This window comes from Blautia sp. HA9023 (genome assembly GCF_056504095.1).
Genome location: NZ_JBWLUR010000010.1, coordinates 230001 through 460686 on the forward strand (window position 1 = coordinate 230001; position 230686 = coordinate 460686).

Sequence of the window (230686 nt, forward strand, 5' to 3'; positions counted from 1 at the left end):
CCTCTCAGGCCGGCTATGGATCGTCGCCTTGGTGGGCCGTTACCCCACCAACAAGCTAATCCAACGCGGGTCCATCTTATACCACCGGAGTTTTTCACACCGGACCATGCGGTCCTGTGCGCTTATGCGGTATTAGCAGTCATTTCTGACTGTTATCCCCCTGTACAAGGCAGGTTACCCACGCGTTACTCACCCGTCCGCCACTAGGATTAAGCCAAATCTGCCGAAGCTTCAATGAAATAATCCCCGTTCGACTTGCATGTGTTAAGCACGCCGCCAGCGTTCATCCTGAGCCAGGATCAAACTCTCTGATAAAATGTGTCAGCAATCCAGTGATGCTCGCATCAACTTGATTGCGGTTCACACTGATTAAGCCAGAGGCTTAAGAAGTGTTTGATTCGATCACTCAAGACAACCGTTTGGCTATCTCTCGTTTTTACTGCTTTTGGTTTGTTTAAACCGTTCTTTAAATGTAAAGAAATTTTCGAGAATCGTATGTGTTTCACTGTTTAGTTATCAAGGTTTTTTCGTTCTGTCTCTCAGGCAGCTCGTTTATTTTATCTCATCTCTTTTTGTTTGTCAAGTACTTTTTTCAAGTTTTTTCAAACATTTTTGAGTTAAGATTTTGTTGTCGTTTTGTTGACGACTTGGATACTTTATCATATCTTCTGTCTTTTGTCAACTGTGAATTTCATTTTTCTGAAATCTTTTTTAATTGTTTGCTTTTCAAAAACAATTATTTGCGACAGCTCAGTTATAATACCACTGGGAGTTATGCTTGTCAACCATAAAATTCAAATTTTTTTGGATTTTTTGGAAGTTTATCTTAAAGATGCAATTTTTCTTCTTCCATTCGCTGGTGGCGCTACGGCGGTCGCATTTTCAATGCGGTAAGTGCGAGGGAAGGCGATCTCAAAGTTCCGAAGCCCGAACGCCCTCCCTCGCGCTCCCACCCCGTTGGGCACGGAAAGGAGTGTTACATCTTTGATGTGTAACACGGTTGACTTTTGTCTGTATGCTGCGGTATTCAGAGTGGGACGCTGTGCCGATCTGGGTTCCTGGGTTCTTCGGCACTTATAGTGGAATGGTATACTGAGCTGGTTTCCGAATTCTTCAATATTTACAGTGGAACGTTATACTAATCTGGTTTCCAAACTCTTCAATATTTATAATGAGTCGTTATTCCAATCCTTCTTCTGGTCTCTTCGGTATCTGCGCTGAGACGCTACGCCGATACAGCTGCCCTTTCACAATCCCAGGACAGGACGCCCTGCGTCCGCTTCCGTCCCCTGCCCGGGTTTTATCTTTTTTCCTGCCGGCTGGAAGTGTCAGCCAGAGGGAGAGGATATCGGTTCGGGCTGTTGCGGAGGAGGGGTGATACAACTTAGGTCCCGGGAGAGGGCGTTATTGCGGCAGGGTCGGCTGTTTGAGCCAGCGGCGAGTTCTGGCCCTGCCGCAATGGTTTTAGCCATCTCACGGAACCTTAGTTGTATCCCCCGACGGAGTCCTTGCCCGGGCCGATATCCTCTCCCTCTGGCGTCCGCCTTTCTCTCCACCTTCCGGAACCTTAGCAGTTCCCCCGACAGCGTCCCTCCAGCCACAAAAAAAGCAGGAAGCTCCGCACACTCCCTGCAAACTCTCACACAACCAAAAGCCCTACACCCCAGCAAAAAAATCCCCTACTTCATATTCGCAAACCTCTCCACAGCCTTAGTAAAATTCTCAATCGTCTTATCCGCATCCCCATGCTCAATACCATCTCTCACACAATGCTGGATATGCCCCTCAAGCACAACCTGTCCAACCTTATGCAAAGCCGACTTCGCCGCATTGATCTGAGATAAAATATCCTCACACGGAATATCCTCATCCACCATTCGATCAATTGCCTGAACCTGACCAACAATCTTCTTAAGTCTCCTGTGAATATTTTCCGAGTCCATACACTGCTTCATATTATTACCTCCAATATCAAAAGTCACAGTCAACAGACATCCGCGCATCCACACCACTGACTGTCCCTGTCACTTTTATATTAAAGACCCCGCAACACCTTGTCAAGTTTTTCACCACACCTCACAAAAAGCATCTGTACACCATCTCATTTCTCACAAATCATAATTCCTTTCCTCACCCGTTCCGTAAGACTGTCCCCACCCTTACGATACCATTCCTCCACAAAAGAATCAAAAGAACTCACCGGCTTTTTCCCCATAATAATCTGAATAAAAGCCTTCTTCTCCAATGAACGCAACGTCTGAGGAATCTCCCCGTCACCATCCCCAAGATACTTTTTCTCCGGAGCATGATAATTCGCATCCACCAGAAGCCCAACCGCTGAAATCCTGGACTTATACGCAGCCCAGGCCTCCACCGAAGGCACCTCTGCACCAAGATACTCCCTGCAGGCATCAAAATAAGAAACCTCAATGGCACTGAGATCCTCTCTCGTCTTTGCATCACCAGGACTGTAAAGCGCCTCCCGGATATGCCTCGTCACCATATAAGTAGCCTCATTATAATCCACATTGATCATCAGCGGACGCGCTGTAGGATCCACGTTCAGGGCAAAATAACTGTTCACCTCATCCGCATCCTCCGCTTCATACCTGGAATAATCAAACAGCACGCTCAGGATCTTCATCACGATCTCCGGATGTTCATATCCCTTACGTACAACCACATACTTACTGTCCCAGAACGTAGAATACACTTCCACCGTCCGTTTTGCATCTGCAGTCAGATAATACGGTTCCCAGTCAGTCTCTTTATTCTTCCTATACTCATCCATAAGCGGATTATTGGGAGTCCACCAGAGGCCAAAAAACGCCCCGCACTTTCCATTCACCACAAGATCCCGGATGTTATTCTGTGCACGCAGTGCAAAATCCGGATCCAGGATCCCCTGCTTATAAAGCTCTCTTAAATACCCCAGAGCCTCTTTTGTCTCCTCCGTCAGTGATCCATAGACAATTTCTCCATCTGCATTTTTGATCCACTGCTGGGGATACGCACCGAACATTTCAAACACAGAGTCCACCGAATAACTGGTACTGACCGTACCCACAAGACCCGGATCACAGACAAGGCCCACAGGATCTTCGCCCTCTTCTGCCCCCATCCGGTTCTCCTGAAACGCACGGATCACAGAAAGCGCCTCGTCCAGGGTCTTCGGCTCTTTCACTCCCAATTGTTCCATCCAGTCACGCCTCAGCCACAAAAGCTGCGATCCGTCATCAATCGCAGTCTCCGGAAGCGCAAACAGCTTCCCGTCAAATGTTCCAGATGCCAGAAGCTCTTTTCCATAACTTTCATACATCTCCTGTATCTTATCGGAAGCACAGCTTTTGTATACTTCCGTCAGATCTTCGATCAGATCATTTTCAACCAGTTCTTCCAGAGTCTCCCTGTCCGATACCAGAAAAATATCCGGAAGATTCCGGTCTTTGACCAGGATATTCAGAGCTTCGTCGTACCGCTCCTCGCTCTCCATAAAAATATTCTTATTCTGAACATTCAATGTCTTTTTCAGATACCGGGTATAAGCATTATCTTCATAAGTCTGCCCTTCCGGGAGATTGGAATTATTGGTTCCCTTCATCTGTCCCAGTGTATAGGTTACAAGCTCCGGATATTTCCCCAGAGGCGAAGTTTCCGCTATATCCCAATTCTCACGGTCTTTTACAGATGAAACATCTCCGTCTGTTTTTTTCGTTCCCCCGGTCCCAAAAGAACACCCCGCCAGAAGTGTCAAGATCAGTATCGCACTAAAAAACAGCAACGTTTTTCTCGGACTACGTCTCATCTTTTTTCACCTCTTTCGGAATCCTCATATCCACTCTTGTTCCCTGCCCTACTTTGCTCAGGATCCGGATGGCATAATCCTCTCCATATAAAATACACATACGGTCATTGACATTTTTAAGACCATAGCCTTTTGCCTGATAGGTGATCAGTTTCTCTGCCTGCTCCTGTTCCATGCCCATTCCGTTATCTTCCACACGGATCACCACATCGCCCGCTTCTTCAAAGAAAGAAAGCCTCAGGATCTTTTCTCCTTCTTCCTTCACGTCCAGCCCATGTTCCAGCGCATTCTCAACGATAGGCTGCAAGGCAAGCTTCGGAACCAGTTCCTGCTGCACAGACGGATCAACGCTCCACTCCACTTTAAAATCATTGTCGTGCATGATCAGCTGGATTTCCAGATACGCCTCGATATTCCGGATACAGTTTTCCACAGTCACCATATCCGCCCCTTTACTCAATGCAGTCCGATAAAACGTAGACAATGCCAGGGTCACACGGCTGATCTCCTTTTGTCGGCTTTTAATTGCCATCCAGTTTATAATAGAAAGAGAATTATAAAGAAAATGCGGATTGATCTGAGCAGTCAGGGCTTTCAGCTCAAATTCTTTCAAAGCAATCTTGTTTTCATAAACCTCTTCGATCAGACGATTGATCTCATCCATCATATGCCGGAAACTTCTTACCAGCTGTCCCACTTCATCTCTGGAATCACTGTAAACTGTAACTTCACGGCTTCCCTGATTCACCTGTTCCATATTTCTGGTAAGCTGCTCGATCTTTCTGGTGAACAATGTGGAAAACGTCATTCCCAGTACGATAATGATCACAACACAAAATCCGATCAGCGGAATCTCACTGATCAGCACTTTGGAAACCGAACTCTCGATCACTGCTGGCGGCTTGTAAAAATAATATGTCCACCTTGTCTCATGGCCGCTGCTGCTGACATAGGTATATTCTTCCCGCAGACGGTCCAGCATTTTTCCGGTTTCTTTCTGTGCGGAAATATCACTGGCTGCAAGGTTTTCTCCATGATAAACGATATTTTGGCGGTTATCTACCACAAGGCCGCCGGAATTCCGTTCAATAATATTGGCAAGAGGACGGAATACTTTTCCATAATCCAGCGTAATACAGAGAACAGCTTCCCGCGTCTTCCCATCGTAAATTTCCCGGACTGCTGCGATCTGGCGGTTGTCCCGGTCCACGATCCACTGAACTGTCACACTGTCATCCAGTTTGTCACTCCACCATTCCCCCTCTACTTCCGAGAGCGGAGCCAGGGTATATTCATGACGCACGGGAATGCTTTCCGCAAAAAGCTGAATCCCAAGAATCGCTTCGTGATAGGATTTTGGCACTGTAAGCAGCGGATCCACCACTTCCGTATACTGTTCATAGGCAGTATAACGGTCCATGTCTTTATTCTGGATCACCTCCTGGATCTCCGGGGAATAAGTAAGATAATTCAGAAGACTGGCATAAATCTCAATCTGCCCGTCAATATTTTCCCGGGTCTGTTCCAGAATGGAATACATATCTTCCATCTCATTCTTCCGGACAAGACTGCTCATACGGCTGTGGCTGTAAAGCGCAAGAACAGTCATCGGTACCAGAGAAACCACTACAAGAAGAATGGTCAGCTTGTACCGGTATTTCATATCGTTATACTTCTTCAGAAGCCTCTTCATCCTCATTGTTTCCTTTCCTGTAGGATTCCGGGCTGCTTCCGTAATATTCCCGGAAGCTCCGGCAGAAATACGAAGAATTGGCAAATCCTACCTTCTCGCTGACCATGGCTACCTTCATATTGGTAGTGCAGAGAAGTTCCTTGGCTTTTTCCATGCGGAACACACGGATAAAACGGTTCAGGTTCATTCCGGTTTCTTTTTTGAAAATAAAGCTGAGATAGCCCGAAGAAAGATATACTTTTTCCGCCAGGGTTTCCAGATTGAGATCTTCCGCATAGTGATTGTAGATATAATTTTTCACTGCTGCCACCTCATCTCTTGATTCGCTCATGGAACGCTCCAGAAACGCTTCGTACTGGCGGATATTTTTCTCCGTAACTTCAATGATCTCCTGAATGGTCGAACAGCCATACAGATGATCCACTTCCAGATCCAGCCTGTGCTCTCCCGCAAAACGGTTCTCCTGAAACAGTTCCCGTATTACATTGGAAAAAACAAATTTCACATACATGGCAGAAAACTGGGTGTTGGACTGATATTTGGATGCCAGGCTGTGAAAATGGCTCCACAGCTGTTTCACATCTTTTCTGGAAATATCTTCTGAAATTTTTTCCATCAGTCTGGAATCCTGTTCTTCCTCTCCGGTATTTTTTTCCTCTTCTTCCTCGCTGGTGTAAATATGGATGTCCGGATGATAAAATTTCTCTTCCATCTGCTGCTCCAGCTGTTCCATGATCCCCGGCAGTTCCCGGTATCCGTCAAAACGCCGGCTTACAGCCAGGTGAAAACGGGCAGGATGAAGGCGTTTCAGAAGACTGTAGACATTTTTTGCCACAAGGGTATAATCGCAGTACACATCTTTAAAAAGAAGCAGGGACTGACGGCCATTGAGATTCAGATAGAAAAAAGACCGGCGAAGTTCTGCCTGGATCTCAAGAGGCACCTCATCACTGGCAGAATCAAAAAAAGATTCATCGGATTCAATAAGGATTGCACAGTGCCACTGCTCCCAGATGGCAAAATCCACAATCCCTTCCGCTTCTTTCAGACGTTCCCGGTCACCAGAATAAAGATAACTCTGAAGAAAATACTGTTGAAGAAAACTTTTTTCTTTTATGGACTGCTGCTCTTTATTTTTCCGTGATGCGATCTCTTTCTGAATTTTCTGTATGGTGTCATGAAAGCGGTCCGGATCCACCGGTTTCAGCACGTAATCGGTCACACCATAACGGATCGCCTCCTGGGCAAAAGCAAAATCTCCATAACCGCTGAAAATGATAATTTCCAGATCCGGATATTCCTCCCTTGCTTTTTTTGAAAGCTCCAGACCATCCATATGGGGCATTTCTTGATATCTGTCAGCATCAGATCTACAGGATGCTTTCTCAATTCATTTAATGCCAGCTTGCCATTGGCTGCCTCATAAATTTCCCATTCACCTTCTTCCATGGACAGAAGAAATCGGATTCCCTCCCGTTCCAGTTTTTCGTCATCTACCACCAAAACTCTGTACATTCCCCACCTCGCCAAATATGGCCTGATCCACGTAAAGACACGCAGATCAGGCCGTTTTTCTTTCATTTTAACATTATTCAACTGATTTGTCAGCCCTTAACCGCTCCTGCAACCACACCTTCAATGATGTATTTCTGGCATGCAAGATAAAAGGCAATGATCGGAATGATGGAAAGTACCAGAACACCCATCATTGCTCCCATATCAATGGTTCCGTAACCACCTTTCAGGTACTGGATGGCAATGGAAATAGTCTTGTATTTCTTGATATCAAGTACCAGATACGGAAGAAGATAATCGTTCCAGATCCACATGGTTTCCAGGATCGCAACCGTTACACAGGTCGGTTTCATAACCGGAAGAACTACTTTAAAAAATGTCTGGATCGGGGTACAGCCATCGATCATGGCAGCTTCCTCGATCTCGATCGGAATGGATTTTACAAAACCGCTGAACATAAATACCGCAAGTCCTGCTCCATATCCAAGATAAATGATGATCAGTCCCCACGGAGTATTCAGCTTCAGAATGTTTGCGATCTTGGAAAGAGTAAACATTACCATCTGGAATGGTACGACCATGGAAAACAGACACAGCATGTACATGGTTTTTGTCAGCGTGTTGGTAACACGGTTGATGTACCAGGCACACATGGAGGTACAGAGCAGAATTACCGCAACCGAAAATACTGTGATAAATAATGTCCATCCAAATGCCTGGAAAAATCCAGTTTTTGTAAGACCATTTACATAGTTTTCCAGACCTACGAACATTTTATCCGTCGGGATTGCAAAAGGATAACGGCTGATGTATGCTTTTTTCTTAAAAGAATTGATCAAAACCAGAAGGATCGGAAAAATATAAGCAACAGATACCACACTCAGGATCGCAGTCCACAGACCGCTGAATTTTACTTTTTTATTCATTACTGCTGTACCTCCTTACTTCTTGTGAGACGATTCTGGATCATGGCAATTGCTCCAACCAGGATAAAGAAGATCACGGCCTTCGCCTGTCCTACACCTTCCCATCCGGTACGTCCATAGAAGGTATTGTAAATATTCAGTGCAAGCATTTCTGACATATTGGAAGGCTCACCATTTGTAAGAGCAAGGTTCTGGTCAAAAAGCTTGAAGGAGTTGGTAAGTGTCAGGAAAGTACAGATGGTGATGGACGGCATGACCATAGGAATGATCACATTTTTCAGAAGCTGTCCTTTGTTTGCACCATCGATCTGTGCAGCCTCGATCAGCTCACCCGGGATATTCTGGATACCTGCAATGTAAATGATCATCATATATCCGATCTGCTGCCAGCACATCAGGATCACAAGGCCCCAGAATCCGTAAACAGAAGAATATGTAAGTGTTTTATTGATCTGAAGAAGCAGACCGTTTAACAGAAGCTGCCATACATAACCAAGGATGATACCACCGATCAGGTTTGGCATAAAAAATACGGTACGGAATATATTGGTTCCTTTGATCTTCTTGGTCAGAAGCAACGCAACTGCAAAACCGATCACATTGATCAGAACTACTGATACAACCGTAAATGCGGTGGTGTACCATAATGCATGTCCAAAGGTTCCATCCTCAGTAAAAATCTTCACATAGTTCTGTAATCCCACGAATTTTGCATCCGTTACTGTGGTAAATTTACAGAAGGAAAGATACACGCCCATGATAAAGGGAACGATAAATCCAATGGTAAATGCCAGCAGGGTAGGCAGGACAAAAACCGGAAAATACTTTTTCATCATCTTATTCTGGCATGTTTTCTCTCTTCCTTTCTCCTGAGGATGCATCCTTCCCTACTTTACGCATCCTCCCTTCATTGAAAGAGGCAGGCGGAAACCGCCCACCCCTTCGTGATCACGTTTCAGTTATACCTTATCAGCCTTCATTTGCTGCTTTGTACTCTTTTGCCCATCCGTCAACAAATGCAGTTTTCACAGCATCCCACTCGCCGGTACCCTGTGCATACTCAAGCATTGCACTGCCGACCTGGTTTTTCCACTCTTCAGAAGGCATGGTTGTAAAGTTCCATGAAACCGGAGTTTTACCAGCTTTTACATATTCGTCGGCTGCTTTTACAAGCGGATTTGTGGACTCATAATTCTCATCAAAGGTCTTGAATGGTGTTGTAAATCCCATTTCCTGGCTTATAGATTCTCTTCCTTCATCACTTGTGATAACCCAGCTGAGGAAATCAAGAGTTGCCTGGATATCCTTCTCATCTGCTTTTTTGTTTACGCACCAGTAGTTCTCACTGCCTGTGCAAAGTCCCTGGTCCTCTTCACCATCTACACCAATATAGATTGGAAGCATTCCCATATCCTCGTCTGCTACTTCGTTATCTTTGATGTTATCATAAGCCCAGGTTCCATTCTGATAGAACACAGCCTCTCCAAGACCAAATTCAGCATTTGCATCATCGATAGTCTTGCTGGAAAGAAGGCTTGGCTCACAGGTAGAATCTGTAATATAAAGGTCAAACAGGTTCTTGAAGTTGTCAAGATAGGTCCCTTTGATCGCATCTGTGGATGTGATTCCGTCTTCTTTGTACTCATAATAGATTGGAAGGTTTGCAAGGTGTGTCTTGAAGCGCCAGTCACTGGAAGAATCAAAGCCTGCGGAAGTAAATGCACCGTCAACTCCAAGGTCATCTTTCTTAGCCTGGATATCATCTGCAACCTTCTTTAATGTCTCAAAATTGTTGATCTCATCTGCAGACTTGATCACAGCGCCATCCATCTCACAATATTTCTTAAGAAGCGCTTTGTTGTAAATAATTCCATATGTTTCAATTACATATGCGATACCGTCAACTGCACCGCTGTCATCCTTCAGTACAAAATCATCGCTTTCTACATTTTTGTAAACATCGCTGTCCTTCAGGTCATAGCAATAATCCTTCCAGGATGCAAGTCCAACCGGTCCGTTAACCTGGAACAGTGTCGGAACCTCATCCTTGGCCATCTCTGATTTCAGAGTAGACTCGTAAGTTCCGGAAGCAGCTGTAACAACGGTAACCGGTACACCAGTCTCATCGGTGTATTTCTTTGCCAGGTCTGACCACTGATCTGCCTGCTCCGGTTTAAAGTTCAGATAGTAAACAGAACCTTCACTGTCATCCCCCTTTGCCATAGCCGGAACTGCCGGGATCATGGTAGCTGCCATTAATGCTGCAAGACCAAATGCTGTTGCTTTTTTCATTCTCATAATCGTACCTCTCCTTTACCTTAAATGATATTCAACTTGTTCTGAAGATATGCTTAAAACGTCCCTTTTGCATATCTCTGACCGATAAGCTTCAAATCAGCTTCTCGATTAACTTGATGTTATTGTAAATCGAAGAGGTCATTTTCACTATATAAAAAAACCAAGAAACATGTTGATTTTTTTATATAGTGAAAATATTGACATTTTATCATGAAAAAAGAAGCCGGAACAGGCTTGCTCCCATTCCGGCTTCTTTCATATATTATTTTCGATTCATCATGCTTTATTGACAGATCCGAAAAGCTCCATTTTCTCTTTAACAGTAGCTTTGATTGCTTCTGCGCCAGGTGCAAGAAGCTTACGTGGGTCATATCCTTTACCCTGCAGGTCTTTACCCTCTTCAATGTATTTACGTGTAGCCTCTGCAAATGCAAGCTGGCACTCTGTATTAACATTGATCTTGGAAACACCAAGGCTGATTGCTTTCTTGATCATGTCTGCCGGGATACCTGTACCACCGTGAAGAACAAGCGGCATATCTCCTGTCAGCTGCTGAATAGCATCCAGAGTCTCAAAGCTTAAGCCTTTCCAGTTAGCCGGATATTTTCCGTGGATGTTACCGATACCAGCTGCAAGGAAGTTGATTCCAAGATCTGCAACCATCTTGCACTCCTTAGGATCAGCACACTCGCCCATACCAATAACACCGTCTTCCTCGCCGCCGATGGAACCAACCTCTGCCTCAAGAGACATGTTGTGCTCAGCAACGATCTTAACCAGCTCTTTAGTCTTAGCTACGTTCTCATCGATCGGATAATGAGATCCATCGAACATAATGGAAGAGAAACCAGCCTCAACACATTTCAGGCATCCTTCGTAGCTGCCGTGGTCAAGATGAAGAGCAACCGGAACAGTGATGTTCAGCTCCTCCATCATACCGTTAACCATACCTACAACAGTCTTATAACCTGTCATATATTTACCAGCACCCTCGGAAACACCAAGGATAACCGGAGAGTTGAGCTCCTGAGCTGTCTGAAGGATAGCTTTTGTCCACTCAAGGTTGTTGATGTTGAACTGACCAACTGCATAATGGCCTGCTTTTGCTTTTTTCAGCATTTCTGTTGCGTTTACTAACATGATAAAATCCTCCTAACCTGTATTAGGATACGGAAAAGAACCGTGTCCTTTATATCCAACCGTACTCATAATAGCAGATTTCTTTTGGTAAGTCCAGTGTTTTGCCAAAAATGCTGGTGTTGTGAGAATTTTATTTTTTTTGAGAAAAAGCTTGCAATTTTAAAAAATGTTATATATAATACACTTGTTGTTCACGGATGGATTCCCGAGTGGCCAAAGGGGGCAGACTGTAAATCTGTTGGCACCGCCTTCGAAGGTTCGAATCCTTCTCCATCCAGCGAATTTAGCTCTTATATCTTTGAGATGTAGGGGCTATTTTTTTGTGAAAAAGGAAACCGCAAAGGGGCACAAGGCCGCGCCCCTCTGCACACCCCTGGGCCTTTTTTAAGGAGTTCTTGGTTGTGGAGGACGGGAGGGTGTTGACTTTTGTCTGTATGCTTCGGTGTTGGACGTGGGACGCTGTGCCGAACTGGTTGCTGTATTCTTCGGTGTTGCATGTGAGGCGTTATGCCGATACAGCCACGTTTTCACAATTCAGGACAGGACGCAAACGTCCGCTTCCGTCCCTTGCGGTTGGAGTTTCAGCCGGGGATGTGGCATCGGTTCGGGCTGCTGTGGAGGAGGTGTGATACTGCTTGGGCTGCGGGAATCGGCGTTATTGTGCCAGGGGCTGCTGTTTGAGCCGAAGGCGAGTTCAGCCCCTGGCACAATGATTTTAGCCGATTCACGGAGCCTTAGCAGTATCCGCCGACGGAGCCCTGCCCGAACCGATGTCACATCCCCGGCGTACGTTCGTTCCACCATCCCAGCGTACGCTCCTTCCACCCTGCGCACACTCCTTCCATGCACAGAAAAAGACGGCCACCCCAAACCGAGACAGCCGCCTTTCCCTCACACATCATACATAGGAAATCGAAACATCGAAAAATACTTATTTATTAACTCTGTTAACTGTATTACCAGCCAGAAAAGCCTTGATATTATCAACCGTAATATCCATAATTCTCTGTCTGGAAGCCTGCGCAGCCCAGGAAATATGCGGAGTGATGATGCAGTTCTTAGCCTTAAGAAGCGGGTTATCCCCTTTGATCGGCTCAGTAGAAACAACATCAAGACCAGCAGCATAAACCTTGCCACTGTTCAGAGCATCCGCAAGATCCTGCTCAACAACCAGCTGACCACGGCTGTTGTTGATAAGGATAACACCATCCTTCATCTTCGCGATATTCTCTTTATTGATCATACCCTCTGTCTCCGGGAAAAGCGGGCAGTGAAGGAAGATCACATCAGACTGTGCAAACAGCTCGTCAAGAGAAACATACTCAGCAAGCTTTGCGCCAGCCTCACTCTGATAAGCATCATAAGCAAGAACCTTCATATCCAGCGCATTCAGAAGCTTGGCAGTAGCCTGTCCAATTCTACCAAGGCCAATGATACCGGCAGTCTTTCCATAAAGCTCGATCATCGGATAATCCCAGTAGCACCAGTCTGCATTATTTTCCCATTTACCAGCCTTAACAGTCTCATCATGATGACCATAGTGAGAACAGATCTCAAGAAGAAGGCCAAGAGCATACTGACCAACGATCTGGGTTCCGTAGGTAGGCACATTTACAACCGGAATGTCTTTTTCTTTTGCATAGTTGTAATCCACTACATTATAGCCGGTAGCCAGAACAGCGATCAGCTTGATATTCGGGCATTTGTCAATTGTCTCTTTGGAGATCGGAGTTTTATTGATGATAACGATCTCAGCGTCTCCGATACGCTCAGCGATCAGCGGGGATTCCTCATAGGAAGTTCTGTCATAAACAGTAACCTCTCCAAGCTCTTTTAATGCGTCCCAGCTTAAATCTCCAGGGTTCTCTGTGTAGCCATCCAATACAACAATCTTCATATTCGTACTCACCTTTCTTAAAAAAATTTTGTGGTATGTATGATTAATCTGTAAAGCGGATATTCGCAATCCGCTTTCGCTACTTGCTCATGAATTCAGATTGATCAGCAATCTGAATTCAGTCTTTCATCCAGAGCATTCAGCTCATTCAGCTCACGGATATACAGATCCTGGGCAAGATCCAGACTCACCTCAATAAAACGGATCTTCTGTCCAGGCCGGGCCTGGGCAATCTTTGCAAAATCCACCGTGATCACAGTACCGATCTTCGGATAGCCGCCTGTACTCTGACGGTCAGCCAGCATAATGATCGGCTGTCCGTTTAACGGAACCTGGATCGATCCCATGGAAATACCATCTGTATTGATGTTGCCATCACCAGCATGCTCTACCGGCTCTCTCTCAATACGGCATCCCATACGGTCAAACTCATTGGTAATAGTACCGCTGTACCAGAAAAACTTGCGGACGCCCTCTTCTGTAAACTCATTCTCCTGGGGTCCCAGAACCACACGGAGAACCACCTCATCAGAAGGATAAATTTCCGCCGGAACCTGACGAAGTTCCATATTCGGAAGCTCTGTCCTTGGTGCGGTAAACTCGATGGTGTCACCTTTTTCCAGCTTTCTTCCCTCAACACCACCAATGTGGTTACGAAGAAGTGTGGACTTGCTTCCCATCACAAGGGGAATATCCAGACCGCCTGCAAAAGCGATATATCCACGACTGCCGTTTCTGGCACCTGCAAACATCAGCTTCTGGCCTTTTTTTACAAGAACTGCCTTATACATCGGGAAAGGCTGTCCGTCCAGCATCGGTGTCAGATCTCCACCTGTCACCGCTATGATATTATCACTGGTAAAAGTAAGGGTTGGTCCGATAAAAGTCATCTCCAGAGCACCCTCTGTTTTTTTATTGCCTACCAGCAGATTGGCAATGTGGAAAGCACGCGGGTCCATGGCACCGGATGTGGAAACACCAAATGCCTGATTTCCGAATCTTCCCTCGTCCTGAACAGTGGTCAGGATCCCGCCGTTTTCAACTGTAATTCCCATATCATGACCTCCGTTCTCAATCCTGTGGCGTATAGGTTTTCACTTTATAGGTACCGTTTTCCACGTCTCTTCGGATCTGATCATACTCTGCTTTTGTGACAGGAACATGTTTTACCCAGTCACCGGCACGTACAAGGAACGGATCTTCCTTTGCAAAATTGCAGATATCAAGAGGTGTGCTTCCGATAATATTCCATCCACAAGGCTGCTCAAAAGGAATAAAATCAGACAGTGCCAGCTGAACTACGATGGATCTCGCCGGGATCTTCACTCGCGGAGAAGTTCTTCTCTTAAAGCTGAACGGCTCATCAAATCTGGCCATATACGGATGTCCCGGTGCAAAACCAAGCATATATACATAGTACTCATGCTGGGAATGCTTGCGGATGATCTCCTCCGTAGTGGTATTCTCAAGCTCTGCGCAATATTCCAGATCCGGTCCGGTCTCGCCGCCATAATAAACCGGGATCTCTTTTACTACCTTCTTCGTTGTTGTGGAAACTTCATGCATGTCCGCAATTCTCTTTTCCAGTTCTTCCACCAGTTTGGAATAACGGATCACCTCCGGGCGGTAATGTACGATCAGCGCACAGTAGGTAGGAACTGTTTCCACCATGCCTTCAATTGGAGATTCTTTTAATTTTTCATCCAGCGCACGTACCTTGGCATTTACCTCAAGACTGATCACGCTGCCGAATTCAACGGAAACTGCTCTGTCTCCTGCGATCAGGAACTTCACATCCATTCAGATATACCTCCGTTCTTTATTTGACAAAAAGGCCCGTCATACGTGGTGACAGACCTTCCTGCATGTATCTTTTATTCGGTTAGTCTACAAATTCAAATCCGACTTTTTTAAGAGCTTCATCAACCCATGGACGCGGCCACTCACCACGTGTCAGGATTCCCTCAAGCTGTTTTTCTTCGCCTGCATGATAGTTTCTTGCAATCTCAGCAAGCTCTGCTGTATGCTCATCTGGTTTGATTGCCAGAAGTCCATCAGAGTCTCCTACGATGATATCACCAGGATTGATCACGATTCCTGCGAAGGATACCGGGAAGTTCATCTCTCCCGGGCCGTTTTTGTATGGTCCGTTTGGTGTGATGCCTTTTGCATATACCGGGAAATCCATCTGGCTTAATGTGTAGCTGTCACGAACACATCCGTCGATGATGATTCCTGCGATTCCTCTGGATTTTGCATAATTGCTCATGATCTCACCACAAAGTGCTCTGCTCATGCTTCCCTTATTTGCAAGAACGATAACATCTCCTGGCTGAGCCATATCCAGAGCTTTGTGGAACAGAAGGTTATCTCCTGCCGGTGCGTTTACTGTAAATGCGGTTCCCAGAAGTCTTGCCTTCGGGTTCAGCGGATAAATGCTGGAATCTACAGCAGCGATTCTGCCACAGTTATCATCAATATTTGCAACCGGAATTCCACGGAATGCTTCTACTAATTCTTTTGACGGTCTTTCAAAGTTTCGTCTGATTCTACATCCTAATGACATATGAAAACCTCTCTTCTTTTGATTTTCTTTTTAAGTTGTATTTATCATATCATACAAGCTTACTATTGAATAACGAATAATTTCTCTGTATAATATAAATAATTTTTATATTGTTTTGAAATTCTCTTTATTTCCATAGATATACATAAGAAAAGGAGCTGATCATATGAATCTTGCTGAAATTGAAACATTTCTCACCATTGTTAACACAAAAAGCATCACGCGTACAGCGGATCTTCTTTTTCTTTCGCAGCCTACTGTCAGCCACCGGCTTACTTCCCTCGAAAATGAACTTGGTTTTCCCCTTGTGATCCGCCAGAAAGGCCATAAACAGGTGGAACTTACTGCCAAGGGAACTGATTTTATCATCCTTGCGGAACGCTGGATGTCTCTCTGGAAAGAAACCATGGAACTGCAGCGCAACCAGGATTCCCTGCTGCTTACCATCGGCTGTACAGACAGTCTGAATGTTGCTGTCTTCGCACCTCTGTATGACAGGATCTTAAATGAACAGACCAAGCTGGACCTGAACATTGAATCCCACCACTCATCAGAGCTCTACGGACTTCTTGGAGAACACAGCATTGATATCGGATTTGTCTACCACAAATTACATTACAAGAATATCATAACAGAGAAAATCTTTGAAGAAAAGCTTTATCTGATACAATCAGATCAGCCAGCCATTTCTGCTCCGGCAATACATACTGATGAGCTGGATCCATCCCTGGAGCTGTTTTTAAGCTGGGACGACAATTATCAGATATGGCATGACCGCTGGCTTTCCTCCGCATCCAGACCTCACATTGCAGCAGATACCATCACACTTTTGGACCGTCTCTGGAAAAAGCCGGGAAACTGGATGGTCGCACCACAGTCTGTGATCCTGGAGCTTTCTCATTACCGGCCTCTTTTTATCAGTGAGCTGAAAAACACGCCGCCAAACCGTGTTTGCTATAAAATCAAACATAAATATCCAAAATCCACCAGTAAACGAGCTGTGGAATTCTTCGAAAATGCACTGGAAGACTTCCTCGCAGAATCCACTCCTTCTTTCCCGATCGGTCAGGTATGGGAACGTCAGAAATAAAAAAACGGCAAGCATAAGCCTGTCACAGGAACATTCTCTGCTTTACCGTTTCTTCTTATATTATATACCAGGATGATTCATCCACCGCTTTTCGCCACAAAAAGCAACAACGGGCCTCGACTTGTTTCATCATATATCAAGAACCCTTTGTTTACAAGGATTTTCAGCATTTCCATACAAAACAATATTTCGTCTGATTGCGTCTATTTTCTTTTATTTGTCACAAAAATTGTCATAAAAGAGCCACGCCCAATAAAGGGAATGGCTCTGATTATTACATTACATTTTCAAGCTTTTTCATTTCATTCTGTACTCTTGCAGCATCTACGTGATTGTATATGTTCATTGTAATGCTTATGTCACTATGTCCCATGATCATTTGTAAAACTTTGATATCTATAGCTATCCTCTTAATTAACGCAAATTCCAGATGCGCGGAACCACCCTTTGCAATCGTTCGTACTTATTGTTTTTAAGGCCGCTTTTACAGCCTCAGGTAGTTCAGCAGCAACACGGACTTTCCTCTTTCTGAGAAAGGATTTCATTTTTGACCACATTTTTTCAATAGGGTTCAAATCTGGACTGTATGGTGGCAAATATAGATAGGAGATCCCTGCCTTGTCTAAAAGTTCCGTCACTATTTTGGCATGATGAGAACGCATGTTATCCATGATTACAACATCGTCTTTCTCAAGGCTCGGTATCAATTGTTTTCCCATATATTCACGAAATCGCTGTGCAGTTGTTCCACCTTGGTATGTCGTATATACCAGACTGCCGTTAAGCCGGATGGATGACAAAACAGTTGTTCCGGCAGGCGTGTTGATCGGAGTAGCATCCATGGCACGTTTCCCATGTACTGCATGTGCATAGTGTCTTGTGAGGTTTGTATTAATACCGCTTTCATCGAGATATATTTGATGTTCTGCATTTGCACCAGATACAGTTTCTATCCATTGACTGCGTTTTCTCTGCACATCGGGGACGCTTCTGTTCTTTTAAAAATGCGGCTGTTGCCAATGCACTGGTATAAAAATGTTCTTCTGGCACATCAAGTCCCATCCTAGCCAGTTTCTGATTTAATTCTCGTGGTGTATATCCACTATTATTTGTCAAAAACAAATATTCTTTCTTTTCATCATGCAACCACTGGATGAATTCTGGAACACCTGGCAATATCTGATTGCCATGATAGATCACACCATCCATATCATAGATGAATCCTTTTTTTCATTAAAATCGATTATGGATTTTATCATGTTCATATGCGCCCTGCCTTTCTTGTTTCTTTAGAATACACCTTACTCTTTTCATAATAAAATAAAGCGCTATTTTCTACAAATATTTTTATATTATATCATCCACACATAAAATCAAATACATAGTACTGTGAAATCAAAGTAAATATTTCTATCAACAGAACCTTTTATGACAACATCTCTTTCACACAAATACTCCGATAATCACTCGGTGATATTTTATATCTTTCTTTAAATACTCGGTTAAATGTTCTCTGACTTTCAAATCCACTATCCAGACAAATGTTTGTAATAGAATCACTCGTATTTTCCAAACGATGGCATGCATAGTTCAGCCTTGCATCGTTAAGATATTGATTAAAGTTTCTATGGAATGTCTTGGAAAAGAGTCTGGATAAAACATATTTGCTCACGCCCAGGTCTTTTGCCATCTCTTCCAACGAAAACTTCTTCTTGAAATTTGCTGATATATAGGAAACTGTCTGGTAAATAAGATCGTTGCTCCCCACACTGCTCTTTTCTACCAAATTTAATTTTCCTATGCAGCGTGCCAACACAATTTGAAGATATGCCTGTGCAACAGTAATATCCGACTGTTCTGTCTCTAAAATTGCATTTATAACCCTATATACCTCCGGTTCAACCTTTTCCGCTTTGATGATTGGGTATTCAGGAGCCATGGATTGCATGATATCTGCAAATTTGGCTATCGTAAATGGCGATGCAATCAGATAAGTCGCTTTATTTACACCGGGTGTCAGTACCTGATAGTGATGAATAACATCTGGAAATACAAAGCCTATATCTCCTTTTTCCATATGGTATAGTTCCTGTCCGACACCAAGTTCTAATGCTCCACTTGTTACACAAACGATCTCCAGTGCATTATGAAGATGTGGTTCAATATGTTTTGACTTCCTATTTATTGCTATGATCTCCTCTTTTGTGTCGACATATTTTAACTGCATGAAATACTCCCCTTTGCAACATTTGTCTATATCTTCTTTCGATTTGGCAAGCAATCCTTTTACACCTATCTTATAATCAACTTGTAAATAAGGAAAGGAGGAATTGCAAATGAGCAACCTAAAAAAATATCTTAATGACCTTTTAGTATTCTACACTGAATATTTTGAGCATCCTTACCATGTATAAATACTAAAAGGACTATTTTGTGAAAACTGAATATTTTCTTAAGGCCATTTCACAAAAATGAAGTGGTCCTTTTTTATTTTCAAAATACAGTTCAATCACTTTATATATAGAAAAAAGCACTGTCTCATCGAGCAATGACCAGACAACGCTTTCTCCTGTCAATTCTAATTTATGTCTGATGCATCTGTTACTTCATCTGCAGCAATTTCTTTTTCTGCTTTCAGTTTTTTATTTGCATCTTCTACATTCATTCTTGAAAGTACAAACATAATCAATACATCAAAGATTAACGGAAGCCAAAGATACATAAACTGCATCATATCAAGTGCAGACTGCGGCTGAGTTGCATTTGTTCCGATATATCCACTGAACTCAAGCAGCCATCCAACAACAGCGGTTCCAATACCTCCACCGATTTTTACGCCAAGAGAAGTACAAGAGTACATCGTTCCGTCAATTCTCTTTCCCTGTGTAAGATAAGTGTACTCAGAGCAGGATGCGATAACTGCATTCATATCTCCCTGCCATGGTCCCTGACCTAAGGCTGCAAGAGCTGTAAATGCCATCATCAGCGGAACACTGCCCATATATCCTGCAACAACAACAAGTGCTCTACCGATGACTGCTAAGACATAACCTCTTAAGTTCAGTTTATACATACCTTTCCACTTACCAACTAATGTCGGTGTGAAAATCAGGGCAATGATCAGTGGAATATTTACTGCCCATGCAAATTGTCCAAACAAATTCTTATTTTTCAGTACCCATGTCATGTAATAAATGCCCGCTCCAATCATGGCACTATATAACTGCTGTAAAATATATGTTCCACAAATCATCATGTAATATTTGTTTTTAACAAGAAGCTTGAATGCCTGTACCATTCCGTACTTTTCATTATCATCCTTTACTTCTCCTTCGTTAAGTTCTTCCTCAGGAAGTTCCTTAACAGAAAGTGCTGAAATCGTATTTATGACAAGACCAATGATTGCATAGATAATAGCAACCGTTCTCCATGCCGCAGCATCTCCACCACATTTATCTACAAATCCAACTGTAATCGCCTGAATCAGAAGACTTGTTGAAAACGCAAAAATAAAACGGTAAGATCCCATCTGCACACGCTCTTTGCTGTTCTTTGTAATCAGTGACGTAAGTGCTGAGTAAGCAATATTGTTTGCTGTATAAAACACACCATTTAACAGTGTATAAGAGATAAAGAACCATGCGTATTTAGCCGTTGTTCCAAAGCTGACTGGTACTGCAAAGCAGCAGACCAGCGTAATGGCACAACCAATGTATCCGTATAGCATCCATGGCTTCGCTTTTCCCATTTTACTGTGTGTTTTGTCAATCATTGATCCAAAAAATATATCCGTAAAACCATCAAATAGTTTTGATACGGCAATCAGGGTACCTACGACACCTGCAGCAAGTCCTACTGAATCCGTCAGATAGACCATCATAAAAGATGTCAGGAACGCATAGACTACATTACCTGCAATATCGCCTGATCCGTATCCAATTTTGTTATACCATTTCAAATACTTTTTTTCTTCCATCGAATTTCTTTGCTCCTCATCTTCATCGCACTTAGAATTTCAAGATGTCTAACAGAGTATGATGTCTAATTCTAGTTTTTTCTCTGTTTTTGTCTGATTGCTCTGTATATCCGGACTTTACATAACAATCAGACTCTCTTTCCTTGTTTACGGGTTACATGAAACTTTATTATCCCTTTACATACGGTATCAGTGTAAACTGAAACCGGAATAATACATCATCAAATCGGTACTGATCCAATACAACTGGACCACAACTATTAGAACCAATGCCATTTAATGCGTAGTCAACGCAAAATACTACACTATCTGATTCTGTCAGTTCATAATTATGCGTTTTCTTCTCAAGTTCTTCCTGCGTATAATAAGAAGCATTGAATGAAAATGCCTTTTCTGCGGATGCCACAATTCCATATCGGCTGTTGTTAAGCTCTACATATTCACAATCATAATGGCTTCCATTTTCCTGTGGGCGAATATAATCCTCATGCAAATCATCTACATTTGCCTGATACAAACCGTGGCTCGCAGCCTGATGTTTGTCACAATAGCTTTCCTGTGGTCCCATTCCAAAGTATCGTGCAGCTGAAAGTTTTTTATCCAGGAACATCCTCACACCAAATCTCGGAAGATCCGGGAATTCATCGTCTTTTGTTACTGCAATATCTGCATCAATCTTTCCAGCAGTTTCTATTTTCCATGTAATCGTCACATCAAGAATCTTCTGTACTGTCTCTGCCACAACGGATGCATGGCTTGTAATTTTCACACCATGCTTTCCCTGCACGACCTCTGTCGTGTAAGCTCTTGTATAAGCTTTATCATAATGGGCTTTCTTCCATTCAGACTTGATGTACATATCATTATCTGTTGGTGCCCTCCAGATATTTAATTCCATCGGGTGGTTCAGATATTCCCGACCTGCAAATTTCATCTCTGTAAAAAGTGCAGTCCGTCGGTCGATTGTATATGCGAATTCACGACCTTTGATATGAATCTGTGTATCATCTTCACTCACCTGTAATTCAGAATCCGTCACTGTTTTTTCAACCCATTTTTCTGCTAACTGGCATTTGGCATCCTTCTGGCTTACTTCGATCTCATCAAATCCAAGGATATGGTCTTCATCCAACAGTGGCAATTCCTTTTTCAGATGGTAAATAAATTTTAAATAACATTTTCCACTCTCTGGCACATTGATTTTAAGGTTTATTTTTCCTTCACTGTGTGGTGCTGCTGAAACTTCTGGGAGTTTACCTTTGCTGATTACAAGCCCGTCCTGCGTCAGTTCATAACTGATCTTCACATAATCTTTCAAGTCATCAAAATCCATGTAGTTATGAAGCACCAGTTCTCCGCTTTCTTTGTCATAGGAAATAACCCTTGCCGGGCGATAAACATTCTTGTATTCCAAAAGTCCTGTATGTACCGTTCTGTCCGGATATACTAATCCATCCATACAGAAGTTGCCATCATGAATTTCTTCGCCATGGTCGCCCCCATAAGCATATATAGTCTTTCCATTCTCAGCAGTTCCATGAGCAATCGCATGGTCACACCATTCCCAGACAAAGCCGCCGCACATTTTATCATTATCCTGAATCATCTGGAAGTAATCTTCAAAATCTCCAGGTCCGTTTCCCATGCTGTGACAGTACTCTACCAAAAGGAAGGGTTTGCTTCCATCTTTATCCAGATATTCCTGAATTTCGGAAAGCGCTGGGTACATCCGGCTGTACACATCCAGATTGCTGTAATCATATGTTTCATCATAATTACGGTATCTTGCACTCTCATATTGTGTGATACGGTCTGGATCAAAATTCTTTGTCCATTCCAGTGCTTTTTCAAAGTTACAGCCATAAGCACTCTCATTTCCCATTGACCACATAACAATACAGAAACGGTTTTTGTCACGTTCCACCATGAGTTTTACGCGATCAACGATTGCCTTTTCCCATACCGGATCATCTGCAATCTTCTCATTCCATCGTTTAAACCGATTGTAATCAGTGTCTTCTTTTCTGTAGATCATAAATGGACCATGAGCTTCAATATCTGCTTCATCTATTACCATGAATCCATACTTATCACACATTTCATAGAAAAATGGTGCGTTCGGATAGTGGCTGGAACGGATCGCATTAAAATTATGCTGCTTCATTAACGTAAGATCGGTTGTAATCTGTTCCGGATTGATTGTAAATCCAGTAACCGGATCAGAATCATGTCGATTGACACCACGGAATTTAATCTTCTGTCCATTTAAATAAATAACCTGGTCTTTAATCTCTATCTTTCTTAATGCAATGTGATCTACAATTACTTCATTCTCTGTTTCAAGAATCAGTTTATATAGATATGGATTTTCTGTATTCCAAAGTTCCGGACTTGCGATTTCTAATACAGCTGTTCCTTCTTCAGCAATACTTCCTAGTGCTACAACTGCTCCGTTTCTATCTTCAATCGAAATTTTTACATTTAACGGAGAGTAGAATTTCATTTCAATTTCTACTTTCGCAAGCATATCCTCAATTCTTGTTTTAATATGATAATCACTGATTGCCTCTTTTGGGCGTTTCAAAATGTACACATCCCGGAAAATACCACTCATACGGAATTTGTCCTGATCTTCCAAATAGGAACCATCACACCACTTCATTACCAACACTGCCACCGTATTCGTTCCATCCTGAAGTACATCGGTAACATCAAACTCACTGGTCATATGCGAAACCTGGCTGTATCCTATGTAAGAGCCATTGATCCATACGTAAAAGCAACTGTCTACTCCTTCAAAGTTCAAAAAAGATTTTGGCGCATTCTCATCTCTACTGTACTCAAAAGTATGTACATAGGCTCCACACGGAATGTCCTGTGGCACATATGGTGGATCAAACGGAAACGGATACCGGATGTTTGTATACTGGTGTGTATCATATCCTGCCATCTGCCATACACTTGGAACCTGAATCTCATCAAAATTTTCTGTATCATAATTCTTCTCAAAGAAAGAATCCTGAATGTCATAGATGCTGTTAAAATACTGGAATTTCCAAGTTCCATTCAATAACTGCATACGATCTGACTCTTCTCTGTGTTCCACCAAGTTATCCATTCTTCTGGATGCCGGAATATAATAGGCTCTGGCTGGCATTGTGTTTTCGTGCAGTACGCTTAGATTTTCATAATAACGTGGTACGATCATAAATAACTCTCCTCCAATACATATACTTTTTTGTTCTTTGTTTTCCTAAAGCAAACCTTATACTTTACTTTTTGTTTACGTTCCTTAGTTATGTTATATATAGCTTATCCTAATTTGCAAAATATGTCTATGAATTGGATTAGACAAAATATGCACTAAATGATACAATGATAAAAAGTACGAAAAGAGGTGCTGTCCTATGTATTTGAACACCGGTTATTTGAACCACTCACATATGGATTTCAAAGACAAAAGTCGTCCGCTGATTGTCGGTAGCTGTGGTACTTACCGTCTTTCCAGACATCCCAAACTTCCGACCTACCGTCCAAAGGGTCGTCTGGATTATCAGATTATATATATCACTGCTGGTTGTGGGCATTTTCATTTTGATAATGTAAATAATGAAACGATTGTTCCAGCCGGCAGCATTGTACTGTACAGACCGAAAGAACTCCAAAAATATGAATATTACGGAGAAGATAAGACAGAAGTATACTGGATTCACTTCACAGGAAGCAATGTAAAAAATATCTTACGTCAATATGGATTTCCGGATAAAGAACGTGTCTTTCAAGTGGGTACATCTAATGAATATGAACAAATTTTCAAGCGTATCATTATCGAGCTGCAACGCTGTCAAGACAATTATGAGGAAATGCTTGTCCTTTTGCTACGTCATCTTCTGATCAGTTTCCACCGGGAACTGACAAGAGAGCACATATTAAAAAATGAATACCTTGATCATGAGATGGATAATGCTGTTACCTTTTTCAGTGAAAACTACAATCAAAATATCAATATTGATGATTATGCTGCCTCACGAGGCATGAGTGTCAGCTGGTTTATCCGAAATTTCAAAAAATATACCGGTTCTACACCAATGCAATTCATTGTGGGAATCCGCATCAACAATGCTCAGATATTACTTGAAACAACAACTTATTCCATCAATGAGATTTCTAAGATTGTCGGATATGATAACCAGCTTTATTTCAGCCGACTTTTTCACAAGTTGAAAGGATATTCGCCGAGAGAATACCGAAAGCTGAGAAACAAATTCTGAAATCCACAAAGAGGATACCACCGAATTATCAAAACAATGATTTGTGATATCCTCTTCTCACTTTTGCTATTCTTATTTTACAAACTCAGCCGAATAATAATACATATACTCATTATCTGTATCTATGTATTCTCCTGTAATGTCCTGTATCGGCAACGAACTCACTCCTTGTTCGCCATAGATCAGTGCTGCCAATCCTTGCTCTGTTCCGTACTCTATCGTGCTTTTGTTCTCTATAGAGGTCGCAGATCTTCCATAATATTCTCTGTTTGCAACACCTTCCAAGATTGGCGTTTCTGTCATATATTTTGAATATTCATCTGCTGCAATAAGCTTTGCAGTAAAATTATCAAAATCCGGAGTGATGACAATCAATCCATTTTTTGCAGATTTCACGTCCTCATAGGAAAGTTCCAAAACTCGTTTATGAGAAACTCGTTTTCCAGAATGATATTCTGACAAGTAAACGTATAATGCCTGAAATGTATCTTTTGAATTGTATCGAAACATCATGGTTCCATCAATTCCGGACAACAATTCAGCCGTTTTCATTTCTACACTATCCGGATCTACTGCTTCTATATAATTTTGTGGTTGCCGCAATTTATTACATACCATGATTCCAAGAGTAATAGCAAATACTCCCACAGCAATAAGAAGTACAGCAATAATCTTCTTTAAATAACGCTGTTTATGACTACTATCTTTTGATATCTGTATCAGTGTATCTTCCGATTTTTTTTCTACATTAGTTACCTCAATATCTTCACCTGCCAAAAATTCATTTAGACTGATGCCTAATATTTCACATAATTCTAAATACACAGACACATCTGGTAAACAAATCCCCGTCTCCCTTAATTAAAGATATTGTTGGGTAAAAAAGAAAGGTCAGTCGATTTTGCCGATGAAGCGGTAGTAGATTTCTACTTCCTGCTCACGGCTTCCGTCCTCGCCCTTGACAGCTTCGTGGACGGTTATTTTTTCAATTAGAGTGTTCAGAAGTTCGGCGGTCAGCTCCACAGGGTTGACATACTGTTTCATCAGGGCAATCCACTTTTCAGCATCCGCTGCGGTCTGTACGGCGGCTTCCATCGTTTCGTGAAGCTGTCTTATTTTTGTTTCAAGCTCCTTTTGCTCGTTCTGGTACTTCTCGGACAGCATATTGAAGTTATACTCGGTTATGCGTCCGGCAGACCAGTCCTCATACATTTTAGCAAACAGCCCGTCAACCTCGGCTTTACGCTTCTCTGCCTTTTTCAGCTCCGCAGCCTGCTTTTTCTTCGCAGAGTTTCTTTCCCTGTCGCTGGCATTGAGCAGGCGTTTCAGCAGCTTGTCCTCGTCTTTCTGTGCCAGCATAGACCAGTATTGCAGTCTTGCAAGCACATAGGCATACAGTACATCATAGCGGATATAGTGCATGGAACACTGGCGTAATCCCTGCCCGTTCTTGCTGCAATGGTAGTACCCGTATGGGTTCTTATTCTGCTTGTTTTCCCCATAGGCTAAAGACCATCCGCAGTCTGCACATTTTATCAATCCTGCGAAAATCTGTGTCGTACCGTTTCTGCGTTTCCTGCGTCTGCTTGCAATCAGCTCCTGAACTTTTTGGAACACTTCTTCAGAAATGATGGCTTCGTGGGTATTTTCCACACGATACCATTCTTCCTGCGGCTTCCGCACCTTTTTCTTGTTCTTGAATGAAATGTTGCTCTGCTTGTTGTGAATGCTGTGACCGATGTAGGTTTCCTCTTTCAAAATGCTCTTGACCTGTGCTATCGTCCACGCATAGGCTTTTTCTGCGGGCGCACCGGCGTAGATATTGGCGAAAGTCCCGTATCTTTCATAGTTCAGCCAGCCGGGGGTAGGTACTTTTTCCTCCACCAGAATCCGTGTAATGCTGGCGGCTCCACGCCCGTGTACAGCAAGGTCAAAAATCTTCTCTACAATCCAGCGTGTTTCCGGGTCGATCAGAAGATGACCTTTTTTGTCCGGGTCTTTTACATAGCCCAGCGGTGCATAGGCTCCATAGTGTGCGCCATTGGCAAATCTTGTGTGCATGGCAGCCTTGACCTTTTTGCTGGTCTGTCGGGCGTGCATTTCATTCAGGATGTTTAAGAACGGTGCAAGCTCGCTTTCTCCGTTGATGGTGTCCACATTGTCATTGATGGCAATGTAGCGTACTCCCTTGCTGGGGAAATAGATTTCCGTGTACTGACCGGTCAGGATATAGTTTCTTCCCAGACGGGATAAGTCCTTTGTGACAACGCAGTTGATTTTCCCGTCTTCGATGTCATCAATCATCCTTTGGAAACTTGGACGCTCGAAATTTGTCCCACTCCATCCGTCGTCAATGTACTCGTCTACAACGGTCAGCCCATGCTCTGCGGCATACTGTCTAAGCATCATGCGCTGGGTCTGGATACTGCCGCTTTCCCCCTGTAATTCATCGTCACGGCTCAATCTCAAATATAGTGCAGTGTTATAAATCGTTGTATTGTATGGTTGTTTCACGGTTAAAAATCCTCCTTCTAAAAGAAACAACCCACGCTTATACAATACTCGCTGGTACAAGTATATCATAAGCGTGGGCTGATTGACAGTCGTTATTCCGTATTTTTTCAGGAAGCGGCGGCAGCGTGCTGGATCACATCTTCCAGCAGGCTGTCAAGCGGCTTCCCATCCTGTGCGAAATGCTCCGATACCTTGATACGGACTTTCCCCATGACAAAATACTGGGTGCCGTCTTTTTCGGTAAGCAGGGTGCCGCTGTTTTTGTTATTGCTCTCGTTTTTGCTTTTTGCCATAGGCAGTTACCTCCATAAATGAAATATGCCCGACAAGGGAATGTCAGACAGGTGTACAGCCGCAGACTGTCTCCGTGTCAACCAAACCGTGTCAACCGGCAGAAAAGACTTTGAAAACAATCCATAGGCGCTCTATTATTACTTTTTACTTTTTCTTTGATTTCTTGGTTGACATGGTTGACAAAGGAGAGAAATGCCCCAAATATCAGGCTTTTCCCCGTCAACCGGCTGTCAACCAAAGCGTCAACCAAACTGTCAACCGGTGGCTTTTCAGAATGGAAGTTCCATTTGCCGGGCTTCTTCTTCCGTGATTTCCTGAAAACCGTCCCCCTCCGGCGGAGCTTGGTTGACACGCTCCCAGCCTTTTTGAGAACCGTATTTCTTATACCGCTTCGGGCTTTTGTAGGCTACCCAGCCCTGTATGATGCCGCCCGCAATGCCGGTATTCATAATCTCGCAGATTGCCCGTGTCTCCCAGTCTGCCGGGGAATTTAAGTTCCCCAGCGCTTCCTCATAAAGCTGCTTGGAACATACCCTGTCGCCGGTGTAGTCCTCCAAATAGGCGTAGATCATGCCGGCCTGTGTGTCTTCCTGCATAAAGTCCTGCTGGTGGGCGTTCAGGTATCGGTTCATTTCCATGCTGAATGACAGCTTATACTTCCCACTGCGATAAACCGTCATGGCTTCCGCCCACATCTGTTCGATATACGCCCTCGCCGCCGCTTCATCGTCCAGTATGTGAACCTCCGCCCGTTCCGGGTACACCGTCACGGGGAGAAAGCGCCGGTTGCCAGTGCGGTCACGGGGCAAAAAGTCCTGCCGGTTGGTCGTCCCTCCAAATACACATTGCCGCAGCCGGTCTGCCGGATGTGTCTCATACGGCACTTTGTAGGTTTCTTTCTGGCGGCTTAAGAATGACTTGATTTCCTCAATACTCTTGGCGTTGGCTGTGGCAATCATCTCCGACATCTCGATAATCCAATGCCCTTGCAGCTTGCGGTACACATTTTCATCGTCCAGCTTTTTCAAATCGTCTGAAAACCATTCGTCCCTGCCTGCCAGCAGCCGGAAAAAGGTAGATTTCCCGGCTCCCTGACCACCAACCAGACAGAGCATGACCTCAAACTTGCTCCCCGGTCTGAATACCCGCCGGATGGCTCCCATCAGGAACAGTTTCAAGGCTTCATAGGTGTATTCGTCCGTATCGGCTCCCAGAAAGTGATGCAGGGCGTAACGGATGCGCTCTGTGCCGTCCCATTGCAGGCTGTTCAGGTAATCCCTGACTGGATGGTAGCGGTTTTCATTGGCAACAATCTTGATGGCGCTCTGCACCTTTTTCTCGCTGGTAAGCCCGTAATTTTCTTCCAGATACAAAAGCAGGTAGTTCATGTCCATGTCGGTCAGCGTGGTACTGGTGCGCTCCCAGCCCAGCGGCTTCACAATGTCAATCTGCTCCGTCAAAAGGTTCAGGCGCAGCGCCCCGCGAAACAGAGGGTCACGCTGGAACACCGTCAGGCAGTTTCGGATGCTGTTCTTCACGCCGCCTTTCTGCGTCCCCTCTAATGTTTCCCGGATTTCTGCCGGTGTCTGCGCCGGTTCCATTGTGTCCATCGTCCTTTTGACCGCTTCCTGCGTTTCCGGCGGCAAGCTCTGAAATTCGCTGTTCAAGCCGCAACACCTCCTTTCCCTGTGCGGCGATCAATGCCGCTTTTTCTTCTATTTCTCCGTATAACAAAATATCCAAAAGGTATTCTGTGTAGCTTATCCTCTGCAACGCTTCCACAAAAAGAGGATGCCAGATGGCATCCTGCGGCTGTGGGGCGTGTGCTGTTTTCCAATGCTCCAGCAGGCGCAGATAATCGCATAGCACCCGGAAACAATACCGTTCCGTTTCCTGAAATCTCTGCTCCGCTGATTTTTGTCGGGGCTGTGACCTGTTGTGACGCTTCCTATCTGGCGGCGCATTGCCGGATTTCTCATAGGAAACGCCGAAGTCCTCCGCAAGCCTGACCGCAGCTTCCCGTTTCCCCAATCCATGCAGCAAAGCGGCAAAGTCGATCACATCCCCGGAAGCCCCGCAGCCGAAGCAGTAAAAGCGGCTGTCCACTTTCATGCTGGGCGTGCGGTCATTGTGGAATGGACAGCAGACCATGCCGTTTCTCCCCACCCGGATTCCATAGAATGAAGCAGCCTGCCGGGTGGTAACAGACTGTTTCACCGCTTCAAATACATTCAAATGCTCCCTCCATAAAAATACTGGTAGCGGTAAAGCTGCCGGTTATATCATAGCTCCATCTCATGTTTCTTTCTCTGTACTGCCTGTGGCTGCTCCCTCCGGCGCAGTGCGGTATCTACGGCGTTCTGCACCTGCCGTAGCCGTATGACTTCCTCCCGGAGTGGCTTGTGCTGCGGAGACAGTTCGGCATACTCTGTTTTTAACTGTGCGTATTCCTGTTTCCATGCTTTCAGGGCAATGGGTTTTCCGTCCAGTTTTTCTTTCAAAATACGGCGGGCGGCATAAAACAGCCGTAACTCCGCATCGTGGGATGTTTCAAATTTCTCCCTCTGTTTCTTAAACTTGATATTGTTCAATTCCGTATGAACAGGTTTTAGCCGCTGGTAATTCTCGCCCTCCCGTATCAATTCCTGCAATTCCTTTATCCGGGCAGATTTCTTTTTCATGGAGTCGCTTAACGCTTCAAATTCTTCGTTGACAGAGGAAAGACGCTCCTGCAAATCCTCTAATGTGAGCAGCTTGTTTTCCGTCAGATAATTGACGGCTTCGGCAAACTGCTTTAAGTTTCCGGTTCTGGCTTTATTGCTCCATGCCCCTGCGTTGCGCTGGTTGTAATAAGCGATCAACAGGTCGGCAAGGCTCGGTGTCTGCGGTTTGGAAAGTTCTTCTTTTACCTCTGCCATCCAGACAAACAGGGCTTTGATCTTCTTCCTCACATCCTGCATGAGCCGGTTGGTGGCTTTAATCCAGCGGTTCAGTTCCCCTTTCTCGGTGCGGATGCCCTTTGCTTCCATCTGCCGGACATTAGCTCCCTCGTGGACAGTAGGTATCAGGTCAAGCCCCTGCCGCACATAGGAACGGTGGTCGATACGCACATCCAGCCCTTTTTCCTCAAATTTTGTATTAACGGCAGCCGCCCACTGCTCCCGCCAGTGTTCCAGCGTTTCCGGCTCATGCCAGTCTGTTGTATGGACAGCGTTAAACATATAATCGCCGTTTTTATCCCGGATTCGGTTTCCATCTTCATCAAGAAGATATTCCCGACGCTGTTTTTGTCCCCATGTGCCATCCGGGTTCAAAGGGCGCATGGTTGTCATCACATGAAAATGCGGGTTAGGGATGCCGCCGTCCTCTTTCTCCGGGCTGTGAAAAGCAAGGTCGGCAATCATGCCTTTTGTCACAAACTGCTCCTGTACGAACTTCCTCGCCAGCTCCATGTTTTCTTCCAGCGTCAATTCATTCTGCATGGCAATATCAAAGGAATAGGCAAGCTGTGCTTTTGGATGTTTCTCGCAGTTCTCCACAGCATTCCAGAGGGTCGCCCGGTCAAGATATATTTCCGGCGCATGGGGCGGCAGCATGATTTCCGAAGCGATCACGCCGCCCTTTTTGGTGTAGTCGCTGACTTCTCCATAGTAGCTGCTGTAAAGACGCTCCCCGGCTCGATAGGCTGCGCTGGCAATGGCGCTCTGACCGGCGCTGCGCTTGATCTGTGCGATTGAAAAATGATAAAGTGCTATCCTTAGTCACCGCCTTTCTCCTGCCCGGAAATACGGGCGTGGTTCTCTGTGGCAGACCGGATGAAATGCTCCGCCTGCGGCAGATTCAAAATGCTTTCCATGAGGGAATAAAATTCCGCTTCGGATAGCTCCTTTGTCTGTGGTGCAATGCTCTCAATAGCTGCCCCACGGGTAATCAGCCGGTGCGTCCTCTGTTTCCGGGAACCGCTTTCCAGATACGCCTGCCGGTTTTTCAAACGCTGCATTTTCCGTTTTTCCTGTTCCAGCAGGACAGTGGTTTTTTCATATTCCTGTTTCAACTGTTCCAAAGATTTTTCCATGTTCTCACATCCTTTACTTATAAGATAAAGAAAGACCATCCGCAGACAGTCCGTGTGTCAGTGCTTCTATAAAACCCTCCGAAAAGGGAAAACCGCAGAGCGGATTTCTCTTTTCGGAGGGTACACAGGGGATAGCCGCCTTAGCGGCGCAAGGGGGTGTAGCCACCTTGTCGGAGCGAAGCGAACGCAGACCGCGGATTGCTGATTTTATCAGCGACAGAGGTAAGCTCCACAGGACGCACGATACATGGTCTTTAGACTATGTATAGAAGTGCGCCCTTAGTTCCTAAGGGATTTTGCCGTTTCCGGCAGTTTTGTCCTTTTTCTTGGAACGCTTGGAAAGATACTTCGGGCAGTCAACCACAACCGCCCGGAAGCTCTGTTTGCATTCGTGCTGGCATTTCCGGCACAGTTCGTTGTAAGTGATACGGCTGCGGTCATTTAAGAAGAAAGACCATTCCAGCCGTCGCTTGTTGCTCATTCTTGCCATAACCGGCTCCTTTCTCCGTTTCTATCTGATGTACGCAGATAGGCTGTTTTAGTGTAGCGTTTCGGTATCATTTTTAAGGTTTTTTCCCTCTGTATGCCCCTTTGGAAAGTGCGGCAGTATTGCAGTCAGGGGATAATACCTCACGCTTTTTTGTCGCTTCTCGGTACGGTTTCGGAGCCTTTTGCCATCCATTCAAAGAAAGCAGTTTTGCTGACCTTGATAAGCCTGCCACTGCGGAACGCCGGAAAGCCGGGGGTGTGTACCAGCTCATAGGCGCTCGCTCTTGAAATTCCCATAATCTGCTGGATGTCCGCCACATCCAGAACCAGCGGTAAATCCTCGTAGCTGTTCAATCTCTTTTTATTGCTCATTCTGTTCCTCCCATAAATCAAATAGGTTAAAATGCTTCCTGCTGCCGTTCTCCCCAAAAGCCGTTTTCCTGCCCCATTCCTGCGGTGTTTCCCTGCATTGGTGCGCTGGATGCGTCACTTCTCCTGCCGGTCATATCCCTTTTGGACGGTCATTCACTTGTCAAGGTACTGTATGGTACGAAATTACCAACTACAATCATCATAGCGGATTATCCTTGACAAAACAATACTTCTGCGATACCATGAGTGTAACGGATATAACTGAATTATATAATTACCATAAGAAAAGGCAAGGGATAGGGATGGAGAATCAGTTTATACGGCATGAGCCATGTTTTGAGAGGATTTTGTTTGTCCTGACGCTGGACAGGAAGAAAATGAAAGAACGGATTTTGATTGGGGAAGAACAGCAGATTCGCTTCCGTCTGAACGGGAGCCAAAACACAGAGGTGCTTTGTGATATGACACGCCCACTGGGAACTTTTTTGATAAACTTTGAGCGTGACACGGACAGAGATTGGAACTTATACGGGCTTTCTCCACTGCGGCAAGCCCTCCACTCCAACCGATGGAAACAGCCGGAGCTGGAGCAGGCGGCAAGCGAATTTCTCTGGGGAAAATATCTTAGCAATGACCCTCTGAAAATGTATGTGGCGTTCCGTATTTGGAACAGCTATCTGCTTGCCAGAGAACCCCGTGACCGTAACGCTGCCTGTGACCGCTTCATGGATAAAATGAGCAGCCTGACCGGGGTATTCCATAACGAAGCCATGAGCTTTGACAGGGAGACAGGAAAACCGAAACATTTTCAAGCTGGTAGCCTTTATTTCAAAGGCGCACCGTCAGAAGATACCCGGCTTGACCTCTGGTTCCCGGACAACCGGCGCACAGAAGAATGTGTGTCTGCCTATGCGTCCCTCTACCCGTTGATTACCTATTATCTGAACAGGCTGAATGACTGGGGGCTTTGCTTCCGACAGTGCAAGGTCTGTGGGAAATATTTTCTGGCAAAGAGCCAGCGGTATGAGCTGTGCAGCGATAAGTGCCGCAAAGCACAGGCGCTTCAAAACAAGCGGGAATTTGACGAGAGGGCAAGAGAAAATAACTATGACCTGCTTTATAAAAATGAATGCCAGAACTGGCGCAACAAAATAAACCGGGTAAAAAATACCGCAGGCTTTCCGGCTGACCGTCTGGAAAAAATACAGGCTGCCTTTGCCGACTTTAAGAAAGAAGCATTACAGAGAAAAAAGGCTGTAAAAACAGGAACAGCCAGCCCGAAAGAATTTACGGACTGGCTGTATCAACAGAGTGATATTATTTTGAAATTAACTACCTTTTAAGTGATGTCTATACAAAAGATCATTCCTCCCTTATGGCAGACAAGATGCTTGTTTTCTTCAACTCGGATTTTGCGTATGCAGTGAAAATCAAATATATAACTGCTAAAACAACGACTAACGCCAGTAGAAACAGCCACGGCAATACCAACGTAATGCAATGGTTTACCGCATCCAATCGTCTACAAACAATTACACTTAAAATGCTTCCAAATACAAGAGCTATTACCAACGAACCTCCGAGGTAAATTCCCATCTCCCTATCCAGCATTGCTTTCAACTGTTGCCGTGTTGTTCCAACAGCCTCAAGCAAACCGAATTCACGCTTTCTATTCTGAAAATCAACCATAAGCATATTCGTAAGGCTGATACTTCCAAAGACGAACAGAATAGCAGAAGTCATATATAGAGCATTTATAGATGCACTGTATCGATACTGAATATTTTTAATCGTTTGTTCAATCGTATTTACTTCTATTTTTCCATTTTTATCCGCAATCTTCTGAACTGCGGTCAAAACTTCATCAAAACATCCCTCTGAATTTTTAATCGCCAGAATCCCCGTCTGTTCCGTTATCCCTGTCAGTTTCTTTGCTGTGTCATAAGTCATAATGAAGTAGGGGCTTCCAGGAACAACCGGGCTATCCTCCATTAAATCAGATCTATTGTATGTGCCTACAACAACGGCTTCCACATCAAAGGTTCTACCATCAAAAGCTCTGCCCTCAATCTTCAAAGTATCGCCAACTTGTGCTATATCTTCTGCAACCAATATTCCATTTTTCTCAACCATATCATCGTAATCTGCTGTTCCAGAGGATAACGCCGCCTGCTTTTCTTCTGTCTGTTCCCGATTTAAGGTTGGAAAGAAGTCTGAAATGCTCGTGATAGAACCACTTTCGCCCGAAAAAGTAGCTGTCATATAAACGCTGTCAAATGCGGTAATCTTTTCTATCCCATCTACCTTTTCTAATTCCTGCATCAATGCCTGATCTTCAAGTGGATTTTCTTCCAGTTGCAATTTTGCACTTCCGTATGGCTCCGCTTCGTTATCGAAAGAGCTGCCAACTGTATTTCTTATTTGTATAAGAATGTTACCGGCAGGATAATATTTGAAACTTGCCTGTTTTGCCGGATCAATAGAACCAGCAACCGTAGAAGTAACCAGTAAAAGAGCTCCGCTTACTCCAAGCATTAAAAGCGTCAGAACTGCTTTTTGTTTGTTTCTTTGTATATTTATTTTCGCCAGATTAAACGGCGTAAGTTTCCGATGCAGTTTTGAGCTGCTTTTTGCCTTTCCAGCATACGCAAGGTATTTAGCACCCTCTACCGGGGAAGTATTCATTGCTACTCGGACAGGCTTAAAAATGGCAATATTCACTGTTACAAAGGCTACTGCGGCAATCAGTACAGCATAAATAACTGTTGTTTTTAGCCGGAATCCATCAGGACAGCCAATAAATCCAATCAGTGCACCAATGACAAGCCCCAAAGGAATACCAGCTAAGGCATATAAACGTCCCTCTTTACTTGCCATCCGTTTAATCTGTCTTTTTGTCATGCCAACTGTCCGCAGTTGCCCAAACATCTGAACATTTTTTACAATCTTTGTGTAAAAAACACCATAGACAATCGTTGCCGCCAAAATAGCCGTCAACGCCGCCAGTAGTGGTACTGGAATCGGAATACCCGATGTTATCACACCCGACATAACAGCAGAATACTCTGTAAGCATTACCTGTTCCTCGACAATGCCTGTATTTTGTATTGCTTTGCCGGCAAAATTAAGAATAGCCGTGGAACTTATGGCGTCTGTATTCAACCGCGTATATGCTGTAACCTGAAAAGAATCTTTTGCCAAATCTTGGGCAAGCTCTTTACTAACATAAATAAAATATCCGTTGCTTTCTTTCGTATTATTCAAAACACCTGAAAGTGTATATTCTGCTTTCTGTCCTGTTCCAGTCAGGTCAATAGAAATTGTATCGCCAGTCTGATAGGATTTTCCTAAAAAATCAAGGTAGTTCTGGGGGAGCATAATCTCATCCGCTTTCTGCGGCACACTTCCCTGAAAAGTTTTTTCTTCCTGATGTAAAAAATAATCTTCATTTCCATAAGCAACAGTGATTGTTTTATTTTCAACATAAAACACACCTATAGCGGAATATTCGCCAACCCATGTAATATTTTCGTTTTGATGCAGCTGAGCCGTTTGTTCGTCTGTAACTCCCAAAATGCCAATCTGCGCTTTATTCCTCTGTGTGTTCTTGAATTTCTCTTGTGTACCTGTTGATATTAGGAGAATCGAAAAAACCATACAGACAGAGATGGCGATTGTCAAAAGCAGAAATGCCTTGTTTCTCTTATCCGCTTGCATACTCCTACCTGCCAATTTTTTTACAATGGCACTTGTATCATTTTCAAAAGGCCATGTCATAGTCTGCCACCTCCTTACCCCACAATCTTGCCATCCTCAATGCAGACAATCCGATCTGCAAGACGGGCTATGTCGTCATTGTGGGTAATCATCACAACAGTTTGCCGGAACTCCGCGCTGGTGCGCTTGATAAGTCCCAGCACCTCGGCGCTGGTCTTGCTGTCAAGGTTGCCGGTCGGCTCGTCGGCCAGCACAATAGCCGGTTTGGTAATCAGGGCGCGGGCAATCGCCACACGCTGCTGCTGGCCGCCGGAAAGATTGTTCGGCATATTTTTCAGTTTATCTTCCAGCCCCAGCAGGTGAACGATTTCGTCCAAAAACTTCTGATCCACCGTGTCCCCGTCCAGTTCCACCGGCAGGACGATGTTCTCATACACATTCAGGATGGGAACAAGGTTATAGTTCTGGAAGATAAAACCGATGTTGCGGCGGCGGAAGATGGTGAGCTGTTCGTCGTTCATTTTCGACAGCTCTTTGTCCCGGACAATCACGGTTCCGCTGGTGGGAGTGTCCAGCCCGCCCATCATGTGAAGCAGGGTGGACTTGCCGCTGCCGGAGGTTCCCACAACGGCCACAAACTCACCGTCATTTACGGAGAAGTTCACGCCGTCAAGGGCGCGGGTGATATTCGGCTTTGTGCCGTAATACTTTTTCAGGTCGATAGTCTGTAAAATGCTCATACTCAAAACTCCTTTCAAGGCTTTCTGCCTGCTGATAAGGGTATTGTAAAACCCAAATGTCCGCGAAATGTTACAGCGGCCCAAAAATTTCATTGAAAATCGGGGTGAAATGTTACAGCGCTCGGACATTTCAAAAATTTTTTGAGAAATGGCGAAAAAAGCGGGGCAGCACACGCCGCCCCGCCGATCCCATACGGTTATTCCATCGCCCGCATTTGTTCAATCAGGGATTGCTTTTTCTGTCTGCGGATTGTCCATACAGACAAGATCAGTTCCATTCCGAACAATACCAGAATGAACAGTCCCATTTCCAAAACCGGGAATTTGTAAGGCACTACATTTCCGGCAAAAGCTCCTATACTCATTTTTCTGCAAGCAAAGATGGAAGCCGGAAGCCCAACGATCAGCGTCGCCAATGTTGCAAAGAGCGCATAGCACAGCCCCTCACAGATGTTCATTTTACATAGCTGTTTTTGTGTTAGGCCGATAGAACGCAGAATACTGTTTTCCTGCTTTCGGGCTATCTGGTTAGAGAGTGTCGTATTGATAAGGTTGATAACGCCAAAGAGAAATACCAACCATGAAAGTATCTCCATACTGCCAAACGCAAAAGAATTTGTCATTTCTTCATATTCAATCACTGTATTGATTTCATCTAAGGCAATATTACTATGGCTGGCAACAATATTTTTCAATTCAGCTCCCACATAGTCCGTTTTTTTAGCGTCATTTACAATGCTCCATGAATAGTCAAAAGAGGTGATTTCCGGGTGCAGTTCGTGGAACAACGCTTCTGGTGCAAAAAGAGTTGCCCCATCTAAGTGCATCCTGCCATGTCCTGAATATACCTTTGCAGGAGCGTATAACCCCGATATGGTAACAGAAACGGATGGCTGTTCTTCTCCCAAAGAAATCTCAACCGTTGAACCAACACCCATATCCTCATTCTGCTTTAGCACATTATAGTCAATTACAATACTACGGGAATCTGTTGGCATGGTTCCCTCTGTCAGAGCCGCTTCAACTGCCGCATAATTCTGGTCGGTCAGCATATCGCACATACCACCAGCTTGATGAATCTCTGTTTTATAAGTTGCATGGAGAGATTGCCTGCTTGGAATTATATCTGTAACGCCATCAATAGATAAGATTTCCTGCTTTAATTCCTCATTCAATGGATTTCCCGCTGCCATAACCTTTTCTTCTGTCATTTCAGAATCCAAATAAATTTTATAGTCGCCGTCTGGGAAAAACTGTCTTGCAAGTGCCTCTGGTGAGCGCAGCAAAACAATGGAGGATACCACAAGCAGGATAATTCCGCCCAAACTCAATGAAGCTACAATAGCAACGGTCTTTTTTCGGTCACGCTTAAAATTCGCAATTCCCATTGAAACAGGATTGAGCTTGATGTTCTTTTTCCGGCTGCGGATGTCCTTTTGCGCCGGGGTAAAACGGATGGCTTCAATCGGGGAAATCCCTGCCGCAATTTTTACTGGCTTACGGATGGAAACAGATACCATGATCCAACTACTTATGAGTGTCAAAATAACCGTTTCCACATAGGAAACAGCGTTAAATCCCTTGGGAAATAGAAGAAAACCGCCGCATACACCCAGCACTGTACCAATCAAAATTCCGATACTGCCGAGTTTGCGTCCCTCCCGCTTTACAATCCGCTTGATTTGCTTTGGCGTTGCACCAATCGTCCGAAGCTGCCCGTAGCTCTTGATTTTGTCATTGATGGAGATACGGAAGATACTCTGGATCACAATATAGCCGCCGATCAGAACAATGGCAATCACGCCAGCCATCAGTGCAAAATCAAAGGATTTAGAAGCATAGGCAAAATACTTGCTGTTCATTTTGGGCATAGGAAGCTGATATTCCTCCGCAATCTCCCTGCAATAAGAGGTCATCAGTTCTTCGCCCAACTGGTCGCTGTTTTTGAAATGGGCATAGGCACGATACCCAGCCGGGTCAAATCCATCCCATTCTGTCAGGGCAGCTTTGGAAAGAATGATAGCGCAGGTATTCGCTTCTTTTTCATTTACGCTGTCCATAATTCCGGTAACGACATAATCACCATGAAAACTCTCGGTATCTAAGGTCACAGTGTCCCCAATCTTGGCATTGTTTCCATAGGTGGAAAGAAAGTATTCGCTTACGACAACTTCATTTGCTTTTTCAGGAACCCGGCCCTCTAACAACTTCATCTGCGCCTTGGCAATCTCCATCATTTGCGCGTCGCAATACACATAGGACGCATGATAGCCCTGTTCCGAAAGTTCCTCACCCAGTATATAGTAGCTGCCTACGCGCTCAAACTCCGGCACTCCTTTCAGGGTTTCAATGTCGTTTTCCTCCACGCCCAGCCAGACCGCCTCATAAGTATCGACAACCTGATTGCGCTGCATTTGTGTCAGGGAGGTAGACACAATTCCCGTAAAGCAGATCAGAAACGCCGCCAGCGCAACGGCGATCACTACCATCAGATTCCGGCGCTTCTCGCTTTGCAAACTTTTCTTTGCCAGCTTCTTTGTAATGGCGCTGGTATCATTCTCAAAAGGCCATGTCATAGCCTGCCACCTCCTTACTCTACAATCTTTCCGTCCTCAATGCGGACGATCCGATCTGCAAGGCGGGCAATGTCGTTGTTGTGGGTAATCATCACGACAGTTTGCCGAAACTCCGCACTGGTACGCTTGATAAGCCCCAGCACCTCGGCGCTGGTCTTGCTGTCAAGGTTGCCGGTTGGTTCGTCGGCCAGCACGATTGCCGGTTTGGTAATCAGGGCGCGGGCAATCGCCACACGCTGCTGCTGGCCGCCGGAAAGATTGTTCGGCATATTTTTCAGTTTATCTTCCAGCCCCAGTAGGTGAACGATTTCGTCCAAAAACTTCTGATCCACCGTGTCCCCGTCCAGTTCCACCGGCAGGACGATGTTCTCATACACATTCAGGATAGGAACAAGGTTATAGTTCTGGAAGATAAAGCCGATGTTGCGGCGGCGGAAGATGGTGAGCTGTTCGTCGTTCATTTTCGACAGCTCTTTGTCCCGGACAATCACGGTTCCGCTGGTGGGAGTGTCCAGCCCGCCCATCATGTGAAGCAGGGTAGACTTGCCGCTGCCGGAGGTTCCCACAACGGCCACAAACTCGCCGTCCTCCACGGAGAAGTTCACACCGTCAAGGGCGCGGGTAATGTTCGGCTTTGTGCCATAATACTTTTTCAGGTCAATAGTCTGTAAAACGCTCATATTCAAAACTCCTTTCAAGGCTTCTTGCCTGTTGATAAAGGTATTATAAAACCCAAATGTCCGCGAAATGTTACAGCGGCCAAAAAATTTCATTGAAAATCGGGGTGAAATGTTACAACGCTCGGACATTTCAAAAAAATTTACGGCGGGCAGCCGGGAATGGCCGTCCGCCGCGTTCTATTTTGTAGGCAGCATAATGGAAAATTCCGATCCCTTGCCCGGCTCCGAAACCACTTTGATATAGCCGCCCTGTCGCGTTACGATCTCGCGGGCCAGATACAGGCCAATGCCCACGCCCTGCTGTTCGTGTACTTCTTCCTCACGATAGAAGCGCCGGAAGATGGCAGCCTGATTGCTTTCGGAAATGCCCTTGCCGGTGTCGGTCACTTTGATCTCCACATACATTTCCCACAGCACCACCGACACAGCGATTTTCCCTCCCGCCGGGGTGTACTTCACCGCATTGTCCAGCAGGTTAAAGAGGGCTTCGGATGTCCACTTGCTGTCATGGGAAACGGTCAAATCCTCCGGGCAGTCCACAGACACGGCGATTTCCTTTTTCTCCGCTGCATACACGATCCCACTCATGGCCTGCGCCACGGTATCAAAGAGGCGACCCGGTTTCTTGTCCAACTGGATCACGCCTGTTTCCAGACGGGAGGTTTTCACAAGGGCCTGAAAGAGAAAGTCCAGCTTATCCGTCTGGCTGCGGATTCCCCGGATAAAGTCGGTGCGCTCCGCCTCGGTCATAAGCTTTTCCAGCAGGGTGTCCGTCGCCATTTTCAGATTGCTTACCGGCGTTTTCACTTGATGGGAAATATCCGATACAAGGGTCTGCAACTCCTGCCGTTCCTCGTCCACCCGGCGGCGGTTCTCCTGCATGATCTGGTAAAGCCTTGCCAACCGGTGTCCGATTCTGGCAAGCTGGGTTTCGCTGTCCTCTGGCCGCTGGGGTGCTTCATTTCCGGCGATCATGTGGTCTAAAGTCTGGCACAGGTCAGCGGTAAACTGCGACAGCCGCTTTCCAAACGCCTGCGTCAGTACAAAAATCCCCACAAGGGCGCACAGTAGCAGCGCCCCGCCAGTCAGCAGCACCGCCGTCTGTTTTGTCACAAGAAACAGGGCTATGGTGATCCCGGACATGGAAAGGACAAGTCCTATTGCCACCCGGCTAAACAGCCGCTTTACCGATAGGTTTTGAAACTTCATTTTGCCTCGCCTCCCGTCCATTGATAACCCATGCCGTAAACGGTCTTGATGTAGGGCGCGCCGCCGTCGGATTCGATCTTGCTGCGAATTCGGCTAATGGAGGTTGTCAGGGTGTGTTCGTCTACAAACCTTTCGTCTATATCCCACAGCTTTTCCAAAAGCTGCCCACGGGTCAGCACTTGCCGGGGATTTTTGCGGAACAGGTTCAGCATTTTATACTCCATCGGGGATAGGGTCAGGGGCTTGCCGTTTAAGGAAGCCGTCTGCTCCGAGAAGTCCAGAAACAGCCGCCCGTCGTCGTAAATGTCCTTGGCCGGTTTGTGGTGTTCCAGCATGGCGAACATAGCTTTGATTTTTCGCTGCAAGGCCCCGATCACAAAGGGCTTTGTGATGTAGTCCACCGCGCCCACCTCATAACCCCGTATCTGGTCGCTCTCCTGATCGTTGGCGGTCAGGAAAATCACGATGGTGTCCGGGTGCTGGGGCTTTATCAGTTTGCACAGTTCAAAACCGTTCCCGTCCGGCAGGTTGATGTCCAGCAGCACTAAATCAAATTCCCGCTGGCGGATGGCTTCGGCTGCGGTTCTGGCATTTAGGGCAGAAGTCACGCCGTAGCCGTCTGCGGTCAGGTTATAGTCTAACATCTTATTCAAAAAACTGTCGTCCTCGACAATTAAAATCTGCTCCATATTCTCACTTCCTTTGCTTTTTGCAGATAGTATAACAGGCAAATGTCCGAGAATTGTTACAAGGACAAATATATTTATCATTTTACAGCTTTTTTATGTGTACTGCAATTTTATAAAAGAAAGGACAGCAGTATCATCAAATTGCTGTCCTTGCGGTTTATTATAGCTGGTAGTGTATAAGCGTGGGTTCATCATATTTGGTGTGGTATCTTTAACTATGGGAAACTCCACGTTCCCATTTGGAAACTGACTTATCACTCTTACCCAGTTTCTCAGCAAGCTGTTTTTGAGTCATACCAAGTTTTTTTCTTTTTTCTGCAAATTGGATGCTGTTTCACGACTTCCATCTCATCTATCGTTAATTTCCCATTTTTATTCAATATTTCTATCGATACCCGGATTTTACCAATATCATGGATTGGTGCAAGGTGCGATACATTTTCAATCTCTTCTTCGGTAATTCCATATTCCGGATAATTCTTCTGCAGTTGGCGATAAACCTGCTCCGTGTAAAAACTAATATCATCCTGATGTTCTGTTTCCACCAGATTATTATGATTCAATACAGCAACAAGCAGAGAAACCATATCCCAATACTGTTTCGTGATATTCTTTTCTTTCTTCCGCAGTTCCTGTTCCATATTGACAATCGTATCGGGAATAACCTTCGCATTATGGAATGTGAGAATGGCAGTATTTTCCGTCTCATCTACATATCTTTTTGCTTCCATCCAAATATAAGAATCTGCTTCATTATCACATATTCTGCGATAGGACATATCTTCTTCCATGCAGCCGTCTACCAAGTGTTCCGTAAGCTTTTCACTTGCCAAGAATTCCTGTAACTTCTGGCGATCCTGTTCATGTACATATTGTTCTGTATACTTCTTTACAAACTCACCGTAGCTAGCTGAAGCACTTACTTTATCATAGACTTCATGTACATGGGAATAAATACACTCATATATTTGATCCTTCAAATTCAGTTTTATAACTACATAAAAACGTCCAAAATATTCATCTTTACCCGGCTGAATAATATCTGATATTTTCACATTTTCCAGCCTGTTATTATAAGTGTTCTGCAGATCCAGTAACACTTTATGTACTTTACAGCAATCCGAGTAATTTCTGGAACAGTATCCGTCCTTCTCCAGGCATCTGCTGATTGCCATTGTTGACTCTGTACAGTTAATAACATCCATAAGAGAAATTTCTTCCGGTCGTTTTTCCAGCATATAGCCGCCATTAGCCGCCGTATTTTTACAGTGTTCGGGTCGTCGTAGACTTGCCGATAGGCAAAAAGAAAGCGGCGGCTCTGAAAATCAAAGCCGCCGTAATTTAGAAATGGCGCGTGAAGATACCTCTGCTCTGCGACGGCTTTTTTTCTTTTGCCGTCGTCCGGCAGATTATAGTTCTATTCTTTAATTTACATTTTGTTATTCAGTTCTGAAAATAGCACAATTCCAGTATTATTCTAGGCTATTCACCCGAAAAGATACTAGAGGGATTTTTAATAAAACTTGCGGAATTTTATGATTACAAATTATCACCTAACTTTCTAGAAAAATACGAAAAGGAATTGCCTCATTCTCCTTCTTACTATGAGAATGATTATCAATTTTACAGGAATAGAAAAAAGAACTATTTTTAATTCGTAAAAACCTCCCGGTACATTAATTTGCACCGGGTAATTTTATATATTCCAAATTGTTCTAAACCATGCTATACTAAAAGAGCTGTCGAACCTCCAGCAGAAAGGAGGTGGCCACGATGGAAGAAATTCTCACCACATTTCTTGTCTCCGTTGTAGCAGGCGTAGTTAGCTACTACATATGCAAACGGCTGGACGGTAGACGATAGGCAGCAACAGCCTAAACGGAATAACTCACCGTAACGAGCAAGAAAGCCCCCAGAGCTGCAACTCTGAGGGCTTTCACTTTGCCACTTGGAATCTCACCACATTCCTTAGCTGTTATTATCATATGCTATTACCGGTAAAAAGTCAACTCAAAACGTCACGGAGCTCTCCATATTTTCTGGCGTTTGTCCTAAAAACGTCACAAAACCATATCTCTGAATCAACCCACATATCCAGAAATGGCTTAAAATCAACACTTTCCAGACTTCACGGTATAAATATATTGCTTTTCGCCACAAAAAGCGGTGGGTATTTTTTTATCTGATCATTTGTTTTTCAGTTCTTCCACTGCTTTTTTGATTCTTGCACATGCTTCCTGAAGATCCTCATAGCTGCATGCGTAGGAAATTCTTAAGTATCCCTCTCCCTCGGAACCGAATGCGGAACCAGGTACCAGAGCGATTTTTGCATTGTCAAGAAGATACTCGGCAACCTCCATTGAAGTCATCCCAAGGCTCTTGATATTTACGAAGATATAAAAAGCACCATGTGGGTTGTTACAGCTGATCCCATCGATCTCGTTCAGAGCTTTTACCACATAATCTTTTCTTCTCTGATACTCTTTTCTCATTGCCTCAACATCATCTGCACAATCAGTTAAAGCTGTGATCGCTGCTTCCTGTACAAAGGAAGATGCGCAGGTAACTGTATACTGATGAACACGTACGCAGGCCTGGATGATTCCAACCGGCGCACACAGATATCCAAGTCTCCATCCTGTCATGGAGTAAGCTTTTGAAAATCCTCCTAATGTAATGGTACGCTCTTTCATTCCCGGAAGAGATGCAATACTTACATGCTCTGTTCCATCGTATACAAGCTGGCTGTAGATCTCATCTGCGATCACAAGAAGATCATGTCTGATGGCGATCTCGCTTAATTTCTCAAGTGTCTCTCTAGAGAAAACACCACCGGTCGGGTTGCTTGGGTTTACAACAACGATCATCTTAGTCTTATCTGTGATCTTTGACTCCATCTCCTCAAAGTCGATCTGATAATCGTTCTCCTCTTTCAGGCTGTATGTTACAGGTACTGCACCAAGTGCTGACGGAACATGGATGTAATTCAGCCATACCGGGTTCGGGACAAGAATCTCATCGCCGGGATCCAGGAAAGCGTCCATGGATGCGAAAGTTGCCTCACCAACACCTACTGTTACAAGAACTTCAGATGCTTCATAATCTGTACCATGGTTCTCGTTCTCCCATTTTGCAATGGCTTCTCTCAGTTTCGGGATACCATAGTTGGATGTGTAAAATACATGTCCTGCTGCAAGGCTCTCATTTGCTGCTTTTTTGATCTTCTCCGGTGTATCAAAATCCGGACGTCCGATCTCCAGGTGAATGATCTTCTCTCCTGCCTGCTGCATTTTGTTTGCTTTTTCCATTACTGCACGGATACCGGAAAATGGAAGGCACTCCATTCTTTTCGCTGTCTTGTACTCCATATTTATTTCCTCCTGAACCCTTTTATTTTTCTGCGGATGTCCCGCTGTTTTTTACTGCATTTAGTATTTAAGCGTATAGCTGATGTCTCAACTATACGCTTAAATGGTATCATCGTAGTAATATTAAGTCAATTTAATAATTTGTATGTATAATATTAAGACTTTTTATATTTACTTACGCGTTATATTTTGTTTCGTCAATCTCATTTTCTTTCTTGTTAACGATAACGTTGACTGTTGCATCACCGATTACGTTAAGCGGAAGAAGTGCCATCTCAACCGGACGGTTGATCGCTACAACCAGTGCATATGCGATCATACAAAGGTCAGATGTCCAGCCCATACCGGAAAGGATTGTTACGATCAGAGTTGTTCCGGCGATCGGGATAGCCGGGCAGCCCATTGCCGCACAGATGGAAAGAAATGCGACTGTGATCAGGTTTGCCGGTGTAATGTCAATTCCGGATGCTGTTGCGATAAATGTTACTGCAAACATATGCATAACAGTTGTACCGTTCATGTTGATGGTCATACCTGTAGGAAGAACGAAGCTTGTGATCTCCTGGGAGCATCCAAGTTCATCAAGGCATGTTCTGGTGTTCAGCGGAAGGCATGCTGCGGAAGAGTTTGTGGAGAATCCGAATACACCAACTTTTGCGATCTTCTTAAGGAATTTCATCGGGCTTAAGCCTGTTGTAAGGCCGATACCGATCGGGTAAATCGTTACTACAAGTACAAACAGTGTCAGCATTGCGCCTACGATGTAAGCTGCTGCCGGTGCCAGATACTCAGCTCCGTAGATTGCGAATGTACGGGAGATCAGGCAGAAGATTGCTACAGGACCAACTTTGTTGATCAGGAATGTCAGATACAGGTTGATGATGTCGCTTAAGTTCTCAAGTACGCTTTTCAGCGGTTTCATCTTGTCGCCAAGTGCGTTCATGCAAAGACCAAGAACGATAGCTACTACTACAACTGCAAGGATGCTGTTATTGCTGCTGAATGCGGTTCCGATATTGGACGGAACTGCTGTTACGATTGTTGCAAGCGGGTTGAACTGATCCAGTGTTGCAGCCTCTGTAACTGCCTCTGCCGGAAGTTTTACGTTGAAAAATCCAGCTGTTTTCATTGCGAATGCAACAATACCTGCGATAAGTGCGCCAACTACATAGAAGCAGAAGAATCCAAGTAATGTACGTCCTGCAATTCTTCCAAGCTTGGAGGAACTGGAGATACTGCACATTGCAAGGCTTAAGGATACCAGTACCAGCGGTACGATCGCCATCTGTAATCCTCTCATGAACAGCTGTCCGATGATGTAGAAGAGACCGATGGAATGAAATCCCTGATCTGCTGTGATATCCTGGAACAGAAGTGCATTGATCACGTTCCATGTCCCCTCTGACATCTGCTGTTTCAGAAGCATGAATCCAAGTCCTACGACCAAACCGCCGACCAGAGCGATCATCATGTTTCTTACTATGTTGTTCTGTTTTTTCTCTTTTGCCATAGTTTCCACCCTTTCCTTTCTTATCCTAAAAAGGTACACATTTTCATATAAAAAGAGCCGGACAAATCATCGCAGTAATCCCTTGTACTAAATCTCCTTTGATTTATCCGGCATTCTATCTCTCATGTGAATGTACTTTATTTAGTTTTTATAAGTGTTTGATCTCAATACCTTCTTCTGTGAATTTCTCACGGATCTTCTGTACAAAAGCAAGTGCCTTCGGTCCGTCTCCGTGTACACAGAGTGTGTCACCCTTGATGTCAAGCTCTTTTCCGTTGATGGATGTTACTTTTCCTTCTTTGATCATCTTCACGCATCTTTCGATGGCAATGTTCTCATCTGTGATCATGGATCCCTCCATCTTTCTCGGTACAAGAGAAAGATCATCCATGTATGCACGGTCTGCAAAGATCTCGGATGCTGTACGGAGTCCCTTGCTCTCAGCGATATCACCGAGAACTGCTCCTGCACAGTAGTAAACGATCAGATCTTTGTCATACTCACAGATTGCCTCGCAGATTGCTGTGGAAATGTCCTCATCATACTGGCAGGCATTTCCCATTGCTCCATGAGGAGCGACATGCTGAAGCTTCATTCCATAGCTTTTTGTGAATGCAGCCAGTGCTCCGATCTGGTATCTGACGTAATTCTTAACTTCATCATGAGAGAGAACCATCTTTCTTCGTCCAAAGCCAAGAAGATCAGGATATCCAGGATGGGCTCCAACCATAACGCCACGTTCCTTTGCCATGCGGACTACCTTATCCATTACCATTGGATCGCCTGCATGCCAGCCACATGCTACATTTGCTGTTGTGACATATTTAATGATCTCTTCATCTCCGCCCAGCTTGTATGCGCCAAAGCTCTCACCCATGTCACTGTTTAAGTCAATACTGTACATGTTGCTACCTTCCTTTCTTTCTTTACTTGATAAAAGTATAACATGTTAAATAAGAATAATAAAATAGATTATTTTTTCAGAATATATTAATGTTTTCTATATTTCTTTTGTAATAGATTTTACATTTCTTTTATTCTTTTTAGAAAAAAATATTGACATCAGATAAAACATATGCTTAAATAGTCATATGAACATTAAATCATATATTCATATAAATTTCAAGGAGATTTCATATGGAAGAGAGCTTAAAAAAGAATTCCATGGAGTCCACGGATTCCTGTGGCTGCGGTTGCGGCCACGACCATCATGAGGAACATGAGCATGAGGAACATGCACATGAAGAACACCATCACCACGATGATGAGCATTGTGGATGTGGCTGCGAAGATCATGAGCATGAACATCACCATCATGATCACGATGATGACCACTGCGATTGTGGCTGTGAGGATCATGATCACGAACATCACGAGCATGAACATCATCACCATCATCACGACGATGACCACTGCGGCTGTGGTTGCGAGGATCATGATCACGACCACCACGAGCATGAACATCATCATCATCATGATCATGACCACGAACATCACGAACATGAGCATGAGCATCACCATCATCACGATGACGAACACTGCGGTTGCGGCTGCGGGGATCACGACCACAACCACGAGCATCACGAGCACTCCCACAGCACAGCATCCGCAAAACGTGTCTACATCCTGGAGAACCTGGGCTGTGCCCACTGTGCTTCCAAGATGGAGGAACAGATCCAGCATCTTGACGGCGTAGAAAGTGCAACCATCACTTTCGCCACCAAACAGCTTCGCTTAAACGCCGCTGACCCAGATGCTCTGCTTCCGCAGATCCGCAAGATCTGCACCTCCATTGAATCCGAAGTCAAAGTTGTTCCGAGAAACCCGAAGCCAGCCGCTTCTGCTGACGTAATAACCAAGATCTACCTTCTGGAGAACCTGGGCTGCGCCCACTGTGCTTCCAAAATGGAAGAACAGATTGCAGACCTCGACGGCATCTCCGAAGCCACCATCACTTTTGCTACCAAACAGCTTCGTGTAACCGCAAAGGATCCGGACCGCTACCTTGATCAGATTCGTAAGATCTGTACCTCCATTGAATCCGAGGTCAAGGTTGTTCCAAGAAGCAACAATTCCGGAGAAAAGACAAAAACTTATATTCTGGAAAACTTAGGCTGTGCTAACTGTGCTTCCAAAATGGAAAAACAGATTGCAGACCTCGACGGTATTTCCGAAGCTACCATCACTTTTGCAACAAAACAACTTCGCGTTACTGCAAAAAACCCGGACCGCTACCTTGATCAGATCCGCAAGATCTGTACTTCCATTGAATCCGAAGTTGTAGTAAAAGAAAAAGATCCGAAGCCAAAATCACAGACAGCTGCATCCGAAACTCACCCATCCAGCAAAAAGAAATCTTTTTCCAAAGAAAAGATCGACACGATCTGTATTATCATCGGCGCGATCCTCTTTGTTGCCGGTGAGATCATGGAACACAAAGGATTTGCAGATACTGCCACTCTTCCGTTATTTGTGATTGCATATCTGGCACTTGGCGGTGTGATCGTTGTAAAGGCAGCCAAAAACATCTCCCACGGACAGGTATTCGACGAAAACTTCCTGATGAGTGTTGCAACTCTCGCTGCTTTTGCCATCAATGATTCCGCTGAGGCCGTAGGCGTTATGCTCTTCTACCGAATCGGCGAGCTTTTTGAGGAAAAAGCCGTTGAGCGAAGCCGCGGACAGATCATGGACGCTGTAGATCTTCGCCCGGAAGTTGTAAACCTTGTTGTTGGCGATGATATTCAGGTGATCCCATCTGAAGAAGCTCAGGTTGGCGATGTTCTCCTGGTCCGTCCTGGCGATCGTATTCCTCTTGACGGCGTGATCATCGAAGGAAGCAGCCGTATCGACACATCCCCAATCACAGGTGAGCCTGTACCGGTTGCTGTAAATGAAGGTGATGAGATCACTTCCGGATGTGTAAACACTTCCGGTCAGTTAAAGATCCGCGTGGAAAAACCTCTCGAAGAGTCCATGGTCACACGTATCCTGGATTCTGTAGAAAATGCAGCAGCAAGTAAACCGAAGATCGACCGTTTTATCACACGTTTTGCAAAAGTGTACACTCCTTGTGTTGTAGGAATCGCTGTTGCAACAGCACTGATTCCATCCCTTGTAACCGGAAACTGGCATTACTGGATCTACACAGCCATCACCTTCCTGGTAATGAGCTGCCCATGTGCTCTTGTACTTAGTATCCCGCTTGCATTCTTCTCAGGCATCGGTGCCGGTTCCAAGAAAGGAATCCTGTTCAAAGGCGGCCTTTCCATCGAGGGATTAAGCAACCTTGGCGCTGTAGTTATGGATAAAACCGGAACCATCACAGAAGGTAACTTCCAGCTTCAGAAAGTTGTAACTGCCGGTAAATATAACGAAAACGAACTTCTTTCCATGTGTGCAGGCTGCGAGCAGAACTCCACACATCCGATTGCAAACAGTATTGTAGCTGCCGCAAAAGAACGCGGAATCCAGTTTGAAAAACCGATCTCTCTGGAAGAAATTTCCGGACATGGAATTGTCGCAGAAATGCCGGAGGGAAAAGTTCTCTGTGGAAACCGCAAGCTGATGGATAAATTCGGCGTCACCATCGGAGAATTAAAAGAAGCCTCTTACGGCTCTGAAGTATTTATGGCTGTAAACGGAACTTTTGCAGGATATATGCTGATCTCCGATACTATCAAACCAGATGCAAAAGAAGCCATTGCTTCCCTGAAAAAACTCGGTCTTCACACAGTTATGCTTACCGGAGATTCCGAAGACAGTGCAACTGCCGTAGGAAAAGACGCGGGAATCGATGAAATTTATGCCAAGCTCCTTCCGGAAGACAAACTCAACGCCCTGAAAAAGGTCCGTGAGGCACACGGAACGGTTATGTTTGTCGGTGACGGAATCAACGATGCTCCTGTACTTGCAGGTGCAGATGTAGGCGCGGCCATGGGAAGTGGTGCAGATGCGGCTATCGAGGCTGCAGATGCCGTATTTATGAACTCCAACGTAGATGCGATTCCTCAGTCTATCGCCATTGCACGAAACACAAACCGCATCGCATGGCAGAACGTAATATTCGCCCTTGTGATCAAGATCGCCGTTATGATCCTTGGTCTTGCCGGACATGCCAACATGTGGATGGCCGTATTTGCAGACACTGGCGTTGCCATGATCTGCGTGCTGAATTCCATTCGTATCCTGTATAAAAAATAAAAAATTTGACCGGTGCGTTTTTTTCAGCTACAATAGAAGTTAATAGTTTGGAGGATGCGCAAATGAAGAAACCACATATCGATTATCCGATCAATGATGATACGCTTTACCGGCTTGCCGACCTGTTCAAGGTCTTTGGTGATCCTACCAGGATCCGTATCCTGTATGCGCTTTCTGTAGAAGAACTTTGTGTGCAGGATATTGCCGACCGGCTTTCCATGACACAGAGTGCGATTTCTCATCAGCTTCGTGTGCTGAAGCAGATGTCACTGGTCAAATTTCGAAGAGATGGAAAAACAATCTTCTACTCCCTGGCAGACAGCCACGTGGCAACCATCATGAATCAGGGTCTGGAACACGTAACAGAAGAATAAAACATAAAAAGCACCAAAAGCCGATCCGCTTTCCAGCAATGGAAATAGCAGATCGGCTTTTTTATAAATAACGTTCAGTTCCGGCTTTTTTTATTCATTTACACAATTAATAGCATCAACCGTCTTTTTATACTCAGAAGACACTTTTTCAAGAAGTTCCGGCAGCTTTGCCTCATCCGGAGCACCGCCTCTGAGTTCTTCTGTCAGATCACTGGAAACTTTAAACAGCTGTGTGAATCCCAGATTTGCACAAACACCCTTTAATGTATGGGCAGCACGGAAAGCTTCCTCATAATCCGCTTTATCCATGGTATCGACAAGTGTCTGATAACTTGGATCATCAAGGAATTTTCTGGCAAATTTTTCTACCAGCATTTTGTTTCCCGCAAAACGTCCAAGCACCTCTTCGTAATTACTTTCAATCGCACTATAGCACTGTTCAATTGTCATTGTATATTTCTCCTTTCCATCAGGCATCCTCCGTATTTTCACGGTCTGTTTCCTGGCCTGTACGTTATTTATATTTCTCTCTCGCTCTGTGGTAAAGTACCATCGCTCCGTATGCAGGCATTCTCACATGAAGGATTCCCGCATCCGCAATATATTCCTCTGCCTTTTCTGTGTAGCCATCTCTGGAAGAAAGCATCAGGCGCTGAAAAGCTGTCGCTTCTTTCCGGCTTACACCTGTTTTCCAGGCTGTTACCCTCACATCTCTCTCATAATCCTGATTATTGATGATCACAATGATCTGCTCAGAATCAGAAAAGCGGCCATAACTTAAGCCCTGATGATCGTTCCACAGAAACTCCAGGGAACCTTTTGCAAGGAGCGGATATGCCTTGTGTATACAGATCATCCGTTTATGAAAATCCAGCATCTCAAGATCTTCTTTTCCCCAGGGATAAGTTCTGCGGTTATCCGGATCTGTAAAGCCACACACACCGGCCTCGTCCCCGTAATATACCGTAGGTGCACCTGGCCACGTCATCTGGATCACAACCGCCTCTCTCATGATCCCAGGATTAATGCCTGCGGATGCCGCCTCTGCACCTGCATAGGAAAGCCTTCCTACTCTGTGGTTGGTTCTTGTCAGGAATCTGGAATGATCATGGTTGGAAAGCTCATTCATGGCCCCGTAAAGAGCTCCCATGTGCAGTGACCGCATATGATGCTTCATGGCACCGATAAAGGCCTCACTGTTACCGTAGAGGTCTTCCCTGTACTCATCGCTGTGTTTCTCCATTCCTGTCAGAAACCAGGTCACAGGCTCCATAAAAGCGTCATAGTTCATAACCGTATCCCACTCATCACCCAGAAGCCAGCTCTCCGGATTTCCGTAGTGTTCTGCAAGGATCACCGCATCAGGATTAGCCTCTTTTACCGCTTTTCGGAACTCTTTCCAGAAATGGTGGTTAAAATCATTGCTGTGTCCCAGATCTGCAGCCACATCCAGTCTCCATCCATCTACGTTATATGGTGGAGAAACCCATTTCCTGCCAACATCAAGGATTGTCCGGCAAAGTTCCTCAGATCCTTCGTAATTCAGCTTCGGCAAAGTATCATGGGTCCACCAGCCGTCATAGGTGGGATTATATGGCCAGCGATTCTGATCCTGGAAGCAGAAGAAAGAACGATAAGGGCTGTCCGCAGAAATATAGGCTCCTTTTTCGTATCCTTCCTGATTTTCATAGATCCGTTCTCTGTCCATCCATTTATTAAAAGATCCACAGTGGTTAAATACCCCGTCCAGGATCACTTTCATTCCTCTCCTGTGGATCTCTTCCACAAGCTCCCGGAAAAGCTCGTTGCTGGCCTTAAGATTCCGTTTATCGGTCACACGGCGGATATACTTAAGCGCATGGCTGTTATCCCGGTCTCCGGGGCTCAAAAGGCCGTCACAGTCCTCCACGATCTTTCCGATATGAGGATCGATATGATCATAGTCCTGGCAGTCATATTTGTGGTTGCTTGGGGAAACAAACACCGGATTCAGATAGATCACATCCACCCCAAGTTCCTGGAGATAATCCAGTTTATCCATAACTCCCTGAAGATCACCGCCATAAAATTCCCGTACCCCCATGACTGCCGGAATCTTTCCCCAGTCATCCACTTTCACGGAAATATCCCCGATATAGGAGTATTCTCCGGTTTCCACATCGTTGGAAGGGTCTCCGTTATAAAAGCGGTCCACATAAATCTGGTACATGACAGCACCCTTCAGCCATTCCGGCACATGATAATCCGGATAGATCTCAAATTCTGTCCGTTCCTCATGCCTGGCGCTAACACCATCTGTATCATAATAGCAGGTAACAAGCCCTGAATGGATTTCAAAATAATAGCGTACAATGTCCTTTCCCATTATGATCTGTGCAGTATAGTAATCAAAACTTCCGGAAGTCCTCTCCCGTTTCATTTCCAGATATTCTCCGTCATGCACAAGACAGACGTTGTCCACATTATTTCTCTGGGTACGAAAACGAATGGTCACGGTATCGCCTTCCCGTGGTTCTACCGGTGTTCGGTAATATTCCGTTCCGTCACTGAACATTGCCTCTTTATTTAATACCGGACTCATATTGAGTATATACTGCATCTTCTTTGCTGTCTCCATGCTTTCATATAACATTCTATTTTCCTCATTCCGTTTTTAGTACCATTCTCTTAAATATATTATCTTAATTTTTTCCATACCGCAAGCTTATCTACCGGTTTTCTCCATATTTCCTCTTTTATTTTTGCGCAATAAAAAAGGCAGCTGGTTAGGCTGCCTTTTTTGGAGAAGGTATTTCTTCTTATGGGGTGTAGCAAAAACTATATAATGTATTGGGGGGTTTTTACGGTATATATAGTACCATGTGTCCACCAAAAAGTGTGCACAAAGTTCACAAAATTCAATATGTTTTTTTGTGCACTTTATTCGTTTGTTTCTGCAACCTCTTCATTTTCTGTTGTAAAAAGTGCTTCAAACTCTTCACGATGTACTTTTTCCTTCTCAAGAAGAAGGGCTGCACAGCTGTGAAGAACGCCAATATGCTCCCGGATAATGCTCTCTGCTTTCTCATGACATTCGCTGATGATACGGGAAATCTCCGCATCGATCTCTCTTGCCACTTCCTCGCTGTAACCTCTGGTATGTGCCAGATCACGGCCGATAAACACTTCATCGTCATCGTTACCATAAGCGATCAGGCCGATCTTTTCGGACATACCATATTTCATTACCATGGAACGGGCAGTCTCTGTGGCACGTTTGATATCATTGGATGCACCTGTTGTAATATCTCCGAAAATGATCTCCTCAGCCACACGGCCTCCCAGAAGCGTTGTGATGTCCTCCAGCATCTTGTTTTTTGTATTGAACATCTCATCGTTATCCGGAAGCGGCATGGTGTAACCGGCAGCTCCCATACCTGTAGGAATAATGGAAATGGTGTATACCGGATCCATATGCGGAAGTACATGAAACAGGATCGCATGGCCAGCCTCATGATAAGCTGTGATCTTCTTCTCTTTGTCAGAGATGACCTTGCTCTTCTTCTCCGCACCGATCCCAACTTTAATGAATGCTTTTTTGATATCTTTCTGCATGATGTAAGGACGGCTTTCTTTTGCTGCGTCAATGGCAGCCTCGTTGAGAAGGTTCTCAAGATCCGCACCGGTAAATCCAGCCGTTGTCTGGGCGATCTGATGAAGGTCCACATCGTCTCCCAGCGGTTTGTCCTTGGCGTGGACCATCAGGATTTCTTCTCTGCCCTTGACATCCGGACGTCCCACACCGACTTTTCGGTCAAATCGTCCCGGACGGAGGATTGCCGGATCCAGAATATCCACACGGTTGGTCGCTGCCATTACGATGATACCCTCATTTACCCCAAAACCATCCATCTCTACAAGAAGCTGGTTCAGTGTCTGCTCTCTCTCATCATGGCCGCCGCCCATTCCGGTTCCTCTCTGACGGGCTACCGCATCGATCTCATCAATAAAGATGATACACGGTGCATGGCGCTTGCCCTCTTCAAAAAGATCTCGTACACGGGAAGCACCGACACCTACGAACATCTCCACGAAATCCGATCCTGAAATGGAGAAAAACGGAACACCGGCTTCTCCTGCAACTGCCTTCGCAAAAAGGGTTTTACCAGTTCCCGGAGGGCCCACAAGGATCACTCCTTTCGGAATTCTGGCGCCTACCTTGGTATACTTCTGCGGGGATTTCAGGAAGTCAACCACTTCCTCCAGATCCTCTTTCTCCTCCTGAAGACCTGCAACATCTTTGAATGTTACTTTCTTATCATCAGGGGTAGACATTCTGGCTCTGCTTTTTCCGAAGTTCATCATCTTCGCATTGCTTCCGCCGCCTCCGGACATCTGCCGGTTCATCATCATAAAGAAAAAGATAAGGATCGCACCGGTAAGTACCACCGGAAGTACTGTTCCGATCATGGAACTGTCTTTGGGTACATTGCGGATCGTCGGATCAATGTCATATTTTTCAAGAAGCTCTTCTGCCTCTTTTACATCGGTTACGTAGACCGTCCTCTGACCGTCTGAAACAATGTTTGCCGTTACATAACCGGTGGGCACTTCTCTGTTCTGATGAATCACTGCATCCGTTACTTTGTCTTCTTCCAGAGCCTTTTCCAGCTGGCCCATTGTGTAACTGCCCTGGGTAGATACCTGGTCATTGAGATACAGATATCCTGCGATCAGTGCCACAATAAGCAGAAGGTACAGGCCTATCTTACCTGAATGCTTGCTCACTTGGTTAAATCTCCTTTCAGTCCTCCATCTCCACTACTCCGATGTAAGGAAGGTTTCTGTATTTCTGGGCATAATCAAGTCCATATCCTACCACAAACTCATCCGGAATGTTGAAGCAGCAGTAATCTACCGCTACATCTGTCACACGTCTTTCCGGTTTATCAAGAAGTGTACAGAGTCTGACGCTGGCCGGATGTCTGCCTTTCAGGATACGCAGCAGATAGCTTAATGTTCTTCCTGAATCAATGATATCCTCCACGATCAGAACATCTTTTCCTTCCAGAGGCTGATCCAGATCCTTGACGATCTTTACAACACCACTTGATTTTGTGTCATCGCCATAGCTGGACACAGACATGAAATCCAGTGTTACCGGACGTGTGATCCTCTTGGCAAGCTCGCACATAAAGAAAACGCCGCCTTTCAGAACACAGATCATGTGTACATCTTTTCCTTCGTAGTCTTTGTTGATCACATCTGCAACTTCCTGGATACGGGCATCTACCTCTTCTTCACTGAGTAAAACCCTGATTTTTTCGCTCATGTTAATACTCCTCCTTGGTAATGTAATTCTAACACTCTCCCTGTAGTGGAAGTGATCTTATACTGTTCGTTCATTCGTCCTCCCGGTATCCAGAGGATCTCCGATCCTGCGGCAACAACCGGAATTTGATCTCTTAACCCTGCCGGGATCTTCTCATCAATAAAGATCCGGTTCAGTTTCTTTCTTCCTCCGGCGCTGTTTACAACAAGATAATCCCCCTGTTTTCTGGTACGAACGCATGGACTACCTTTTATTTTATCATAATCCATCCATTTCGTATACTTTTTTTCTTCAATCTTCTGATTCTTATAGTGGAAAATTTTTGTCTCAAAAATTCCAAACGGACATTCCAGGATCCCGGACAGCGGAATTTCAAAAAACATTTCCGCCGGATTCCCGGAACCTTTTTTTTCTGCTGACACACCTTCTGTGGTCCCCGGTCCGGAAACTGTCTTTTCCAGGCGAACGCCTCCATAACTCCGGACAGCCTGAATATTCCCCGGAAGCTTTATATAGCGTCCGGTTTCTTTTTTTTGGAGGGAAAAAACCTGCCTTACATGAAGAGACGTAAAATCCTTTCGTTTTCCCGACAGCCGCTCAAAAGCTTCCATAACCGCATACTCCCGGACAATATCCGGTTTCTCAAAAAATGCACCATCCAGCAGGTATCCGGTTTTCTGTCTGCATTGTTCCAGAAGTTCTGCGCCCTTTCTGCGAAGGTATCCGTCTGCTTCTCTCAGTATTCTGGCTGTTTCCGCCATATGTTCTACCGTTTTTCCGTTAATTTCCTTTTCCATGGCAGGAAGCACATGATGCCGGATCCGGTTTCTGGTATATCCATCAGAAAGATTACTGCTGTCCGTAATATAGGAAATCTCGTTCTCTTCCAGATAATAGACAATTTCCCTGCGTTCTAAACATAAAACCGGACGGATGATCCCGTCACTGCAGGGATGTATCCCGGAAAGTCCCCGAAGTCCGGTTCCCCTTGCCAGATGATGCAGCATGGTTTCTGCCAGATCATTACGGTTATGAGCCAGCGCAACGCAGAACCGACGCTCATTTTCTTCCGGGAATTCCGAAAAGGCAATGCGCTGTTTTTCCTTCGCAAAAGCCTGTTTTCGGACGATCCGTCCGGTTTCTTCTTCTCCCAGCCTCCATTTTCTGGAAAGTTCCGGAACCGGATAATGATAGGACTGAAAAGGAATCTTCCACTCCTGGCAGATTTTTTTTACAAGGTTCTCATCTCTGTCCGCCTCATCTCCCCGGATTCCATGATGAACATGGACTGCCTCCAGGAAAAATCCAAATTCTTCCTGGATACTTTTCAGGATATGAAGCATGGCAATGGAATCTGCCCCTCCGGAGACTCCTGCCGCAACAATGTCTCCTGCTTTCAGCATCTGATTTTCTCTGATATATTTCTTTACACGTTCGATCATTTTTTCTCCTGTGTTTAACCAAATCAAGTAAGTCCCCTGCTTCAATTGCGAATATCCGCTTGACTAATCCTATTTTTTCCATAAACCAGCCACAACGACGGTCATATCATCCCGTGCACGATAGTCACTGTATCCCAGAACCCTCTCCAGAATTCCACGACCGATCTCTTTTGGTTCTTTTTCATGGACATCCATGATGATCTCTTTCATGGTCTCTTCCTCATGTTCTGCTGGCAGTGCATCCAGGACGCCATCCGTCATCATGATCAGATAATCTCCATGATACAGTTTTCTGGAAGCCGTATCAAAATCCAGCTGCTGGATCAGGCCCGCTGCCAGACTTTCGGAAGCAATGGACTCTACCCAGTGATCTCTTTTTATAAAAGTGGAAGATGCTCCCGCTTTCAGGAAATTACAGATTCCCGTATAAAGATCTACCGCACAGATATCCACCGTAGAAAACATCCCTTCCCGTCCTTTCAGAATCAGGGCGGAATTCACCATTCTGGCCGCTGTCTCCTGGGAAAGTCCGGATTCCATAAACTGTTCCAGAAGTTCCACTACGATCTCACTTTCCCGGAAAGCTTCCATTCCGGATCCCATTCCATCGGACAGGCAGAGAAAAAACCTGCCATCCTCTTCCTGACGGCAGATATAATTATCCCCGGAAACCTTTTCTGCTTCTCTTGTAAGCCTGGCTACCCCGTAAAGGATCTGATAGCTGACATCTTCCACAAAATGTACCGTATGGAAATCTCCATTTACAATACTCCTGCTTCCCTGTTCCGGCGTCATGGGGCTGCCACATATTCTGGATAAAATCTGTGCGATTTCTGTCATGGAAACACACTGCCCGCTTCTGGCACGTAAACTCAGAAATATCTGCCGTCTTCCCTCAATCTTATCCATCACCCAGACATTTTTTATGAGTACGTGTTTCCTGCGGAAGGCTTTTCGAAGTTCTTCCTGAAACCTGGGATCTGCCGGCATAATATCATAAAGCTCTTCTGCCATATGATCCATGATCCTGGAAATCTCTGTCAGCTGCTGAGCCACAGCAAGCCGGCTTTCGATCATCCGGTTGTCCCACACAAGATTCTGCCGTTCTTCCCGGAATCCTTCGTTCAAAACCTGAAAATACTGGGCAGAACGCCCACAGGCACTCATCCATTCACTGCGAACCTGACGAACAGCCTCTTCATCCCCCTCCTCCATGACTCTTAGCATATGCTCGCTGTTCCGCATGGTTTCTCCTGCACGCTCGCCCCAGCAGATCTCTCTCTGATAACATCTGGAGCACACACAGGCGCTAGTATCCGAAATGATTCGGTTCAGCTGTCCTCCACTCAAAAATTCCTTTCTGTAAGGCATTCCATAGAATGTATCCGCAAGTTTCCGGAAGGATGCTGCATATCGTTCCACCTTCTCCTTCTGGGGATGGCTTTCACTGAGCGGCATCATCTCTTCTTTTGCCTGTGTTCTTCCCGAAAAGACAGTTTTTGCCATGTCCCGGAGTATCAGCAGAATGCTGACTACGAGCATGGCAATGATCCATTCCTGCATATTTTCCCCTCCCCTTATAACCTTCACTGACTGATTATTATAAAGGAGGTATTCTGAAATATCTGTCAAAGTAACACGAAACTTATAGAAAACTTTTCGCCAAAATGCTTCTGCATTCGCTGTGCTAGTTTTCTTCCTGGAACACGATCTCGTTATCCTTCACAAGTCCAAGCTTCTCACGTGCTGCTTCTTCCACGTATTCATCGGTTTTCATATATTCTTTTTCGGCTTCGATCTCCTTGGTGCGTTCTTTCTCACTGTCAATGGATTTCTCCAGTGCCACAGCCTTGGAATCGTAGTAATCCAGACGTTGCTGTAAAGTCTTGCTCTGCACCATAAGGCTTCCAAGCAGAACCAGTGCAATCACAGCAATGCCTGCCATGCCAAGGTAATTGTATCCGATTTTCTTTTTTTCTTTTCCCTTTCCTGGCTTCTTCAATCTGTCTGCTCCTTTTTACCTTTTTTGGTTTTCTTTTCCTGTTATGAGCTTATACATCCAGATTTTACAACTTCTGCAAAAAAATATCAACCAGTTTACTGTCTTTTTTTGTCTTTAATGAAACAGTCTTTTTATAAGGGATTCTTCCTGTTTCTCTTTCTTTCTGCCCAGATACGCAAGGCTGTCAATTCTGCCTTCCAGGCTCAGTTCTCCATGTTCCAGATCCAGAATGTTTCACATGAAGAGTTTCGCCTTTTATGGATAGTTTTCCATCTTCTGTATGCAGCAGGATCTCTTTTTCGTCGAAAGAGATCACATCTCGGATTCCTGTGATCGTGCCGCCTTTCTGCCGTTCTAGCATCAGTTTGTGGATCGCTGCGGATTTTTTTTCCTCCAAAGCCAGATTCTCCTGAAGCGATTTCTCTTTTAATTTATGAAAAAAGCTGCGGAAATAGACCTCTTCCCGGATGCTGTAGTATCAGATATAGCGGAACATACTCTCCACTTCATCTTTTTTTACGGTGTCTTTCACTTCCAGGACTTCCACCTTTACGTTACGGCTTCCAAACTGGATTTCCACGGTATCGCCGGTCTTTACCTGCACGGATGCCTTCGCCGGCTTGTCATTTACCAGAACTCTTCCCGCATCACATGCCTCATTGGCTACTGTACGGCGTTTGATCAGTCTGGATACTTTCAGATATTTGTCAAGACGCATATTTTTCCCTCCTTTAACAAAACTTTCATAGTAAAAAAGCAGGAGAAACCGGTTTCTGGTTCCTCCTGCCGTTATCACTGAATCAACAGATTATTTACCGTTAACAACGTCCTTTAAAGCTTTTCCTGCTTTGAACTTCGGAGACTTGGAAGCCTCGATTGTCATGGTCTCACCAGTCTGAGGATTTCTTCCCTCTCTTGCAGCTCTTGTGCTTACTTCGAAAGTTCCAAATCCAACAAGCTGAATCTTCTCGCCTTTTTTCAGTTCATCAGTTACAACATCGATAAAAGATTTCAGAACAGCTTCTACATCTTTCTTGGAAAGATTGGTGTCTTTCGCCATTGCTGCTACTAACTCTGTTTTATTCATGGTGTTTCCTCCTATAATTGATGTTCTCTTATTTTTTTGGCTTTGCCTTATATATATAAACCTTTTGGCTTATAATGTCAAGGTTTTTCGCATATTACAGGCGGAAGGATGCCCCATTTATTTCATGGAATCAACCATTTCAAGAACTGCCTTGCCCATTGCGTCGGATTTCTCGTCTGCATCTGCAAGAGAGGTTCCTTTTACTCCATAGTAGAATTTCACTTTCGGCTCTGTACCGGACGGTCTTACGCATACCCATGCATCGTCTGTAAGCTCATAGTAAAGAACATTGGAATTCGGAAGGCCTGTCGGTTTCTTCTCTCCTGTAGCAAGATCTGTGATCTCATCCAGCTTGTAGTCACGGACAGCAGTTACTTTATGTCCTGCAAACTCTGCCGGCGGATTCTGACGGAGTGTTGTCATAATCTCCTGGATCTTCTGGAGTCCCTCAATGCCTTTCATGGTAACTGCCTGGATCGCATCTTTATAATATCCAAACTCCTCATACATGTCGATCATTGCATCCCAGAGAGTCTTGCCCTGTGTCTTGTAATAAGCTGCTGCCTCACAAAGTGCCATAGTTGCAACGATAGCATCTTTATCTCTTGCATAGGTTCCGATCAGGCAGCCGTAGCTCTCCTCAAATCCGAAAAGATATGTACCCTTGCCACTGTTTTCAAATCCAAGGATCTGCTGTCCGATGTATTTAAATCCGGTAAGTACTTCGATGAGGTTTACACCGTATCCCTTGGCGATCGCATCTGCCAGGTTTGTTGTAACAATAGTCTTTACAAGAGCTCCATCCTCCGGAAGGCTTCCGTTTACAGCCTTTCTCTGGCTCAGCTCATAGTTTGCGAGAAGGCATCCGGACATGTTTCCGGTAAGGTCATGATACTCGCCGTTCCTGTCTTTTACACGAACGCCAAGACGGTCTGCATCCGGGTCTGTCGCAAGTACGATGTCTGCATCTACTTCTCTGGCAAGCTTCAAGCCAAGTTCAAATGCCTCTGCTGCCTCCGGGTTCGGATAGCTGACTGTCGGGAAATCTCCATCCGGAAGTTCCTGTTCCGGTACTACGTATACGTTCTCAAATCCAAGCTCTTTAAGGATTCTTCTGGCCGGGATATTACCGGTTCCGTGAAGCGGTGTGTAAACGATCTTGAGGTTCTTGCCCTCTGCCTGGATAGCATCCATATGGATGATCTGTTTCTTAAGCTCTGCCATATAAGCATCATCAACAGCCTGTCCAATCACTTCGAAAAGACCTGCCTTCACTGCTTCTTCCTTGTCCATGGTCTTTACGGTATTCCAGTCGGAGATTGCCTTTACCTCGCCCATGATCCCTGTATCATGAGGTGGTGTGATCTGTGCGCCATCTTCCCAGTAAACCTTGTATCCGTTGTATTCCGGCGGGTTGTGACTGGCCGTTACGTTGATACCTGCCACACATCCCAGATGACGTACTGCAAAAGAAAGCTCCGGTGTCGGACGAAGTGTCTCAAAGATATACGCCTTAATTCCGTTAGCTGCCAGGCAAAGCGCTGCTTCCTGGGCAAACTCCGGTGACATATGACGGGAATCATATGCGATAGCAACGCCCTGGGATTTCTTGTCTACTTTTGCAATATAGTTGGCAAGACCCTGTGTTGCTCTTCTTACTACATAAATATTCATGCGGTTGGTACCTGCGCCAATGATACCACGCAGGCCAGCCGTACCAAATTCAAGATCCATATAAAAACGCTCTTTGATCTCATTCTCGTCGTCTTTGATCGCTTTCAGTTCTTCTTTTGTTGCCTCGTCGAAGTATGGGTTTTCAAGCCACTGATTATAGATTTCTTTATAATCCATGTTCCAAAATACCTCCCTGTTTCTTTATATAAGATAATTAACATTATATAACAATTTTCTGAAAAAGGGAAGTTTTGTTTTTGCCTTATTCAGACGCATTACTGCCGCAGGCATCTTTTCGGAAATTCTTCCCACTGCTTTTTCTGCCGGATCATCGTATGCAGCTTTTCCACATTTTTCCCGGATATGACTGCTTTATTGTGGGTGTAATAATGGTTGGCAAGTTTCCAGTATTTTTCCGGATATACAAATCGTACTTTCAGGTTCTGCCATTCTGACATGGAAATAGGGCGGATGGAATCATATGTGGAAAGCATTTTTTCTGCAATATATGGATCCCAGCAGTATTTTTCCAGAATTTTCCTCATAAATCGATACAGATCTGCCATCTGCACATCAAAGTTCCAGTGGCTGAAATTGGTCACTGCCGCATTTTTTCCAAGGATCAGCACATTATGCTGATTATACTCTCCATGACAGACAGTACCTTTTTCAAGAGATTGCTGTCGCAGTGTCTGATAATCCGTTTCATCCAGCATGGAAACCGCCTTTTCTCCTTTTTCCAGAAACCATTCCACACTTTTAAGATAATCTTTTTCAAAAGGGCTTGACACTCCTTTTTTCCGGATAAAACGTCGGATCTTCCGCATTTCCTGATTGTGCCGGATATATTCTTCTTTAAGATTCCTTGCCGTGTAGTCTTTTTCCAGAGGAAGCTGCATTCTCCCGTGGATCTCCGCCAGCATCCGCACACTTTTCAAAATGTCGGTTTCGGATTTTGTGTCACACTCCCGCCCTTCAAACCATACCTGTGCCGTATAGGGAATGGAATCTTTGTCTTTACTCACCAGAGCACCTTCCCGGTTTTCCAGATAGACATCTACATGGCATCCCTGCTCCTTAAGTTTTTGCAGAAGTTTCTGCTGCATGGAAAGCTTTTTTTCCGATCCGTGAAATTCCCGAAGTATGACAGGACCTCTTTCTGTCCTGCAAAGAAGTGCGCCTCTCACTCTGCCGGAAGATAACGCATTAAGCCCATACTGCTCCAGCACACTCAGACCATAATCATACAAACAAGTTCCCCCCTGCCTTATTTTACGTTCTATCTTATGCAGGGGGGATTTTTGTTATTCTATTCGGTTTTTATGCCATCTTTTTCCGCTATTTCAAGAAGTTTTTCTTTTGTATTAAGGGACGGATCTTTCAGCACACAGTCAAGAAGTCTTTCAAGAAGATCTCCCAGTTCCGGTCCGGCCGGGTGTCCGGCATTTATAAGATCTTTTCCGGAAACTGCCAGCATTTTCAGAGATGTACATTCTCCTCTTTTAAGGATTCCCTGATAAGTTTCCGTCACGCCGCTTAAGCGTGCCAGCTTATCTTCTCTTTTGTAAGTACTCTGAGCTAAAAGGTCTGCCTTCTGCACTTTCAGATACAGTGGAAAAAGATCTTCTCCTATGAGATTCACAGACCGTCTTACATCCTCAGCTGCCGGTGCAGGTCGAAGATCATGATACCGGATCAGACGACAGGTATTTCGGATCGTTGCATTGTCAAATTTCAGGCGGCGCAGGATCTTTCCTGCCAGTTTCTCACCTGCCGGGCCGTGAGTCTTGAAGTGGTCTCTGCCGTTCCCGTCCGTCTTTTTCACGACTGGTTTCGCAATGTCGTGAAGAAGCATTGTGATGCGGAGAAGCCTGTCATTCTCAATCTCTGTAAGACTTTTCAGAATATGCTCGCCCACAGTATAGCAGTGGTGTGGGGTATTCTGCTCTGTCTCCATGCAGGCATCAAATTCCGGAAGAAATTCTCTTGTAAGCCCGGTTTCCCATGCAGTACGGAGATAATCCGGATGATCAGATACCAGAAGCTTCACAAGCTCGGTCTGGATACGCTCTGCACTGACATGTTCCAGATTTCCTGACATTCGTGCCAGTGCCGCCTTTGTATTTTCTTCCACGGTAAATCCAAGCTGTGCGGAAAAACGCACCGCGCGGAGCATACGAAGGGCATCCTCTGTAAAACGTTCCACCGGATTGCCGACGCACCGGATGATTCTCTTCCCGATATCTTCCATTCCGCCAAACAGATCCACCAGTCCATGTTCCGGATGATAGGCCATGGCATTGATGGTAAAGTCTCTTCGCTTCAGATCTTCCTCAAGGCTTCTGGTAAAGGTCACAGCATCCGGATGACGTCCATCATGATACTCTCCGTCCACACGATAGGTGGTCACCTCAAAACCCTCTTTATCCATCATTACCGTTACTGTTCCATGCTGGATTCCCGTATCTACGGTTCTTCGAAAAAGTTCCTTCACCTGCTCCGGAAGTGCTGACGTGGTGATATCCCAGTCTCCCGGCTCCCGGCCCAGGATGGAATCCCGGACGCATCCGCCCACAACGTAGGCTTCATAACCGGCAGCATTTAAAGTCTTCAGGATCTGCGCTGTTTTTTGTGGTATGTTTATCTTCATAAATAACTCCTCTTACTGATTGCTGCTGTCCAGATCAAGCATTCACATTTCACTGTATTATCTGCGCTCAGCAGCCGGATGATATTCTGATATGGTTTCAGTAACGATATTATAGCATAAATTCACAAAAACAGCGGAGCTTATTTCGCCCCGCTGCCTTGTTTCCTGTATAATCTGTTACTGTTCACCTGGTGACCGGTAACTATGATTTTTGCAAAACTGCCTCTGCCCCACACAGGGCTTATACATTTTAGTATGCACGTCCCCAGTAAACCATCTTCTTGGCAGGTTTTCCACAGCATACACAAACGTCGCTCAGCTGCTCCTGCTCAAATGGCATGCATCTGGAAGTTGCCTGGAAATCTTCTTTGATCTTGTCTTCACATGCACGGTCACCGCACCACATAGCTTTGATGAATCCAGGTTTGTTATTTACGATCTCACCAAATTCCTCATAATTTCTGGCTACATAGGTATGAGCCTCTCTGTGTGCACGTGCGCGCTCCAGCATATCATGCTGAATAGTATCCAGAAGCTCTTTTACCTTATCTGCAAGCTCATCGAAGGATACAGTATATTTCTCACGGGTATCTCTTCTGCAGAGAACTGCCTGTCCATTCTCGATATCCTTCGGACCACACTCAACACGAAGCGGAATACCACGCATCTCCTGCTCAGCAAATTTGAATCCCGGGCTCTTATCTGTAGCATCAACTTTTGCACGGATACCGGCTGCCTTCAGTGCTGCGAGAAGCTCATCAGCTTTCTCCATAACACCCTCTTTACGCTGCTGGATCGGAATGATCACAGTCTGTACCGGAGCGATTCTCGGAGGAAGAACAAGGCCGCTGTTATCACCGTGAACCATGATGATGGCACCGATCATACGGGTTGTCATTCCCCAGGATGTCTGATGAACATATTTCAGTGTATTATCTTTATCTGTGTACTGGATTCCGAATGCTTTCGCAAATCCGTCTCCGAAATTATGGCTTGTACCGGACTGAAGTGCTTTACCGTCATGCATCAGGGACTCGATGGTGTAAGTAGCCTCAGCACCTGCAAATTTCTCTTTGTCTGTCTTCTGACCTTTTACAACCGGAATTGCCAGAACCTCTTCGCAGAAATCTGCATAAACATTCAGCATCTGAATGGTACGTGCCTCAGCCTCTTCAGCTGTTGCGTGAGCTGTATGGCCCTCCTGCCACAGGAACTCTCTGGAACGAAGGAATGGACGGGTTGTTTTCTCCCAGCGGACAACAGAGCACCACTGATTGTATACTTTCGGAAGGTCTCTGTGGGACTGGATCTCTTTCTGGTAGAAATCACAGAACAGAGTCTCGGAAGTCGGACGCACGCAAAGTCTCTCCTGAAGCGGATCAAGACCGCCATGAGTCACCCATGCAACCTCCGGGGCAAAACCTTCTACATGATCTTTCTCTTTATCAAGAAGAGACTCCGGGATAAAGATCGGCATATAAACATTCTCTACACCGGTCTCTTTAAATCTGCGGTCAAGCTCATGCTGGATATTCTCCCAGATCGCATAACCTGCAGGTTTGATCGCCATACAGCCCTTAACACTTGTATAGCCACAAAGCTCAGCCTTCTTAACAACGTCTGTATACCACTGAGCAAAATCCTCATCCATAGACGTAATGGCCTGTACTAATTTCTTTTCTTTTGCCATGATAAATCTCCTTTTTCTTGTGATCTGTTACATATTGCCAGCCGCCAGGCAGCCACGGCAATCCGGAATCCCTCCGGCTCACTCTTCTGTCCCATAAATCGTACACTGCATTTACAGTCCCGTTTTACGGACAAAAAAATAAGCCCTCCGAATCCCTCACAAGGGACCGAATGACTTCGGCGGTACCACCCCAGTTAACAGCGCACCCGCTGCTCTCTCAACACCCGTTAACGCCGGAAACACACGCCACGCTTCAATCACGCAGAGCTCCGAGGCCGGTTCCACAGTTCACGCACAGGACCCTTCCACCAAAACAGGCCCCTCTCTGAGATAATTCCCTGTGTACTATTCTCATCATCGCCGTATCTTCGATACATTTTAGGCGAAAACCCCTGCAATGTCAACCCCAAAACTCACATTTTCAACCCAGAAAACCAGGAAAGAATCCATTCCCAGGAATTAATTTCCAGGGAACAGGGCCAACGGCCCGCCTTCCCGTCCCTCCATCCACACATCGGCTCAACCTGACACAGCCAATACAGAAGCATACAGGCACAAGTTAACAACCTCACACATTTCTCAACCGAAGCACTACTCAAAAAAGCCCAAGGGGTGTGCAGAGGGGGCGCGGCTTTGCGGCCCCTTTGCGGTTTTCACTTTTACAAAAAAATACTGCGCCCCGTTCGCCAGGAACGAAACACAGCATTTTTTCAAAGAGTTTTTCTAAGATCTTGTTACTCTATTTAACAACACGCACCCTATACATTCCCTCAATCTCCTTGAGCTCGTCAAGTGCCTTGGCAGAAGCCGCACTCTCAAGATCGATAAGAGTATAAGCAAACTCCCCTTTACTCTTATTGGTCATATCCGCAATATTCAGCCCCTCAGATCCAAGGATCTTGGTTACCTGACTGATCATATTCGGTGTATTACTGTGTGCAAGAGAAATTCTACCCACAGCCACACAGGTACCCATATCACAGTTTGGATAATTAACAGAGTTCTTGATATTACCATTCTCAAGGTAATCACGGATCTCTTTTACAGCCATCTCCGCACAGTTCTCCTCAGATTCCTCTGTAGAAGCACCAAGATGTGGGGTTACCAGAATGCCCTCGCGTCCTGCAACTGTCTCGTTGGCAAAGTCTGTTACATATTTTTTAACCTTACCACTCTCAACAGCCTCGATCAGTGCCTCCTCATCAACAAGAAGATCTCTTGCAAAATTCAGAAGAACCACGCCATCTTTCATTTTCTCGAAAGCTTCTTTGTTGATCATCTTCTTTGTGCTGTCAAGAAGGGGCACATGAATGGTGATGTAATCGCACTGGCTGTAGATCTCATCCAGGCTCTTGCTGTGCTTGATGGTTCTGGAAAGATTCCATGCCGCATCAATGGAAAGATACGGATCATAACCATAAACTTCCATTCCAAGTCCGCATGCTGCGTTTGCCACCATGGCACCGATGGCACCAAGTCCGATGATACCAAGCTTTTTGCCGCTGATCTCGCATCCTGCGAACTGTTTTTTCTGCTTCTCGGCAAGCTTGCCGATGTGCTCTTTATCTTTCTCCTGTGCAACCCACTCGATACCGCCAACGATATCTCTGGATGCAAGAAGCATACCTGCAAGTACAAGCTCTTTTACGCCGTTTGCATTTGCTCCAGGTGTGTTAAATACAACAACACCCTTCTCTGCATATTCTTTAACAGGAATATTGTTGACACCTGCTCCTGCACGTGCAACTGCACAAACACTTTTGGGAAGCTCCATGTCATGCATTTTCGCACTTCTCACAAGGATCGCGTCACACTGATCTACAGTCTCTGATTTTTTGTAATTATCGCCGAAAAGTTTAAGTCCTTTTTCTGCGATGGGGTTCAGGCAATGATACTGGAACATTATGCATTCTCCTCCTCAAATTTCTTCATGAATGCAACCAGAGCCTCTACACCAGCCTTCGGCATGGCATTGTAGATACTTGCACGCATTCCGCCAACAGTACGGTGTCCTTTCAGGTTTACAAGTCCTGCCTCTGTTGCCTCTTTCACAAACTTGGCATCCATTTCCTTGTCACCTGTTACAAACGGAACATTCATAAGAGATCTATCTTCTGGAACTACAGTTCCCTTGAACAGCTTGCTGGAATCCAGATAATCATAGAGGATCTTTGCCTTTTCCTCATTGCGCTGCTTCATCACTTCCAGACCGCCCATCTTCTTCAGCCATTTGAATACCTTGCCGCATACATAAATGCAGTAAGCATTCGGTGTGTTGTAAAGAGAACCTGCGTCTGCATGTGTCTTATAGGTCAGCATGGTTGGTGTTCCCGGAAGAACATCCTCTGTGATCAGATCCTCACGGATGATCACGATAACCATACCTGCCGGTCCGATGTTCTTCTGAACGCCGCCATAGATAATACCATATTTGCTTACATCTACAGGCTCAGACAGGAAGCAGGAGGATACATCTGCTACCAGAGTCTTGCCTTTTGTGTTTGGAAGTTTTTTGAATTTTGTGCCGTAAATGGTGTTGTTCTCACAGATGTATACATAGTCTGCATCCGGGCTGATCGGCAGATCACTGCAGTCCGGGATATAGCTGAAAGTTTTGTCCTCAGAAGATGCGATCTTGTTTGCTTTTCCGTATTTCTGAGCTTCCTGATAAGCTTTCTTTGCCCACTGACCTGTTACGATATAATCTGCGACCTTATTTTTCATAAGGTTCATCGGGATCATGGCAAACTGCTGGGATGCTCCTCCCTGAAGGAAAAGTACCTTGTAGTTATCTGGGATGTTCATAAGCTCGCGGAGATCTTTCTCAGCTGTATCAATAATCTCCTGAAACGCTGCACTTCTGTGACTCATTTCCATAACGGACATTCCTGTGCCGTTATAATCAAGCATTTCATCAGCTACTTCTTTGAGTACTTCCTCCGGAAGCACTGCCGGTCCGGCAGAAAAATTGTACACTCTACTCATGTTTCTTCATATCCTCCTCGTCAAATACATCATCAAGATTCGCACCAGCCGGTACCATCGGGAACACACTCAGATCCTGATCGATCCAGCAATCCAGAACGACAGGTCCCTCTGCTGCCAGTGCCATCTTAAGTGCAGGTTCCACATCCTCCATCCTTGTCACACGAATGGCTTTTGCACCCAGCGCCTCTGATAATTTTACAAAATCAACAGAATCATCCAGTACTGTGGAAGAATATCTCTTTCCATAGAAAAGCGTCTGCCACTGACGCACCATTCCCAGTACGTGATTGTTCATGACAATCTGGATCAACTGTCTACCACAGCGCGCTGCTGTTGCCAGTTCATTCATATTCATACGGAAGCATCCGTCACCTGCTATATTAACAACTGTTTTTTCCGGTCTGCCCATCTTTGCGCCAATTGCAGCGCCAAGGCCATAGCCCATCGTTCCAAGGCCGCCGGAAGTAAGAAGAGTTCTCGGCTCTTTGTATTTATAATACTGTGCCGCCCACATCTGATGCTGTCCAACATCTGTGGAGATGATGGCATCACCATTGGTCAGTTCATAAAGTTTCTCTATAATATACGGACCTGTCAGCTGTGTATGATCATAATTCAGCGGATATTTTGCTTTCAGTTCCTGGATATGTGCGATCCACTCCGGATGTTCTTTTTCCGGAACTTCCTCCAGAAGACGTTTCAGCACTTCTTTCACATCTCCGATCACGCTTGCATCCACTTTGATATTTTTGTTGATCTCCGCAGCATCTACATCGATCTGAAGGATTTTTGCATTATGTGCAAAAGTCTTGGTATTTCCTGTTACACGGTCACTGAAACGTGCTCCAAGAACAATGAGAAGATCACATTCCGTAACACCAAGATCGGAAGTCTTGGTTCCGTGCATACCTACCATACCGGTATAAAGCGGATCCTCACCTGGGAAAGTACCTTTACCCATCAGTGTATCGCAGACCGGAGCCTGGATCCTGTGAGCCAGTTCGCGGACTTCCTGGTCAGCACCGGAGATCACACAGCCGCCGCCTACAAAAATAAAAGGTTTCTTTGCCTCTCTGATCATTTCCAGCACCTGGTCCATATCTTCTTTGCGGATGTTTTTGATCTCACGGTTAACGGTAGCCGGATGGCATGGCTCGTATTCATATTTCATTCCTGTGATATCCTTCGGAACATCCACAAGAACCGGGCCAGGTCTTCCGCTTTTTGCAATATAAAATGCTCTTCTTAACGTATCTGCAAGATCTTCGATATTCTTTACAATAAAGCTGTATTTTGTCACAGGCATTACGATACCTGCGATATCAACCTCCTGGAAAGAATCTCTTCCCAGGAGTGGTCTTCCTACGTTTGCAGTAATGGCTACCATCGGTACGGAATCCATGTATGCAGTCGCGATTCCTGTTACCAGGTTGGTGGCTCCAGGACCGGATGTTGCCAGGCAGACGCCCACTTTTCCGGTAGCTCTCGCATAACCGTCAGCAGCATGGGATGCACCCTGCTCGTGGGAGGTCAATACATCGTGTGATCTCATCTTTGTATTCATATAAGGCATCGTAAACATTCAGGATCGCGCCGCCCGGATATCCAAATACGGTATCAACGCCCTGTTCCTTCAGACATTCTACGATGATCTCTGCACCTGTAAGCTGCATGTCTTTCGTTCCTCCTTATTTTGCTTTCGGTACTTCCAGGATCGCACCACGGTTTCCGGATGTTACCATGGAAGCATATCTTGCCAGATATCCGGTTGTTACCTTCGGCTCTCTTGGCTGCCATTTTTCTCTTCTTGCCTGCATCTCTTCGTCAGAAACTTTGATCTCCAGTTTCAGTTCCGGAATATTGATGCTGATGATATCGCCTTCCTCAACCAGTGCGATCGGGCCGCCTACGGCTGCCTCCGGTGATACGTGTCCGATAGCAGCTCCTCTGGATGCGCCGCTGAAACGTCCGTCTGTGATCAGGGCTACGGAAGAACCAAGTCCCATTCCCACGATTGCGGATGTCGGGTTCAGCATCTCTCTCATTCCAGGACCACCTTTTGGTCCCTCGTAACGGATAACAACTACATCACCCTCTACGATCTTGCCGCTCTTGATTGCCACAATCGCGTCATCCTCGCTGTCAAATACACGTGCAGGACCTTCATGTACCAGCATTTCCGGTACAACTGCGGAACGTTTTACAACGCCGCCGTCCGGTGCAAGGTTTCCTTTCAGTACGGCAAGTCCGCCTGTCTTTGTATACGGATTGTCGATCGGGCGGATAACTTCCGGATTCAGATTTACACAATCTTTGATATTTTCCCCAACTGTTTTTCCTGTTACTGTCATACACTCTGTATGAAGAAGTCCGATCTTGTTCAGCTCATTCATAACCGCATAAACACCGCCGGCCTCGTTGAGGTCTTCCATGTAAGTCGGGCCTGCCGGTGCAAGGTGGCAGAGGTTCGGAGTCTTCTCACTGATCTCATTTGCAAAGCTGATGTCAAAGTCCATTCCGATCTCATGTGCGATAGCCGGAAGATGAAGCATACTGTTTGTGGAGCATCCAAGTGCCATATCTACGGTAAGAGCATTTAAAACTGCCTCTTTTGTCATGATGTCTCTTGGGCGGATGTTCCTTTTGTACATTTCCATTACCTGCATTCCTGCATGTTTTGCAAGACGGATACGCTCGGAGTATACGGCCGGGATGGTACCATTTCCCTTAAGTCCCATTCCAAGAACCTCTGTCAGGCAGTTCATGCTGTTTGCAGTGTACATACCGGAACATGATCCACAGGTCGGACAGGTTTTGTTCTCGAATTCTGCCAGGTCATCTGCTGTGATCGTTCCTGCTGCATAGGAACCTACTGCCTCAAACATGCTGGAAAGACTTGTTTTGTGTCCTTTTACATGACCGGCAAGCATCGGGCCTCCGCTTACAAATACAGTCGGAACATTGATTCTTGCTGCTGCCATCAGAAGGCCAGGTACGTTCTTATCACAGTTGGGTACCATAACCAGAGCATCAAACTGATGAGCCATTGCCATAGCCTCTGTGGAATCTGCGATCAGGTCACGGGTTACCAGGGAATATTTCATTCCAACGTGTCCCATTGCAATTCCGTCACATACTGCGATCGCCGGGAATACAACCGGTGTTCCACCAGCCATTGCAACGCCAAGTTTTACGGCGTTTACGATCTTGTCAAGGTTCATATGTCCCGGTACGATCTCGTTGTAAGAGCTTACGATTCCTACCAGTGGTTTGTCCATTTCTTCTTTTGTCATTCCAAGGGCATTGAACAGGGAACGATGTGGTGCCTGCTGTGTGCCTTTTCTTACGGTATCACTTCTCATTTTTTAAGGTTCTCCTTTTTATTCTTTACGATATGGTTCTATATCTCTTCAAATTTATTTATGCGATGGCATCTGCGATCAGATCGCCCATCTCTTTAGTTCCCACAAGTTTGCAGCCCTCAGACATGATATCTCCGGTTCTGTAACCAGCTGTCAGAACTTTCTGTACTGCTGTTTCCACAGCATCTGCCTCTTTGTCAAGATCCAGAGAATATCTCAGCATCATGGCTGCAGAAAGGATAGTTGCGATCGGGTTTGCCTTGTTCTGACCTGCGATATCCGGTGCGGAACCGTGGCTCGGCTCATAGAGGCCAAGTTTTGTCTCATTTAAGCTTGCGGAAGAAAGCATTCCGATGGAACCGGTTACCATACTTGCCTCATCAGAGAGGATATCTCCGAACATGTTCTCTGTAAGGATGACATCAAACTGTTTCGGATCACGTACCAGCTGCATTGCACAGTTATCAACCAGCATATGCTCCAGTGTTACATCCGGATAGTCTTTTGCAACATCTTCCACAACGCTTCTCCAGAGTCTGGAAGAATCCAGAACGTTTGCCTTATCTACACTTGTAACTTTATTTCTTCTCTTACGTGCGATCTCAAATGCCTTGATGGCAATACGGCGGATCTCATTCTCATTATAGGAAAGAGTATCTACGGCTGTGCGGACTCCGTTCTCCTCGGTAGTCTTTCTGGCTCCGAAGTAAAGACCTCCTGTCAGCTCTCTTACGATAATCATGTCAAAACCATCTCCGATGATCTCATCACGAAGCGGGCATGCATCACGAAGCTCATTGTAAAGATATGCAGGACGAAGGTTTGCAAAAAGGTTCAGCGCTTTACGGATTGCAAGAAGTCCTGCCTCCGGACGTTTAGACGGCTCCAGTTTGTACCACGGGGATGTCTTGGCATCGCCGCCGATGGACCCCATCAGTACGGCGTCAGAAGCTTTTGCCTGAGCAATGGCTTCCTCTGTAAGAGGTACTCCGTGAGCATCAATGGATGCACCTCCTAAAAGAACTTCTGTGTATGAAAATTTATGGCTGTATTTCTCGCATACTCTGTCTAAAACTTTTTTGGCCTCGGCAACAATCTCCGGGCCGATTCCGTCTCCCGGAATCAGGGCAATTTTGTACTCCATTTTATCTACTCCTCCGATTTCCCCTGTGCTGTAAAATTTTAACGCACTGGTGTGGATAATTGTTATTATCATAACGCACTTTTCGACGGATTTCAACCTATTAAATAGATAAAGTTATCTCCAGGATATAAAAAGAGCTCCTGTGTCTTTGATTTTCTTCCTGACTCCTGGTACTTTGGCTCCCTGCTTTCTGCCCGTTACCGCCACGCTCCCGCCCGAAAAGTATCTTATGCCACAGGATGTTCCACTATGGCAAAAGCTGCCTTCCCGTTTCCGGTACAGCAGCCTTTTCTTTTTCCTGTATTCTGTTTTTCAAAAAATCTCTCAGAATTTTCCACTGGAGCCGCCAAAAGTATCCCCCGAGGAAGACGTATGTGTACTGGAGCCCCCGCCACTGTCCTCATTTTTCGGTTTTGCGGATTTTGACACCGTACTGTAAAGATAATACTCGTTACTTCTGGTTACCTTCATACTGCCCTGACGTACATAGGAAGCAGCCTGATCCTGTTTTCGCACAGTTTTCAGTTTCCTCCTCATATTTCCGGTTATAAGCACGCCTGCCACAAGTCCCACTGCAAGAGCAATCAGCAGATTTGCCCCCACATCAAAAGACTCCTTTGGAAGATTTCCCACATCATATGGCTCTGCCTCATCCGCCTGCATGATAAAGTCATCGCATTCCATGGCAAACATCTGAAACGCTTCGTTATAATCCCCATCACTTAAATAAGGCTTCACCTGCTCCATGATATATTCCTGTCCGGCATCGGTAAACGCTTCAATAGCATAACCATGTGTTGCAATAGCCCAGTTACGGTCACCCATATCCACCAGGAACAAAATACCGTCACCATCTTCTCCCTGTCCATATCCATGGTCAATAAAATAATCATCTGCATAAGCCTGCGCCGTTTTTCCTTCCAGACTATTGGTGGTAACAATGATAACATCTACCTGTTCCCGCTCACTGATCTCATCCAGTGTATTGCAAAGGCTCTCCTTTTGATCTGTATCCAGAAGTCCCGCCTGATCCGCAAGCCGGCTTTCTGTTTCCGCCCATACCGGAAAGGCACATGCCAGGCATAAAAGGATCACTGTCAGAAATACGGATATTCTCTTTTTCATGGCATTCACCTCCCCTACAAAGCCCAGATCAGATACAGGATAATATAGGCGATCACGCCAACGATCCCCGTCGTTCCCAGGAACCATCTCGCAAAAGCACTCTTATCTGTGGGCAGATTCCCCACAAATTTCCCAGTCTGGCCATTCATGGCAAATATGTAATTATCGCCTTTCCATTTCGTCTGCAGGATCCATACCGGATACAGTGCATACTTCGTAGTTCCGTTATGAAGCCGGATGCTGGTATTCTCCGGAACCACACTGGAATAGCCTCTGACCGTATCCCGGAATGCATCTTCCGTACTGTGACGGATACGCTCATTGGCACGTCCCTCGCACTCTTCCGCCGTCACATCATACTTATCCGCAAAATATCCCGCCAGATATGCAGTCTGGAAATCCACCGCCTCTTTAAAATCAAAAGGCTCTATGGACTCCATCAGATCATTTTCCATACTGGCCGAACCATCCACAGGTACATGATCAAATCCCAGAGAACCACTTCTGTGTACTGCATAATAACTGGTTTCCGTATAATCATAATCATTATCACTCCAGAAACGGGTCTTCGTAGCTTTATAGCGGATATCCGCACTGGCATCCGTATCATAAAGCCAGAACGGAACGTAGATCCCCTTCACCTCACTGATATGATTCTCCGACTTAAACGCTTTCGGGAGAAGGCGCTTGCCTGACAAATGCTTCTTCAGCTTCTCCTTTGCAGCCTTTTTATCCAGCTTAAACGGAATCACGTAATCTGGTTTCAGTGCACCGGACAGCTGTCCGGTCATTACCACCGGGCTGCCGCAAAACGGGCAGGCTGTCGCTGCCGTATTGGCATCACCCACGATCTCACCGCCACAGGACTTACACGTATAAGTACGTAATCCCTCACTCTCTCCATCCTGCCACTCACTGCCAGCCTCATCCGACCAGTTCATATCCTCCGGCTGTTCTTCTTCTACAGCCTTAGCATGCTCCGATAATGTCTTAACATCAAACTCCGTATCACAGAACGGACACTTCATCTTCTGTGCAGAACTGTCAAACTCTATGGAGCCACCACAGCACGGGCACTTAAACTCCTGCATCTTCGCCATATATCCACCTCAATTCATCCTTCTGTATCCATCGACCGGCAGGAGTTATCCTGTGAATTTCTCCTGACCTTCTCCATTTTGTGATTTATACAGCATCCTCCGGTCCGAACGGATCCCCGCACTCCGGGCAGAACTTCGGTGGATTCTCCGGATCAGCCGGTTCCCATCCACACCTGCTGCAACGATACCTCAACTTCTTCTCCGGCCTCTTCGCTCCACAGTTCGTACAAAACTTCCCTTTATTCACTGTACCGCAGGAACAAGTCCAGCTGTCCTCCACCGGACGCGGTGCCCCACACTCCGGACAGAACTTACCCGTAGAAACCGCACCACAACTGCAAGTCCAGGAATCTCCGCCTGCTGCCGGCCGGATCTTTGGCTGAGTCTGTACGTTGTTCTGCGCTGCCTGTGCCTCACGCTTCTGTCCCATTTCAAAAAGCTGCTGAGCATTCAGACCCCCTGCGCTGGCAGCCATCCCCATGCCCATAAAACCAGTCATAGCCCCGGCGGAATTGGAAGCCGCAGCCTTCATGGCATCCGCCTGAGCACCAGTCAGTGTGGCTGCAGCCATCGAAGGATCACGCATCATAGCCGTGCGCTGGGCCTGCTTGATCATCTCGGCGTCCTCATCCGGAAGTGTAACCGAGCCCAGCGCAACACTTACGACTTTTAAGCCCCGAAGCTCTGCCCACTTCGCTGAAAGAACCTCATTCATGGCATTCTCAAGCTCCGTGTTGTGGGTCACGATCTGATTCGGACGAAGCTCCATCTCAGAAAGACGGCCAAAAGCCGGCTGCAGTGCGCTGACAAACTCCGTTTTCAGCTGTCCATCCAGCTCCTCTCTCGTGTATTCCCGCTCTACATTCCCACACACATTGGTATAAAAAAGAAGCGGGTCCGCGATCCGATAGGAATATACTCCATGACAGCGCACTGCAACATCAATATCAAGTCCGATCCTGGAATCTACCACACGGAACGGGATCGGAGTAGCCGTGCCAAATTTGTTATCCACAAGCTCCTTGGTATTAAAATAATATACCCTCTGATCCTTACCCGTATCACCACCGAACACAAAACGCTTACCGATGGTCTGGAAAGTCCTGCGGATACCTTCCCCAAGACTTCCCGCAAAAATACTCGGCTCTGTGGAAGCATCATAAGTATACTCACCTGGATCTGCACAGATATCCACAACTTTCCCCTGCTCCACGATCATCATACACTGACCATCTGCAACTGCAATCCCACTTCCGCTGGTAATGATATTGTCGCTGCCTCTCTTATTGGAAGACCTGGATGATGTACGCTTCGTACCCTTCACCACCATCACTTCTTTATCCATAGCCTCACAGTAAAAAAACTCCTTCCACTGATCCGCCATCGTACCCCCTGCTGCGCCAACAGCCGCTCTGATAAGACCCATAAAACCGACCCCTTTCTGAAAATTCATTCTTATTTGTAATTTTATAATATTCTGCAGTAACCGTCACTCTCATTTCTGATAGTAATACCATTATTGCATGAATTACATCAAAAATCCACTTATTTCTATACAATATTACATTTGTCACATCCCAAATTAAAGCTGACAGCACCGCGCCTCAGCCACATTCCAATCCCAATCTAACAACACAACCTCACATCCAACCTCAGGCTGACAGCACCGCGCCTCAGCCACACTCCAATCCCAATCTAACAACACAACCTCACATCCAACCTCAGGCTGACAGCACCGCGCCTCAGCCACACTCCAATCTCAATCTAACAACACAACCACACATCCAACCTCAGGCTGACAGCGCAGCGCCTCAGCCGTCCCTTGATCACCCTCACGCTGCCGAAAGTCAGCCGGGGAAGGGGATGCTGGCTGGCTCTGCTTCTGCAGGAGGGGAGCTGGTACTTGGGCGGCGGGAATCTGCGTTGTTTTTCAAAAGTCCGTTGTCTGAGCGGCGTCACGCCGCGAGTTCGGACTTTTGGAAAACGGTTTTAGCAGAATCCCGGTGCCCTAGAACCAGCCCCCGACGAAGCCGCAGACCAGACAGCATCCCCTCCCCCGGCGTCCCTTCAACCATCCCTTCCGCACAAAAAAAAGACACCACGTCAAAAAAACGCAGTGCCTTCCCATATTCACGTTATTGCCAAAAAAGTCATCAAGCAGAAGCCTGATCAGCCTTCTCAACCTCAGCAATCGCCTGCTTCCTCATAGGAATACGGCAATTCTTATTATTACCAAACTCAACAATAACATCTTCCTCAGTCATATCAATAACAACACCATAAAAACCACTGGTAGTAACAACACTGTCACCAACCTCCATGCTGTTCAACATAGTCTGAGTTCTCTTCTGCTCCTTCTTCTGCGGACGGATCATCATAAAATACATAATTCCAAACAGAACTACGATCCAGACAATACCAAGACCCGCGCTAAGTCCGCCAGCTGCTGCTGTAGATGATGCGATCATTCCAAATTCCTCCTGATAAAATCAATTCTTCTTATGCGGTTACCCGCCGTTTCTGACCTATAGCAGCTCCCGCCACTATAAAAAATGTCACTTCGTACTATCATACACAAAAACCAAAAAACCTTCAAGCGTTTTCTTATAAAATCAAAGTAATTTACGCAAATTTTATAAATAAAAACTACCGGTTCCCGTTAATCTTACCTTCCTCAAACCCTTCCAGACGCATCTTCTTATAAGCCGCAAAATTCCCCGCATCCAGAGCATCCCGGATCTCTTCCATCATATGATTGTAGAAATAAAGATTATGCAGCACACAAAGCCTCATACCAAGCATCTCCTTCGCTTTCAGAAGATGACGGATATATGCCCTGCTGTAATGACGGCAGGTCGGACACTGGCATTCCTCATCGATCGGTTTGGAATCCAGTTCATATTTCGCATTAAAAAGATTCATCTTGCCATGGTTGGTATACACATGGCCATGACGACCGTTGCGGCTCGGATATACACAGTCAAAGAAATCAATACCTCGCTCAACACCCTCCAGAATGTTTGCCGGAGTACCAACCCCCATCAGATACGTCGGCTTGTTCTGCGGCAGATGCGGAACTACCTCATCCAGGATCCGGTACATCTCCTCATGGCTCTCACCAACTGCCAGGCCACCAACCGCATAACCATCCAGATCCATCTCTGCGATCGCCTGTGCATGCTCAATACGGATATCCTCATAAACAGCACCCTGGTTGATACCAAAAAGAAGCTGATCCTTGTTGATGGTATCCGGAAGGCTGTTCAGACGTGCCATTCTCATCCTTACATCTCTTAAGCCAGCGGGTAGTACGCGCTACAGATTTCTGCACATAATCCCTCTCCGCCACACTGCTCGGGCATTCATCAAAGGCCATGGCAATGGTAGAAGCCAGATTGGACTGGATCTGCATACTCTGCTCCGGTCCCATAAAGATCTTATGTCCATCGATATGAGAGTTAAAATACACGCCCTCTTCCTTGATCTTACGAAGCTTCGCCAGCGAAAACACCTGGAATCCGCCGGAATCGGTAAGGATTGGTCTGTCCCAGTTCATAAATTCATGAAGACCTCCCAGTTGCTTTACCACCTTGTCGCCAGGGCGCACATGAAGATGATAGGTATTGGACAGCTCTACCTGTGTACCGATCTCATGAAGATCCACAGTGGAAACTGCACCTTTAATTGCTGCAATTGTTCCTACATTCATAAAAACAGGAGTCTGGATCGTTCCGTGGACCGTCTTAAACTCGCCCCTTTTCGCTCTTCCTTCTGTTGTGATCAGTTTATATTCTGCCATTTCATTTCCCTTCTAAAAATATTTTAAAGTTGTCTCTGCCCGGCATCTGCGTCGCAGATACAGCCATAACCAGCTGCCGATGCAGATATCTTTCAAAACTTTTAGTCAATATCATAACACATTTTTTTCTTTCCTGCTACTGATTGTTAAACTTTTACATTGCCATTTTTTAAACGATATCGTATAATATAGGATATTCGCTTAAAAATCCTTTATAATAAGAAGAAACAACTCCCATCTGACAGAAATGTCAGAGTCGGGCAACCCCTGTATAGATACAACGAGGAGGAAATCAATTTTTTATGAAGAAACACACACTTGGAATTGACATTGGTTCCACCACTGTTAAGATTGCGATCTTAGACGAAAACGATACACTTGTCTTCTCCGACTATGAGAGACATTTTGCAAATATCCAGGAAACCCTTGCAGATCTTCTTCAGAAAGCTGAGGATCAGCTTGGTGAACTGACACTCTGTCCGGTCATTACAGGTTCCGGCGGACTGACACTTGCCAATCATCTGGAAGTACCTTTTGTACAGGAGGTTATCGCCGTATCCACTTCCCTGCAGAAGCTGGCACCAAAGACGGATGTTGCTATCGAGCTTGGAGGCGAGGATGCCAAGATCATCTATTTCGAAAACGGAAATGTAGAGCAGCGTATGAATGGTATCTGTGCCGGCGGTACCGGTTCCTTCATTGACCAGATGGCATCTCTTCTCCAGACCGATGCACCGGGCCTCAATGAATACGCCAAACATTACAAGGCTCTTTATCCCATTGCGGCACGCTGCGGTGTTTTCGCAAAGACAGATATCCAGCCGCTGATCAACGACGGAGCAACCAAGGAAGATCTTTCCGCTTCCATTTTCCAGGCAGTTGTCAACCAGACCATCTCCGGTCTTGCCTGCGGTAAACCGATCCGCGGACATGTTGCATTCCTGGGCGGCCCGCTTCACTTCCTTTCCGAACTGAAGACCGCTTTTATCCGCACCCTGAAGCTGGATGACGAACACATTATCGCGCCGGACAATTCCCATCTGTTCGCAGCCATCGGCTCCGCCCTCAACGCGAAGCAGGACGTAACCGTATCTCTGGTTGAACTGAAGGAACGCATGCGTACCACCATCAAACTGGACTTTGAGGTAGAACGTATGGAACCGCTTTTTGCCACAGAGGAGGACTATCAGGCCTTCCATGACCGCCAAAGCGCCTACAAGGTAAAAACAGGCGACCTTTCTACATATAAGGGAAAATGTTTCCTGGGAATCGACGCCGGTTCCACCACCACCAAAACTGCACTGGTAGGCGAAGACGGAACACTTCTGTACTCATTCTACAGCAATAATAACGGAAATCCGCTGAAGACCACCATCGGTTCCATCCAGGAGATCTATGAACTCCTTCCGGAAGACGCCGAGATTGCCTTTTCCTGCTCCACCGGTTACGGCGAGGCCCTGATCAAAGCGGCTCTTCTTCTTGATGAAGGTGAGGTTGAGACTGTTTCCCATTACTATGCAGCTGCTTTCTTTGATCCGGAAGTAGACTGCATCCTGGATATCGGCGGTCAGGATATGAAATGCATCAAGATCCGTAACCAGACGGTAGACAGTGTACAGCTTAACGAGGCATGTTCCTCCGGTTGTGGTTCCTTTATCGAGACTTTCGCAAAATCCCTGAACTACACCGTACAGGACTTTGCAAAAGCAGCTCTTTTTGCAAAACATCCTATTGATCTTGGAACACGCTGTACTGTATTTATGAACTCCAAGGTTAAGCAGGCACAGAAAGAAGGCGCCGAAGTTTCCGATATCTCCGCTGGTCTTGCCTACTCCGTTATCAAAAACGCCCTCTACAAAGTTATCAAGGTTTCCGATGCTTCCGAGCTTGGCAAACACATCGTTGTACAGGGTGGTACCTTCTACAATGACGCGGTTCTCCGCAGTTTTGAGAAAATTGCCAACTGTCAGGCTATCCGCCCAGATATCGCCGGAATCATGGGTGCCTTCGGTGCCGCTCTGATCGCAAGGGAACGCTATCAGGAGGGTGAAAAAACTTCCATGCTTTCCATTGATCAGATCAACAGCCTGCAGTACACCACCTCCATGGCGAACTGCCGCGGATGTACCAACAACTGCCGTCTGACCATCAACAAATTCTCCGGCGGCCGCAAATATATCAGTGGAAACCGCTGTGAGCGCGGACTTGGAAAAGAAAAGAACAAGGATCATATCCCGAACCTTTTCGACTATAAATATAAGAGAATTTTTTCCTACGAGCCACTTTCCGCAGACAAGGCATCCCGTGGACAGGTCGGTATCCCTCGTGTTCTGAACATGTTTGAGAATTACCCGTTCTGGTATACTTTCTTTACCGAACTGAAATACCAGGTGGTGCTTTCTCCGACTTCCACACGTAAGATCTATGAGCTGGGTATCGAGTCCATCCCAAGTGAGTCCGAATGCTATCCTGCAAAACTTGCTCACGGACATGTCACATGGCTGATCCGTAACGGTGTGAAGTTTATCTTCTATCCGTGCATCCCTTACGAGCGCAACGAGTTCCCGGATGCAGTCAACCATTATAACTGCCCGATCGTTACTTCCTATGCGGAAAACATCAAGAACAATGTGGACGAACTTAACGATCCGTCCATCACTTTCCGCAACCCGTTCCTGGCATTTACTTCCGAGGAGATCCTTACAAACCGCCTTGTGGAAGAATTCCAGGATATACCTGCCGCCGAGGTCAAAGCTGCTGCCCACAAGGCTTGGGAAGAACTTGCAGCCGTACATACGGATATCCAGAAAAAGGGTGAAGAAACCCTGCAGTACCTGAAAGAAACCGGACGCCGCGGAATCGTTCTTGCAGGCCGTCCATACCATATTGACCCGGAAATCCACCACGGTATCCCGGATATGATCAACAGCTACGGAATCGCCGTATTTACCGAAGACTCCGTTGCACACCTTGGACATCTGGAGCGTCCCATCCGTGTCAACGACCAGTGGATGTATCACTCCCGTCTCTACTCTGCCGCAAATTTTGTAAAAACAAGAGAGGATCTGGATCTGATCCAGCTGAATTCCTTCGGATGCGGACTTGATGCCGTTACCACCGATGAGGTTTATGAGATCCTGGATGGAAGTGACAAGATCTACACCTGCCTGAAAATCGATGAGGTCAACAACCTGGGTGCGGCAAGGATCCGTATCCGTTCCCTGATCGCTGCTATCCGTGCAAAACAGGCACAGAATAAAAAAAGGAACATCAATCCGGCTTCCATTGAGAAGATATCCTTTACCAAGCAGATGCGTAAGGAGTACACCATTCTCTGCCCGCAGATGTCTCCATTCCACTTCGGAATCTTTGAGGCTGCTTTTAAAGCATCCGGCTATAACCTGGAAGTCCTCCCCAACGACAACAAGCATGCTGTTGATGTGGGCCTTAAATATGTAAACAACGATGCCTGCTATCCGTCCCTGATGGTTGTGGGACAGATCATGGATGCTCTTCTTTCCGGCAAATATGACCTGAACAAAACTGCAGTCATCATGTCTCAGACAGGCGGCGGCTGCCGTGCCTCCAACTATATCGCATTCATCCGCCGTGCTCTGAAAAAAGCCGGCATGGAACAGATTCCGGTTATCTCCCTCAACTTAAGCGGACTGGAAAGCAACCCTGGCTTTAAGCTGACACTGCCGCTGATCAGGCGTATCGTTTACGGTGCCGTATTCGGTGATATCCTGATGAAATGCGTATATCGCATGCGTCCTTACGAGCTGGAAAAGGGTATCGTAAACCGCAAGCACAAAATCTGGGAGCAGCGCGTCATTGCCTTCGTAACAGGCAGCAGCGTCAGCCATGGTACCTTCAAAAAAATGTGCCGTGAGATGGTCCATGATTTTGATACGATCCCGATCTCCGATGAGAAAAAGCCTCGCGTTGGTATCGTAGGTGAGATCCTTGTCAAGTTCCTGCCTGCTGCCAACAACCACCTGGCAGATCTTCTAGAGGCAGAAGGGGCAGAACCGGTTGTTCCGGATCTTATTGACTTTATCTGCTACTGCTTCTACAACCAGAATTTCAAGGTTGAAAAGCTTGGATTCAAGAAATCCAAGGCAACCATCGCAAATCTTGGTCTCAGAGCCATCGACTGGCTGAGAAAAACAGCAAATGAGGCTCTGGAGCAGAGCCGCCACTTTACACCGGCCGCAGATATCCGTGATCTTGCAAAAATGGCTGCGCCCATCGTTTCTGCCGGAAATCAGACCGGTGAAGGATGGTTCCTGACCGGAGAGATGATGGAACTCATCCACGGCGGTGTCCCGAACATCGTCTGCATCCAGCCTTTTGGATGCCTGCCGAACCACATCGTAGGAAAAGGTGTCATCAAGGAAGTTCGCCGTGAGCATCCGGAAGCCAACATTGTTGCCATCGACTACGATCCAGGTGCCAGTGAAGTAAATCAGCTGAACAGGATCAAGCTTATGCTTTCCACAGCACAGAAGAATCTGCATAAAGACGATAAAAAAGACGCATAACAAGAAATGCAGGTTACAAACATCTTTTTCCCAAAAACAAATTCAAAGCTGCACAGCCGCAGGATCCCTGCCGGCTGTGCAGCTCTTTTTATTTCAGATATGATTCCTGTCAGACAGATTTTTTCTCTGATCCATCACTCTTCACAGGAGGCTTTGCACGGAGCATCAAAGCTCGGGTTAAAGGCATAGAAATTTTTGGCATCCAGCTGCTCCTGCACGGATCTCAGTGCTTCACCGAAACGCTGGAAATGGACTACCTCTCTTGCCCGAAGGAAACGGATGGGATCTGCAACCTCCGGGATATTTTTCACCACCCGGAGGATATTATCGTAGGTGGAGCGTGCCTTCTGTTCTGCTGCCAGATCTTCAAACAGATCCGTGATCGGATCACCCTTACTCTGGAATTCGCAGGCATTAAAGGGCACTCCACCTGCAGCCTGCGGCCAGATTCCCACCGTGTGGTCAATATAATACGGCCCAAGTCCGCTGTTCTCGATTTCTTCCATAGAAAGATCCTTTGTCAGCTGATGGACAATGGTGGATACAATTTCCAAATGAGCTAATTCTTCCGTTCCCACATCATTCAGCACCGCCGCGACCATCCGGTTCGGCGCAGTAAATCTCTGGGAAAGATACCTCATGGAAGCGCCTATTTCGCCATCGGGACCGCCGTACTGGCTAGAGATGAACTGTGCCAGTTTTGCATTGGGCGTTTTGATATTTACAGGATACTGGAGTCTTTTTTCATAATTCCACATAACTATCTGCACCCTCCTTCCTGTTCCCACGGAAACGGCTGCTCCATCCACTGCCAGGAGTTAAGATTGCTGTCGTTTCCGGTATCGATGGTCAACGGACCATAAAGTTTTGCATATTTTTCCAGAAGTTCATTTCTTCTGGCAGAAAGTTCGCTGAAATACTCCAGCGCCCGTTTTTCCCCTGGATGTGTATCCAGGAAAAGAAGAAGATCATCAATAGCAAAACTTACCTGATCAATGGACTGTAACAGTTCTTTTTTTGAAGTACAGTTTCCGGACATCATCTACGGCCTCCTCTCCTGCCGCAGAACGGCTTGCAAAGCTCAGGAAAGATTGTTCCAACCTGAAGCGCTTTTTTCAGCTCAAACGTAGGCGCAAATTCCTGGCATGGCACATAAGCCATTGCCGGAACCAGATGTTTAAGATGCGAATACATCTCCTGGTCAGCGCTGTTTCCGGTTCCCGGCATTTTGCATCCACAGGTTTCCTTCGGCATATTTTTCTTCATGCTGTTGCAATGGTTCCCGTTCTGGCTGCCGTGATTTGCCATATCTGAAGATGAACAATCGTTCCGGGCTGCCATCCCGCCATTCATCCCACAGGTATACTGATATGGCCGGCAGCCCGAACGATTCATCTGAAATCGGTCCATAAGCGAAATCCTTTCATTCATGATCACGCTATATTTTATGACAGTTTTTTAAACTTGTGAAAACCGTAATGTCCACTTTCCTTCACATATATCTATCTTTCTACCATTTTTTTCTATATATACAGGAAAATATTACTGTTTAAAAATCAGATATACAATGCTATAATATCCTTGCCTATCTTTACACGGATGGGCGCTTTTACTTATGATTTGTAGCCCTGACCGGCTATTGAAGGAGGAAATTATGCAGGTAATTATTGTAGGCTGCGGAAAAGTCGGTAGAAATCTTGCAGAGCAGCTTCAGGCAGAGGATATTGATATCACTCTTGTCGACGTTATCGCCGACAAGATCAATGATCTCTGCGAAAATATCGACGCTATGGGAATCGTCGGTAACGGTGCCAGCATCAATACTTTAATGGAGGCAGGTGTTGATACTGCAGATATCCTGATCGCAGTTACCGCTTCTGACGAGCTGAACCTTCTCTGCTGTCTGATCGCGCAGAAGGCCAACCACTGCCAGACTATCGCCCGCGTCCGTAACCCCATTTATGAAAAAGAAATCGGCTTCATCAAAGAACGTCTTGGTGTTACCATGATCATTAATCCGGAGCTTGCCGCTGCCCAGGAAATTTCACGGCTTCTCCGTTTTCCATCTGCGATCAAGATTGACACCTTTGCTCGTGGCCGTGTAGAACTTCTCAAGTTTAAAGTTCTCCCGGAATTCAAGCTGGACGGAATGAGCGTTTCCCAGATCTCAGATGCTTTCCGAAGTGATATTCTGGTCTGCGCGATTGAAAGCCGTGACAATGTATCCATTCCTGGTGGTGATCACATTATACACGACGGAGATATGGTTTCCATTCTGGCCTCTCCGCTTAATGCAGCGGCATTTTTCCGTAAGATCGGTCTCAAGACCAATCAGGTCAAAAACTGTATCATTGTAGGTGGTGGAACCATTTCCTACTATCTTGCACACGCACTTCTTGATATGAAGATCGGTGTCAAGATTATCGAGCAGAACAAAGACCGCTGCGAACACTTAAGCGAACTGCTTCCAGACGCAACTATCATCAATGGTGACGGAACAAATCGTTCTCTCCTTCTTGAAGAGGGACTGACAGAATCTGAATCCTTTGTCACCCTGACCAATCTGGATGAGGAGAATGTTTTCCTTGCACTCTTTGCAAAGAGTATTTCCGATGCCAAGCTGGTTGCCAAAGTCAACCGTCTGGAATTCGATGATGTCATTGACTCTCTGGATATCGGAAGCGTCATCTATCCGAAGAATATTACCGCCGACTACATTCTGCAGTATGTCCGTGCCACCCAGAACAGTATCGGAAGCAATGTGGAAACGCTTTATCACATTCTGGACAACAATGCAGAAGCACTGGAATTTGCCATCCGCGAGGAATCTGCCGTAACGGACATTCCTCTTGCAGAACTGAATCTCCGGAAGAACCTTCTGGTGGGATGCCTGAACCGCAACGGCCGCATCCGCATTCCCCGTGGTCAGGATACCATTCAGGTAGGCGACACGGTCATCATTGTAACCACTCACAAAGGCCTCCGTGACATCACAGACATACTTGCAAAATAGAGGTACTGAAAAATGAATTATTCAATTATTGTTTATATCCTGGGATGGATCATGAACGTGGAAGCAGTCTGCATGTTGGTTCCCAGTATCACAGCCCTTATCTACCGTGAAAAAGCCGGAATCGCCTTTGTGATCACAATTCTGGCATGCCTGGCGATCGGTGTTCCACTGGTCAGCCGCAAACCGTCCAAGAAAGCGTTTTACGCCCGTGAAGGCCTTGTGACTACTGCTTTAAGCTGGATCGTCCTCAGTATTGTCGGTGCTGTGCCGTTTGTGCTCAGCGGGGCTATCCCGAATCCCATTGATGCTTTTTTTGAGATTGTTTCCGGTTTCACTACAACCGGTTCCAGTATTCTCTCCGATCCATCACAGATGCCTTACAGCATCAATATCTGGAGATGTTTTTCCCACTGGATCGGTGGTATGGGTGTTCTGGTATTTATCCTGACACTGCTTCCGCTTGCAGGTGGCTATCATATGAACCTTATGAAGGCAGAAAGCCCCGGTCCTTCCGTAGGAAAGCTTCTTCCAAAAGTCCAGTCAACTGCCAAGATCCTGTACAAGATCTACATTGCACTCACTGTTGCACTGATCATCCTCCTGCTTCTTGGGGGGATGCCTCTTTACGACAGTCTCTGTGCAGCATTTGGAACTGCCGGAACCGGTGGGTTCGGAATCAAATCCGACAGTATGGGAAGTTACAGCTTATATATTCAGATCGTCATCACTATCTTTATGATCCTGTTTGGCGTAAACTTCAATGTCTATTTTCTTCTTCTCACCAGGAAGTTTTCTCAGGCATTGAAATCTGAAGAGGTCCGCTGCTATTTCTTTGTGATCATCGCTTCTGCCCTGATGATCACTTTCAACGTCCGGCATCTGTTTGACAATGTGTGGGAAGCACTTCAGCAGGCATTTTTCCAGGTTGGTTCTATTATCACCACCACCGGTTATGCCACTACGGATTTTAACCAGTGGCCTGCGGTATCCAGGACGATCCTGGTACTGCTTACCTTCTGTGGTGCCTGTGCCGGCAGTACAGGCGGCGGAATCAAGATTTCCCGTCTTCTGCTTCTTGCAAAATCCGTCCGCAAGGAACTGCATCTTTATCTGCATCCCAATGCGGTAAAAAAGATCAAAATGGACGGAAAAGCGGTATCACACGAAGTAATGCGTGCCACCAATATTTATATGATTGTTTACCTTATGCTGATGGCCGTATCTATTTTTCTCATCAGTTTTGACGAATTTGACCTCGTGACAAACTTCACTGCTGTAGCAACTACACTGAACAATGTAGGCCCCGGTCTTTCCCTGATCGGCCCTACCGGAAACTTCGGAATCTTTTCTCCCCTGTCCAAACTGGTTCTCTCTTTTGACATGCTTGCCGGACGACTGGAGCTGTTCCCGATTCTGATTCTTTTCCTTCGGGAAACCTGGAAAAAATTCTGATAAAAAATATAACCGGAGAAACATGGGTTTTCCCATTTCTCCGGTTTTTGTTTCCCGCCGCCCTCGATCGGACATTCGCGGATCTCTTTCACTTTTTACTCATATCCATTTCACTGCAAGCATATTTTGTCATATTTGCGTCATAAATCGCATTTTTTCACATTTATTTCAAATCTTAGTCACACTTTCTTCACATTTTTCCTGTATATTATTAGCCATAGAAGGCGATGAGCTTTCTATAATATTTTTCTTTTTCATACGCGCCGGTACGAAAGTACCGGCCTCCTTCCATTTATGGGGTATTTTTTTTCACCCCTTCATAATCGAATTCCGGAATGAAACTTTCGGAAGCAGTTTCCCCCTCCTGGATAAATCCATTTTGAATTCCCATATCTACCGCAGCATCCAGAACTTTTTCATATTCCCGCTTTGTTACTTTTCTGTTCAGCTCTTTAAACTTTTCAAATTTTCTTACTGGTGTATACTGGTTCATGATGCTGATATAAATATTTTCTCCATAAGTTTCATGAAGGTAGTTCAGAACTTCCCTTGAATTTCTGGTATGTCCCGGCAGGATCAGGTGCCGGACGATCGTTCCCCTTCGGATATAACCATCTGCTCCGAATTCACATGGACCTGTCTGTCTCACCATTTCCGCAACAGCTGCCTTTGCAATATCCGGATAGTCTGCCGCATGAGAATATTTTTCTGCCAGATCTGTTTCCATATACTTCATATCCGGAAGATAAATATCTACATACCCTTCCAGCATTTTCAGTGTTTCAGTCTTTTCGTAACCGCTGGAATTATATACAACCGGAAGATCCATTCCTTCCATACGGGCCTGATCCAGCGCCTGAACAATCTGTGGAACATAATGTGCTCCCGTCACCAGATTGATATTGGCGGCACCTTTTTCTTGCAATTCCAGAAAAATTTCACTTAAACGCTCTACCGTTACCGCCAATCCTCTGCTTCCAATGGCAATATCATGGTTCTGACAGAAGCAGCACCTCAGTCCGCAACCGGAAAAAAACACTGCCCCGGATCCTTTCTTTCCGGAAATACAAGGTTCTTCCCACATATGAAGTGCCGCTCTCGCAAGATAAACCGTTTTATCTTCCCCGCAGAATCCTTTTTTACCGGCATTTCTGTCTACATGACAGTCTCTTGGACAGAGACTGCATGCAGACATGATTTCTTCAGTTTCACTCATAAAATTCCCTCAGTCTGTCACGATCTTAAACCAGTCCTTCTCCTCAAACTCCACCACTGTACAGTCGTTTGCACAAGTGCATTCCGGCAAAATGATCATGGCGTGGAGTACTTCATTGTTTGCCGGCAGAGGGCATAAGTGCCAGATTGCAGCGTTGATCTTTACCATGGAACCTTTTGGTACGAGGAATGCTTTTGCGAGCTGTGGGACAGGGGTTCCGGCGGATGCAGGGGCTACGTGGATGATCATATCGTCGTCCAGCGCTACGATACCTTCCCAGGTGGTTGTGTGATACTCTGCACATTTTACGATCCGATCGTCCTTTTTTACTTCGATGGGTGAAAATGCTATGCTGCCCATGGCTGTTCCGGAAATGCGGTCCGGATAGAATTTGTGGATCTCGCCCTGAAGTGGATATCCGTCGGGATGAGTCATGTCATAAAATGTTCCGTATGGCGCGAATTCCTCTTTTGTGATGGTCACTGCTTTTACTTCTCTCATAATATATATACCTTCTTTCTTTGTAATTTCCCATTATAGAAAAAATCTTATATCAGGCATTCTCTTTTTGTTATTCAATGTATTAATTAACCGAATCAGGGAAGTCCCCTGCAGGATTGTGAAAAACAATCATCCGCTGGTGGAGACTTATTACAAAAAAATGCAGAACATCCATCCAGCCATGTTCTGCATTTAATTTCTTAATTATCTGTAAGTCAAGCGGATAAAATCATCCGCATTCGTTACTTGCTCATAACCGAATAACTGCTTGATCCGGTTAATGTCATGTCCCAACCTTACCGTATCGATTCCGGATATTCCACTCCCTCCGGCATGGGATCCCATTCATTCAGTCCAAGACTCTGCTTGAATTTCGCCTGTTCCAGTGTAAGCTTTGGAAGATCATCTTTCAGATAATCCATCAGCTCACTGATTCCTTCTCTTGTTTTATTGTTTACCATGAAGATTCTCTCACAGCCCATGTTCTCCATCCACTGTCTGACCATGGGGATATTTGCATGGGGAGAATCCACCTTGGTGATGATCCCGATCAGCGGGCGGAGAAGGAAATTCCTGCTTCCGTCACTGAACAGGTTAAATGGCTCATTAGCCGCCTGTACAATGGCGATCACATCTGCCTCAAAAGAGAAACAGGCTAGCCCCACGCTGAAATGCTTGGACTCCGCATATTCTCCCGGTGAATCAATGGTATCTTCATTTGTGTTGGTATACTGGGTTTTATGATAATGAAGTTCTTCCCCTTTAAGTGCCTGTGTCAGGGATGTCTTGCCGGCTTCACTTCGACCCATCAGAAAAATTTTTTTCATTTATTATCCCGTCCTGCCTCAGCTTCTGTGGATCTCACAGACATCAAACTTCAATGTCTCATGGAAAAAACGCACCACTTCTTCCACAGCTGTCATCACTTCCGTAAAACCGCCTGTCAGAATCAGCGTTCCACAGAAACGATCCATAAATCCTACTTCCACGTGAGCTGCCTTCACTGCAACATCTGCCGCAACTACGATCGCCTCCCAGGGTGTGACTCTGACCATACCGATCGCATCTCCTCTATGGTCCTCGCCTTCATGAACACCGATATGTAACGCAAGATTCTCATAGACAGATTTATCACTTGGTGTAAAAACATGTGCAAAAGAAAGCTCTTTTCCAGGTACACGCACCCGGGTCAGTCGAAGTCTTTTTCCCTTAAGGTTCTCATAATCATCATGAAACAGCCGCTCCAGCAGTTCTTCCTTCGTTATCCTTTCTTCCATGGTGCACTTCCTTATCTCTTGGTGATCTTGCAAACCACATATCCCAGGGTATCACGGAAATAGTCCACGATTTCTTCCATTGCTGTCTGCACATCGGAAATCTCTCCCGTTATGATCAGAGTTCCTGTAAAACGGTCTGCAAAACCAAGATATACATTACCACTCTTCACTGCGATATCGGATGCGATCACAGCAGACTCGGAAGGTGTCATATTCATGATTCCGATCGCAGATGATCCATAGTCCACCTGTGGATTCAGTCCAAGCTTCTGATATATGATCGGTGCCGGACCACCCATGATATGGGCAAATGTGATCTCCTTACCGGCTACGGTCTCCTGTACGATTCTGATCTGGTCTTTATGTTCATCTGCCATGATGATTCCTCGCTTTCAAAAATTTCGTAATATGGCATTGTCAAAATCAATACCATAGTTTTTTCAATCGATTTAATATTCGATAAGCCGGATTTTGTTCATCCGGCTTACAATTTCCCTACGATAAATTTTACTATTTATCCATTTTAATGTCAATACAATTCTTCTAAAACAAGGCAGAAAACAACGTTTTTAAAAATAAAAATCCACAGAAAACAACACTTGTTTTATATCTGTATAGAAAATCAGTCAGAAATTCTTATATTTCCCATTGCCACGATCATCGTTTTGCTCTCACACAAACAGTAAGCAACTTTCAGCAGGACCCAGACACAGCTTAAGTTCATCATACTCAGCTTCTCTCAGAACTCAAATGCCCTCTTAATGCTGTCATAATGCAGGAATTTTCCCTCAGCCGCAAACGCCCTGATCTGATCCAGAGTTGCAAACATATATCCGTCTGTTTCTTCAGTCTGAAGTTCCAGATCCTTATCCTGCACATCCATCACAAAACGGTACACATCCACAAAATAATTATCTCCCTCACCAGGATTCTCTCTTTTATAGGTAAAAAGATATCCTCCCTCTGCCTCTCTTACATCCAGTCCTGTCTCTTCTTTTACTTCACGGAGCACTGCCTCCCTGGATCCCTCACCTGCCTGGGCAGCGCCACCGGAAACTTCCCACCAGCCCGGAGCCCAGGCTTTTGTCATCACACGTTTGGTGATCAGAAAGGTTTTATCCGGCCTTGCAACCACGCCAAGGACTGTCAGATGATATTCTCCATCTTTCAGACACCAGTCATTCCGTTTCATGGTACGTCCCGTCGGTTTCTTATCTGCATCGTAAATATCCCAGAATTCCATTTTTCTATCTCCTGTCTTTATACAGTACACGGTAATACGATCTTATATTTAACCACCTGCAGCAGCAAATATAAATTACGGATATCTGCCCCGTCTCCCCGCATTCTGTATCTTTTTTATTTGTTATGATAACACGCTAAAGTCCTGTATGTAAACCCTGGAATCCTGCACTATTTTCCAGTCACTTTCCATCCGCTAAAAATCTATAGATTATTTTTATTATATTACTGGTATTATGAATTAGTTTTATAGATATTTTTGTTATATAATTAACACAAACAAACGATTCTATTAAAAAATAACCAGGGAGGTTTTTCCAGATGAAGAATGATTATCCGCATATTTTTTCCCCTTTAACCGTTAAAAATATGACTATTAAGAACCGTATTGTTATGATGCCGATGGGTACCAACTACGGTGAGCAGAACGGCGAAATGAGTTTTCTTCATATCAACTACTATGAGCAGCGTGCAAAGGGTGGCACAGGCCTCATTATCGTAGAGAACGCAAGCATCGATTCCCCGCAGGGTTCCAACGGTACTACCCAGCTTCGTATCGATCATGACAACTATCTTCCACGTCTTTTCAAATTCTGTGAGAACATCCACAGATATGGAACAAAGATCGCGATCCAGATCAACCATGCAGGAGCTTCCGCAATTTCTTCCAGGATCAACATGCAGCCGGTTTCCGCATCTGATGTTCCGTCAAAAGAAGGCGGCGAGATCCCGCGTCCTCTTTCCAGAGAAGAGATCCTTCACATTGTAAAGAAATACGGCGAGGCTGCAAAACGTGCACAGACAGCCGGTTTTGACGCAGTAGAGATCCACGCAGGACATTCCTACCTGATCAGCCAGTTCCTTTCCCCGATCACAAACAAGCGTACCGACGAGTTCGGCGGATCTGTTGAGAACCGTACCCGTTTCTGCCGCATGGTCATCGACGAGGTAAGAAAACAGGTCGGACCATTCTTTCCGATCATGCTCCGTCTCAGTGCAGATGAGCTGATGGAAGGTGGAAACACACTTGATGATACTCTGGAATATCTGGATTACCTTCAGGAAGAAGTTGATATCTTCGACGTTTCCTGCGGTCTCAACGGTTCCATCCAGTACCAGATCGACGCAAACTATCTTCCGGATGGATGGCGTTCCTACATGGCAAAAGCTGTAAAAGAAAAATTCAACAAACCGTGTATTTCCATGGGTAACATCCGTGACCCGAAAGTTGCCGAGAGAATCCTCGCTGACGGCGACGCAGATCTTATCGGTATGGGACGCGGCCTTATCGCTGATCCTGCATGGGTAAACAAAGTTGCCACAGGGCATGAGTGCGATCTCCGCAAATGTATCTCCTGTAACGTTGGATGCGCCGGAAACCGTATCGGTGTAAACCGTCCGATCCGCTGTACCGTAAACCCGTCTGTTCTTGAGGGCGATGTATATAAGAAACTGCATGTAAACAAAAACTGCAACGTGGTTGTTATCGGCGGTGGTACTGCCGGACTGGAAGCTGCCTGCACAGCCGCAGAGGTTGGCTGCAACACCTTCCTTCTGGAAAAAGGCAGCGAGCTTGGCGGACTTGCATCTCTGATCTCAAAAATCCCTGCAAAGAACCGTCTGGCTGATTTCCCGCACTATCTCATGCACCGCGCAGAGCAGCTTGAGAACCTTTATATCTTCACAAATACAGAAGGAACACCGGAGAACATTCGCAAGTTCCATCCGAATATCATCGTAAGTTCCACCGGTTCCGCTCCTCTTCTGCCTCCGATCGCAGGACTGAAGGATCGTATTGACAACGAGGACTATAATATTTATTCTATTCTTGGTATGATCAACCACATTAATGATTTTCCAAAGGATCTGGAAGGCAAAAAAGTCGTTGTCGTAGGCGGCGGTGCTGTAGGTCTTGATGTTGTGGAATTCTTCGCAGACAGAAATGCAGACATCTCTATCGTTGAGATGATGGATCAGATCGGACGTGACCTTGATCCGGTAAGCAAGAACGACACAAAGGCCATGATGAAAAAACACAATGTACATCAGCTTACAAAAACTGCTCTCCTTGAGGTTAAGGATTCTTCCTTCCTTGTAAAAGGTGACGGCGAGCCTTATGAGCTTCCATTTGAATACGGTTTCGTATGTCTCGGAATGAGAGCCCAGGGACAGCTTTACCAGAGCCTTGCAGAAGAATTTTCTTCTGAGGATGTTGAGATCATGAACATCGGCGACAGCCAGAGAGCAAGAAGAATCATTGACGGTACCCAGGAAGGACGTAACATCCTTACCATTCTCGAGGAGAGAGGATACCTTTAATATCATCGCTATAACCTCCTGACGGGCATTTTCATATGTTATAAAGTCCGCTCCACGGAGTGTCTATAGATTTTCCACGTCTTCCTCCCGCTGCAGCCGTCCGAAGAACATCCGCAACTTCTTCAGACTGATGTGGCGGGAGGTTTTAAAAAAGTTACCCAAGATTTTTACCAATGAGAGGAGTTATTACCATGTCAGAAAGAATCACAGGACACACAGAGCTCATCGGTCTTATGGCTTATCCGATCCGTCACTCCAGCTCTCCTGCCATGCAGAACGAAGCTTTTGCAAAGCTTGGCTATGACTATGCATACCTTGCATTTGAAGTTGGCGCAGATGAGATCGAGGATGCTGTAAAAGCCATCCGTACTCTGAAAATGAGAGGTTCCAACGTTTCCATGCCGAACAAGACTCTGGTAGGCCAGTACCTTGACGAGCTTTCACCGGCAGCAGAAATGTGCGGTGCTGTAAACACCATCGTCAATGATCACGGCCATCTTACAGGCCACATCACAGATGGCATCGGATTTATGGCAGCACTGAAAGACAACAACATTGACGCCATCGGAAAGAAAATGACCATCGTAGGCGCAGGCGGTGCTGCTACTGCTATTGAGATCCAGGCTGCACTTGACGGTGTAGGCGAGATCGTGATCTTTAACCGTAAGGATGAGTTCTGGGACCGTGCCGTATCTACTGTTGAAAAGATCAACACAAGAACATCCAGCCACGCAGTTCTCTATGATCTCTCCGACCTTGACCAGCTGAAAAAAGAAATGGCTGACAGTTATATTTTTGTAAATGCCACAGGCGTTGGAATGAAACCGCTGGAAGGCCAGTCCGTTGTCCCGGATAAATCTTACTTCCGTCCGGAGCTTATCGTTGTTGACGTACCATACTCCCCTCTTGAAACCACTATGCGTTCCATGGCAAAGGAAGTTGGCTGCAAGACAATGAACGGCCTTGGCATGATGCTTTTCCAGGGCTCCGCTGCATTTGAACTGTGGACCGGCGAGCCGATGCCGATCGAGCATATGAAAGAGATTCTTAATATCAGATACGATGACTGATAAAATCCCATCCGTATCGGAAAGGACCATTATGAAAACAGTTCAGGTAAGAAATATCACAATCGGAGAGGGCAGACCGAAGATCTGTGTCCCGATCGTTGGACAGACAAAGGAGGATATCCTTCTTGAAGCAGGAACCTTCGAAAGAATCCCGGTGGATGTTGTAGAATGGCGTGTGGACTGGTTCGAGAATGTTTTTGACACAGACAAAGTTCTTGATGTGGCAAAAGATCTCCAGACCGTTTTAAAGGACACTCCGATCCTCTTTACCTTCCGTACTGCAAAGGAAGGCGGAGAAAAAGCAATCTCCAGCGAAGATTACAAAGCCCTCAACATGGCTGTTGCAAAAAGTGGCTATGTAGATTTCATTGATGTAGAAGCCTTCACAGGCGAAGAGATCGTAAAAAGCATGATCCAGGAAGCTCACAGCTATGGCGTAAAAGTCATCGCTTCCAACCATGATTTTGATGCAACTCCTGAGAAAGATGAGATCGTGCGCCGTCTCCGCATGATGCAGGATTATGGCGCAGATATCCCGAAGATGGCTGTTATGCCTAAGAGCAAACAGGACGTACTTACCCTTTTAAGTGCAACACTGGAAATGTCCGAGCAGTTCGCCGACCGCCCGATCATTACCATGTCCATGGCAGGAACCGGTGTTGTCAGCCGTCTCACTGGCGAAACCTTTGGTTCCGCCCTTACCTTCGGTGCCGCTACAAAAGCTTCCGCACCGGGGCAGATCAATGTCAACGAGCTTGAACAGGTTCTTGACATTATCCACAAAAGCCTGTGATCCTGTAACCTCCCATTGAAAGGATCTACGGCTTCGTTTAAGAAAGAACGTGAATTATAGACCAATTTTAATCCCAATTAATGTAACAAATTTAACCAAATAGCAAATGCGGATGATTTTATCCGCTTTAATCCCATAATAGCAAATCTATTTTGTAACAAAAACAAATCTCATGACAAAAATAGGAACTGCGCTGACCCATCCAGTGCAGTTCCTATTTTCTTTTATCGCTTTACTTATTATTTCTCAGTTTTTTCCTCAATGACATTTTCCTGTGATTTTTTCCTTGGGTCCCAGTTGGAAAGGAAGATATTCAGTCCGAAACCAACAGCCAGAGCCCATGCAGATGCCCATGCAGTTCCCTGGGTTGCAAGGACAGCAGCCATAACACCTGCGATCATCTTGTCACGGTCTGTCTTACAGTAATCCATACCGATCCTTGCACAGACAAAGGCCTGGAACATCAGAGTGATGGAAGAACCAACTCCGAAGATCGGGCGGAAGAAACTTACAACTGGAATGATCAGCACACTTAAGAAAGTTGCAATACGGAAGGACGCCATACCGCCAAGAAGAGACTTCATGGCTTTCTTTCCTTCTTTGTAACGGATGGAGACAGATACGGTCATGCCAACCCATAACGGACCGGAAAGGGGCGGGAACGGTGCGATGATGGAAAGAATCAGATTTCGAAGTCCGCTGACCAGGTTGGAACGGCTGGAATTGAAATCAATGTACTCATCATCTCTGGACTGACGTGCCTCAGTAACCAGGGTTTCTGTGGTAACAAAATCACCAAATGCGATAACATAGCATACAAGTGCCAGAGGAAGCGCTTTGATAAACATGGAAAGCGGCGGGATTCCCACACCGAAAATACTTACCTGTGAGATGATCTCTTTAAACTGCGGGATCTTGATAAAAGTTCCAATCTCTAATCCCGGTTTGTCCAGCTCCCCCACAAGAAGGCCAACTACCATGGCGATCAGATACGGGAAAAGGTTTCCATAGCGGGCAACAAGATCCAGAAATTTATTGTTCTTTCTCTTCTCCTGGTATTTATCCGAAAAACTGATCAGGATCAGAAGGCCAACACCTGCGACGATCGCCAAGGGATATTTGTGCATATTGCCGCCCTCTCCCAGCTGACCTGCCATAACCGTAACCGGCGCTGCAAGAAGGATTCCACCCTTGACGGAATCCGGTACAGCATGGACAAATTTATCCGCAAGTTTGGTAACGCCCATAAATATGAACACAAGACCAACCAGCATCTGCAGGGCGATCATTGCCTGGATACGCTCTTTTCCCAGGGGAAAGCCTTCCAGAAATACGATAGTCAGCGGAAGGGTCGGCGTGATCCATCCGGGAACTACCGGATCGCCAAGTAAACTGTGTAGCATATACAGCATGGTCTCTATGATGACACAGCTCCATGCCAGCTCATAAGGCAGTCCCAGATACTGTTCCAGATAAGGGACAGCCGCAAGTGCCGTAACGCCAAGGATCAGGCCCTGGATAAATTCTACGGACTCAAGTTTGTAATGAATAAAGGGAAGACGAACCTGAAATGGCCCAAACGGAATGTAGGGCAGTTCGTTTTCTCTTCTCTGTCTTGCTGCACGCGCCATAACGATTCTCCTTTGTCAGTTTTTTTGATAATACATATATAGTATCTTTTGTTCTGGAAGTTTGTTAATTAACAAACATTTCCAGAAACATCAAAGTCCAATCCGGGAATTGTTCCCGAATTGGAACTTTATTTTGTACAGATTCCGTCATCTTCGTCCGAATCCATACAATGATTGTTACGGTTCACTCCGTGACCTGCGAACCGTAACTGATCATTCACTTATTTCCACCCTGTCTCAGGCTTCTTTTCCACGGTTCATCTTGACAAACAGTGCAAGAAGGATTCCAATGAATGTCACTGCCATGTTAAGAAGCAGGATCATTCTCGGAGCGCTGGTTCCGGCAGTCTTTGTAATGTAACCTGCCAGTGTCAGGATGGTATAGTTTGCAACGCTGGATGCGATCATAACCATGGATGTTGCAGTTCCCTTGTTCTCCGGGAAGAATTCAGCGGTTGTGGAAACTGCCAGCTGCAATACACCGCCTGCGCCCGCGAAACCGATGACAAATCCACCGATGAGGCAGATAGTCGGGTTCTGGATAAAATAGCACAGTCCCAGCATGATAAAGGAAATCAGCGGATAGATGATCAGGATATTGATCTCTTTCAGTCCTTTTTTGATAAATACAGAGGAACACAGGATCGCTGCAAAAGTTCCAACTGCATAGAAGGACTGGATCTTGGAAGGATCACTTAAATTATAAAGTTTTCCAAGCTCCTGGTTACAGTTCAGCCACAGCATGAATGTGGAAGAACTTGTAAATCCAATGAGGATCGCTGCAATTGCCGCAGGAGTGATCTTTAACTTTGTTTTCTCTTTCTTTTCTGCACCTGTTGTATTTCTGTCCGGGAATGGCAGGAACAGGATCAGGATTCCATCGATGAAGATTGCAGCACCTGCAACGATAAAGATGGTTCTGTAGGACATATTAGCCGCTGCTACGAATCCGATGAGGAACGGAAGCAGGAACTGACTGATACACATGGAGAATTTTGTAAACAGGTTCGCCACAGAAGGATTGTTTACATAGATTTCCATGCATGTAGGGCTTACACAGGTATCCAGGAAAGAGTTTGCGATACCACCTACAATGGCAAAGGCATAGGCAACGCCCATAGACGGAGCAAATGCGATTCCCATAAAGTATGCTGCATAGCAGATCACACCAATGATTCCACTTAATCTGCGTCCGAATTTGTCGGACAGGGGACCGGAAAACGGAAGGGAGATCAGTCTTCCAAGTCCCAGTGCAGCGATTACGGATACTACCATGCTGACATCCATAGTTCCGTCACTTAAAGCCTTTGCTCCCCAGTGAGCCGCAAGCTCCGGCTTGTACTGGCCCATGATGGAAGCTCCGATTCCGTGAATGAAATATGTAAAATACAGCGCGATAGAAGTAATTACCAAATTTTTCTTACCTGTCTGGCTCATGATTCTTATTTCCCTTCGTTCTCAGCCTGGAATTTCTGGTACTCATCTGTAGGCATCTCAAGTCCTGTGTACAGTTTATAGGACTCAGCGCCCTGCCACAGAAGCATTCCTTTTCCGCCTACTGCAAGTTTTACGCCTGCTTCTTTTGCCTCTTTTACCATTCTTGTCTCTGCAGGATTGTATACGCAGTCAGCAACGACAAGATCTTTGTGGAACATGGATTTGTCAACCAGAGTAAGGTCATCGTGTGGTTTCATTCCTGCAAGTGTTCCGTTTGCAAGAATGTCTGCGTTTGCGATCTCTTCTCTCAGTTTGTCCTGATCGTCCAGGCAGTATACGCTTACTTTGCAGTCCGGTACTTCTTTTGCAAGCTTCTCTGCTGTTCCTTTTGCTCTTTCAAGGAACGGGTCATCCGGATTGAAGATCGCGATGGATGCTGCTCCGTCAAGGGCACACTGTACAGTAAGAGCTGTAGCTGCTCCGCCTGCTCCTAAGACTACCATCTTTTTGCCTTTTACGTCAACGCCGTGCTCTTTTAAGTTGCGGACAAATCCGATACCGTCTGTGATATGTCCTACAAGTTTTCCATCCTCATTCACAATGGTGTTTACAGCGCCGATGATCTTTGCTGCCGGTGAAAGCTCGTCTACACACTGAGCTACTTTGTTCTTGCAAGGCATGGTTACGTTGCATCCTCTCATTTTGAAAAGGCGCATTGCATCAAGAGCTGCCGGAACCTGATCCTCTTTGATATCGAATGCCATGTAAGCATAGTCCAGGTTATGGTACTGGAAGCTGAAGTTGTACATAGCCGGTGATCCGGAGTGTCCTACCGGACTTCCGATCAGCGCGAGTAAACCAGTTGTTCCTTTAATTCTCTGTTCCATTTCTTTTTTCCTCCTGCATTCTCTCCTTGCAGCCACCGGATGTTTTCTCCGGTGCCTGTCAGGATGTTTCTTTTATTTTTCTTCTGTCCTGTTTATTGGACAATTATTTTCTTGTGTATTGATACGATCCGGTGCCTGACGCTGTCAGGCGGATATCCCATCAGAGTCTGGAAGCTACCTCATAAGCCTCTTTTGTTGCATCCAGTGCACGTCTTGCACGGATGGCATCTCCGATCACGTGTGTCTCAGGTACAAGATCTTTGATCTTTTCTTCAAGTGGATTGTAATTGCGGAATCCCATGGAAAGGATAACGGAATCATATCCTCTTGTCTCATGACGTACTCCGTCAGCTGTCTCGTACTCTACACCGTCTTCATAGAATTTGCATACCTTTGCTCCGGTGATCTCTTTGATTCCGTAGTCCTCGAAATCTTTCATGAGATAGACTCTGTGCTCATGGATCACGTCTGCACCTACGGTATCACGGAACTCGATCACCGTTACATCATGCTCCTGCTCGCCCAGGAATGCAGCGGTCTCACATCCTACCATTCCACCGCCCACAACAAGAACTTTTTTGCCTGCTGGTCTCTTTCCGTCCAGAAGATCAGAACCGTGGATGATGGCCGGATTGTCGATTCCCTCGATAGGAAGGATCAGAGTCTTGGAACCCGTTGCGATGATCACACTGTCCGGTTTCTCCTCTTTGATAAGCTCCGGAGTTACCTCACAGTTCATCACGATCTTCACGCCGTCTTTCTGGCAGCGGTGGATATAGCTGCGGATCATGTTTGTGATATCACCTTTTCCTGGTGGATAAGCCGCAAGTCTCATGTTTCCGCCGAGAACATCTCCTGCTTCATAAAGTGTTACTTCGTGTCCTTTCTCTTTTGCGATAAATGCAGCGCAAAGTCCTGCAACACCACCGCCGATCACCATAACTTTCTTCGGATTCTCTGTCTTAGCAATTGGCTCTGCCTCATGTCCAAGGAACGGGTTGGTCAGACAGCAGATCGGGTTTCCTGCATACATGTTTGCAACACATCCCTGAAGACAGGCGATACATGGAGTCATATCCTCCAGACGCTCTTCCAGTGCTTTTTTCGGCATAGCAGGATCTGCAAGGCTCTGACGGCCAAATGCTACAAGGTCTGCTCTTCCTTCTTTTACCATCAGTTCTGCAAACTGTGGCTCTGTATAACGTCCGACTGTGATCACCGGAATGTTTACCGCACGTTTGATCTCCTCAACCTCTGATGCGGAGAATCCACCATGGATAACCGTCGGTGCCCACATAAATTCATCTTTGATATGAACGGCACGGGATACGTGGATGGCATCCAGTCCGCAGCTTTCCAGGTATGCTGCGATCGCCGCGCTGTCATGGATGTCAAGGCCGCCTGGAACCTCATCTGCACAGTTGATTCTTGCAAGGATCGCAATCCTGCCCTGTGTTGTTTTCTTGATCTCCTCAATGATCAGGCGTGAGAAACGCATGCGGTTCTCAAAGCATCCGCCAAACTCATCCACTCTCTTGTTTGTTCTTGGAGAGAGGAATGTGCTTACCAGATAGCCGTGTGCCATATGGATCTCAACAGCATCTGCACCTGCTTCCATGGCTCTTCTTGCTGCCTCGCCATATCCTTTGATCAGCTCATAAACTTCCTCTGTTGTAAGCTGTTTCGGAATGTCACGTCCACATACAGACGGGATGCTGGTTGCTGCTGTGATCGGTGCTCCTGCGTTCTTTGCATTTCCTTCCGGACCTGCATTCTGAAGCTGGATGGAAACTTTTGCACCTTCCACATGGCATCCGTCAATAACTTTGCGGAAGCTCTCGATGGTAGAATCATCATAGAGACATGGTTTACGCGGGCCGCCTTTTGCGCCTTTGTGAACGACGGTAGCCTCGATAGTGATCAGGCCAAATCCGCCTTTTGCTCTTTCCTTATAATATGCAGCGGACTGCTCGCTCATAGTTCCGTCTGTATTTGCAAAGTTATTTCCCATTGGCGGAACAACGAAACGGTTTTTTACGGTCATAGGGCCGATCTCGATCGGCTGAAACATCGCATTGAATTTCATGTGGGTTCTCCTTTCTGATTAAAGTACCTCTGGCCAGGCTTCTTCCAGTACCTTCTTTGTGTTCTCGTATGTATGTTTTGCAGCATACTCGATACCTTTTTCAAGGTTTGCATCGCTGATAACCTCTACGCCGATAGCGTTTGGTTTAATTCCTTTTTCACGGATCATTTTCACGAACGGTACGGTTGTTCCGATTCCGGTTCCAGGAGCAAGGCGGTCATGCATGGACTCATCTCTTAAGATAGTTGTCGCATATGGTCTTTCCCATACATCGTTGATCTGGATGGATACGATCTTATCTGCCGGGATTCCCTCAAGTACAGAAAGTTCGATCGGCTGGTTTGCTCTTACCCAGTGCCATGTATCGAGGATCAGTTTTGCATTCTCGCAGTCAGCAGCTTTTACAACAGCCCAGCCTTTTTTTACATCCGGGATTCCGCTGTATGGCATTGGCTCAACGCCGATGATGTATTTGCCAGCTCTCTGGCAGAGCTCACGAAGTTTCTGTGCTGTATACTCCACAGAATAGTTCTCCATCAGTCCACAGTTGATCTGTTTTACGTTAAATAATTCACACATATGGAAGCAGAGCTGTTCTTTGTATTTCTGCTCGTAGGAACGATGCTCCTCTGCCCACTGTACGATATACTCAACCTCTGTTACCTTCATGTCATATTTATCCAGGATTGCCAGGATATCCTTATCGAAAAGTCCCTCATTCAGGGCATCTACGTAGGTTTCCGCTCTCAGGCCGATTCCCTCATAGCCAGCTTCTTTGGCAGCTTTTACACGGTCCTCAAATTTGCACTGATCCCCAAGTGTCCAGGAACTGATTGTAATTGGAAATTCTTTTGACATGATAACTCCTCCTGAAAATATAAATAATTTTTTTAGGTTTTTTTTAATTATTTTGTATCTTTTTTCTATAAGCATTATATAACTTCGTTAAATACAAAACAAATTGATTGTACCAGGAGAATTCATAGATTTTATCAATATATCGTGGTATACTATATAAAAACATTTTCACTGTACTGCCACCGTCACAGCAGTCAGACCGGCAATTCCTTCTGATCATCCGACTTCACTGGAATCTGCCTGAATAAAACATTCAGCTAAACTTACGAAAGGAGCTTCGAAAATGAACCTGTATCATCTTCGTTATTTCGTGACACTGGCGCATCTGGAACATTACACGAAAGCTGCTGATGTTCTGGCGATCACACAGCCCAGTTTAAGTCATGCGATCTCTTCCCTGGAGGAAGAACTTGGAGTGAAATTATTTGAAAAAAACGGACGGAATGTTTCTCTCACCAAATATGGCAAGACTTTTCTGGGAGATGTGGAAGAAACCCTGAACCGGCTGGATTCCTCTGTAAACGGCCTCCAGCTTGCAGGAAAAGGAGAAGGGCAAATTGATGTGGCTTTTCTCAGGACCCTTGGAGTTGATTTTGTGCCGAAGATCATCCGCAATTTTCTCACCGCCAACGAAGGAAAACAGATCAATTTCAATCTGTTCTGTGACAAGGTTCTTACCGGCGATATCCTTACCGGGCTGAAAGAGAAGAAATATGATATCGGCTTCTGTTCCAAATTTGATGACGAACCGCTGATCGAGTTTATCCCGGTTGCCAAACAGGACCTGGTGGTTATTGTTCCGCCCGGCCATCCTCTTGCGGAGAAATCCGAGATCCATCTGGAGGAAACCCTTCCTTACAAACAGATCATTTTTAAGAAACGAAGTGGGCTCCGCCAGATCATCGACCAGCTGTTTAAGAGTATCGGTCAGTACCCGGATGTGGCCTTTGAGATCGATGAGGACCAGGTTGCCGCAGGATTTGTTGCCAATGATTTCGGCATCTGCATTGCCCCGGATATCCCCATCCTTCATTCTTTGGATCTTAAGATCCTGCCCCTTGTTTCTCCAAGCTGGCAGAGAAATTTCTACATGGCCATGCTGAAAGATGTATACCATCCTCCGGTTGTGGAAGCCTTTAAGAAGTTTGTAATCGAGAAAACATCAAAAGAGATTTTCTATAAAACAAATTAAGAGCTTCGGGAGACCTTCCAAAGGAGATCTCCTGACAGCCAAAAAGACAGCTAAAAAGACAGCTGTCCAATTCCCGTCTTGTTTCTGTACGGTTTATTGGACAGCTGTCCTCTTATTATGTAAGAATATTCTGTTTCTGTAATCAGTAATTATTTATTCGCATCTGCCTCACGAAGTCTGTGGATCATCTCCTCACAGATCTCAAGCTCGCTCTTACCATCGGTCTCAATAACGATGTCGGCTGCTGCCTCGTATTTCGCACGACGTTTCTCCATCAGATCTGCGATGAACGGAACCGTCTTGTTGTTCTCAAGCAGCGGACGGTCATGGTTGTCTTTTACACGCTCCAGGATCGTCTCAGGTTTTGCGGTAAGGAGTACAACACGGCCGTTTTTCTTCATTTCAACAACGTTGCGCTCTCTCATGGGAACACCACCGCCACAGGATACGACAACATTGGACTGAGACTGCATCTCAATGAGAAGGTTTGTCTCAAGCTCACGGAAATACTCTTCTCCGTAAGTCTCAAAGATATCGGAAATGCTCATTCCCTGTCTCTCCACGATACACTGATCCATCTCCACAACATCCATAGCCAGCGCGTTCTTCAGATAATCAGAGATTGTGGATTTCCCTGCGCCCATGAATCCGATCAGGAAAATATTGTAGTTGAAAAGATTTCTGGACTGGATTCTCTTACTGTTCTGTGTGATGCTTGCGAAAACATCATTAACTTCTTTCTTATGGCGTCTGCCTTCCATTCTGGCTTCCAGCCATCCTTTCTGCTTCGCCTCCTGCTCCGGCTGCAGTACCGGAAGATTGTTGGCTTCCTTGTATACCATGATGTCCTCTACGATTCTGTTTCTCATAAGCAGTGCGTCCAGGATGATCTCATCGCACTGTCCAAGGCTCTCTCTTAATACTTCTAACTGGTTCATAACTTCTCCTTTGCTTCGTTCGTTGTATCACGGATTTCCGTCATCACTTTATCACTTTAAACCAAGTGTCTGTTCTTATTATACCAACTGGTCATTTTTATCTCAACCTAAACTTTTATTGAATTTGCACATGTGATTCATAGATATTTTCTATGATTTTTTTCAGGGAATCCTGTCACATATCTTACCGAAGAATGAGCCCTGACACCCGGAATCACACTTCTTCCTCTGCCCTCATAACCAAAATCCTATTGAAATCTACAGTCAAACGGATATTCGCAATCCGCATTCGCTACACAGCTCTACACCGAATAACTGCTTCGCAGTTTATCAGGAGGATCACTCCTCCTGATACAAGCAACTCCCCCCGCTGCTTATTGCTTTTCGCAAGTGAAGCAGGGGACTTCCTTGATTCGATTAAAAAATCTCTGCCCTATTATTACAAAAGCAGAGATTTTTTCATACAATTCTTTCACAGGTATTCTACTGTATCACTTCATAGATCCGGTAATGTTTGAAAATATAATCCCGAAACTGCTCCACAAGAGAACTTGGGTACCGTTTTTTCAACATACCCATGTATATGTAACGGCGGTAATGAAGATTCTCGATATTTAAGATCTTCACAGGCAGAGTATGGATCACCGGCACATCCGGCACGATTCCCACACCGAACCCTTCTGCCACCATTCCCGCGAGGGCGCCATCCTCCTCCACTTCAAAAGCGGTTTCCGGTACGATCCCCTCTTTTTCAAAAAGTTCACGCACCACAAAATACAGCCCACTGGTAGGGGTAAAAGTCACCTGGGGATACTGGCCCAGTTCCTCTATGGTCACTGTATTTTTTCCGGCAAGAGCATGATCTTCCGGTACAACAGCCACCAGTTTTTCTTCCGCTACCGGTACAAAACTGATCTCTTTTTCCCCTTCCGCACGGGAGCAGAAGATCATGTCAAACTTTTCTTCTTTCAGGCCCCGGATCAGGTTCCCGGTAGCTGCATTCTGGAAATGAAAATCAATCTTCTTCCCTTCCTGCTCATCAAGAAACCCACGTACAAGTTCCGGAATAAATCTGCGTCCCTGGGTATGGATATATCCGATGGAAATGCTTCCGCCTGGAATCCTTGCCGCCTCCTGGATCCTCTCCACACCAAGATTCAGGATATGTAAGGAGTCCTGCACATATTTCAGAAACATTTCCCCGTATTTGGTCATGGTCACATTTCTTCCGTGACGCTCAAAAAGTGGAACCTGGAGTTCTTTTTCCAGGTTGGAGATGGCATGGCTGAGGCTTGGCTGTGTAATATCCAGCCGCTTGGCTGCCCTGGTATAATTTTCGATCTGGGCAAGCGTCACAAAATATGTGAGCTGATTTAAGTTCATATGTTAAAAAATCCTTTCTTTCCTCCGCTTAAGAGACTTTCCGGCAGGTAATTCAGCCTGCCTCGCTGCCTGGTCTGTTTCACATACCAAGGCTCAGGAGCTCTTTTCCCGCCGCAAGTCTCTCGTAAAACTGCTCATAAAAATCCCGGTTTCCATCATAAGGTTTCCGATAGAACTGGTTTACCACATACATATTCAGGTTTCGGATCAGGTCACTGTCCTCACTCTCATAGAGAACTTCCTGTACATCCAGAAGAAAATAATGCCAGTCACAGACAAATTTTTCGTAATTTTTGAAATCCGGTGTATCTACCCATTTCCGGACCTTGATCTTACTGCGGCTGGTCTTTTTGCACTCGTGGATCTGAAGGATGTACTTAAATCCACCATCCTCATAATATCTTCCCAGCGGAAACAGGCGGCAGAAACCCGGACGGAAGCTGTGGATGGAGCACCTCCCGTTTCCATCCAGAAATACGCATCGTTCCTCTGCGCCCGCCATCTTAAGATGCGGCAAAATGTTCCCGTCTGTAACGCCAAGTTCGATTTTTCCCGTGAGAAGCTGGTCCGCACTTAAATGAAGGCCCTGGCTTAACCGCCATACATCCAGCGGGTCCAACACAACGGAATCTCCCATTCCCGTACAGCAGTCAAAACAGCCTTTGCAGTCCTGGCAGTCTGCCTTTACCATGTCATTTGCTTCGTATAAACGGCCGTCGGAAATCTCCTCCAGCGTAACTTCCCGCCGCATCAGACCAGAGTCTCCAGTCCGGTAACGCCCCAGTCCTCTGCCAGGCTTTTCACTCCGTCCAGAACCTCTTCTCTGGAGTAACCGTGGTCATCCAGGTAATCTCCGTCCATATCGTTGAGATACAGATAAAACGTAAGGGCAAGTTCCAGATAATCTGGATCATCATCCTCCATATTCATAAGAAGCTCATTTTCCGCTCCGTTGATATCTCCCTCATCAGCAAGTCCGATAACCTTCTTAAAAAGATGATCTGCTTCTGTATAATCTGCCTCTGCTGCCGGAAGTGTATACTGTGGCAATGTCTCCTTTAAGAAGAAGCCTTGTGATCAGTCTTGCGATATCCTGAATATTTCCTGACATTCTGTCATCCTGTAATCCCATATCCGTTTCCTCTCTTTCTGCTGTCCTGTTCTGCCAGATACCTGCTTTCTGACCGGCGCATCTATATCCAAATCTCCGGGTACCTGCTTCTGACAGCCAACTTATTTAATCCAGTCTGATTCCTGATAATGCCTGTGCAAATGCGTTGTTTACCGGCTCGTTGGCCTCTTTCTGCTGTTTTTTAAGATAACGCTGCACATCCCTTTTATTGACACCTGCACCTTCTTTGGCACGTCTTGCCTGGAAAGCTGAAAGCTTCTCTTTATATCCGCACTGGCATACAAAGGTCTCTTCTTTTCCCTTCAGAAGCATCTCCATCCGCTTGTGACATTTCGGGCAGCGCGCGTTGGTAGTTCTGGATACCGTCTCCCTGTATCCGCATTCTCTGTCCTCACATACCAGCATCTTCGCATTCTTTCCATTAACTGCCAAAAGGTGTTTGCCACAGTTGGGGCATTTCTTGTTTGTCATATTGTCATGGCGGAACGTTCCCTGTCCGCTCTTGATCTCATCTACGATCTCACAGGCATACTCACGGATCCCTGTGAGGAATTTATCCTGACGGAGTTTCCCGTTTGCGATATCGCTGAGTTTCATCTCCCAGTCTGCGGTAAGTTCCGGCTTCTTCAGTTCTTCCGGAACCAGTTCCAGGAGCTGTTTTGCCTTGGAGGTAATGTAGATCTCATTGCCTCTTTTTTCCATCATAAAACTGTTAAAAAGTTTCTCGATGATATCGGCTCTTGTTGCTACTGTTCCAAGACCGCCGGTTTCGCCCAGAGTTTTTGCCGCCTTTTTGTCGTGGCTTTCCATAAAGTGGACCGGATTCTCCATGGCGCCAAGAAGTGTGGCCTCTGTAAATCTTGCAGGCGGTTTTGTCTGTCCATTTGTAAGGGATGCAGATTCCACAGTAAGAATCTGGCCTTCCGCAAGGGCCGGAAGCTTCTGGTCTTTCAGCCTGTCAGCCTCCTCTTCTTCCTCATCCTGACAGCCACCTTCATAGACTTCTCTCCATCCGGCGCTTTTTACGATTCGTCCGCTTGCGGCGAAAGTTTCTCCTGCTGCCGTTCCTTCCATGCTCACCTGCTCATATACAGCCGGCGGATACAGCACACTTAAGAAACGGCGGACTACCATATCATAAATTTTCCGTTCCTCATTTGTCATATGATCCAGCTGTACAAACTGTTCTGTCGGAATAATTGCATGATGGTCACTGACTTTCTTATCATCCACAAAACTTGCATTGGCCTGGATTGGTTTGTTGGCAAGCACACCGGCAAGTTTCCGGTAAGGACCTGTTCCACATGCCTGAAGACGTTCTTTAATAGTAGGAACTACGTCTTTTCCGATATATCTGGAATCGGTCCTTGGATAAGTAAGAACCTTATGGTTCTCATAGAGCCGCTGCATGATGTTCAGCGTCTCTTTTGCGGAAAAACCGTATTTCTGATTGGCCTCTCTCTGAAGAGTTGTCAGATCATAAAGTCCCGGTGCATAAGTTTTCTTCGGCTTTCTGGAAACTTTTGTTACGGTAATGCTGCCTTTTCCGGCTTTTGTCTGGATCTCCTGGGCACGTTCCTTCTTAAATGTACGGAGGCTTCCGCTCTTTCCGTCACGCCAAGTCCAGCGCACGTTTCCTGCCTCAATAGTAATTCCGTAATAGCTTTCCGGTTTAAATTCCCGGATCTCCTGCTCTCTTCTTGCGATCATGGCAAGGGTCGGTGTCTGCACACGTCCGCAGGAAAGCTGTGCATTGTATTTACAGGTCAGCGCTCTGGTTCCGTTCATTCCCACCAACCAGTCTGCCTCTGCCCTTGCCTGTGCCGCACGGTAAAGATTATCATAATCATGACCATTCTTAAGGTGGGCAAAACCGTCACGGATCGCCTTGTCCGTTACCGATGAGATCCACAGACGTTTGATTGGTTTATGACAGTCTGCCTTTGCAAGGATCCATCTGGCTACCAGTTCTCCCTCTCGTCCGGCATCTGTGGCAATGATGATCTCCCCGATATCCTTCCGGTAAAGCTGGGTTTTTACTGCATTGTACTGTTTGGATGTCTGACGGATCACCACCAGTTTCATCTTCTCCGGCATCATGGGAAGAGTGGAAAGTTCCCATTTGGTATATTTTTTATCGTATTCTTCCGGATCTGCCAGGGTTACCAGATGTCCCAGTGCCCAGGTCACCACATAGTCTTTTCCTTCCAGGGTTCCGTTCCCTTTCTGGCTGCAGTGGAGGACTCTGGCAATGTCTCTGGCAACCGACGGTTTCTCTGCGATCACTAATGATTTCATATTTTTTATTTCACCTCATGCTCTTTGGAGCCTTCTCGATTACGCTCCAGGGTTCACCTATTATAGCATGAAAAAAGCACTTCGTCCAGAAAAGGGCCAAAGCCTTTTTCCGTCGAAATGCTCTTTTATTTTTTTGTGTTTTTTGTTTTTATTACGCGCATTTTCCGCTGATCTTATAACCTACCCCACGAACCGTTTCCACCAGATCACCGGCTGAACCAAGTTTCTGGCGGAGGGTACGGATATGTACATCTACGGTTCTGCTTTCCCCGTCAAATTCATATCCCCAGATCTGATTTAAAAGCTGAGTTCTGGAGAGAACCGTTCCACTGTTTTTCAGAAGGAGACAAAGCATCTCATATTCTTTCAGTGTCAGATTCACTGGTTCCTGGTCAACCGTCACCTCATGTCTTCCCGGACACACATAAAGATTTTCCATGCGGTATTCCTCTGCGCCATTGTCCTCTGATCTCCGAAGAAGGGCCCGTACCCTGGAGATCAGTTCCATCATGCGGAACGGTTTCGGAATATAGTCATCTGCACCGCTGTCCAGGCCTACCACTGTATCAAATTCACTGCCTTTTGCAGTAAGCATGATCACCGGAAGTTTCCGGACATCCGGACGGATACGGATTTTCTTTAAAATAGACAGTCCGTCTTCTTCCGGAAGCATAATATCCAGAAGTACCAGAGAAGGCTGTTCTTTTTCCATCGCCTTCCAGAAAAGTGATGGCCGTTCAAATCCCTGTGCATCAAGGCCCTGACTGTTTAATGTATATACAACAAGTTCACGGATACTTTCGTCATCTTCCACCAGATATATCATAATTTTCCTCCAACTTCATTTTTCACCTGACAGTTGCAAGTATAAAGTGCCTTCGTAAAATCCAACATAGAAAAAACGTTAAGTTTATGTAAAATATAGAAATCCTTAAGAAATTTTAATTTGTAAAAGCCGGACGTCAATGTTATGATAAAGCTGACAGTTGTTTGGAGGTTTTTATTATGTATTCTTTTATTGTGAATCCCAATTCAAGATCCGGAGAGGGGCGTAATGTCTGGAACCGGCTTCGCAGCATCATGGAAAGTCAGGGGATTTCATATCAGTATTTTCTCACAGAATATGTGGGACACGCCACAGTGCTGGCGGAAAAGATCAGTGCCGCTGGAACGCCGGAAGATCCGGTAACGCTGGTAACTGTAGGCGGTGATGGCACAATTTACGAAGTACTTACCGGGATCCGTGATCTGTCTTCAGTCATCTTTGGATTTATTCCGGTTGGGTCCGGCAATGATTTCTGCCGCAGCATGGGCCTGCCATTTGATCCTTTTGAAGCACTTCACTCCATCCTTGAGAACAGAAGGACGATTTCCATGGATGTTCCTGTGATCCATCTTGGCAGCCATTCTTACCGGTTCGGCATCAGTGCGGGAATGGGTTACGATGCTGCAGTCTGCCAGGAAGTCCTGATCACCCCGGGGAAAAAATTTCTCAACCGTCTCCATATGGGCAAACTGATCTATCTTATGGTGGCGCTGAAACAGTTTCTCTTCCTCACCCCGTCTTCGGTTACGGTAACCTTTGACGGAAGCGAACCACAAACCTTCGGGAAAACCTGGTTTGTGGCTGTAATGAACCAGAAATACGAAGGAGGCGGCTTTAAGTTCTGCCCGGATGCCAGTCCGGATGACGGCCTTCTGGATGTAATCGTCATTGAAGGAATCTCCAAACTGAAAATGCCTTTCTGCCTGCCAGGTGCACTCTGGGGAAAACATACACACCTTCGCGGTGTACATATTTCGCAGTGCAAAAACGTACATATTACAAGTGACCGTCCTCTTCCTGTGCATAAAGACGGAGAATCCGGCGGAATCCAGCGTGAATTTTCTGTGACCATTGAAAAGAAACCTTTAAAAATCATAATGCCTGTGTTATAGTAGCAGGTAGATACTTGACAAAAAAGAAGCTTAAGACTGACACCCATGGCATTTTGGCCATACATCAAGAAAAGGAGCGGCAAAATGTTGAGTAAGATAAAAAAATACAGGCACGGTTTTATCATAGCGATCTATTTCGTTGTGTATCTTATCCTGTTTGGATATCTGGAACAGCGGCCTGTACGTGCCTACCATGTTGTACATACTGTTTTTGATGATATGATCCCGTTCTGCGAGATTTTTATTATTCCGTACCTTTTATGGTTTCCATATGTGATACTGACAGTTGTGTATTTCCTGTTCCGCAATAAGAATAAACGGGAATATTTCCAGCTGATCTTCAATCTGATGATGGGAATGACGGTTTTCCTTGTTGTTTCCTACATCTATCCGAATATTCAGCATCTCCGCCCTGCGGTATTCCCGAGAAACAATATCTTTACACAGCTGATTGCAGAAATCTACAGGACAGATACCCCGACCAACATCCTGCCAAGTATCCATGTATTTAATTCCCTGGCTGTTTATTTTGCCATCCATCACTGCCAGGCACTGAAAGATAAGAAATGGATCCAGAGAGGATCTCTGATCCTTTCCATTCTGATCATCCTGTCCACCATGTTTATCAAACAGCATTCGGTGATCGATGTATGTCTCGGTACCACACTGGCATTGTTCGGACATCTGCTGTTCTACCCACAGAGAGTGGAAGATTATGAGGAACAGCGTGCTATGGCACAGATGAGCAAGAAGAAACCGGAACAAAATTTATAACAAAAAAAGCCCCGTTGGGGGCTTTTTTATTTGCGTCCTAGTTAAATCCATAAAACTTCTGACAGATCTTATAGGCTGCCACAAACATCTTTCTTCCACCTCTTCCCGGAAGGTTGGACACTCTTCCGAAAAGACTTCTCCGAAGTTTCCGGTACAGTCCCATATTCTGATCTTTGATATAATCCTGCAGCTCCTGTTTTTTATCCAGGCATTCCTGCGTTGCAGCTCTTACCAGCATGATTGAAGAAACGGTTGTGATGATATCCAGATAGCTGAACATATACGCACGGAGTCTCCGGTTGCTTACATTTGCTTTCAGATAGGCATCCACCATCAGCTTGTTTACACGGATCTGCTGATCAATACGTTTGATCATTACTTTCTCATTGACGGACTGATCATCTCTTCCAATAAAATACCGGTAGAAATTCACATCCAGATAATAGAGATTTTTTACATAGGGAAGCGGCTCAAACGCAAACAGATTATCTACATAGAACGTATGCTTCGGAAGTTCCATTCCACAGTCATGAAGAAGTTTGGTACGGTAGATCATGGAATGCATAAGAAGGTACTGGCCTTTTTTCATATGGCGTACTTCGTCCCATCCGAAAATCTGGTTTGTTGGAAAACAGTGTCTGTACTGCATGACCTTTTTGCGGGTAGCTCCCTGCTTCTCATAGACGAAATTACTGATAAGAAGATCCACAGTCTCGGCTCCGCGGGTGAGATCGTAAAGTGTCTTCAGAATCTCATAATAGGCATCCTGATTTACCCAGTCATCGCTGTCCACAACTTTGAAATAAAGTCCTGTTGCGTTTTTGATTCCTGTGTTCACTGCCTGTCCATGGCCGCCGTTTTCCTGATGGATGGCTTTTACGATGGTTGGATATTTCTCGGCATAATCCTCTGCAATCTCGGCAGTACGGTCACTGGAACCATCATCTACAATGATGATCTCTACTTCCTCTCCTCCGATCAGCAGGGAATTGATGCATTTTGACATATAAGCCTCTGAATTATAGCATGGTATTGCTACGCTCAAAAGTTTCATGTGTTTTCCTCCTTCATGTATCTGGTGTATGCGCGAAACGCAGATGGTATTGCATATTTCTCGGCAGATTCTCTCTTATCTGCAAACAGGAACTTTTCCCTAGGTGCTTCTTCCAGAGAAGATACCGCGATACGGTAAGCGCACATCCTCCATTCAATATGTGAAAAAATGTGCTTCGCATCCGGCAGTGCTTCGATCCTTAAGGGTTCCAGTCCCATATCTTTTACCTGGGCGAGAGCTGCCTTTTTGGTCAGGTGTCCTTCCACATTGGGAAGCTCATAAAGGCCTGCCAAAAGTCCTGTATCCGGGCGTTTCCGAATTGCTGTGCTGGCACCGTCCTGGATTACAAGGATGGTGCGCTGTTCTATGGTGCGGGCTTTTTTCGGTGCTTTTACCGGAAGTTCTTCTACTGTTCCGTGTTTTCTGGCAAGGCAGAATTCTCCTAGAGGACATTCTTCGCATTTTGCCGTTCCGTTTGGAACACAGACTACAGCTCCCAGTTCCATCATGGCCTGGTTGAAATCTCCGGGCCGATCCTTGGGCATCCGCTCTGTAAGCTCGTTTTCTACAGCTTTCCGCACAGACTGTTTCATGATATCTTCATGGTTTTCGGTTAGTCTTGTATATACCCGCAGTACATTTCCATCTACTGCCGGGACTTTCTTCCCGTAGGCAATGGATGCAATGGCACCTGCCGTATATCTTCCTATTCCTTTTAACGAGAGAAGTGTCTCAAAGTCTTCAGGAATCCTGCCGTCATATTCTTCCATGACCTGAATGGCCGCTTTCTGCATGTTGCGGACACGGCTGTAATAGCCAAGTCCCTCCCACAGCTTGACAATACGCTCCTCCGGCGCCGCCGCAAGTGCTGCCACATCTGGAAGCTCCTGGATAAACCGTGCAAAATAAGGTTTCACAGCTTCCACTCTGGTCTGCTGGAGCATGATCTCCGATACCCAGGTGTAATAGGCATTGTCCTTATCACGCCAGGGCAGGATCCTCTTGTTTTTATCGTACCATTTCAGAAGGGGTTCTGCAATGTTTTCGGTCATATTGTTTCCTTTCTATAATTTCACCGGTACCGGATCACAGATCTTCATGGAATCTTCCGTGATGGCGCAGTCATAGGCCAGGATGTGGACACCGGCATCTGCTGCCTCCTTAAGTGTTTCCCCGAACTTCGGATGTGTCTCCCGGTTCGGTTCAAAATACCGTACGTCCTTCATCTGGATCACCAGAAGAAGATAGGCCTCATAGCCGTCAGATGCCGCTTTCATCAGTTCGTGGAGATGCTTGATCCCACGCTCTGTAGGCGCGTCCGGAAAACGCACGATATCATTTTCTTCCAGGGTGACGCCTTTTACCTCAATAAAAGCCTTTCGCTCTTCAGATTCCACATACAGATCAAAACGGGAGTTTCCATATGTCTTCTCCCGCCTGACAGTCACTTTCTCCGGAAAAAGATTTCCGGCTGCCACCCACTCTTCTGCTGCTTTATTCGGAGCCTGGGAATCCATATTGATCCAACGGCCCGCCTTGTTTACACAGATCAGATCGTATTTTGTTTTCCTGGCAGGATTGTCACTCTTTTCCAGGATCACTTCTGTTTCCGGAACAAGAAGTTCTCTGCATCTGCCTGTGTTCTTTACGTGAACCGTCTCCAGCTGATCCCCGATCTGTACATGGGCGATAAACCGGTTTGGCCTGTCTTTGAAAATACCTCTGATCGTATTTTTATAGTTCATATTTTTTCCCTCATATCTTTTACTATAACATAAAATCTTCAAAAGCGCAGTTGCTTTTTTTTCTTTTCTCATATAGAATTGTTTTGTACTATGTCCAGTACAAAGAGTTGCTTTTTTACATATTACAGATATTTTGGGAGGTTTTTCTGATGGACAGTATTATTTTTGATGTTGACGGTACGCTCTGGGATTCCACAGGAATCGTGGCTGAGGCATGGAGCGATTACCTTATCCATACGGAACACATGGATACTGATGTAAGTTCTGCGCGACTGATGGGGCTTTTTGGTCAGCTTTTACCGGATATTGCCAGAGCTCTTTTTCCGGAGCTTTCGGAAGCGGAACAGCTTCGGATCATTGACGGCTGCTGCCAGGCAGAGCACGAGGCACTGCTTCGCAAATGTGCTCCGCTGTATCCGGATCTTGAGGAAACACTGAAGATCCTTTCCAGCCGTTTTCCTCTTTTTATCGTCAGCAACTGTCAGGCCGGATATATTGAAGTGTTCCTAAAATCCACAGGCTTTGGCCACTATTTCAAGGGCCATCTCTGTCCCGGTGACACCGGCATGGCCAAAGCGGAAAATATCATGAAGATCCGCGAGGATAATAATCTTTCCGATCCGGTTTATATCGGTGATACTATAGGAGACTTTAATGCCTGCCGGAAAGCAGGAGTTCCTTTTATCTTTGCTGAATACGGTTTCGGTCAGGTGGATAAACCGGATTACCGGATCACCAGGCCTTTTGACCTTACGGAGATATGCAGATGAGTATGAAAAGATCAAAATCCATAGACCTTACTTCCGGTCCAATCCTGAAAACTCTTGCGGAACTGGCCCTTCCTATCATGGCCTCTTCCTTTCTGGGAACTGCCTATAATATCACGGACATGGCCTGGATCGGGCTTCTGGGATCCAAAGCAGTTGCCGGCGTAGGGGTAGGTGGCATGTATGTGTGGCTTTCCCAGGGACTGGTCGCCCTTCCCCGAATGGGCGGACAGGTAAACACTGCCCAGGCCTGCGGCAGGAAAGATTATAAAGAAGCCGGTTTCTACGCAGCCAGTGCCTTGCAGATGACCATTCTGTTCGGCCTCTTATTTGCTTTGGCAAGCATCGTTTTTCTCGATCCGCTGATCGGATTTTTTAATCTGGCAGACCCTGATGCCTATGCTTCTGCCAGATCTTATATGCTGATCACCTGCGGACTGATCATTTTTTCCTTCCTGAACCTGACCCTCACCGGACTTTTCACAGCTCAGGGAGATTCCAGGTCACCACTGATGGCCAATTTTCTGGGACTTGTAGGAAATATGATCCTGGATCCACTCCTGATTCTTGGCGTGGGACCGTTTCCACGGCTTGAGACTGTGGGGGCTGCCATTGCCACAGTAACTGCTCAGATCCTGGTTTTTTCAGTGTTGGTTTTCCGTATTTTTACGTCCAGGCTGGAACCCAATGTACTTCGTGGGCTTCATCTTTTCTCACGTTTTCCGGGAAAATTTTATAAAAATATCCTCCGCATTGGTCTGCCAACAGCTATCCAGAGCATGATCTACTGCATGATCTCCATGGTACTGACCAGAATGGTTTCCGCCTTCGGTGCTGCTGCCATCGCTGTCCAGCGTGTGGGCGGGCAGATCGAATCTGTTTCCTGGAATACCGCAGATGGTTTTGCCTCTGCATTAAATGCATTTACCGCACAGAATTTCGGTGCAAAAAAATACGACCGAATCCGCCATGGATACCGCATTTCTTTCGGCATCCTGGCAATCTGGGGTCTTATTATAACCGCATCTTTTGTGCTGCTTCCACGCCCGATCTCCGGTCTGTTTTTCCATGATCCGGAGTCACTTGGAATTTCCGTAAATTACCTGATCATCATTGGTTTCAGCGAGGCGTTTATGGCCATTGAGCTGATGACCATCGGTGCTCTGTCCGGTCTTGGAATGACCAAACTCTGCAGTATCATCAGCATTATCCTGACCGGTTCCAGAATTCCGCTTGCCATGCTGCTGACTCACGTGGGAATGGGACTTGACGGTATCTGGTGGGCGCTTTCCCTTACTTCCATTGTAAAGGGCATTGTCTTTACAATGACATTCCGTCATACCAGCCGTACAAAATTAAACGATAGTAGTTCCGGGAATTAATGCATCAAAAGGAACTTGTCCGGATGTGATCTACCGCTTCCCACAATGCTGTCAGACCTTTACAGGATTACTCAAAATAAAAACCTCTCTGCGAATCCGGAAACGATAAGAATCGTTTCCGGATATCCACAGAGAGGTTTTTTATGGATCACAGAAATCGGCCCTATATTATTTTTTCAGACATTTTGTTCTGAGAAGAAACAGAAAAACTGCGAGGATCACAAATAAGATAACCACATATGCAATCTTTGCTGCCATGCTTTCGGTAAAAGCATCGACCCCGGTGGCAATTCCAATAAGAATCAGGCAGATTCCGGAAAACTTTTCCATTTTTTTCTCATCATATTTCTGTGCTCTGGCCTGAGTATTCCCACCTTTCATAAACACAGATCCATGACCTGTAAGAAGCATAACGCCTATTACCAGCGCCGCAATTGCCAGTACATAACTGAATGTCTGATCAAACATAATTATTTTCCTCCTTATAAATAACAGGAGCCCCGCACCGGATCACCGGCTGGCTCCTGTTTGTTATTGCTATAGATCCGATCAATAAAAACAGATAATCGGAACATTGTACTGAATAATATTGTAAAGCTCTCCTGCCTTATCCGGCGGCATATTGATACAGCCGTGGGAACCTCCTGTGAGATACCGGTCACCACCAAAGTATGGCTGCCAGTCCGCATCATGGAATCCAATTCCTCCGTTAAACGGCATCCAGTAAGTTACCGGCTGTTCATAAGAATATGTTCCATCTGCTTTCTTGGTACCACGGAGTACATCCGGGCTCTTCTTGTAATACATGGTGAAAATTCCAGGAGGCGTTTTTCTCTCCGGATCACTTGCGAGTCCGGATACGATATCCGACTCAAATATTACATTTCCATCCTGATAATACCACATATACTGCTCAGTCAGATCCACCTCAATGTAAGTATTACCCAGATCATTGACGCCATAGGAATTGGCTCTCATGGAATAAACCGGCTCTCTGGTCGTCTGCGTTCCGGACTGTATCTCCTGGGTAAGCTGTGCTACCTCTCCGTCCTGATCGATCTTCCAGCCATATGCAGATCCATATACAGATACTGTTCTTCCACTTGTAGTCTGGAACTGCCGCTCTGTGCCAACTGTGTCATGTGCTGCCGCAAGCTGTGCTACATAATCAACAATATGCTGTTTAAAAGACGCATCATCCTGGATCAGCTGTCCTTTCTCGTCAAACTGCAGCCAGTCTTTGATCGTATTTCCGTCAAGAGTTACTGTCTCATCCCCAAATGTATACGTGATACTTGCTTTCGCAAAATTGTTGTATGCATCTACAGTTGCCTGAAGATCAGCACTGTCACTTGTGATATCGGCTGTGACATAAGCATCCGGATTGCTTCCCAGATCTACTTCCGCGTCATCACTGCTGATGGCCTCACTGATCATCTGATAAGCTTCTTTTACCTTCAGCTCACTTCCTGCTGTCTCCGGCACAATAGTGAACTCAGAATTATTAAAACTTACGTATGCATTTTCCGGAGCTACCTGATTCTCCTTCTGTGCACAGTTCAGCGACTTCACCTCATTCTCCAGCTTGGTCTTGTCAAAAGCTGTCTCCTCTTTCGCTGTATAGGTTGTTTTTTCAAAAAAACCTTTCACCCATTCATAAGGTTTCTGCTCTTTCAGAAGATTCAATATCTCTCCACTTGATATATAGCGATAGTCGATATCCGAACCGGTGATCGTCTGTGCTTCCTGATCTCTGGCCTTTATCTCAATGCTGTAATCCGCCATCTTACTGGCGATCTCCTGTTCTACCTCATACGCAGTTTTATTGGAACTGTTAATTCCATTGATCGTTGTCCCCTCAAAAAAATGATTCGTGTAGTAATAAGACACTCCTGCGTACGCACACCCGGCAGCAACCAGAACCATCGCTGCGATCATTCCAGTTACCCTCAAAGCCTTATGCTTTTTCTTTTTGGGGAGAACGATGGGGGCAAATTCAGATTCATCAATAGGCACATAACTGATCTTCTTCGGCCTCGCTGACTTGGAAGTGACTGTACCATTGCCAGATGGCCGTCCTGATCTTGAAGTTCCTGATCCACCGGATGATCTCGCAGATCTTCCATGCGACACATTAGATGGTCTGGCTGACTTCGAATGTCCTGCAGATTTTGAGTTCTCTGCTGTTACGTGAGAAGCGGATGGATCTGATTTTTTCTCAGGCTGGACATCTCCGACTGTATCACTGACAATCTTCGCCATGGCGTCATTGATCTTATCTTCGATGTCTTTCTTCTCCTCGTTGCTCATATTTATATTTCACCTCTATGTTTATGTGTCTTTCGAAAAGACACCTTTCCATTGATACTTTCCGGGCTAATCCGCACTGATGTGCACGGATCAGTTACCAGCTTTTTCATTATATCATACTTTCTGGAAATTGCATCTCATTTCACGGTTTTTTTATAACTTATTTGTACCGTACAATTTCCGGGACATATCTTTCATAACATAAAAATACATGCCCCATAAAAGCACCGATGCAAAAACCCATGCCACCGGACTTGCCAGGCAGGTACCAACATAGCTGCTTTTTCCGGCTGCAACGGTAGCGGTGATCCCTCTTCCTGCAAGCTCAGCCACACCGGCCATCATAGGAAGAAGACCATATCCCATTCCCTGGATCCCGTTTCGCAGTACATTGACAAAATACAGAGGAATAAAAAACAGTGCCACACATTTTACATAGATTGCTACCATAGGAAGCACTTCTTCAATGTTATCTGAGATAAACAGATATGCAAAATATTTTCCCGCAAAGAACAGAAAACTACCAACAACAACAGAATATACAATTCCTATAAAATGCGAAGCCCGGAAGCCTTCGCGCACTCTCTCAAGCTTTCCGGCTCCGATATTCTGTGCATTGTAGGTAGCGCTGGCAGTTCCCTGTGCCACATATGCCTGGGTGAAGATCTGCTCGATCTTACTTCCTGCTGTAAACGCCGCCACCGCATAAGAGCCAAGCATATTTAAGGCTGACTGTACCATCATGGTTCCGATCGCCGTAATGGAATACTGCAGTCCCATTGGGATTCCCACACCGATCTGCTTGGCTGCGAGGTTACATCTGAAATACCAGTCTTCTTTTTTCATACGGAGCTCCGGTACAAACTTCCAGATATATACCAGACATAAGACTCCTGAAACTCCCTGGGAAATAATGGTAGCCCAGGCTGCTCCAGGCGCTCCCAGCTTAAACACGATGATAAATACGAGATCCAGCACAATATTCAGCATTGCAGATAAGATCAGAAAATACAGTGGCACTTTACTGTTTCCCAGTGCACGTAGGATGCTGGCCAGGATATTATATAATGCCTGGGCAAAAATACCTCCGCAGATAATCATAACGTAGGCATATGCGTCCTTAAAAATATCATCCGGTGTATGCATGAATTTCAGAAGTGCATGCATGCCTGTCATGCTGATGGCTGTCATAACTGCGGAAATCACAGCGGTCAGGATCAGTGCGTTTCCTACGGTCTGGCGCATCTCATCCATTTTTCCCGCACCATATTTCTGCGCAGTCAGTACGGTAAATCCGGCTGTCAGTCCCAGAAGGAAACCTATGATCAGAAAGATGATCGTTCCCGTTGAGCCGACTGCCGCCAGTGCCTTTGTTCCTACAAATTTTCCCACAACTACCGCATCTACCATATTGTAGAACTGCTGAAATACATTACCGATAAATACCGGGATCGTAAATCCCAGGAGCACTTTTACCGGCTTCCCCTGTGTCATGTCTGTTTTCATGAAATACTTTTCCCCCTGCTTAATTCATTCAATTATAAACTTTGTGCTGCTTTTGTTATTCTTTTTATAACTTTATACTTACTCAAAACTTACCTATCTTTATGTATCAGAGGGATTATAGTTGAAATGGAATGATTTTACAAGATGATTTTGAAAAATTTTTCCATGTGTGAAAATAGGAACAATCCGACGAAAAAAATCCCCGCAGATCTTTGAAAATCTGCAGGGATTCCATATATCTTATTTATTTCTCAACAAGAAGAGACTCTCCTGTCATTTCCTTCGGCTGCTCCATGCCCATAAGCTGGATCAGTGTCGGAACGATGTCTGCAAGGCATCCGTTCTCACGAAGTGTGTATTTCGGATCTGCATTTACCAGGATAAACGGAACCGGATTGGTTGTATGAGCAGTCCATGGCTCACCGGTCTCATAATTTATAAGTTGTTCTGCATTACCGTGGTCAGCGCAGATAAAGAGCTGTCCGTCAACCTCTTTGATTGCCTCTACAGCCTTTCCTACACACTCATCAACAGTCTCAACAGCCTTGATCGCAGCTGCCTCGACACCTGTGTGGCCAACCATATCCGGGTTTGCGAAGTTGATGATGATCACATCATATTTATCAGATTTGATTGCCTCAACAAGTTTCTCGCAAACTTCCGGTGCGCTCATCTCCGGCTGCATGTCATAGGTCGGAACCTTCGGGGATTTTACAAGGATTCTGTCCTCTCCCTTGTTCGGCTCCTCAACGCCACCGTTGAAGAAGAAAGTAACGTGTGCGTACTTCTCTGTCTCAGCGATACGTGCCTGTGTCATATTGTGAGCTGCAAGATATTCACCGAATGTATTGTGAAGAAGAACTTTGTGGAATGCTACCAGTTTGTTCTGGATCGTATCATCATACTCTGTGAAGCATACGAATGTAGTATCCAGTCTCTTCACTCTCTCAAAGCCTTTGAAATCATCATCGCAGAAAGCTCTTGTGATCTCTCTTGCACGGTCCGGACGGAAGTTGAAGAATACAACGGAATCCTTATCAGAAATGGTTGCAACCGGTTTGCCGTCTTTCTCGATCACTGTCGGAAGTACGAACTCATCGGTCTTGCCATCATCATAGGAAGCCTGAACTGCTGCCGCAGCATCTGTTCCCTTTACTCCTTCGCCCTGTGTAAGAGCTTTGTATGCAAGCTCTACACGATCCCAGCGGTTATCACGGTCCATTGCATAGTAACGTCCGGAAATCACACCGATCTCACCAACGCCGATCTCTTTCATCTTGGCTTCCAGCTGCTCTACAAACTCTTTACCGGATGCAGGCGGTGTGTCACGTCCGTCCAGGAAGCAGTGTACGTAAACTTTCTTAAGTCCTTCTCTCTTGGCCATCTCAAGAAGTCCATAGAGATGGGTATTGTGGCTGTGTACACCACCGTCAGAAAGAAGTCCCATGAAATGGATTGCAGAATCGTTCTCTTTTGCATTCTTCATAGCAGCGAGAAGTGCCTCGTTCTTGAAGAAATCTCCGTCCTGGATCTCTTTTGTGATTCTTGTAAGCTCCTGGTATACGATACGGCCTGCGCCCATGTTCATATGGCCAACCTCTGAGTTACCCATCTGTCCATCCGGAAGACCTACAGCAAGACCGCTGGCATTGCCTTTTACAAACGGATAATCTTTCATAAGTCCGTCCATAACCGGTGTCTTCGCCTCATATACAGCATTTCCGTCATGTCTGTCATTGAGTCCGTATCCATCAAGGATCATTAAAACTGTTGGTTTTTTACTCATAATTTTCCCCTTCTTATCTTTGATCGAAGTTCCATCCGGCACAGATTTCCGACGATATGGAAACTTCCTGCGCCATCCGGGATTCTTTTGTTTTCCATTTTATATAGTACCAAAATCCAGGAATTTTGCAACGCTTTTTTTATTTCTCATATACACGGATCATGGAAGAGATCTTTCTTACAGATGCACTGTTCTCCAGTTCTTCCTTAACCTTAAAGAAAGCGCCCTCACTTACCAGCTTGGTGATCACAACAACCTCTGCTGTATCCGGTCTCTTGCTCTCTTTCTGCATGATCTGTGCAACACTTGCCTGATATTTTGCAAAATGCTCCAGGATCTCCGCAAGCACACCACAGCGGTCCTCAACCTGCAGACGGAGGAAATAACGGTTGTGGGTATCTGCCATGGCTTTTACGGGAAGTGTCTTATAGCAGGTGCAGCCCACACGTCCACAGCAGTCTGCTTTCATGTTACGGACTACCTCAAATATATCACCGACAACTGCACTTGCTGTTGGAAGTTCTCCTGCTCCACGTCCGTAGAACATGGTATCACCTACAGCATCTCCATGTACAAATACCGCATTGTAGGAATCATTGACAGATGCAAGCGGATGCTCTGCCGGGATCAGCATCGGGCATACATAAGCCTCAACACCGTCCTCCTGGCAGCGTGCAACACCCAGAAGTTTGATCTCACAGCCCATTTCCTTGGCGTAGCGGATATCTTTCGCTGTGATCTTGGTGATTCCCTCGATATGAACATTGTCAAGAGTAACTCTGGAATTAAAAGCAACGGAGGCAAGGATCGCTACCTTTCTTCCTGCGTCAATTCCTTCTATATCTGCAGTAGGATCTGCCTCTGCATATCCAAGCTCTGTGGCAAGAGCAAGGGCATCTGAAAATTCCATTCCCTCCTGGGACATCTTGGTGAGGATAAAGTTCGTAGTTCCGTTTACGATTCCCATCACTTCCGTTACATGGTTGGCCTCGAGGCTGTTCTTCAGCGGGCTGATGATCGGAATTCCTCCGGCAACAGCAGCCTCAAACAGGAAATCTTTCTGTGCAGCCTTGGCGGTTTCCAGAATCTCTTTTCCGTGGACTGCGATCAGATCCTTGTTTGCAGTCACCACGTTCTTTCCGGCTTTCAGTGCTGCAAGAATATAAGTACGTGCCGGCTCAATTCCTCCGATCAGCTCGATCACAATATCTATGGAAGAATCTCCTTCTATATCTGCCCAGTCTGTTGTAAGAACAGATGGATCTTCCACCTTCTTAGATGCTTTCTCAAGGTTACGCACCAGGATCTTCGTGATCTTTACCTGACGTCCAAGCTTGGCTGTCATTTCCTGCTCCTGATTTTTGATAACTTTATAGACTCCGGTTCCTACTGTTCCAAGACCAAGAAGGGCCGCATTTACGACTTTTTCGCTCATTTTCTGATGTCCCCTTTCCGTTTTTTCCAATTTTTATCAGAGTTAACTCCTATGTTATGGCAGAAAACGCTTTTTGTCAAGCTCCGGCAGCGGAAGGAGTTCCAGCCAGCTGCCGAAAATTCCGGCGATCAGTTCCTGAACCATGATCTTGGACCGGGGTTCCAGTTTATCCAGCTGACGTACCATGGCCGCCAGACTTTTCAGGCCGCCGTCCTGAATCTGTGAAATCGTCTCTGCTCCGGTTGCTTCCAGCACGGAAAAAAGTTCCCCGATCAGATGCTCCCTCTGTCTTTCATCCATATGGTCGATCCATTTATGGAGACTCCGATCTGATGCCGCCGCTCTTCTCGTCAGACTTTCTTTCTCTATAAAGGATGGTCCCATCACCTCCCAGGTAAAAGCATCATGCTGCAGGATTCCCTTCTGGGTACTCGCTACAATCAGAGGATCTTTCTGGTGGTTGAGCAGCATACCGATCACCGATGCCTCAGGAATGATACGAGTGACTTTTGGCAAAACCTTTTCTACTTTCTCTGAACTGAAAAACGCTTCCGGGAAACCCGGGCCGTCGTTGTCATAAACGGAAAGGATTTTTTCCTGAAGTGCGTCATCACACTGCATTGCCGTGTACATAGCCAGATTTCCTCCCTTGGAATGCCCTCCGAGTCGAATCATGGACTGCATGTAAGTCCCATTAAATTCCAGATATTCCAGTGCTTTTCTATGAGAGGGCACAATTCCGTTGCTCAGGTTAAAATCTTCTTTCCATCCTACAATGGTATCGTCCGTTCCACGAAAAGAAATATATGCAGTTCCGTCAGGAAGTTCCACTGTAACTGCCGAAAACTGCTGCGCTTTCCGGAAAAGGATCTCATTAACATATCCTCCTGCCCTGCATTTTCGAAATCTTTCTGAGCTGGCCATTTTTTCAAGAAGAATTGGTGTATTTTGCAGAAAAGCACTTTCTGCTTTCACCTCTCCATCCTTTTCTTTTCCGGAAAATATCTCAAAAAGTTCTTCCACAGAAAGAGTATTCCCGTTTTTTACATCAGCTATTTCATCCAGATCCAGATAAGAAAAACATGCCAGTATCAGATTGTCTACTTGATTAAAGGGTGTCTGTTCAAAAGTAAGATCCCCTCTCCAGTCCAGATAATCCAGAATATTTCCCATTAAAATCCTCCCCAAATGATCCTATAAGCGTCTTCCGCACAGTTGCAGGCTTTCTTTCTATTATAATACGTAACAGCTATGCTGTATCCCCAATAATCTCCTTACTCTTATCATAACATAAATCCAAATCATTTGCTCTTTTCATCCAGTTTTTTTCTGAGGTAAATAATGTAGTGAATGCATCCACAGGTAAACGCTGGAAAAAGAATTGACAGACCTGCTGCTGACATTATATAGATTGCTGCTCCTTTTCCCGCTTCCGGTGTTCCGGCTACAAAACAATAAAACATTGTAGCTGAAAAATAAAGTATAACTACCACCGAAAAAAAGATCTTAAAAAACTTCCTCATCGTTTCTCCTTTCCATAGTGTCGGTATAAGGACACTGTTGTAATCCCAATTTTACCCTCATAATAAGATTAATTCAAGGACGAATCGGACAGGATATACATATGATAAAATATGACAGATTTTGGGTCACGATGAAGGAACGCGGAATTACTCAGTATGATCTTTATGAACATTATCAGATCACCCGTTCACTTCTGGACAGACTGCGAAAAAATAAAAATGTTGAAATTTACACAATAGACAGGCTATGTTCCATTCTCCACTGTGAGATTGAAGATATTGTGGAGCATATTCCAGAGCCTGATGAAATGAATGAAAAAACAGATACGAAGAATTATACTTCTTCCTCTAAAGATGATAAAAACTCTCTCTGACTGTAAAGGAATGCAGCTTTTCGTCGGCTGTGTCATCCATGTCAGAAAGAGTTTTTTATGTTATTATCACTTTTTTACTTTCCAGCTCGATTCTTTTCCTGAAAGTGATATCTGCTATTCTGTCAAAAAAGAACCCCTTCCACAGTTTATCCGGCAATTTTACCAGATTTATCTGTGTTCAGGGGTTCTTTCATACAATTTATTTATTCAGTTTGAACAAAATATACGATTTATTTGTAGTTTACAATCTTTCCGAAATCTGGTTTCAGGGAAGCGCCACCTACAAGACCGCCGTCGATGTCAGCCTGAGCAAATAAGTCAGGAGCTGTTGCAGCGTTTACAGATCCGCCGTACTGGATACGGATCTCTGCTGCTGTAGCGTCATCATAGATCTCAGCGATGCATTTACGGATATCAGCGCAAACCTCCTGAGCCTGCTCTGTTGTAGCTGTCTTACCTGTTCCGATAGCCCAGATCGGCTCGTAAGCGATAACTGCTGTCTTAGCCTGATCAGCTGTAACACCCTGGAATCCAACCTTAACCTGCTGACGGATGAAGTCCATTGTTACGCCCTGCTCTCTCTGAGTAAGTGTCTCACCGCAGCACATGATCGGTGTGATACCATGCTCGAAAGCTTTGAGCATTTTTTTGTTAACGTCTTCGTTTGTCTCACCGAAGTACTCTCTTCTCTCGGAATGTCCAAGTACTACATACTTAACGCCTGCATCTACGAGCATAGCCGGAGCAATCTCGCCTGTGTAAGCACCTTTCTCCTCGAAGTACATGTTCTCAGCACCAACCTGGATGTTTGTTCCTTTAGCTGCCTCAACAACAGGGATGATGTCGATAGCCGGTACGCAGAATACTACGTCAACTTCGTCGTTAACAACAAGCGGTTTTAAAGTCTCAACGAGCTTTACAGCCTCGCTTGGTGTCATGTTCATTTTCCAGTTTCCAGCAATAATTTTCTTTCTTGCCATTGTTTTTATCTCCTTTTTGTGTTCGTGGAACACTTTATTTTTTATCAGTCTTTATCGTTAGCTGCTGCTACACCTGGGAGCTCTTTGCCCTCAAGGAACTCAAGAGAAGCACCGCCACCTGTGGAGATGTGTGTCATCTTGTCGCCATATCCGAGGATATTTACAGCTGCTGCGGAATCACCGCCACCGATGATTGTTGTTGCGTCTGTCTCAGCAAGAGCTTTTGCAACTGCCTCTGTACCATGTGCGAAGTTCGGCATCTCGAAGCATCCCATCGGTCCGTTCCATACAACTGTCTTAGCATCTTTTACAGCATCTGCGAAAAGCTTCTCAGTCTCCGGTCCGATGTCCATTCCTTCCCATCCGTCCGGAATCTCACCACGTTTTACAATCTGGATGTTGCAGTCGTTGGAGAAGTCATCACCGATTCTGTTATCTACAGGAAGAAGAAGCTTCACACCTTTCTCCTCTGCTTTCTTCATCATATCGAGAGCATACTGAAGGTAATCATCCTCGCAGAGGGATGTTCCGATATGTCCGCCCATAGCCTTGGAGAATGTATAGGACATACCACCACCGATGATCAGTGTATCTACCTTGTCAAGAAGGTTGTTGATAACGGAGATCTTGCTGGAAACCTTAGCACCGCCAAGGATTGCTACGAATGGTCTCTCCGGATTGTTTACAGCGTTTCCGAGGAAATCGATCTCTTTCTGCATCAGATATCCTACAACTGCTGTCTTCACATATTTGGTAACACCTACGTTGGAGCAGTGAGCTCTGTGAGCAGTTCCAAATGCATCGTTTACGAATACATCGCAGAGGGAAGCAAGATCTTCGCTGAACTTGTCTTCGTTCTTTGTCTCTTCTGCACGATAACGTGTGTTCTCAAGAAGAACTACATCGCCATCTTTCATCTCTGCTACAGCAGCTTTTGCGTTCGGTCCTACTACCTCAGGATCTGCTGCAAATTTTACTTCCTGGCCAAGAAGCTCAGAAAGACGAACTGCTACAGGTGCAAGAGAAAGCTCCGGTTTCGGCTCTCCCTTCGGTTTTCCAAGGTGGGAGCAAAGGATAACTTTTCCGCCGTCTGCGATCAGTTTCTTGATTGTAGGAAGAGCAGCTACAAGACGGTTCTCATCTGTGATCTTTCCATCCTGAAGCGGAACGTTGAAGTCGCATCTTACAAGTACTTTCTGTCCTTTTACATTGATATCGTCAACACTTTTTTTGTTCAGCATCTCTATATCTCCTTAACTTTTATTTCTGCAAAAGCAGATGAATAAGGGCGAGCGGTATTGTTGTCCGCTCTGTTAACAGTCATTTCCTCAGACATTTTTTTGTTTGGTCTTTTGGAAAAAAAGGGCCCGGTCCTCTTCAGACCGGACCCTTTCTGAGTCTATTCTTCTACACCCGTTCGCAGAAAATTAAGCGTTCAGAAGTTTTCCGAAGTGCTTGATTGTACGAACCATCTGGCTTGTGTAGGAGTTCTCGTTGTCATACCAGGAAACTACCTGAACCTCTGTTGTGCCATTCTCAAGTGGAAGTACCATTGTCTGAGTAGCATCGAAGAGGGAACCAAATCTCATACCAACGATATCGCTGGATACGATCTCATCCTCGTTGTATCCGAAGGACTCATTGGAAGCTGCTTTCATAGCTGCGTTGATCTGCTCTTTAGTAACGTTTCCTTCAACTACTGCTGTAAGGATTGTTGTAGAACCTGTTGGGGTAGGTACACGCTGTGCAGAACCGATAAGTTTGCCGTTAAGCTCTGGGATAACAAGTCCGATAGCTTTAGCAGCACCTGTGCTGTTCGGAACGATGTTAACTGCAGCTGCACGGGATCTTCTCAGATCGCCTTTTCTCTGCGGTCCGTCAAGTGTCATCTGATCGCCTGTGTAAGCGTGGATTGTGCACATGATACCGGATTTGATCGGTGCAAGATCGTTAAGAGCCTTAGCCATTGGTGCAAGGCAGTTTGTTGTACAGGAAGCTGCGGAGATGATCTTGTCCTCGTTTGTAAGACCCTGATGGTTTACGTTGTAAACGATTGTCTTAAGGTCGTTTCCAGCCGGAGCGGAAATAACTACGTGCTTAGCACCTGCATCGATATGAGCCTGAGCTTTGTCTTTGGATGTGTAGAAACCTGTGCACTCAAGAACTACGTCTACACCGATCTCTCCCCATGGAAGCTCTGCAGCGTTAGCCTTAGCATAGATTTTGATCTCTTTTCCGTCTACTGTGATGGAATCCTCGCCTGCTGTTACTTTATCAGCAAGAGCATATCTTCCCTGTGTAGAATCATATTTTAATAAGTGAGCAAGCATCTTAGGAGATGTAAGATCGTTGATTGCTACGATCTCAAATCCTTCTGCTCCAAACATCTGACGGAATGCAAGACGACCGATACGTCCAAAACCATTAATTGCAACTTTTACTGCCATGATAAATTCCTCCTATGAATTGAATGGTGATTTAAATCGTTCCTTTGTTAAAGAAACATCAACCTGTCTCATATTGTACCTAATTCCAAACAAAAATTCAAGAGCTATTTATAAAAAAGCACATTAAAATAAATATTAAGAAAATTTATGAAAAATGTGTTATAATTCTGTGAGAGAAATCTCTGTCCTGCCAGCTCTAAATTTCAAAGCAGGTACAGCATCTGTTGCACACTCGTCAGACTTGAATATGGAGGTACAAAATGGGCCAGAAAATTTTATGGGACTGTCATATGCATTCCTCTTTTTCCGCAGATTCCGAAACACCCATGGAAGATATGATCCAGACTGCGGTTGATAAAGGTCTTACTGGAATCTGTTTTACCGAGCATCTTGATCCGGATTACCCGGAAACACCGGAAAATCTGGACTTTTCACTGGATATCCCGGCATACCGCCAGCGTCTTTTTGAACTGGCTGATGCTTTCCGGGACCAGATTTCTGTAAATTTCGGAATCGAACTGGGACTTCAGCCTCATCTTTCCGAATCTTTTTCCGGACTTCTGAAAGAAATCCCTTTTGACTTTGTTATTGGTTCTTCCCATGTGGTGCACGGATATGATCCCTATTATCCTTCTTATTTTGAAGGCCGGAAAGAATCCGCCTGCTATATGGAATATTTTGAATCCATTCTGGAAAATATCGCCGCATTTGATAAAATGGATGTCTACGGACACATTGATTATGTAGTGCGTTACGGCCCCAATCAGAACCGTCAGTACTCCTATGGCCGCTATAAGGAAATCCTGGATGAAATTCTGCGTACACTGATCCGCAAAAACATCGGAATTGAACTGAATACCGGAGGTTATCACTACGGTCTTGGAGAACCCAATCCATGTGTGAATGTAATCCGCCGTTATCGTGAACTTGGCGGCGAAATCATTACCATCGGTGCAGACGCCCACACCCCGGATAAAATTGCCTATGCTTTTGACAGGGCAGCCGATGTTCTCCGTGACTGTGGCTTTTCCTATTATACTGTGTTCAAAAACCGTCAGCCGGTTTTTCACAAACTGTAGATCTATTTCTCTCTCCAGTCAGAGAGTTTACATTTTATACCGAAAATACCAATTTATTTAAGGAGGAACTCTATATGTCAACAAAAAGACTCCAGAAAAAGAAAGCTGCCATGCAGGCAAAAAAAGAACAACAGCTGAAAAAGAAGCCAGAAACTGTTAAGATTGAAACTTCAAAAACCGAAACCGTCAAAATCGAAACTTCAAAAACTGAACCGGTCAAGGTCGAAACCTCCAAAACCGAGCCAATTAAAGTTGAGACTTCAAAAACCGAGCCAATTAAAGTTGAGACTTCAAAAACTGAGCCGATCAAAGTTGAGACTTCAAAGACCGAACCGATCAAAGTCGAAACTTTCAAAACTGAACCGGCGAAAGTTACTACTTCCAAAACCGAACCTCTGAAAGTCGAAACTTCTAAGGAAGACACTGCCTACGATGCACTCTACGAGAAACGCCTGAACCACTACTACAACGATCTGAAATGGCTCTACTGCGAGCTGTTCCGTGACCATCCAGAGGTTGCCGGCACATTCTCAAGCCTCACAAAAAAAATGAAAGAAATCTACTGCGAGCGTTCTCTTTCCATGAAAGAAGCTGACCAGAACTGTGCTGCTGATCCGGACTGGTTCCGTAAGACCACGTTTACCGGAATGGCTGTAAATCCTGCTGATTTCGCAGATACCCTTGCCGGACTGTCCGGTAAGCTGGACTATATCAGTGAATGCAAGGCAGACACTCTGTACCTGACAGATCTTTTCCAGGCAACTTCCAACTGCTCTCTTCGCATTATCCCGGAGATCGGAACCTCAGAAGATCTGCACGACCTTGCAGTTAACTGCCAGAAAGCAGGTATCCGCCTGGCTCTTGAAATCCCGTTAAGCCTTTCTGTGGACGACCCACAGTCCGGCGCACCATGTGTACTTCAGACTCCGGCCTTTTTCAATGCAATGCTTCTCCAGATCCTGGAGCTTGCAAATGAGGGCGCTTCTGTATTCAGTCTTGGTGTCCTTCCTGTGATGGATAGCGAAAATCTCTGGAAACTGCACTCTCTTCTCCGCATGACACGTATGGTCTGCGAGATCGTATGCCCTGGAGTTCTTCTCCTTGGTGAGACAGACCGCACACCAGCAGAAGCGGCTGCATTCGGTGGAACTTCCGATATGCCGGAACTCCATATTGTAAACAGCACTCAGCTGATGTCCGATATCTGGCACACTGTTGCCACAAAAGATACCACTCTTCTCCGCCGCGGAATTGATAAGACGGCCAGTCTTCCACAGGCACCTGTATTCCAGAATTACCTCCGCAACCGCAACACGGTACGCTGGAACCTGGACTATGATTTCCTGAAAGACAGCTTTATCACAGAGGGTCCTCACAGAGATTATCTGAATGAATTCCTTTCCGGTCTTTTCCCGAATTCCTTTGCTCGGGGTGAGATCTATGTAAATCCGGAAACAGAAGAATCCGAGCTCTGCGGAACAACTGCCTCCCTTGCAGGAATCGAGCGTTTTGATTATGAGGGAAATACAGATGGTGTCAGCCGCGGAATCCGATATGATGTAGCACTTCATGCACTGCTTCTTTCCCTTCCTGGAATCCCGGTACTTCGAAGCGGTGATGAAATCGGACAGCTCAACGACTACACCTATAAAGCAGACCCTTCCAGGGCTTCTGACCCCCGTTGGCTCCACAACGGCCATTTCAACTGGATTCTTGCCCGGAACAGAGCCGATGCCGAGACGATCCAGGGACGCATTTTTAACAGTCTGGAACAGTTGGAGTCCATCCGCGCCAGCCATCCGGTATTTGCCCCTGAGATTCCTGCACACACACTGGAAACCTGGGAAAAATCCCTTCTTGCCCTGGTAAGAGAAACTTCCGAAGAGAAACTGATCTGCATTTACAACTTCAGTGACCAGGACAAAGTAGCCTGGATCAACGAACAGGACGGCACTTATACAGATCTCCTCACAGGAGTTCAAAGAGATGCACAGGCCGTAGAGATCCCGGCCTTTGGATTTATCTGGCTCATGCATACGAAATAGTATCTTCGTCAAGCGGATATGCGTGATCCACATTCGCTACACAGCTCTGCTTCGGATATCTGTTTCGCAGTTTATTCACTCAACCTAAAGAGGACACTGCCCGTTTCCAGGTAGTGTCCTCTTACTTTTCTCATATTATTATTTTCTCAGCTTATCAATAAATGTGGCAAATTTTCCCTGTTCTCCTTTATCCAGTGAACGGCTGTAAATGTTCCTGATCCAGGCTGTGATCACATCGATCAGAATCGGAGAAAACGTCATCAGAAGGAATACCAGAATGATCATTCCGAATTCCAGAGATCCCAGCGTCAGCAGATTCTGCAGAACCACCGCCGCCCCGAAAAAGATCACCTGCATACTGTAAATGATCACCTTACGATAGGTATTCAAAGGTGCGTAAACCGTCTTAAGTGCGGCCATATAATTCCACCCGGTTACAAGCACACAGGCCGTATTCAGCATCGCATTGGAATGATATACGTTCTGACATACCAGCATCACACTGAACACGCAGCCTGTGATTGTCACAGCGGCCGGAAATGCATTCATAAACACGTGACGCAAAAATGTATGGTCGATCTTCTCATAATTATTCTCCTGGGCCAGAAGAAACGTAGGAATACCAACTGCACAGGCGCTGATCAGTGACATCTGGATCGGCTCAAAGGGATAGGCATCCCCGAAGAAAATTGTGATCAGTGACAACAGCACGGAAAAAATTGTCTTGATCAGAAACATGGATGCTGCAGTACGGATATTATTTACAACCCTGCGTCCCTGGTTCACGATCTCCGGCATCGCTGCAAAATTGGAATCCAGCAATACCACATTGGCAATATTCTTGGCCGCATCACTTCCTTCAGCCATGGCAATACTGCAGTCAGCCTCTTTAAGGGCCAAAACATCGTTTACACCATCACCGGTCATTGCAACCGTATGCTTCTGTGCCTGAAGAGATTTCACCATCGCCTGCTTCTGCTGCGGTGTCACACGTCCGAACACACTGTATGTTGCAACTGCCTCGTCCATCTGTTCCTGGGTTGTGATCGTTGTTGCATCTACATACTGCTCCGCATTTTTAAGGCCTGCACGTCTGGCTATGGCAGAAACGGTCACCGGATCATCACCAGAGATCACCTTCAGATCCACCCCCTGGCTTTCGAAATATGCCAGGGTATCCGGTGCCTCCTGGCGGATCACATCCGTAAGAAGAAGAAGTCCGATCGGCTCAAGCCCTGCCGGGATCTCAGTGCCTTCATTTACATTCTCACTGTGAGCAACAACCAGAACACGAAGTCCTTCTTTCGCAAAACCGCTGCAGTATTCTGCCAGCTCCGGATTCCCTTCCGGAAAAAGAAACTGCACAGCACCCATCAGATAAGTGCCTGTATCTTTAAAAGCAGCTCCACTGTACTTTCTGTCAGAAGAGAACGGGATCACATGATCCAGCTCCATATCCTGGGATACTTTAAATCTCGCCCGCAGTGCATCGGCAGTAGCATTCTGGTCTTTCAGCACAGAAAGGAGATTTTCCATGATATGCTCAATCTCCCGGATTTTCTCCGGATCTTCCTGGCTGTACGTCTCTGTGCCAGCTTCAGACTCTTCCCGTGGTGAAAGAATCGAACTCCCATCCTCTTTTGCAATCGCTTCTGCGGCTGAAACTGCTGAAATTTCAGAAGCTGCTGAAACCTCGACCAGATCAGAACTCTCAGTTCTGTCGTTCTTACTTTCACCAGACTCAGTCTTATTTCCTGCTGCTTCACCTGAAATCTCATCATACACCGGCGGATAGCTCTCCACTGCTTCCACACACATGGTACCTTCTGTAATGGTTCCTGTCTTATCCAGGCAGAGCGTATCCACACGCGCAAGAGTCTCAATACAGTACAGCTCCTGCACCAGAGTCTTCTTCTGAGCCAGTTTCAGCGCACCCAGAGTCAGCGCCACACTGGTAAGGAGAACGAGTCCCTCGGGGATCATTCCAAGAACTGCCGCAACCATATTGACGACGGAATCCCGGATATTATCTCCCACAAAATAATACTGTTTATAAAAAAGCATCGCACCCAGTGGTACGATAATGATACTGATCACCTTCAGGATGGCATTCAGGGAATTTCGAAGCTCTGAATTATGGCGTTTGAATTCCTTGGCCTCACTGGTGATCCTTGACGCATAGTTGTCACTTCCAACATGGATGATCTGGCAGCATGCCTGTCCCGCCGTCACAAAACTTCCGGAAAAAAGCTCATCTCCCGTATTCTTCGGAAGATTGTCTGCCTCACCGGTCAGCAGAGATTCATTGACCTCCAGGCTTCCTTCCAGAATCTTCGCATCTGCCGGAACCTGTTCTCCGGCTTTCAGAAAGATCAGATCATCGACAACCAGCTTCTCTGTAGAAATTTTCCATTTTTTTCCTTCACGCAGAACAACCGTCTTGGATTCTGTCAGGATAGCCAGCTTGTCAATGGTCTTCTTGGCACGGATCTCCTGAATGATTCCAATTACGGTATTAATAAAAATGATTCCTACAAACATGGAGTTTTTGTAGGAACCAACCAGCAGTACGAGAACCAGCAGCACCAGGTTCAGAAAATTGAAGAACGTCAGTGTATTCTCCAGAATGATCTGCTTATATGTCCTGGTGTTGGGGTTTTCGTTATTATTTACCTGGCCCTGCGCAATTCTTTCCTGAACTTCTTCGTTCGTAAGTCCTGTCATGCTATTTGCTTACCTGTCCTTTCAATGGCTTACGGTTCCGTTTGCGTACAGCTTGCTCATGCCATGGCTCTGATCATGATCTTCGTGGATCAATACTCTTCCTCTGTATCCTCTTCTCCCTCATGGATATCAGACTTCGGTTTCGCAAGACCCTCAATCTTAATGTGATGCTTCTCTGCATAATCCCAGAGAGCTGCATGAATAGCCTCCTCAGCAAGCAGGGAACAGTGGATCTTTACCGGTGGAAGTCCGTCCAGAGCCTCCATAACGGCTTTGTTTGTTACTTCCATGGCTTCCTCGATGGTTTTACCCTTTACAAGCTCTGTTGCCATGCTGCTTGTTGCAACGGCTGCACCGCATCCAAATGTTTTGAATTTGCAGTCTTTGATAATATGGGTTTCGTCATCAATATCAAGGAATATTCTCATAATATCACCGCATTTTGCATTTCCTACAGTACCCACGCCGCTTGCGTTCTCAATCTCACCTACATTACGTGGATGCTGAAAATGATCCATTACTTTTTCACTATACATTATTTTTTCCTCCTGGCAAGTGTTTTTATTATTTTTTCTGCTTTTTAATAAAATCTTCATATAATGGAGACATACTTCTTAAGTTTGCAGTAATATCTTTCAGTTTATCTACTACAAAATCAGCATCCTCCATTGTTGTCTCCTCGCTTAATGTCATACGGAGAGATCCATGTGCGATCTCATGAGGAAGGCCGATAGCCAGCAGAACATGTGACGGATCCAGAGAACCGGATGTACATGCAGAACCGCTGGATGCGCAGATTCCGAAGTTGTCAAGCATCAGAAGAAGGGACTCACCCTCGATAAACTGAATGCTTACGTTTACGTTGTTCGGAAGACGTTTTACCTTATCTCCGTTGAGACGTACATATGGGATCTCTGTAAGGATCCTGTTAATCATATGGTCACGGATCTCAATTTCCTTTGCGGTACGCTCTTTCATGGATTTGTTGGCACGTTCTGCAGCAAGGCCGTATCCTACGATTCCAGGAACGTTCTCTGTACCTGCACGACGTTTTCTCTCCTGTGCTCCACCATGTACAAAGGAACGGATCTTGACACCTTTACGGATGTAGAGGAAGCCGATTCCCTTCGGTCCGTTGATCTTATGTCCGCTGGAGCTGAGCATATCAATGTTAAACTCATCTACATTGATCGGGATCTGTCCGAATGCCTGAACAGCGTCTGTATGGAACAGGATTCCATGCTCATGTGCGATCTGTCCGATCTCTTTCAGCGGCTCAAGAGTACCGATCTCATTGTTTGCAGCCATAACAGAGATCAGGATGGTCTCCGGTGTAATGGCTTTCTGAAGCTCATCCAGATCAATGAATCCGTTCTCATCTACATCCAGATATGTGACCTTCGCACCGCGCTCTTTTTCAAGGTATTCGCAGGTATGAAGGATGGCATGATGCTCAATCTTTGTTGTGATGATGTGGTTACCTTTATTCTTGTATGCCTCAAAAGTTGCTTTCAGAGCCCAGTTATCAGACTCGGAACCACCTGCTGTGAAATAAATCTCTTCTTTCTTGGCTCCGATCACATCTGCAATCTGCTGTCTTCCCTTGGCAATAGCAGCCTTGCTGTTTGCAGCAAAATCATAAACAGTAGAAGCATTTCCATAAAACTCTGTAAAATACGGCAGCATTGCCTCCACAACTTCCGGTGCGGTCTTTGTGGTAGCCGCATTGTCCAGATATATCATTTTTCCCATTTTCTTTTCCTCCTGTTCAGGATAATTATTTTTCGTGTATTCTCCGGCTCTCTTCGATCAGCTCACTGAGCATCAGTGTATCCACCGCATCTGTGATGCTGTCGTTGATCCTCTTCCACACTAATTTAGCTACGCAGAGATCAGAACCCTGGCAGCCTCCGTCACCTTCTGTTCCCGGGCATGTAGCAGCCTCCAGGCCGCCCTCCAGAACACGAAGGATATCTCCCACTGAAATCTCTTCTGCCGGTCTTCCAAGAAAGTATCCTCCGGCAGCACCGCGGACACTCTTCACAAGGCCCGCTTTCTTCAGAAAGCGCCATCAGCTGTTCCAGATAGCTGACTGATATATTCTGACGGCCCGCAATACTCTGAAGCGAGACCGCTTCTTTTTCACTGTAAAGACCAAGGTCTATCAGGGCCTTAAGTCCGTATTTTGCTCTTGTTGACAGTTTCATCCGCTCACCTCTTTTTCAATTCCCAGTGTTTTCCTCGGATTTCATGTTTACTCTATCAGAAACCTATGGTTCTGTCAAGACTAACTTCTTCATATACTGACAAAAAAGGCTCCAGGTTATCCATGTCAAAAAAAGTATTTCTCAAAGGAACCTTGATTCTTGCCTGCACGGGACTTGTCAGCCGTATTGCTGGTTTCTTTTATAGGATATTCCTATCCCATGCCATTGGTGCGGAAGGTCTTGGTCTGTATCAGCTGATCCTTCCTCTGCAGGGACTTATGGCTGCTCTTTCCTATACCGGAATCCAGTCTGCACTTTCCCGGCTGATTGCGTCCAGACTTGCTCTTCAGGAAAAAAAGGAGGCATATTTTTCTCTGGTTACGGGAATCTTTGCGGCTGTCTTTTTTTCTGCTGTAACCGGTTTTCTGCTTTTTCGGCATGCAGATTTTTTTGCTTCCACAATCCTGAAAGCACCCGGGACCTCCGATTTTCTTCGGCTGACGGCTGCCAGTATACCACTCTGCGCCATTCACTCCTGCATTGACAGCTATTATTATGCCCGGAAAAAAGCTTCTGTACCCGCAGCTGTGCAGCTTAGCGAGCAGGCTGTCCGGATCGGTGCCACTTATATCCTGTATCTGATCTTTCTCTCCGAAGGCCGTCCGGTCACTGCGATGATCGCAGCCGGCGGTTCCCTCGCAGGAGAAGCTACCGCTTCTCTGATATCACTCCTTATGGTTTCTTTTCATTTTGGAAATCATCCTGTAAAAGAAAAAACTTCCGTTAAAATTTTTCCGCTGATAAAAGATCTTTTTACCCTGTCTTTCCCCATATCCCTGAACCGCATCCTCCTGACACTTCTCGGAAGCATAGAAGCGGTTCTGATTCCACAGATGCTGATTCGCTGTGGAATGACTTCTTCAGAGGCACTGAAAATTTACGGGATCTTTACGGGAATGGCCCTTCCCCTGCTCCTGTTTCCTTCCACCCTTACAACTTCCGCAGCTGTAATGCTGATGCCCTCTGTCGCAAGAATGGATGCCCTTGGAGATCAGAAACAGATCCGCCATGTCACAGACCAGACTTTTTTTCTCTGCATGTTTCTGGGATTTTTGTGTGGAAGCGGATTCTTTCTCTTTGGACCATTCCTTGGAACACTGCTTTTTCACAGCAAAACTGCCGGAACTTACATACGGTATCTTTCTTTCATCTGTCCTTTTCTTTATACCAACACCATGCTCGCCAGCATCCTTCAGGGGCTTGGAAGGCCGGGGCGCTGCCTGATCCACAGCGCTGCCGGCATTCTCATCCGTATTTTTTCTGTTGTTTTTATGATTCCGGCAATTGGGATTCGAGGCTATTTTTACGGCATTTTTCTGGGTGAACTGCTCCTTTCCCTTCTACACGTGAAAGCGCTAAAATTTCCCTATCGACAAGCGGGCGATAATCGTTTATAATTAATAACCGAAATGTTATAATTATGGAGGAATAAAGTACTATGAGTTTTGAATTCATAAAAAAACTGCCAACTCCTGAGGAAATCCGCAATCAGTATCCCATCGATGCTGAACTTCAGGCTCTCAAGGAGAAACGCGATGCTGAGATTCGCGACGTTTTCACCGGAAAATCTGATAAATTCCTCGCTATCATCGGACCATGTTCTGCAGATAACGAAGATGCTGTATGCGATTATCTTTTAAGACTTCGCAAAGTACAGGAAAAGATCGAGGATAAAGTCCTCATTATCCCGCGTGTTTACACAAACAAACCACGTACAACCGGAGAAGGATACAAAGGAATGGTCCATCAGCCGGATCCTGAGAAGAAACCGAACCTTCTTGCCGGACTGATTGCAATCCGTAAGATGCACATGCGTGCCATCCGCGAAAGTGGTTTTACCTGTGCAGATGAGATGCTTTACCCGGAGAACTACCGTTATCTTTCTGATCTTCTTTCCTACGTTGCTGTAGGTGCACGTTCTGTTGAAGATCAGCAGCACAGACTGACAGTCAGCGGCATGGACGTTCCGGCTGGTATGAAGAATCCTACCAGTGGCGACTACAGCGTTATGCTGAACTCCATCGTTGCAGCACAGGGCGCTCACCGCTTCATTTACAGAAGCTGGGAAGTTGAGACCACCGGTAACCCGCTCTCCCACGCAATCCTTCGTGGTGCGGTAAACAAACACGGAGAAGCTATCCCGAACTACCATTATGAGGATCTTCGTCTTCTCTATGACAAATACCACGCAAAGAACCTTGCCAACCCGGCAGTAATCGTGGATACCAACCATTCCAACTCCAACAAGCACTACGAGCAGCAGGTTCGTATCGCAAGCGAGGTTCTTCACAGCCGTCAGGTAGATCCTGAGCTTCACACTATGGTAAAAGGTCTCATGATCGAGAGCTATATTGAGCCAGGCAACCAGAAGATCGGTGGAGATCACATCTACGGAAAATCCATCACAGATGCATGCCTTGGATGGGATGAATCTGAGAAACTGCTTTATACGATTGCTGAGAACTGCTAAGATCTGTCCGATCTGCAGTTTTAACAAATCAAGGGGTCCCTACGGGATTGCAAATATTCCCTTGACTGAAATGCACATCAAAAGAACCGGCGTTCTTCTTTTCTTTGGAAGCGTCGGTTCTTTTTTCAATCCCTTTTTAAGCAGATATGACCATTCTCATGATCTGTTAGACTTATAATATATCAAAAAAAGCGGAAAACAGAACTGTCCTGTCGTTCCATTCTCCGCTTATTTCTTTCTGCCTAATATCATATTCCTCTTTACAGGTTAATGCCTCGGATGCGCCTTCATGTATACATCACGCATTTTCGCAACACCAAAATTCAAATAGATCTGTGTTGTAGAAATATCTGAATGTCCCAGCATTTCCTGTACACTCTTCACATCTGCTCCGTTCTGCAGCATATGTGCGGCAAAAGAATGTCTCAGGGTGTGTGGTGTGATATCATGCTGGATTCCTGCTTCTTCCGCATATCCCTTCAGCACTTTCCAGAACCCCTGTCTGCTCATGGACTTTCCTGAACAGTTGGTAAAAAGGCTCTGCGTCTCATTTTCCTTTACAAATATTCTGCGGGCTTCTTTCAGATATTTGTCCATGGCATTCCTGCAGACATTTCCTACAGGGATTACCCGCTCCTTCTCTTCATCGTGGCAGACTACATACCCAAGCTGAAGATTAATATCCTCCAGGTTCAGGTGAAGCAGTTCACTGACACGCATTCCTGTAGCATAAAGAAGTTCCAGCATGGCACTGTCCCGAATCCCCTTCGGTGTATTCAGATCCGGCTGTCTCAGAAGTCTGTCCACTTCATCCACAGAAAGGATCTCCGGCATCCTCTTCTCAACCTTAGGCGGCTTCAGTTCCAGGGATGGATCTCTCTCAATCCGGCCTTCCTGCTGAAGATACTGAAACAGTGCACGGATCGAAGCCACATTTCTGGAAATGGTAGAAGAGGCAAACTGTCCTCGCTCCATGTAACTGAGATATCCCTCCAGTTCCAGCTCTCCCACTTCACGGATATCATAAATCCCACGTTCTTCAAAATATGCTGCCATTTTCTTCAGATCTCTCTGATATGACACCTCTGTATTATGAGATGTTCTTTTTCTGTTATGTAAATATGTAATAAATTCCCGTATCTCTATGTCCATTCTCTTACATCCCGTTTCTAAATAACTCGTTATCAACCAAACCGTAAAATCTGTATTCTTTTATGACTGAATTATACTGTGTATTTTACATAAAATCAAACGGTTTTTCAGCGCAAAACCTCGCAATTTCAACACATTCCGCCTCAAACCACCAAATATCGCAGATTTTATGGAAACCATTACTACATATTGTAAAAATTTTTTTAAAAAAATTTCAGTCCCTTTACAACTTTTTCAAGAATCCACGGATTCAGGAAACTTTCCGCAAGAATTCCCCCTGTATACACCAGAAATGCAGTCATTCCCTGCCGGATATATAGCCTCGATTTCTGAGGTACAAGCCCATAGTTTTTCCAGATATCATAGGACTGTCTGTATACAAGACCAGCAAGATAAAAATACACCGGAATATAGATCACATACTGAGGAATCAGAAGTCCGGCCCCGGCCACACCTCCGTAAATACCAAATTCCAGCACGGATAAAGTCAGGATAAGTCCTGTCTCCATCCCAAGAATCAGCATATAAGCCACTGACAGCGGTACCCCAAATATGGTAAACCCACAGAAAAACAGAAAAAGAAAGAGTACTCCCCTGTGTCGTAACACTTCCAGCAAATATGCTCCGCCGGAAATATCTTTCCCCGCAAAATTCCGGATCAGATAGAAAGAAGCCAGGGTTTTCTGTTTCCATTCCATTTTCCAGATCAGATTCGGTATGATATTTCCCACCAAAAAACCGGTCAAAAAAAGAATCTCTGCCGGAAAACGACCAGCTGTTTTCCATTTTCTGCTTTCATTTCTTTTTTCCATTCACTCACCCTGTACCAGTTTACGTCCAAACTCTCCGTAATATAACCTGTTTCCGGGCAGCAAAAAAGCCGGCCAGCTATTAAAGCTGTCCGGCTTTCATTATTTCCAGAGTATTCTGTGAGCGAAAGCTTATTTTGCGTAATCAACCGCTCTGCTTTCACGGATCACATTAACCTTGATCTGTCCCGGATATTCAAGTTCTGCTTCGATCTGCTTTGCAATGTCTCTTGCAAGGAGAACCATATCTGCATCACTTACGTGATCCGGTACAACCATAACACGAATTTCTCTTCCTGCCTGAATAGCAAAAGATTTTTCTACGCCCTTGAACTCATTGGTGATATCCTCGAGCTGTTTCAGACGATTGGTATAGGTTTCCAGTGTCTCTCGTCTTGCACCAGGTCTTGCCGCGGAAATTGCGTCAGCAGCCTGTACAATACAAGCGATAAGAGATTCCGGTTCCACATCGCCATGATGGGACGCAACTGTGTTGATAACGATCGGGGATTCCTTATATTTCTTACAGAGATCCACGCCAATCTGGATATGAGAACCTTCCACCTCATGATCAATGGATTTACCAATATCATGAAGAAGTCCGGCACGTTTGGCCATACGCACATCCACACCGATCTCTCCTGCGAGAAGTCCGGAAAGCTGTGCAACCTCAATGGAATGCCTCAAAGCATTCTGACCATAACTGGAACGGAATTTCATACGTCCAAGAAGTTTCAGAAGTTCCGGATGGATTCCATGAACACCCACATCCATGGCTGCTGTCTCACCGTCTTCACGGATCTGTGTTTCCACTTCTTTCTGGGCTTTCTCCACCATCTCTTCAATTCTTGCCGGATGAATACGTCCATCCACAATAAGTTTCTCCAGAGCCACTCTGGCGATCTCTCTACGGATCGGATCAAACGCGGAGAGAACAACTGCCTCCGGTGTATCATCAATGATCAGATCCACACCGGTAAGTGTCTCCAATGTACGGATGTTACGGCCCTCACGACCGATAATCCTTCCCTTCATTTCATCACTTGGAAGCTGTACCACAGAAATTGTTGTCTCAGATACGTGATCCACTGCGCATTTCTGAATGGCATTGACCACATATTCCTTGGCTTTCTTGTTGGCTTCTTCTTTGGCTCTGTTCTCAAGCTCTTTATAGAGTCTTGCAACATCCACCTTTACGTCATCTTCTACAGATTTCAGTAATTCTTCTTTTGCCTGTTCGGAGGTAAGACCTGAAACTCGTTCCAGTTCCCGTACTCCTTTTTCCTCAAGTTCATTTACTCGTTTTTCTTTTTCTTGTAACTCGTTAAATTTCGCTGTACATTCCAGCTCACGCTTCTCCACTGCATTGGCTTTTTTGTCAACAGATTCCTCTTTTGACAAAACTCGTTTCTCGTATCTCTGCAGCTCGTTTCTCCGTTCCTTGGTTTCCCTTTCCAGTTCATTTTTAGTTCGCAGAGATTCTTCCTTTACTTCAAGTAAAGTTTCGCGTTTCTTGGTCTCTGCTGCTTTCAATGCTTCATCAAGAATATTCCTTGCTTTATCCTCTGCTGTACCTACGATTTCCGCATCCTTGCGTACTTTCTTGTCAACAGCAACCTTGCAAGTAACAGGAACTGCAATAAGTAGCGTGACTACCACAGCGACAATAACACCGATAATTGTGCCTGCCACAGGAGCACCTCCTTATTTAGTTTTCATTGTACAAATACAACAATACAAGTTTAGCTGTTTTTCACATTTATGTCAAGTTTTTCTCATGAAAAAGCCGATTTTGGTTAGCATGCATGAACTGTGACTTTTTTTGTATGGAATTATTCCATCTCGTGTCTCACACGGATGTTCATTTCTTCCAGAATATGAGAAATATCCTCGTACTTAAATGCTCTTCTGGCAAGGTAACCATAGAGTCTCCGCATCTGTCCTTCATCAAGCTCGGTATCCGGTGCATATTTCTTCTCTATGGTCTTTCGTAAAACGGCACGTTCATCAGGTTCCATAAGTTCTTCCATTTCCTCCCAGGCTTCCAGTGCAGTCTGACGGTCTACACCTTTCATCTGAAGCTCGGAAAGGATCTTCTGGCGGCTCTTGGACTCCATGCGGAAAGAAATGTATGTCCTGGCATAACGGGCATCATTAATATAGCCGTAAGACTTCACATAGGCAATTGCATCCTCCACTGCCTCCGGTGAAAATTCAGCCTGACGGAGTTTATCCGTCAGGCCTTTCTCTGTACGATCCATATGTTCCAGAAGCCGCATGGCTTTCTTTCTTGCCCGGTTTCGCTCTTCCGGATTCAGCATGGATTATTCCTCTTCTTCCGTATCCGCTGCCTGTGCCGCAGATTCTGCTGTTTCATCAGCCGGATCCAGATGATACTGTACACGTACCTTCTTCTCGATCTCATCACGGATCTCCGGATGCTCTCTCAGGAATAATTTGGCATTCTCACGTCCCTGTCCGATCTTGTCCCCTTCGTATGCATACCACGCACCACTCTTGTTTACAATGGAGCAGTCTGCCGCAAGATCCAGGATGTCTCCCTCTCTGGAAATACCGGTTCCGAACATAATATCAAATTCTGCCTGTTTAAATGGCGGAGCCACCTTATTCTTGACTACTTTCACACGGGTATGGTTACCTACCATCTCACCGCCCTGCTTCAGTGTCTCCACGCGGCGGACATCCATACGGACAGATGCATAGAACTTCAGGGCACGTCCACCGGTTGTAGTCTCCGGATTACCGAACATTACGCCGACCTTCTCACGGAGCTGGTTGATAAAGATTACCACACAGTTGGACTTGCTGATAACAGCAGTCAGTTTACGGAGTGCCTGTGACATCAGACGTGCCTGCAGGCCCACATGGCTGTCTCCCATATCGCCTTCGATCTCTGCCTTGGGAACCAATGCTGCAACAGAGTCCACGATCACGATATCCACAGCACCAGAGCGCACCATGGTCTCTGTAATCTCCAGAGCCTGCTCTCCGTTATCCGGCTGTGAAATGTAAAGATTATCAATATCCACACCGATATTCTTGGCGTAAACCGGATCAAGGGCATGCTCCGCATCGATGAATCCTGCGATTCCGCCTCTCTTCTGAACCTCGGCAACCATATGTAAGGCTACGGTTGTCTTACCACTGGACTCCGGTCCGTAGATCTCCACGATACGTCCTTTCGGCACACCACCTACGCCAAGAGCAATATCAAGGCTTAAGCATCCTGTTGGAACTGCCTCCACCTGCATATGGGAACTGGAATCTCCAAGCTTCATAACAGAGCCCTTACCAAACTGTTTCTCAATATTTCCAAGGGCTGCTTCCAGCGCCTTCTGCTTCTCTTCACTGATCATTCTACAATCTCCTATTCTTTATTCTCTTCTATCGCCAAGTTTCCTGTTTTTTCGAACCTTTGTTCGTGTTTTCTGTATTACATAGTATTATAAAACGGAATGATTGTCAAGCAGAAAAAGCAGATAGAAAGGTTTCCCTTTTTATCTGCTTTGTAAAATGAACGCCGCTTATTTTTTACTGATCGTTGGTCAGTTTCAGTTTATCCAGGATATAGAACACAAGGCTTAATGCCATGGCAACCACACACGCCAGTACCATACCTGTAAGCTCCACATTTCCAAGTTTCAGGGCAATTCCGGAAAGTCCCACAACAAAGACAACACTTGTCAGTGTCAGGTTTCTGGATTTGCTGTAATCCACGTGATTGTCAACCAGCATACGAAGTCCGGAAGTTCCGATCATTCCGTAAAGGAGGAAAGAAATTCCGCCGATAACCGGACCAGGGATAGTACTGATCAGAGCTGCCAGTTTGCCAAGGAAAGAACAGCAGATGGAAAGCACTGCCGCACCGCCGATAACCTGTACGCTGTAAACCTTTGTCACAGCCATAACACCGATGTTCTCACCGTAAGTGGTGGTCGGCACAGAACCAAGGCATCCGGAAACTGTGGTGGAGAAGAAATCCGCAAACAGGGATCTGTGAAGACCCGGATCTTTCAGAAGATTCCTTCCGACGATCTTTCCGGTTACGATCTGATGTCCGATATGCTCGGAAGTTACCAGAAGCAGTGCGGGGAAAATCGTCATGACAGCCTCAAAATTAAATTTCGGGGATGTAAAGTTGGGAAGAGCAAAAAACGCCGCTTCTCTTACCTGGGTAAAATCCAGAAGTCCGCATGCCCCTGCTGCCACATATCCTGCAATGATCGCGATCAGGATCGGAATAACAGAAAGAAAACCACGGAACAGGATCTGCCCGAATACCGCAACTCCAAGTGTCACCAGAAATACGATCACATTCTTCGGATCTACCTTTTCATCCAGAAGTCCTGCCGTGCTTGCCGCATTTCCCGCAAGTTCCAGACCGATCAGTGCAACTACCGGTCCCATTGCCGCGGTAGGAAGCACGATATCGATCCAGTCCGTTCCACACTGACGGACAATAAACGCCACGCACATACCTGCGATACCAAGTACGACGAAACCGCCAAGGGCATACTCATAACCGTACTTGCTGATGACCAGAAGTGCCGGTGAAAGAAAGGCAAAACTGGAGCCCAAGTATGCCGGTGCCTTTCCTTTTGTGATGAAAATAAAAAGAAGTGTTCCCACGCCGTTCATCAAAAGCACGATGGCCGGATTGATGCCAAAAAGGAACGGCACCAGTACGGATGCTCCGAACATGGCAAACATGTGCTGGATACTTAACGGTATCAGCATTTTTGCAGGTACTTTTTCTTCGACCTGTATGATTCTTTTTTCCACTCTCAAATCCTCCGTTTTTTATTATCCCACCGATTATAGCACAGGTTTTCTCATCGTGGGAGATTTTTTCCGCAAATATGCGTATGCTGTGTGGTATACTGTTGTTATCTCCTGGAAAACAGACGGATTCCGCAAATGCAAGTACAGTCTGTTCCGGACGAATTTTTTCAGAAAGGACTTTTCTTCTATGAAAGCATACGAACGACTTTTATCCTATGTAAAAATATTCACACCAAGCAACGAAGAAAGCACTTCCTCCCCTTCTTCCAGATGTCAGTTTGACCTGGCCCGCCTTCTTGTGGAGGAACTGAAAGGGCTTGGCATCTCTGATGTAACACTGGACGATCACTGCTATGTTTACGCGCATCTTCCGGCCACAGAAGGTCTGGAACACTGCAAAGCCCTCGGCTTTATCGCACATATGGACACAGTTTCCGATTTCTGCGACCATGCAGTCACACCTGTGATCACTGAAAATTATGATGGAAAAGATCTCCCTCTTGGTACAAGCGGCAGAACGCTTTCTCCGGAAATGTTCTCACACCTTACTTCTCTTGCCGGACGGACCCTCATCACCTCAGACGGAACCACAATCCTGGGTGCTGACGACAAGGCCGGCATTGCGGAGATCCTTACAGCGCTGGAGCATATCCTTACGGAAAAAATACCTCACGGACCTCTCTGTGTTGCATTTACGCCAGATGAAGAGATCGGCATGGGACCGGCTCACTTCAATGTAAAAAAATTCGGTGCAGATTACGCCTATACCCTGGACGGTGATACAGAAGGCGAGATCCAGTATGAAAACTTCAATGCCTGCAGCGCAAAAGTAACCTTCCAGGGTGTTAATGTCCATCCCGGTTCTTCCAAAAATACCATGATCAACGCTGCCCTTGTTGCCATGGAGTTTGATTCCATGCTCCCGTCTGCGGATACACCACGGAACACAGCGGACTATCAGGGATTTTTCCATCTGTGCTCCATGAAAGGAGATGTTTCCCGGGCTGAACTTCAGTATATTGTCCGGGATCACGATGCTGCTTCTTTTGAAGTCCGTCAGAAGACTCTTGCACATATCACCGAAATCCTCAACGAAAAATGGGGCGAAGGTACCGTGACCCTTACCATCACCCAGCAGTACCGCAATATGAAAGAGATCATTGATACCTGCCCGTGGCTGATCACCCTGGCAGAGGATGCCTGCCGTGCCTGCGGTGTCACGCCACTGATCCTGCCTATCCGTGGCGGCACAGACGGAGCCCAGTTAAGTTTCATGGGACTTCCCTGCCCGAACCTTGGAACCGGCGGACATGCCTATCACGGGCCTTATGAGCACATTACTGTTGAAGGAATGGATGCTGCTGTAGATGTTACCCTGGAGATTATAAAACTGTTTTCCCAAAGGAAAGGCTAAAAAGAAATTTCTTCAAAAACCTGAATCGCCAGAAATCTGATATAAACAAAAAATACCCACAGATCCTCCGGCCGGTTATTTTCCGGAATAAATCTGTGGGTATTTCTATACCATATAAAATTCATCTGAACCAGGTCGAATCAGACGAAGACTTCCTTGATTCGGTTAAATGATCTTCATCATTCTCGCCAGTTTCTTCATATACCTTCCACCAGGCATCATACCCAGCTCCTCTTCACCAGGCTTACTTACAAACAGATATACAATAAAGTATACACAAGCAGCCAGGATCACGGAAATACCAAGGCAGATCACATTGGAATGGATCAGTGCATACAGTCCGTAATATACCACTCCCGCAACAACTCCCATTGGGATAGATGCCAGGAACGGGCTTAAATAAGCACTTCTCCATGGATTTTTGTAACCCATGTATTTCTTGATGGAACGGTCATTAAGAAGACACATCACAACTGCATAGACGATCTGTGCGATGACGATGGTATAAACACCAAGGTTGGTAAACACCAGAAGCAGTGCCATTGCGATCACATCCGCCACCAGAGCGATGGCTGCATGGATCATCGGAAGTTTCGGCTTGCCGATTCCCTGAAGTACACCGTTGGTAATATTGGAGTTACCGTTGAGGATAATGGTAATTCCTCCCAGAATCAGAAGCTGTCCGCCTACACCATTGGTTCCCGGGAAGATCAGTCTTGTGATCGGTCCGGAAAGAACTGCAAGACCTACTGCCGCCGGAATGGAAATCAGCATGCTGATCCAGGTGGCACGGTCGGTCTTCATATTGGCACCCTCAATATCATGCATGGCATAATGTGCAGAAACCTCTGGAATCATGGAAGTCGGCGCCGTACTTGCCAGGGTAAGCGGGATATTGATCAGTGTCATATAATATCCGTACTCGGAATACAGGGTCTGGATCACGTCTTTGGCAGCGCCTTTGATGTCCATAATACCGGAATACATATAGCTGTTGATATATCCGTTTACGTTGTAGATAAATGCGCTGAGAATGATCGGCATGATGATAAGCACGATATTACTCATTACATGTCCCATGCTCTCATTCACAGAGTGATGGTCATTAGCGATCCTTTTTCGAATGATCTTACGGTTTACCCCGTAGACGATCAGCATAAAGATCAGAGCGGACGCCACACCGGCACCGGTACCCATGGTAGCACCTGCCGCACCCCAGCGATGGACCAGATCCATATCTCCCGTTGCGGAGAAGTGCTGAATAAATACATGTGACATCAGAAGCGCAAAGGTTGCCACAAAAATCTGTTCAATAATCTGTGAGATCGATGTCGGCATCATATTGCGGTATGCCTGGAAATATCCGCGGAATACACCGCACAGACCAGACATGAAAATTGTAGGCGCAAGCATCTGCAGTGCCAGACGGGCATTTGCCATACTGTCCGGAACCAGGATTCCCGCACCAAATACACAGACAAGTGCCACGATGCCGCCGGCAACTGCCGCATAGATCAGAGCACCGTAAAATACTTTCTGTGCATCTTTATATCTGTGAAAAGCGATCTTTTCCGCCATGATCTTGGATACCGCCTGTGGAATACTGAAAGACGCGATCATCAGCAGAATGAAATATACATTCTGTGCAAACTGGAAAAGTGCAAAACTCTGGCTTCCCAGTGTGGTTGAAAGCGGGCTCTTGTACAGCATTCCGATGATCTTGGAGATCAGCGCCGCAACCATAAGAAAAGAGGCGTTTTTCACAAGTGTGTTATCGTTTTTTTTACCCATTTTACTTTCCTTAACTTAAATATTCTCGATCTGCCAGTCAATGGGTTCTTCCCCGTTGGCTTTCAGAAATTCGTTGGCCTTACTGAAATGTTTGCATCCGAAAAATCCCCGGTAAGCAGAAAGGGGGCTTGGATGTGGTGCTTCCAGGATCAGATGCTTCGGATTGTGAAGCATGGATGCTTTCATCTGGGCAGGCCGGCCCCAGAGAAGAAATACGATTGGACGGTCCTCCTCGTCCAGGATCCGGATGGCGGCATCGGTAAACTGTTCCCAGCCGATCCCCCTGTGGGAATTGGCCTGATGGGCACGGACTGTCAGCACTGTGTTTAAAAGAAGCACGCCCTGTTTTGCCCATTTTTCCAGATTGCCGTTGTTTGGGATGTAACATCCCATATCATCCTCAAGTTCTTTATAAATATTCACCAGGGATGGCGGTGTTTCCACACCTTTTTTTACGGAAAAACAAAGCCCGTGGGCCTGTCCGTCATTGTGATAGGGGTCCTGTCCCAGGATCACAACCTTCACCTGATGCAGCGGCGTAAAATGAAACGCATTGAACAGATCTTCCGGAGGCGGAAAAATCTTTCTTGTTCTGTATTCTGTCATCACGGTTTTATAAAGTTTGGCATAGTAAGGCTGGTGAAACTCACCTTTCAGCGCCTCCTGCCAGTCTCCCGCTATAGGAGCCATATCCTTCACCTCTCATCCAACTTATCTTCTCACGGAAATTCCTTTTTCCGCAAGGTAATCCTTCACTTCCCGGATCTCCAGTTCTTTGTAGTGGAACAGAGATGCTGCCAGTGCCGCGTCTGCTCCGCCTTCAGTCAGTGCATCATAAAAATGCTCCAGAGTTCCGGCACCACCGGAAGCGATCACCGGAATGGAAACCGCATCTGCAACAGCTCTTGTAAGTTCAATATCATATCCTGCCTTGGTTCCGTCACAGTCCATGCTGGTAAGAAGGATCTCACCTGCGCCAAGTTCTTCCACCTTCTTTGCCCATGTAAGAGCATCGATACCGGTATCCAGTCTTCCGCCATGTTTGTAGATATTCCAGCCGCCATCCGGCCTTCTCTTGGCATCAATGGCAACTACCACACACTGGCTTCCGAATTTCTGTGCAGCCTCATGGATCAGCTCCGGGCGGTCGATGGCTGCGGAATTTACAGAGATCTTATCTGCACCTTCACGGAGAAGTTTCCGGAAATCATCCACAGTACGGATTCCTCCACCTACGGTAAAGGGGATAAATACATTGGCAGCAACAGCTCTTACCATATCTACCACCGTATCACGCTCTTCACAGGAAGCCGTGATATCAAGAAAAACAAGCTCGTCCGCACCGGCTGCGTCATAAGCTTTGGCAATTTCCACCGGATCTCCGGCATCTTTCAGATCAACAAAATTCACGCCTTTTACTACACGTCCTTTATTTACGTCCAGACATGGGATAATTCGTTTTGTAAACATGATTATGCCTCCTCCTTTCCGGTGCCTGCCTCAAGTGCCGCAAAATTCTCAAGGATCTTCAAGCCCCACCGGCTGCTTTTTTCCGGGTGGAACTGGCATGCAAATACATTCCCCTTCTCCACAGATGCGTGAATACATGTACTGTACTGCGTGGTGGCTTTCACGATCTCTTCATCTTCTGCCTGAAGATAATAGGAATGTACAAAGTAAACGTATGTGTTTTCCGGAATATCTTTAAATAATCTTCCGCTGTTCTGAAGATGCAGGGAATTCCATCCCATATGCGGGATCTTCAGTCCCGGGCTTGGCGGGATCCGTAAGATCTTTCCCTTCAGGATTCCAAGGCCTTCCACTCCCGGTGCCTCATCACTGCTCTCAAAAAGCAGCTGCAGTCCAAGACAGATTCCAAGAAAGGGGGTTCCTTTTTCTACAATCTCATGTATCACCGGAACAAGTCCGTATTTATTGAGATTCTCCATAGCATCACCAAAACTTCCAACACCTGGAAGAATTACTTTATCTGCTTTCAGAAGCACCTGGGGATCTCTTGAGACGACAGTCTCCTGTCCCAGATACTGAAGTGCTTTTTCCACACTTTTTATGTTTCCTGCATCGTAGTCAATGATTCCTATCATAATAATGCTTCCTCCTGCTCTTTTGTATCTCGATATTCCTCTCTCACCTTCGATTTACATTGATTTAGTATAACGCAAAAACAGGCGGTTGCAAAGACTTTTCTCTGCTGCCGCCCGTTTTTTCGCATTATCACACTAAAGTTTCATTATTTCCGATCCAGTGTAAACCAGAATTCCACACCATTGTCAAAGTTCTGCACGCCGTATTCCTGGTTCATGCTTTCCATGATAGCTTTTACAATGGACAGACCGATACCGCTTCCACCGTATTCCCTGGTTCTCGCTTTATCAACTTTATAAAATTTATTCCAGAGATTTGGCACATCTGCCTCAGGGATCGGAGTTCCTGTGTTAAATACACTGATCTTCACACGGTTATCCTCATCCTGAAGTTTGATCTCGATCTCTTTCTCACCATCCAGATGATTCAGGGCATTGCTTACATAGTTTGTCACAACCTCTTCGATCTTAAACTCATCGGCCCATACATAAACCGGCTTCTCCGCCTCAAAGATCACGTTTGCCTCTTTCTGTCCGATCATGATATTCATGGTCTGGAGCACACCCCGGATCAGGGATACGATGTCAAACCTCTCCATCACAACTGCGTCTTTACCAGATTCCAGCTGATTCAACGTAAGAAGATTTTTTACCAGCTTATTCATCTTGGAGGCTTCATCCATAATAACGTCGCAATAGAACTCTCTGCTCTCAGGGTCATCGGAAATGTTTTCTTTTAAACCTTCTGCATAGCCCTGGATCAGCGCGATCGGAGTTTTCAGCTCATGGGATACGTTATCCAGAAATTCTTTTCGCATCTTGTCGATCTTGATCTTATCCTCAATGTCCCGCTGGAGTTCATTGTTTGCGGATTTCAGTTCACTGATGGTTGTTTCAAGCTGTGAAGACATCCGGTTGAAATTATCCCCCAGAACATCGATCTCATTGCCTACTTTGCTCTCATATTTTGCCTCAAAATCAAGATCTGACATTTTTTTTGAAAGATCTGTCAGTTCGCTGATCGGGCGGGTGATCCGTTTCGTCACCAGCATGATCATAAGACCACTCACTACAATAATCGCAAGTCCAACCGCAAAATAAAACTTATTGGAAATGTTTGCGCTCTCACGAATGCTCTCAAGTGGTGTCCTTATAATAAAATAATGTTCATCATCCAGCTGTCCCCAGCATTCCACATAATCCATTCCTGCAAAACGGTCATGAGACTGCTGGATCGTATAATTGTCTCCCTGTTTCAGAGTCCGGCTCTTGTCCCCATCCTCATCCAGATCGTAGACATATCCGAACAGTTTGCTTTGAAGCATTTTTTCATTTTCGCCCCAGGAAAGCCAGCTGGTATTGCTGCTGTCAATGATAACCCAGGAAAGATTGTTTCTGGAGCAGGCTCTCTGGATCTCATCAGGGATACTCTCCGAACCTTCGGAGCTGTCACTGTTCATCATCTTGTCAATGTCTGTATTTTCCAGCGTTGTACGGAGATCAAGAAGTACATCGATTTTTTTTGTCACATAATATTTTTCAAGGAAAGCTCCGTTGATCACGGTGATAGTCAGAATGGACAAAAACAGCAGTCCGATAAAATATGCGGTGATCTGATGGCGTAGACTGTGGATTTTTTTTAGTTTTTTTTCTGGCTTTTTCATTCTCCTACCTCAAACTTGTAACCCATACCCCAGACTGTCTTGATGTACTCTCCTTTGTCGCCCATTTTACTTCTCAGTTTCTTTACATGGGTATCAATGGTTCTGGCATCACCAAAGTAATCATAATTCCATACAGAATTAAGAATTTTTTCTCTGGAAAGGGCGATTCCCTCGTTTTCCAGAAAATAAGTCAGAAGCTCAAATTCCTTGAAGCTTAAATCCATCGTTTTACCGTCCACTGTTGCCTGATGTGCTGCCTTGTCGATGACAATACCGCCTGCGGAAAGTACCTCATCCGGGTTGCTCTGTCCGGTTCTTCGAAGGATGGCTTCTACACGTGCCACCAGGATCTTTGGACTGAACGGTTTGGAAATATATTCGTCTACGCCAAGTTCAAATCCCAGAAGTTCATCACGTTCATCCCCTCTTGCTGTCAGCATAATGATGGGAACTTTGGAATTCTTACGGATCTCACGACATACTTCCCAGCCGTCCATCTTCGGCATCATCACGTCCAGGATCAGCAGTGCAATGTCTTTTTCTTTATAAAAAATATCCATGGCTTCCTCACCGTCACCGGCTTCCAGTACCTGGAAATTCTTTTTGGTAAGGAAATCTTTTACCAGTTTTCTCATTCTGCTCTCGTCATCTACTACAAGAATCTTTAATGCGTCCATTCTATCTTCCTCCGTTTCTCAAGTGCTGTTCCGGACAGTTATTTTCAGTCCGAAATGCTCTGTGTTATCCCACTTTCACAGAAAACAGATTTCTTCTCTGCTTCCCGTTCATTCTAAAGCGGATCTTCCCGTTCCGCTTTGCTATATGCTCATAATATATCACAGGTTTGTGTTGTGTGTGTGAACGTAATTTCATTTTTTAAGAAAATTTTGTGTAAAGCAAATATAAAAAAGAGAACCCTTTCACTTTCAAAAGGATTCTCCGATTTTTTCTCCCATAAGTACTCTTGTTTCCATTCCTGCCTGTGAATTTTTGAGGATATCTTCATCTGGCTTTACCGCATTTTTTTCGGTGATCAGCACAATGGTGGAACCACCGAAAGCAAAATTGCCTTTTTCCTCTCCACGTTTCACGAATGCCCTTCTTGGCCGGTTTTCGATCTTCCCCACAAAGAGAGCGCCTACTTCCATCATCAACATCGTGCGGAAATTTTCTGTTTTCAGAAGGGAATATTCCCGGCTGTTTTCTTTATAGATAGGATAGGCATCATTTGCCACAGGGTTGACTGTATGCAGAATCCCGGGGATTCTGATACGCCGGGACTCTGCTGCATTGTCCGGATAAATATATCTGTGATAATCCTGGACACAGAGACGAAGTACCCACACATAGCCACCCTGATATCTTTTCCCAAGGGAAGGGTTCCTTAAAAGTTCCTCCACTGTATATCGGGTCTGTTTGATATGAAGACAGGCTTTTTCATCCACAGGATATACACTGGCCCGGCAGTCACAGGGACTGATAAAATGCCCGGGTTCCATATCGATCCTGCGGGCACCCTCCCGGATCTTTCTCTTGAAAAAATCATTGTAGGAAATATATTTCCGCGTTTCATAATCACTCATATCCAGATGATTGAGCCGGATAAACGGTTCCACTGCTGCTGCCGAAATCCTGGAATCCAGAAGCTTTCCCACAACCGTGGAAACAGCCGGGGTAACCAGCGGCCGGATCATCATACGCCCGGCCACAGAACCGTAGATTTTTTCCAGCAAATTATTCTGAAAAGAATCTTCCTTTTTAATGTTTCCCTTTCGGTCTGCCGTCCGGATCATAAATTACCGCCTCTTTCCATGGAAAGTTTGTAGAGATAATTGAATTTCCACCATCCCTCATTATAGAAAAGAACCAGAAGGACTGCCACTGCAACTACCGCAACGATGATCACCAGCTCCCGGTTGGTTGGCTTACGGAATTTAAAATCCAGGATAAACAGAAGTCCTACTGCCAGCATTGTGATATGGAGGAGCACCACAAACCATTTATACTCCGGAAAAAGCAGGGAAACCACAAACAGAAGTGGCAGGATCACGGACATGGATGTGATGGGAAGTCCCTGATAATATTTCCGGTTTTCGGAGGTTTCATTCTGGCGTTTTTCTTCCATAACATTGAAATATGCCAGACGGATCAGGCCTGCAAGACCGTAGAACAGAAGAATGGCAATTCCGTAAATATGATACATGCCAAGCTTAAATCCCAGCACAATGGGAAGGATTCCGAAACAGACAATATCCGCAAGAGAATCGATCTGGATCCCGAAGCACTTCTCTTCCTCCGTTCTGTTCTTCTTGGTTCGCGCAATCTTTCCGTCAAACATATCACACAACCCGGAAAATGCCAGACAGCACACTGCTGCTGAAATATGGTCCGTCACAGCGCAGAAGATTCCGATCATGGAAGACACTACGCTTATGTAAGTCATTATTACCGTGTAATCATAAAATCCTATCATTTGCACACCTCATTTTTCTCTTTCAATTACTTTTTTCCAATAGTCAGCTGGGCCACCACTGTAAACGCCGCACTGATCAGAAGCTCCCCATAATATCCAAGCCCTCTGCTAAGTACCATTCCCGGAAGCAGCAGTCCCCCGAACACCGGGCTGAAAATATTAAGGAACAGCGTCTCACTGATTCCCATTCCTCCCGGAAGCGGCAGCATATCCACAGATACCGAGATCACGGCCTGGAGAAAAAGGATCTCCCAGAATCCGGTGCCGTGAAGTCCAAAAGCCTGATATACAAACCAGGTCACCGCAAACAGTGCCATACGCTGGATAAAAGTGATTCCAATAACTTTAACGATCACAAAAGGATTATTCTTCAGATATGCCGCAGTATTTCGGTAAGTATCCATGGAATCTTCCAGTTTTTTCAGACGCCCATCTTTTTTCTTCACCAGATGAAGTCGTTCCAGAAGTTTCATTCCCTTTACCATGATCGCTTTTGCCAGAAGTGGATGGAACACCAGGATGGTCATAAATGTAACGCAGAAAATATTCAGTGCCAGTCCCAGGTAAAACACCGGCAGGATCCCTTCCAGATATTTATGGAGAAATCCCCTTCCGAAAATTGCGATTCCAATACCGATCACCACAAGTACCAGTTTATAGGTGATGGTTACGATCATCAGAATTACCGTTGACACCGGAATGGAAATCTTTTCTTTTTTCATGTAGTAGATCTGCATGGGCTGTCCGCCACTGGCGGACGGTGTGATACAGCTGAAAAAAAATCCCACGGAAGAGAACAGAAAACAGGTTCTCTTTTTCAGCTGGATTCCACTGGATCTCATCATGTACCAGATGATGATGGATTCTCCCCAGATAAAAAACGCTACCAGTGCAATTCCCGGAATCAGCCACCGTTTGTCAGCCCTGTGTATGGCATCCATCATGGAAGACAGATCTTCTCCGTGAAAAACGCCGTAGATGGTCAGGGCAAAAACGACCGCCAGGAATACTCCGTTAAATATGATCTTTTTTCTGCTTTTCATCTCTTGGCACCTTCTATATATCTGTTGATCTTCTTCTCAATTTTACTTCCGACCCGTTCATAAATATGCCAGATCTCCGTTTTCTGTCCCAGCATAAAACATATCTGTGCCAGGATCACGCCACCGGCCACATCCACCAGAACATGCTGCTTGGTAAAAAGGGTGGACAGAAAAACCAGAACTGCCAGCACAAAAGATACTCCTTTATACCATGCCGGAATTCTTTTCTGGTCTTTGATTCCCAGGAAACAGAACCAGCTTACCAGGCAGTGAATGGATGGAAACAGGTTATCCGCCGCATCAATGGAATAAAGCCATCCTGCCAGCAGATCCCAGAAACCGCTCCCCTCGATCACCGGTCTTGTGTTGGTGGTGGGGTATGCCAGAAATATGATCAGGCACACGCAGCGGGATATAAGATCTGCGGTAAAAAAACGGTAAACCTGTTCCTTCTCCTGCCTTGCCGCAAGAATATAATTCACTGCCCAGAATATATAACATCCGAAATAGACAATTAAAAACTGCGGCACAAACGGGAGCCGCAGGTCAAAACTACTTTCTATGTTGTGATGGTACCAACCGCCTGCAATTGCCCTTGAACCGGAATATACAAGACAGTTAAATACAAATGAAAAAACAAGGGGAAAAAGCCCGTACGCAGGTACAACCCCTGTTACATATTTCCAAAAACGTTTCATAAATTCACGCCTCATTATTTTATTGATCTCAGGAAGAAAACGTATTTTTTCCTGATGTTTTCTGTTACTCACAGTATAACAGTCGGGGCGTATGGTTTCAACTAAATATGGGAATTTTAAGAATTGTTAAGATTTCAGTTCAGCTAATTTTTCTTTTTTGTTCATACTTTTTTCAGAATGACGTCACAGAATGACCACAAAATGTGAGTATATTATTAGATGTGCAAAGGGTACTACCTTTGATAACACTTTTTTCTTTTTCATACTGCCGGGGCTACCTCCAAACAAAGCCCCGGCCTCCTTCCTTTTTATTTCCCCATTTTTTTAATTATGCCATGCAAGACGTACACTGGACGGATGTACTTCTTTTGTCATCCAGTCCACATCGTTGGTGATCCAGTCCATGATCCCCAGCTGACGTGTTTCCCATGCGATGGTCTCCTCTCTTGCTTCCGGTGTTTCTTCCACTTCCATGGTAGTGTCGATCTCATCGTATCCGAAAATATATCCGCCTGCGCTCCAGATGCTGAAGTTACTGTCCGGGCCCGGATCTATTGTATCGCCTCTCTGTGCTACAAGTCCGTCATGACGAGCCTTGTATTCTTCCTCACAGCCGTCTTTTAATTTTGTCATGAACATTCTGTGGCGGATCAGCTCTTTGTTTTCTCTCACAACACCAAAATTATGATACATCAGACGCATGTCTTTTCCAGGAGTGGAGATCCAGGTAAATGTATCCTGGATTTTTTCAGTCAGTGCTGCTTTTACTTTCTCCTCTTTTGGAGAGATCACAGCTCCGTCTGCATTTTCATAATATCCGAAGATCAGGTCTGCAGCATTCCAGATGCTGAAATTATGAATGCCGTTGCGATCCAGATATGCGGTAAGCTCCGGCCAGATTTCGCCTAAGGTCTTACGGTAATCGTTCATTTTTCCTTCTTTTACTTTCATTGCAAAAGCATGTCGTTCCATTTATGTACCCTCCTGTTTTATATGGCGTTTGCAGAAATTTCCATATGTAGTCTCATCAAAAATAACTGGTCTCTTTCTTTTCCGTACTCTGAGTTGATTTTAACACTTTTATCATACTTTTACAATTATACCACTGTGTTTTGAAACATTCTCTGCACTTTTTTTCAGGCCAGATAAAACATCACCATCAAAGGCATGGTCACAATGCTGACCAGAGTTGTCATTACATTGATAGTACTGGCATAGACCGGTTCCCGGTCGTACAGCTGCGCCAGCTGTACAATCGTTGTTGCCGACGGTGTGATCACTGCCATCAGGCTGATCAGAAGAATCGTTTTTCCGTCTTTTACAAGAGATGCCAATGGCAGATATTTCAGAAGCAGCAGTACGATCAGCGGCGTCACCACCATTTTCAGGATCGTGATCAGATAGATTCTGGAATGACTGAAAATATCTTTCCATTTTACCTCTGTCATAGTCATTCCAAGCATGATCATACATACCGGTCCCAGGGTGGCTGAAATCTGGCTCATGGTATTTCCAAAGATGACAGGCAGTCGGATCTGTGTAAAGAACAGGACAATGCCAAGGATAATGGCGATCAGATTGATATTGCAGAGGATTTTTTTCCAGTTAATTCCTGCCTTCGCCTCCATCAGTGACTGTCCGTGGGTCCACATCAGGAGCATCTGTACACTCAGGAAAGCGCTGGCATAGATTACCCATTCCTCTCCAAGGACTACGGTCACAAGCGGGATCACCAGGTTTCCGGAATTGGAATAAATGATGGATTCTTTTTCCACCACGCTTAATTTCAGCGGTTTGCCGATAATCTGTGTAAATACCAGCAGAAAAATATGGATCAGGACCGCTGCTGCTATTGCCAGAAGAAACCCATTCCGGATACTTCTGGAATATTCAATCTGAAACGCATTGATCATCACACATGGCATGATGATGTAAATGCAGATCACCGACAGTGTCCTGCTGCTTTTCGCATCGATCAGTCCACATTTTACCACCGCAAACCCGCAGGCCATCATCAGAAAAAATACTATGATCTGCTGCAATAATTGTAAAGTTATCATTTTCTTTTCTCTCCTTCTGTACGCATCAGTTCTGTTCCAGCTCTTTCAGGGCCGTCTGAAGCTGCGTGTCTTCCTCATGTGTAAGTTCTGCCCAGTCTGTAATGTCTCCGGAAAGCTCTGCTTCCACATCTGGAGTGATTCCTTTTTTATTGATGTCATTGCCCTTTGGTGTAAAATATTTTGCAATGGTGATCTTTACTGCGCTGCCGTCGGTAAGCGGCTGGATGGTCTGCACTACGCCTTTTCCGTAAGTCGTTGTTCCCACGATCGTTCCAATACCGTAGTCTTTCACTGCTCCCGCAAAAATCTCTGATGCACTGGCACTGTTTCCGTTTACCAGAACTGCCAGCGGCATAGTCAGCTCATTCTTTCCGTCACAGGTTTCCTCTTCCCGTTTCCCGTTTTTGTCCTCTGTATAAACGATCAGTCCTTCCGGAAGGATCTGGCGGAGTACTCCACAGACTGCGGTAAGAAGGCCACCCGGATTGTCACGGAGATCGACTACCAGTTTTTTCATTCCCTGGTCTTTCAGATCTGCAAATGCTTTTTTATACTGGTCACTGGTCACTTCGGAAAACTCGGAAATCCGGATATATCCGGTGTCTCCGACAAGCATCTCATGAGAGACAGTCTGGATTTCCACATCTCGGATCTCTACTTTGATATTCTGAGTTTTCTCTTCATCTTCCCTTTGTATGGTCAGCGTTACGAAATCTTTATCACTGTCACGGACCATGGAAGCGATGTCGGAAGTTTCTTTTTCTGTGACATCTGTTCCATCGACCGCTTTGATCACGTCTCCGGTTTTCAGACCTGCCTGTTCTCCCGGTCCGCCTTCATAGAGCTGCACGACCTTTGCCCCTCCGCCATCCTCTTTCTGGAGAACTGCCCCGATTCCCACGTAGGAACCTTCATTGGAAGTATTCAGTTCTTTATACTGTTCTGCCGTGTAATACGTGGAGTATGGATCCTTCAGTCCGGCGAGCAGACCTGCATAAAGGCCCTCCCGCAGACTGCTTTCATCCTTTTCATCCAGATATTCTGTATCGATCAGTTCTTCCAGATAATTCAGCTTCTGGACTGTTTTCACGTCTGACAGTGCATTGCCTTTGGGAAACAGCACTTTCTGATAACTGACAAAACCAGCCCCTGTCACAACAAGCGTGGCTGCCACTCCGATGGCTACGCCTTTTTTGAACTCTTTATTTTTCATATCTTTCCTTTCTTCTGCACAGCCCGGTAATATCACAGATTCTCTGTTTTCCTTATGTGCCGTCCGTTTTTTATATACTGAAAGCGGCTGCCGGTTCTCCGACAGCCGCTGTATCTCTTATAGGTATGCATCCCGCGGATACACGCAGATCCGCTCTGCTATTTGGTTACACTCTGAGATGTTTTCTTGTTGTGAAGAAACTTCCCAGAAGTCCGATTCCCACACCAAGTCCAAGTCCCATCGGGATCAGTCCTTCATAGATCTGCCAGATCGGGATAAAATCTACGATTCCTGTCAGTACATTGAATTTTGTCAGAACAAACTCAACTGCGGAATTGTAGAGGAAAAACAGACACACCAACGGGATTGCCGCACCAATCACACCCAGAATGATTCCTTCCAGAAGGAATGGAAGCCGTACAAAAGCATCGGTAGCTCCTATGTATTTCATAATTCCAATTTCTTCCTTACGAACAGAAATACCCATAGATACAGTATTGCTGATCAGGAATATGGAAATCACCAGAAGGATCCCGATCACCGCAATGGAAATATAGGAAACCAGTTTGTTGATAGATCCAAGTGTCTTGGATGCCTGCTCAGACTGATTTACCTTGCGGACATGATCCAGACTCTGGATATAATTTACCAGCTCTGTCTGTTTGGTGATATCATTAAGATATACCTGATAGTTGGAAGAATTGGCCAGAGGATTGTCATCCTTGAATCCATCTGCTGCATCTTCATCTCCAAAATATTTCTGTTTATAATCCTCCCACGCCTGGTCTGCAGACTGATAATCCATTCTGGCAACTTCCGGTCTGGCCTGAATGGCAGCGCCGACCGCCTGGATCTCTTCCTCTGTAGTTCCCTCATCAAAGAATACCGTAATTGGCACTTCTTCTTCTACTTTATGTGCTATGGAATTTACGTTGTTAACAATGGAATAGAAAATTCCTACCAGAAAGATGCATGCAGCCATTGTAATGATACATGCCAGGGAAAACATCCAGTTTCTTTTTATATTCTTAAATCCCTGCTTCAGGGTATACCAGATCGTACTAGGCCTCATGATATCCTCCCTCTTTCTCATCGCTGATGATCTTTCCATTGTGCATGGTGACTACTCGTTTACGCATGGCATTGACGATGTCTTTGTTATGGGTGACTACCAGAACGGTGGTTCCTCTGTCATTGATCTGCTCCATCAGAGCCATGATCTCCTCGGAAGTCTTCGGATCCAGGTTTCCGGTTGGCTCATCTGCCAGAAGGATGTCCGGGCGGTTTACCAGTGCTCTGGCAAGGGCAACTCTCTGCTGCTCACCACCGGAAAGTTCATCCGGATATGCCTTATATTTCCCTGCAAGACCTACTTCCTGGAGAACCTCCGGAACACGTTTACGGATCACGCGGGTCGGTCTTCCGATAACACGCTGTGCAAATGCTACGTTCTCATATACATTACGGTCTTTTAACAGGCGGAAATCCTGAAATACTACGCCAAGCTTTCTGCGATATTTGGCCACACGTCTGTGTTTCATCTTCTCCAGACGTTCTCCGCTGACTGTAATGGTTCCATTGGTAGAATCCAGCTCTTTCATCAGAAGCTTGATCAGTGTGGATTTACCGGAACCACTGCTTCCTACTACAAATACAAATTCCCCTTTATCAACATGTAAGTTCGCATGATTCACAGCCGGAAGACCCGGACCATAAGATTTGCTCACATCTACAAGATCGATCATATGTATCCTCCTCTATATTGCAAAAGCATAATTATCTTAACTTTTTTGTAACATTATTGTAATATATATCTCGCATAAATGCAAGAATAAATTTTCCAGGCTGTAACAGCCCTCTTCGAGTTATTTATTTTATAATAAAAATGCAAAAAATACAATAGAGCCCCAAGGGTTATCTGTGAAGTTCATGTGAAATCTTCAAATTATTATTGAAGGCACACGATATCCCGCTGCAAAAAAATCATACAAAAACTGCCGCCCATTCCGGTAAGGAACAGGCAGCAGTCAAAAAATCTGATCTGATGATATTAATATTCAAGCGTTTCCATGTACTTCATATAACGCACAACCATCAGTGCAATCTTAAATGTGATGGCATCCTCAAACACCCGAAGATCCAATCCGGTACTCTTCTGGAGTTTATCCAGGCGGTATACCAGTGTATTTCTGTGAATGTACAGCTGACGCGAAGTCTCGGATACATTCAGGCTATTCTCGAAGAATTTATCGATGGTGACAAGTGTCTCCTCATCGAAGTCGTCCGGAGATTTGTTATCAAAGATCTCACGGATAAACATCTTACACAGAGGAATAGGCAGCTGGTAGATCAGTCGTCCGATTCCCAGTGAGCTGTATGCGATCACTTCCTTGTCTCCAAAGAAAATCTTACCTACATCAAGTGCCATACGCGCTTCCTTATAGGAACGTGAAACTTCCTTCAGCTCATTGACGATGGTACCGTATGCCATATGGACATCCTCACCGTCTTTATTCAGGTCAAGAGTATCCAGAATGGTGTGAGCCAGCTTATCCATCTCCGGATAGCCCTCTCCTTCTTCCAGTTCCTTGACAATAATAATGCTCTTCTCATCAACTGCAGTGATAAAATCTCTGCTCTTTCCGCCAAAAAGGCTCTTCACGCTCTCCACGGAGCTGTGATCTTTCTCCTGGTTCAGTTCCAGGATCATGACTACACGACGGACATCTGCTTCAATATGAAGTTTCTTCGCTCTGTTGTAAATATCCACCAGAAGAAGATTATCAAGAAGAAGATTCTTGATAAAGCTGTCCTTGTCAAAACGCTCCTTGTACGCTACGATCAGATTCTGGATCTGGAAGGCTGCAAGTTTACCTACCATATAAGTATCCTCATCATCTCCATGGGCTACCAGGACGTATTCCAACTGATAATCATCACAGACCTTAAAGTACTGAAATCCCTTGACAAGCTGGCTGTCCGCCTGGGATTCTACAAAAGCCTGGATATCTGCCGGCTGGATTTCAAAATCAGAAAAGGTAGACGCCAGTACCTTACCGTCTGTGTCAATGACACAAAATTCCGTCCTTGATATTTCTTTAAGTCCCTCGAGCGTATTCTGTAACACCTGATTCGATATCATTCCGTTCAATCCCTTCTCACTTATGTGTATGCTTATCTTCTGTCTTTCCCTCTCTATCTATGGCTATTTTAATACAAAATCACCAAAAATAAAAGAGGAAAACTGAAAAAATTTACAAATTTTTGTTGAAATCCGCCTAATTTTTCTCTATAAAGCCTTCTCCGTGAACCTCTCTTGCATCGGAAACAATCACAAAAGCATCGGGATCAATATCATCCACCAGCTCTTTCAGCTTCACGATTTCCTTCTTATTTACCACACAGAAGATGATGGTTTTCTCCTGGCCGGAGTACATACCCTTGCCACAGATTCCGGTTGCCCCGCGGTCCAGGTCTTCCATAATGACTTTTGCCACCTCATCCGGCTTCTCCGTAATGATAAATGTCTGCTTGGAAAACTTCAGACCTTCGATCAGGCTGTCGGATACTTTTGTTACCAGATAAACTGCAATGATGGCATACAGAGCACGCTGGATGCCAAACACATACATACCCACAATTACAACAAGACCGTCAATAAACTGCATAATCTGTGCGATGGAATAATGACGCAGATATTTCTGGATCAGCGCTGCCATCATATCTGTTCCGCCTGTGGTTCCCTGTCCAAGGAAAACCATTCCGATACCGATTCCCTGGATCACACCACCATATACAGCAGCCAGAAGAAGATCATCTCCCGCGATATTCCACACCGGCTGAAGGGCAAGCCAGGTTGAAAGGGAGATTTCTCCGATCAGAGCTTTTTTTACAAAGGAAAATCCTCTGATCTTACATCCCAGAAGAAACAGCGGGATATTCAAGGTAATGTTGGTAAGCCACAGCGGGATACCCCCATCTACGATTCCTCCGGTCCATCGTTTCACAAGGATCGCAATACCGGAAAAACCACCGGTTACCAGCCCGGAAGCATCAAACACGGAATTGATGGCAAGTGCCATCAGTCCGGTTCCAACTATGATCAGAAGATAATCCAGATACCATTTCTTTTTTGTCACAAGACTCATAAAGTGCTCCTTTCATTTATCATATGACAACTGCATCAGTTTCCCGTACTGACGTGTCATAAAAAGAACGGGACCGTACACTATTTTGCGTCCGTTCCCGTTCTCTTTTGCTATTTGTCTGTCTTCTTATTTATAAAATGAACAAACTCATAGCTTTCCATTATCTGAAAGTATTTTACGATTCTCGGATAAAGCGGTTCTGCCTTATCCCCGAAATGTTCTTTCACCAGCAGGGCAAGATCCTGCACGGTTTTTGTTCCATCGATCTCAGGCCAGATAAAAGTTCCCATTTCATCAAGGTGAACCTTGGAAAACCTTGGCTTGCCAAAAACCTTCTGTGCGATAGTATTGAACATACCTTTATTCTCTATCTCAAGAATGATCCGCTGCTTCAGGTCCCGGTGCCACCGGATCGACTGGTTTGTTTCCGGGATCAGATCAAGATAGTTGATATCCTGTTTCTTATCCTTTTTGTTTTTTCTCATCAGGCTTTCTTCTTTCTCCAGATAGAGAATTTAAGCAGTGACAGGATCATGATGATCATCAGTACAACGCCACCGATATTTCCGAAGTTTACAATGCCGGACATATCAAGGCTGATACCGAATACTGCAAATACTGCAAGAAGAATACCAACAAGACCCTCGCCGGCGATCATACCTGCACAATACAGAGTACCATCTGTGGACTGAGCTGTCTTTGTCTTCTCGTCAACACCTTTTCTGCGGTCAAGTAATCCACGTACAACACCACCGATCATGATGGTAGCGTTCAGGTAGATTGGAAGGTAAAGACCGATTGCGAAAGGCATTACCGGAATACGAAGGATCTCAAGGCAAATTGCAAGGAATACACCAATGAATACAAGTCCCCATGGAAGGTTTCCGCCCATGATTCCCTCAACAATCATCTTCATAAGCTGAGCCTGCGGAGCAGGGATCTCGGCTGTACCATATCCCCATGCTGCATTCAGAAGATACAGAACACCACCGATAGCAAGACCGGAAACAACAACACCAAGCATCTCACCCATCTGCTGTTTCTTAGGTGTGGCACCAAGAAGGTATCCTGTCTTAAGGTCCTGAGAAGTATCACCAGCGATGGCTGCGATGATACAGATAACAGAACCAACAGCGATCGCTGCTGTCATTCCGTCGATGCCTGTTTTACCGGAGCTCTTGATTGCAAATGTAGCGATCAGAAGAGTAGCGATAGCCATACCGGAAACCGGGTTGTTGGAACTTCCTACAAGACCTACCATACGGGAGGATACAGTTGCAAAGAAGAATCCAAAGATTACGATGATAAATGCACCAAGAAGAGTTACCGGGATAGCCGGAACGATCCAGATGATAAATACCATTGCAAAAACGCCAAGAAGGATGAACTGCATCGGAAGATCCTGTGCGGTTCTCGCTGTGCTTGTGCTCTTGCTTCCTTTCATGCTCTTCATGGAGTCACGGAAGGTTGTAACGATCAGCGGCAGGGATTTGATCAGGGAAATGATACCACCGGTTGCGATGGCACCTGCGCCGATGTATTTAACGTAAGTAGACCAGATTGCTGCTGCTCCGCCGTTTGCGTAAAGCTGTGCAATGGTTGTTCCCTCTGCTGCAGGGTACATCCATGTGTCAGGTCCGAACAGGCAGATCATCGGAATGATAACCATCCAGCCCATAAGGGAACCAACGAACATGTAAGATGCGATCTTCGGTCCTACGATGTAACCAACACCGAGAAGTGCCGGATAAACTTCCATACCGATCTCACCCTTGAAGGATTTGAATGCTGCTGCAACGTCTGCCGGAAGCAGTTTCAGTCCATCAACAACGAATTTGAAGATGGCTGCAAGTCCCATACCGGAGAATACTGTGGAAGCGTTTGCTCCACCTTCCTCACCGGCAAGAAGAACATCTGCGCAGGCAGTTCCTTCCGGATAGAGCAGAGTTGCGTGCTCTTTAACAATGAGGGCATTACGAAGGGGTACCATGAAAAGTACACCAAGGATACCACCGCAAAGTGCGATCAGAGTGATCTCAACGATGCCTGGTTTGTCTGAAAGTCCTTCCTCTGCCCAGAGGAACAGTGCAGGCATGGTAAAAATAGCACCTGCTGCAAGAGACTCACCGGCTGAACCGATAGTCTGGACCATATTGCTCTCCAGGATGGAGTTTCTGCGAAGAAGTACGCGGATAACACCCATGGAGATAACTGCCGCCGGAATGGAGGCAGATACTGTCATACCAACACGAAGGCCAAGATAAGCATTGGCTGCGCCGAAGATGACAGCAAGGATACATCCCATGATCACAGATGTAACTGTGAGCTCCGGAGTAACTTTCTCCGCCGGAATGTAAGGTTTGAACTCTGTGTTTTCGTTCATATTTCCTCTCCCTTTATCTAGTAAATTAGTAACGTTATCTAGTATAACAAATTTCGCTTATTTTTGCAAGGAATTATCTCTGTAATATTATGTATTATTTACAATTTTATGGATAATTATAAGCAAAAAATTAGTCACTATGCAGCTTTTATGCTAACATAGTGACTGTATTCTTGTTAATTGAATATTATACATTCCGAAAAAAATGTCGTTTTTTTTCAGTTATCTGCTTCCAGCTGTTTTGTCAGATATCGTCCTACGATCTTGGAAAAATTTCCGATATCCCGGATATAGGCAAAATCCTTTCCAAAGATCTTCTTTTCCGCTGCAAGGTCCTTCTCTTCTCCCGCAAATACTCCCAGAACACTGACCCCCTGGCTGCGGAGGCGGCGCACTTCTGTTGCAGTGTCTGCGATGGCATATTTTCCCTGATAAGGTGCCGGATTTTTTGCATTGGGACGGTTTATGATCACATCATAAGGACGGCCGTCACTTAAGATGATCAGGATCTTTTTCTCCTCTTCTCTCTGTAAAAGGCCGTATCCCACTGCTTTTATGGCAAGCCCGTCGCGGTTGTTAGATGAAGTCACATAATTGAAAATATCATCATCTGCCGCGACCGGATCCTCATACTCCCGAAACCTGTGCAGGATGGTATGATCCCAGAATGTACAGTAACTCATAACCCGGTGGGGGATGTCCACATTACTTAAGGCAGAACTGATCATATAGGCCTGCAACGCCACATCTCCCTGTCGGCTCATCTGGGAACCGCTGGCATCGATCAGCACATCTACCACAAAATCCGTATTATCCCCACGGAGGATCCGTTTAAAAAGATTCGCCTCGCTGCTTCTTCCTACACGCCACAGCCTGGAAGGAACGATGGTTCCCCGGTCTGAGAGGACTTCCTGGTTTTCACTTCGGATCACCAGTGCTTTTTTCAGAAGTTCCGTCAGCATGGAAATATTCCGTTTCGCAATCCTGTGCTTGTCATGATAGACCCATATGTTCTTATTGCGGAGACGTTTGGCATACTGGTACTGGTAATTGTCCCGGACCGGATTTTTCAGGATCCCTTCGGTAAAATATAACGTACAGTCCCCGTGAATCCCCCGGCACATCAGATAATTCATTCTTTTTTCTTCTGCCGGTGAAAGATAACTTCTTCCAAAGTTCAGTTCCACATAGGTGTGGGCTTTCTTAAGTGCCTCCTCGGAAACCACTGTGATCTTGTTTTTTACCTTGCGCTTTTCCTCCATATCTTCAGTAAGGGAAGAATCCTCAAGATCTGTCATCCGGTCCGTAATCTTTTCCACATAGTTTTCCAGGGCATCCTCATACATCTCTTCGTTGAGATAGTCTTCCCAGCCGAATTCCGTCAGTTCCTCAAGCGTCACTGCCATTACCCGATCCAGAGAACCGTTTTTCTTCTCAAAATCCGGATCGATCACTGTATTATAAAGCCTGTCAATGATCCGGATCAGTTCCATGGTATCTCCGGTTTCTGCACAGGCATAGATCTGATCCCGGAATGCGGAAAGTTTTTTCTCCACAGGTTGCACACTTCCTGCAAGAACGTCACGGAATACCGCGACTTTCAGCCGATCCAGCAGTTTATCATAGGAAGGCAGGGTTTCATATTCCTGATCCAGGATATCTTCCAGCGCTTTTTTCCGCATACGGCGCACGCCCGGGCGTTCCTCGCAGATCCGCGTTCCCACTGCTGCCTCGATGCAAAGCTGTGTCAGCCCGGTAAGTTCCGCCTCCGACGCATCCAGATAGATCTTTTTCACAAGGTAAAGGCCAAGAAGGTTTTTGTCAAAATATCTGGCAAAAGCGCCCTGTTTGATCCCGTCGTAAAGTGCGATCTCTTTGGAGCGGAGAAACAGGGATACATCCGGCTTTACTTCCAGGGTGTAATCTCCACTGACCGTCCAGAGAAGATTCCGGATGCGGTTTTCCAGATCCAGTTTGTAATCTTCAATGGAAAGTTCTTCTGTCAGATCTTTACGCATAGACATCGTCCTTTGTCCACTCTTCCGGGATCCTTGTACGGACTACATCGTCCACGATCTCTTTTTCAAAAATATCGAAGGTTTTGTTCACCACTCCCATCTGCACTGCAGCCAGGGGAGAAAGTCCCGCGCGGACGATTTTCATGGAAGCCAGAAGGCCGCGGAGATCCAGGGATTTTGTGGAAATCTCACTGTTTACAGATTTTTTCTGAAGGTCCATAAAAACGCCGATAAACTGTTCCACTGCTTTTTCTTTTGCTTCCGGGAACATTTTGTTAAAAATGAACCCTAAAGTTTCCTCTGTCTGGGCCGGCATATCGATCACCAGAAAACGGGAAACAAGGGCTTCGTTCAGCTCTTTTGTTCCTGCATATCCATAATTCATGGTTCCGATAAAACGTGCCGCCGGATGGAGATCAATCCTGTCATATCCAGGAACATCAATGGAACGGCGGTAGTCCAGCGTTGCGTGAAGGACTGAGACCGCATCGTTCTTTGCCATGTTGATCTCATCCAGGATACCGAAACCACCGTACTCGGCACACTGGTAGATGCTGCCCTTCCGGAGGCATACTTCATTGTTTACAAACGTGTCCGTTCCGATGAGATCCCCGCTGTTTGTGTTGACATGAAACGATACATTATAGATCGGGCGGCCAAAAGCATAAGCCAGATTTTCGGCCAGGATATTTTTTCCGGTGGCTTTCGGACCTGCAAGGAGGAGATTTTCCCCTTCCAGAAGTCCTGCAATAGCCATTTCCAGGATTTCTTTTCCATAGAACGGAATGGACGGTCTGGTGACTCTGGCTGCGGCCGCTTCATCAACGCCATAATTTTTTCGGAATTCCTCGACGCCATGGATCAGGTCTTCGGAAACGTTTTGTTCTTCTAAAAATTCTAATTCTTTCATATATTTACTCCTGAATCTGATTCAAGCGGATAAAAACCTAACAGTTTCTTTCTCCGCCAGGTAAAAAACGGGACAGATCTTACATCCGTCCCGTCATTTGCTTTCAAAGATGCCTCTGCATTCAGGGAACATCTCTTATTTCCTGTATTTTATTCAGCCGGTCATACCTCAAAGATCAGATCGCCGTAAGATGGCATCGGCCACATATCTTTGTCCACAATCATCTCAAGCTCATCTACCGGTTTTCTTAATGCTTTCATTGCCGGTACAACGCTCTCTCTGAAGAATACGGCACGGTCACGTCCCTCTTCATGAGCTTCCGCCTCTGCGATCAGTCTGGAAAGTTTGTCCATGGCTGCCTTGGTCTCTGCGAGAAGCGTGGAGGATTTTTCCAGAAGGCTTGTCTGCACACTGACATCAAGCGCTGCACTTACTGCTTTTACAGAATTGATGGACTCTGCAAGAACGGTTGTGTAACGGATGACTGCAGGGATGATCTGCTTGGTTGCAATATCCACCATGGCCTTGGCCTCGATGTTGATGGCTTTTGCATAACCTTCGTACTGAATCTCTGCTCTGGACTCAAGCTCTGCTCTTGTGAATACATTGAAGGATTCAAACAGCTTCACTGCCTTGTCTGTAGTCAGTGCAGGAATAGCATCTACCATGGACGGAAGGATCGGAAGTCCACGTCTCTTTGCCTCAGCCTCCCACTCCGGTGCATATCCGTTTCCGTTGAATACAATACGCTGATGCTCCGTTGCGTACTCTTTGATCAGGTCATGTACTGCGGTGTCAAAATCTTCTGCTGCTTCCAGACGGTCGCATGCCTCGCGGAATACTTCTGCCGCAATGGTGTTCAGTACAACGTTGCACTCGGAAATAGAATCACGGGAACCTACCATACGGAACTCGAATTTGTTTCCTGTGAATGCAAACGGTGAGGTTCTGTTTCGGTCTGTTGCATCTTTCATGAAATCCGGAAGTGTCTTAACACCGGTATCCAGGATCTCGCCGGTCTTGCTGTGTGTGGCAGTACCTGTACTGATCAGCTGCTCCAGCACGTCCTGAAGCTGCTCGCCAAGGAATACGGAAATAACTGCAGGTGGTGCCTCATTTCCGCCAAGACGCTCGTCGTTTCCAACGTCTGCCGCTGATTCTCTTAAAAGATCTGCATGTTCATCAACCGCTTTCAGGATACAGGTCAGTACAAGAAGGAACTGGATATTCTCATGAGGAGTTTTACCTGGCTCAAGAAGGTTGATTCCGTCATCGGTTGTCAGGGACCAGTTGTTGTGTTTACCGGAACCGTTCACTCCTGCGAAAGGTTTCTCATGAAGCAGGCAGCGCATACCGTGGCGGCTGGCAACTTTTTTAAGGATACGCATCATGATCTGGTTGTGGTCTGCAGCGATATTTACCGGTGCGTAGATCGGAGCCAGCTCATGCTGTGCAGGTGCAACCTCGTTATGCTGTGTCTTGGCTGTTACGCCCAGTTTCCAGCACTCCTCGTTGACTTCTTTCATGTATGCGGAGATTCTCTGACGGATGGTTCCGAAATAATGGTCATCCATCTCCTGTCCCTTCGGCGGCATGGCACCGAAAAGAGTTCTTCCTGTGTAGATCAGGTCTTTTCTCTGGAGCCATTTCTCCTTGTCGACCAGGAAATATTCCTGCTCAGCTCCAACGGAAGGCGTTACTTTTTTGGAAGTTGTATTTCCGAAAAGGCGGAGAAGTCGAAGTGCCTGTGTATTGATCGCTTCCATGGAACGAAGAAGCGGTGTTTTCTGGTCAAGTGCCTCTCCTGTGTAGGAGCAGAATGCAGTAGGGATACATAAGATTCCGCCGGCTGCGTCATGACGTACAAAGGCCGGTGATGTACAATCCCATGTTGTATAGCCTCTGGCCTCGAATGTTGCGCGAAGTCCTCCGGACGGGAATGAAGATGCATCCGGCTCACCCTTGATCAGCTCCTTGCCGGAAAAGCTTAAGAGTACCTTGCCATCTTCTCTTGGTGCTGTGACAAATGCATCATGCTTCTCGGCAGTAACGCCTGTCAGCGGCTGAAACCAGTGACAATAATGAGTGGCACCCTTCTCGATGGCCCATTCCTTCATCTCATGTGCAACCACATCAGCGATCTCCATGGACAGCTCCTTGCCCTCTTCTATTGTCTTTTTCAGTTCGCGGTATACCTTCTTCGGCAGACGGTCCTGCATAACAGAATCGTTAAATACATCGCAGCCAAAGATTTCCTTTACGTTGATATAATCTCCCATTTCTTCCTCCTTTTCGTTCCTGTATATCCAGTCTTTCTTATGAGGAAAGACGTTTTCACCTCTGTATGATCACCTTGTCCTCGGATGCCCGGATCATTCTTCGCTGTTCTGGGTGATCTCCTTGAGCTCCTGCATTTTCTGGTTCAGCCGGCTTTTTTTCTGTTTCTTACTGCTGGTGAGATAAAGGTTCATGGCCTCATGAAGATTATCGATCTCCACACGGGTCTGGTCTCCTCCGAATTCTCCGTCCAGCGTCCACGGAACAGCCTCCTCCGACTCAATCACAACATGTGCGGATTTGAAAGAATAGATCAGATCTGTATTATCTTCTGCGGTGAGAAGTGCAGTCATGATCTCCTGAAGCTCCAGCGGATTCTTCGGGTTGGTGATCAGTGTCACCTCAAACAGTCCGTCATTCATATCCACATTTTTTCCGGTGAGGTTCTTAAAACCGCCTACAGATCTGGAATTACTGATCATGCCGTAGATAAAATCATTCTCTACGGTCAGCTCATCGGAAGTTACTTTCAAATGATAGGATTTCACCTCAAAAAGCTGTTTCATCCCTTCCAGCACATAGGCCACATGTCCCAGGATATTTTTCAGATCCTGGTCTGTCTCATAGGAAACATTGGTAAACAGTCCAAACGCAGCCACATAGGCAAATGTCTGGTTATTAAATTTACCGATGTCACAGTGATAGATCTGCTCCTCCATGATCATGGATGCAGCTGCAGTCATACTCTTCGGCATAAACAGACTGTTGGCAAAATCATTGGTGCTTCCTGCAGGAATGTAGCCGATGGGTGTCCGGCTGCCCACTTCCACGATTCCGGTAACCACTTCATCCAGTGTACCATCACCACCACTGCAGGCGATCAGATCCACCTGATCCGCATATTCCTTCACCTGTTCATAAGCATCCTTCGGTCCCTGTGTGGCACGGATGATCACTTCGTACCCACCTTTGTTAAAGATATCCACAATGTCCAGCAGATGCGTCTTGATTCTTCCTTTTCCTGCTTTGGGGTTGAAAACAAAAAGCATTCTTTTTTTCATTATCCAATCCTCATTTCCCGAAATGATTCGTTATGTCTATTCTTTTACTATGATAAAAAAAACGATGTAAAATGTCAATCTTAAGTTTTTACATCTGGTCTTACCACAGACCGCCGGAAATTTATAACAAAAAAAGTCCGAAAACCCAATAAAATTGAATCTTCAGACCTTTTGTTAAGTAGCGAGAGGGGGATTCGAACCCTCGACACCACGGGTATGAACCGTGTGCTCTAGCCAACTGAGCTATCTCGCCATATTCTTTTGTAACATGGGACCTATAGGGCTCGAACCTATGACCCTCTGCTTGTAAGGCAGATGCTCTCCCAGCTGAGCTAAGATCCCATATAAGTAGCGAGAGGGGGATTCGAACCCTCGACACCACGGGTATGAACCGTGTGCTCTAGCCAACTGAGCTATCTCGCCATATCTTTTTGTAACATGGGACCTATAGGGCTCGAACCTATGACCCTCTGCTTGTAAGGCAGATGCTCTCCCAGCTGAGCTAAGATCCCATAACAGTTGCTCGTCTTAAGAACTCTTCTGTTCCGCAACTCGCTTTGCTATTATATAATGGTTTCTGACTTGTGTCAACACTTTTTTTCACTTTTTTTAATTTTTTAAAAAATATATGTTTTTTTGTATTTTTACAGTGGCAGGGAGGTCTGAAATCCCCTGCCACTGCAAGCTTACGGATATTACTTGAAGTATTCTACACCAGATTCGAAAATCTTGATATCCTGCTCTCCGTAGATATTTACAGCTACACCTGCGTCACGACGCTCGCTGTGTGCCATCTTTCCGAGAACACGTCCATCCGGGCTTGTGATACCTTCGATGTTCATATAAGAGCCGTTTACATTGAACTCGCCCTCATAGCCAGTCTCATCTACCGGTACATACTCGGTTGCGATCTGTCCGTTTTCTTTGAGTTTCTTCAGCCACTCATCATTTGCAACAAAACGTCCCTCACCGTGGGAAGCCGGGTTGCAGTAAATTCCGCCAAGCTGTGCTTTCTGAAGCCATGGAGACTTGTTGCTGACAACCTTTGTGTAAACCATCTTGGATACGTGACGGCCGATGGTATTGTAGGTCAGTGTCGGAGAATCCTCTTTCTGACCACAGATCTCGCCGTACGGTACCAGTCCCAGTTTGATCAGGGCCTGGAATCCGTTGCAGATACCAAGTGCCAGACCATCGCGCTCATTGAGAAGCTTCATAACTGCCTCTTTGATCTTCTCATTCTGGAATGCAGTTGCAAAGAATTTCGCAGATCCATCCGGCTCATCACCTGCTGAGAATCCACCCGGGAACATGATCATCTGTGCCTGGCTGATAGCTTTCTCAAAGATCTCCACAGAATCATGGATATCTTCTGCTGTCAGGTTCTTGAATACTTTTACATCTACCTCAGCGCCTGCTCTCTCAAATGCACGGGTGCTGTCGTACTCACAGTTTGTTCCAGGGAATACCGGAATGAATACGCATGGTTTTGCCACTTTATGTTTGCATACATAGATGCTGTCTGCTTTGTAAAGGGAACCGTCATCTGCTTTGACATCCTCGGTTCCTGCTGCTGTCTTGAATACGTTCTCCAGAGTGCCCTCCCATGTGGAAAGTGCCTCTTTCAGAGTGATCTCAGTATCGCCGTAGGAGAATTTCGCATCGTCTGTAGCCTCACCGATCACTGTGTAAGTGATAGCAAGCTCGCCGACTTTTCCATCCGGAACTTCGCAGATGATATCTCCGAATGCCGGGGCAAAGAAATCTCTTGGATCAAGGCTATGCTCGATCTTCACGCCCATACCGTTACCAAATGCCATCTTGCTGACTGCTGCGGCGATTCCATGACGGTCAAGTGCATATGCGGAGATCACACGGCCAGCCTGGATATCCTGATGTAATTTGTCATACTGCTCCATAAGAGCCGGATAATCCGGAAGGTCATAAGCGTCCTTCGGTGCACGGAGCCATACCAGTTTGCTTCCTGCTTTTTTGAGCTCCGGTGTGATCACGTCTTTTACTTTTGCAACATCCACTGCGAAAGATACCAGTGTCGGAGGAACATCAATGTCATTGAAGGTTCCGGACATACTGTCCTTACCGCCGATGGAAGGAAGGCCGAATCCGATCTGTGCCGCATAAGCGCCAAGCAGTGCGGAGAACGGCTGGCTCCATCTCTTCGGATCTTCGGTCATACGACGGAAGTATTCCTGGAATGTGAAGCGGATCTTCTTATAGTCACCACCGGTTGCAACGATCTTGGCAACAGACTCTGTTACTGCGTAAGATGCTCCATGATACGGGCTCCAGGAGGAAAGGTATGGATCGAAGCCGTAGCTCATCATGGTAACTGTCTCTGTTTTTCCGTTCTGTACCGGAACTTTTGCAACCATGGACTGTGTCTCTGTCAGCTGATATTTACCACCGTGAGGCATAAATACGCTGCCTGCGCCGATGGAGCCGTCAAACATCTCCACAAGACCTTTCTGTGAGCATACATTCAGGTCAGCGAGAGTATCCAGCCATTTTTTCTTTACGTCTGTGACATCCGGACGTTTTTCAAAAAGGTTTCCGTCTTTGGACGGAATCTCAACCTCAACGGAAGTCTCCTGATGTGCACCGTTGGTATCCAGGAATGCACGGGAAATATTTACGATCTCTTTTCCTCTCCAGTTGAGGACAAGGCGTGGCTCCTTAGTTACAACTGCAACAGGAACTGCCTCAAGATTCTCTTCATTTGCGTATTTCAGGAAAGTATCCACATCTTTCGGGTCAACCACAACAGCCATACGCTCCTGAGACTCGGAGATGGCGATCTCAGTTCCGTCAAGACCTGCATACTTCTTCGGAACTTTGTCAAGGTCGATCTGAAGTCCTGGTGCCAGCTCGCCGATGGCAACAGAAACACCGCCCGCACCGAAGTCATTACATTTCTTGATGATATGGCTGACTTCTTCTCTGCGGAACATTCTCTGGATCTTACGCTCTGTCGGTGCATTACCTTTCTGCACCTCTGCGCCGCAGACCTCAATGGAAGCCTCTGTGTGAACCTTGGAAGAACCGGTAGCACCACCGATACCGTCACGGCCGGTACGTCCTCCAAGAAGGATGATGATATCTCCCGGATCGGAATTCTCACGGATAACCGCACGTCTCGGAGCAGCACCCATAACCGCACCGATCTCCATACGTTTTGCAACGTAGTCCGGATGATAGATTTCTTTTACAGCACCGGTTGCAAGACCGATCTGGTTTCCGTAGGAGCTGTAACCGTGAGCTGCGCTGCGGACAAGTTTCTTCTGCGGAAGTTTACCCTTCAGAGTTTCTTTTACGGATACAGTCGGATCAGCCGCACCGGTTACACGCATTGCCTGATATACATAGGTACGTCCGGAAAGCGGGTCACGGATGGCACCGCCAAGGCAGGTAGCCGCACCACCAAAAGGCTCGATCTCGGTCGGATGGTTGTGGGTCTCGTTCTTGAAGTTGATCAGCCACTCTTCTTCTTTTCCGTCCACATCCACCGGTACCACGATACTGCAGGCATTGATCTCATCGGACTCTTCCTGGTCTGCAAGTTTGCCTTCTGCTTTCAGTTTCTTCATTGCCATAAGAGCCAGATCCATCAGGCAGACAAATTTGTCATCACGGCCTTTGTACATGTTCTTATGGGCATCCAGATATTCTTCGTATGTTTTTTCGATTGGAGCTTTATAGTCGCCTTCATCAAACTTCACGCTGGTAAGCTCTGTGGAGAAAGTGGTATGTCGGCAGTGATCAGACCAGTAAGTATCCAGAACACGGATTTCTGTCATGGACGGATCACGTTTCTCTTCATTTTTAAAATATTTCTGGATATGCTGGAAATCCTTGAATGTCATGGCAAGGTTCAAAGAAGCGTACAGCTCTTTCAGATCAGCCTCTGCCATATCCTTGAATCCGTCAAAGATCTTCACATCCTCAGGGTCCGGGAATACGGTTACCAGTGTCTCCGGTTTCTCAAGTCCTGTCTCACGGGAATCCACCGGGTTAATGCAGTGATGTTTGATTGCCTCAAACTCTGCGTCTGTAACGGTTCCCTCAATTACATAAGTAGTTGCGGAGCGGATGATCGGTGCCGCATTCTCATCCAGGAACTGTACACACTGTACAGCGGAGTCTGCTCTCTGGTCAAACTGTCCAGGGAGGAATTCTACGGAAAATACACGTGCGCCCTCTGCCACATCAAATTTCTCAAGATACAGATCATCTACCGGCGGCTCTGCAAATACGGTCTTGCAGGCTTTCTCAAATACTTCATCGGAGATATTCTCCACGTCATAACGGATCAGCTCACGGACTGCTGTCACAGTGCTGATGCCAAGATAATGTTTGATCTCATGTTTCAGTTCCTTTGCTTTTACTGCAAAGGCAGGTTTCTTTTCTACATACACACGTCTTACGTTGCTCATAGAAGGCTCCTTTCTCTATATCCGATAATAAGGATGGTAAACGTGCAGAAAGCATTTCTGTCTTTCTTTTCTGCTGAAAATATAGTATCATAGGAAATATCATTAGTAAAATTAATATATCTTATATCATTTATAAGCGGAGGATTTTTACATATGGATATCAATCTTGAACTCTACAAAGTGTTTTATTACGTGGCCACAACCCTAAGTTTTTCGGAGGCTTCCAGACAGCTTTTTATCTCCCAGTCTGCAGTCAGCCAGGCGGTCAAAAACCTGGAGAAAAAACTGGGCCACACCCTGTTCGTTCGAAGCACCAAACGGGTGATCCTGACTCCTGAGGGAGAGCTTCTTCTCCAGCACGTAAAACCGGCCCTTTCCATGCTTAACGAAGGCGAGGCAGCCCTTTCCGGCGAGGGAAATCTTACCGGTCAGCTGCGGATCGGTGCCAGCGATACTCTGTGCCGCTATTTCCTCATCCCTTATCTCCGCCGGTTCCACAAGGATCACCCGGAAGTGCGGATCAAGATCATCAACATCACTTCCATCGGATGTGCGGAGCTTCTGGAAAACGGCCAGGCAGAACTGATCGTCACCAATTACCCCAACTCCCGGCTTTCTTCCCACACAAAACTTCAGACTGTGCTGGAATTCCGTGATATCTTCGTAGCAAACCCGGATTATTTTACCATGGGAAAAACGCCTCTTTCCCTGGAAAACCTTCTGGATTATCCCATCCTGATGCTTGCTCCGAAAAGCACTACCAGTGAATACCTTCATCAGGTGTTTGCGGCCCAGGGACTGAAGCTGCTGCCTGAGGTGGAACTGAACAGCAACGATCTTTTGATCGACCTTGCGGAGATCGGACTTGGTATTGCCTGTATCCCGGACTATATGCTCCGCAACCGCCCGGGCCTGGAACCGGTCCACCTGAAAACACCGCTGCCTGCAAGAAGCGCCGTGATCGCACACCATGAAGCGCTGCAGCTTTCTCAGGCCGCCCAGTGCTTCCTGAAATATTTTTCCCAGATCTAAAAAGAGACCATCGGAATCCTTATTGTATCGGATTCCGATGGTCTTTTCTGTTATTGCCTTTTTATTCCTTACGCTTCATCTTTCGGCATTACATCTGCTGCCGCAGTGATATACTCGTTCTCGATCTTGCTGAACAGGCCGCTGTCTGCAAGCTCTGCAAGTTTCACATCGATCGGCATCTTGCCAAGTACCGGAACTTTAAGTTCTGCGGCGATCTCATCGATATGGCTCTCGCCAAAGACCTTGATCTCTTTTCCGCAGTCCGGACATTTCACGTAGCTGTAGTTCTCCACGATTCCAAGTACCGGAACTTTCATCATATCAGCCATATTGTAGGCTTTCTTGACGATCATGCGAACCAGATCCTGCGGGGAAGTAACGATCACAACACCGTCAATCGGCAGGGACTGGAATACAGTTAACGGAACATCTCCGGTTCCTGGCGGCATATCTACGAAGAGATAATCCAGCTCGCCCCAGATTACATCACTCCAGAACTGTTTTACCATATTTGCAAGGACCGGGCCTCTCCAGATTACCGGTGTCTCCTCATCCGGAAGCAGAAGGTTTACAGACATAACCTCAATTCCGTTTGCAGTTGGCATCGGATAGATTCCGTTGTCACTGCCCTGTGCATTACCCTTGATGCCATACATCTTCGGGATGGACGGACCTGTGATATCCGCATCCATAATGCCCACTTTATATCCCTTGGAAGCCATCAGATTGGCCAGGGAGCCTGTTACGAAGGATTTACCAACGCCACCCTTTCCGCTGACAACTCCGATCACATGTTTTACGTCAGAAAAAACATTTGGTTCTGCCATGAGGCTCTGGGGCTGTTTCTGGCCGCAGCCTTCACAGCTTGATTTGTTGCAGGATGAATTGCTGCACTCTTTTGCCATAATAGGTTCCTCTCATTCTTTGTATTTACACAGGCAGAACTGGCTCTCTGTCCGTGCATTTTCCTCATTCACGATTTGCTCATGAACGCCTTACCTTATTTCATAAATCTGTCGATCGCTTTTTCCAGTTCCTTGATAGCATCCCGGTCTCCATGCTCCACTGCATCCACGATACAGTGCTCTATATGATCCTGCAGGATGATCTTGCCTGTATTATTGATCGCAGATTTCACGGCTGACAGCTGGATCAGCACCTCGCTGCAGTCACGTCCGTCCTCCACCATGCGCTTGATGGATTCCATATGACCGATGGCCCTGGAAAGTCTGTTGAGCACAGCCTTGGTCTGTGCGTGGCTGTGATGATGAGGATGTGTGCCATTATGAGTATGCACATGTTCCTGCTCCCCATGGGTATGTTCAAGAACGGTTCCATCCTCGAGAACGTGCACATGCGTTTCGTTTTTATCACTCATGTGTAATTCCTCCTTCAGATTTCCGTGAAAGAACAGCGCTGCCGGATCATGGATGTCTGAATGTCAAAAATGATGGTTCCGTCTTCCAGTACTGTCTTCTCGTAGGAGACATCCTTTCCCTGAAATTTCTGTTTCACATACGCTTCCGGATCTGCGATCTCCACTTCTTCCACAAATACATCACGCATCTGATTTCTCGGGCATTTGTTAAAAATTTCCCAGATTACTTCGTACTCTTTCATCCGTGTCTGTTCCTTTCTTTGTCATCTTATCTATTATAATAATTTTATGTTTTTTTGTCAAAAATAATTGCACTCACGCAAATATTGTCGTATGATACATATTAAAAATATTACTGCTCTGTCCGTGAGCAGTAAACATACATTAATGTGATAAATCAAAGGAGATAAATTTCATGCAGCTTTTAAAAGACAGAATTCTGACAGACGGCGTAGTAAAAGAAGGAAATATTTTAAAAGTGGACAGCTTCCTGAATCATCAGATGGATATTGACCTGATCAATGCGATCGGTAAAGAATTCAAGAAACGTTTTGACCACTGTCCAATCACCAAGATCCTTACCATCGAGGCTTCCGGTATCGGTATTGCCTGCATTGCGGCACAGTATTTCCACGTACCGGTTGTATTTGCAAAGAAAGCACAGAGTGTAAACCTTGACGGTGAAATGTATACCACCAAGGTAGAATCCTTTACACACAAGAAAGTTTATGATGTAATCCTTTCCAAGAAATTCCTTGGTCCTGAAGATCACGTACTCCTGATCGATGATTTTCTTGCAAACGGCTGCGCACTTCTTGGCCTGATCGACATCGTGAAGAAATCCGGTGCAACTCTGGAAGGTGCCGGAATCGTTATCGAAAAAGGCTTCCAGTCCGGCGGACAGACCATCCGTGATATGGGTATCCATCTGGAATCCCTTGCCATCATTGATTCCATTGAAGGTGGCAAGCTTACTTTCCGCGAATAAGATTTATCATAAAAAATACTCCTGGAAACTTACGTATGTCGGTTTCCAGGAGTATTTTTATTTTGCCATATTTATTTTGTTTTATGCATCTGCACCTTTGGAAGCTTTCTCTGTAGGTGTCGGAGTTGCCGTTTCATCTGCTTCCGGTGTCGGAGTCACAGAAGCACCAGCCTCTTCTGACGGTGTCGGGGTGGTTTTGTCATCTTCTCCGTCAGCTTTCTCAGACGGTGTAGGAGTTACATCTTTATCCGGTTCTTCTGTTACCGTAACTTCCGGTGTTGCTGTCGGAATCGGTGTCGGAGTTGCTTCCGGTACAATCTCATCCTCATCATAATATCCGTCATCCACAAGCATCTGGTAATTATCCGCATCGATCAGCTGGATATCGCTTGTTACAGTTCCCACGATCTTGGTTCCGTTGTCATACTGCTCGTAATCAGAAATCTCTGGTTTCTCCCCTTTCAGAAAAGTGTCCACCATAGTCACACAGTCATTTGCCAGCACGCGGTTGTCAAAGAACAGACTGTCTGCAAGTTTTCCCTCAATCACAGCAGTTACTGCTTCTGCCTCACAGCCACAGCCAGTGATCATTGGCCATCCCTCTTCACCTGACACATGGCCAGCATCCTCCAGGGCATCAACGGCACCAAGAGCAAGGTCATCGGCACCTGTGCAGATAATGTCCGGTGTGCCTTCTGTATAATTCTGGGAAAGGATCTCTGCCATATCGTTCTTCGCGGTATTTCTTCCGGAACGCATCACTGCAGTATCATCAAGCGTCTGCTTTCCTGAAGTGCACACCAGTGTTCCGTCATCGAAATATTCCTGAAGTTTTTCCATCACGCCATTATAAAAGAACAGTGCATCACGGTCATCCGGAGAACCCATCAGGAACTCGATGGTCAGCGTGCGTTTTTCTTCTCTGGCTTTCTCCAGATCCATTTTTTTGATGATGGAATCTCCCACCATTTTTCCTGCTTTTCTCGTATCAAAAGTAACATAATAGTTGATCTTATCCGTATCCATGATCAGCTGATCATAGGAAATTACAGGAATGGATTTCTCATAGGCCTGTTCAAGCACATCGTTCAGGCCATAGGCATCTACCGGTGCAATCACAAGGGCAGACGTTTTTTCATCGTCCAGGATGGACTGGATCTGTGACACCTGCGTATCACTGTCCTCATCTGCAAAAAAGATCTCCGCATCATAGCCGTCTCCTTCCAGTGCAGTCTGAAAACTTTCTCCATCCAGAGCCCAGCGGGAATCGTCCGCAGCAGAAGGCAGAAATACTCCTACTTTCTTATCTGCAGCTGCAGTTTCTTTTTCTTCCTCTTTTTCTTCTTCCTCCGCATCATCGCTGTTTTTGGCTTTTCCCTCCGGATCTTCGGACTCCACACTTTCATTGGCAGCCTCTGTTGCCTCTTTGTTTTTGCCGCAGCCGGAAAGAACTGCTGTAAGAGCCAGAGCTCCCACAAGCAGGATCGCTGTTTTTTTCTTCATGGTCAAATCCTCTCCTATAAGCCTTTATATTCCTTTGCCAGTGATTTCAGATAGTCTCTGTACGCCAGTGCGGATTTCTTTGGTTTCAGGATACGCACATCTCCGCCCATGCCCGTCAGCCAGCCGTAAAACTTGGAATTTTCCGGAAGCTGCGCCGTTACCATCAGATCTCCGTTTTCCTTTATTTTATACTCTGCGTCTTCGCCAAAAAAATCACGGATTTCAGCCTGTGCAACACCTGTACAGAGAAGGCGCATTTCTTTTTTTATGGTTCCCGCAGAATTCTTAAGAAGCGCCTGGTACCCACTTATATCAACGCTCTTTGTTTCTGCCTTTTCCTGAACTTTTTCCAGAGTGGAAACATTTGCATTTTCCGCCTGAACGGATGGCTGCTCTGCCCCCTGCTGTCCTGCCAGATAATAACCACCTGGCCGCTCCCTTGTATAGCGGATATCCATTCCAAACTCCCGCAGAACCTCCACATCGTCATAAATGCTCTTTCTCTCCGCACGGATCCCATGTTCCATAAGATTCGCAAGAATCGTCTGCATGGATATTGCATGATGCTCCCCTGTCTCCCGCAGCATTTTTTCAAGATACAGGATCTTCGCTTTCTGATTGTTTGATTTTGCCATACTATCCTCTTATCCTTCGTTCTTTACAAAGCGGTGGAAAATATAGGAGTTTGCCTCCTGCTCCTCGCTGTCATCCAGTTTCTCAAGTTCGATCTTCTTACCATATTTCTTTTCCAGTGCACGGCTGATCAGAAGATCAGCAAGCTGTGGATTCTTTGGAAGAAGCGGACCATGAAGATAGGTTCCGATCACATTTTTGTATACAACACCTTCCTCACCGGACTGTCCGTCATTGCCATATCCGGACAGAACTTTTCCCAGGGGTTTGTTGTTTCCGATGGTGGTGCGTCCGCCATGGTTCTCAAATCCTACGATGGGCATGTCAAAAAGATCGCTCTGCATCACAATATTTCCAATAAGGCGGCCTTTTCCCTGCTCTGTGCTCATATCCACCAGTTTCAGGCCCTCGATCATTCCCTGATCGGTCTTATAATATTTTCCAAGAAGCTGATATCCACCGCAGATTGCGATCACAACCCCGTTATCTTCCACATAAGCCTTGAAATCCTTCTGAATTTCTTTCAGCTTTTCACATACCAGCATCTGCTCACGGTCAGAACCGCCTCCCAGAAGAACGATATCCAGTTTGGAAAAGTCGATCTTGTCTCCCAGTTCAAACGCAATGGTTTCTGCCTCAATGCCTCTCCAGAGACAGCGTTTCATAAGGCACTGGATATTTCCTCTGTCACCGTAAAGGTTCAGAAGATCCGGATATAAATGTCCAATCGTTATCTTCATTTTTCACCCTCCAGTTTCTTCAGAATATTTCTGGTGCCAAACAGCGCCGTATAGTTTACAAGTACATAAAGATTGCCACATCCGTCCTCGATCCGCTTGCGGATGGCTGTCTCCACATCATTTTCCAGCATGGACGGGATATCCACATATTTCAGTCGGAGGCGCATATCCTGACAGCGAATGCCGCTGACTGTGATGGAATTGATATTATCCCCTCCGAAAAGGTCAAAATCCACGTCCCAGAGCCAGGAGATATCTTTTCCGTCCTGTGCATTATCGTTGATCACAATGATGATATCCTTGGGTGATTCATCCTGCATCACAGCTGAAATGTTCTGGTTAAAACCGGCCGGATTCTTGGCAAGGTTCAGAACAACGCTGGTACCTTTGATCCGGAACTGCTCATTACGTCCGTTCTCAGGATTGAATTTTTTCAGCATCTCATTAAAATGTTCTGCCTTAAATCCAGCGGTACGTATTCCCGCATAGGCAGCAAGGATATTATATACGTTATAGAAGCCTTTGTAATTGGCCACGATCCGTTTATCTTCCACAGTAAATGCGATCTGGTCATCCACCTTCACATCTGTGGCATCAAAATTGATCTCCGGACGTTTAAATCCGCATTTCGGGCATCTGTAGTCACCAAGCTGGCTGTAATGATAAAAACTGTAGACCAGTCTCTCCCCGCAGCATTTACAGAAGCGGCCCTCACGGATCTCGTTTGTTTTGTTCTTAATTACCGGTTTGCTGATTCCATAGGTTACAAAAGGATTGCCACAGTCCATGGCAAGATATGCGGACAGTGCATCGTCACCGTTAACGATGACCTTCATATCCGGAACTTTTTTCATCATTTCTTCCAGAATATTCATGGTGATATCAATCTCACCATAACGGTCCAGCTGATCACGGAACAAATTGGTCATGACCATATAATCCGGTTTGATCTTTGTGAACACGTGTCTTGTGGAAGCCTCATCAACCTCAATACAGGCATAGTCCGCATCCAGTTTTCCGCTGAATCTTGCGCCCAGCACAAAAGCTGCCACAACTCCGTTCAGCATATTGGAACCGGTATGATTACAGATAACTTTTTTACCTTCTGCCTCCAGTCCTGCACAGAGCATGTTATTGGTTGTTGTCTTTCCGTTGGTTCCACATACTACAAATATTTTTTCTCTTACCTGAGAGGATAGCTCCTCCAGGATATCCGGACATATCTTCAATGCGATCTTCCCCGCCCAGGTTACACCCTGGCGTCCCATAAGTTTACAGACATGCCCTGTGATCTTTGCTGCCATCACAGCAATGGTTGTTCTTATTTTCATAATCCTCTGATTCCTTTGTTTTTATTTCTCCTACCACAGATCTTCTGCTGTCAGAAAATCCGTGCAGATTCCTTCTGCTCCCTGTGCAATATACTTTCTGGCCTGATTCCGGTCATTTACGGTATACACATACAGCCGTATTCCCTTTTTTTCAAAAATTTCTTCGGTTTCTTCAGACCAGTATTTCCAGTAAACTGTTGCCGCAGGGATACCTTTTTCTTCACAGAAAGATGCGATATGCTCCAGAACCTCTGCCGAATATTCCTGCCACAGAGAATATACATAGGAGGGAAAAGAATAAATCATGGTGGTTCCGGGAAACATTGCCTCACTGTAGATTTCCGGAATGATCTGGTCCAGAACGCTCTCTGCTCCCGCTGCTCTTGCAATTTCCACGTAATCGCAGTAATCTTCAAGTGTTCTCTGATAGTTGCGCAGAGAGTACTGTTTGGAATCGATCATCACATAGGCATCTGGATGTTCTTTCAGAAGCAGGAAAAAATCTTCCAGCGTCATCGGCGTATATGTTCCATATATCTTACTGTTCTTAAACTGTTTCTCTGTAAGAACTTTTTTCCCGCTGCCCTTCCACTGCCCCATGGATTCCTTCCAGTTATGGCGGCATACCCACACTCCGTCCGATGTTCTGGAAAGATCCAGTTCAAAAAGCCGTACACCCTGTTCGTACATGGCAAGAAATCCCTCTCTGGAATTCAGATAATCCTTTCCAGCCAGTCCACCCAGCGCATGTGCTATGGTTCGGTGATCCTCCCAACGAAACTTTGTTGCAACAGCTGTATCATTTCTTAAAGGCACCGAACTTCCTCCGAGAAGTACCAGTGACAGAAACAGTATTTCCACTGTCAGTATAAAACGTCTCATTCTCTCCGGCAACAAAAAAATGCACAAGACATAAAGGAAAACATTTCTGTTCTGCTTTCCTTCATATCTTCTGCAAGTTTATGATCTCCGGACAATACATCCGAAATTCTCCTATATTCATTCTGCCCGGTAGTAACGGAAATTCTGCCGACCATTCTCATCATCCTTTCGCATACCTGTACTCTTAATTTGTACATTACCGATTGTACGCTAAAAAGGCATAATAATCAAGCCAGGATTTGAATATCCATTTTATTCCGTTTCTTCTCCATTGCATTCCTGCTGGAAGCGCAAATACTCATCATATTTTTCGTGAGCAACCCGATTGTAGGAACGTGAAATCGGTATCACATGATCTCCGATCCGAAAACTGCCATTTTTGGCTCCTGTAATCCGTTCCATATTTATAATAAAGCTCTGGTGACATCGCAAAAACGTGCTGTTTTCCAACTGTTTTTCAAAATCTTTCAGTTTACCTCTGCATTGTAGTATACTTCCGTCTGTCATGTGAAAATTTACGATATGCAGGCTGCTGGTAATAAAGCTTACCTGGCTGTGCCGTAAAGTATACACCCGTGCACGATACTGGAAATGTATCACCCTCTCATCCGTGTTGATATTTAATCTCTTTTTTAACGGTTCCATAATATATTCCAATGTTGCTGCAGTTACTGGTTTCAGCAAATAATTATATGCAAACAGGTCAAAAGCATCTCTGTAATATTCATCGCTTCTGCTCATGAAAATTACAGCTACTGACATTTCTCTTTCTCGTATCTTCCGTATTGTTTCCAGTCCGTCTACTTTTTTTGAATCCATGTTAACAAAGATTGCATCATAAGGTTTCCTTTTCTTTTCCAATTCTTCCAATAAAAGCTCGCCGCTTTTAAATATCCGAATTTCTGACCCTGGAACGATTCGCTCAAGCTGTTTGTGAAGTTTTCTAGCATCTGCCTGCATGTCGTCACAAATGGCAATGGTCATCATCGTCATACTTATGTATCCCCTCTTGTTCTGTCATTGTATCTTTTTGTTCTATATATTATATCATGATTCATTATTTAATTTATGTCATCTTCATGTAATTTATGGTCGTAAATCCGCCATTTCTGCATTTTTTCAACTATTTAAGCATACAAAAAAAGGACATCTGCATTTCTGCAAATGTCCTTTAAAATGGTCAGAATTACAATTATACAAGCTCGATGAGAACTTCCATAGCTGCATCGCCTTTACGCTGACCGATCTTAACGATTCTTGTGTAACCACCGTTACGATCTGCGTATTTCGGAGCGATCTCGCTGAACATCTTGTCAACCATGTCAACTTCTTTTGTGTTTTTCTTTCTGCCAGCGCCCTTAGCAGGAACCTCTGTTACAGGATAGAAAACTTTCATCATCTCACGACGTGCATGAAGTCTGGAAGGAGCATCTTTCTTGATCTCTTTCTGTACTTCATCGTAAACTGTTTTCTTCTTGCCGTCTACGACTTCTTTTACACGTTTTCCGTCAGCATCTTTGCGGGCAACTTTAGCTGTTACTGTAACTGTCTCGAAATTGTCTTTCTCACGTACAGCCATAGCGATAAGTCCCTCAGCGATCTTGCGGATCTCTTTAGCCTTAGCTTCTGTTGTCACGATCTTTCCGTGATGAAGAAGGTTTGTAACCTGATTTCTCAGGAGTGCTTTTCTCTGGTTAGATGTTCTGCTTAATTTTCTATATTTTGCCATTTTATTATCCTCCATCTGTGGGACACCAGGACATGCTTGTTCGGTCTTACTGTCCTGCTGCTGACACCCCACTCATTATTCTGTTTCCGGCGGTGTGCACGCACGTACGGCATGCTGGTACCAGAACCTGTTATCCAGTTACGGTTCGCGACATTCACCGCGAACCGTCAACATTATTATTCCTCTGTAGGCTGGAGCTGAAGTCCCAGCTCTTTGAGTTTCGCAAGTACTTCCTCTAATGATTTGCGGCCCAGATTACGAACCTTCATCATATCGTCAGAAGTCTTGTTGCATAATTCTTCAACCGTATTGATACCGGCTCTCTTAAGGCAATTGTAGGAACGAACAGAGAGTTCAAGCTCATCAATGCTCATCTCCAGAACCTTTTCCTTCTCATTGTCTTCTTTCTCGATCATAACCTCAGCGGTCTTAGCATTCTCGGAAAGATCAATGAACAGGCTTAAATGCTCGCTGAGAACCTTCGCTGCAAGGCTGACTGCCTCGTCCGGATCAAGTGTTCCATTGGTATATACATCCAGTGTAAGCTTGTCGAAGTCAGTTACCTGACCAACTCGTGTATTCTCGACGATCATGTTGACTCTGTCAACCGGAGTGTAGATTGCATCAACTGCGATCACACCGATCGGCATATCATCGGTTTTGCCTTTGTCTGCGCTGATATAACCACGTCCCTTGGTAATGGTAAGTTCCATGGCCAGTCTGCAGTCTTTTCCGCCGTTCAGGGTTGCGATCACCTGATCCGGGTTCATGATCTCAATATCCTGATCTGCCTGGATATCAGCTGCTGTAACAACACCTTTTCCCTCACACTCGATGTATGCGGTCTTCGGCTCATTGTCACTGCTGTGATTCTTGATGGCAAGAGATTTCAGATTCATGATGATCTCGGTTACATCTTCCTTCACGCCCGGAATGGAGCTGAATTCATGAAGTACACCATCGATCTTTACCTGGCTTACTGCAGCTCCCGGAAGGGAGGACAGCATAATTCTTCTTAAAGAATTGCCAAGGGTAGTACCGTAACCTCTTTCAAGAGGCTCTACAACGAATCTTCCAAACTTCTTATCTTCGGATATTTCGGTAATTTCGATTTTTGGTTTATTGAAATCAAACACTATAAGGTTCCCTCCTTCTGGGTTAATCAACATTCGAGGGTATTACCAATTTTTATAACTGTAGACACTGTAAACAGTTACTAATTATTTAGAATACAGCTCGACGATAAGCATCTCGTTTACAGGAACATCGATCTGCTCTCTTGTAGGAAGCTCTTTAATTACACCCTTCAGGTTCTCCTGATCAGCATCGATCCACTCCGGAACAAGTCTTCCACCTGTAACCTCAAGGATTCCTTTATATCTCTCAGAACCTTTGCTCTTCTCTCTGATCTCGATTGTATCGCCTGCTTTGCAGAGATAGGACGGAATGTTTACGCATTTTCCGTTAACAAGTACGTGCTTGTGATCTACGATCTGACGAGCCTCTCTTCTTGTTCTTGCAAATCCCATACGGAAAACGATATTGTCAAGTCTGCTCTCAAGCATAACCATAAGGTTCTCACCTGTCTGGCCCTGCATTCTGTCGGCTTTCTTGTAGTAGTTACGGAAAGGTTTCTCAAGAACTCCGTAGATGAATTTTGCTTTCTGTTTCTCTTTTAACTGAAGTCCGTACTCAGATACCTTGCGGTTTGCACGTTTTAACTGTCTTGTGGACTTCTTATCAATTCCTAAGTAAATCGGATCCAGGCCAAGGGATCTGCATCTTTTCAGAACAGGTACTCTGTTTACTGCCATTTCAACTACCTCCTAATTAGACTCTTCTGCGTTTTGGTGGACGGCATCCATTGTGAGGAACCGGAGTTACGTCACGAATGCTGGTTACTTCAAGTCCGCATGCCTGAAGCGCACGGATTGCTGCTTCACGGCCTGAGCCCGGGCCTTTTACCATAACGTCTACTGTTTTTAATCCATGAATTAAAGCAGCTTTTGTTGCAGTCTCTGCTGCCATCTGTGCTGCATAAGGGGTAGATTTCCTTGAACCTTTAAATCCAAGACCACCGGCACTTGCCCATGAAAGAGCGTTTCCCTCGTTATCTGTCAGTGTAACGATTGTATTGTTGAAGGAAGACTGAATGTGTGCCTGTCCGTGTTCAACGTTTTTCTTGACACGACGTTTTGTCGTTTTCTTTGTAACTTTTGCCATTTTAAAACTAACCTACACTTTCCTTTTTTTGAAATTAATTAGTTATATCTATAAATTATTTCTTCTTGTTTGCAACTGTTCTCTTCGGTCCCTTGCGAGTTCTCGCATTTGTCTTGGTCTTCTGACCACGAACCGGGAGTCCTTTACGATGACGGATACCTCTGTAGCATCCGATCTCCTGCAGTCTCTTGATGTTAAGGGCGATTTCCCTTCTCAGATCACCTTCTACTGTCATTGTCTCATCAATAACAGCGCTCAGTCTCTTAACCTCGTCATCAGTCAGATCTCTGACACGTGTGTCAGGATTAACCTCTGCTTTAGCAAGAATTTTGTCTGCGCTTGGTCTACCAATTCCATAAATGTAGGTAAGACCGATTTCAATACGTTTCTCTCTTGGTAAGTCTACACCAGCTATACGAGCCATGTACTGTTTCCTCCATTTTCTGTTTCTGAAAGTCCTGCATATCGTATGTCACTTGCTCCCGCAAGGTGAAATGGGACATATCAACCTGCCGCTTTCTTTTCTAGTTTCCTAATTGGGGTGCCTCGGTAAAACACCCAGCTGTAATTGGCGAATCACAGCCTTTCCGAAATTGCGGATCTTAACCGCTGTTGCCTCTCGGTATTAGGCAATACATGCTTATTATTCACTCAGTAGAACAACCCTTCCGGGTGTTTCATACTGCAGCCGCACGTTTCACAAACATTCCAAAGAAGTTCCGATATGGAAATCAACCCTGACGCTGTTTGTGCTTCGGGTTCTCACAGAATGATTCTGATGGATCCCTTTCTTTTAATGACCTTGCACTTCTCGCAGATCGGCTTTACAGATGATCTTACTTTCACTGGAAATCCTCCTTCCGTAAATTAGTCTCATATCTGCAGTTTCACAGGCGCACTCATACACAGTATTTGCGCGCTTGAAATATATACTAACACCTGTTTTCCTGAAATGCAAGAAAAAATTTTAAAAATTTTTGATTTTTTTTACAGACTGTATTATAATGGGTGGCAAAGTCCGGCAGACATATGGAATCTGCCTATTTTAATGAAAGGAATCTTTACATATGCATACGGAAATGAAATATCGTTTTCTGATACATTACACCTTATCTTTTATCGGTGGATACCTGGGGCTTTATGCCATTGTGTCAAGAGCTGATCTTTTCGGCAATGCCCAGACAGCCAATCTTCTTGGTGTTGTGCGGGATCTCATAGGCAGGAATTTTTCGGATATGCTTCTGCGTGTGGGTGCGCTTCTCATATATATGGCTGCTGTTATCCTTACGGTCTGGATCCCAGAGCATTTTTCCGCAGATCTTCGTTTTATCAGTATCGGAATTGATATCTGTGCAGTTTTGCTGCTTGGTTTCCTGCCAGCCAGAATGAGCCCGGTCGTAGCTCTTTATCCGGTATTCTTCGCAATGCCTTTCCAGTGGTGTACTTTCAAGGCTCCCGGCGGATATAACAGCTCGACGATCTTTTCCACCAACAATCTCCGCCAGTTCACCACTGCTGTCACACAGTTTCTTATGAAAAAAGATGACGCACAGCGTGATAAGGCGAAATTCTACGGAATGACGCTGCTGTCTTTCCATGCAGGTGCTGCTCTTTCTCTGATCCTTTATATGTACTGTGGACTGTCCGGTGTGTGGGTCTGTCTGATCTCAGCTTTCTATGCGGTGTGGCTGATTGCTGCGGACCGCAGTACTGCCGCTGATACTTCTATCGTATCTCAAAAGAAAACTTCTGCCCCAAGCAATTATAGAAATATTTCCTACAAGAAAAAAGAAGCCTGAATCAAAATGAGCCATTGATTAATAATGATTTTTAACACCGTCAGCTCTAAATAAAACTATCCCGGCAAGTACAAGTTTTTACACTTTGCAGCTTGTTCGGGATAGTTCTATTTTAAGAAATAACATTCATCTTGGAACACAAAGCTCTCTTATCTGAAGTTTTGCATCCGCATTTTTCTATGCTGTTTTTTCGGTGCGTTTTCCCTCAAATTTACTTAATTTTTTCCGACATTCCCATTTTCTTTATTTTTTATAGACCGCCGTGGAACTCATTCCTCTGGATTTTAAAAGCTTCTTGTATGCATTCAGCTGTTTTGCCGGAACTTTGACAGTCAGCTTTTTATATGTTCCTGCAAAGGCTTTTTCACCAATAGTTTTATTAGATAATACTCCTGTCTTGATAATAACGGTTCTGAGATTTTTACAGTTATAGAACGCCTGTTTACCAATTCTGCTGACGGTTTCTGAGATTGTAATACTACTCAGACTTACGCAATTGGCAAATGCTCTGTCTCCAATCTTCATTATATTATTTCCACCACTTACTTTATTCAACTTTCTGCATCCCCAAAATACATCCGTACCTATTACTGTCACATTCTTTCCAATAGTAACAGTTTTGAGGACCGTATTATTTTTAAAAGCATTTGCTGATATTCCCGTTACTTTACATGTAATTCCATTTATTTTAACTGTATCAGGAATTCTTACAGATGCTTTCTTATAAAACGGCTTTGTAAATTCGACGCTCATTCCATCCTTCAGTACCTTGTAAACTCCATTTGTAGCTTTATCATTTATGACTTTTCCAGGTGTTACAGTCTGTGGTTTGAGTTTTGCAATCTTTTCAGTTCTTGTCACTCCACAGAAAGTACAGGTAAATGTTTTGATTCCTTCCTTCGTAGTGGTAGCCGCTGTTGTAATTTTTCCCGCATTCCACGTATGTTTCGTTTTCGGAATTATTGTTCCTTCTTTCAGCAACTTGCCACAATCCTGGCAAAAAATATCGCCACTGTAACCATCGGATTTACAGGATGCTTTTTTTGAAAATTTCGTAATAGTATTTACATGTCCGGTCGCATGGATTTCTTCTATTCTTGTGGATCTACATACTTCGCAAGTGAATGTTCTGATTCCTTTTTCTGTACAGGTTGCATTTTTCGTTACTTTTCCTTCATCCCAGGTATGGGGTTCTTTCGGAATAGTTTTTCCAGAAGAAATTTTTATGCCGCAGTCTGTACAATAAACATCGCCTGTATAACCTTCCTGTATGCAGTTTGCTTCTATCTCATTACGCAGTTCTGTATACTGATGTCCTGTTGCCGGAATTTCTTCTGTTTTGGTTTCATTGCAAACTGTACAGGTGTAAGTCTTAATTCCTTTTTGCGTACAGGTTACCCCTGTCGTTATTTTTCCTTTATCCCATGTATGAGCTTTCTTTGCAATTTTTTCACCAGAAGACAGCTTTGTATTACAGTCCTTGCAGTAGATATCTCCTGTGTAGCCTTCTTCCGCACAAGTCGCAGCTTTCACATTGCGTAGCTCTGTATGCAGATGTCCTGTTGCCGGAATTTCTTCTGTGCTTGTTTTTCTACATCTTGTACAAGTGTAAGTTTTACTTCCCGGTTCTTTGCAAGTTGCATCCTTTGTAATTTTTCCACTATCCCACATATGACCTGTTGCCCCGACTGATAGTCACAATATATATTTTTCTTTTTAATTTGGTAAGGTTCCAGAGCTAACAGCTGCCTGTCTATACTTTGTTCCTTGGTAGATACTCTAATATATGCATATTTCTCCATTTTTTGTCCTCCTGTATTTTTTTTATAATACAGTAGACATTTACACATCCAATTCACCTATATATAGGTAACATTTTAATAATATTCTTTTATTTACTTAAAGTCAACTATGTAAAGGTAATTTTATATTTTTCCTCTGTTATGATGAACTCAACTTTACAAAGATAACTAATCATAACAGGTGACCGTATGACTTATTCTGATATTTATGCATTACGTATCTGTCAGCTCTGCAAAAATCGTAAAATTACGATAAACAAGCTTGCAACACTGGCTGGACTGAAACAATCCACAATAGATAATATTATACGAGGAAAAAGCAGGAATCCCCAAGTAAGAACACTCCATAAAATCGCTAATGTATTTGGAATGACCTTAAGTGAGTTTCTTGATTTTCCGGAACTCAATGACTATTCCATTGATGATGAAGAAGATGATGAATAATGATTTTTAACACTGTCACTCCCCAATAACATTTATTTTGGGATACAAAAAACCCCTTATCTAAAGTTTAGCATCCGCATTTTTTCAATGCTTTTTCCCTTAAATTACTTGATTTTTCTTTCTTCCTTTTTTAGCATAACAGAAACAGGATTTCCTGATACGCCACAGTTTCTTCCTGTTCAGACTTATAGTATACTTAAATAATCAAATAGAGAGACACCATTTTATTAGTTGAAAAAGCAAGAATCTTTCAACAACCGTTGAAGAATCTGCGGTTGAGCTTCTTCATCGCTACTCTGGCAGGCTCCATCAGCGGCCATTCTTTCCTAAGCCTCCCTTTCAGCATGCCTTATTTTAAACTGCTTTGTTTTCAACCATCAAATTCTATGTCAATTTTAACGCAAAAGTGATTTCCTGTCCTTCCTGCCTGAATACTGCGATTCATCCGAAGCATGATTCCATACTCACTTGTGATCCGTTCCAGATCTTCTTCCCGTTTCTGGACCATTATCTTCGACACCATCAACACTTTTTTACGTTTTTCCATAGATGTTTTGCAGTTATTCCCTTTGATACATTCTGTTTTATAAGAACAACCAGTGCAGTCTGAACATCTGTAATAAGTTTTTATACTGATATATCCTCTCGTCGTTTTACTTCTTCATTCATTTGTAACTGTTCCTCCACTTTCGTACCTGTCATCTGCAACGATTTCTGAATATGTTTCTATGTCAAGAAAAAGCACTCTTTAAAAGTGCTGTATCTGGCCACTTTTAAGGCTACGAAAAATAGGCCAGTACAATTCGAAACTGGGTGCAGGTATATAACAAACTGAGTATTATATACGAAAGGTGCCATCCAGAGTAACAAGTAAACCGACGATTAAGACGGGCGCCCCCTGTGCTTGACATATAATTCAACGACTTTTATATAAAACAAGGGCGAAGGGTCTATCACCCTTGCATTCGTAAAAGAATCTTATTTACAGACTTTTTCTCACAATCTCAAATAAAATAATCCCAAACAAGTTACAAAACGTAAAAACTTTGTACTTGCCGGGATCATTTTATTTGGAACTGACGGTGTTAAAATCATTATTAACCGACAGCCCCTCTGTTTTTCTATTTATTTTTCAGACCTCAGACTATTATGAAATTTAGAAATTTTCTTATCCGGCAATTCCTCTGCTCCACGCAGTAAGAGCTTTCTTGTTATTTCCGTTGAGATCACATCTGCACTTTCTTGTTTTCCAGTCATAAGTAGCTTCTGTATAATAAATATAGTTGCCCTTTACAGATACTTTAATAGCTCTGTCACTAATTATTTTGCATTTGCTTCCATCTCTGTTTATCAGATAGACAGGACCTCCATGAGGGAATCCCACAGCTGTAACCAAGACTTTGTTTTTCACGCTCTGTACTGTTGAACAATCCTTCCCCAGACGTTTTATCTGTCTTTTTTTCAGATTTACCACTGCAAAATTTCCCAGTCCGTCACCATACTGGGTCTGATATCCCATATAAAGATAGGTGCCATCGCAGCCGATAATGCTATCCGCAGGTCCCTCCCCCCTGAAGCTTATCAGCACTTTATTTTTACGGGTTTTCAGATTATACTGAACCAGTTTACGATTTTTGTAAGTTCCTCCAAAGCTGCCGCTCCTCAGAAATGCTGCACTTTCATAATAAAGATATTTTCCGTTTGTTACAATGGAACCACTGGAACAGCTGTTAAGAAGCGCTTTCTTTTTACCATTCTTTGAAGCATATACAATATAACGATTGGTTCTGTCATTGTATTTCATAGAATAAATCGTGCCGTTTACTTTGCCGCTTTTATAAAAAGTAATCTTCTTATATGCACTGAGTCCGTTTGACGCGGCCTGTACATTCTCTGTTGTTCCTACTGCTGTAAACAGCATACTGAATGCCAGCAGTAATACCATACATATGGTCAGCAGTCTGTTACCTTGGTTTCGTTTGTTTTTCATAATTTTCCTTCCTTTCCTGTTGCGGTGTTTACAGATATCGTATATCTATATTTTACACTACAGGAAGACTGTATGTCCATAGATACAAAAAAGAAACAGGTTCTGATTTATTTTCAGTTCCTGTTTCTTTTCATTTTAATCAGGTGGGCATTCTTTTAATTTTATAAAGCTGAATCTAATACGATTGTCTCAAACGGTCTTAATGTGATCTTTCCATCTTCTGCAGTGATCTTCTCATAGTTTCCAAGACGTTTCTGATATGCTTTCCATTCCGGTTGCTGCCGGATCGTTACATTCTCTGCTGTCAGGTTATTAAGAACGATCAGTTCTTCTCCCTGATAGTTACGTCTGTATGCCAGCACATCTGCATTTTCTTTTTCCAGAAATTCGATAGTTCCCTCTGCTATGATATCTTTTTCTTTTCGAAGGGCAATCAGTTTCTTATAGAAGCTGTAAATGGAGTCCGGATCTTTAAGTTCTGTTTCTGCATTGATCTCCTTATAATTCTCGGGAGCTTCGATCCACGGTGTTCCTTCTGTGAATCCTGCGTTTTTGTCATCAGACCACTGCATCGGTGTTCTGCTGTTGTCTCTTGATCTGGCAGCCAGAACCTTAAGAGCCTGCTCTTTGGTTTTTCCCTGATCAAGAAGGATTTTATAATAATTCAGGCTCTCCACATCACGGTACTGGGAAATATCGTTGTAGTGGGCATTGGTCATTCCCAGTTCCTCTCCCTGATAAACATAAGGAGTTCCCCGCATCATGTGAATCGCCGCTGCCAGCATCTTGGCGGATTCTTTCCAGTAAAGGTCCTCATTGCCCATTCTGGACACAACTCGCGGCTGATCGTGATTGCACCAGAAAAGTGCATTCCAGCCATCTCCATCCTGCATTCCCATCTGCCATGTCTCGAACAGTTTTTTCAGTGCTATTCTGTCAGGCTCCATCAGTGTCCATTTATCTCCGTCCTTATAATCTACTTTCAGATGATGGAAATTAAAGCACATGGAAAGCTCTTTTTCCTTCCGTCCTGAATAACGAATACAGTTCTCAAGCGAAGTGGAAGACATTTCTCCTACTGTGATCATATCCTCAATGCCTGTATCTCTGGTCAGTTCCTTAAGATATTCATGTACATGAGGACCGTCTGTATAAAATCTTCTTCCGTCGCCTTCCAGATCATCCTCAAACAGCTCAGGCTTGGAAATTACATTAATTACATCAAAACGGAAGCCTTTTATCCCTTTGTTTTTCCAGAAGCGGATAACTTTTTTCAGTTCACCACGGACTTCCGGGTTCTCCCAGTTCAGATCTGCCTGGGTAACATCATAAAGATGGAGATACCATTTTTTCAGTGATGGTACATACTCCCATGCAGGACCGCCGAATTTTGACTGCCAGTTTGTCGGAATCTGATCTTCCGGTTCATCCCGGAATATGTAGTAGTCCTGATATTTTTTTTCTCCTGCAAGGGCTCTCCGGAACCATTCATGCTCTGTGGATGTGTGGTTGAATACCATATCCAACATCAGACCAATTCCACGGTTATCACACTCTCGGATCAGTTCATCCATATCCTCCATGGTTCCAAACTGTGGATTGATCTTATAATAATCTGCCACATCATAACCGTTATCGTTCATTGGAGAGATAAATACCGGTGTAATCCAGAGATAATCAATTTCTAATTCTTTAAGATAATCCAGCTTTTCAATGATTCCACGGATGTCACCAAAACCATCCCCATCCGAATCCCTGAAGGATTTCGGATAAACCTGATATACTGTCTTTCTGCCAAAATCTGTCATAATTCTTTCCTCCTAAATCAATCGGACATTCATGATCCGATTTCATAGCCTGTACCCACTTCAGTTAAATAAAACGATCTCTGTTTTTCCTGCTTCTGCGTGAATATCTGTTACAAATTCAAAATCTTTCGCATTGCCTTCTTCTGTCACAATACATACTGTCACATCCGGATGGCCTGCTGTCCTAATCTTTTCCCTGTCAAAACGTACCAACGGTGTTCCCTGCTTTACTTTCTGGTTCAGAGATACCAGATACTCAAAACCGTCACCTTGCATTTCCACTGTATCAATTCCAATATGGAGAAGAATCTCCATGCCGTTCTCAAGAGTCAGCCCGCAGGCATGTCTGGACTCGTCCATAAGAACAGTTACTTCACCGTCACATGGCGCATAAAGAGTATCGTTCTCCGGAAGGATGGCAAGACCGTCACCCATAACTCCTTCGGAAAATACGCCGTCATTTACTTCCTTCAGAGGAATTACTTTTCCTGTAAGGAAAGCTCTGAGAGTGTTTGCTCCATCTCCGTTAAGTTCTGTTGTTTCTGTATTTTCTGTTGCGCTGATGCTGCCGGCTTCTGCTGATACATCCACTGTATCTGCGCTGTCCCCGGCTCCCACTCGATCTGCCATGGAAAGTTTTTTCTTTCCAACAATAAATGTCAGTGTCATCGGAATCACAAAAGCGATCACCATACAGATTGCAAAGCTTCCCATATATTTCGGCTGAATGGACAGGATTCCCGGGATTCCACCTACACCTACTGCGTTGGCTGTTGTAGAAGTCATAACGCAGACAACTGCTGAAATAGCAGATCCGATCATTCCACAGATAAACGGGAATCCGTATTTCAGGTTTACACCAAAGATTGCCGGCTCTGTTACTCCAAGGTAACAGGAAATTCCTGCCGGAACATTGACTTCCTGTGCTGCTACATTCTTTTTCTGAAGGATGATCATTCCCATAACCGCAGAACCCTGAGCAATATTGGAAAGTGCGATCATCGGCCACAGCATGGTTCCGCCATAATCTGCGATCAGCTGAAGGTCAATAGCATTGGACATATGATGAAGTCCTGTGATAACAAGAGGTGCATAAACAAATCCGAAAATTGCACCAAATACAACTTTAAAGGATCCTGTGATTCCTGCATATACTACGGAAGAGATCGCAGAACCGATCTTCCATCCGATAGGACCTACAATAAAATGCGCAGCCATTACAGCAAGTACAAGACTGCAGAATGGAACTACAACACTTGAGATCACCTGAGGAGATATTTTTCTGAAAAACCTCTCAAGATAAACAAGTACAAACGCTGCCATGATCGCCGGAAGCACCTGTGCCTGATAACCGATCATGTTCACTTTTACAAATCCGAAATCCCATTTCGGAATATCCGCTGCTGCTGTTCCGGCTACAGAATAAGCGTTGAGAAGCTGGCCGGAAACCAGGGTAAGTCCAAGGACGATACCAAGCATCTCCGTTGTGCCCATTTTCTTGGTCACAGACCAGCAGATACCTACCGGCAGCATGTGGAAGATTGCTTCACCGATCAGCCACAGGAAACTGTCCATTCCGGACCAGAACTGACTGATATCACATAAAGTTTTCGTTCCATTCTCAAAGAAGTAAATGCTGTCAATACAGTTTCGAAATCCCAGGATCAGACCACCGGTGATGATAGCCGGGATCAGCGGTGCAAAGATCTCTGCCAGTGCAGCGATCACCTTCTGGAGAATATTCTGGTTCTTCTTTGCTGCCTGCTTCACTGCATCCTTGGAAACGCCTTCCACTCCTGCCACTTTTACAAAATCATTGTAAAAATCAGCGACTGCATTTCCGATGATCACCTGAAACTGTCCCGCCTGTGTGAAGCTTCCCTTTACCACCTTCATAGCTTCGATTGCTTCCACATCCGCCTTTGACGGATCATTGAGTACAAAACGCATTCTAGTTACACAATGTGATACAGCTGCAATGTTCTCTTTTCCTCCGATGAGGCGAAGCAGCTGCTGGGCATCCTGTGTATACTTTCCCATTTTCCTTTCCTCCATTACATTTTGATGATTATTTCCCTTTGTTCTGATTTGTTTAAACATGTTGTCGATGTTTTATTTATATCACGCTTGTTTAAACATGTCAATATGCTTTTTAAAACTTGTTTAAACATTTCAAAGTATTTGCATTGCGCTTGCCTACAAAATCTTTTATAATGATCCTATAGCATTTCCATAAATTACTGCATCAAGTTCAGCTGCTCAGAACATAAATTGCCGGAAATGCTATAGGAATCATAAATCCTGCTATATTTTTTGACCGAACATGAATGGAGAATAGAAATGCCAAGAAGTATTTATGAAGATATCTATAAAGATCTGAAAATGAAAATCGAAGATAACACTTTTGCCTACCAGGAGCTTCTTCCCCCTGAAAACACCCTGATCCAGACCTACGGCTGCTCCCGAAATACTCTGCGCCGCGCAGTTGGCCTTCTTGTCAGTGACGGCTATGTACAAACCATGCAGGGAAAAGGTGTCCGCAATATCTACCGTCCAAGTGAGCAGACTGCCTTCACCATCGGTGAGATCGAAACATTCAATGAATCTGCTACAAGGAACGGCCAGAATGCCCGCACGGAAGTTGTTCTTTTCACTGAACTGTGCATCAGTGAAAAACAGGCCTCTTACACCGGCTTTCCTGTCGGAGCTGAAGTTTACTATATCCAGCGTATCCACTATCTGGATGATATTCCGCTGATCATCAACCATAACTATTTTCTGAAAGAATCTGTTCCCGGCCTTACTGCCGAGATTGCCAGACATTCCATCTATGAATATCTGGAACAGGAACTTCATATGACCATTGTCAACAGCAAACGTGTGATGACTGTGGAAAAGGTCACAGAGATTGATGAAAAATATCTTCATCTGAATGTAAAAGATTATAACTGCGTGGCTGTGGTATCCAGCCAGACTTACAACAGTGACGGTGTTATGTTTGAGTATACCCAGTCCCGCCATCGTCCGGATCACTTCCGTTTTTATGACAACGCCCTGCGCCGGTGATCCAACAGGCTCCCTGACACTCCCCTTGCGGAAATGCTCAGATTTTCCGATGCTGTGCTGTTTCTTCTTTTCCTGAACTGTGTTATACTGAAACAATCAAATGGAGAGAGGAATTTTTATTCTTATGAAAAAGCGAGAATCTTTTAACAGCCGCTGGGGGTTCATTCTGGCCTGTATCGGGTCTGCGGTTGGAATGGGAAATATCTGGATGTTTCCTACCAGAGTTTCCCTGTATGGAGGGGGATCGTTTCTGATCCCGTATTTTATTTTTGTGGCACTGATCGGATTTACAGGGGTGATCGGTGAGATGAGTTTCGGGCGTGGAACACGTTCCGGCCCCATTGATGCTTTTGGTCTTGCCTGCGAAACAAAAGGCAGGAGGAAACTGGGCGAAACCCTTGGATGGATCCCTGTTGCCGGTGCACTTGCCATGGCTATCGGCTATACCGTTGTCATGGGCTGGATCTTCCGATATATGATCGGAACTTTTACAGGATCCACCCTGGCTCCTGCAGATATTGAGTCCTTTGGTTCCAAATTCGGCGGCATGGCATCTGCCTGGGGAAACAATCTCTGGCAGCTGGCTGCTCTTGTGATCTGTATGTTTATCCTGATGTATGGTGTTGGAAGTGGTATCGAAAAGGCAAACAAGATCATGATGCCGATCTTTTTCGTACTGTTTGTGATCCTTGGCATCTATGTTGCTTTTCAGCCTGGCTCTGCTGCCGGATACCGTTACATCTTCCGTGTGGAACCAGAAGTTCTGGCGAAACCATCCACCTGGATCTTTGCACTTGGGCAGGCATTTTTCTCCCTGTCCGTTGCAGGTAACGGAACACTGATCTACGGGTCCTACCTTCCGGACAGTGAAGATATCCCGGCTTCTGCAGCCAGAGTTGCACTTTTTGATACGCTGGCTGCCATGCTGGCTGCACTCGTGATCATTCCTGCAATGGCAACTACCGGTGCACAGCTTGATCAGGGTGGGCCTGGACTTCTGTTCATCTATCTGCCTCACCTGATCAAAACCATGCCAGGAGGCCGGATCATTGCCATTATCTTCTTTGTGGCGGTATTCCTTGCAGGCATGACTTCTCTTATGAACCTTTATGAGGCACCAATCGCCACAGTCCAGGAAAAAACAGGCCTTGGCCGTATCCCTTCCTGTATGGTGATCGCAGCTATCGGAGTCGTAGTTTCTCTTCTGATCCAGGGCATCGTCTCTGACTGGATGGATGTACTTTCTATCTATATCTGCCCTCTTGGCGCAGGACTTGCAGGGATCATGTTCTTCTGGGTATTTGGCCGGAACTATGTAGAGAGCCAGATCAACAAGGGCCGTGAAAAACCATTCACAAAATATTTTTATCCGGTGTGTAAATATCTTTATATTCCGGTATGCTTTCTAGTGCTGATCCTTGGTATCGTGCTTGGCGGTATCGGATGATAAAACGCTGAAATTTACAGAATGGACTACATAAAAGAATCCCGCGGAAACGGTTTTAAACGTTTCCACGGGATTCTTTTCATTTATATTTTTGCAAAAGGGATGTTCTTTTTTAGAGGGTGTCCGGTTTCTCCACTTCATAATCAGACCAAGATGCAACCGCATCGCTGCCGGATGTATCTGCTGTATCTTCGTATTTATCTACAGTGATCGTATAATCGCTGTCGCCTTCTACATATACGGTTCCGTCTGTTCCTTTAACTGTGACGGTTTTTCCGGAGTCATCCACGATGGTTCCGGCATTGGAAAGTTTGGAGACGGTGCTGTCACCGGTTACTGTCCAGGTAGAATCGTCACTGACATATACGTTGCAGTAACCATCTCCGCCGTTGCCGGCAAAACTCTCATCGTCTATGATAGCTCCTGTCAGGTTGCTTCCGTCTGTCATATAGAAATCAAGCTGGCTGATGGTATCCCAGATCACGCTGCCTTCCATGTCCTGGCTGATCGCGGTAAAGTCACAGTCTGCTCCGTTGGCTCCGCTTTCCCCCCATCCTCTTTCATTGTTATTTCCTGTACAGCGAAGAAAGTACTCATTGTCATTGTTGTATGTGATATCTACATCTTTCAGCGTAATGTCACTCTCTGTGTTGGTTGTGTAGAACACACCGCCGTTCTTGGAAGTAAGGGTTCCGCCGTCCATCTGGAAGGTACTGTTTCCTACTTCGGAATCACCGGACATACTCTGATAGAGGATCACGGTCCAGGTGCTGTCATTCTGACTTAAGTCACTCATATTTCCGGTAAGGTCGCAGTTAAAAAGATGCAGGGAGTTCAGTCCTTCGATGCACACGGCTTCTGATCCGTTTGCTGTAAGTGTGGCATCTTTTACTGCAATATCTGCGGTGCAGTATACTGCCGGTGAACCTACACCATTGGATGTGTAAGTTCCGCCGTCTACGACCATGGTTCCGCCGCCGCGGTCGCTCCGGATAGCTGCTGCGGATTCTCCGTCTGTCTCCACATTCAGATCCCAGGCGTATAATTTACCGCCGCCGGCTGCATGGATTCCACCGGAAGTATCCTGTGTTGTCTTAATGGTAGTGTCTGCCGCGTAGACAGTTCCATCGCCGTAGGCAAAAAGTCCTGCTCCTCCGGCTGCGTCAGTGGTTACAGTTCCGCCTTTTACATAGGCATTTCCGTCTGTTGCAAGAAGCGCTGCTCCTACACCGTAAAAACTGGAGTTGTCACCGCCTGTACTGTCGGAGGAGTTTCTTGTGATATCTATATTATTAAAAGTAACATTTGCTCCTGAGGAAACAAGTGCCGCGTTCTCGTCTGTTCCTGTGGATTCCAGGGATGTATCCGATACTTCTGTATCAGAATCATACGTATTGGCTGTGTCATAGCTGTCTACTCCCTGGGACTGACCTCCCGGTGCTCCACCAGGACCTCCCTGACCGCCGCCCATATCTGTGCTCTGCACTTTGATGGTAAGGGCATTTTCGTCGTCGTCTGTGGTGATGGCTACGATGTCACCTTCCTGAATATCGGAGAGTTCGATGGTCTCACTCTGGGAATTATTACCGTCCGGAGCACCACCCTGGTCGCCGCCTGGGGCCTGATTGTTTCCGTTATCTCCGTCTGACTTCTCCGGGGCTTCTCCCTGGTTTCCTCCTGGGGCTCCGCCCGGACCTTCGGCGCTTTCTTTTGTGATCACGGTATCATCCGTCACTGTGACTGTCATCTCATCTCCGGTCAGATCCAGCATGGAAGGTGCCTCTCCCTGATCTCCGCCAGGGGCTCCACCATTTCCATCTGCATTGTCACCGTCCGGTTTCTCCGGGGCTTCTCCGTTATCTGTTGAATCCCCATCTTTGCTGTCCGTTTTATCGGACTCTGCATCTTTGCTGTCAGATTCTGTGCTCTCTGCATCGGATGTATCAGCAGAAGCATCTCCGCTTCCATTCTCATCCGGCTTCTCAGGTGCTCCACCGTTTCCGCCCATATCTTTCATTGTTCCAACTGCGATGGTGATCTTTCCGTCTTCCACAGATTTCACTTCACCGTAGGTCACATCTTCCTCATCAGAATCTTCTTTATCCGCATCTGCGCTGCTGTCACTGTCGTCTGTGCTTTCTGCACTCTCTGCCGTTGTATCTTCTGTCCCTTTATTATCTGAACTTTCCGCTGTATTCGTTGTTGTCTCTGTTGTCGCTGCCCCGCATGCGGTAACAGATGCTGTTGCCATCATAATTCCTAAGATTGCTGCAAGATATTTTTTCTTCATATGAACACCTCTCTTTTTCTTGTATGCTCATACTATATCAGCAAAATCTGTTCACTTTATGTTTAAAACATGAAAAAAGTGTGAGTGATAATATCCACTTTGAGATTTTTTTCCGAAAAAAAGCACAAAAAAGACCCGGCAGTTTAAAACCACCAGGCCCTTTACAGAATTTCTTATTTATCTCTCCAGATGATTCTTCCTTTGGAAAGATCATACGGAGAAAGTTCGATCGTTACTTTATCTCCCGGGAGAATACGGATGAAGTTCATACGGAGCTTACCGCTGATATGGGCAAGTACCACATGTTTGTTTTCCAGTTCTACTTTAAACATCGCGTTAGGCAGTTTCTCCAGAACAGTGCCTTCTACTTCGATCACATCTGCTTTTGACATTTTTTACCTCCTATGTCATGACAACAATTGCTGCTTACAGATTTGTAAGCGTCAGAATCTCTGGTTCCCCATCTGTAATGAGGATCGTGTTTTCATAATGTGCGGAAAGTGAACCATCCATGGTTACTACTGTCCACTCATCGTCCAGCCATGCCACGTCCGCACGACCAAGGTTGATCATGGGCTCGACGGCCAGGGTCATTCCCGGAAGGAGCTTGATGCCCCTGCGCTTCTGCGGGAAGTTTGGAATCTGCGGATCCTCATGAAGATGAGTTCCGATTCCATGTCCTACAAGGTCACGTACAATACCGTAACGGTATTTCGCTGCGTGGGCTCCGATGGCTTTGGAAATATCATTTAAATGATTTCCGGCTTTTGCCATTTTCAGTCCTTCAAAAAAGCACTCTCTTGTAACTTTAATAAGCTGCTGTGCCTCTTTGGATACTTCACCTACCGCATAGGTACGTGCTGCGTCAGAATGGTAGCCCTTGTAAATCAGGCCGGCGTCGATCTTAACCAGATCCCCGTCCTGGATAATCTTCTCTTCGGATGGAATTCCATGCACAACCTCATCATTCAGGCTGATACAAAAAGAAGCCGGAAAACCTCCGTAATTCAAAAAGTTCGGAATACAGCCCATAGACCGGATCATTTCTTCTCCAATCTTATCAATCTCCTTGGTGCTGACGCCTGGTTTGATATAAGGGATCAAACCATCATGCACCTTCTCCAGAAGATGGCCGGATTCTCTCATAAGTTCTATTTCATGCTGTGTCTTAATTGTTACGGACATTCTTATTCTCCTAAGATGTCAACGATCTCCTGGAATACCTCATTCAGATCCCTGGTTCCGTCTACCGTCTTCAAAACACCCTGTCTGGTGTAATAGTCAATCAATGGCTGTGTCTGCTCATGATAAACATTCAGACGCTTCTGGACTGTTTCCGGCTTATCATCGTCACGGAGTACAAGCTTGTCACCACAGGTATCACAGACACCTTCTGTTTTCGGTGCTGCGAACTCAACATGATAAGTTGCACCGCATTTTACGCAGGCACGACGACCGCCCATACGTTTCACGATATTATCATCCGGTACATCCACATCGATTGCATAGTCAATTTTGCTTCCAAGTTTGTTCAGAGCCTCTGTCAGACATTCTGCCTGCGGAATTGTTCTCGGAAAACCATCCAGAACATATCCTTCTCTTGCATCCTCCTGCTGGATTCTGTCAACAACAAGGTCACAGGTCAGTTCATCCGGAACAAGAAGTCCCTGATCCATGTAAGTTTTTGCTTTGTTTCCAAGCTCGGTACCGTTTTTGATGTTGGCACGGAAAATATCTCCTGTGGAGATGTGCGGAATCCCATATTTCGCCGCAATTTTCTTGGCCTGAGTACCTTTGCCTGCCCCCGGTGCACCCAACATAATAATTCTCATAGCATACCCTCCATTTTCCTGTTTGCTGCCTGATTTTCAGACAGTCCTGTTTACAAATCAAGGCTGCGACACTTTCGCACCGCAACCTTCATTTTCAATTAGTTCAGGAAGCCTTTGTAATTACGTACAAGCAGCTGAGATTCCATCTGCTTAACGGTCTCCAGGATAACACCTACGATGATGATGATAGATGTTCCTCCGAAGGAAACGTTCGCGCCAAATACACCGTTAAAGAAGAACGGAATAACGGCCACGATAACAAGACCTACTGCACCTATAAATATAATATAATTCAGGATTTTAGTCAAATAATCTGAAGTCGGTTTTCCCGGACGGATGCCTGGGATAAAACCGCCCTGCTTTTTGATATTATCGGCTACTTCCAACGGATTAAAGGTAATGGATGTATAGAAGTATGCGAAGAATACGCAAAGTACTACATACACGATCAGACCCCAGCTATACTGGATCTGACTTGGATTACACCAGTTATTAGAGGAAAGTCCTCTTAAGATCTCACTTCCAATGCCTGTTCCGTTTCCTTTGCCAGCAAACTGTGCAATGATTGACGGGAATGACATAATGGAAGAAGCAAAAATAACCGGGATAACACCGGCAGTATTTACCTTGAGCGGGATGTTTGTGGACTGACCGCCCATCATCTTACGTCCAACCATCTTTCTGGAATACTGAACCGGAATTCTTCTCTCTGCTCCGTTGAGGATAAGTACGAGCACTACAACAAACAGGATGATCACAGCAATAATGCAGGCTGCGAGCATGCCTTTTGCAATTGTTTTGCCCTTGACGAAGTTCTCATAAAGAAGGGATACATCGCTCGGGATCCTGGACACGATATTGATTGTCAGGACGATGGAAATACCATTTCCAACACCCTTCTCTGTAATACGCTCGCCCAGCCACATAAGCATTGCGGAACCCGCTGTTAAACTTGCAACAACTACGATTCCTTTAAGGAAGTTCATGTTCGGGATCATACCCTGACGTCCGAATCCGATTGCCATGGCAACAGACTCAAACAGAGCAAGACCAACGGTTACATAACGTGTGATTGCTGTAAGCTTTTTTCTGCCTTCTTCTCCGTCACGCTGCATTTCTTCCAGTGCCGGAATGGCAATGGTAAGAAGCTGAATGATAATGGAAGAAGTAATGTAAGGTGTGATGTTCAATGCAAAAATTGACATCTGAGTAAAGGAACCGCCGGTGAACGCATCAAAGAAATTGAATGCGTCACCGGTATTAGATTCAAACCACTGCTTGAAGAAGTCACTGTCGACTCCCGGTACAGGAAGCTGGGATCCAATTCTGATCACGAATATCATCCAGATCAGATAGAGAAGTTTCCTTCTCATTTCCTTTACTTTGAAAACACTCTTAAGAGTCTCAAACATTAGATCACCTCTACTGTACCACCAGCAGCTTCAATTTTTGTTTTTGCAGTCTCGCTGACAGCGTTTACTTTAACATTGAGTTTTTTTGTAAGCTCGCCGTTTCCAAGGATCTTAACACCATCACCGATCTTGGAGATTGCACCGCTTGCAAGTAAGCTGTCAACTGTAACCTCTGCGCCATCCTCAAAACGATTGAGAACGTCTACATTGATTGCGATAATTTCTTTGGAGTTTCTGTTAGTGAAACCTCTCTTAGGAAGACGTCTGTATAAAGGCATCTGACCTCCCTCGAATCCCGGTTTCTTGTGTCCGGAACGAGCAAGCTGTCCTTTATGTCCTTTACCAGCAGTTTTGCCGTTTCCTGAACCATGTCCACGGCCTCTTCTGAAGTTATCGCTATGCTTGGAACCCTCTGCGGGTCTTAAGTTTGATAATTCCATTCTGGCACCTCCTTAATCTTCTACTTTTACCAGGTGCTGCACCTGCTGAATCATTCCTCTGGTTGCAGCGTTGTCTGGCATCTCAACTGTTTTATGCATCTTTGTAAGACCCATAGCTTTTACAGTTTTTTTGTGCTTCGGTACTGCACCGATTGGAGATTTTACCAGTGTAACCTTGATTGTATCTGCCATTTCCATTTCCTCCTTAACCCAGAATCTCATCTACAGATTTTCCGCGGAGCTTTGCAACCTCTTCCGGAGTCTTTAACTGGCTCAGGCCTGCGATTGTTGCCAGAACTACGTTCTGTTTATTTCTGGAACCCATACATTTTGTACGGATGTTTTTGATACCAGCAAGCTCGATTACGGCACGTGCCGGGCCACCGGCGATAACTCCAGTACCTTCCGGAGCTCTCTTCAGAAGCATCTCAGCGCTTCCGAATTTTCCGATGAAGTCATGTGTAATGGAATTGTTCTCGTCTCTTGCAACAGTAACAAGTTTCTTCATAGCGTCCTCTTTACCTTTGCGGATCGCCTCCGGAATTTCTGCTGCTTTTCCTAAACCTGCACCAACGTGTCCATTGCCGTCACCTACAACAACTAAAGCTGTGAAACGGAAGTTACGACCACCTTTAACAACCTTGGTAACACGCTTGATTGATACTACTTTATCTTCTAACTCTAACTGACTAGCATCAATAAGATTACGTTTCATGTGTTCTTTTCCTCCTCTTAGAATTTCAGTCCAGCTTCTCTTGCTGCATCTGCCAGTGCTTTAACTTTTCCGTGGTAGATATATCCACCTCTGTCGAAAACAACGTTCTCGATACCAGCCTCGATGGCTTTTTTACCGATTACTGTTCCGACTTTTGCTGCAGCCTGTACATCGTCAGTGTTCTCAAGCTCTGCTTTTACGTCCTTCTGGAGAGTAGAAGCGGATACTAAAGTCTTACCAACTGTGTCATCAATAATCTGTGCATAGATGTGCTTGTTGGAACGAAATACTGCCAGACGAGGAGTAGTTGCAGTTCCGTTTAAATGATGACGTAATCTTCTATGCTTCTTTTCGCGAATTTCGCTTCTGGATGCTTTGTTAATCATATTCTCACTCTCCTTAATTATTTCTTACCGGTCTTACCGACTTTACGTCTGATAACTTCGTCAACGTACTTGATTCCCTTGCCCTTGTATGGCTCAGGTCTTCTCTTGTCTCTGATCTCAGCTGCGTACTGGCCAACTTTTTCTTTGCTGATACCAGATACGATGATCTTGTTTCCATCAACTGTGGACTCAAGACCTTCTGGATCTTCCATTTCTACCGGGTGAGAATATCCAAGGCTAAGTACGAGCTTCTTGCCCTGCTTAGCTGCTTTATAACCAACACCGTTAACCTCAAGCTCTTTTTTGTAGCCTTCGCTTACACCAACAACCATGTTGTGGATAAGGCTTCTTGTTAATCCGTGAAGGGATTTGATTCTCTTTAAGTCGTTCGGTCTTGTTACTACTACATGACCGTCTTCAACTTTGATCTCTAACTCTGTCGGGAGTGCTCTCTCAAGTGTTCCCTTAGGTCCTTTTACTGTTACAACGTTTCCATCAGCGACTGTAACCTCAACGCCAGCTGGAATTGCAACCGGAAGTCTTCCGATTCGTGACATAAATTTGTCCTCCTTACTTAGATTGTCGGAGAGGGCCCATGCCCTCTCTGTTTTCAGTTTAAAAGCTATATGACTGCCCTGTATGGACTACCATACAAATGCAAGTACCTCGCCACCAACCTGAAGCTTACGAGCCTCTTTGTCAGTGATAACGCCTTTGTTTGTGGAAAGGATTGCGATACCAAGTCCACCAAGAACCTTCGGAAGCTCATCCTTGCCTGCGTATACACGAAGACCTGGTTTGGAGATTCTCTTAAGTCCTGTGATGATCTTCTGATTTTTGTCCTCACCGTATTTCAGTGTGATGTGAAGAGTTTTAACAACTCCATCCTCAACCAGATCATATTTTGCGATGTATCCCTCATCTACAAGGATGTTTGCGATAGCAATTTTCATCTTAGATGCCGGTACGTCTACAGTGTCATGTTTTGCAGTGTTTGCGTTACGGATTCTTGTAAGCATATCTGCGATCGGATCGCTCATTGTCATGTAAGTTTCCTCCTCTTTCTTCAGACTTTACATGTCGTGTGAATTAATATATATCTAATCAAAAAGTTGCTTGCAGCCTACCAGGACGCTTTTTTAACACCCGGAATCTGACCTTTGTATGCCAGCTCACGGAAGCAGATTCTGCAAATTCCGTATTTTCTCAGGTATGCATGTGGACGGCCACAGATTCTGCAGCGAGTATACTCTCTTGTGGAGAATTTAGCTTTGCGCTGCTGTTTAATTTTCATTGCTGTCTTAGCCATGAATCTTTTCCTCCTATTTAGCAAATGGCATGTTGAATAATGTCAGTAATTCGCGTGCCTCTTCATCTGTTTTAGCAGTTGTAACGAAGATAACGTCCATTCCTCTTACTTTATCAACCTTATCGTACTCAACCTCTGGGAAGATCAGCTGCTCTTTGATACCAAGAGCGTAGTTTCCTCTGCCGTCGAATGCGTTCGGGTTAACACCACGGAAGTCACGTACACGTGGAAGAGCAAGGTTGATAAGACGATCAGCGAATTCATACATCTTCTCACCTCTCAGAGTAACTTTACATCCGATCGGCATACCCTCTCTGATTTTGAAGTTAGCGACAGATTTTTTAGCTTTTGTAGCGATTGCTTTCTGTCCTGTAACAAGTTCCATATCTGCGATTGCAGCGTCAAGAAGTTTAGCGTTCTCTTTCGCCTCGCCAACACCCATGTTAACAACGATTTTCTCGAGTTTTGGCACTTCCATTACGTTTTTGTATCCGAATTTCTTGGTCATGGCATCCATGATCTCGTTCTTGTAAAGATCTTTTAATCTACTCACCTTTATATGCCTCCTCTCTTAATTAATCGATTGTCTTTCCTGTTGCCTTTGCAACACGGACTTTTTTGTCTCCATCCATCTTGAATCCAACTCTTGTAGCTTTTCCGTCTACAACGAGCATTACGTTGGAGATGTGAAGCGGAGCTTCTTTTGTCACGATTCCACCGTTCTGATTAGCTGCGGACGGTTTAGCGTGCTTTGTAACCATGTTTACGTTCTCAACAACTACTGTGTTGTCTTTTACGTTAACTGCAAGAACTTTTCCGTCCTTACCTTTATCTTTTCCAGCGATAACTTTTACAGTATCACCTTTTTTAATTTTCATAGCTGACATTCGGCACCCTCCTATAATACTTCCGGAGCTAAGGAAACGATCTTCATGAATTTCTTCTCACGAAGCTCTCTGGCAACTGGTCCAAAGATACGAGTTCCTCTCGGAGTTAAGTCATCCTTGATAATTACGGCAGCATTTTCATCGAAACGGATGTAGGATCCGTCTTTACGACGAGCGCCTTTTTTAGTTCTAACAACTACAGCTTTAACAACGTCACCTTTTTTAACAACGCCGCCTGGTGTTGCATCTTTAACCGTAGCAACGATTGTATCACCGATGTTTGCATATCTTCTTGTAGAGCCGCCCATAACACGAATACAAAGGATTTCTTTTGCACCAGTGTTGTCGGCAACTTTCAGTCTAGTTTCCTGCTGAATCATACTGGTTTCCTCCTTATTTAGCTTTCTCTACGATCTCAACCAGTCTCCATCTCTTGTCCTTGGACAGCGGTCTGGTCTCCATTACCTTAACGGTATCTCCGATGTTGCACTCATTGTTCTCATCATGAGCTTTTAATTTATATGTTCTCTTCACGATTTTTTTGTAAAGAGGATGTTTTACATGGTCTTCAATTGCAACTACGATGGTCTTATCCATTTTGTCGCTGATAACCTTACCCACGCGGGTTTTTCTCAGATTTCTTTCCACGATCTATGTCCTCCTGTCCTATTTGGAAGCGTTTGCCTGCTCAGTGATTACTGTCTGGATTCTGGCAATATTTTTACGAACCTCTTTGATTCGTCCTGTATTGTCTAACTGGTTTGTTGCATTCTGAAATCTCAGATTGAAAAGCTCTTTTTTAGCAGCTACTAATTCTTCATTCAGTTCTGCAACTGACTTTGCTTTTAAATCTTCAACGAACTTATTAATTTTCACTGTTATCACCGCCTTCTAAGTCTGCACGAGAAACTATTTTACATTTACATGGTAACTTGTGCATTGCAAGACGTAATGCTTCACGGGCAACCTCTTCGGACACGCCTGCAATCTCAAACATAACACGACCTGGTTTAACTACTGCTACCCAGTACTCCAGAGCGCCTTTTCCGGAACCCATTCGAGTCTCAGCTGGTTTAGCTGTTACCGGTTTATCCGGGAAAATCTTAATCCAAACTTTACCGCCACGTTTGATGTAACGGGTCATAGCAACACGGGCTGCCTCGATCTGATTAGATCTGATCCAGCACGGCTCAGTAGCAACAAGACCGAAATCACCATAGTTGATAGCATTGCCTCTCAGGGCTTTTCCTCTCATGGAGCCACGGAATTGTTTACGACGTTTTACTCTTTTTGGCATTAACATTATTTATCGCTCCCTTCCTTAGTTCCTTTTGTCGGAAGAATCTCACCATTGTAGATCCATGCCTTAACACCAACTTTACCGTATGTGGTGTCTGCTTCCGCAAAGCCATAATCGATATCTGCACGAAGTGTCTGAAGCGGGATTGTTCCCTCGCTGTAGAACTCTGTACGAGCCATATCAGCTCCACCGAGACGTCCGGATACGGAAGTCTTGATTCCCTTAGCGCCAGCCTTCATTGTTCTCTGCATTGTGGACTTCATAGCACGTCTGAAAGAAATACGGTTCTCAAGCTGAAGAGCAATGTTCTCAGCAACCAGCTGTGCATCTTTGTCCGGTCTCTTTACTTCTTTGATGTCAACGATAAGCTTCTTGTCTGTGTATTTCTGAAGCTCAGCTTTAACTTTCTCGATCTCTGCGCCGCCCTTACCGATTACGATACCAGGTTTTGCTGTGTAGATGATGATCTTAACTCTGTCAGATGCTCTCTCGATCTCGATCTTGGAAACACCTGCGCTGTATAATTTCTTTTTAAGGAATGTTCTGATGTTGTAGTCTTCTACCAGGTAGTCAGCAAATTTATCTTCTGCATACCATCTGGAATCCCAATCCTTGATAACTCCGACTCTAAGGCCATGCGGATTAACTTTCTGTCCCATGCTTTTCCTCCTTACCTTTCATCAAGCACAACAGTGATATGGCTTGTTCTCTTCTCGATTCTGTAAGCTCTACCCTGTGCTCTCGGCTGAATTCTCTTCATTGTAGGTCCCTTATCTGCATAGCATGCTGCAACATAAAGGTTGTCTGCGTTCATTCCGTTGTTGTTCTCAGCGTTTGCTACTGCTGACTCAAGCAGTTTTTTGATCACGCTGGAAGCGTATCTCGGATTGTATGTCAGGATACCAAGTGCTGTCTGTACATCTTTGCCACGGATTGCATCTAATACGTAGCATGCTTTCTGAACAGAAATTCTTGCATAAGATAACTTTGCAGACGGCCTTGTCTCTCTATTATTCTCATTTCTGGCTCTCTTTATCTGGCTTCTATGTCCTTTTGCCATCTTAAAGTGCCTCCTTTCCTAAATTCGATATCTGAGTTATCTGCCAGCTGTCTTAAACTGACAGCGGGCAGTTATAAATCTGATGACTAGCGTACTCCGGACTTCTTCTCGTCTTTTCCGTGTCCTCTGTAAGTTCTTGTTGCAACGAACTCACCAAGTTTGTGTCCTACCATATCCTCTGTGATATATACCGGCACATGTTTTCTTCCGTCATGAACAGCGATTGTGTGTCCTACGAAAGACGGGAAGATTGTGGAACGGCGAGACCAAGTTTTGATTACGGATTTATCATTTGCAGCGTTAAGAGCGTCTACTTTTTTAAGTAAGCTCTGGTCTGCAAAAGGTCCTTTTTTCAGTGAACGAGACATGCTTTCTCCTCCTTATTATTTCGATAATGCTTTTCCATCGCGTCTTCTTACGATGTACTTGTTGGACTGTTTGTTTTTCTTTCTGGTCTTCAGGCCGAGAGCAGGTTTGCCCCACGGTGTGCAAGGACCTGGGCGTCCGATACCGGTCTTACCTTCACCACCACCATGTGGATGGTCATTCGGGTTCATTACGGAACCACGAACTGTAGGTCTGATACCCATGTTACGTTTACGTCCGGCTTTACCGATGTTAATAAGGTTGTGATCTCCGTTTCCGATTACACCAACAGTTGCGCGGCATACGATCGGAACCATTCTCATCTCACCGGAAGGAAGACGAAGTGTTGCGAACTTTCCTTCTTTAGCCATGAGCTGTGCGCCGTTTCCTGCAGAACGAACCATCTGTCCGCCTTTTCCAGGATGAAGCTCAATGTTGTGAACCATAGTACCAACCGGGATAAGCTCCAGCGGGAGGCAGTTTCCAACACGAACCTCAGCTTCCGGACCATTGTAAACCTTCTGGCCTACTTTAAGTCCCTCTGGAGCGAGGATGTAAGCTTTCTCGCCATCTGCGTAGCAGATAAGAGCGATGTTAGCTGTTCTGTTCGGATCGTACTCGATTGTTTTAACTGTTGCAGGGATTCCATCTTTTCTTCTCTTGAAGTCGATGATTCTGTATTTTCTTCTGCTTCCGCCACCCTGATGTCTTACAGTGATCTTACCCTGATTGTTACGTCCGGCGTTCTTCTTAAGGGAAGTAACGAGGGATTTCTCTGGTTTTGCAGCTGTAATCTCAGAGAAGTCGGAACCAGTCATATGTCTTCTTGACGGTGTATATGGGTTATAGCTTTTGATTCCCATGATGTTTCTCCTTTCAATCTTTATCATCACGCTTTTGACTGCGTATATTCGCGATAATCAGAGTGACACAGATTCATGAGGAAGCAGGCTCGTCATGCTTGCATGTAAGAGACTGATTACTTATGAAGCTGTAGAAGCGTGAAACGCGACCGAGGAAGCTTCTGCTTCCGAGGTGTCACTCGTACCGCTTGATGCTGATCTTCTAATTAAAGTCCTTCGAAGATCTCGATATCTTTGCTCTCTTCTGTAAGAGCTACGATAGCTTTTTTGGTCTTAGCAGTTTTTCCAACTACCATTCCACGGCGTTTTTTCTTTCCATCGTTGTTGATGGTGTTTACGCTTTTAACTTTTGTTCCCTCGAACATCTTCTCAACAGCCTCTTTGATCTGAGTCTTGTTTGCTTCCGGATGTACAAGGAATGTATATTTTTTCTCACCCATGGCGTTCATGGATTTCTCTGTGATAACCGGACGGATGATTACGTCATAGTACTGAATACTTGCCATTATGCGTATACCTCCTCGATAGATGCAACGGCATCCTTTGTAACAACTACGGTGTTGTGTTTCATAACATCGTATGTGTTGATTGTAGCCGGTGTTGCAGTTTCCACGTCAGCGATGTTTCTTGCAGAAAGAATTACGTTCTGATCGTTATCAGCTGTGATTACAAGAGCTTTCTCTGCTTTCAGGTTTGTAAGGACCTTCTGCATCTCTTTTGTCTTAACCTCAGCAAGTGCAAGGCTGTCAACAACAACAAGTTTATTATCCTGAACCTTGGATGTCAGAGCGGATTTAAGAGCTGCTCTTCTTTCCTTCTTGTTCATTTTTACTTCATAGTCTCTCGGAACCGGAGCGAATACAACACCGCCGCCTGTCCACTGTGGTGCACGGATGGAACCCTGTCTTGCATGACCTGTTCCTTTCTGTCTCCACGGTTTTCTTCCGCCGCCTCTTACCTCAGAACGAGTTTTCGCTTTCTGAGTTCCCTGACGGTTATTTGCAAGCTGACGAACAACTGCAAGATGAACGAGATGCTCGTTGATCTCAACGCCGAATACTGCGTCATTCAGCTCCATTGTGCCAACTTCATTGCCTTCCATATTATAAACAGTTACATTAGCCATTCTGATGCTCCTCCTTTCCTATTATAAGGACTTTACTGTCTCTTTGATTGTAACCAAAGATTTCTTAGGTCCTGGAACAGCACCTTTAACTAACAGTAAGTTATTTTCTGTATCTACACGTACGATCTCAAGATTCTGAACAGTTACCTGAACATGTCCCATGTGACCTGGCATATGTTTTCCTTTGAAAACCTTGCTCGGATCGGAGCAAGCGCCGTTGGAACCTGCATGACGATGATATTTAGAACCGTGAGCCATAGGTCCTCTGGACTGGCCATGTCTCTTGATGGCGCCCTGGAAGCCTTTACCTTTGGAAACTGCAGTAGCATCGATGTGATCTCCTGCTGCAAAGATGTCAGCCTTGATTTCCTGTCCAACCTCATACTCGCCGGCATTGTCAAATCTGAACTCTTTTACAAATCTTTTTACAGCTACACCAGCTTTATCGAAGTGGCCTTTCTCCGGTTTGTTGACCAGTTTCTCTCTGATCTCGCCGAATCCAACCTGAACTGATGTGTATCCATCGTTCTCCTCAGTTTTAACCTGAGTTACAACGCAAGGACCTGCCTGTAAAACAGTTACCGGAATTAACATTCCATCTTCATTGAAGATCTGAGTCATTCCGACTTTAGTAGCTAAAATAGCTTTCTTCATTTCTTTCTTCCTCCTTATAGCGGATTACCATTCGGTAATCATATAGTTAATGTCAAATGACATTATTAGCGGTTTTTCATCTTGATATCGATGTGAACACCAGCCGGCATTTCCAGTCTGGAAAGTGCGTCTACTGTTTTCTGAGTTGGTGTCAGGATATCGATAAGTCTCTTATGAGTTCTCTGCTCAAACTGCTCTCTGGAATCTTTGTATTTATGAACAGCTCTTAAGATTGTAACAACCTCTTTCTTAGTAGGAAGCGGAACCGGTCCACTTACCATTGCTCCGTTCTTCTTTACTGTCTCGATGATCTTTGCTGCAGATGCATCAACGAGCTGATGATCATATGCCTTTAATGTGATTCTCATTACCTGATTTGCCATAAAAAAAGTCTCCTCCTATTCGTACTTATATAGCAGTACGACAAGCGGCGACTGTACACATCTCCGTGTGTGTCATGGTATATTTGCACACACGCCCATCCCAAGATGGTTATTGAACTTTGTACAGTGACTTGTCGTCAGTTTCCTAACTTGACATTCGCTCCACGGAAAACCTACCGATATGGTAGCAACCTCGCGCTTCATAGCTATCAATGTCACAGCAAGGATTAGTATATACGATGATCTTTAAGAATGCAAGTGTTTTTTTAAATTTTTTCAATTTTTTTTAAAAAAGAAAAAAACGGCTCATTTCTGAACCGTTTTCTTCTTATATAATAGGTAGTTATTATTCTTCTGTTGCATCTGTATCACTGCCAATGATATCGGAATAGTCAAATAACGTTACATTGGTGATATCGTCTTTCACGATATCCGGTGCATCCCCTGCCTGTTTCACACGGCTTGCAAGCTGTGCGGCAGAAAGAGATGGCATCGCAAGGCTTCCGATTGTAACCTGCTCTTCTTCCACTCTCTCAGGTTCTTCCGTTCTTCTTGGCTGCGGACGGGCTGTTTTTCGTTCTGCCGGTCTTCTCTGGGTCCGCTCAAACTCAGGAGCCATATCTGCCTCTTCAGAAGTTGCTGCCGCAATTTCTTTTTTCAGTTCTTCATGTGCTTCACTGGCTGCCGTCTGTGCTGTCTGCTGCATGGCAGAAGCTTTTTTTTCAGATGAATGTTCTGTAATATCATCTTCATCGATTTCGTCCACAAAACCGCCGGTACGTACTTTTCGCTTTTCAGCTTTTTTGCCTTTGCGTTTGCGCGCCTTTTCTTCCTGAAGGATTTCTTTTTCTTCTTCCCTCATTCTTCTGGCACGTGCTTTCTCTTCTCGTTTCAGTTCTTTTTTTGATTTCACATATCCTGGTTCCGGATCTTCCATATCATCCTGTATGTCATCCGGCTCTTTTTTCCAGAGTTCTGCGATCACATAAAGAATGATCAGGAACAGTACAACAAGTCCGAGAATGATCAGGCCTTCTATACTCTCTGTAGCAACCAGCAGATATCCTACATATCCGATCGTGATCACTACTTTCGGAACATAATCTCCAACTTTAATTGTAAGCGTCTTACCTCCGGAAACAGACTGATCCGTAACGGTTCCGGTTCCCTTGGAAGTATCAAGATCCGTAATGGTATATTTATATGTCTTGGAATCTTTCTGTACAAGAATTGGTGTACCTACACTGATCGCAGAACTTTTCTCCGGAATTGCATATGTAACAGAACCAACAGGAAGGTTCGTTGCCTCATCAGCTTTATCCACGATCACTGTTCTCACCCCGAAAAACGGTGGAAGAACAAGTCCCAGTACGCAGACCAAAGTACATATTACAACAAGATGTACAATAAATTTCAATACTTTTGACATAGGTAATCTTCCTCTTTCATATTAGTAGGCGAATTGAAGCGGAAAGGGATACAGCGGGAATCGGTCTTCCTTTCCGTCTGTATCCCTTTATATTCCACGTCCGCAATGATTATCACGGACTGCTCTGTCTAAATTAATTACTGGTTGCTTAAATACTGTTCAATGCTCTCCATCGCCGCATTCTCATCATCACCGTTGGCAGACAATGTGATTTCTTCTCCAGCGTCAAGCCCCAGTGTCATCATTCCCATGATGCTCTTTGCATTGACTCTTTTTTTGCCAATCTCAACATAAATTTCACTGTTAAACTGGCTTGCTACCTGAACAAGCTGTGCTACTGGTCTCGCCTCCAGTCCAGTGGATAAGTTGATAGTGATTGGTTTTTTAATCATAATAGCTCCTCCTTGTTCTCCCGCAGCTCATCTGCGATCTCACTCAGCTTGCGAAGCCGGTGATTCACACCTGATTTGCCCACCTGCGGATTCAACATCATACCTAATTCTTTCAGCGTGGCATCTGGATATTTAAGCCTCAGCCTGGCCACCTGTGCCAGAGCGTCGGTCAGACTTTCAAAACCGACGGTCCTGCTGATCAGCTGTATATCTTCCACCTGTCTCACTGCCGCATTTACCGTTTTATTGATATTCGCAGCTTCACAGTTCACCTTGCGGTTTACCGTGTTACGCATTTCCTTAAGTATCCGGATATTCTCCAGATCCATAAGTGCTACGTTCGCTTCCATGACTGCCAGCATGTCAACGATCTGCGCGCCCTCCTTCACATAGACCACATATGATTTCTTGCGCACCACAATTTTAGCTTCTACGTGAAAACTGCGGATAATCCCCTGTAATTGTTCTGCTTTTCCGCGATCAGGACATACGATCTCAAAGTGATAGCCTTTCTCAGGATCACTGATCGAACCCGACGACAGGAAAGTGCCGCGAATAAATGCGCGCTTGCAGCAATTCATCTGAACCACAAACGAATTATCCATTTCAAGTAACCCGGTTTTGTTATTCACGGAAAGTTTCGTTCCCTGCAGAATCTCCTCCGCTCTCTGTGGGTCTGCAACCTCTACAAGATATACCTTACCACGTTTCAGATGGGACCCCTCCCGAATAACAATCGCTGTCTCTATATTAAATGTTTTTCTTAATAATGTAAAGCTTTTTCTTGCAACTGCTTCATTTTCTGTCTGAATCCACAGCTTTATGTTTCCATCTGACATTTTTTCCACATGGCCACAGCCGCAGAGCAGTGCCGCCATTTCTGCCACCTGACAGTGCCTTGCCGGACTGAACTGCCCCGCAAGTTCTTCTTTGACTTTTCCTGAAAACGACATCCCGAACCCTCTTTTACTGTTTCCGCACAGTATTCTTTATTGTAACACTATTTTTTCAGAAGTCTGTCCTTCTCTGCATCCCTGTGTTCCAGACGAATGCCATAATCGCCGGACTTGGACAGCCTGGAAAAAAGTTCCCTGGCAATCGTCACAGACCGATGTTTACCACCGGTACATCCGATTCCGATCACAAGGCTTGTTTTTCCTTCCTTAATATAATTAGGAATGAGAAAGCGTATCATATCCTCCAGCTTATCTGCGAATTCCTTCGCTGTATCACTGGCCATTACATAATCAAATACTGCATCATCCAGACCTGTGAGCGGGCGCAGTTCATCCACATAATAAGGATTAGGAAGGAAACGCACATCAAACACGAGATCTGCATCTGCCGGGATTCCATACTTAAATCCGAAGGAAAGAACAGAGATCATGATATTGCTGAATTCTCTGTCATCCACAAAAATCTTCTCTATCTCCTGACGCAGCTCTCTGGTAAGAAGGTGGCTGGTATCAATAATATAATCTGCACGCTTCCGGAGAAATTTTGTTTTTTCACGTTCCAGGCGGATTCCCTCATCCACTCTTCCTGTCCTAGCAAGCGGGTGACTTCTTCTGGATTCTTTATATCTCTTCACAAGAACAGAGTCTTCCGCATCCATGAACAGGATCTCATAATCGTATCCTGTCTGTTTCATGCGGTCCAGCACCACTTCCAGTTCATCAAGAGCACTCCCGCTCCTGGCATCGATTCCAAGCGCAACATTCCTTACGTTCTCACTCTGCATTTCCGGAAGAAGGGAAGCGAATTTCTCCAGAAGCTGAATCGGAAGATTATCCACGCAGAAATAATTCATATCCTCCAGCATCTTAAGTGCGGCGGTTTTTCCCGCTCCTGAAACTCCTGTAACGATCACAAAACGCATAATCTCTCTTCCTTTCCATTTCTTCTTCCGTTATTCATACAGCAGTCATCTGCTTTTCTTTCTGCGTTAAAACTCACCCAGGAACTTCACTTCCGGTTCCAGGGTAACTCCATATTTCTTATATACAATGTCCCTCACATTATCCATCAGTGTACGGACATCTCTCGCAGTGGCGTCACCTGCATTGATCACAAAACCACAATGTTTTTCGGAAACCTGGGCACCACCTACCTGATATCCCGCAAGGCCGCTGTCCATGATCAGCTTGCCTGCAAAATATCCTTCCGGTCTCTTAAAGGTACTTCCTGCACTTGGATACTCCAGCGGCTGTTTGGTAGTACGACGGATAGTCAGATCCTTCATGGTCTCCCGGATCACTTCCGGATTTCCCTCTTTCAGACGGATCTTTGCTTCCAGAACAATATAGCCTGCTGTTTTGATGATACTGGTCCGATATCCCAATTCAAGTTCTTCTGTGGGAAGTGTAAAAATATCACCCTCGGCATTCATGACAGTTACCTCTGTAAGAACATCTTTCATTTCACCACCATAAGCCCCTGCATTCATCACAACCGCGCCGCCTATCGTTCCCGGAATCCCTCCCGCAAACTCGAAGCCTGTAAGTGAAGCATTTTTGGCGGCAGCTGCCACAGCCGAAAGCAATGCACCTGCCTGTGCCGTGATCTCATTTCCCTCAACTGTAACCGACGACATATTTCTGTAGATCTGGATCACAGCTCCACGATACCCACCGTCTCCTACAAGAAGATTGCTTCCATTTCCAAGGATAAAATACGGAATCTCTTTCTCTTTACAGATTTTTATAACACGGCCCACATCTTCGCCTTTATCCGGCATCAGAAAATAATCAGCCGGACCTCCGATCTTAAAAGTCGTATGCTGGCTCATTGCTTCTTCTGTAAAAACACGATCCTCTCCAAGAAGATCGCAAAACATTTTTCTGATCTCTGAATTCACTGTTTCTGTTCCTCAGTCTTTCTGTTTTATTTCTATCTATTCTTATTGTCAGCTGCGTAAACCACTTCCTGCCGCCAGTATATCCCTTACAACTTCTCCGGCAAGCAGATATCCCGCAGTTCCCATCACAAAAGAAATATTTCCCTCCACAGATTTCTTCACCACGGTTCTGCTTCTCCGGAAAAGTTTCTCTCTTGTGGGACGTTCTCTGGAATACAGTACCTTAAGCTTCCGTATTCCTCTCTTACGCAGTTCTGTTTTTATCATTTTAGTTACCGGACATACGGTAGTTCTGCCTATATCTGCAATTTCCAGTCTGGATGGATCCAGTTTATTGCCTATATCCATACATGATATCAAAGGTACATGTGCTTCCGCTGCTCTTCTGATCAGGAGCAGCTTGGATGATATTGTACCCAGTGCATCCACGATGTAATCAAAAGAACATAAGTCAAACATTCCCGCAGTCTCCTCATTATAAAAGGTTTCGTAAGTATGCACCAGAATATTCTCGTCAATATCACGGATTCTCTTCTTGGCTGCTTCTACCTTGCTCATTCCCAAAGTGGAATGAAGTGCCAGAACCTGACTTCCGATATTGGGCAGTGTGATCTTTTCATGGTCGATCAGTGTCAGACTTCCCACACCGCAGCGTGCGAGTGCCTCTGCTGCCTGCGCTCCGGCTCCGCCAAGGCCGAATACTGCAATCTTCGCCATGCTGAGTTTTTTTACACCTGTATTTCCAACGAGCAATTCCATTCGTGAAAAAGCATCCTGCATATCAGTCCTCCTGACACTGTTTTTTCTTCCGGTTAAGAAAGACAGCGCCTGTACGCCGCTGTCTATAGCCTTTTTTATTATACTATCTAAGTCAGAAAATGTACAGATATTCTTGTTTTTTAAGATTTTCGCATAAAAATTTTATATTCACTCATACTACTTCCATAGAAATACACAAAGGAGGTTCCGTCCATGTTTCAACAGGTGCTTTTGTGCTTCACCGGTTTCTGTGCCGGTATCATCGTAGCCGGAGGAGTTTCCGGACTGCTGATCGGACTTTCCATTGTTCCCCGTTATGCAGGCATCACCCACACAGCCAATCACATTTTTTTATATGAAGATATGTCACTTCTGGGAACCGTTGCCGGAACCATCGTTACCCTCTTTCCGGTCAGGATCCCACTGGGACCTTTTTTCCTGGCTGTCTGCGGAGTATTCTTCGGAATTTTCCTGGGTGGCTGGATCCTGGCACTGGCAGAAATTGCAAAAGTCTTTCCCGTTTTCGCCAGACGCCTGAAACTCACCCAGGGACTTTCTCTTGTGATCATATCCATTGCTGCCGGAAAAACTTTTGGCTCTCTTTTTTATTATGCCATGGGCTGGATGTAAACTTTACAGCCCTCCATCATCTTACGAAAGGATTTTTCATATGCGTAATATTGACGAAAAAAAATACGAACAGTATGTCAAACAGCTTACCCCAACCCACAGTCTTCCTCTGAATATGGCAAAAGCATTTCTCACGGGCGGACTGATCTGTCTTCTTGGCCAGGTCATTATCAACACAGCCCTGGCTCTCGGTGCGGACACTTCCGACGCCAGAACCTGGTGTTCTGTACTTCTCATCCTTTTAAGCGTCATTCTCACAGGGTTTGGGATCTACCCGAAGATCGGCAAATTCGGTGGTGCCGGGAGCCTTGTTCCCATTACCGGTTTTGCCAATTCGGTAGCAGCATCCGCCATTGAGTTCCGTGCAGAAGGACAGGTCTTCGGCATTGGATGCAAGATCTTTACCATTGCAGGACCTGTGATTCTATACGGTATCTTAAGTGCCTGGGCTCTCGGTGTGATCTATTACATTCTGAAAATCCTGGAGGTGATATCATGAGTAGAAATCTTCATCTTGGCGCAGCCAGCATTTCCTTTTCACAGCCTCTTTATATCGAAAGCACCGCATCTATTGTCAGCCAGAAAGAAGCTGATGGTCCTCTTGGAGATTTTTTTGACCTGATCTGTAAAGATCCCATGTTTGGCTGCGGCACCTGGGAATCTGCGGAAAGTACCCTGCAGAAAGAAACTGCCACTCTGGCCATGAACAAAGCCGGACTGGACTTCGAAGATATCCACCTGATGTTTGCCGGAGATCTTCTTGCCCAGACTGCAGCTACCTGCTTTGGTTCCGCCGGGCTTGGAATTCCTTTCTACGGACTTTACGGCGCCTGCTCCACCATGGGGGAATCCTTGTCTCTCGGCTGCCTTGCTCTCACCGCCGGTTTCGGCACCCGGGTCTTATGTGCCACCTCCAGCCATTTTGCAAGTGCGGAAAAAGAATTTCGTTTTCCTCTGGGATACGGTAATCAGCGGCCCTTTTCTGCCACCTGGACGGTGACAGGAAGCGGTGCGTGCATCCTGAATACGTCCCCTCCAGGGGAAAAATCTCCTCTACGATCCGGTAACGGCTGCGCTGCCATCACGGGACTTACTGCCGGCCGTGTCATGGATTACGGTCTCAAAGATTCCATGAATATGGGCGGATGTATGGCTCCTGCTGCCTGTGATACCATTGCACGGAACTTTTCGGACTTCGAGAGAAAGCCTTCGGATTATGATGCTGTTTTTACCGGAGATCTGGGAATCATCGGACAGAAAATCCTTCTGGATCTTCTGTCCGAACAGAACATCCAGCTCTCACCCATTCATAAAGACTGCGGAATCCTGATCTATGACAATCCATCTCAGGATACTCACGCAGGAGGAAGCGGCTGTGGCTGTTCTGCCGTAGTCCTTGCCTCCTATATCCTTCCAAAAGTTGTATCCGGGGAATGGAAGCGGATTCTTTTTGTGCCCACAGGCGCCCTTCTTTCCAAGGTAAGTTTCAACGAAGGTGACAGTATTCCAGGTATCGCCCACGGAGTTGTCATTGAGCATATGGAGGTGTAAGTATGGATTATTTCAACGCATTCTGGTTCGGCGGTCTCATCTGCGCCCTGATCCAGATCCTTCTGGACAAAACAAAGCTGATGCCTGGCCGCGTGATGGTACTTCTGGTGTGCAGCGGTGCCGTATTAAGTGCCGTTGGTATCTACAAGCCGCTGGTGGATTTTGCAGGTGCCGGAGCTTCCGTTCCCCTGATTGGTTTCGGCCATGTGTTGTGGGAAGGAATGAAAAAAGCCATTGAAGAAGACGGTATCCTGGGACTTTTCACAGGAGGCTTTACTGCCTGTGCGGCCGGAGTTTCCTCTGCCCTGATCTTCTCTTATCTGGCCAGTTTTTTCTTCCGGCCGAAAATGAAAAAGTAAGGTTTCGAGAAAGGAGTTTTTTCTCATGAGCGATACTCTTTATCTTCAGCTGGATCAGAATATCGAAGTTACCAATCCCCATGTATACCTCCAGGACATTGCCGCCCTTTCCATGAGTGATCCAAAGATTCTCAACCGTCTCCGGGTCATGCCGGTAATGGTTCTGGACGAGACAAAGCCCGGACGCTATGTCATGTCTGTGTCAGATCTTCTGAAAAAGATCCAGAAGCTGGAACCATCTATTGATATTTCTCCCATGGGAGAAACGGATTTCATCATCACCTACCGCATCAGTTCCGCCACAGGAAAGCTTTTCCGGTATGTAAAAATCTTTTTTGTATGCCTGGTTTCCTTTTTCGGCGCCGCTTTTTCTATTATGACTTTTAACAATGACGTGGATCTTGGGAGCCTTTTTGACCAGTTTTACACCCTTGTCATGGGAAAAAGCTCCGACGGTTTTACCATTCTGGAGTTCTCCTACTCTGTCGGGATCGGCCTTGGTGTACTGCTCTTTTTTAATCATTTCGGACATCTGAAACTGAGCGATGATCCCACACCCATGCAGGTACAGATGCGTACCTATGAAGATGATGTAAACCAGACACTGATCGAACAGGCAGAACGGACCGAAAATCCGGAAAAAGAAGCATGAGCCTTAATCCAGGATTCAACGACCTATCCGTACAGATCAGCCGCTTGTCGCACAAAAAGCTCCTTACAGATTTCTCTGCAAAGAGCTTTTTTATATAATATGGGTTTACTTTTTTTCTGAAATGATATTTACAGAAGTCCTCCGATGGATAAGAACAGAGGAGCAAATACCAGTGATACAATAGTCATAAGCTTGATCAGGATGTTAATGGAAGGCCCTGATGTATCTTTGAACGGATCGCCGACTGTATCGCCGACAACGGCTGCTTTGTGCGCCTCGCTGCCTTTTCCGCCATGATGACCTGTCTCGATGTATTTTTTTGCATTATCCCATGCACCACCTGCGTTGGACATGAAGATCGCCATCAGTACACCTGTTACAAGAGCACCGGAAAGAAGTCCTCCAAGAGCCTCAACGCCAAGAACAACACCTACGATAACCGGAACAACGACCGCCATGATTCCAGGAAGCATCATCTCGTGAAGAGCTGCTGTTGTGGAGATCGCAACGCATGATTTGTAATCCGGTTT

At 45.4% G+C, this 230686-nt stretch carries 209 protein-coding genes, 5 tRNA genes, 1 rRNA gene and 8 pseudogenes (2 of these 223 only partly in view); 34 read left to right on the top strand and 189 right to left on the bottom strand.

Annotated elements, in window-relative coordinates:
* The 10 genes from AC04Q6_RS16580 to fba form a co-directional block, all read right to left on the bottom strand.
* Positions 1-315: ribosomal RNA gene (locus tag AC04Q6_RS16580) — 16S ribosomal RNA — on the bottom strand (it extends 1215 nt beyond the left edge of the window).
* A 1364-nt stretch (positions 316-1679) separates the two neighbouring features.
* Positions 1680-1955, bottom strand: a complete 276-nt coding sequence (locus AC04Q6_RS16585; RefSeq protein WP_021976163.1) for a metal-sensing transcriptional repressor — start codon at positions 1953-1955, stop codon at positions 1680-1682.
* A 146-nt stretch (positions 1956-2101) separates the two neighbouring features.
* Complete coding sequence (locus tag AC04Q6_RS16590) at positions 2102-3805, bottom strand: extracellular solute-binding protein (protein ID WP_118071037.1); 1704 nt, start codon at positions 3803-3805, stop codon at positions 2102-2104.
* Complete coding sequence (locus AC04Q6_RS16595; RefSeq protein WP_118071038.1) at positions 3795-5498, bottom strand: sensor histidine kinase; 1704 nt, start codon at positions 5496-5498, stop codon at positions 3795-3797. Before AC04Q6_RS16595 ends, AC04Q6_RS16590 begins: the two co-directional genes overlap by 11 nt.
* Positions 5473-6834: a helix-turn-helix domain-containing protein gene (locus AC04Q6_RS16600; RefSeq protein ID WP_476389781.1), complete on the bottom strand. Its 1362-nt coding sequence runs from the start codon at positions 6832-6834 to the stop codon at positions 5473-5475. The genes AC04Q6_RS16595 and AC04Q6_RS16600 overlap by 26 nt, the downstream gene beginning before the upstream one ends.
* Positions 6717-7013: a response regulator gene (locus AC04Q6_RS16605; protein ID WP_476389782.1), complete on the bottom strand. Its 297-nt coding sequence runs from the start codon at positions 7011-7013 to the stop codon at positions 6717-6719. The genes AC04Q6_RS16600 and AC04Q6_RS16605 overlap by 118 nt, the downstream gene beginning before the upstream one ends.
* Before the next feature lie 89 nt (positions 7014-7102).
* On the bottom strand, positions 7103-7939 hold the full coding sequence (locus AC04Q6_RS16610) for a carbohydrate ABC transporter permease (RefSeq protein ID WP_021650827.1): 837 nt from the start codon (positions 7937-7939) through the stop codon (positions 7103-7105).
* Positions 7939-8820 carry an ABC transporter permease subunit gene (locus AC04Q6_RS16615; RefSeq protein WP_476389783.1) on the bottom strand — a complete coding sequence of 294 codons (882 nt, stop codon included), beginning with the start codon at positions 8818-8820 and terminating at the stop codon, positions 7939-7941. The genes AC04Q6_RS16610 and AC04Q6_RS16615 overlap by 1 nt, the downstream gene beginning before the upstream one ends.
* Before the next feature lie 88 nt (positions 8821-8908).
* Positions 8909-10237 (bottom strand): ABC transporter substrate-binding protein, encoded by a 1329-nt coding sequence (locus AC04Q6_RS16620; RefSeq protein WP_118071040.1) that lies wholly within the window; start codon positions 10235-10237, stop codon positions 8909-8911.
* A gap of 276 nt (positions 10238-10513) precedes the next feature.
* Positions 10514-11377: a class II fructose-1,6-bisphosphate aldolase gene (gene fba, locus AC04Q6_RS16625; RefSeq protein WP_118071041.1), complete on the bottom strand. Its 864-nt coding sequence runs from the start codon at positions 11375-11377 to the stop codon at positions 10514-10516.
* A gap of 195 nt (positions 11378-11572) precedes the next feature.
* Here fba and AC04Q6_RS16630 point away from each other — a divergent pair.
* Positions 11573-11654: transfer RNA gene (locus AC04Q6_RS16630), tRNA-Tyr, on the top strand.
* A 654-nt stretch (positions 11655-12308) separates the two neighbouring features.
* On the opposite strand, the gene AC04Q6_RS16635 is transcribed toward AC04Q6_RS16630, so the two are convergent.
* From AC04Q6_RS16635 to AC04Q6_RS16650, 4 genes are all read right to left on the bottom strand, one after another.
* Positions 12309-13274 carry a D-2-hydroxyacid dehydrogenase gene (locus AC04Q6_RS16635; RefSeq protein ID WP_021976159.1) on the bottom strand — a complete coding sequence of 322 codons (966 nt, stop codon included), beginning with the start codon at positions 13272-13274 and terminating at the stop codon, positions 12309-12311.
* A 104-nt stretch (positions 13275-13378) separates the two neighbouring features.
* Positions 13379-14329: a 5-oxoprolinase subunit C family protein gene (locus AC04Q6_RS16640; RefSeq protein ID WP_021976158.1), complete on the bottom strand. Its 951-nt coding sequence runs from the start codon at positions 14327-14329 to the stop codon at positions 13379-13381.
* Between the two features lie 16 nt (positions 14330-14345).
* Complete coding sequence (pxpB, locus tag AC04Q6_RS16645; protein ID WP_021976157.1) at positions 14346-15074, bottom strand: 5-oxoprolinase subunit PxpB; 729 nt, start codon at positions 15072-15074, stop codon at positions 14346-14348.
* Positions 15075-15156: 82 nt separating this feature from the next.
* Positions 15157-15840, bottom strand: a complete 684-nt coding sequence (locus tag AC04Q6_RS16650) for an RraA family protein (protein ID WP_021976156.1) — start codon at positions 15838-15840, stop codon at positions 15157-15159.
* 166 nt (positions 15841-16006) lie between these two features.
* Here AC04Q6_RS16650 and AC04Q6_RS16655 point away from each other — a divergent pair, with 166 nt between their 5' ends.
* The gene (locus tag AC04Q6_RS16655; protein ID WP_118062160.1) at positions 16007-16930 is read left to right on the top strand and encodes a LysR family transcriptional regulator; all 924 of its coding nucleotides are present in this window, start codon (positions 16007-16009) and stop codon (positions 16928-16930) included.
* 274 nt (positions 16931-17204) lie between these two features.
* Here the strand turns inward: AC04Q6_RS16655 and AC04Q6_RS16660 are convergent, their stop codons facing one another.
* From AC04Q6_RS16660 to AC04Q6_RS16685, 6 genes and pseudogenes are all read right to left on the bottom strand, one after another.
* Positions 17205-17384, bottom strand: coding sequence for a tyrosine-type recombinase/integrase (locus tag AC04Q6_RS16660; protein ID WP_442859961.1), 180 nt, complete (start codon positions 17382-17384; stop codon positions 17205-17207).
* Complete coding sequence (locus AC04Q6_RS16665; protein ID WP_476389784.1) at positions 17341-17907, bottom strand: IS630 family transposase; 567 nt, start codon at positions 17905-17907, stop codon at positions 17341-17343. Before AC04Q6_RS16665 ends, AC04Q6_RS16660 begins: the two co-directional genes overlap by 44 nt.
* Positions 17908-17920: 13 nt before the next feature.
* A pseudogene (locus tag AC04Q6_RS16670) lies at positions 17921-18195 on the bottom strand (TIGR01457 family HAD-type hydrolase); the annotation flags it as partial.
* A gap of 161 nt (positions 18196-18356) precedes the next feature.
* Positions 18357-19157, bottom strand: coding sequence for a helix-turn-helix transcriptional regulator (locus AC04Q6_RS16675; RefSeq protein WP_119247974.1), 801 nt, complete (start codon positions 19155-19157; stop codon positions 18357-18359).
* A 351-nt stretch (positions 19158-19508) separates the two neighbouring features.
* Complete coding sequence (locus AC04Q6_RS16680; RefSeq protein ID WP_110102505.1) at positions 19509-20906, bottom strand: MFS transporter; 1398 nt, start codon at positions 20904-20906, stop codon at positions 19509-19511.
* A 169-nt stretch (positions 20907-21075) separates the two neighbouring features.
* Positions 21076-24114: a glycoside hydrolase family 2 TIM barrel-domain containing protein gene (locus AC04Q6_RS16685; protein ID WP_476389785.1), complete on the bottom strand. Its 3039-nt coding sequence runs from the start codon at positions 24112-24114 to the stop codon at positions 21076-21078.
* A 199-nt stretch (positions 24115-24313) separates the two neighbouring features.
* Between AC04Q6_RS16685 and AC04Q6_RS16690 the strand changes: the two genes are divergently transcribed.
* On the top strand, positions 24314-25177 hold the full coding sequence (locus AC04Q6_RS16690) for an AraC family transcriptional regulator (RefSeq protein WP_476389786.1): 864 nt from the start codon (positions 24314-24316) through the stop codon (positions 25175-25177).
* Between the two features lie 72 nt (positions 25178-25249).
* Here the strand turns inward: AC04Q6_RS16690 and AC04Q6_RS16695 are convergent, their stop codons facing one another.
* The 9 genes from AC04Q6_RS16695 to AC04Q6_RS16735 all read right to left on the bottom strand — a co-directional run bounded on the left by AC04Q6_RS16695 (position 25250) and on the right by AC04Q6_RS16735 (position 32921).
* Entirely contained in the window at positions 25250-26002 is a 753-nt protein-coding gene (locus tag AC04Q6_RS16695; RefSeq protein WP_243866330.1) for a transcriptional regulator, read from the bottom strand.
* Between the two features lie 66 nt (positions 26003-26068).
* Positions 26069-27691: a recombinase family protein gene (locus AC04Q6_RS16700; RefSeq protein WP_008791695.1), complete on the bottom strand. Its 1623-nt coding sequence runs from the start codon at positions 27689-27691 to the stop codon at positions 26069-26071.
* A gap of 107 nt (positions 27692-27798) precedes the next feature.
* Complete coding sequence (locus AC04Q6_RS16705) at positions 27799-27984, bottom strand: hypothetical protein (protein WP_004849804.1); 186 nt, start codon at positions 27982-27984, stop codon at positions 27799-27801.
* A 270-nt stretch (positions 27985-28254) separates the two neighbouring features.
* Entirely contained in the window at positions 28255-29595 is a 1341-nt protein-coding gene (locus tag AC04Q6_RS16710; RefSeq protein ID WP_009321442.1) for a virulence-associated E family protein, read from the bottom strand.
* Positions 29480-30220 (bottom strand): CHC2 zinc finger domain-containing protein, encoded by a 741-nt coding sequence (locus AC04Q6_RS16715; protein ID WP_014079457.1) that lies wholly within the window; start codon positions 30218-30220, stop codon positions 29480-29482. Before AC04Q6_RS16715 ends, AC04Q6_RS16710 begins: the two co-directional genes overlap by 116 nt.
* Before the next feature lie 47 nt (positions 30221-30267).
* On the bottom strand, positions 30268-31740 hold the full coding sequence (gene mobQ / locus AC04Q6_RS16720) for a MobQ family relaxase (protein WP_074104019.1): 1473 nt from the start codon (positions 31738-31740) through the stop codon (positions 30268-30270).
* Between the two features lie 2 nt (positions 31741-31742).
* On the bottom strand, positions 31743-32060 hold the full coding sequence (locus AC04Q6_RS16725; RefSeq protein ID WP_008816380.1) for a DUF3847 domain-containing protein: 318 nt from the start codon (positions 32058-32060) through the stop codon (positions 31743-31745).
* 286 nt (positions 32061-32346) lie between these two features.
* A complete protein-coding gene (locus AC04Q6_RS16730) occupies positions 32347-32550 on the bottom strand; it encodes a hypothetical protein (protein WP_004614949.1) in 204 nt (67 codons plus the stop codon).
* Positions 32551-32690: 140 nt separating this feature from the next.
* Positions 32691-32921, bottom strand: a complete 231-nt coding sequence (locus tag AC04Q6_RS16735) for a helix-turn-helix domain-containing protein (protein ID WP_064786802.1) — start codon at positions 32919-32921, stop codon at positions 32691-32693.
* A gap of 302 nt (positions 32922-33223) precedes the next feature.
* On the opposite strand from AC04Q6_RS16735, the gene AC04Q6_RS16740 reads away from it, so the two are divergent.
* Entirely contained in the window at positions 33224-34264 is a 1041-nt protein-coding gene (locus AC04Q6_RS16740; protein ID WP_117457311.1) for a DUF6076 domain-containing protein, read from the top strand.
* A gap of 19 nt (positions 34265-34283) precedes the next feature.
* Here AC04Q6_RS16740 and AC04Q6_RS16745 read toward each other — a convergent pair whose 3' ends face one another.
* From AC04Q6_RS16745 to AC04Q6_RS16795, 11 genes and pseudogenes are all read right to left on the bottom strand, one after another.
* Positions 34284-36698: an ABC transporter permease gene (locus AC04Q6_RS16745; protein ID WP_119247970.1), complete on the bottom strand. Its 2415-nt coding sequence runs from the start codon at positions 36696-36698 to the stop codon at positions 34284-34286.
* Between the two features lie 14 nt (positions 36699-36712).
* On the bottom strand, positions 36713-37378 hold the full coding sequence (locus AC04Q6_RS16750) for an ABC transporter ATP-binding protein (RefSeq protein ID WP_119247969.1): 666 nt from the start codon (positions 37376-37378) through the stop codon (positions 36713-36715).
* A 197-nt stretch (positions 37379-37575) separates the two neighbouring features.
* A complete protein-coding gene (locus AC04Q6_RS16755) occupies positions 37576-39954 on the bottom strand; it encodes an ABC transporter permease (protein WP_119247968.1) in 2379 nt (792 codons plus the stop codon).
* 14 nt (positions 39955-39968) lie between these two features.
* The gene (locus AC04Q6_RS16760; protein ID WP_117850968.1) at positions 39969-40634 is read right to left on the bottom strand and encodes an ABC transporter ATP-binding protein; all 666 of its coding nucleotides are present in this window, start codon (positions 40632-40634) and stop codon (positions 39969-39971) included.
* A gap of 177 nt (positions 40635-40811) precedes the next feature.
* The gene (locus tag AC04Q6_RS16765; protein ID WP_064786807.1) at positions 40812-41843 is read right to left on the bottom strand and encodes a sensor histidine kinase; all 1032 of its coding nucleotides are present in this window, start codon (positions 41841-41843) and stop codon (positions 40812-40814) included.
* Positions 41840-42532, bottom strand: coding sequence for a response regulator transcription factor (locus AC04Q6_RS16770; protein WP_035394423.1), 693 nt, complete (start codon positions 42530-42532; stop codon positions 41840-41842). The genes AC04Q6_RS16765 and AC04Q6_RS16770 overlap by 4 nt, the downstream gene beginning before the upstream one ends.
* Positions 42533-42755: 223 nt before the next feature.
* A pseudogene (locus tag AC04Q6_RS16775) lies at positions 42756-42827 on the bottom strand (helix-turn-helix domain-containing protein); the annotation flags it as partial.
* Positions 42805-43773: pseudogene (locus AC04Q6_RS16780) on the bottom strand (Rrf2 family transcriptional regulator); the annotation flags it as partial. The pseudogenes AC04Q6_RS16775 and AC04Q6_RS16780, both read right to left, overlap by 23 nt.
* A gap of 945 nt (positions 43774-44718) precedes the next feature.
* On the bottom strand, positions 44719-45900 hold the full coding sequence (locus tag AC04Q6_RS16785; RefSeq protein WP_118062158.1) for a pyridoxal phosphate-dependent aminotransferase: 1182 nt from the start codon (positions 45898-45900) through the stop codon (positions 44719-44721).
* A gap of 175 nt (positions 45901-46075) precedes the next feature.
* Positions 46076-47410 carry a dicarboxylate/amino acid:cation symporter gene (locus AC04Q6_RS16790; RefSeq protein WP_118062157.1) on the bottom strand — a complete coding sequence of 445 codons (1335 nt, stop codon included), beginning with the start codon at positions 47408-47410 and terminating at the stop codon, positions 46076-46078.
* A gap of 148 nt (positions 47411-47558) precedes the next feature.
* Positions 47559-48314, bottom strand: coding sequence for a LamB/YcsF family protein (locus AC04Q6_RS16795; protein WP_021976404.1), 756 nt, complete (start codon positions 48312-48314; stop codon positions 47559-47561).
* Between the two features lie 719 nt (positions 48315-49033).
* Here AC04Q6_RS16795 and AC04Q6_RS16800 point away from each other — a divergent pair.
* On the top strand, positions 49034-51613 hold the full coding sequence (locus AC04Q6_RS16800; RefSeq protein ID WP_442863153.1) for a heavy metal translocating P-type ATPase: 2580 nt from the start codon (positions 49034-49036) through the stop codon (positions 51611-51613).
* Positions 51614-51675: 62 nt separating this feature from the next.
* On the top strand, positions 51676-51987 hold the full coding sequence (locus tag AC04Q6_RS16805; protein WP_021976406.1) for an ArsR/SmtB family transcription factor: 312 nt from the start codon (positions 51676-51678) through the stop codon (positions 51985-51987).
* A gap of 90 nt (positions 51988-52077) precedes the next feature.
* Here the strand turns inward: AC04Q6_RS16805 and AC04Q6_RS16810 are convergent, their stop codons facing one another.
* The 24 genes and pseudogenes from AC04Q6_RS16810 to tgt all read right to left on the bottom strand — a co-directional run bounded on the left by AC04Q6_RS16810 (position 52078) and on the right by tgt (position 81361).
* The gene (locus tag AC04Q6_RS16810; protein ID WP_021976407.1) at positions 52078-52437 is read right to left on the bottom strand and encodes an Hpt domain-containing protein; all 360 of its coding nucleotides are present in this window, start codon (positions 52435-52437) and stop codon (positions 52078-52080) included.
* A gap of 64 nt (positions 52438-52501) precedes the next feature.
* Positions 52502-54619, bottom strand: a complete 2118-nt coding sequence (locus tag AC04Q6_RS16815; protein WP_119247965.1) for a glycoside hydrolase family 13 protein — start codon at positions 54617-54619, stop codon at positions 52502-52504.
* A 287-nt stretch (positions 54620-54906) separates the two neighbouring features.
* On the bottom strand, positions 54907-56754 hold the full coding sequence (gene ftsH, locus AC04Q6_RS16820; RefSeq protein ID WP_476389787.1) for an ATP-dependent zinc metalloprotease FtsH: 1848 nt from the start codon (positions 56752-56754) through the stop codon (positions 54907-54909).
* 16 nt (positions 56755-56770) lie between these two features.
* Positions 56771-57298 carry a hypoxanthine phosphoribosyltransferase gene (gene hpt, locus AC04Q6_RS16825; RefSeq protein ID WP_021976410.1) on the bottom strand — a complete coding sequence of 176 codons (528 nt, stop codon included), beginning with the start codon at positions 57296-57298 and terminating at the stop codon, positions 56771-56773.
* Positions 57295-58740, bottom strand: coding sequence for a tRNA lysidine(34) synthetase TilS (gene tilS / locus AC04Q6_RS16830; protein ID WP_021976411.1), 1446 nt, complete (start codon positions 58738-58740; stop codon positions 57295-57297). Before tilS ends, hpt begins: the two co-directional genes overlap by 4 nt.
* 69 nt (positions 58741-58809) lie before the next feature.
* The gene (locus AC04Q6_RS16835; protein ID WP_118169259.1) at positions 58810-60303 is read right to left on the bottom strand and encodes a SpoIIE family protein phosphatase; all 1494 of its coding nucleotides are present in this window, start codon (positions 60301-60303) and stop codon (positions 58810-58812) included.
* A 124-nt stretch (positions 60304-60427) separates the two neighbouring features.
* Positions 60428-60742 carry an FtsB family cell division protein gene (locus AC04Q6_RS16840; protein ID WP_021976413.1) on the bottom strand — a complete coding sequence of 105 codons (315 nt, stop codon included), beginning with the start codon at positions 60740-60742 and terminating at the stop codon, positions 60428-60430.
* A 184-nt stretch (positions 60743-60926) separates the two neighbouring features.
* On the bottom strand, positions 60927-61139 hold the full coding sequence (locus AC04Q6_RS16845) for a YabP/YqfC family sporulation protein (protein ID WP_476389788.1): 213 nt from the start codon (positions 61137-61139) through the stop codon (positions 60927-60929).
* A gap of 81 nt (positions 61140-61220) precedes the next feature.
* The gene (locus AC04Q6_RS16850) at positions 61221-61460 is read right to left on the bottom strand and encodes an RNA-binding S4 domain-containing protein (RefSeq protein WP_118062154.1); all 240 of its coding nucleotides are present in this window, start codon (positions 61458-61460) and stop codon (positions 61221-61223) included.
* Positions 61461-61550: 90 nt separating this feature from the next.
* Positions 61551-61880, bottom strand: a complete 330-nt coding sequence (locus AC04Q6_RS16855) for an HU family DNA-binding protein (RefSeq protein WP_278278404.1) — start codon at positions 61878-61880, stop codon at positions 61551-61553.
* A gap of 66 nt (positions 61881-61946) precedes the next feature.
* Positions 61947-63680 carry a phospho-sugar mutase gene (locus tag AC04Q6_RS16860; protein WP_021976416.1) on the bottom strand — a complete coding sequence of 578 codons (1734 nt, stop codon included), beginning with the start codon at positions 63678-63680 and terminating at the stop codon, positions 61947-61949.
* Positions 63681-63778: 98 nt separating this feature from the next.
* Positions 63779-64753 (bottom strand): protein kinase family protein, encoded by a 975-nt coding sequence (locus AC04Q6_RS16865; protein ID WP_021976417.1) that lies wholly within the window; start codon positions 64751-64753, stop codon positions 63779-63781.
* A gap of 59 nt (positions 64754-64812) precedes the next feature.
* Positions 64813-66153 (bottom strand): CCA tRNA nucleotidyltransferase, encoded by a 1341-nt coding sequence (locus AC04Q6_RS16870; protein WP_118071049.1) that lies wholly within the window; start codon positions 66151-66153, stop codon positions 64813-64815.
* Positions 66154-66403: 250 nt separating this feature from the next.
* A complete protein-coding gene (proS, locus tag AC04Q6_RS16875) occupies positions 66404-67843 on the bottom strand; it encodes a proline--tRNA ligase (RefSeq protein ID WP_021976419.1) in 1440 nt (479 codons plus the stop codon).
* Between the two features lie 739 nt (positions 67844-68582).
* The gene (locus AC04Q6_RS16880) at positions 68583-69746 is read right to left on the bottom strand and encodes a phosphoglycerate dehydrogenase (RefSeq protein ID WP_021976420.1); all 1164 of its coding nucleotides are present in this window, start codon (positions 69744-69746) and stop codon (positions 68583-68585) included.
* Positions 69746-70828, bottom strand: a complete 1083-nt coding sequence (gene serC, locus AC04Q6_RS16885; RefSeq protein ID WP_118062152.1) for a 3-phosphoserine/phosphohydroxythreonine transaminase — start codon at positions 70826-70828, stop codon at positions 69746-69748. Before serC ends, AC04Q6_RS16880 begins: the two co-directional genes overlap by 1 nt.
* Positions 70821-72504 (bottom strand): annotated as a pseudogene (gene ilvB / locus AC04Q6_RS16890) (biosynthetic-type acetolactate synthase large subunit). Before ilvB ends, serC begins: the two are co-directional and overlap by 8 nt.
* Before the next feature lie 15 nt (positions 72505-72519).
* Positions 72520-74193, bottom strand: a complete 1674-nt coding sequence (gene ilvD, locus AC04Q6_RS16895) for a dihydroxy-acid dehydratase (RefSeq protein ID WP_021976422.1) — start codon at positions 74191-74193, stop codon at positions 72520-72522.
* Between the two features lie 58 nt (positions 74194-74251).
* Positions 74252-75337: a 3-isopropylmalate dehydrogenase gene (leuB, locus tag AC04Q6_RS16900; RefSeq protein ID WP_021976423.1), complete on the bottom strand. Its 1086-nt coding sequence runs from the start codon at positions 75335-75337 to the stop codon at positions 74252-74254.
* A 324-nt stretch (positions 75338-75661) separates the two neighbouring features.
* Positions 75662-76462, bottom strand: coding sequence for a TPM domain-containing protein (locus AC04Q6_RS16905; RefSeq protein ID WP_118071051.1), 801 nt, complete (start codon positions 76460-76462; stop codon positions 75662-75664).
* Positions 76463-76476: 14 nt separating this feature from the next.
* Entirely contained in the window at positions 76477-77562 is a 1086-nt protein-coding gene (locus AC04Q6_RS16910; protein ID WP_118062148.1) for a TFIIB-type zinc ribbon-containing protein, read from the bottom strand.
* Positions 77563-77647: 85 nt separating this feature from the next.
* Positions 77648-78988 (bottom strand): SPFH domain-containing protein, encoded by a 1341-nt coding sequence (locus AC04Q6_RS16915; protein WP_021976426.1) that lies wholly within the window; start codon positions 78986-78988, stop codon positions 77648-77650.
* A gap of 727 nt (positions 78989-79715) precedes the next feature.
* Positions 79716-80030 carry a preprotein translocase subunit YajC gene (gene yajC, locus AC04Q6_RS16920; protein ID WP_015527154.1) on the bottom strand — a complete coding sequence of 105 codons (315 nt, stop codon included), beginning with the start codon at positions 80028-80030 and terminating at the stop codon, positions 79716-79718.
* A gap of 178 nt (positions 80031-80208) precedes the next feature.
* Positions 80209-81361, bottom strand: a pseudogene (gene tgt / locus AC04Q6_RS16925) (tRNA guanosine(34) transglycosylase Tgt).
* A 302-nt stretch (positions 81362-81663) separates the two neighbouring features.
* On the opposite strand from tgt, the gene AC04Q6_RS16930 reads away from it, so the two are divergent.
* The gene (locus tag AC04Q6_RS16930) at positions 81664-85905 is read left to right on the top strand and encodes a 2-hydroxyacyl-CoA dehydratase (RefSeq protein WP_118071053.1); all 4242 of its coding nucleotides are present in this window, start codon (positions 81664-81666) and stop codon (positions 85903-85905) included.
* 134 nt (positions 85906-86039) lie between these two features.
* Here the strand turns inward: AC04Q6_RS16930 and AC04Q6_RS16935 are convergent, their stop codons facing one another.
* The 3 genes from AC04Q6_RS16935 to AC04Q6_RS16945 are packed head-to-tail and all read right to left on the bottom strand — an operon-like array spanning position 86040 to position 87315.
* Positions 86040-86663, bottom strand: coding sequence for a manganese catalase family protein (locus tag AC04Q6_RS16935; RefSeq protein ID WP_015527157.1), 624 nt, complete (start codon positions 86661-86663; stop codon positions 86040-86042).
* Positions 86664-86665: 2 nt separating this feature from the next.
* Entirely contained in the window at positions 86666-86944 is a 279-nt protein-coding gene (locus tag AC04Q6_RS16940) for a spore coat protein CotJB (protein WP_118062144.1), read from the bottom strand.
* The gene (locus tag AC04Q6_RS16945; RefSeq protein WP_242996956.1) at positions 86944-87315 is read right to left on the bottom strand and encodes a spore coat associated protein CotJA; all 372 of its coding nucleotides are present in this window, start codon (positions 87313-87315) and stop codon (positions 86944-86946) included. The genes AC04Q6_RS16940 and AC04Q6_RS16945 overlap by 1 nt, the downstream gene beginning before the upstream one ends.
* Positions 87316-87559: 244 nt before the next feature.
* Here AC04Q6_RS16945 and trkA point away from each other — a divergent pair, with 244 nt between their 5' ends.
* Both trkA and AC04Q6_RS16955 read left to right on the top strand, forming a co-directional pair.
* A complete protein-coding gene (gene trkA, locus AC04Q6_RS16950; protein ID WP_118071054.1) occupies positions 87560-88918 on the top strand; it encodes a Trk system potassium transporter TrkA in 1359 nt (452 codons plus the stop codon).
* A 12-nt stretch (positions 88919-88930) separates the two neighbouring features.
* Positions 88931-90370, top strand: coding sequence for a TrkH family potassium uptake protein (locus tag AC04Q6_RS16955; RefSeq protein ID WP_118062142.1), 1440 nt, complete (start codon positions 88931-88933; stop codon positions 90368-90370).
* A gap of 292 nt (positions 90371-90662) precedes the next feature.
* On the opposite strand, the gene AC04Q6_RS16960 is transcribed toward AC04Q6_RS16955, so the two are convergent.
* The 6 genes from AC04Q6_RS16960 to AC04Q6_RS16985 all read right to left on the bottom strand — a co-directional run bounded on the left by AC04Q6_RS16960 (position 90663) and on the right by AC04Q6_RS16985 (position 94607).
* Positions 90663-91586 carry a radical SAM protein gene (locus AC04Q6_RS16960; RefSeq protein ID WP_021977221.1) on the bottom strand — a complete coding sequence of 308 codons (924 nt, stop codon included), beginning with the start codon at positions 91584-91586 and terminating at the stop codon, positions 90663-90665.
* Positions 91587-91595: 9 nt separating this feature from the next.
* Positions 91596-92087 carry an ureidoglycolate lyase gene (locus AC04Q6_RS16965; RefSeq protein WP_118071055.1) on the bottom strand — a complete coding sequence of 164 codons (492 nt, stop codon included), beginning with the start codon at positions 92085-92087 and terminating at the stop codon, positions 91596-91598.
* A 296-nt stretch (positions 92088-92383) separates the two neighbouring features.
* Entirely contained in the window at positions 92384-92914 is a 531-nt protein-coding gene (locus tag AC04Q6_RS16970; RefSeq protein WP_021977223.1) for a EutP/PduV family microcompartment system protein, read from the bottom strand.
* An 18-nt stretch (positions 92915-92932) separates the two neighbouring features.
* Complete coding sequence (locus tag AC04Q6_RS16975; RefSeq protein ID WP_021977224.1) at positions 92933-93364, bottom strand: BMC domain-containing protein; 432 nt, start codon at positions 93362-93364, stop codon at positions 92933-92935.
* Positions 93365-93375: 11 nt separating this feature from the next.
* Entirely contained in the window at positions 93376-93741 is a 366-nt protein-coding gene (locus tag AC04Q6_RS16980; protein WP_021977225.1) for a BMC domain-containing protein, read from the bottom strand.
* Between the two features lie 362 nt (positions 93742-94103).
* A complete protein-coding gene (locus AC04Q6_RS16985) occupies positions 94104-94607 on the bottom strand; it encodes an NUDIX hydrolase (RefSeq protein WP_021977226.1) in 504 nt (167 codons plus the stop codon).
* A gap of 320 nt (positions 94608-94927) precedes the next feature.
* Here AC04Q6_RS16985 and AC04Q6_RS16990 point away from each other — a divergent pair, with 320 nt between their 5' ends.
* The 3 genes from AC04Q6_RS16990 (at position 94928) to aroD (ending at position 98788) form a co-directional block, all read left to right on the top strand.
* On the top strand, positions 94928-96925 hold the full coding sequence (locus AC04Q6_RS16990; protein WP_476389789.1) for an oxidoreductase: 1998 nt from the start codon (positions 94928-94930) through the stop codon (positions 96923-96925).
* A 191-nt stretch (positions 96926-97116) separates the two neighbouring features.
* Positions 97117-97995, top strand: a complete 879-nt coding sequence (locus AC04Q6_RS16995; protein ID WP_021977228.1) for a shikimate dehydrogenase — start codon at positions 97117-97119, stop codon at positions 97993-97995.
* 31 nt (positions 97996-98026) lie between these two features.
* Entirely contained in the window at positions 98027-98788 is a 762-nt protein-coding gene (gene aroD / locus AC04Q6_RS17000; RefSeq protein ID WP_021977229.1) for a type I 3-dehydroquinate dehydratase, read from the top strand.
* A 239-nt stretch (positions 98789-99027) separates the two neighbouring features.
* On the opposite strand, the gene AC04Q6_RS17005 is transcribed toward aroD, so the two are convergent.
* The 5 genes from AC04Q6_RS17005 to AC04Q6_RS17025 form a co-directional block, all read right to left on the bottom strand.
* The gene (locus AC04Q6_RS17005; protein ID WP_021977230.1) at positions 99028-100419 is read right to left on the bottom strand and encodes a SulP family inorganic anion transporter; all 1392 of its coding nucleotides are present in this window, start codon (positions 100417-100419) and stop codon (positions 99028-99030) included.
* Between the two features lie 237 nt (positions 100420-100656).
* Positions 100657-101856, bottom strand: a complete 1200-nt coding sequence (locus AC04Q6_RS17010) for an MFS transporter (RefSeq protein WP_118062140.1) — start codon at positions 101854-101856, stop codon at positions 100657-100659.
* Between the two features lie 5 nt (positions 101857-101861).
* Complete coding sequence (gene aroE, locus AC04Q6_RS17015) at positions 101862-102743, bottom strand: shikimate dehydrogenase (protein ID WP_021977232.1); 882 nt, start codon at positions 102741-102743, stop codon at positions 101862-101864.
* A gap of 160 nt (positions 102744-102903) precedes the next feature.
* A complete protein-coding gene (locus AC04Q6_RS17020; RefSeq protein WP_118071056.1) occupies positions 102904-104829 on the bottom strand; it encodes an oxidoreductase in 1926 nt (641 codons plus the stop codon).
* An 18-nt stretch (positions 104830-104847) separates the two neighbouring features.
* Positions 104848-105687 carry a sugar phosphate isomerase/epimerase family protein gene (locus AC04Q6_RS17025; RefSeq protein ID WP_118062138.1) on the bottom strand — a complete coding sequence of 280 codons (840 nt, stop codon included), beginning with the start codon at positions 105685-105687 and terminating at the stop codon, positions 104848-104850.
* 283 nt (positions 105688-105970) lie between these two features.
* Between AC04Q6_RS17025 and AC04Q6_RS17030 the strand changes: the two genes are divergently transcribed.
* A complete protein-coding gene (locus tag AC04Q6_RS17030) occupies positions 105971-106879 on the top strand; it encodes a LysR family transcriptional regulator (protein WP_021977236.1) in 909 nt (302 codons plus the stop codon).
* Between the two features lie 149 nt (positions 106880-107028).
* Here the strand turns inward: AC04Q6_RS17030 and AC04Q6_RS17035 are convergent, their stop codons facing one another.
* From AC04Q6_RS17035 to AC04Q6_RS17065, 7 genes are all read right to left on the bottom strand, one after another.
* Positions 107029-107817: a shikimate kinase gene (locus AC04Q6_RS17035; RefSeq protein WP_021977237.1), complete on the bottom strand. Its 789-nt coding sequence runs from the start codon at positions 107815-107817 to the stop codon at positions 107029-107031.
* A gap of 483 nt (positions 107818-108300) precedes the next feature.
* The gene (locus AC04Q6_RS17040) at positions 108301-109200 is read right to left on the bottom strand and encodes a LysR family transcriptional regulator (protein WP_021977238.1); all 900 of its coding nucleotides are present in this window, start codon (positions 109198-109200) and stop codon (positions 108301-108303) included.
* 79 nt (positions 109201-109279) lie between these two features.
* Positions 109280-109951: a YkgJ family cysteine cluster protein gene (locus AC04Q6_RS17045; RefSeq protein WP_021977239.1), complete on the bottom strand. Its 672-nt coding sequence runs from the start codon at positions 109949-109951 to the stop codon at positions 109280-109282.
* Positions 109951-110250, bottom strand: a complete 300-nt coding sequence (locus AC04Q6_RS17050) for a DUF6483 family protein (protein ID WP_476389790.1) — start codon at positions 110248-110250, stop codon at positions 109951-109953. Before AC04Q6_RS17050 ends, AC04Q6_RS17045 begins: the two co-directional genes overlap by 1 nt.
* Positions 110189-110332, bottom strand: a complete 144-nt coding sequence (locus AC04Q6_RS17055; RefSeq protein WP_476389792.1) for a hypothetical protein — start codon at positions 110330-110332, stop codon at positions 110189-110191. Before AC04Q6_RS17055 ends, AC04Q6_RS17050 begins: the two co-directional genes overlap by 62 nt.
* 105 nt (positions 110333-110437) lie before the next feature.
* Complete coding sequence (locus tag AC04Q6_RS17060) at positions 110438-112630, bottom strand: DNA topoisomerase III (RefSeq protein WP_118071057.1); 2193 nt, start codon at positions 112628-112630, stop codon at positions 110438-110440.
* Positions 112631-112781: 151 nt separating this feature from the next.
* Positions 112782-113456, bottom strand: a complete 675-nt coding sequence (locus AC04Q6_RS17065) for a response regulator transcription factor (RefSeq protein WP_021977242.1) — start codon at positions 113454-113456, stop codon at positions 112782-112784.
* A 179-nt stretch (positions 113457-113635) separates the two neighbouring features.
* Here AC04Q6_RS17065 and AC04Q6_RS17070 point away from each other — a divergent pair, with 179 nt between their 5' ends.
* Together AC04Q6_RS17070 and AC04Q6_RS17075 are read left to right on the top strand one after the other, a co-directional pair.
* A complete protein-coding gene (locus AC04Q6_RS17070; protein WP_118071058.1) occupies positions 113636-114568 on the top strand; it encodes a diacylglycerol/lipid kinase family protein in 933 nt (310 codons plus the stop codon).
* An 84-nt stretch (positions 114569-114652) separates the two neighbouring features.
* On the top strand, positions 114653-115342 hold the full coding sequence (locus AC04Q6_RS17075) for a phosphatase PAP2 family protein (RefSeq protein ID WP_021977244.1): 690 nt from the start codon (positions 114653-114655) through the stop codon (positions 115340-115342).
* Between the two features lie 37 nt (positions 115343-115379).
* Here the strand turns inward: AC04Q6_RS17075 and AC04Q6_RS17080 are convergent, their stop codons facing one another.
* Genes AC04Q6_RS17080 through sfsA form a run of 3 tightly spaced genes read right to left on the bottom strand, consistent with a single transcriptional unit; the run spans position 115380 to position 118141 of the window.
* A complete protein-coding gene (locus tag AC04Q6_RS17080; protein WP_021977245.1) occupies positions 115380-116396 on the bottom strand; it encodes a glycosyltransferase family 2 protein in 1017 nt (338 codons plus the stop codon).
* Positions 116393-117448, bottom strand: coding sequence for an A/G-specific adenine glycosylase (mutY, locus tag AC04Q6_RS17085; RefSeq protein ID WP_021977246.1), 1056 nt, complete (start codon positions 117446-117448; stop codon positions 116393-116395). The genes AC04Q6_RS17080 and mutY overlap by 4 nt, the downstream gene beginning before the upstream one ends.
* 12 nt (positions 117449-117460) lie before the next feature.
* Positions 117461-118141: a DNA/RNA nuclease SfsA gene (gene sfsA, locus AC04Q6_RS17090; protein ID WP_021977247.1), complete on the bottom strand. Its 681-nt coding sequence runs from the start codon at positions 118139-118141 to the stop codon at positions 117461-117463.
* A 149-nt stretch (positions 118142-118290) separates the two neighbouring features.
* Between sfsA and AC04Q6_RS17095 the strand changes: the two genes are divergently transcribed.
* Together AC04Q6_RS17095 and AC04Q6_RS17100 are read left to right on the top strand one after the other, a co-directional pair.
* Positions 118291-118911, top strand: a complete 621-nt coding sequence (locus AC04Q6_RS17095; RefSeq protein ID WP_021977248.1) for an HAD family hydrolase — start codon at positions 118291-118293, stop codon at positions 118909-118911.
* Positions 118912-118913: 2 nt separating this feature from the next.
* Positions 118914-120290, top strand: a complete 1377-nt coding sequence (locus AC04Q6_RS17100) for an MATE family efflux transporter (protein WP_178087495.1) — start codon at positions 118914-118916, stop codon at positions 120288-120290.
* A gap of 168 nt (positions 120291-120458) precedes the next feature.
* Here AC04Q6_RS17100 and AC04Q6_RS17105 read toward each other — a convergent pair whose 3' ends face one another.
* From AC04Q6_RS17105 to AC04Q6_RS17130, 6 genes are all read right to left on the bottom strand, one after another.
* A complete protein-coding gene (locus tag AC04Q6_RS17105) occupies positions 120459-120758 on the bottom strand; it encodes a DUF3784 domain-containing protein (protein ID WP_021977250.1) in 300 nt (99 codons plus the stop codon).
* 81 nt (positions 120759-120839) lie between these two features.
* Positions 120840-122600 (bottom strand): L,D-transpeptidase family protein, encoded by a 1761-nt coding sequence (locus AC04Q6_RS17110; protein ID WP_476389793.1) that lies wholly within the window; start codon positions 122598-122600, stop codon positions 120840-120842.
* Between the two features lie 153 nt (positions 122601-122753).
* Positions 122754-124106, bottom strand: coding sequence for an MATE family efflux transporter (locus tag AC04Q6_RS17115; protein ID WP_118071060.1), 1353 nt, complete (start codon positions 124104-124106; stop codon positions 122754-122756).
* A gap of 244 nt (positions 124107-124350) precedes the next feature.
* Positions 124351-125892, bottom strand: a complete 1542-nt coding sequence (gene gpmI / locus AC04Q6_RS17120; RefSeq protein ID WP_021977253.1) for a 2,3-bisphosphoglycerate-independent phosphoglycerate mutase — start codon at positions 125890-125892, stop codon at positions 124351-124353.
* Positions 125893-126031: 139 nt separating this feature from the next.
* Positions 126032-127327 carry a homoserine dehydrogenase gene (locus tag AC04Q6_RS17125; RefSeq protein WP_021977254.1) on the bottom strand — a complete coding sequence of 432 codons (1296 nt, stop codon included), beginning with the start codon at positions 127325-127327 and terminating at the stop codon, positions 126032-126034.
* Positions 127328-127381: 54 nt separating this feature from the next.
* Positions 127382-128500, bottom strand: coding sequence for an Mbeg1-like protein (locus AC04Q6_RS17130; protein ID WP_021977255.1), 1119 nt, complete (start codon positions 128498-128500; stop codon positions 127382-127384).
* 451 nt (positions 128501-128951) lie between these two features.
* On the opposite strand from AC04Q6_RS17130, the gene AC04Q6_RS17135 reads away from it, so the two are divergent.
* Complete coding sequence (locus AC04Q6_RS17135; protein ID WP_021977257.1) at positions 128952-129224, top strand: helix-turn-helix domain-containing protein; 273 nt, start codon at positions 128952-128954, stop codon at positions 129222-129224.
* A 230-nt stretch (positions 129225-129454) separates the two neighbouring features.
* Here the strand turns inward: AC04Q6_RS17135 and tpiA are convergent, their stop codons facing one another.
* The 3 genes from tpiA to gap form a co-directional block, all read right to left on the bottom strand.
* Entirely contained in the window at positions 129455-130204 is a 750-nt protein-coding gene (gene tpiA, locus AC04Q6_RS17140; RefSeq protein WP_015527001.1) for a triose-phosphate isomerase, read from the bottom strand.
* A 44-nt stretch (positions 130205-130248) separates the two neighbouring features.
* On the bottom strand, positions 130249-131445 hold the full coding sequence (locus AC04Q6_RS17145; protein WP_118071061.1) for a phosphoglycerate kinase: 1197 nt from the start codon (positions 131443-131445) through the stop codon (positions 130249-130251).
* A gap of 186 nt (positions 131446-131631) precedes the next feature.
* Positions 131632-132651 (bottom strand): type I glyceraldehyde-3-phosphate dehydrogenase, encoded by a 1020-nt coding sequence (gene gap, locus AC04Q6_RS17150; protein WP_021652276.1) that lies wholly within the window; start codon positions 132649-132651, stop codon positions 131632-131634.
* A gap of 260 nt (positions 132652-132911) precedes the next feature.
* Between gap and AC04Q6_RS17155 the strand changes: the two genes are divergently transcribed.
* The gene (locus AC04Q6_RS17155) at positions 132912-133730 is read left to right on the top strand and encodes a histidinol-phosphatase HisJ family protein (protein WP_021977193.1); all 819 of its coding nucleotides are present in this window, start codon (positions 132912-132914) and stop codon (positions 133728-133730) included.
* 74 nt (positions 133731-133804) lie between these two features.
* A complete protein-coding gene (locus AC04Q6_RS17160; RefSeq protein ID WP_119247864.1) occupies positions 133805-135775 on the top strand; it encodes a hypothetical protein in 1971 nt (656 codons plus the stop codon).
* Between the two features lie 138 nt (positions 135776-135913).
* Here the strand turns inward: AC04Q6_RS17160 and AC04Q6_RS17165 are convergent, their stop codons facing one another.
* From AC04Q6_RS17165 to AC04Q6_RS17180, 4 genes and pseudogenes are all read right to left on the bottom strand, one after another.
* Positions 135914-138499 carry an HAD-IC family P-type ATPase gene (locus AC04Q6_RS17165; RefSeq protein ID WP_119247865.1) on the bottom strand — a complete coding sequence of 862 codons (2586 nt, stop codon included), beginning with the start codon at positions 138497-138499 and terminating at the stop codon, positions 135914-135916.
* A gap of 89 nt (positions 138500-138588) precedes the next feature.
* Positions 138589-139035 (bottom strand): Fe-S cluster assembly scaffold protein NifU, encoded by a 447-nt coding sequence (gene nifU, locus AC04Q6_RS17170; RefSeq protein WP_118071064.1) that lies wholly within the window; start codon positions 139033-139035, stop codon positions 138589-138591.
* A 28-nt stretch (positions 139036-139063) separates the two neighbouring features.
* Positions 139064-140251 carry a cysteine desulfurase NifS gene (gene nifS / locus AC04Q6_RS17175; RefSeq protein ID WP_119247866.1) on the bottom strand — a complete coding sequence of 396 codons (1188 nt, stop codon included), beginning with the start codon at positions 140249-140251 and terminating at the stop codon, positions 139064-139066.
* Between the two features lie 25 nt (positions 140252-140276).
* Positions 140277-140706, bottom strand: a pseudogene (locus AC04Q6_RS17180) (RrF2 family transcriptional regulator).
* A gap of 122 nt (positions 140707-140828) precedes the next feature.
* Here AC04Q6_RS17180 and AC04Q6_RS17185 point away from each other — a divergent pair.
* On the top strand, positions 140829-142163 hold the full coding sequence (locus AC04Q6_RS17185; protein WP_476389794.1) for an oligosaccharide flippase family protein: 1335 nt from the start codon (positions 140829-140831) through the stop codon (positions 142161-142163).
* Between the two features lie 41 nt (positions 142164-142204).
* Positions 142205-143236: a 3-deoxy-7-phosphoheptulonate synthase gene (locus AC04Q6_RS17190; protein WP_021976875.1), complete on the top strand. Its 1032-nt coding sequence runs from the start codon at positions 142205-142207 to the stop codon at positions 143234-143236.
* A 267-nt stretch (positions 143237-143503) separates the two neighbouring features.
* Here AC04Q6_RS17190 and xerD read toward each other — a convergent pair whose 3' ends face one another.
* The 6 genes from xerD to uraA form a co-directional block, all read right to left on the bottom strand.
* Positions 143504-144388, bottom strand: a complete 885-nt coding sequence (gene xerD, locus AC04Q6_RS17195) for a site-specific tyrosine recombinase XerD (RefSeq protein ID WP_119247867.1) — start codon at positions 144386-144388, stop codon at positions 143504-143506.
* Positions 144389-144591: 203 nt separating this feature from the next.
* Positions 144592-145200, bottom strand: coding sequence for a stage II sporulation protein M (locus AC04Q6_RS17200; RefSeq protein ID WP_021976877.1), 609 nt, complete (start codon positions 145198-145200; stop codon positions 144592-144594).
* 129 nt (positions 145201-145329) lie between these two features.
* Positions 145330-146889 (bottom strand): ribonuclease Y, encoded by a 1560-nt coding sequence (rny, locus tag AC04Q6_RS17205; RefSeq protein WP_021976878.1) that lies wholly within the window; start codon positions 146887-146889, stop codon positions 145330-145332.
* 140 nt (positions 146890-147029) lie between these two features.
* A complete protein-coding gene (locus AC04Q6_RS17210) occupies positions 147030-147518 on the bottom strand; it encodes a regulatory protein RecX (RefSeq protein ID WP_118062124.1) in 489 nt (162 codons plus the stop codon).
* 3 nt (positions 147519-147521) lie between these two features.
* Complete coding sequence (gene recA, locus AC04Q6_RS17215) at positions 147522-148574, bottom strand: recombinase RecA (protein WP_118062123.1); 1053 nt, start codon at positions 148572-148574, stop codon at positions 147522-147524.
* Positions 148575-148749: 175 nt separating this feature from the next.
* A complete protein-coding gene (uraA, locus tag AC04Q6_RS17220) occupies positions 148750-150000 on the bottom strand; it encodes a uracil permease (protein WP_118062122.1) in 1251 nt (416 codons plus the stop codon).
* Positions 150001-150187: 187 nt separating this feature from the next.
* On the opposite strand from uraA, the gene pepT reads away from it, so the two are divergent.
* Positions 150188-151414 carry a peptidase T gene (gene pepT, locus AC04Q6_RS17225; protein WP_118062171.1) on the top strand — a complete coding sequence of 409 codons (1227 nt, stop codon included), beginning with the start codon at positions 150188-150190 and terminating at the stop codon, positions 151412-151414.
* A 165-nt stretch (positions 151415-151579) separates the two neighbouring features.
* Here the strand turns inward: pepT and AC04Q6_RS17230 are convergent, their stop codons facing one another.
* The 28 genes from AC04Q6_RS17230 to AC04Q6_RS17365 all read right to left on the bottom strand — a co-directional run bounded on the left by AC04Q6_RS17230 (position 151580) and on the right by AC04Q6_RS17365 (position 181709).
* Positions 151580-153205: a putative polysaccharide biosynthesis protein gene (locus AC04Q6_RS17230; RefSeq protein WP_021976883.1), complete on the bottom strand. Its 1626-nt coding sequence runs from the start codon at positions 153203-153205 to the stop codon at positions 151580-151582.
* A 15-nt stretch (positions 153206-153220) separates the two neighbouring features.
* Positions 153221-153895: a uracil-DNA glycosylase gene (gene ung / locus AC04Q6_RS17235; RefSeq protein WP_021976884.1), complete on the bottom strand. Its 675-nt coding sequence runs from the start codon at positions 153893-153895 to the stop codon at positions 153221-153223.
* A gap of 21 nt (positions 153896-153916) precedes the next feature.
* On the bottom strand, positions 153917-154675 hold the full coding sequence (gene hisF / locus AC04Q6_RS17240; protein ID WP_021976885.1) for an imidazole glycerol phosphate synthase subunit HisF: 759 nt from the start codon (positions 154673-154675) through the stop codon (positions 153917-153919).
* A gap of 2 nt (positions 154676-154677) precedes the next feature.
* Positions 154678-155310 carry an imidazole glycerol phosphate synthase subunit HisH gene (gene hisH / locus AC04Q6_RS17245; RefSeq protein WP_118071065.1) on the bottom strand — a complete coding sequence of 211 codons (633 nt, stop codon included), beginning with the start codon at positions 155308-155310 and terminating at the stop codon, positions 154678-154680.
* 146 nt (positions 155311-155456) lie between these two features.
* Positions 155457-156974, bottom strand: coding sequence for a sensor histidine kinase (locus AC04Q6_RS17250; protein ID WP_021976887.1), 1518 nt, complete (start codon positions 156972-156974; stop codon positions 155457-155459).
* Positions 156971-157651 (bottom strand): response regulator transcription factor, encoded by a 681-nt coding sequence (locus tag AC04Q6_RS17255; protein ID WP_118071066.1) that lies wholly within the window; start codon positions 157649-157651, stop codon positions 156971-156973. The genes AC04Q6_RS17250 and AC04Q6_RS17255 overlap by 4 nt, the downstream gene beginning before the upstream one ends.
* 249 nt (positions 157652-157900) lie before the next feature.
* On the bottom strand, positions 157901-158767 hold the full coding sequence (locus AC04Q6_RS17260; RefSeq protein WP_476389795.1) for a phosphatidylserine decarboxylase: 867 nt from the start codon (positions 158765-158767) through the stop codon (positions 157901-157903).
* Complete coding sequence (locus AC04Q6_RS17265) at positions 158764-159447, bottom strand: CDP-alcohol phosphatidyltransferase family protein (protein ID WP_021976890.1); 684 nt, start codon at positions 159445-159447, stop codon at positions 158764-158766. The genes AC04Q6_RS17260 and AC04Q6_RS17265 overlap by 4 nt, the downstream gene beginning before the upstream one ends.
* Before the next feature lie 26 nt (positions 159448-159473).
* Positions 159474-160490 carry a lysylphosphatidylglycerol synthase transmembrane domain-containing protein gene (locus AC04Q6_RS17270; RefSeq protein WP_021976891.1) on the bottom strand — a complete coding sequence of 339 codons (1017 nt, stop codon included), beginning with the start codon at positions 160488-160490 and terminating at the stop codon, positions 159474-159476.
* Complete coding sequence (locus AC04Q6_RS17275) at positions 160487-161188, bottom strand: phosphatase PAP2 family protein (protein WP_118071067.1); 702 nt, start codon at positions 161186-161188, stop codon at positions 160487-160489. Before AC04Q6_RS17275 ends, AC04Q6_RS17270 begins: the two co-directional genes overlap by 4 nt.
* A 324-nt stretch (positions 161189-161512) precedes the next feature.
* On the bottom strand, positions 161513-162160 hold the full coding sequence (locus AC04Q6_RS17280) for an L-rhamnose mutarotase (protein WP_118071068.1): 648 nt from the start codon (positions 162158-162160) through the stop codon (positions 161513-161515).
* Between the two features lie 164 nt (positions 162161-162324).
* Positions 162325-163248, bottom strand: a complete 924-nt coding sequence (locus tag AC04Q6_RS17285; RefSeq protein ID WP_118071069.1) for an AEC family transporter — start codon at positions 163246-163248, stop codon at positions 162325-162327.
* Positions 163249-163273: 25 nt separating this feature from the next.
* The gene (locus tag AC04Q6_RS17290) at positions 163274-164461 is read right to left on the bottom strand and encodes a S41 family peptidase (RefSeq protein WP_021976895.1); all 1188 of its coding nucleotides are present in this window, start codon (positions 164459-164461) and stop codon (positions 163274-163276) included.
* A 166-nt stretch (positions 164462-164627) separates the two neighbouring features.
* Positions 164628-165533: a permease-like cell division protein FtsX gene (ftsX, locus tag AC04Q6_RS17295; protein WP_021976896.1), complete on the bottom strand. Its 906-nt coding sequence runs from the start codon at positions 165531-165533 to the stop codon at positions 164628-164630.
* Positions 165523-166206, bottom strand: a complete 684-nt coding sequence (gene ftsE / locus AC04Q6_RS17300; RefSeq protein WP_021976897.1) for a cell division ATP-binding protein FtsE — start codon at positions 166204-166206, stop codon at positions 165523-165525. Before ftsE ends, ftsX begins: the two co-directional genes overlap by 11 nt.
* 305 nt (positions 166207-166511) lie before the next feature.
* Positions 166512-167603 (bottom strand): PucR family transcriptional regulator, encoded by a 1092-nt coding sequence (locus AC04Q6_RS17305; protein WP_118062117.1) that lies wholly within the window; start codon positions 167601-167603, stop codon positions 166512-166514.
* A 136-nt stretch (positions 167604-167739) separates the two neighbouring features.
* On the bottom strand, positions 167740-168609 hold the full coding sequence (locus AC04Q6_RS17310; RefSeq protein WP_118071070.1) for a YitT family protein: 870 nt from the start codon (positions 168607-168609) through the stop codon (positions 167740-167742).
* A 110-nt stretch (positions 168610-168719) separates the two neighbouring features.
* Entirely contained in the window at positions 168720-169094 is a 375-nt protein-coding gene (locus AC04Q6_RS17315) for a PqqD family protein (RefSeq protein ID WP_021976374.1), read from the bottom strand.
* On the bottom strand, positions 169094-170992 hold the full coding sequence (locus tag AC04Q6_RS17320; protein ID WP_118062114.1) for an OPT family oligopeptide transporter: 1899 nt from the start codon (positions 170990-170992) through the stop codon (positions 169094-169096). The genes AC04Q6_RS17315 and AC04Q6_RS17320 overlap by 1 nt, the downstream gene beginning before the upstream one ends.
* A 218-nt stretch (positions 170993-171210) precedes the next feature.
* Complete coding sequence (locus tag AC04Q6_RS17325; protein WP_021977265.1) at positions 171211-173010, bottom strand: vWA domain-containing protein; 1800 nt, start codon at positions 173008-173010, stop codon at positions 171211-171213.
* Positions 173003-173920 carry an AAA family ATPase gene (locus AC04Q6_RS17330; protein ID WP_118071071.1) on the bottom strand — a complete coding sequence of 306 codons (918 nt, stop codon included), beginning with the start codon at positions 173918-173920 and terminating at the stop codon, positions 173003-173005. Before AC04Q6_RS17330 ends, AC04Q6_RS17325 begins: the two co-directional genes overlap by 8 nt.
* Before the next feature lie 161 nt (positions 173921-174081).
* Positions 174082-176199 (bottom strand): glutamine synthetase III family protein, encoded by a 2118-nt coding sequence (locus AC04Q6_RS17335; RefSeq protein WP_118071072.1) that lies wholly within the window; start codon positions 176197-176199, stop codon positions 174082-174084.
* A gap of 93 nt (positions 176200-176292) precedes the next feature.
* The gene (locus tag AC04Q6_RS17340; protein WP_118071073.1) at positions 176293-177258 is read right to left on the bottom strand and encodes a diacylglycerol/lipid kinase family protein; all 966 of its coding nucleotides are present in this window, start codon (positions 177256-177258) and stop codon (positions 176293-176295) included.
* Positions 177259-177437: 179 nt separating this feature from the next.
* Positions 177438-177511 (bottom strand) — tRNA-Met (locus AC04Q6_RS17345).
* Between the two features lie 16 nt (positions 177512-177527).
* A tRNA-Val gene (locus tag AC04Q6_RS17350) sits at positions 177528-177600 on the bottom strand.
* A gap of 7 nt (positions 177601-177607) precedes the next feature.
* Positions 177608-177681, bottom strand: a tRNA-Met gene (locus AC04Q6_RS17355).
* A gap of 16 nt (positions 177682-177697) precedes the next feature.
* Positions 177698-177770: transfer RNA gene (locus tag AC04Q6_RS17360), tRNA-Val, on the bottom strand.
* Between the two features lie 183 nt (positions 177771-177953).
* Complete coding sequence (locus AC04Q6_RS17365) at positions 177954-181709, bottom strand: phosphoribosylformylglycinamidine synthase (protein WP_118062110.1); 3756 nt, start codon at positions 181707-181709, stop codon at positions 177954-177956.
* Between the two features lie 153 nt (positions 181710-181862).
* Between AC04Q6_RS17365 and AC04Q6_RS17370 the strand changes: the two genes are divergently transcribed.
* Positions 181863-182741, top strand: a complete 879-nt coding sequence (locus AC04Q6_RS17370; protein WP_021976074.1) for a LysR family transcriptional regulator — start codon at positions 181863-181865, stop codon at positions 182739-182741.
* Positions 182742-182809: 68 nt separating this feature from the next.
* Here the strand turns inward: AC04Q6_RS17370 and AC04Q6_RS17375 are convergent, their stop codons facing one another.
* From AC04Q6_RS17375 to AC04Q6_RS17385, 3 genes are all read right to left on the bottom strand, one after another.
* The gene (locus AC04Q6_RS17375) at positions 182810-183646 is read right to left on the bottom strand and encodes an Mrp/NBP35 family ATP-binding protein (protein ID WP_021976075.1); all 837 of its coding nucleotides are present in this window, start codon (positions 183644-183646) and stop codon (positions 182810-182812) included.
* Between the two features lie 95 nt (positions 183647-183741).
* The gene (locus AC04Q6_RS17380) at positions 183742-184119 is read right to left on the bottom strand and encodes a metal-sensing transcriptional repressor (protein WP_021976076.1); all 378 of its coding nucleotides are present in this window, start codon (positions 184117-184119) and stop codon (positions 183742-183744) included.
* 14 nt (positions 184120-184133) lie between these two features.
* Complete coding sequence (locus tag AC04Q6_RS17385; protein ID WP_015526956.1) at positions 184134-184361, bottom strand: hypothetical protein; 228 nt, start codon at positions 184359-184361, stop codon at positions 184134-184136.
* A 173-nt stretch (positions 184362-184534) separates the two neighbouring features.
* On the opposite strand from AC04Q6_RS17385, the gene AC04Q6_RS17390 reads away from it, so the two are divergent.
* Entirely contained in the window at positions 184535-185107 is a 573-nt protein-coding gene (locus AC04Q6_RS17390; protein ID WP_118071076.1) for a xanthine phosphoribosyltransferase, read from the top strand.
* A gap of 81 nt (positions 185108-185188) precedes the next feature.
* On the opposite strand, the gene AC04Q6_RS17395 is transcribed toward AC04Q6_RS17390, so the two are convergent.
* From AC04Q6_RS17395 to rpmJ, 12 genes and pseudogenes are all read right to left on the bottom strand, one after another.
* The gene (locus AC04Q6_RS17395; RefSeq protein WP_118071077.1) at positions 185189-186610 is read right to left on the bottom strand and encodes a substrate-binding domain-containing protein; all 1422 of its coding nucleotides are present in this window, start codon (positions 186608-186610) and stop codon (positions 185189-185191) included.
* Between the two features lie 14 nt (positions 186611-186624).
* Positions 186625-187245 carry a WCX domain-containing protein gene (locus tag AC04Q6_RS17400; protein ID WP_021976079.1) on the bottom strand — a complete coding sequence of 207 codons (621 nt, stop codon included), beginning with the start codon at positions 187243-187245 and terminating at the stop codon, positions 186625-186627.
* 9 nt (positions 187246-187254) lie between these two features.
* The gene (locus tag AC04Q6_RS17405; protein WP_118071078.1) at positions 187255-187983 is read right to left on the bottom strand and encodes a type 1 glutamine amidotransferase; all 729 of its coding nucleotides are present in this window, start codon (positions 187981-187983) and stop codon (positions 187255-187257) included.
* Positions 187980-189314 carry a MurT ligase domain-containing protein gene (locus tag AC04Q6_RS17410; RefSeq protein WP_118062103.1) on the bottom strand — a complete coding sequence of 445 codons (1335 nt, stop codon included), beginning with the start codon at positions 189312-189314 and terminating at the stop codon, positions 187980-187982. The genes AC04Q6_RS17405 and AC04Q6_RS17410 overlap by 4 nt, the downstream gene beginning before the upstream one ends.
* Before the next feature lie 30 nt (positions 189315-189344).
* Entirely contained in the window at positions 189345-190196 is an 852-nt protein-coding gene (locus AC04Q6_RS17415) for a phosphatidylinositol-specific phospholipase C/glycerophosphodiester phosphodiesterase family protein (protein WP_118071079.1), read from the bottom strand.
* A 252-nt stretch (positions 190197-190448) separates the two neighbouring features.
* Positions 190449-191189, bottom strand: coding sequence for a LytR/AlgR family response regulator transcription factor (locus AC04Q6_RS17420; RefSeq protein WP_118071080.1), 741 nt, complete (start codon positions 191187-191189; stop codon positions 190449-190451).
* A 199-nt stretch (positions 191190-191388) separates the two neighbouring features.
* Entirely contained in the window at positions 191389-191925 is a 537-nt protein-coding gene (locus AC04Q6_RS17425) for a bL17 family ribosomal protein (RefSeq protein ID WP_021976084.1), read from the bottom strand.
* A gap of 176 nt (positions 191926-192101) precedes the next feature.
* The gene (locus tag AC04Q6_RS17430) at positions 192102-193061 is read right to left on the bottom strand and encodes a DNA-directed RNA polymerase subunit alpha (RefSeq protein ID WP_021976085.1); all 960 of its coding nucleotides are present in this window, start codon (positions 193059-193061) and stop codon (positions 192102-192104) included.
* A gap of 84 nt (positions 193062-193145) precedes the next feature.
* Positions 193146-193739, bottom strand: coding sequence for a 30S ribosomal protein S4 (gene rpsD, locus AC04Q6_RS17435; protein ID WP_021976086.1), 594 nt, complete (start codon positions 193737-193739; stop codon positions 193146-193148).
* Positions 193740-193755: 16 nt separating this feature from the next.
* The gene (gene rpsK / locus AC04Q6_RS17440; RefSeq protein ID WP_015526942.1) at positions 193756-194148 is read right to left on the bottom strand and encodes a 30S ribosomal protein S11; all 393 of its coding nucleotides are present in this window, start codon (positions 194146-194148) and stop codon (positions 193756-193758) included.
* 55 nt (positions 194149-194203) lie between these two features.
* Positions 194204-194572, bottom strand: coding sequence for a 30S ribosomal protein S13 (gene rpsM, locus AC04Q6_RS17445; RefSeq protein ID WP_008707282.1), 369 nt, complete (start codon positions 194570-194572; stop codon positions 194204-194206).
* A 307-nt stretch (positions 194573-194879) separates the two neighbouring features.
* Positions 194880-194994: pseudogene (gene rpmJ / locus AC04Q6_RS17450) on the bottom strand (50S ribosomal protein L36).
* Between the two features lie 221 nt (positions 194995-195215).
* On the opposite strand from rpmJ, the gene AC04Q6_RS17455 reads away from it, so the two are divergent.
* Positions 195216-195947, top strand: a complete 732-nt coding sequence (locus AC04Q6_RS17455; RefSeq protein WP_118071081.1) for a YoaK family protein — start codon at positions 195216-195218, stop codon at positions 195945-195947.
* A 243-nt stretch (positions 195948-196190) separates the two neighbouring features.
* Here AC04Q6_RS17455 and AC04Q6_RS17460 read toward each other — a convergent pair whose 3' ends face one another.
* Both AC04Q6_RS17460 and AC04Q6_RS17465 read right to left on the bottom strand, forming a co-directional pair.
* Entirely contained in the window at positions 196191-197480 is a 1290-nt protein-coding gene (locus AC04Q6_RS17460; RefSeq protein WP_178087494.1) for a leucine-rich repeat domain-containing protein, read from the bottom strand.
* The gene (locus AC04Q6_RS17465; RefSeq protein ID WP_118071083.1) at positions 197477-197749 is read right to left on the bottom strand and encodes a recombinase family protein; all 273 of its coding nucleotides are present in this window, start codon (positions 197747-197749) and stop codon (positions 197477-197479) included. Before AC04Q6_RS17465 ends, AC04Q6_RS17460 begins: the two co-directional genes overlap by 4 nt.
* A gap of 189 nt (positions 197750-197938) precedes the next feature.
* On the opposite strand from AC04Q6_RS17465, the gene AC04Q6_RS17470 reads away from it, so the two are divergent.
* Positions 197939-198193, top strand: coding sequence for a helix-turn-helix domain-containing protein (locus AC04Q6_RS17470; RefSeq protein WP_021976089.1), 255 nt, complete (start codon positions 197939-197941; stop codon positions 198191-198193).
* Positions 198194-198563: 370 nt separating this feature from the next.
* On the opposite strand, the pseudogene AC04Q6_RS17475 reads toward AC04Q6_RS17470, so the two are convergent.
* The 4 genes and pseudogenes from AC04Q6_RS17475 to treP all read right to left on the bottom strand — a co-directional run.
* Positions 198564-198836 (bottom strand): annotated as a pseudogene (locus tag AC04Q6_RS17475) (transposase); the annotation flags it as partial.
* Positions 198837-199361: 525 nt separating this feature from the next.
* Positions 199362-200183, bottom strand: coding sequence for a hypothetical protein (locus tag AC04Q6_RS17480; RefSeq protein ID WP_118071084.1), 822 nt, complete (start codon positions 200181-200183; stop codon positions 199362-199364).
* 161 nt (positions 200184-200344) lie between these two features.
* Positions 200345-201991: an alpha,alpha-phosphotrehalase gene (treC, locus tag AC04Q6_RS17485; RefSeq protein WP_021976091.1), complete on the bottom strand. Its 1647-nt coding sequence runs from the start codon at positions 201989-201991 to the stop codon at positions 200345-200347.
* Positions 201992-202051: 60 nt separating this feature from the next.
* The gene (gene treP, locus AC04Q6_RS17490; protein ID WP_118071085.1) at positions 202052-204031 is read right to left on the bottom strand and encodes a PTS system trehalose-specific EIIBC component; all 1980 of its coding nucleotides are present in this window, start codon (positions 204029-204031) and stop codon (positions 202052-202054) included.
* Between the two features lie 300 nt (positions 204032-204331).
* On the opposite strand from treP, the gene AC04Q6_RS17495 reads away from it, so the two are divergent.
* Entirely contained in the window at positions 204332-205057 is a 726-nt protein-coding gene (locus AC04Q6_RS17495) for a UTRA domain-containing protein (RefSeq protein WP_118071086.1), read from the top strand.
* Positions 205058-205181: 124 nt separating this feature from the next.
* Positions 205182-206504, top strand: a complete 1323-nt coding sequence (locus AC04Q6_RS17500) for a sodium-dependent transporter (RefSeq protein WP_021976094.1) — start codon at positions 205182-205184, stop codon at positions 206502-206504.
* A 112-nt stretch (positions 206505-206616) separates the two neighbouring features.
* Here AC04Q6_RS17500 and AC04Q6_RS17505 read toward each other — a convergent pair whose 3' ends face one another.
* From AC04Q6_RS17505 to AC04Q6_RS17660, 32 genes are all read right to left on the bottom strand, one after another.
* On the bottom strand, positions 206617-208794 hold the full coding sequence (locus AC04Q6_RS17505) for an ICP22 family protein (RefSeq protein WP_118071087.1): 2178 nt from the start codon (positions 208792-208794) through the stop codon (positions 206617-206619).
* A 173-nt stretch (positions 208795-208967) separates the two neighbouring features.
* Complete coding sequence (gene infA, locus AC04Q6_RS17510; protein ID WP_005428560.1) at positions 208968-209186, bottom strand: translation initiation factor IF-1; 219 nt, start codon at positions 209184-209186, stop codon at positions 208968-208970.
* Positions 209187-209220: 34 nt separating this feature from the next.
* A complete protein-coding gene (gene map, locus AC04Q6_RS17515) occupies positions 209221-209979 on the bottom strand; it encodes a type I methionyl aminopeptidase (protein ID WP_021975812.1) in 759 nt (252 codons plus the stop codon).
* Between the two features lie 2 nt (positions 209980-209981).
* Positions 209982-210626 carry an adenylate kinase gene (locus tag AC04Q6_RS17520; protein ID WP_021975811.1) on the bottom strand — a complete coding sequence of 215 codons (645 nt, stop codon included), beginning with the start codon at positions 210624-210626 and terminating at the stop codon, positions 209982-209984.
* Positions 210627-210724: 98 nt separating this feature from the next.
* Entirely contained in the window at positions 210725-212038 is a 1314-nt protein-coding gene (secY, locus tag AC04Q6_RS17525; protein ID WP_021975810.1) for a preprotein translocase subunit SecY, read from the bottom strand.
* A complete protein-coding gene (gene rplO, locus AC04Q6_RS17530; protein ID WP_015526933.1) occupies positions 212038-212478 on the bottom strand; it encodes a 50S ribosomal protein L15 in 441 nt (146 codons plus the stop codon). Before rplO ends, secY begins: the two co-directional genes overlap by 1 nt.
* 12 nt (positions 212479-212490) lie before the next feature.
* Positions 212491-212670, bottom strand: coding sequence for a 50S ribosomal protein L30 (gene rpmD, locus AC04Q6_RS17535; protein WP_015526932.1), 180 nt, complete (start codon positions 212668-212670; stop codon positions 212491-212493).
* Between the two features lie 13 nt (positions 212671-212683).
* The gene (gene rpsE, locus AC04Q6_RS17540) at positions 212684-213193 is read right to left on the bottom strand and encodes a 30S ribosomal protein S5 (RefSeq protein ID WP_015526931.1); all 510 of its coding nucleotides are present in this window, start codon (positions 213191-213193) and stop codon (positions 212684-212686) included.
* A 17-nt stretch (positions 213194-213210) separates the two neighbouring features.
* Entirely contained in the window at positions 213211-213579 is a 369-nt protein-coding gene (rplR, locus tag AC04Q6_RS17545) for a 50S ribosomal protein L18 (protein ID WP_021975809.1), read from the bottom strand.
* A gap of 17 nt (positions 213580-213596) precedes the next feature.
* Positions 213597-214136: a 50S ribosomal protein L6 gene (rplF, locus tag AC04Q6_RS17550; protein WP_118062096.1), complete on the bottom strand. Its 540-nt coding sequence runs from the start codon at positions 214134-214136 to the stop codon at positions 213597-213599.
* Between the two features lie 87 nt (positions 214137-214223).
* On the bottom strand, positions 214224-214625 hold the full coding sequence (gene rpsH, locus AC04Q6_RS17555; RefSeq protein ID WP_015526928.1) for a 30S ribosomal protein S8: 402 nt from the start codon (positions 214623-214625) through the stop codon (positions 214224-214226).
* 77 nt (positions 214626-214702) lie between these two features.
* Positions 214703-214888: a type Z 30S ribosomal protein S14 gene (locus AC04Q6_RS17560; RefSeq protein WP_015526927.1), complete on the bottom strand. Its 186-nt coding sequence runs from the start codon at positions 214886-214888 to the stop codon at positions 214703-214705.
* 13 nt (positions 214889-214901) lie between these two features.
* Positions 214902-215441 carry a 50S ribosomal protein L5 gene (gene rplE / locus AC04Q6_RS17565; protein ID WP_021650765.1) on the bottom strand — a complete coding sequence of 180 codons (540 nt, stop codon included), beginning with the start codon at positions 215439-215441 and terminating at the stop codon, positions 214902-214904.
* A gap of 22 nt (positions 215442-215463) precedes the next feature.
* Positions 215464-215775, bottom strand: a complete 312-nt coding sequence (rplX, locus tag AC04Q6_RS17570; RefSeq protein ID WP_021650764.1) for a 50S ribosomal protein L24 — start codon at positions 215773-215775, stop codon at positions 215464-215466.
* 11 nt (positions 215776-215786) lie between these two features.
* On the bottom strand, positions 215787-216155 hold the full coding sequence (rplN, locus tag AC04Q6_RS17575) for a 50S ribosomal protein L14 (protein WP_019162495.1): 369 nt from the start codon (positions 216153-216155) through the stop codon (positions 215787-215789).
* 13 nt (positions 216156-216168) lie between these two features.
* A complete protein-coding gene (gene rpsQ, locus AC04Q6_RS17580; RefSeq protein ID WP_021650763.1) occupies positions 216169-216423 on the bottom strand; it encodes a 30S ribosomal protein S17 in 255 nt (84 codons plus the stop codon).
* A gap of 18 nt (positions 216424-216441) precedes the next feature.
* A complete protein-coding gene (rpmC, locus tag AC04Q6_RS17585; RefSeq protein WP_021650762.1) occupies positions 216442-216651 on the bottom strand; it encodes a 50S ribosomal protein L29 in 210 nt (69 codons plus the stop codon).
* The gene (gene rplP, locus AC04Q6_RS17590; protein WP_118062095.1) at positions 216641-217078 is read right to left on the bottom strand and encodes a 50S ribosomal protein L16; all 438 of its coding nucleotides are present in this window, start codon (positions 217076-217078) and stop codon (positions 216641-216643) included. The genes rpmC and rplP overlap by 11 nt, the downstream gene beginning before the upstream one ends.
* On the bottom strand, positions 217078-217734 hold the full coding sequence (gene rpsC / locus AC04Q6_RS17595; protein WP_015526923.1) for a 30S ribosomal protein S3: 657 nt from the start codon (positions 217732-217734) through the stop codon (positions 217078-217080). Before rpsC ends, rplP begins: the two co-directional genes overlap by 1 nt.
* Before the next feature lie 11 nt (positions 217735-217745).
* Complete coding sequence (rplV, locus tag AC04Q6_RS17600; protein WP_015526922.1) at positions 217746-218135, bottom strand: 50S ribosomal protein L22; 390 nt, start codon at positions 218133-218135, stop codon at positions 217746-217748.
* Between the two features lie 86 nt (positions 218136-218221).
* Positions 218222-218503 carry a 30S ribosomal protein S19 gene (gene rpsS / locus AC04Q6_RS17605; protein ID WP_015526921.1) on the bottom strand — a complete coding sequence of 94 codons (282 nt, stop codon included), beginning with the start codon at positions 218501-218503 and terminating at the stop codon, positions 218222-218224.
* Between the two features lie 15 nt (positions 218504-218518).
* A complete protein-coding gene (gene rplB / locus AC04Q6_RS17610) occupies positions 218519-219364 on the bottom strand; it encodes a 50S ribosomal protein L2 (protein WP_118062094.1) in 846 nt (281 codons plus the stop codon).
* A 206-nt stretch (positions 219365-219570) separates the two neighbouring features.
* Positions 219571-219870: a 50S ribosomal protein L23 gene (gene rplW, locus AC04Q6_RS17615; RefSeq protein WP_021976670.1), complete on the bottom strand. Its 300-nt coding sequence runs from the start codon at positions 219868-219870 to the stop codon at positions 219571-219573.
* The gene (gene rplD, locus AC04Q6_RS17620) at positions 219870-220490 is read right to left on the bottom strand and encodes a 50S ribosomal protein L4 (protein ID WP_021976669.1); all 621 of its coding nucleotides are present in this window, start codon (positions 220488-220490) and stop codon (positions 219870-219872) included. Before rplD ends, rplW begins: the two co-directional genes overlap by 1 nt.
* A 21-nt stretch (positions 220491-220511) precedes the next feature.
* Positions 220512-221144 (bottom strand): 50S ribosomal protein L3, encoded by a 633-nt coding sequence (gene rplC, locus AC04Q6_RS17625; protein ID WP_015526917.1) that lies wholly within the window; start codon positions 221142-221144, stop codon positions 220512-220514.
* A 65-nt stretch (positions 221145-221209) separates the two neighbouring features.
* Entirely contained in the window at positions 221210-221527 is a 318-nt protein-coding gene (gene rpsJ, locus AC04Q6_RS17630) for a 30S ribosomal protein S10 (protein ID WP_015526916.1), read from the bottom strand.
* A 346-nt stretch (positions 221528-221873) separates the two neighbouring features.
* Complete coding sequence (locus AC04Q6_RS17635; RefSeq protein ID WP_119248248.1) at positions 221874-222956, bottom strand: hypothetical protein; 1083 nt, start codon at positions 222954-222956, stop codon at positions 221874-221876.
* Positions 222957-223093: 137 nt separating this feature from the next.
* On the bottom strand, positions 223094-223348 hold the full coding sequence (locus AC04Q6_RS17640) for an HPr family phosphocarrier protein (protein WP_015526913.1): 255 nt from the start codon (positions 223346-223348) through the stop codon (positions 223094-223096).
* Positions 223345-224301 carry a DNA-binding protein WhiA gene (whiA, locus tag AC04Q6_RS17645; protein WP_119248249.1) on the bottom strand — a complete coding sequence of 319 codons (957 nt, stop codon included), beginning with the start codon at positions 224299-224301 and terminating at the stop codon, positions 223345-223347. The genes AC04Q6_RS17640 and whiA overlap by 4 nt, the downstream gene beginning before the upstream one ends.
* A gap of 47 nt (positions 224302-224348) precedes the next feature.
* Positions 224349-225227, bottom strand: a complete 879-nt coding sequence (gene rapZ, locus AC04Q6_RS17650) for an RNase adapter RapZ (protein ID WP_021977060.1) — start codon at positions 225225-225227, stop codon at positions 224349-224351.
* A gap of 66 nt (positions 225228-225293) precedes the next feature.
* Positions 225294-226184: a UDP-N-acetylmuramate dehydrogenase gene (gene murB / locus AC04Q6_RS17655; RefSeq protein WP_119248252.1), complete on the bottom strand. Its 891-nt coding sequence runs from the start codon at positions 226182-226184 to the stop codon at positions 225294-225296.
* Between the two features lie 69 nt (positions 226185-226253).
* Entirely contained in the window at positions 226254-226985 is a 732-nt protein-coding gene (locus AC04Q6_RS17660) for a tRNA threonylcarbamoyladenosine dehydratase (RefSeq protein WP_021977058.1), read from the bottom strand.
* A 192-nt stretch (positions 226986-227177) separates the two neighbouring features.
* Between AC04Q6_RS17660 and AC04Q6_RS17665 the strand changes: the two genes are divergently transcribed.
* The 5 genes from AC04Q6_RS17665 to AC04Q6_RS17685 are packed head-to-tail and all read left to right on the top strand — an operon-like array spanning position 227178 to position 230156.
* Positions 227178-227594 carry a stage V sporulation protein AB gene (locus AC04Q6_RS17665; protein WP_021977057.1) on the top strand — a complete coding sequence of 139 codons (417 nt, stop codon included), beginning with the start codon at positions 227178-227180 and terminating at the stop codon, positions 227592-227594.
* Positions 227595-227634: 40 nt separating this feature from the next.
* The gene (locus AC04Q6_RS17670; protein ID WP_021977056.1) at positions 227635-228093 is read left to right on the top strand and encodes a SpoVA/SpoVAEb family sporulation membrane protein; all 459 of its coding nucleotides are present in this window, start codon (positions 227635-227637) and stop codon (positions 228091-228093) included.
* On the top strand, positions 228090-229145 hold the full coding sequence (locus AC04Q6_RS17675) for a stage V sporulation protein AD (RefSeq protein WP_119248250.1): 1056 nt from the start codon (positions 228090-228092) through the stop codon (positions 229143-229145). The genes AC04Q6_RS17670 and AC04Q6_RS17675 overlap by 4 nt, the downstream gene beginning before the upstream one ends.
* Positions 229146-229147: 2 nt before the next feature.
* On the top strand, positions 229148-229504 hold the full coding sequence (locus AC04Q6_RS17680; protein ID WP_021977054.1) for a SpoVA/SpoVAEb family sporulation membrane protein: 357 nt from the start codon (positions 229148-229150) through the stop codon (positions 229502-229504).
* Between the two features lie 25 nt (positions 229505-229529).
* Entirely contained in the window at positions 229530-230156 is a 627-nt protein-coding gene (locus AC04Q6_RS17685) for a stage V sporulation protein AA (RefSeq protein ID WP_119248251.1), read from the top strand.
* 128 nt (positions 230157-230284) lie between these two features.
* On the opposite strand, the gene AC04Q6_RS17690 is transcribed toward AC04Q6_RS17685, so the two are convergent.
* Positions 230285-230686, bottom strand: partial view of a sodium-translocating pyrophosphatase gene (locus AC04Q6_RS17690; RefSeq protein ID WP_044961021.1) — the 3' portion only. Its footprint extends 1581 nt past the window's final position; the window shows 402 of its 1983 coding nt (coding positions 1582-1983); its start codon lies off the right edge, out of view; it ends in the stop codon at positions 230285-230287.

Coding starts and splice junctions, on each gene's coding strand:
- trkA (WP_118071054.1), top strand. CDS start 87,560: ATGCAGGTAATTATTGTAGGCTGCGGAAAAGTCGGTAGAAATCTTGCA.
- AC04Q6_RS17035 (WP_021977237.1), bottom strand. CDS start 107,817: ATGAACCAGTTAGAAGTATTAAGAGAGAGCCTTGGACAGTGCGATGAG.
- AC04Q6_RS17045 (WP_021977239.1), bottom strand. CDS start 109,951: ATGCGGCGGGAAGTTACGCTGGAGGAGATTTCCGACGGCCGTTTATAC.
- AC04Q6_RS16965 (WP_118071055.1), bottom strand. CDS start 92,087: ATGAGAGAAGTAAAAGCAGTGACCATCACAAAAGAGGAATTCGCGCCA.
- AC04Q6_RS17455 (WP_118071081.1), top strand. CDS start 195,216: ATGCATACGGAAATGAAATATCGTTTTCTGATACATTACACCTTATCT.
- AC04Q6_RS17335 (WP_118071072.1), bottom strand. CDS start 176,199: ATGGGAGATTATATCAACGTAAAGGAAATCTTTGGCTGCGATGTATTT.
- AC04Q6_RS17640 (WP_015526913.1), bottom strand. CDS start 223,348: ATGATTAAAAAACCAATCACTATCAACTTATCCACTGGACTGGAGGCG.
- AC04Q6_RS16605 (WP_476389782.1), bottom strand. CDS start 7,013: ATGTACAGAGTTTTGGTGGTAGATGACGAAAAACTGGAACGGGAGGGA.
- AC04Q6_RS17410 (WP_118062103.1), bottom strand. CDS start 189,314: ATGAAAATAAGAACAACCATTGCTGTGATGGCAGCAAAGATCACAGGG.
- hpt (WP_021976410.1), bottom strand. CDS start 57,298: ATGAGCGAAAAAATCAGGGTTTTACTCAGTGAAGAAGAGGTAGATGCC.
- AC04Q6_RS16790 (WP_118062157.1), bottom strand. CDS start 47,410: ATGGCAAAAGAGAAAAAACAGAACAACATAGTAAGAAACATGATGATC.
- rplC (WP_015526917.1), bottom strand. CDS start 221,144: ATGAAGAAAGCTATTTTAGCTACTAAAGTCGGAATGACTCAGATCTTC.
- AC04Q6_RS17385 (WP_015526956.1), bottom strand. CDS start 184,361: ATGAAAGAGTACGAAGTAATCTGGGAAATTTTTAACAAATGCCCGAGA.
- AC04Q6_RS17030 (WP_021977236.1), top strand. CDS start 105,971: ATGAACCTGTATCATCTTCGTTATTTCGTGACACTGGCGCATCTGGAA.
- mutY (WP_021977246.1), bottom strand. CDS start 117,448: ATGACCGAAAACATTGCAGAACCCCTTCTGAAATGGTACGATAAAAAC.
- AC04Q6_RS16955 (WP_118062142.1), top strand. CDS start 88,931: ATGAATTATTCAATTATTGTTTATATCCTGGGATGGATCATGAACGTG.
- pxpB (WP_021976157.1), bottom strand. CDS start 15,074: ATGGATGTGAAGTTCCTGATCGCAGGAGACAGAGCAGTTTCCGTTGAA.
- AC04Q6_RS16750 (WP_119247969.1), bottom strand. CDS start 37,378: ATGAGCATTTTACAGACTATCGACCTGAAAAAGTATTACGGCACAAAG.
- AC04Q6_RS17005 (WP_021977230.1), bottom strand. CDS start 100,419: ATGGCGCGTGCAGCAAGACAGAGAAGAGAAAACGAACTGCCCTACATT.
- AC04Q6_RS16690 (WP_476389786.1), top strand. CDS start 24,314: ATGTATTTGAACACCGGTTATTTGAACCACTCACATATGGATTTCAAA.
- AC04Q6_RS17320 (WP_118062114.1), bottom strand. CDS start 170,992: ATGAACGAAAACACAGAGTTCAAACCTTACATTCCGGCGGAGAAAGTT.
- AC04Q6_RS17265 (WP_021976890.1), bottom strand. CDS start 159,447: ATGATAGGATTTTATGATTACACGGTAATAATGACTTACATAAGCGTA.
- ftsE (WP_021976897.1), bottom strand. CDS start 166,206: ATGATCGATCTTGTAGATGTGAGCAAATCTTATGGTCCGGGTCTTCCG.
- AC04Q6_RS16755 (WP_119247968.1), bottom strand. CDS start 39,954: ATGACATGGCCTTTTGAGAATGATACCAGCGCCATTACAAAGAAGCTG.
- rplF (WP_118062096.1), bottom strand. CDS start 214,136: ATGTCACGAATCGGAAGACTTCCGGTTGCAATTCCAGCTGGCGTTGAG.
- AC04Q6_RS17100 (WP_178087495.1), top strand. CDS start 118,914: ATGAAAAGATCAAAATCCATAGACCTTACTTCCGGTCCAATCCTGAAA.
- murB (WP_119248252.1), bottom strand. CDS start 226,184: ATGTTTTGCGATCTTCTTGGAGAGGATCGTGTTTTTACAGAAGAAGCA.
- rplV (WP_015526922.1), bottom strand. CDS start 218,135: ATGGCAAAAGGACATAGAAGCCAGATAAAGAGAGCCAGAAATGAGAAT.
- tpiA (WP_015527001.1), bottom strand. CDS start 130,204: ATGGCAAGAAAGAAAATTATTGCTGGAAACTGGAAAATGAACATGACA.
- hisF (WP_021976885.1), bottom strand. CDS start 154,675: ATGTTTACAAAACGAATTATCCCATGTCTGGACGTAAATAAAGGACGT.
- AC04Q6_RS17055 (WP_476389792.1), bottom strand. CDS start 110,332: ATGGGATTACAGGATGACAGAATGTCAGGAAATATTCAGGATATCGCA.
- AC04Q6_RS16870 (WP_118071049.1), bottom strand. CDS start 66,153: ATGAAGATAAACATACCACAAAAAACAGCGCAGATCCTGAAGACTTTA.
- AC04Q6_RS16835 (WP_118169259.1), bottom strand. CDS start 60,303: ATGCAGGAATGGATCATTGCCATGCTCGTAGTCAGCATTCTGCTGATA.
- rplP (WP_118062095.1), bottom strand. CDS start 217,078: ATGTTAATGCCAAAAAGAGTAAAACGTCGTAAACAATTCCGTGGCTCC.
- treC (WP_021976091.1), bottom strand. CDS start 201,991: ATGACAGATTTTGGCAGAAAGACAGTATATCAGGTTTATCCGAAATCC.
- rplR (WP_021975809.1), bottom strand. CDS start 213,579: ATGATTAACAAAGCATCCAGAAGCGAAATTCGCGAAAAGAAGCATAGA.
- AC04Q6_RS16745 (WP_119247970.1), bottom strand. CDS start 36,698: ATGACATGGCCTTTTGAAAATGATACAAGTGCCATTGTAAAAAAATTG.
- AC04Q6_RS17125 (WP_021977254.1), bottom strand. CDS start 127,327: ATGAGCGAAAAAGTCGTAAATGCGGCCCTTCTTGGTCTTGGAACAGTA.
- AC04Q6_RS17670 (WP_021977056.1), top strand. CDS start 227,635: ATGCGTAATATTGACGAAAAAAAATACGAACAGTATGTCAAACAGCTT.
- infA (WP_005428560.1), bottom strand. CDS start 209,186: ATGTCAAAAGCAGATGTGATCGAAGTAGAAGGCACTGTTCTGGAGAAA.
- AC04Q6_RS16615 (WP_476389783.1), bottom strand. CDS start 8,820: ATGCATCCTCAGGAGAAAGGAAGAGAGAAAACATGCCAGAATAAGATG.
- AC04Q6_RS17095 (WP_021977248.1), top strand. CDS start 118,291: ATGGACAGTATTATTTTTGATGTTGACGGTACGCTCTGGGATTCCACA.
- AC04Q6_RS16675 (WP_119247974.1), bottom strand. CDS start 19,157: ATGCAGTTAAAATATGTCGACACAAAAGAGGAGATCATAGCAATAAAT.
- AC04Q6_RS17365 (WP_118062110.1), bottom strand. CDS start 181,709: ATGAGCAACGTAAGACGTGTGTATGTAGAAAAGAAACCTGCCTTTGCA.
- AC04Q6_RS17065 (WP_021977242.1), bottom strand. CDS start 113,456: ATGATATATCTGGTGGAAGATGACGAAAGTATCCGTGAACTTGTTGTA.
- AC04Q6_RS16785 (WP_118062158.1), bottom strand. CDS start 45,900: ATGGAGTACAAGACAGCGAAAAGAATGGAGTGCCTTCCATTTTCCGGT.
- rplW (WP_021976670.1), bottom strand. CDS start 219,870: ATGGCAAGTATTCAGTACTATGACGTAATCATCCGTCCGGTTATCACA.
- AC04Q6_RS16705 (WP_004849804.1), bottom strand. CDS start 27,984: ATGGCAAAAAGCAAAAACGAGAGCAATAACAAAAACAGCGGCACCCTG.
- AC04Q6_RS17370 (WP_021976074.1), top strand. CDS start 181,863: ATGGATATCAATCTTGAACTCTACAAAGTGTTTTATTACGTGGCCACA.
- AC04Q6_RS17400 (WP_021976079.1), bottom strand. CDS start 187,245: ATGGCAAAATCAAACAATCAGAAAGCGAAGATCCTGTATCTTGAAAAA.
- pepT (WP_118062171.1), top strand. CDS start 150,188: ATGAAAGCATACGAACGACTTTTATCCTATGTAAAAATATTCACACCA.
- serC (WP_118062152.1), bottom strand. CDS start 70,828: ATGAGTAGAGTGTACAATTTTTCTGCCGGACCGGCAGTGCTTCCGGAG.
- AC04Q6_RS17285 (WP_118071069.1), bottom strand. CDS start 163,248: ATGATAACTTTACAATTATTGCAGCAGATCATAGTATTTTTTCTGATG.
- nifS (WP_119247866.1), bottom strand. CDS start 140,251: ATGGGAAAAATGATATATCTGGACAATGCGGCTACCACAAAGACCGCA.
- AC04Q6_RS17505 (WP_118071087.1), bottom strand. CDS start 208,794: ATGAAGAAAAAATATCTTGCAGCAATCTTAGGAATTATGATGGCAACA.
- rapZ (WP_021977060.1), bottom strand. CDS start 225,227: ATGCGTTTTGTGATCGTTACAGGAGTTTCAGGAGCGGGAAAAACCGCC.
- AC04Q6_RS16940 (WP_118062144.1), bottom strand. CDS start 86,944: ATGTCCGGAAACTGTACTTCAAAAAAAGAACTGTTACAGTCCATTGAT.
- AC04Q6_RS16990 (WP_476389789.1), top strand. CDS start 94,928: ATGAAGAATGATTATCCGCATATTTTTTCCCCTTTAACCGTTAAAAAT.
- AC04Q6_RS16735 (WP_064786802.1), bottom strand. CDS start 32,921: ATGAGCAATAAAAAGAGATTGAACAGCTACGAGGATTTACCGCTGGTT.
- rpsK (WP_015526942.1), bottom strand. CDS start 194,148: ATGGCAAAAGTTACAAAGAAAACGACAAAACGTCGTGTCAAGAAAAAC.
- whiA (WP_119248249.1), bottom strand. CDS start 224,301: ATGTCGTTTTCAGGAAAAGTCAAAGAAGAACTTGCGGGGCAGTTCAGT.
- AC04Q6_RS17680 (WP_021977054.1), top strand. CDS start 229,148: ATGGATTATTTCAACGCATTCTGGTTCGGCGGTCTCATCTGCGCCCTG.
- recA (WP_118062123.1), bottom strand. CDS start 148,574: ATGATCAGTGAAGAGAAGCAGAAGGCGCTGGAAGCAGCCCTTGGAAAT.
- AC04Q6_RS17110 (WP_476389793.1), bottom strand. CDS start 122,600: ATGAGCAACGAGGAGAAGAAAGACATCGAAGATAAGATCAATGACGCC.
- AC04Q6_RS16860 (WP_021976416.1), bottom strand. CDS start 63,680: ATGGATTATAAAGAAATCTATAATCAGTGGCTTGAAAACCCATACTTC.
- rplO (WP_015526933.1), bottom strand. CDS start 212,478: ATGGAATTATCAAACTTAAGACCCGCAGAGGGTTCCAAGCATAGCGAT.
- rpsD (WP_021976086.1), bottom strand. CDS start 193,739: ATGGCAGTAAACAGAGTACCTGTTCTGAAAAGATGCAGATCCCTTGGC.
- AC04Q6_RS16740 (WP_117457311.1), top strand. CDS start 33,224: ATGGAGAATCAGTTTATACGGCATGAGCCATGTTTTGAGAGGATTTTG.
- AC04Q6_RS17665 (WP_021977057.1), top strand. CDS start 227,178: ATGTTTCAACAGGTGCTTTTGTGCTTCACCGGTTTCTGTGCCGGTATC.
- AC04Q6_RS16635 (WP_021976159.1), bottom strand. CDS start 13,274: ATGAAGATTGTTGTATTGGATGGCTACACAGAGAACCCTGGAGATTTA.
- AC04Q6_RS17025 (WP_118062138.1), bottom strand. CDS start 105,687: ATGTCAAAAGAATTTCCAATTACAATCAGTTCCTGGACACTTGGGGAT.
- rpsS (WP_015526921.1), bottom strand. CDS start 218,503: ATGTCTCGTTCACTGAAAAAAGGACCTTTTGCAGACCAGAGCTTACTT.
- rpsC (WP_015526923.1), bottom strand. CDS start 217,734: ATGGGACAGAAAGTTAATCCGCATGGCCTTAGAGTCGGAGTTATCAAG.
- tilS (WP_021976411.1), bottom strand. CDS start 58,740: ATGATCGAACGTGTAAAGAAATATATCAGAGAAAATCAGATGCTGAAA.
- AC04Q6_RS17080 (WP_021977245.1), bottom strand. CDS start 116,396: ATGAAACTTTTGAGCGTAGCAATACCATGCTATAATTCAGAGGCTTAT.
- AC04Q6_RS16880 (WP_021976420.1), bottom strand. CDS start 69,746: ATGTTCCAGTATCATTGCCTGAACCCCATCGCAGAAAAAGGACTTAAA.
- AC04Q6_RS16810 (WP_021976407.1), bottom strand. CDS start 52,437: ATGACAATTGAACAGTGCTATAGTGCGATTGAAAGTAATTACGAAGAG.
- AC04Q6_RS17115 (WP_118071060.1), bottom strand. CDS start 124,106: ATGAAAACAGACATGACACAGGGGAAGCCGGTAAAAGTGCTCCTGGGA.
- AC04Q6_RS16910 (WP_118062148.1), bottom strand. CDS start 77,562: ATGGCGAAGATGCAGGAGTTTAAGTGCCCGTGCTGTGGTGGCTCCATA.
- AC04Q6_RS17685 (WP_119248251.1), top strand. CDS start 229,530: ATGAGCGATACTCTTTATCTTCAGCTGGATCAGAATATCGAAGTTACC.
- AC04Q6_RS16685 (WP_476389785.1), bottom strand. CDS start 24,114: ATGATCGTACCACGTTATTATGAAAATCTAAGCGTACTGCACGAAAAC.
- rplX (WP_021650764.1), bottom strand. CDS start 215,775: ATGTCAGCTATGAAAATTAAAAAAGGTGATACTGTAAAAGTTATCGCT.
- AC04Q6_RS17560 (WP_015526927.1), bottom strand. CDS start 214,888: ATGGCTAAGACAGCAATGAAAATTAAACAGCAGCGCAAAGCTAAATTC.
- proS (WP_021976419.1), bottom strand. CDS start 67,843: ATGGCAAAAGAAAAGAAATTAGTACAGGCCATTACGTCTATGGATGAG.
- AC04Q6_RS17330 (WP_118071071.1), bottom strand. CDS start 173,920: ATGAAAGAATTAGAATTTTTAGAAGAACAAAACGTTTCCGAAGACCTG.
- rplN (WP_019162495.1), bottom strand. CDS start 216,155: ATGATTCAGCAGGAAACTAGACTGAAAGTTGCCGACAACACTGGTGCA.
- AC04Q6_RS16600 (WP_476389781.1), bottom strand. CDS start 6,834: ATGGATGGTCTGGAGCTTTCAAAAAAAGCAAGGGAGGAATATCCGGAT.
- rpmD (WP_015526932.1), bottom strand. CDS start 212,670: ATGGCAGATACAATCAAGGTTACACTGGTAAAATCTCCAATCGGTGCA.
- AC04Q6_RS17500 (WP_021976094.1), top strand. CDS start 205,182: ATGAAAAAGCGAGAATCTTTTAACAGCCGCTGGGGGTTCATTCTGGCC.
- AC04Q6_RS17270 (WP_021976891.1), bottom strand. CDS start 160,490: ATGAAAAGCAGAAAAAAGATCATATTTAACGGAGTATTCCTGGCGGTC.
- AC04Q6_RS17290 (WP_021976895.1), bottom strand. CDS start 164,461: ATGAAAAATAAAGAGTTCAAAAAAGGCGTAGCCATCGGAGTGGCAGCC.
- AC04Q6_RS16850 (WP_118062154.1), bottom strand. CDS start 61,460: ATGCGTCTTGACAAATATCTGAAAGTATCCAGACTGATCAAACGCCGT.
- AC04Q6_RS16995 (WP_021977228.1), top strand. CDS start 97,117: ATGTCAGAAAGAATCACAGGACACACAGAGCTCATCGGTCTTATGGCT.
- AC04Q6_RS16760 (WP_117850968.1), bottom strand. CDS start 40,634: ATGAGCGTTTTACAGACTATTGACCTGAAAAAGTATTATGGCACAAAG.
- AC04Q6_RS16815 (WP_119247965.1), bottom strand. CDS start 54,619: ATGTTATATGAAAGCATGGAGACAGCAAAGAAGATGCAGTATATACTC.
- AC04Q6_RS17060 (WP_118071057.1), bottom strand. CDS start 112,630: ATGAAATCATTAGTGATCGCAGAGAAACCGTCGGTTGCCAGAGACATT.
- sfsA (WP_021977247.1), bottom strand. CDS start 118,141: ATGAACTATAAAAATACGATCAGAGGTATTTTCAAAGACAGGCCAAAC.
- AC04Q6_RS17165 (WP_119247865.1), bottom strand. CDS start 138,499: ATGACAGGACTTACGAACGAAGAAGTTCAGGAAAGAATTGCGCAGGGC.
- AC04Q6_RS16945 (WP_242996956.1), bottom strand. CDS start 87,315: ATGGACCGATTTCAGATGAATCGTTCGGGCTGCCGGCCATATCAGTAT.
- AC04Q6_RS17210 (WP_118062124.1), bottom strand. CDS start 147,518: ATGCTGAATCCGGAAGAGCGAAACCGGGCAAGAAAGAAAGCCATGCGG.
- AC04Q6_RS17070 (WP_118071058.1), top strand. CDS start 113,636: ATGTATTCTTTTATTGTGAATCCCAATTCAAGATCCGGAGAGGGGCGT.
- AC04Q6_RS16765 (WP_064786807.1), bottom strand. CDS start 41,843: ATGAAGTTTCAAAACCTATCGGTAAAGCGGCTGTTTAGCCGGGTGGCA.
- AC04Q6_RS17305 (WP_118062117.1), bottom strand. CDS start 167,603: ATGATATCGAATCAGGTGTTACAGAATACGCTCGAGGGACTTAAAGAA.
- AC04Q6_RS16730 (WP_004614949.1), bottom strand. CDS start 32,550: ATGGCAAGAATGAGCAACAAGCGACGGCTGGAATGGTCTTTCTTCTTA.
- AC04Q6_RS17395 (WP_118071077.1), bottom strand. CDS start 186,610: ATGAAGAAAAAAACAGCGATCCTGCTTGTGGGAGCTCTGGCTCTTACA.
- AC04Q6_RS17315 (WP_021976374.1), bottom strand. CDS start 169,094: ATGAGAAAAAACAAAAAGGATAAGAAACAGGATATCAACTATCTTGAT.
- AC04Q6_RS17155 (WP_021977193.1), top strand. CDS start 132,912: ATGGGCCAGAAAATTTTATGGGACTGTCATATGCATTCCTCTTTTTCC.
- AC04Q6_RS16960 (WP_021977221.1), bottom strand. CDS start 91,586: ATGAGTGAAACTGAAGAAATCATGTCTGCATGCAGTCTCTGTCCAAGA.
- AC04Q6_RS17040 (WP_021977238.1), bottom strand. CDS start 109,200: ATGAACTTAAATCAGCTCACATATTTTGTGACGCTTGCCCAGATCGAA.
- yajC (WP_015527154.1), bottom strand. CDS start 80,030: ATGATCGCATCATCTACAGCAGCAGCTGGCGGACTTAGCGCGGGTCTT.
- AC04Q6_RS17275 (WP_118071067.1), bottom strand. CDS start 161,188: ATGAAACGTTTTTGGAAATATGTAACAGGGGTTGTACCTGCGTACGGG.
- xerD (WP_119247867.1), bottom strand. CDS start 144,388: ATGGACATAGAGATACGGGAATTTATTACATATTTACATAACAGAAAA.
- AC04Q6_RS17470 (WP_021976089.1), top strand. CDS start 197,939: ATGACTTATTCTGATATTTATGCATTACGTATCTGTCAGCTCTGCAAA.
- aroD (WP_021977229.1), top strand. CDS start 98,027: ATGAAAACAGTTCAGGTAAGAAATATCACAATCGGAGAGGGCAGACCG.
- AC04Q6_RS16805 (WP_021976406.1), top strand. CDS start 51,676: ATGAAGAAACCACATATCGATTATCCGATCAATGATGATACGCTTTAC.
- AC04Q6_RS17520 (WP_021975811.1), bottom strand. CDS start 210,626: ATGAGAATTATTATGTTGGGTGCACCGGGGGCAGGCAAAGGTACTCAG.
- AC04Q6_RS16935 (WP_015527157.1), bottom strand. CDS start 86,663: ATGTGGAATTATGAAAAAAGACTCCAGTATCCTGTAAATATCAAAACG.
- AC04Q6_RS17255 (WP_118071066.1), bottom strand. CDS start 157,651: ATGGACGCATTAAAGATTCTTGTAGTAGATGACGAGAGCAGAATGAGA.
- AC04Q6_RS16710 (WP_009321442.1), bottom strand. CDS start 29,595: ATGGACACAATGGAACCGGCGCAGACACCGGCAGAAATCCGGGAAACA.
- AC04Q6_RS16680 (WP_110102505.1), bottom strand. CDS start 20,906: ATGGAAGAAAAAAAGTATTTGAAATGGTATAACAAAATTGGATACGGA.
- nifU (WP_118071064.1), bottom strand. CDS start 139,035: ATGTATAGTGAAAAAGTAATGGATCATTTTCAGCATCCACGTAATGTA.
- AC04Q6_RS17465 (WP_118071083.1), bottom strand. CDS start 197,749: ATGGAGAAATATGCATATATTAGAGTATCTACCAAGGAACAAAGTATA.
- AC04Q6_RS16930 (WP_118071053.1), top strand. CDS start 81,664: ATGAAGAAACACACACTTGGAATTGACATTGGTTCCACCACTGTTAAG.
- AC04Q6_RS17230 (WP_021976883.1), bottom strand. CDS start 153,205: ATGGGTAAAAAAAACGATAACACACTTGTGAAAAACGCCTCTTTTCTT.
- AC04Q6_RS17010 (WP_118062140.1), bottom strand. CDS start 101,856: ATGAGCCAGACAGGTAAGAAAAATTTGGTAATTACTTCTATCGCGCTG.
- AC04Q6_RS17420 (WP_118071080.1), bottom strand. CDS start 191,189: ATGACGATGATGACCATTGCCATTTGTGACGACATGCAGGCAGATGCT.
- AC04Q6_RS16650 (WP_021976156.1), bottom strand. CDS start 15,840: ATGTCATTAGGATGTAGAATCAGACGAAACTTTGAAAGACCGTCAAAA.
- AC04Q6_RS17105 (WP_021977250.1), bottom strand. CDS start 120,758: ATGTTTGATCAGACATTCAGTTATGTACTGGCAATTGCGGCGCTGGTA.
- AC04Q6_RS17405 (WP_118071078.1), bottom strand. CDS start 187,983: ATGAAGATAACGATTGGACATTTATATCCGGATCTTCTGAACCTTTAC.
- AC04Q6_RS17480 (WP_118071084.1), bottom strand. CDS start 200,183: ATGAAAAACAAACGAAACCAAGGTAACAGACTGCTGACCATATGTATG.
- ftsX (WP_021976896.1), bottom strand. CDS start 165,533: ATGAGGCCTAGTACGATCTGGTATACCCTGAAGCAGGGATTTAAGAAT.
- rpsM (WP_008707282.1), bottom strand. CDS start 194,572: ATGGCTCGTATAGCTGGTGTAGACTTACCAAGAGAGAAACGTATTGAA.
- AC04Q6_RS17250 (WP_021976887.1), bottom strand. CDS start 156,974: ATGAAAAAGCCAGAAAAAAAACTAAAAAAAATCCACAGTCTACGCCAT.
- AC04Q6_RS17020 (WP_118071056.1), bottom strand. CDS start 104,829: ATGAAATTCAATGCGATGTTTCAGCCGATCGAGATCGGCCCTATGACC.
- rpsE (WP_015526931.1), bottom strand. CDS start 213,193: ATGAAACGTAATCTTATTGATGCTAGTCAGTTAGAGTTAGAAGATAAA.
- AC04Q6_RS16915 (WP_021976426.1), bottom strand. CDS start 78,988: ATGGGTCTTATCAGAGCGGCTGTTGGCGCAGCAGGGGGTACGATGGCG.
- AC04Q6_RS17075 (WP_021977244.1), top strand. CDS start 114,653: ATGTTGAGTAAGATAAAAAAATACAGGCACGGTTTTATCATAGCGATC.
- AC04Q6_RS17415 (WP_118071079.1), bottom strand. CDS start 190,196: ATGAGACGTTTTATACTGACAGTGGAAATACTGTTTCTGTCACTGGTA.
- AC04Q6_RS16975 (WP_021977224.1), bottom strand. CDS start 93,364: ATGGAAGAAAGGATAACGAAGGAAGAACTGCTGGAGCGGCTGTTTCAT.
- AC04Q6_RS17185 (WP_476389794.1), top strand. CDS start 140,829: ATGTCAAAAAAAGTATTTCTCAAAGGAACCTTGATTCTTGCCTGCACG.
- AC04Q6_RS16770 (WP_035394423.1), bottom strand. CDS start 42,532: ATGGAGCAGATTTTAATTGTCGAGGACGACAGTTTTTTGAATAAGATG.
- AC04Q6_RS17375 (WP_021976075.1), bottom strand. CDS start 183,646: ATGGCAAAAGAGTGCAGCAATTCATCCTGCAACAAATCAAGCTGTGAA.
- fba (WP_118071041.1), bottom strand. CDS start 11,377: ATGTTAGTAAACGCAACAGAAATGCTGAAAAAAGCAAAAGCAGGCCAT.
- AC04Q6_RS17660 (WP_021977058.1), bottom strand. CDS start 226,985: ATGCAGGATGCTTTTTCACGAATGGAATTGCTCGTTGGAAATACAGGT.
- ung (WP_021976884.1), bottom strand. CDS start 153,895: ATGGCTCCTATAGCGGGAGACTGGCAGGAGGCGCTGAAAGGTGAGTTT.
- AC04Q6_RS16585 (WP_021976163.1), bottom strand. CDS start 1,955: ATGAAGCAGTGTATGGACTCGGAAAATATTCACAGGAGACTTAAGAAG.
- AC04Q6_RS16620 (WP_118071040.1), bottom strand. CDS start 10,237: ATGAGAATGAAAAAAGCAACAGCATTTGGTCTTGCAGCATTAATGGCA.
- rpsJ (WP_015526916.1), bottom strand. CDS start 221,527: ATGGCAAATCAGGTAATGAGAATCACATTAAAGGCATATGATCATCAG.
- AC04Q6_RS17160 (WP_119247864.1), top strand. CDS start 133,805: ATGTCAACAAAAAGACTCCAGAAAAAGAAAGCTGCCATGCAGGCAAAA.
- AC04Q6_RS17390 (WP_118071076.1), top strand. CDS start 184,535: ATGCAGCTTTTAAAAGACAGAATTCTGACAGACGGCGTAGTAAAAGAA.
- AC04Q6_RS16655 (WP_118062160.1), top strand. CDS start 16,007: ATGAATCTTGCTGAAATTGAAACATTTCTCACCATTGTTAACACAAAA.
- aroE (WP_021977232.1), bottom strand. CDS start 102,743: ATGGAACAGAGAATTAAAGGAACAACTGGTTTACTCGCGCTGATCGGA.
- AC04Q6_RS17675 (WP_119248250.1), top strand. CDS start 228,090: ATGAGTAGAAATCTTCATCTTGGCGCAGCCAGCATTTCCTTTTCACAG.
- AC04Q6_RS16725 (WP_008816380.1), bottom strand. CDS start 32,060: ATGGAAAAATCTTTGGAACAGTTGAAACAGGAATATGAAAAAACCACT.
- rplB (WP_118062094.1), bottom strand. CDS start 219,364: ATGGGAATCAAAAGCTATAACCCATATACACCGTCAAGAAGACATATG.
- AC04Q6_RS16980 (WP_021977225.1), bottom strand. CDS start 93,741: ATGGCAGATGAACATAAAGACCAGATCAGAATCGTACAGGAGACCGTA.
- AC04Q6_RS16610 (WP_021650827.1), bottom strand. CDS start 7,939: ATGAATAAAAAAGTAAAATTCAGCGGTCTGTGGACTGCGATCCTGAGT.
- AC04Q6_RS17635 (WP_119248248.1), bottom strand. CDS start 222,956: ATGTCAAAAGTATTGAAATTTATTGTACATCTTGTTGTAATATGTACT.
- AC04Q6_RS16595 (WP_118071038.1), bottom strand. CDS start 5,498: ATGAAGAGGCTTCTGAAGAAGTATAACGATATGAAATACCGGTACAAG.
- secY (WP_021975810.1), bottom strand. CDS start 212,038: ATGTTTGAGACTCTTAAGAGTGTTTTCAAAGTAAAGGAAATGAGAAGG.
- gap (WP_021652276.1), bottom strand. CDS start 132,651: ATGGCAGTAAAAGTTGCAATTAATGGTTTTGGACGTATCGGTCGTCTT.
- AC04Q6_RS17310 (WP_118071070.1), bottom strand. CDS start 168,609: ATGAGTCTTGTGACAAAAAAGAAATGGTATCTGGATTATCTTCTGATC.
- AC04Q6_RS17425 (WP_021976084.1), bottom strand. CDS start 191,925: ATGGCAAAATATAGAAAATTAAGCAGAACATCTAACCAGAGAAAAGCA.
- AC04Q6_RS17200 (WP_021976877.1), bottom strand. CDS start 145,200: ATGGAAAAAAGAAATGAAAGCAGAAAATGGAAAACAGCTGGTCGTTTT.
- AC04Q6_RS16795 (WP_021976404.1), bottom strand. CDS start 48,314: ATGTACAGTATTGACTTAAACAGTGACATGGGTGAGAGCTTTGGCGCA.
- AC04Q6_RS16590 (WP_118071037.1), bottom strand. CDS start 3,805: ATGAGACGTAGTCCGAGAAAAACGTTGCTGTTTTTTAGTGCGATACTG.
- rpsH (WP_015526928.1), bottom strand. CDS start 214,625: ATGACAATGAGCGATCCGATCGCAGATATGCTTACAAGAATCCGTAAC.
- leuB (WP_021976423.1), bottom strand. CDS start 75,337: ATGGAGTACAAAATTGCCCTGATTCCGGGAGACGGAATCGGCCCGGAG.
- AC04Q6_RS16970 (WP_021977223.1), bottom strand. CDS start 92,914: ATGAAAAAAATTTTTCTGATGGGTCGAAGTGAAGCCGGCAAGACATCC.
- AC04Q6_RS17280 (WP_118071068.1), bottom strand. CDS start 162,160: ATGGAACGACATGCTTTTGCAATGAAAGTAAAAGAAGGAAAAATGAAC.
- ilvD (WP_021976422.1), bottom strand. CDS start 74,193: ATGAGAAGTGATACCGTAAGAAAAGGCACACAGCAGGCACCACATCGT.
- AC04Q6_RS16985 (WP_021977226.1), bottom strand. CDS start 94,607: ATGGAATTCTGGGATATTTACGATGCAGATAAGAAACCGACGGGACGT.
- AC04Q6_RS17325 (WP_021977265.1), bottom strand. CDS start 173,010: ATGCGTAAAGATCTGACAGAAGAACTTTCCATTGAAGATTACAAACTG.
- hisH (WP_118071065.1), bottom strand. CDS start 155,310: ATGATAGGAATCATTGACTACGATGCAGGAAACATAAAAAGTGTGGAA.
- AC04Q6_RS16905 (WP_118071051.1), bottom strand. CDS start 76,462: ATGAAAAAGAGAATATCCGTATTTCTGACAGTGATCCTTTTATGCCTG.
- AC04Q6_RS17130 (WP_021977255.1), bottom strand. CDS start 128,500: ATGGGAAATATTCTGGATTATCTGGACTGGAGAGGGGATCTTACTTTT.
- AC04Q6_RS17190 (WP_021976875.1), top strand. CDS start 142,205: ATGAGTTTTGAATTCATAAAAAAACTGCCAACTCCTGAGGAAATCCGC.
- treP (WP_118071085.1), bottom strand. CDS start 204,031: ATGGGAAAGTATACACAGGATGCCCAGCAGCTGCTTCGCCTCATCGGA.
- AC04Q6_RS17340 (WP_118071073.1), bottom strand. CDS start 177,258: ATGAAAAAAAGAATGCTTTTTGTTTTCAACCCCAAAGCAGGAAAAGGA.
- AC04Q6_RS17495 (WP_118071086.1), top strand. CDS start 204,332: ATGCCAAGAAGTATTTATGAAGATATCTATAAAGATCTGAAAATGAAA.
- rplD (WP_021976669.1), bottom strand. CDS start 220,490: ATGGCTAATGTAACTGTTTATAATATGGAAGGCAATGAAGTTGGCACA.
- AC04Q6_RS17260 (WP_476389795.1), bottom strand. CDS start 158,767: ATGATCCGGACGGCAGACCGAAAGGGAAACATTAAAAAGGAAGATTCT.
- AC04Q6_RS17145 (WP_118071061.1), bottom strand. CDS start 131,445: ATGCTGAACAAAAAAAGTGTTGACGATATCAATGTAAAAGGACAGAAA.
- AC04Q6_RS17380 (WP_021976076.1), bottom strand. CDS start 184,119: ATGAGTGATAAAAACGAAACGCATGTGCACGTTCTCGAGGATGGAACC.
- map (WP_021975812.1), bottom strand. CDS start 209,979: ATGTCCGTAACAATTAAGACACAGCATGAAATAGAACTTATGAGAGAA.
- gpmI (WP_021977253.1), bottom strand. CDS start 125,892: ATGAGTAAAAAACCAACAGTTTTAATGATCCTTGATGGATACGGACTC.
- AC04Q6_RS16640 (WP_021976158.1), bottom strand. CDS start 14,329: ATGGGAATTACAGTTGAAAACGGCGGGATCCTGACCACTGTTCAGGAC.
- AC04Q6_RS17135 (WP_021977257.1), top strand. CDS start 128,952: ATGATAAAATATGACAGATTTTGGGTCACGATGAAGGAACGCGGAATT.